Below are 230686 nucleotides of genomic sequence, written 5' to 3' on the forward strand. Positions count from 1 at the left end.
CCCCAGCCACAAATCCAGGCATACATCTTCCGCGAGCCACAATCTGTGACAGCCATCAACCAGTACCGGATATTCAGCTAACAAATGTTCGCTTAAAATGGTAAGCTCTGGCCATTGGCGCAGGGCTTGCTGCAGATCGTCACGGGAGAGGGGATATTTCTCCACGCTGATAAAGTGCAGCCGGCGTGTATTGCCCTGGGGGTGCTGGCGTTTATAGTCGGCAAAGGCTCGCCAGGTCGCCAAAAAATTCAGGCCGGTCCCGAAGCCGGTTTCGGCCACCACGAAGAGGTCGCGATCGTGCTCGGCAAACCGTTGTGGCAACCCGTTATGACCCAGAAACACGTAGCGGGTTTCGGCCAGACCGTTGTCATTGGAAAAATAGACATCGTCAAAGGCGGTGGCGACCGGGGTTCCCTGGTCATTCCAGTCGAGACGGGCTGTGGTAATAAAACGGTGAGACACTGAGCGCTCCGGGGCCGCAAAAAACGGTCATTTTATGTGAAAGCTGACCAGTTTGACCATGCTTTGTGGTTAGAATTGGCACCAAATCGAAACAGTAGGAACGATAGATGAGAAGAGCAGTCATTACCGGTATCGGTGTGGTCTCCAGCATTGGCAACAACAAGGAAGAAGTGCTTGAGTCCCTCAAGGCCGGCCGCTCCGGCATTTCCTTTTCCCAGCAGTTTGCCGATCATAAGCTGCGCAGCCAGGTATGGGGCGACATCAAGCTGAACCCGTCCGAACACATCGATCGTAAAGTGATGCGCTTTATGGGTGACGCGGCGGCGTTCGCCTATCTGTCCATGGAGCAGGCCATTGCCGACGCCGGTCTGGACGAATCCCAGGTGTCGAACGAACGCACCGGCCTGGTGACCGGCTCCGGCGGCGCCTCTTCCAAGAACCAGATTGAAGCCTGTGACATTCTGCGTGAAAAGGGTGTGCGTCGTGTGGGCCCCTACATGGTGCCGCGCACCATGTCGTCCACCACTTCCGCCTGTCTGGCCACGCCGTTCAAGATCAAGGGCATCAACTACACCATCAGCTCCGCCTGTGCCACTTCCGCGCACTGCATTGGCCATGCCCTGGAGCAGATCCAGCTGGGCAAGCAGGACATCGTGTTCGCCGGTGGCGGAGAAGAAGTGGACTGGACCCTGGCGCTGCAGTTTGACGCCATGGGCGCCTTGTCCAGCAAGTACAACGACACCCCCGAGCAGGCATCCCGTACCTATGACGCCGGCCGTGACGGCTTCGTTATCTCCGGTGGCGGCGGTATCGTCGTGGTGGAAGAGCTGGAGCACGCCCTGGCCCGCGGCGCCAAAATCTATGCCGAAATCACCGGCTATGGCGCCACTTCCGACGGCTACGACATGGTGGCTCCGTCCGGCGAAGGCGCGGTGCGCTGCATGCAGCAGGCCATGGCCACCGCTCCGGCACCGGTGCAGTATGTTAACACTCATGGCACCTCCACCCCGGTGGGTGATGTCAAGGAGCTGGAAGCCATTCACACCCTGTTTGGCGATAAGGCCCCCTATATCTCCGCCACCAAGGCCATGACCGGTCACGCCCTGGGCGCCGCCGGTGTGCACGAGGCGGTGTACTCCCTGCTGATGCTGGAGCACGGTTTTATTGCCCCGAGCATCAACATCACCGAGCTGGACGAAAAAGCCAAGGGTCTGCCCATCGTCACCGAGTGTCAGGACGCCGAGCTGGACACCGTGATGTCCAACAGCTTTGGCTTTGGCGGCACCAACGCCAGCCTGGTGTTCAGCAAGTACAAGGGCTGATACTCCAACGGTATTAAAAAAAGCGCCTCAGGGCGCTTTTTTTATAGGCGGTGCGGTTGCTATTTTCTTACGTCTCACCCAGCCGCTGATCCAGTCGGGAAAAGGCCCAGGCGCCGGCGCCGCCGAACAACACCCCCAGCACACTGCTGGCCAGAATGTCTGCCGGCCAGTGCAGGCCCAGCAACAAGCGTGAATAGCATACCGCCACCGCCCAGCCGGCCAGGGCCACCAGGTGCCAGGCCGGCTGCCGGCGATAGCCCAGCACCAGGCAGAAAAAGCCGGCGATGGTCATGGCCGCAATGGAGTGGCCGGAAGGAAAGGAATAGTTCACCTCTTCCTGCCAGTGGTGCTTGAGCCAGCCGGGGATCTGGGTGTCACTTACGCCCAGCAGGCTTTGTTGCAGTTGCTGTTCCCGCGCCGCCTCGGGAATGGCATAAAAGCTGGCACTGTCGGCCAGCCTGCCTTGCTGCACCAGCCAGAGCACATAGGGCCTGGGCTCCTTGAAATAAAGCTTGGCCACCGTCTTGGTGACAAAGGCGCCGCCCAGGGCCGCAAACAGGCAGAAAAAGAACGCCAGCAGCAGGGCCGGACGACGGCGGCCGCGGTGCAGGGCAAGCATGCTCAGGGCCAGCAGGGTAATGCCAATGCCGAGCTTGCCCACGGTCAGGGTCAGGCCATAGGCCAGCAGCGCCGGCGGCTCGTCCAGATCCAGCAGCGGAAACCAGTGCCATTGCCACTGCCAGGCGAGGCTCGCCAGGGCCACGGGCAGGATGAGCAGAGAACATACCAATAACAACAGGCGCAGGGTCATGATGGATCTCGAGCGGGAAAGGGCCGGCAGTCTAGCAGAAAGCCGGTAACGGTGGCAGTGAAGCCGGATTCAAGTCGGAGTACAATAGCGGCCGTTATAACAAGGAGATAGCGATGAAAGTGCTGGCCGATGAAAACATGCCCTTTGTGCACGAGCTGTTTGGCGACTGGGCCGAGGTGGTGACCGCGCCCGGGCGCACGCTGCGTCCGGAGCAACTGCGAGGGGTGGATGCGCTGCTGGTGCGTTCCATCACTCAAGTAAACGAGGCATTGCTGAGTGAGGCAGACCGGCTTGGTTTTGTGGGCACCGCCACCATCGGTTGCGATCATGTCGACACCGGCCTGCTGGCCCGGCGCGGTATCGCCTTTGCCAGCGCCCCGGGCTGCAACAAGGTCGCCGTGGGCGACTACGTGCTGGCGGCCCTGCTGCGGGTGGCGGCCCACAAGCAGTGGCAGTTGGCCGGTAAAACCCTGGCGGTGATCGGTGCCGGCAACACCGGCAGCGAAGTGGCCCGGCGGGCCGAAGGCCTGGGCATGCGCGTGCTGCGCTGCGACCCGCCATTGGCCGAGGCCGGTGCGTCGGGCCTGGTCGACATTGACCAGGCACTGACCGCCGATGTCATCAGTTTTCATGTGCCCATTACCCATGAAGGCCCTTATGCCACCCACCACCTGCTCAACCGTCCGCGCATCGAGCGCCTGCATGCGCAGCAGGTGCTGATCAACGCCTGTCGGGGCGATGTCTGGGACAATCACGCCCTGCTCGCCCGCCAGCAGGGTGGGTCGCCGCTGACCCTGGTGATGGACGTCTGGGAGCACGAGCCATTGCTGCTGGCCGAGCTGGTACCTCATGTGCTGATCGCCACCGCGCACATCGCCGGCTACAGCCTGGAAGGCAAGGCCCGGGGCACCTTTGCCCTCTACCGGGCCCTGTGCGACCATGGCGAGCGACCCGTTGCCCGTCATCTGGACGAGCTGCTGCCGGCTCCCGAAGTGAGCGCGGTCAGCCTGAATGACCGACCCGATCAGGCCATGGTGGCACGGCTGGTACGGCTGGTGTACGACATCGAACAGGATGATGCGAACTTTCGCCGTGGGCTGGCGTCGGGCGAGGCAAGCTTTTTTGACCGGCTGCGCAAGGACTATGCCGATCGCCGGGAGCTGGGGTCGCTGCAGTGGTGCGGCGTGACCGAGGGGGCCGAGGTCCTGGGGTTTAAAGCCTGAGCGTCTTCGGCCGATAACCATTGGCCCGCTACGAGTACAGATAAGTTCCTATTGGGACTGTTTTTTTCTACACTTGTGCCATGGTCAGCCGGGCGGCCGGTGAGCCGGCCCCGCGTTCGAAACAAGGGATACCAACGACATAATGAGAAAACGCCGACCACCGCTTTACTCCGTGCTGGCCCTGTGGCTGTCTGTTACCCTGCCGGCCGCGGCACAGGAGTTCTACATCGAGCTGAGAGGGCCGGAAACGCCGGCGGCCGCGCCGACCCCCGCACCCGAGGTGGTGCCGGCCGCCAGCCAGCCTTCCCTGCAACGGCCGGGACGCTATGGCCCCATCACCAGCACCGACACCCTCTGGTCCATCGCCGCCCGTAATACCTCTGCGCCGGCCACGGTACAACAGACCATGGTGGCGCTCTATTATCTCAATCCTGGCGCCTTTGTGCGGGGCAATATCAATTATCTGCAGCGAGGCGCCAGCCTGCGCCTGCCCACCCTGACCCAGGCGCAACAGCGCACCCCCGCCGAGGCCGAGGCCGAGTTTCGCCGGCTGAGTCAGCAGGGCAGCCGGCGCGAGGCCCGGCCCCAGGTCGCGGCTACCCCGGCACCGGCCCGGCCGGCGACGCAGGCCGCCCCCGTGGTGGCCACACCGCCGGCCACGGCCAAACCCGCCGCGGCCCCTGCGCCCAAGGCGGCCGAGCCGGCGCCGAGTCATGGTCTGAGCGAGCCCAGGGCGGCGCAGCCACCGGCCGCCGTTGCCGAGCTGGCCAAACCGGAGCCCGCTGCCAAACCCGAGCCGGTCGCGCCCGCGGCGGCCGAAGGCAGCCTTGTCGCCGCTCCGGATCAGGCCGAGCAGGTGGCCCTGGAGCGGTTGCAGGCCCGGTTGCTGGATGAGTTGCGCGAGCAGATGGCCATGTCCAATGAGCAACTGGCCGCGCTTGCCGACAACAACCAGGCCTTGCGCAATCGCCTGAGTCAGCTCACCGCCGAGGTGAACGAGCTGAAAATGGTGCGTCTGGCCCCTGAACAGCCGGAGCCGGAAACCAAGGACGGCTGGCTGGCCGAGTTGCTGGGTCAACCCCTCAACCTGGCGCTGTTGCTGCTGTTGCCGGCATTGCTGCTGATGGCGCTGTTCACCCTGTGGTGGCGCAGCCGGCTCAAGCGGGAACTGGCCGAGCAGGAAGCGGCGTCGTCGGAGCTGATGATGGACGATGACGATAACGACTTTGGTGATCTGTTTGCCACCGAGCCGGCACGCAAGGAAGGGCAGCAGGACAATACCGAAGCCGCTTCCCCTGCCGATGCTGCCACCGACGGCCCCAACGCCCGCGAGGAGGACGAGTCCGGCATCGACGAGGACGCCTTTGCCCGTTTTCTTGAAGAGCAGGAACGGCTGGAGGAAGAAGAGCAGCAACCCCGAGCCGAGGATGACGAGGTGCTGTTTGACGACGCTGGTGGTGAAGTGCTGTTTGATGACGCCGGTGAGCGCGCCGAGGCAGAGGTTGCCCTGGACGACGATGATGGTGAACGCCCAACGGCGCCAAAGGCGGAGCAGAGCGACGGCGGAAAGCCCCGTTTGGACAACGCCGCCGATGACGATGAAGTTCTGAACGACGGCCTGATTGACCAGGCGCCCGCCCGTGACGACGAATCCGAGCTGGCCCTGGACGACGGCCTGTTTGACCAGGCGAGCGCCCGTGACGACGAATCCGAGCTGGCCCTGGACGACGGCCTGTTTGACCAGGCGAGTGCCCGCGACGACGAGTCCGAGCTGGCCCTGGATGACGGCCTGTTTGACAACGATGAAGCCACCACCGCCACCGAGGCGAAACGGGATTATGCCCGCTTTGCCCTTGATGCCGAGGAGGAGCCGGTGACCGACAAGGCCGAGACGGTGGCCGCCGAACCGGTTAAGGCCAGCGCCGACCAAGCGCCCCGAAGCCGGCCGGCGAGCACCGTTCGTCCCGAGCTTGACGACTATGCCGGGCTGCTGAGCGACGAGCAGGACACCGACATCGATCTGGATGAAGGCGGCATGGGCGCCAAGCTGGACCTGGCCCGGGCCTATATCGAAATCGAGGATGCCGACAGCGCCCGGGAACTGCTCAACGAGGCGCTGGAAAAAGGCAATGCCGAGCAACAGGCCGACGCCCGCAAACTGCTACAGCGCCTCGGCAAGCGCTGACCCCAAGTGAACGGTGACAGCGGGAGCCGGCCGTAAGGCCGGTTCTTCATTTTGCCGTGGCAACGAGTATAATTGCCCTCCTTTTTTATCTTGGAACTGAATATGCGCATTGCCCTTGGCATAGAGTATGACGGCAGCCGCTATTACGGCTGGCAACGGCAGCGGGAAGTCCCCAGTGTCCAGGAAGAGGTGGAAAAAGCCCTTTCAAAAATCGCCGATCATCCGGTGGAGGTGCAGTGTGCCGGTCGTACCGATGCCGGCGTGCACGGCACCGGCCAGGTGGTGCATTTCGATACCCAGGCAACCCGGCCCGATGGCGCCTGGACCTTAGGCATGAACGCCAACCTGCCGCCGGACATCGCGGTGCGCTGGGTCAGGGCGGTGCCCGATGAGTTTCACGCCCGCTTCAGCGCCAGCGCCCGTCGCTATCGCTACATTATTTTCAATCACAATATGCGGCCCGCCATTCACGGCGCCGGGGTCAGCCATTACGCCGGCCATATCGATGCCGACAGAATGCACGCGGCCGGTCAGTGCCTGCTGGGTGAGCGGGACTTCAGTGCCTTTCGCGCGGTGCAGTGCCAGTCCAAAAGCCCCTATCGCAACATCATGCACCTTAACGTGCAGCGTTTTGGCCACTATATTGTGCTCGATATCAAGGCCAATGCCTTTCTGCACCACATGGTGCGCAACATCACCGGCACCCTGCTCAAGGTGGGCATGGGGGAGGCCGACGGCGCCTGGGTAAAGGAGGTGCTGGAAGGCCGGGATCGCAACCTGGCCGGGGTTACCGCCAAGGCCGGGGGCCTCTACCTGGTGGGGGTCGATTACCCCGAGGAGTTTGCATTGCCCGCGACCATTCCCGGCCCGTTGTGGCTGCCGGACCAACTTTAATTTTTATCAACCCGCGGCCGAATATATGATTTAATGGCCGCTGCGTGACAACCACGAAAAAAATGATTAAGGATTTCCATGAGCTGGCTTGAGAAAATTCTCCCCAAGAACAAGAACATCGGCGTTCGCCGTCACAATATTCCGGAAGGAGTCTGGACCAAGTGCACCAACTGCGAACAGGTGCTGTATCGTGCCGAGCTTGAGCGCAATCTGGAAGTCTGCCCCAAGTGCGATCATCACATGCGCATCAGCGCCCGCAGCCGCCTCGACAAGTTCCTGGATCAGGACGGTCGCGAGGAGCTGGGCGGCGAGCTGGAGCCTCAGGACATTCTCAAGTTCAAGGATTCCAAGCGCTACAAGGATCGCATCAGTGCGGCCCAGAAAAGCAGCAACGAAAAAGACGCCATGGTGGTCATGAAGGGCACCCTGCGCGGCCTGCCGGTGGTGGCTTGTTCCTTTGAATTCTCCTTTATGGGCGGCTCCATGGCTTCCGTGGTGGGTGCCCGTTTCGTCAAGGCGGTGGAAGCCTGCCTGGTGGAAAACCGCGCCCTGGTGTGTTTTTCCGCCTCCGGCGGTGCCCGCATGCAGGAAGCCCTGTTCTCCCTGATGCAGATGGCCAAGACCAGTGCCGCCCTGAATCGCCTGTCTGAGGCCGGCCTGCCCTACATTTCCGTGCTCACCGATCCCACCATGGGTGGTGTGTCTGCCAGCCTCGCCATGCTGGGCGATGTTAACGTGGGCGAGCCCAAGGCACTGATCGGTTTTGCTGGCCCCCGAGTGATTGAGCAGACCGTGCGCGAAAAACTGCCGGAAGGCTTTCAGCGCAGCGAGTTCCTGCTGGAGCACGGCGCCATCGACATGATCATCGATCGTCGCGAAATGCGCGATCGCCTGGCCGGCCTGATTGGCAAGCTGATGAACCAGGAGCCGCTGGAAGTCTGATGCACCAACCCGCAGCCCACGCACCCAGGCGGTCGCTGGCCGACTGGCTGGCGGTGCTCGAAGGCCTGAACATTGCCCATATCGAGCTGGGCCTTGAGCGCATGCAGCGAGTGGCCGGCACGCTCGGCCTGCTCAGCCTGCCGTCCCATGTCATTACCGTGGGCGGCACCAACGGCAAGGGCACCACCTGTGCCCTGCTTGAGAGCATGCTGCGCGCCGGCGGTCACAGTGTGGGGGTGTATTCCTCGCCCCACCTGCTCGACTACCGGGAGCGGGTACGCATCAACGGTGACTTTCCCGCCGAACAGGCGTTCTGCGATGCCTTTGCGGCGGTGGAAGCGGCCCGGGGCGACACGGCGCTCACCTATTTCGAGTTTGGTACCCTGGCGGCACTCTGGCTGTTTCGGGATGCACACCCGGATGTGGTGCTGCTGGAAGTGGGCCTGGGCGGCCGGCTCGACGCCACCAATGTGGTGGACTCGGATCAGGCGGTGATTACCACCATCGCCCTGGATCACACCGACTGGCTGGGCTCCGACCGTGAAGTGATCGGCTTTGAAAAGGCGGGCATACTGCGCCCCGGCAAACCGGCGGTGTGCGGCGATCTCGATCCGCCCGCCAGCATTGCCGCCCAGGCCGACAAGCTGGGTACCCGGCTTGCCTTCAGCGGCAAGGACTTTCACTGGCAGCAGCAGGGTGACAGCTGGTGTTTTGAAGGCCAGGGGCTGGCGCTTTCCGGACTGCCGGTGCCAGGCCTGCCGCTGATGAATGCGGCCACGGCCCTGGCCACCCTGGCGGCCTCGCCCTTTAGGCTCTCTGTCGATGCCATCGTCACCGGCCTGCGTGAAGCCCGGCTGGCCGGCCGGCTGCAGCAGTTGGCGCCGAACCTGTGGGTGGATGTGGCCCACAACCCCGAGTCGGCGGCTTATCTGGCGTCCCGGCTGCAGGGCGGCGAGGGGGCCATTCACGCCGTGGTGGGCATGCTCAAGGATAAGGACATTGCCGCCACTTTGGCTCCCTTGCTGCCGTTGGTGCAACACTGGTACCCGGTCAGCCTGGGCGGCCCCAGAGGGGCCGACGGCAGTGTGCTGGCCGGCCTGCTGGGCGTTGACCGAGCTTATGCCTCGGTGAGCGAGGCCCTGCCGGTGGCGCGGAAGGCCTGTGCCGAGCATGAGCGGGTGATTGTGTTTGGCTCCTTTTTCACCGTGGCCGAGGCCCTGGCCTGGCACGCCGAACAACAAGGAAAGGACTGAAAATGGCAACCCAGTTTCAGCATCGCCTGGTGGGCACCGTGATCCTGGTGGCGCTGGGCGTCATTTTTCTGCCCGATTTGCTGGACGGCAAGCAGCCGCCCATGCCGGAGCAGGCGGTGAGCATTCCCCTGCGGCCGGAGCTGGAACCTCCCCAGGAGGCCCCGGCGTCCGGGCCCGAGGCGGCGTCCGCCGAGCCGGCCGCCACGGCATCGGCGGAAAGCTGGACCCTGGAAGAGGTAAGGGAAGCGCCGCCAGCGCCACCCAAACCCGAGCCGCAGGTGGTCAGCGCGCCCAAGCCCCAGCCGGTCGCCGAGGTGAAGCCGTCAGCGCCCAAGCCGGCCCCGGTGATCAAGCCGGTCGAGCCCAAGCCGCAACCGGCCCCGGTGATCAAGCCGGTTGCGCCGACGCCGCAGCCCGCACCCCAGATCAAGCCAGTGGCGCCCGCCGCCGGGGCTGATCATGTTGTGCAGCTGGGTGCCTTTCGCAGTGCCGACAACGTCAATGCTCTGGTGAGAAAACTGCAGGCGGCGGGCTATCGGGTGCAAACCTCACCTTCGGTGCCGCGTCAGGGTGAGCTGAATCGGGTTTGGGTGGGACCGGATGCCAAGGCACGGCTGCAACAGCAGCTGCCGGCCCTGGAACGGCTCACCGGCCTCAAGGGCCGCGTGATGGCTCAATAAAAAATTCCGGCCTCGCGCCGGAATTTTTTTAAATACACTTCACCGGTTTGGGCAGGCCCGCCAGTTTGGTGGCCTGCTTGGCCGGTCCCTTGGGAAACAGCCGGTACAGGTAACGGCTGTTGCCCTTGTCTTCACCCAGCTCCTTGGCCATGGCCTTCACCAGCGCGCGTATCGCCGGCGAGGTGTTGTATTTCAGGTAAAAGTTGCGCACAAACTGAATCACCTCCCAGTGTTCCGGGGTCAGGGTAATGCCTTCCTGCTCGGCCAGGACTTCCGCCATGGCCGGCTGCCAGTCCTGATGGTGTTTCAAGTAGCCCTGGGCGTCGGTATCGACCGGGCGGCCTTCAAATTCAAGCATGCTCTCTCCTCATTTTGCCGCCCATTTTACTCAAGGGCCGTGTCTTGTGCATCTTCACGTACGCCGCCCGCCAGCTGATAGAGATCGTTGACCAGCAGCGCCATGTTGTTGTGCAGCTGACGGGTGAGGATTTGCCATTCGTCTTCGCTGCTATTCACCATGGCCGGCAGCGGTGGCTGCGCCGGCAGAGGCACGCCGCGGCGCAGGGCGTCGGCGGCGGTACAGAGGCGCTGGTTCAGCCCGTTGACAAAGGCATCGGGCAACCCCTGTCGGTGGGCGCCGAGGGCCGAGAGGTAAGACAGCAGGGTGTGATTGCGATAGGCGATTTCAAAACACAGGTTGAGCCAGTGTTTCGACACCGGCTCCACCCGAATATTTTGCCAGGCCTGGGCCAGCTGGTTGTCGGCCAGATGGGCCTGCTTGCGGGCAATGCGGTAGGCCAGGTTTTCCGGCGGCATGTCGTCGCCCTGGTGGCTGATGGCACAGAGATAACCGGCGTTGGCCTCCATGGCGTCCGCCAGTAGCCGGGGCAGGTGGCGACGTTGCCAGTCGGGCCAGATAAACCACACCGCCACAAAGGCCAGGGCACAGCCGGCCAGGGTGTCGAGCAGGCGCGGCAGCAGCACCGGATCCCGTGCGATCCCCTGCAGGTTAAAGGCCAGCAGCACAAACAGGGTGATAAAGCACACCGCCCAGCTGTAATGCACCCTTACCTGGGTAAAGAACACAAAGGCGCACACCAGCAGGATCACCAGCTGGCTTTCCACCGACGGAAACAGCCACAGCAGCGGTGCTCCGGCGGCAATGCCGGCCAGGGTCCCAAGAGTACGTTCGGTCAGGCGTTGGCGGGTAGCGCTGAAGCTGGGCTGACACACAAACAGAATGGTCAGCAATATCCAGTAGCCCCGTTCCAGCTCCAGCGCGGTGACCAGGCCGTAGCCCAGGGCAAAGCAGGCGCTCAGGCGCACGCCGTGACGAAACAAAATGGCATTGGGGTTGAGCAGGGCGCGCAGCCGCTCACCAAAGGACTGGGGCGCCGGCCGGGCGAGCTCGGCCCGGGCGGTCGGGGCCTCGCGGCCGTCTCGGGCGGTCAGGGCCTCGGCCCGAAGCAGGGCCTGGTGCACGTGCTCCATGTTGCGGGTCAGAAACCGAAGCGGGCTCATCAGCTCGGGGGAATAGTGGCGGCGCAGATGGCTGTAGTCGAGCTGATCCTTGAGTGCCGACAGCTCCCAGGCGATGCGCCGGCCGGACTGGTAGGGGCGGTGGGTGAGAATGGCCAGCCCCAGGCGGTAACAGGCTTCTCCCAGCTCCGCCAGCAGGATCTGATAGCCGGCCAGCACCTCGGCCCGCTCCAGCGCCTGATTAAGCTGCTGATAGGAATAATGGCTGGACGCGGCCCGCTCATGCATGCCCTGCACCAGCAGGTGCAGTTCCAGCAGCCGGGCCAGTTCGGCATCCCGCTCGCCGCCATGCAGGCGCCGGTTAAGGATTTGCTTGCTCAGCTCCAGGTTGTTGACCAGTTGAATATTGAGCTGGGCCAGCTGATGGCGCAGCCCCTGGTGCAGCTCGTCGGGGCTGTCGAAAAAGCGTGACTTGGCCAGCAGGTAGCGGGACAGGGCAAAATAACACTGGGCCAGCTGTTCGTGCACCGGCTTGTAGGGCCAGGCCAGCAGCACCAGCCATGAACACAGCCCGTACCAGGCGGCGCCGGCGGTCAGCAGTATCGGCTGATACCAGAAGCCGGGACTGTCCACATGGCCCTGCATGGCGTAGATGGACACCAGCAGGATGCCAAAGCCGAGCTTGCCGGCGGCCTGGCCCCAGGCGCCGGCCAGGATCAGGCCAAAGGTGACCAGCACCAGCACGGGACCAAACAGCCAGGGGATGTCAATCAGGGCGGTGACCCCGGTAATCGCCACAAAAAAGCACAACAGGCCCAGCAGCAGCAGCCCCAGGCGCCGGCCGGGACGTTGATCGGTTTCGCTCAGTGCCCCGGCCATGGCCCCCAGGCTAAGGGTCACCGCCGCCGGCACCTGCTCCAGCCACCAGCCCGCCAGCAGCAGGCTGGCCATCGCCAGCAACACCTTGAGGGCGAAGAAAAAATGACCATCGGTAAAGAGGCGTCGCAGCCACTGGCTGGCAGGGGACATGGCGTGTCTCGGTAATAAAGGGGGCTCTGCCGATAATACTCGACCGTGGGCCGGGGCGCATGCACTGCGGCACTTGGTGGGCGTTTTTTGCCTGATTCAGCGGGCCGAACTAGTCATGGTCACCGATGGGCACCTCGGTGGTGTATTTCATGTTATCGAGCAGCAGGTAGCTTTCCGCCGAGGCGACGTTATCCATGCTGAGTATTTTCTCGCTGAGAAAGTCGGAATAGCTCTCCAGGCTGGGGGCCACGATTTTCAGGATCACGTCCTTGTCGCCGGCGATGGCCCAGCATTCGGTCATCAGGCGGTAGTGCCGAATCTGTTCCCTGAACGCTGCTTTCGATTCCTGGCTGACATCCCGCACCTTGATGATCACCACGGCGTGCACGGTCAGCCCGAGCTTGCGGTGATCCAGCAGGGCGACGTAATGATGAATATAGCCCTCCTGCTCCAGCCGCTTTACCCGGCGGTGGCATTGGGAAGGAGACAGGTTGACCAGCTCCGAGAGCTGGGCGTTGGAGAAGGTGGCGTCCTGTTGCAGCAGTCGCAGAATTGTCAGATCAAATTTGTCGAGAGCATTCATCGGGCCCATATCCTTAACAGTATGCCGCGCCCCGAACGGCGCTGCCCGCGCAGTGTATCTCACGGGTACCGGCCCGTCAGCGCCGGCACCTTGAAAATGCGAGCTCAGAAGGTGCGAGACCAGGTCAGGTACAACCGATTCACGTCCTTGCGTTCCAGCATGGCCGATCCTACCGGGTTGGCCGTGCGGTTAATGTTATCCAGTTCGCCCCGGGAGCGGTGAATGCTGTTGAGCCAGCTCAGGCTCAGCCCCTGCAGCGGGCCGGAAAAACGATAGCTGAGCATATTGGTCAGCTCAACGCGTCGAAAACCGGTGTAGCCACGGGCATGGTCGGAGTACCAGACACCGCCATTCCAGCTCAGCCCAGGCAGGCCCAGGTTGCCAAAGTCGGCGTTGCCGAGCAGGCTGACCGCGTCTTCGTCCTCCAGGCCGTACCAGATCCAGGCGTACTGGAGATCCAGGCGTACTGGCTGCTGGTATCCCACAGCCGAAACTCGTTGGCCACCAGGTTATGGTTCCAGTCGTCACCCCTAACGCTGGAATAGTTCAGGGTCAGGCTGTAATCGGCCCAGCGGTAGCCGGCGCTGAGCTCGTAGTAGCGGGCATCCAGCGGGCCGGCTTCCGCCAGGGCGTAGTCGTGACCGCCGATATTGCCAAGGGGCACGCCGTCGTCTTCATAGAGGCTGCCGCTGTCTTTCATGGTGCCGTAGGTGGCCCTGAGCTGCACGGCCTGGTGACCTTGCAACGAATGCCGGTAGCCGATCCTGGCCTTGTGCTCGCGAATGTAGTCTTCGGCTTCGGCCTCGGCCAGCTCCAGCTTGAGGCCATTGTCTACCTCATAGCTGCCGCCGTAGTAGCGCAGTGCATCTACCTTGTCGCCACTGTAGGTGCGCAGGTCGTCGCCCCAGTTGTCGGCATCGCGCTGGCTCATCTTGTACAGTTCGGTGTAATACAGCCGGAGTGCGCCGATGTCGGCGTTCAGATCAAAACCAACCGAGGTGGCAGGCTGAATACGGCTCAGGCTGTCCTGATAGATGGCGGACTGGCGCGCCTTTTTGCCGCCGCCGGCGTGCAGGCGAAAGCCGTCGCCTTGGTAGCGAGTACCGATATAGGCGGTCTGGGTACCGAACAGGGTATCGGGCTTGAAGCCGTTGGCGGCGGTGGCGCCCGGCAGGTTGGTGACATTGTCGGCCCGGGAGCCGATATGAATGTCTTCTACCCCGGCCAGGCCATATTCGAACTGAATCCAGTCACCGAGGTAACCGCTTTTGTAGTCCGCGAACAGGCCATGTACCCACTCATCGCGCTCAGCCCCCCAGATGCGCGTATCGATGGCATCGGCAGACTCGTTGAAATAGACGTTCTTGTAGGTCAGGGTCAGCTCATCGCCTTCGGTGAAAAGGGTGGCCCGGGACTGACCGGATATCAGCAGGGCGAGCAGGGAGGCGGACAGGGCCGTGCGTTGTGCGGCTTGCGATTTGAGTGTGACGATCATGGTAAATTCCTTTGTTACCAGAAGGTGTTTTCGTGGTGAAAGGACGAGCAAGCCCTCGCCAGCCTGGGGAGACTGGGCGGCGTTGCCTTCATCCTTGAAGTGACGCTTTTTAAAGGTTCGAGTCGTTCGGGCCCGGTGGCTCCGCTGATTGAGAAGGCGAAGCCATGAACCCCATGGCTTCGCTGGTGGTTACCGGTGCTGGCTGGTGTAATCCAGTACCAGGGCGGTCATGGCGCTGACGCCGATGGGCAATACCCCTTCATCCGGATTGAATTTCGGTGAATGGTTGGGGTAGGCCAGGGGTTGCCCCTCGGGGCGGGTGCCCAGGAAGATATACATGCTGGGGACTTCGCCGGCGAAAAAGGCAAAGTCCTCCGACGCCATGCTGCGTCTGGCTTCGCGAAAGTTGTCGCCGGCCAGCCGCCGCAGCGTGGGCGTCATGGCTCTGGTCAGCTCGGTGTCGTTGATGGTGGCCGGGTAGCCTTCGGTGATGGTCACCTCGGCGGTGGCCCCCGCGCTTTCGGCAATGTTCACCGCGGTGCGTTCCATGCGTTCATGGATCTCCTGGCGGGTGGCATTGTCAAAGGTGCGAATGGTGCCTTCCATGACGACCTGATCGGGCACGATGTTACCGCGCACGCCCCCCTTGATGACGCCCACGGAGATCACCGAGGGCGTCTGGGTGGCGTCCAGCTGCCGGGCCGGTATGGCCTGCAGTCCCATCACCACCTGACTCGCGGTCACGATGGGATCGATGCCGTTCCAGGGCATGCCCCCATGGGTCTGCTTGCCCTTGATGGTGATGTTGAACTGATCGGAAGACGCCAGCTGTCCCTGGGTACGTACCGAGATCTCGCCCAGGGGCGAGGTCATGACGTGCAGACCAAACATGGCGTCCGGCTTGATATCGGCGAAGAGCCCTTCCTTCAGCATCAGTGCGGCGCCACCTTCCTCGCCGGCGGGCGCGCCTTCCTCGGCGGGCTGGAACACGAAGATCACGGTGCCGGCCAGCTCCTTCTGCATTTCCGCCAGCACCTGGGCGGCGCCCATCAGTATGGCCACGTGCATGTCATGGCCACAGGCATGGGCCACCCCCACCTCTTCACCGTTGAACTGGGCGCGCACCGTGGAGGCATAGGACAGCCCGGTGTCTTCGGTCACCGGCAGGGCATCCATGTCGGCGCGCAGCGCCACCACGGGGCCCGGTTTGGCTCCTTTGAGCACGCCCACCACACCGGTATGGGCGATGTCGGTGCGCACCTCCATGCCGAGGGCCTTGAGGTGGTCCGCCACCAGGCCGGCGGTGCGGAACTCCCGATTGCCGAGCTCAGGATGCTGGTGAATATCCCGCCGCCAGGACACCACCTGAGGCGTGAGCTGCTCTATGCGTTGCTGAACGCCCTCGGGCAGGGCATGGTGGTCGTTTGCCATGCCCGGCAGGGGCAGGGCGAGCACACCGCTCAGGACCAGGGCCAGGGTGGCGCGTTTGAAGGACGGGATTACTTTCATCATGAACTCCTTGAATGACGGTCGGGATCAGGCCGCCTTGCGCAGACGGGCGCGTTGCTTGCCGCCCCGGGTCAGGGTGAACAGGTCACGCGGGTCGTCCAGATTCGGCACCAGCTCAATGAAACTGCCGATGCCGTCCGCTTCTGCCAGATCGAACAGCAGGCGCAGGGCGGAATAATCTTCCAGGGCGAAGCCGACCGAGTCAAAAATTGTGATCTCTTCTGCACTGGTGCGCCCGGAACGGTTGTCGGCGATCAGCCGCCACATTTCGGTTACCGGGTGATCCGCGGCCAGCTGCTGAATGTCGCCTTCTATACGGGTTTGCGGCTCGAATTCCACAAAGATGCTGCCCTGGCGCAGAATGTCGGCGTGGATTTCGGTTTTGCCGGGGCAGTCGCCGCCCACCGCGTTGATGTGCATGCCCGGGCTCACCATGTTCGGGGTAAGGATGGTGGCCAGTCGCTTGTCGGCGGTGACGGTGGTGACGGTATCGGCGCCATCGCAGGCCTCCTTGGCGGAGCGGCAGTGCACCAGGCGCAGGCCTTCAACCCCGGACAGGTTCTCGATGAACTTGGCGGTGGCGGTGGGCTCCACGTCATAGCAGCGGACTTCCTCGATGCCCAGCACCTTGTGGAAGGCCAGGGCCTGGAATTCGCTCTGGGAGCCGTTGCCGATCAGCGCCATCACCCTGGCGTCGGGGCGGGCCATGTACCTGGCGGCCATGACCGAGGTGGCGGCGGTGCGAATGGCGGTGGTCAGGGTCAGCTCGGAGAGCAGCACCGGGTAGCCGGTGGCCACGTCGGCCAGCACACCAAAGGCCATCACGGTGGGCAGGTTGTGGTCGAGGTTGTCCGGGTGGCCGTTGACGTATTTGAAGGCGTACTGGTGCTGGTCGGACACCGGCATCAGTTCGATCACACCGATGTCGCTGTGGCTGGCCAGGCGGGCGGATTTTTCAAAGTCGTTCCAGCGGCGGTAGTCCTGCTCCAGGTAGGCCACCATTTTTTCTATCAGGGTTTCCACCCCGGTCTGGCTGATATAGTCACTCAGGCTGCCAACATCGATAAAGCGGGTCATGATTTTTCCTATCTATAAACAAGTGTAACAAGGACATGTGTGTTTAATGGGCAATAACGCCCTGTTGCCAGAGTGCCTGGCTCAGGGTGCCGCAGTGGTCTTCAATGGCCTGCGCTCCCTGCAGGCAAAGCGCGTCATCCAGGGGCGCACCCACCAGCTGAACGCCCATCGGCACTCCCTGGTGTAAACCGGTAGGCACGGCGGCGGCAGGCAGCCCCAGGGCGTTGATCATCAGCAAAAAGCGCTGGGCGCGTAGCATGCGGGGGATCTGATTCGGCTCGCGCATATCCAGATCATTGGCAAAAGCGGGCTCGGCCGAGACCGGCATCAGTATCAGATCGTACTGCTCCAGCAGCTGGCTCCAGGCCCGGCGAATGCGGTTACGCTCCATCAGGGCCTGCATGGTGCCGGTCAGTGTCGGCGTGCCGAAAAATGCCCGGTAGGCATCGACCACCTGCACCACCTCGGCGGAGCCATGGCGTTCCAGCTCGTCACGCTGCAGGGCATCCACCTCCGCCAGGGTGATGCAGCCCCAGATATTTGACGCTTGCCGGGCATCGGGCAGGGTGACGGCTTCGACCCGGTGACCGGCGGACTGCAGCGCCGCTTTGGCCTGCTCCATGGCGGCGAGCACGGGGGCGGACACCCCTTCGCCGAAAGGATCGGCCTGGTAGGCGATACGCAGCACGCCACCCTTGCCTCGGCCGCTGTCCCGGGCAGGAGACCAGTCGCCGTCAAAGGCGCTGTAGCGCGCCATGGAGGCCAGCCCCAGGCGCACGTCTGCCACCGAACGGGCGATAGGGCCCTGCACCGACAACAGCTGGGACATGGGCGGCCGGCCCCCGGTGGCGCTGGGATTGCCGTTGGCAATGCGGCCAAATGAAGGACGGATGGTGCTGACGCCACAGCAGTAGGCCGGATGACGCAGGGAGCCGCCCATGTCGTTGCCGTGGGCGATGCAGCCGATGCCCGCCGCCACCGCCGCGGCCGCCGCGCCGGAAGATCCTCCCGGGGTGACGTCCGGATTCCAGGGATTGAGCGACACGCCGTGCAGCGGGTTGGAGGTAAACCAGCGAATGCTGAACTCCGGAGTGTTGGTCAGGCCAATCACGATGGCGCCGTCCTGGCGAAGGTTGGCAATGACGGGGGCATCGTCGGTGGCCATGTTGTTCCGGTAGGCCGGCACGCCGTCGGAGTTGGCCTGGCCCGCCAGATCCATGTTGATCTTGGTGGTCACCGGTACCCCGAACAGCGGCGGCAGTGCATCCCCGGGCCGGCGTTGACGATCCAGCCGGCGGGCCTCGGCCAGGCTTTGTTCGTGCAGGGGCACCACCACGGCATTGATCCGCGGGTTGACCTCGTCCAGTCGTGTCAGGTGGCTCTGCACCACCTGTTCGCAGCTGACGTCGCCGTCCTTGATCCGCCGGGCGGTTTCGACGGCACTCCATTTCCAGATAGTCATAGTCGGGTTCCTTTCTTCAAGATGGCGAATGAGGGGGAAATGCCTCTGAGCGGGTTATTTCCGAAGGGGGCTGAGCCTGGAGGCCGTGTGCCCGGACCCGGGTTCGTGGTTCCTGCTGGCCACATGCTCCAGAAAGCGGCGGCGTTCGTCGCGGATCACGGACGACAGCATGATCAGGCCGATGATGTTGGGAATGCAGATCAGCACCACCAGGGTGTCCATCAGGTTGACGATAAGATCCAGCTTGAGCAGGGCGCCGGCCACGGTCAGGGTCAGGAAGATAGCCAGATACAGGCCGCGCACCAGGCGGTGGTTGCCGAACAGCATGCTGCTGGCCTTGAGGCCGTAATAGCAGGCCACCAGTATGGTGGAAAAGCCGAACAGCAGCAGGCACACCGCCAGCACCACCGGGAACCAGGGCAGCACGGTCTCATAGGCCGCCGAGGTCAGCGCCACACCGCTGAGCCCTTCCTGGGTGTAGGTGCCGGTGACAATAATGACCAGGGCGGTCATGGTGCAGATGATCACGGTGTCGATAAAGGGCTCCAGCAGCGCCACATAACCTTCCGCCGCCGGGTAACGGGTCTTGGCGGTGGCGTGGGCGATGGCGGCGGTGCCCATGCCGGCTTCGCTGGAGGTCATGGCGCGAATAAAGCCCTGGGTCATGGCCCCCCAGATGCCGCCGGAAACGCTGTCGAGGCTGAAGGCAGAGTCGACGATGATGCCAAAGGCGGCGGGAATGCGGTCGTAGTTGACGAACAGCACCATCAATGAGGCCGAGACATAGATAATGCCCATCAGCGGCACCAGCTTTTCGGTGGTACGGCCAATACTTTGCATGCCCCCGGAGACGATAATGCCCACCATGAGTGCAATCAGGCCGCCGAACAACCAGCCGTTGCGGCCGAGAAAGGCCTGTTCACCCCCGGTCACGCTGACTACCTGAGCATAAATCTGGTTGACCTGGTACATGTTGGTGGAGACGAAGGTGGCGAGCGTGATCGCCAGGGCGATAAAGCCGGCCAGAAACAGGCCCAACCTGGGCAGCCCCTTGTCGGCAAAACCACGGCGAATGTAATGCATGGGGCCACCGGAGACGGTGCCATCGTCATGGACGGTGCGGTATTTCACTCCCAGGGTGCATTCGGCAAACTTGGTGGCCATGCCGAGGCAGCCGGCCACTATCATCCAGAACACGGCACCGGGGCCGCCAATGGCGATGGCGATGGCCACGCCGGAGATATTGCCCAGCCCCACGGTGACCGACAGCGCCGAGGTCAGCGCCTGAAAATGGGTGACTTCTCCGGGGGCCCGGGGATCGTTGAAATCCCCGCGCACCAGGCGCCAGGCCAGCCCAGGGAGCCGAACTGCAAAAAACCGAAACGAATGGTACAGAACAGGGCCCCGCCGATCAGCCACAGTACGATAACGGGAATGGATGAGGCGCCGAGGGGAATGCTGTAAAACACCACGCTCATCAACTGGTCAATGAGGCCGCTCAGACTGACGCCCGGCTCGTCGGTGGCGGCTTGTGCCAGGGTTGGCAGCAGCAAGGCGGCCCAGATGACAGTTTTCATCGTTCTCTCCCTATTATTCCTTTCGATGCCGTTCCCTCCTGCAAGGGACGGGGTCCATGGTCGCATCAGCACAATGTGACGCTTCGATGAAAAAATAATAACAAAGCCGTCATGTCGAAATTTCGCGTAAAGAGGACTCAGGCGGGCTGATTTTGACAAACCGTTTCATTCTTGGCGGTGAAGGTAAAATATTTGTGCATGAAAGGCGGGGCCGGTAACAAAGTGGCCCTTGTACAAGCCCGGGGCAGGCCATGAAAAAAGGGACGAACCGTGAGGGGGCAGAAACGACGAAGGCGCCGTGAGGCGCCTTCGAAGGGGGTTGCGGTGAGCCCGAAGCGATCAGTCGCGGCTCATGCCCAGCAGTTGCAGCAGGCTCAGGAAGATGTTGAAGATGGACACATACAGGGTCACGGTGGCGGAGATGTAGTTCTGCTCGCCGCCGTGAATGATGGCGCTGGTCTGCATCAGAATGGCGCCGGAAGAAAACAGAATAAACAGGGCGCTCAGGGCCAGGCTTAGGGCCGGCAGGGCCAGGAAGATATTGGCCACAAAGCCCACCAGGATCACCACAAAGCCGGCCATCATCATGCCGCCGAGAAAGGACATGTCCTTCTTGGTGGTCAGCACATAGGCGGACAGCGCCAGGAAGGTGAGGGCGGTACCGCCCAGGGCCAGCATCACGGTTTCGGTGCCGGAGCTGGTGTTCAGGTAGTAGTTGAGAATGGGGCCAATGGTGTAGCCGGTAAAGGCGGTAAAGGCAAAGATAAACAGCAGGCCCAGGCCGCTGTTGCGGTTGCGCTCGGTGAGGAACATCAGGCCGTAAAAGCCCACCAGGGTAATAATCAGGCCCGGATGGGGCAGGTTCATCATGGCGCTGACGCCGGCGGACAGGGCGGCGACCACCAGGGTCATGCCCAGCAGCATATAGGTATTGCGCAGTACCTTGTTGGTTTCCAGCGCACCACCATGGGTACGTGAAAGGGTGTTGTTATAACGCATGATCCAGACTCCTTGGCTATCTGACTCAAAATGACGTGAATGAAGTTGTATCTATTCTGGACATGATATGACCCGGTTGTCGAGTCTTCCGTTTCGCCCCTGTGAAGCCCATTGGCGGATTCTTGCCCATTTGAGCCGCAAATGGCATTTATCGGTTTACAAGGTGCGGCGGCCTCAGTAGTATTGGCGCCCGTCAGGAGGGGTGGCAGAGTGGTTGAATGCACCGGTCTTGAAAACCGGCGTGGGTTTATAGCCCACCGTGGGTTCAAATCCCACCTCCTCCGCCAGACACCGAAAAGCCCGCTGCATTAGCAGCGGGCTTTTTGCATTCTATTCATTGCACTAGGCCGCCGGAGTTTGCCATGGAGATATTGCTCGACCATGCCGAGTTTTGCGTGATCAACAAGCCCGCCGGCATCGGCATGCACCAGGAAGGCGATGAGCCCGGCCTGGTGCGCCTGCTCGGTGAACAACTGCAGCAATCGTTTTATCCGGTGCACCGGCTCGACAAGATGACCACGGGCGCGCTGCTGCTGGCGCGCACCGCCGAGGCCAACCGTGTGCTCAGCGCCCAATTTGCCGCACGCACCACCACCAAGCGCTATCTGGCGTTGTCCGATCGCAAACCCGTCAAAAAGCAGGGCTGGGTGAAAGGGGGCATGGAGAAGACCCGCAATGGCAGCTGGAAACTGACCCGGGGCGAGACCAACCCGGCGGTTACCCACTTCTACAGCACCTCGCTGGCGCCGGGGCTGAGGGGCTTTATGCTGCAGCCCCACACCGGTCGTACTCATCAGTTGCGGGTGGCGCTGAAAAGCCTGGGCTGTCCCATACTGGGGGACGATCGCTACGGTGGTAGCCCCGCCGACCGGGGCTATCTGCACGCCTGGCGGCTGGCCTTTGACTGGCAGGGCGAGCGCATTGAGGTCACGGCCCCCGCCACCGAGGGGGAGTTGTTTGCGCACTGGTACACGGCTCTTGCCCAGTGGGCAGACAAGCTTTAAGCCTGTCTCTTGGGCAAAAATCGCTGAGAACCAATCGCCATGCGAAGCAGCAGTGCGGTTGCGCTCCGCCGACACGCTTCAAGCACCTCCCCGTGTCGCTCGGCACATGCCATCCATTGCATGTGACGGTCGGCTTCGGCAATCCCCACCGCTGCTTCGGGCAACTTCGGCGCTGCCTGGAAGCGGTCAGTCAGCACCGAGTGCGCCAGGGATGGCGCAGGGGAGCCTACAGGGAAGTATTCACGGCGTGCCGGAGAAGCAGTGCGCTTTGTTCGACGAAAACGCACGGTACCGCAAGCGACGAAAACTTGTGACCAAGAGACAGGCGATTAGCCATCAGCTGCTCGATATGGTTTGCAGGCACGACACCGTATCAGCACTTCACGTTTCCCGCTTTCCGCTGTTCTTCCTGCAACCAAAGCATCCTTGATGCGGTCTCAATGGCGACTGCCATCAACAGGAGAGTCGTTATGCGCTACTGGATCATGGGGGGCGGCGGCATTGGCCGGGCGCTGGCGGCGGCCTGCCTTGAGCGGGGCGACGAGGTCATGCTGTTCAGCCGTACCAACCCGGGCATTGACGGGGTTGGATGGCATGCCCTCGACAACACCGATGAAGACGCCATGGGAGCACTGTGCGCCGGGCTGACCTTGCCGAACAGGGTGATCAACACCGTGGGCATGTTGCACAGCGATTGCTGGCAGCCGGAAAAGCGCATCGAGCAACTGACCGAACATGCCCTGCTGGATCACCTGCGGGTCAATACCTGGCCCACCCTGGCGCTGGCGCGATTGCTGTCGGCACGCATGGAACGGCGACAGCCCCTGCTGCTGGCGGCCCTGTCGGCCAGGGTGGGCAGCACCAGCGACAACCGCGGCGGCGGCTGGTACAGCTACCGTATCAGCAAGGCGGCGCTCAACATGGCCATCAAAAACCTTGGGGTGGAGTGGGCCAGGCGTTTTCCCCTGGCCTGCGTGGTGGGGCTGCACCCGGGCACGGTGGCCACCAACCTCTCCGCGCCCTTTCGCGCCGGCCTGCCCGAGGGGCAGTTGCAGACCCCGGCGCAGGCGGCCGAGCACCTGCTGGCGGTGCTCGACGGCATCACGCCAGCGCAGTCGGGCCGGTTGTTCGCCTGGGACGGCCGGGAAATTCAACCCTGAGGCGTCAGCGCGGCCGGTAACGCTGGCGCAGCAGGCGCGGCACCGCGTAATGCCCGCTGCGATAATGACCGCGCACCGCGTCCAGGGTCAGGGACATTACCTTTTCCGCCACCAGGTGGTGATCCTGGGCCATGGTATTCACCGGCGTGGCAAGAAAGTCCAGCAGCCGGTGATCACCAAAGGTGGCCAGCCGCAGCGACGCAGGCAGGGCACCCAGATGCTGGTGAAGGAAGTCCATCACCCCTTCCAGCAGTACAAAGGCGGTGGTGACGATGGCCAGGGGCGACTGCCAGTCGGTGTCGACCTGTTGCTCCAACAGGGCGCGGGCGCAGTGGCGGTCAAACTGTTCGACATGACTAATCTCAAATGACGCCCCCAGCTCGGTGGCGGCATCGCGAAAGCCGCGCTCCCGTTCCTGGCTGATGCTGAGCCCGGGGGCGGCACCGATCAGCCAGGCCCGCTCCGGCGAAGGGCCCACCAGGGTGCGGGTCAGGCGGGCGCAGGCTTCGGCGTTTTCACTGCTGACCGAGGCCAGGCTGTGAGGCAGGGGCCGATCCAGGCCCACCACCGGCAACTCCCGGTTCAGCCGGCAATAGAAGTCATCGCTCACCGTCAGGCAGCTCGCCACCATGAGCGCATCCACCCGCCTGGCCTTCAACATCAGGGCCAGCTCCCGTTCGGTCTGGGGATCATCATCGGAGCAGGTGATCAGCAGCTGAAAGCCATGGTGCCGGGCCTGGCGCTCCAGCAACCGGGCCAGGGTGGCGTAACTGGGGTTGGCCAGATCCGGCACCACCAGCCCCAGGGTACGGGACAGGCCGCCGCGCAGGGCCGCGGCCTGACGATCGGGCTCGAAATTGTGGGCCCGTACCACCGCCATCACCTTGTCCTGGGTGCGCTGGCTGATGCGATACTGCTCGGCCTTGCCGTTGATCACGCAGCTGGCGGTGGTGCGGGACACCCCGGCCAGGCGCGCAATTTCGTCCAGTTTCATTTCTCGCCTCATCACTGAAAGTGTGCACCGGATCATATCATTGCACAGTGCCGGTGCAGGAAGCTTGCTCGACATGCTAAAACGATTCAGCATTATTTTAACAGTTTCGGCTCGTGGTTTTAACCAACGTAATCTAGGGTGTTTGTATCCCGAATTATCAGCAGGTGATGTCATGCTCTCTCTGACCACACAGGACGTAAAAATGGGCCAGACCCTGGCCGACAAGCAGGCAGTCATTTCGGCACTGGCCGAGTGGCTGGAGCAGGATGGCAACGTGGCCGCCGGTTATGCCGATGGCATGCTGGCGCGGGAAGCCCAGACCGCCACCTACCTGGGACAGGGCATTGCCATTCCCCACGGCACCCAGGAGTGCCGGCACCTGGTAAAGCAAACCGGTATCAAGGCGTTGCACCTGCCCGACGGGGTGGACTGGGGCGACGGTGAAAAGGCCTATCTGGTGCTGGGCATCGCCGCCGGATCCGACGAACATCTGGAGCTGCTGCGCCGCCTTGCCCGTGCCCTGTCCCGGGATGATTTGGCTGAGCAGGTACGCCGGGCCGAAAGCCGTCAGGACATACTGCGGCTGCTGCAGGGCGAGGAAGAATCCTCGCAGGCGCCGGTGCTGGGCTGGCGTCGGGAGTGGATGCGCACCGGCGTCGAGGCCACCTCTCTTGCTGCGCTGCAACGGGCGGCCTGCGAGCTGCTGAATGCCGACGACACAGAACGTCAGGCATTGCAGGCCAGCAGCCTGCACCTGGGTCAGGGCTGGTGGCTGAGCCAGGCCCCGGCCAGCGGCGAGCCCAGGGCCGCGCTGGTGACCACCACCGGTTTTGAGCATTCGGGCCAGCCGGTGCGGGCGCTGCTGGCACTGGCGGTCAACGGCAACGGTCACCGGCCCTTGCTGGCCCAGCTGGCCGACTGGCTGCTGGCCGACAAGGGACAAGCGCTGGCGGCCATGGCCGATAGCACCGCCCTGCACACCGCCCTGGCCCGGGGTCCTCATGCCCCCGGCGAAGATGGCCTGGCCGACAATCAGCGCCTGGTGGTGGTACGCAATCATCAGGGACTACATGCCCGCCCGGGTGCCATGATGGTGCAGATTGCCAAGCAGTTCGAGGCCGACATTCGAGTGCGCAACCTGGATGGTGACGGCCATGACGTCAACGGTAAAAGCCTGATGAAGCTCATCGGCCTGGGCGTGCGCCCCGGCCATCAGCTGTTGCTTACTGCAGAAGGGCCCGACGCCGCCGCGGCGCTGGAGCAACTGGTGACCGCCATTAATGAAGGACTGGGTGAAGACGTGATGCCGGTTGCCGCCGGCCCGACCCTGGTGCATCAGGTACAGGACATAGCCCCCGATACCGAAATGCGTGGCGTGGGGGCCTCGCCGGGCACCGCCATCGGCCCGCTGTTTGTCGAGGTGCCGGTGCACTTTGACTACCCCGATACCGCCTGCGATGCCGGTGCCGAGCAACGGCGGCTGAAGGCCGCCCTGGCACAGGCCGATACAGATCTGGCGGCCGCCGCCGAGGCCACTCACGAGCCCCAGGCGCGGGATATTCTCTCCATGCACCGGGAATTGCTGGGCGATCCGGCGCTGGCCGAAGGCGCCCAGGCCCGGCTGCAGCGAGGCGCCTCGGCCCCCGCCGCCTGGTGGTCGGAAATCGACTCCGCCGCCACGCGGCAGGCGGCCAGCCCCAACGCCATGCTGGCGGAGCGGGCCGCCGACATTCGCGATATCGGCCGCCGGGTCATGGCCATTCTGTGCGACACACCGCTGCCGCAAACCCCGAACGCCCCCTATATCTGGGTAGCGGAAGACATAGGCCCGTCGGATGTGGTGAACATGAACGCCGAGTTGGTACTGGGGCTGGTGACCGCCGGAGGGGGGCCTTCTTCTCACAGCGCCATACTGGCCCGATCACTGGGCATTCCCGCGTTGGTGGCCATGGGCGGCGCCGTCATGGGCCTGAAATCCGGTACGCAAGCCATTCTTAACGGCGACGCCGGCACCCTGCATGTGGCCCCGACCAACCGAGTGCTGGAGCAGGCCAAAGCCCGCCAGGCGCAGGAGCGGCAACTGGCCGAGCAGGCCTGGGAACATCGTAACCAGGCCGCCGTTACCACCGACGGCCATCGCCTGGAGGTAGGCGCCAACCTGGGTGACACCGCCAAAACCGCCGCCGCCGTAGAAAGCGGGGCGGAAGGCGTGGGCCTGCTGCGCACCGAGTTTGTGTTTATGGGCCGAAGCCAGGCGCCGGATCTGGCGCAGCAGCAGGCCGAGTACGACAAGGCATTTACCGTCCTTAATGGCCGGCCGCTGGTGGCCCGTACCCTGGACGTGGGCGGCGACAAGCCGTTGCCCTACTGGCCGGTGCCCAAAGAGGACAATCCCTTTCTCGGCGTGCGCGGCATTCGCCTGTGCATGCAGCAGCCCGAGCTGCTGGAAACCCAGCTGCGCGCCCTGCTGACCGCCGCCGGCGATCGGCCGCTACGCATCATGTTTCCCATGGTGGCCGACTGGTCCGAGTGGCGCTTTGCCAAAGAGATGTTTGAGCGGGTGCAGGCCGAGGTACAGGCCGCCGACGTGCAGCTGGGTATCATGGTGGAAGTACCGTCCGCCGCCCTCAATGCCCAATTGTTTGCGCAAGACGCCGACTTTTTCAGCATTGGCACCAATGATCTGACCCAATACACCCTGGCCGCGGATCGGGGTAACGGCGAGCTGGCGGCGTTGTCCGACGGCCTGCATCCGGCGGTGCTGCGGCTGATCGCCATGACGGTAGAAGCCGCCCATGCCCAGGGCAAATGGGTGGGCGTATGCGGCGAGTTGGGGGCGGATCCCCAGGCGCTGCCGCTGCTGCTGGGGCTGGGAGTGGATGAGGTCTCGGTCAGCCCGGGCCGGGTACCCCTGGTCAAGGCCCGGGTGCGCGAGTGCAGCCTGGCCCGTTGCAAGGATTTGGCCGCGAAGGCCCTTCGTGCCCGGGACGCCCAGACCGTCCGGGCCCTGACAGGAGAAATTCAATGAGCATGCTAACCCTGACCCTGAACCCGGCGCTGGATCTCACCGTGTCGCTGGAGCAACTCAAGGCCGGCCACGTCAACATCGCCAAATCTGGGCATCTGGGGGCGGCGGGCAAGGGCATCAATGTGGCCCGGGCGCTGGCGGATCTGGGGCACAAGCCCCGGGCCAGCGGCTTTCTCGGGCTGAATAACGATGCTTCCTTTCGTGCCCTGTTTGGCCGGCACGGCATTGGCGACGATTTCGTCCGCCTGCCCGGTGATACTCGGGTCAATGTGAAAATCAGCGAGGCGGAAGGCCGGGTAACCGACATCAACCTGCCCGGACTCAGGGTAGGGGAGGGCGACTGGACCCGGCTGCTGGCCCGACTCGAGTCGCTGGCAGACGATTTTGAGTACCTGGTGGTGGCGGGCAGCCTGCCTCCCGGGGTCAGCCCGGCGCAGTTGGAAGGCATGATTGAAATGTGGCGCGAGCGGGGCAAAACGGTCTGGCTGGACGCCAGCGGCGAGGCACTGCGGGCCGGCATTCGCGGCCGGCCCGCCCTGATCAAGCCCAATCTGGAAGAGCTGGAAGGCCTGGTGGGCCAGCCGGTCGACAGCGATGAGGCCCTGATCGGCTGTGCGCTTACCCTGCGGCAGCGGGGCATCGAACAGGTGGTGGTGTCGGCTGGTGCCGACGGCGTCTGCTGGTTTGGCCCCAATGGCGCCTGGCGCGCACGGGTGCCCAGGGTCAAGGTGGTGAGCACGGTGGGCGCCGGCGACTCCCTGGTGGCGGGACTTTGTGCCGGCATGGTGGAAGGCCTGAACGAACCCGACAACCTGCGCCGCGCCGTGGCCCTGTCATTGATGGCGGTCACCCAGATAGGCGTGGGTATCTACGATCAGAAGGCCTTTGCCGCCTTTCAGCGGAACATTGAGATTGAACCCATTGCTCGTCAGGGAGCGGACACATGAAAGCGCTGATCCTTACCGCCTGTCCCAGCGGCATGGCAAGCAGTTACATGGCGGCCCGCGTGCTGGCGCACGCCGCCGAGCAGCAAGGCTGGCAGGTGGCCGTGGAATGCCACAGTCAGCTTGAGCCGGTAACGCCCTTTACCCCGGCACAGATCGCCGAGGCCGAGCTGGTGCTGGTGGCCGCCGCCGGGCCGGCCTCGAACCTGTCCCGCTTTGCCGGCAAGCCCGGCTTTGTGGGGGAGATTCAGCCGGCGCTGAACGATCCCAAGGCCTGGTTGCAACGGGCGGCGCAGCAGGCGGCGCCGCTGCCTGTAGACGGGCCCTTCGAGGCGCACAGCGAAAACCGGGTCCGGCTGGTGGCGATCACCGCCTGTCCCACTGGGGTGGCGCACACCTTCATGTCGGCCGAGGCGCTGACCGAAACCGCCCAGGGACTGGGTCATCATATCAAGGTGGAAACGCAAGGCTCGGTGGGGGCCCAGAATGCCCTGACCGCCGACGACATTGCCGCCGCCGACTGCGTGATTGTGGCCGCCGATATCGAGGTCAACCTGGCCCGTTTCAACGGCAAGCGGCTGTATCGTACCAGTACCGGGCAGGCGTTAAAAAAGCCACAGCACACCATTGAAACCGCCCTGCGCGAGGCAAAGACCTGGCAGCAGCAAAGCGGCGGTGTGGCTTTGAGCGCCGAGGCTGACAAAAAGGAGCCGGGTCCTTACCAGCACCTGCTCACCGGGGTGTCCTTTATGCTGCCCATGGTGGTGGCCGGGGGCCTTATCATTGCACTGTCGTTTATTTTCGGCATCGAGGCGTTCAAGGAAGAGGGCACGCTGGCGGCGGCGCTGATGCAGATAGGTGGCGGCTCGGCCTTTGCCCTGATGATTCCGGTGCTGTCGGGCTACATTGCCTATTCCATTGCCGACCGGCCGGGCATTGCCCCGGGCATGATCGGTGGCATGCTGGCCAGCAGCCTGGGGGCCGGTTTTATCGGCGGCATCATCTCCGGCTTTCTCGCCGGTTACAGCGCCCGCCTGCTGGCCCGGCGAGTTCCCATGCCCAAAAGCCTGGAGTCGCTCAAGCCGATATTGATTATTCCGCTGTTCGCCAGCCTGTTTACCGGCCTGGTGATGATCTATGTGGTGGGCGGTCCGGTGGCCACCATCATGGCGGTGATGACCGACTTTCTCAATAACATGGGCTCGGCCAACGCCGTGCTGTTGGGCATCATTATTGGTGCCATGATGTGCTTTGACATGGGCGGCCCGGTCAACAAGGCGGCCTATGCCTTTTCCGTGGGGCTGCTGGCTTCGCAAACCTATGGCCCCATGGCGGCGGCCATGGCGGCGGGCATGGTGCCGGCCATTGGCATGGGCATTGCCACCTTTCTGGCCCGGCGCAAGTTCAACCCCAATGAGCAGGAGGCGGGCAAGGCATCCTTTGTGCTGGGATTGTGTTTTATTTCCGAAGGAGCCATTCCCTTTGCGGCGCGGGATCCGCTTCGCGTGATCCCCAGCTGCATGGCCGGCGGCGCCCTGACCGGTGCCCTGTCGATGCTGTTCGGGGCCAAACTGCTGGCACCCCATGGCGGCGTGTTCGTGTTGTTTATTCCCAACGCCATTGAGCAACTGGGCTGGTATGTGCTGGCCATTGCCGCGGGCTCGGTGCTGACCGGCGTGGTGTATTCGGTGCTCAAGCGCAGTGATGCCCAGATGCTGACGGCCGGCGGTCAGGCGGGGCCGGCAGCCGTAGGTACCGGTCGCTGACCTTTCCAGAACAGATCGTGTTAAATGCAGGATTAAACCCACTTTTGTGGGTTTAATTTTTGCTTTTTTTGTTTTTTCTGGTTTTTTATTCCGCTATTTGTGAATTTTTGAAGATTCTCACGTTATTAGCTGCTACCCTTGCGCACCTCGATTGCGACCCCGTTTGGGACTTTGAATAAGGAGTATTCATTCATGAATGCGAGTGAAAAAAAGCTGTCGCTCACCACCCGAGTGCTGGTGGGCATGGCCCTGGGGGTGCTGGCCGGCTTTGTTATCCGCACCCTGTTTGCCGACGCCGCCCTGGTTCAGGAATATCTGGTCAACGGCCTGTTCATGGTCGGCGGCAAAATTTTTATCGCCAGCCTCAACATGCTGGTAGTACCGCTGATCTTTGTCTCCTTGGTATGCGGCACCAGCTCCCTGAAAGACATCTCCACCCTGGGACGGCTGGGGGGCAAGACCCTGGCGTTCTACCTGTTCACCACCGCCGTGGCCATTTCCCTGGCTCTGCTGATGGGGGAGCTGTTCAAGCCCGGTGAAGGGGCGGATCTGGCGACCTCCAGCACCTTTGCCGCCCGCGAGGCGCCGTCGTTGGCCGAGGTGATCATTAATATGTTCCCCACCAACCCCATCAACGCCATGGCCCAGGGCAATACCCTGCAGATCATCGTGTTTGCCGTGCTGTTTGGCATTGCCATCAGCCTGGCGGGCAAGTCCGGGGAACGGGTAGCGGCACTGTTTGTGGATCTGAACGAAGTGATCATGAAGCTGGTGGCGCTGCTGATGAACCTGGCCCCCTACGGCGTGTTCTGCCTGATGGCCCAGCTGTTCACCAGCCTGGGGCTGGATGCCATTCTTAATCTGATTGAGTATTTCCTGGTGCTGGCGGGCACCCTGCTGCTGCATGCCCTGGTGACCTACTCCACCCTGTTCCGGGTGTTCACCGGCCTGAGCCCGATCACCTTTCTCAAAAAGATGGAAGACGCAGTCATGTTTGCCTTTTCCACCGCGTCATCCAACGCCACCATACCGGTGACCCTGGAAACCACCACTCGGCGCATGGGTGTGGAAAACCGGGTAGCCTCCTTTACCGTGCCCCTGGGTGCCACCATCAACATGGACGGCACTGCCATCATGCAGGGGGTGGCCACCGCCTTTATCGCCCAGGCGTTCAACATTGATCTGACCTTTGGCGATTACCTGATGGTGATCATGACCGCTACACTGGCCTCCATTGGTACCGCTGGTGTACCCGGGGTGGGCATGGTGATGCTGGCCATGGTGCTGAACCAGGTGGGGCTGCCGGTGGAAGGCATTGCACTGATCATCGGTGTGGATCGTCTGCTCGACATGATACGTACCGCCGTCAACATTACCGGCGACGCCGTGGTCACCTGCATTGTGGGCAAGAGCGAAGGCGCCATGAACGTGAGCCGCTTTCACGATCCCCATGCCGGTGAAAAGGAAGAAGACGTCCATTTCACCAAGGAATAAGGCTCGAACACGGATAAAAAAATACCGGCCAAGGGCCGGTATTTTTTATTGGGGCGGGCGGTCAGTCCTTGTCTTTCAGCATATGACCCAACTTGCCGGCCTTGGTATTGAGGTAATGCTCGTTGAACGGGTTGCGGCCTTCCTGCAGCGGCAGGCGCTCGGCTACCTTGATGCCGAAGTTTTCCATCGCCTTGACCTTGCGCGGGTTGTTGGTCATCAGGTGAAGCTCGCCCACGCCCAGGCTGTGCAGCATGTCGGCACAGATGGTGTAGTCGCGCATGTCGGCGGCAAAGCCCAGCTCGACATTCGCTTCCACCGTATCCTTGCCCTGATCCTGCAGGTGATAGGCGTGAATTTTGTTCAGCAGGCCAATCCCCCGGCCTTCCTGGCGCACATACAACAGTACGCCGCGACCTTCCTTGGCAATGCGCTCCAGCGCCGCCTGCAGTTGAAAGCCGCAGTCACAGCGCAGACTGAACAGGGCATCGCCGGTCAGGCATTCGGAATGAATGCGGGCCAGCACAGGTTCGCCGTTGTCGACATCCCCCATTACCAGGGCGGCATGATCCTTGCCTGTTCCCTTTTCTTCAAAACCGACCAGGGTAAAGGTGCCCCAGGGAGTGGGCAACTTGGAGTTTGCCATTCGGGTAACACTGCTCATGGCCTTCCTCTTGAAACAGCACATCAATAAAAAATGCCGGCTATTGTAAAGCGGATGGAGCGACAGGTATAGGTTCAATCGTATTGGCGGCTTTGTTAATTGTTTGTAATGCCTGTCTTTGTGGTGTGAGTCGGTTATAATGCCGCCCGCGCGATGCCTGCCTCAAAGGCAGTGTATCCGAACTCATGTTTCACTGGAGGATGTATGTCTGAACAAGCTCCCGTCATCACCGTGGATGGCCCGGGCGGTGCCGGCAAGGGAACCCTTTGCCAGCTGCTGGCGGAACAACTGGAATGGCACCTGCTCGACTCCGGTGCCATTTACCGGGTGTTGGCACTGGCAGCCCTGCACCACAACGTGGCCCTGGATGACGAAGCGGGGCTGATGCCCCTGGCAGCGCACCTGGACGTGCAGTTTCCGACAACGGGCGGCGACATTCGTGTGATCCTGGAAGGGGAAGATGTGTCCCGCGATATTCGTACTCAGCAAGTGGCCGACGCGGCCAGCAAGGTCGCGGCGTTTCCCCGTGTGCGCGAGGCGCTGCTGCGCCGTCAGCGCGCCTTTCGCGCCAGGCCCGGGCTGATTGCCGACGGTCGTGACATGGGCACCGTGGTGTTTCCGGATGCCGAGGTCAAGATTTTCCTCGACGCCAGTGCCGAAGAGCGTGCCAGTCGACGCCTCAAGCAGTTGCAAGAAAAGGGGTTTGATGTTAGTTTTGACCGCCTTTTAAGCGAAATTCGAGAGCGCGACGACCGGGATCGTAACCGGGCCGTGGCGCCGCTCAAGGCGGCCGATGACGCCCTGGTGATTGACTCCACCGAACTGACCATCACCCAGGTGCTGGACAGGGTACTGAGTCATACTAAGGTTAAACTTGGTCGTTAAGCCATTTGGCAATGCCGCCCTCAGGGAAGCCGGGCGGAATGTGTTAGTCACCCCACGAGCGCCGGATTGCCCCGTGGATGTTCAACTTAACAGTGTATTCATTAAACATGACTGAATCTTTTGCTCAACTCTTTGAAGAGTCTCTGAAAGAACTCGAAACCCGTCCGGGCTCCATCGTCAAGGGCACCGTTGTTGCCATTGAAAACGGCATCGTGCTGGTTGACGCCGGTCTGAAGTCCGAGTCTGCCATTCCCGCCGAGCAGTTCAAGAACGCCCAGGGCGAGCTGGAAATCAGCGTTGGCGACGAAGTAGACGTAGCGCTGGACGCCGTGGAAGACGGCTTCGGCGAGACTCAGCTGTCCCGTGAAAAAGCCAAGCGCCACGAAGCCTGGCTGCAGCTGGAAAAGGCCTACGAAGACGAAGAAACCGTGACCGGCGTGATCAACGGCAAGGTCAAGGGTGGTTTCACCGTAGAAGTGAACAGCATCCGCGCCTTCCTGCCCGGTTCCCTGGTAGACGTGCGTCCGGTTCGCGACACCACTCACCTGGAAGGCAAAGAGCTTGAGTTCAAGGTCATCAAGCTGGACCAGAAGCGCAACAACGTTGTGGTTTCCCGTCGTGCCGTGATCGAAACCGAAAACAGCGCCGAGCGCGAGCAGCTGCTGGAAAACCTGCAGGAAGGCCAGGAAGTCAAGGGTATCGTCAAGAACCTGACCGACTACGGTGCCTTCGTAGATCTGGGTGGCGTAGACGGCCTGCTGCACATCACCGACATGGCCTGGAAGCGCGTTAAGCATCCTTCCGAGATCGTGAACGTGGGCGACGAGATCAACGTTAAAGTCCTGAAGTTCGACCGCGAGCGCACCCGTGTGTCTCTGGGCCTGAAGCAGCTGGGCGAAGATCCGTGGGTAGATATTGCCAACCGTTACCCGGAAGGCACCCGTCTGGCCGGCCGCGTAACCAACCTGACCGACTACGGCTGCTTCGTTGAAATCGAAGAAGGCGTTGAAGGCCTGGTGCACGTGTCCGAAATGGACTGGACCAACAAGAACATTCACCCGTCCAAGGTTGTTTCCGTTGGTGACAACGTGGAAGTGATGGTTCTGGATATCGACGAAGAGCGTCGTCGTATCTCCCTGGGTCTGAAGCAGTGCAAATCCAACCCTTGGCAGCAGTTCGCCGAAACCCACAACAAGGGTGACCGCGTATCTGGCAAGATCAAGTCCATCACCGACTTCGGTATCTTCATTGGTCTGGAAGGCGGCATCGACGGTCTGGTTCACCTCTCCGACATCTCCTGGAACGCCAACGGTGACGAAGCCGTTCGTGAATTCAAGAAGGGCGACGAGATCGAAGCCGTTGTTCTGCAGGTCGATCCGGAGCGTGAGCGCATCAGCCTGGGCGTGAAGCAAATCGACGAAGATCCCTTCAATAAGTACCTGTCTGACAACAAGAAAGGTGCTATCGTTAAGGGTACCATCACCGCCGTTGACGCCAAGGGTGCCGTGGTTGAGCTGGAAGAAGGCGTGGAAGGTTACATCCGCGTTGCCGACATCTCCCGCGACCGCATCGAAGACGCCTCCACCGTGCTGAACGCCGGTGAAGAAATTGAAGCTCGCTTCATGGGCATCGATCGCAAGAACCGCACCGTCAGCCTGTCCATCCGCGCGAAGGACGAAGCTGAAGAGAAGGCTGCCATCGACACCCTGAACCAGCAGCAAGAAGAAGTTGGTCTGAGTGCCATGGCCGAAGCATTCAAGGCGGCGAAAGGCGAATAAGCCTGTCCGAATTGAAACAAGGGGGCCTTCGCGGCCCCTTTTTATTTGGTGTTCCGGAGACAGTAGCATGACAAAATCCGACCTGATTGAACGTATGGCGGAACAATACGCGCACCTTTCCGCCAAGGAAGTGGAAAACGCCATCAAGGAAATTCTGGAGCAAATGGCGTCGACCCTGCAATCGGGTGATCGCATTGAAATTCGCGGTTTCGGCAGTTTTTCCCTGCATTACCGTGCCCCCCGCCTGGGACGGAATCCCAAGACCGGAGAAAAGGTGGAGCTTAACGGTAAATACGTGCCCCATTTCAAGCCAGGCAAGGAGCTGCGGGAACGGGTAAACCCGGCGTAGCTTCACTTTTCCGCCGGCCGCGGTGGCGTCCCCCCGGCTTTTTCGGGATAATGCCGTTTACTCAAAATCAGGATGTTGAGAGGGTAAGGTGAAAATAATTTTTGGCCTGATAATTCTGGCTGTCCTTTTTGCGGTAGGGCTGACTTTGGGCTCCCAGAATGACCAGCTGGTGCATGTCAATTATTTGCTGGCCCAGGGAGACTACCGACTGTCTTCTTTGCTGGCGATTATTTTTGTAGCCGGATTTGCCTTGGGTTGGCTTGTTTTTGGCCTGGTTATGCTGCGTCTTAAAATGACCAACAAGGGACTGCACAAAAAGGTTGAGCGTCAGCAACGGGAACTGGAAGAGCTCAGGGCGCTGCCGGTTAAGGACTGACGAACTTCATGCTGGAATTGCTGTTTCTGCTGCTTCCGGTGGCAGCAGCCTATGGCTGGTATATGGGACGCCGAGGCGTTCGCCAGGATGCACAGAAACAATCCAGCCAATTCTCCCGGCACTATGTTGCCGGGTTGAATTTTCTGCTTTCCGACGAGCCCGACAAGGCCGTCGATCTCTTTATTCAGTTGCTGCAGGTTGACAGCGAAACCATTGAAACCCACCTGGCGCTGGGAAACCTGTTCCGTACCCGTGGCGAAGTAGACCGAGCCATTCGTATTCATCAAAATTTGATCGCCCGTACCAACCTGTCTCTCGAGCAACGCCATTTAGCCATGCTGGAGCTGGCCCGAGATTTCTTTGCCGCCGGTCTGCTGGATCGCGCCGAGCAAATCCTGACTGAACTCAAAGACGACCCCGATTACGAGCAGGAAGCCCTTGAGCTGCTGATGACCCTCTATCAGCAGCTGCGTGACTGGGAACAGGCCATTGCCGTGGCTGCCCGTCTGAAAAAGCGCCAGGGCAGCAAGGTGTTGGTGCCCATGGGGCATTTTTATTGCGAACTGGCGGAGCAGAAGTGGCGCCGGCAGGATGAAAAGGGCGCGGCGACCGATTTCAGAAAGGCGCTGAAGGCCGATGCCGGCTGTGTGCGTGCCAATATCAGGCTGGCGGCGCTGCTGATGGGGCAGGCCCAGTGGGCCCAGGCCGCCGCCTGCCTGGAGCAGGTGGTGGCGCAGGATGCGGACTTTATCAGTGAGGTGCTGCCCGATTTGCAGCGTTGTCATCGGCAGCTGGATCAGGATGACGCCTTTACCGCCCTGCTGGAGCAATGGGTTGCGTCCGGCACTGGGGCCAGCGCCGTGCTGATGCTGGCAGACCGCGTGGCCGAGCGGGAAAGTCAGGTCAATGCCGAACAGCTGGTGTTGTCTCACCTGCAGCGTCACCCCACCATGAAAGGGTTCTACCGGCTGATGTCCTACCATGCCGCCAATGCCGAACAGGGCAGGGCGCGGGCCAGCCTGGAAATGCTCAGGGCACTGGTGGCCGAGCAGATCAAGGCCAAGCCCAGCCACCGTTGCGGCCAGTGTGGTTTTTCGGCTCACAGCCTGTTTTGGCAATGTCCGTCCTGCCGGCAGTGGGGCACCATCAAGCCGGTGCGCGGCCTCGACGGCGAGTAAATTACGACAGGGGTTATGACTCCTCACCCCTCACAAAAAAGAAAAGGTATTTCATGCAAACAACACGCAATGGCGATCCCAAGGTATTGATAGCACTCGACTTTGCCGACGAGCAACAGGCGCTGGCGTTGGTGGCGCAGCTGGATCCGGCGCAGTGCCGACTCAAGGTAGGCAAGGAGATGTTTACCCTGTTCGGCCCTGAATTTGTGCGCACCCTGGTGGCGAAAGGGTTTGATGTGTTTCTGGATCTCAAGTTTCACGATATTCCCAACACCGTCGCCAAGGCGGTGGCCGCCGCCGCGGAGCTGGGCGTGTGGATGGTGAATGTGCACGCCAGTGGTGGCAGCCGTATGATGGAAGCGGCAAAGGCGGCCCTGGCACCCTACGGTGACAGGGCGCCGCTGCTGATTGCAGTAACCGTGCTGACCAGCATGACCGCCGAAGAGTTGAATCAGACCGGTGTGCTGCGTTCTCCCGCCGAGCAGGTGCTGGCGCTGGCGCGGTTGACCCAACAGGCCGGCCTGGACGGTGTGGTGTGCTCCGCCCAAGAAGCCAGCCTGCTGAAGAGCGAGCTGGGCCCGGACTTTAAACTGGTCACCCCGGGCATTCGGCCTGCGGGCAGTGATGCCGGCGATCAACGCCGTATCATGACTCCGGAGCTGGCGTTAAAGGCGGGCAGTGACTATCTGGTGATTGGCCGCCCCATTACTCAGGCCGAGGATCCCGCGGCGGCCCTGAGTGCTATTAACGCCAGCCTGCATGGCTGAGCCGCTATCACCCGGCCTGGATCAGGCCGGGTTGCTGCGTATTATTCGCAAACCCATGCCCTATGGTAAGTACCGTGGTCAGCCGTTGTTACGGCTCCCTCTGGCTTACTTGTGTTGGATGGAGCGCAAGGGCTGGCCGGCAGGCGGCCTGGGCGCCGAATTGGCGCTGGTGTATGAGCTCAAGCACAATGGCCTGGATCAATCGCTTTATGCTCTGCTTTAGGCGGGGTCACATTTATTTGTGATTGGCAGCGGTTACGTCAGATATTGGCTCAATATGAGTCTTGTGCATTAAAACCAATTTCTTTATACGATTTAAATAAATAAAAAAACGGGGCCTGAGGCCCCGTTTTCACACCAATCTGTGAATCACTGATTGATCAGGAACTGCTCCAGAGAGCCGCCATTTTCAATGGCTTTCTTGATCACGGCGGGCTGGCGACCCTGGCCGGTCCAGGTTTTATATTCGCCATTTTCATCGGTGTAGGCATATTTGGCCGGGCGCTTGCTGCGCGGTGCGCTGGCTTTCTTGGCCGGCTCGGCGACTTCCATCAGATCGCTGATATCAATGCCATCGGCAGCCAGCATGTCGACGTATTCCTTGAGCTTGCGCTCTTTCTGTTCGGCCTTGGCTTTCTCTTCGGCTTCGGCTTCGCGGCGCTCTTCCACCACCATGGTCAATTTGCTCAGAGCTTCTTCCAGTTGCTCCATGGTCATCTCACGGCCGGCGGCACGCAGGCTGCGAATATTCAGTAGAGTTTTCAGGAAATCGGTCATCTGTTACACCTGTTGTTTAAGTATATTTGTTTTTAATAATTTAAATTTACAGGCTGATTGCCGGTGTTGCAAGTAAATTGATTTATGTCCTGTTTTTAATGATGTCATTCGAGAAAAAATAAGAGGAAGCTGTTATTAATATGCTCGCATAATGCAACTATATTTGCGTGATGATTTTCATATTATGCAAGTGCTTTCTCACTTTTAAACTAACCCTCTCAGCGGCCGGAACCTGAGGACAGGGTATGATGACCGGCAGCCGCTTTTTCAAGCGGATTAATGCACATGATATAGACAAATGTATTGATTTTTTGTTTTTCGGCAGTAAAATCCGCCAACTTACCTGCGTAGAGGCGCAGCGCTTATCAGTACATCGGGGCAGGGTGATGCCGTTTATCCCGATGGAAAGGAAGCGTTGCCGAAGTGTTCGGCTCTATCAAGAGCCAGGCGCTGGGATCAGTACCGAAAGGGCTGATACTGTCACGACTCCCGAGTCGTGATGCGCTACTGCTGGGAAAGAAAGGACGTGACAGTGTCGGTTTCCTGCTCCTGGTGGTTTTTTGTAACTCAAGATTCAGGTGCTGCTGTGGACACTCATCCTTTTATTCAAAGTATTTGGTCGCTATTCCCTCCCGTGCTTGCCATAGTGCTGGCCATCGTTACTCGTCGCGTTTTGCTTTCCCTCGGCCTGGGCATTGTTCTGGCAGCGTTGTTGTTGCTGCAATTCCAGCCGGTCGCCGCCTTTACTCATCTCGCCGGCAAGGTATTTAACCTGTTCTGGGACGAGGGTGCCGTTAATGAATGGAATGTCAATATTCTGTTATTTTTGTTATTGCTAGGCTGTATTATCAGCATGCTCAGCCGAGCCGGCGCCACCCATGCCTTTGCCGAATGGGCGCAGGCGCGCATTAAAAGCCGGCGACAGGCCAAGGTCATGACCGGCCTGCTGGTGTTTGTCTTCTTTATCGATGATTACTTTCACAGCCTGTCGGTGGGCACCATTTGCCGGCCGGTAACCGATCGTTTCGGTATTTCCCGGGCCAAGCTGGCGTATTTGCTGGATTCTACCGCGGCCCCCATTTGCGTGCTGATGCCGATATCGTCCTGGGGCGCCTATATTATCGCCCTGATCGGCGGCATTTTGGCGAGCTACGGCCTGACTGGTCAAAGCCCCCTGGCGGCTTTTTTGACCATGGGAGCCATGAATTTCTACGCCATCTTTACCCTGCTGATGGTGATTCTGGTGATCAAGGGGGGGTGGGATCTGGGGCCGATGCGTCGCCACGAGCGCCGAGCGCTGGACGGCGAGCTTTATGATGCCGACAAGGGCACCCCCCCCGGTGTGCACGATCACGAGAGAAGCGGTGGCCGAGTGTCAGACCTGTTGTTTGCCATTGGTGGCCTGACGCTGGTCACCCTGGCCGGCTTGATATGGACCGGAGCCCAGGCCCTGAGCGAGGCGGGGCAGGCGTTCAGCCTGCTGGGCGCGCTGGAAAACACCAACGTGGGTCGTTCTCTGGTGAGCGGCGGCATTGCCGGCGTGTTGATCTGCGCCCTGGCGCTGGTGCGTGAGCGCACTTCGGCACGGGACTGGCTGCACACCCTGGCGGTGGGCATCAAGGGTATGCTGCCAGCCATTTACATTCTGTTGTTCGCCTGGACCATTGCCGGCCTTATCAGCGAGCTGGAAACCGGCAAATACCTGGCGTCACTGGTGCAGCAAAACCTGCCCTTGTATCTGCTGCCGGCCATTCTCTTTGTGCTGGCCGGCATCATGGCATTCGCCACCGGTACCAGCTGGGGCACCTTTGGCGTAATGCTGCCCATCGCCGCCGACATGACCATGGCCATTGATGCCCAGATGTTGCTGCCCGGCATGGCGGCGGTGATGGCCGGTGCCGTCTTTGGCGACCACTGCTCGCCCATTTCCGACACCACCATACTGTCTTCCACCGGTGCCTCCTGCCATCACATCGATCATGTGGTGACCCAGCTGCCCTATGCCCTTTCCATGGCCGTGGTCAGCATAACCGGCTTTCTGGCACTGGGGGTGACCGGCAGCCTGCTGGCGGGATTTGCGGCGGCGGCAATGGGCTTTGTGCTGGTACTGGGAGTCTGGGCGGCGGTTCGGCGCGGCTGACCGCCGTAAAGGCGCAGAGGAAAGAGGAAAGGGCGATGTTCAGTCGCCCTCGGCATCCAGGGCCAGGCTCCAGTGCACGGCCTCTTCATAGCACCGGGCACTGGTGTGCTGATCCATGTCGATAAAGTTCAGCCGCTTCTGCAGCAGGGACCAGTTGGCCCGCTCATGATCGTGCACTACCCCCAGCAGAAACCCCAGGGTTCCCTTGCGCTCCAGCAAGGCCTGTTGCACCTGCTCGCTTACCGTCAGGTTGGGCAGCACCTCTTCCATGGTCTGATCCAGCAGCACATCCAGCAGGGAAAACAGGCCGCATAAAAATGCGTCTTCGGCCAGCTCCGGCTTTATGTTGGTGGCCATCAGCTCGCACCACCTGGCCCGAATCATGGCATGACGATACAGCTCCTGGCTTTTGCCCTTACTGATGTAGGCGGTCATCACCATGGCGGTGAATTGTTTCAGTTGCTTTTGCCCGAGGTAGACCAGGGCACTGCGCAGCTTGTCGATGCCGGAGGCCTTGTATCCCAGGTGCTGGTTATTGATGTAACGCAGCAGGTTGTAGGTGAGAGGCAAGTCCCGCATAAACAGCTCGGTCACCCTGTCGTAGTCAACGGTAGACTCCGTTACGGCGGCCATCAGATCAAAGGCGGTTCTTTCATCCGTGGTCAGCAGGCGGCGCTGAACCACCTGGGGCTGCTGAAAGTAATAGCCCTGAAAATACTGAAAGCCGAGCTTGCGTGCGGCCTCAAATTCTTCCCGGGTTTCCACTTTTTCGGCAATAAACTGCAGTGACGTATGGGGCCGGCAGGTATTAATAAGGCGCTTGCATTCCTCCAGCGGCAGTTCGCGCAAGTCCAGCTTGATAAAGTCCAGATAGGGAAAAAAGTCATGCCAGGCTTCATGTGGAATATGATCGTCCAGGGCGACTTTCATGCCCATGGCCTTGAGATCCTGCACGCATGCCAGCAACTGAGGCGTGGGGGTCGCGTCTTCAAGGATCTCAATTACGATATTGTAATGCCGAAAACTCTCGGCCAGCCCTTCGTGCAGCAGGGTATCGGGAAAGTTTACAAAACACATGGCCGGGCCCACCAGATCTTCAATCTTCTGGCTGAGGAATTGTTCGGCCATTAGCCGGCGGGTGGCCTGTTCGGCTCCGATGTTGGGAAAACGATTGTCAAGCCCCTGGCGAAACAGCAGCTCATAGCCGAGGGGTTTGCCATGAACGTCGAGAATGGCCTGTTTGGCGACAAAACTGTAATTTTCCATGTAGACACCGCGTAAGAACCTGATTTATTAATATACAGGAAGCATATGAAACTCACCAAGCCTTGTCAGGTTCGAAACCTGTCAGGGCGCCGTGATGCTTGCTGTCCTTTTTAAAAGCGGTAATTCATTTGCAGCCCCAGCAGCCAGGCATCGCCACCCGAGCTGAATTGATAGGGGCTTTCATTGACTTCCACCTTGCCGCCATTGAGAAAGGCCAGGGCACCGTCCAGGCTCAGCGCGTCATTCACCCTATAGGTGGCGCCCAGGGTATACCAGGTGCGATCCACGTCCGGAATGGAAATGCTACGGGTGGCCGCCGGTACCGGTGACTGATCGTAGGCCAGGCCGCCGCGCAGCGTCCAGTCGGGGGAGAGCTCATGGGTGACCCCGGCGCTGATGCGCCAGCTGTTTTTGAATTTCTCATCCTTCTGGAACAGGGTGTCGCCATCCTGGCCCAGGGCGCGTAGTTCCTTAAAGCTGCTCCATTCGGTCCACATCAGACCATAGTGCAGGGCCCACTCGGGATGAACCCGGTGAAAGCCGGAAAGCTCGGCAATGGCCGGCAGGGTTAAATCGAGTTTGCCGGGAATGGTCTGGCTGCTGGTGCCAACAGGCAGGCCGGGGACGACGGCGGGTTTGGCACTGGAATAATCCCCTTCCAGGGTTAGCTCAATTTCCGATCGGTAAGTTAGCGCCCAGCGGTTATGTTCGTTCGCTTCCAGCAGCAGGCCGATATTCCAGCCATAGCCCCAGTCATCACCGGACAGTCGCACAAACTCGGACTTGGGCTCCAAGCCCAACCCGGGATTGCTCACGGCCACCAGACCGGTATGACGAATCAACTCGGCATCCGCGTAGACCGCATTAAAGCCGGCACCGAGTGATAGATGCTTGTTCATTCGGTAGGCGAGGCTGGGGTTGAAGTTTATGGTGGTCAGCGAGGTTTTGCCCGCCACCGGCCCGGCATAGTGGTTGTCCTGAAAGGTGGTGGACAGGCCGTAATTGGTAAAGGCGCCAACGCCCGCCGCCCACCGTGCGTTAATGGGCTGCACATAATAGAAAAAAGGCACCACGGCATCATCGGCGATATCGTCAGACTGAGTTGGCAGATCGGCGCTGGCGGCGCCGGCGGCCTGTGGCGGCGTTGGTTTGCCTTCCACATCCACTTCCGGGTTGACGTAGACCGCCCCGGCCGACAGTGCCGGGCGCTCAAACAGGGTCATGGCCGCCGGGTTGCGGCCGAGCACGGCGGCGTTGTCGGCGGCGGCCCCTTCACCGGCGTAGGCCCGGCCCAGGCCACTGGTGCTTTGCTCCGCCAGCTGAAAGGCGGCGGCCTGGGCCTGGCCGGTCATGCTCGCCAGTCCGCCGGCGAGTAAGGTCAGTGTCAGCGTTTTCTGGTTCATCATCACCCTCTTTGCTGGTGGAAACACAATGGCGCGACAACCCAACGCGACCGGCCTGAAAAAGCAGCGCTGCTGCTTGGCAGATTAGGTAAGCGCGGGGTAAATGTAAAACGGCTGTTTACAAAAAAAGGGGCCATACGGCCCCTTTTGTGAGGGTCATCAAGGCTTACAGCTCGGACTCCATACGGCGAAAGGCCAGGGTAACCGATTTGGACGGCTCCTTGTCCTTGCGGCTGACCAGGATACAGGCCAGGGCACAGATGATAAATCCGGGCACGATTTCGTAGAGATCGAACAGGCCGCCTTCCAGCTGCTTCCAGCCGATCACGGTGAGTGCCCCCAGCACAATGCCGGCCAGGGCGCCGTTACGGGTCAGGCGCGGCCAGAATACCGACAGAATGATCACCGGCCCAAAGGCGGCGCCAAAGCCGGCCCAGGCGTAGCTCACCAGGCCCAGCACCGTGGTTTGCGGATCCAGGGCGATCAACATGGCGGCCACCGCCACGGCCAGCACCGCGAAGCGGCCCACCCACACCAGTTCATTGTCGCTGGCATGAGGGCGAAGCCAGCGCTTGTAGAAGTCTTCGGTCAGGGCGGACGAGCACACCAGCAACTGGGAGTCGATGGTACTCATGATGGCCGACATGATGGCGGCGATCAGCAGGCCGGCCACCCAGGGGTTGAACACGGCGTTGGACAACGCCAGGAACACGGTCTCCGGGTTAGCCAGCGGCGCATCGGCAAAATACACCGCACCCGCCAGGCCCACGCCCAGGGCACCGATCAGCGACAGCACCATCCAGCTCATGGCAATGCGCCGTGACAGCGGCACCGAGCGGGGAGAGTCAATGGCCATAAAGCGCGCCAGAATGTGCGGCTGGCCAAAATAGCCCAGGCCCCAGGCCATCAGGCTGAGCCCGCCAAACAGCGAGAAGTCGTGGAACAGTTCCAGCTTGTGGGCATCCATGGCGGTCAGGGTGGTCATGGTCTGCTCCATGCCACCCAGCTCGTTCATCACTGCCCAGGGCATGGCGATCAGGGCGATCAGCATCAAAATGCCCTGAAAAAAGTCGGTCCAGGACACCGCCAGAAACCCACCCATAAAGGTGTAGGCGACGATCACACTGCCACCCACCAGCAGGGCGGTGAGGTAGGGCAGGCCAAAGACCTGTTCAAACAGAATGGCGCCGCCCACCAGGCCGGAAGAGGTGTAGAACACAAAAAACACCAGTATGGTCAGCGCCGAGATCACGCGAATAAGGCCGCTGCGGTCGTCCAGCCTGTTCTCCAGAAAGTCGGGCAGGGTGAGGGAGTCGTTGGCCTGCTCGGTATAGACCCGCAGCCGCTTGGCCACAAACAGCCAGTTGAGCCAGGCGCCGACCACCAGGCCAATGCCTATCCAGGCCTGGTTCAGGCCGTGCAGGTAAACGGCACCGGGCAGGCCCAGCAGTAGCCAGCCGCTCATGTCCGAGGCGCCCACGCTGAGTGCCGCCACGCTCGGTCCCAGGCGGCGGCCACCGAGAATATAGTCACTGAGTGAACTGGTGGCCTTGTAGGCCACCACACCGATCAACATGGTCAGCACCAGGTAGCCGACAAAGGTGATAAGAATGGGGAGTTCAATGGTCATAGCACATTCCTGTTGTTGCAAACAGCATTGGAGGCTTCCGTTCGAGAAGGGGTCAGAATGTTACACCAAAAGCGGCACAACTCTTATAGTAGTCTGGCCTCGAACGGCACGAGCATTGAAAAATGTGAGTGTGGTGTGGGGTTTGCGCGAAGCAAGATGAAGCGCCAGCGGCTGGCCGGCGCTTCGCCTGTATTCAGATGGCCTTTTCCAGTGATGCCTTGACCTTTTGCGCCATGCGGTGCACGTCTTCGCCGCGGTCGCTGACCACCACCAGACGGTTGTAACTCATGGGCATGACTTCGCCGTGCAGGTTGTCTTCGGTAAAGCGACTTTGTATTTGCAATGGTCGCTCCATGGGCACCAGAAAAACATGCACCCGTTCATGCTCGCCCTGAATCACCAGGTGGGCGGCCGGACCGCCGGCAAACATGCAGTGGTTGGCGTAATAGACCTTACCGACCTCCGCCATATCGTGCAGCTGTGTACCATAAGGACGCAGCTTGGCATTGACCGTGGTGAGGGTCACTTCCTCGTCAATATAGTGAGTAAAGGGCATTTCCCGCATAACATGATGCAGGGCCACCTGGGACACCGAGGGGGGGCCGGCCGCAGCCTGGGGCGAAAAGGTCACAAAGCGGGTGGCAAACCCCAGGGCAAAGGCCACCGAAGCGGCCATGGCCAAATGTCGCCAGCCCGGCAGCGGGCGGCTTTCCGGCTGGCGTAGCAGGTGCGATAGCATCAGTTTGTCGGGCAGGCTTGGCGGCACAGGCTCGTCCAGGGCGCGGGCAAGCTTGTGGTTAAAGCCTTTCATGTCTTCCAGAAACTGGCGGTTGCCGGCATGGGCGGAAGACGCACGTAAAAACTCCGGGCTTTTGTCATCGGGATCCGCGTAGGCCCGGCGGCGGAACTCCAGATCATCCATTGCATCGACCTCTTGCTGTCTTGTCTTGCTCAATGGCCTCTCGCAGCTGATTTCGGGCGCGAAAGAGGCGGGTCATTACGGTGTTTTTATTCAAATCCAGTATTCCGGCAATTTCTTCTCCACTAAAGCCGCCAATTACCTGCAGCAACAGCGGCTCGCGATATTCGGGGGCCAGCTCGGCAATGTGCCGGCGCAGCCATTCGTTTTCCATGTTTTGTTCCAGGCCCGGTGCCTTGCGATCGGGCACCGCCGTGGTTTCAATGTCTACCAAATCGAACTGCTTGCGTTCGAACCGACGGGCATTTTCCCGACGCAATATGGTGATCAGCCAGGCCTTGGCGGCTTTTTCTTCCTTCAAGCTGTCGAGGGCCTTCCAGGCGCGCAGAAAGGTTTCCTGTACCAGATCTTCCGCCACCTGACGGTCATGGCACAGCCAAAAGGCATAGCGAAACAGATCGCCATGCAGGGCATACACCAAGGCCTCATAGCGCTTTTGTTTTATCATCATGCTTTTTGAGACCGTTTGCTGCCCCTGTTGCTTTCGCTTAAATACGGAAATCATCACTCAACCCGTGTAGGAGCCTGTTTTCAGTCTAACCAGTGTTGCTGCCCGTGGCGACCACCTTGTCACCCCGGCCTTGCCAGGTAAAAACGAACGAACCTGTTTGAAACCGGTTTTGCCGTTGCTACTATGTTTGAGGTCAGACCTCTTGTTGCCACAGGAAAAGGAGCAAGCATGCCGTCGACATTTCCCCTTACCACCCGGCAGGGCGATCGCGTCGCCTTCGTGACCGGCCTGCGAACCCCCTTTGCCCGCCAGGCCACCGCCCTGAACGGCATTCCGGCGCTGGATCTGGGGTGTATGGTGGTGGCCGAGCTGCTGGCCCGCACGTCGGTGGCGGCCGGTGACATTGAACAGCTGGTGTTCGGCCAGGTGATCCAGATGCCCAGTGCCCCCAATATTGCCCGGGAGATCGTGCTGGCCACCGAATTGCCGGTGAGCACCGATGCCTACAGCGTGACCCGGGCCTGCGCCACCAGTTTTCAGGCGGTGTCGAGCCTGGCCGAGTCGATGCTGGCGGGTCGGGTGCAAGTGGGCATTGCCGGCGGCGCCGATTCCGCCTCGGTGTTGCCCATCGGTGTGTCCCGCGCCTTTGCCGACGCCCTGCTGGCGCTCAGCAAGGCCAGAAGCCTGACACAAAAGCTGGCCATATTGCGCCGGTTGAAAGTCAGGGATCTGGCGCCGGTGCCGCCGGCCATTGCGGAATATTCTACCGGCCTGACCATGGGCCAGACCGCCGAACAAATGGCCAAGAGCCACGGCATTTCCCGCCGGGAGCAGGATGAATTTGCCCTGCGCTCCCACCGGTTGGCCGCCGGCGCCTGGGAGCAGGGCTGGCTCAACAATGAAGTGATGACCGCCTTTGTGCCGCCGTTTGAGGCTCCCCTGAAGCAGGACAATACCCTGCGGCCCGACTCCACCCTGGACGACTACGCCCGGCTCAGGCCCGCCTTTGACAAGCGCCATGGCACCGTAACCGCCGGCAACAGCACGGCACTGACCGATGGCGCCGCCGCCGTGCTGATGATGACCGAAAGCCGCGCCCGGGCCCTGGGGCTGAAACCCCTGGGCTATTTGCGCAGCCATGCCTATGCCGCCCTTGGCGTGAAGCGCGACATGCTGTTGGGGCCGAGCTACGCCATTCCCAAGGCCCTGGCACAGGCCGGCTGCACGCTTGCCGATATGGATCTGGTTGATATGCACGAAGCCTTTGCGGCCCAGGCCCTGGCCAACCTGCAGTGCCTGGAAAGCCCTACCTTTGCCGAAAACGAGCTGGGGCTGGCGGCGCCGGTGGGCACCGTGGACATGAGTAAATTCAACGTGCTTGGCGGCTCCCTGGCCTACGGCCATCCCTTTGCCGCCACCGGCGCGCGCATCATCACCCAAACCCTGAATGAGCTGCACCGCCGGGGCGGCGGTCTGGCACTCACCACCGCCTGCGCCGCCGGCGGCCTGGGCGTGGCCATGGTACTGGAGGCGGCCCAATGAGCGAATCAACCACCTTTACCCTGCACACCGACGACCACATCGGCATTATTACCATGGACGTGCCCGGCGAGCGCATGAACACCCTGCGCGCGAGCTTTGCCGACGAATTGCGCACCCTGCTGGCCGACATTCGCGCTCAAGATGATATCAAGGGCCTGGTGTTTTGCTCCGGCAAGCCCGACGCCTTTATTGCCGGCGCCGACGTGCATATGCTGGATGACTGCGCGAGTGCCGAAGCAGCCGAGGCCCTGTCCCGGGCCGGGCAGGCGCTGTTCAATGAACTGGAAGCACTGGATCTGCCGCTGATCGCGGCCATTCACGGCCCCTGCTTGGGGGGAGGGCTGGAGCTGGCGCTGGCCTGCCACGGCCGAGTGTGTAGCGACGACGACCTCACTCGACTGGGGTTGCCTGAGGTGCAGCTGGGGCTGATTCCCGGTTCCGGTGGCACCCAGCGCCTGCCCCGGCGGGTGGGACTGGTGAAGGCCCTCGACATGATGCTCACCGGTAAACAGCTCAGACCAAAGCAGGCACTCAAGGCGGGGCTGGTTGACGATATGGTGCCCCGGAGCATATTGCTGGAGACCGCCATCGCCCTGGCAAAACGGGGCAAGCCTGCCCGGCCCGGCACCAGGGATTTAAAATCCCTCATGCTGGAAGGCAACCCCCTGGGCCGTAAGGTGGTGTTCGACAAGGCCCTAAGCACCCTCAGGCGCAAAGCCCGGGGCAATTATCCGGCGCCGGAGCGACTGCTGGAAGTGGTGCGCACCGGTTATGAGCGGGGCATGGCCGAGGGGTTGAAAGCCGAAGCCGAAGCCTTTGGCTTTCTGGTGATGACGCCCGAGTCGGCCTCGCTGCGCCGACTGTTTTTTGCCACCACCGATATGAAAAAGGAGACCAGCTATCAGGGCGCCGAGCCTGGTCCGGTGGCGCGGGTGGGGGTGTTGGGCGGTGGCCTGATGGGCGGCGGCATCGCCTATGTGACCGCCACCCGGGCCGGCCTGCCGGTGCGCATCAAAGACATTGATGACAGAGGGATTAATCAGGCCATGGCCATGGCCCATCGCCTGCTCAATGACAAGGTAAAGAAAAAGCACCTGCGCCGTCCCGAGATGAACCGGCAGTTGGCTCGGCTGACCGGCACCCTGGACTACAGCGGCTTTAACCGGGCCGATGTGGTGGTGGAGGCGGTGTTTGAAGATTTAAAGATCAAACGTCGTATGGTGCGGGAAGTGCAAAAACACGGTCCCGCCCACGGGGTGTTTGCCAGCAATACCTCGTCATTGCCCATTCACCGCATTGCCGAAGGGGCTGAGCGGCCCGAACGGGTGGTGGGGCTGCATTATTTCAGCCCGGTAGACAAAATGCCCCTGGCCGAGATCATTCCCCATGCCGGCACCAGCGCAGGCACGGTGGCCACGGCGCTGAAGCTGGCCCGGGCTCAGGGCAAAACCCCCATAGTGGTAAAAGACAGCGCCGGTTTTTACGTGAATCGCATTCTGGCTCCCTATATCAACGAGGCGATTCGGCTGCTGCTGGAAGGCGAGCCCGTCGAGGCCATTGACCGGGCGCTGGTGGACTACGGCTTTCCGGTAGGGCCCCTGACCCTGCTTGATGAAGTGGGCATCGACGTGGCCGCCAACATTGCCCCCGTGCTGGAAGAGGAGCTGGGCAGCCGTTTCAGGGCGCCGGCCGCCTTTGGCAAACTGCTGGAAGACAAGCGTCTCGGCAAGAAAAACGGCCGGGGTTTCTACGCCTTTGACAAAAAAGGCAAACCGGCGGATCCCGGGCTCTATCACCTGCTGGAGCTGACGCCCCAGGCTCGGCTGCCGGCCCGGGACATGGCCGAACGCTGCGTATTGTTGATGCTGAATGAGGCGGCACTGGCCCTGAGCGAGGGCGTGGTGGCCTCGCCCCGGGATGGCGACATTGGCGCCGTGTTTGGCATTGGTTTTCCGCCCTTTACCGGTGGTCCCTTTCATTACCTGCACCAGCAGGGCATCGACACCATGGTCGCCAGAATGGAGGAATATGTGCGCAAATACGGCGAACGCTTTACCCCCTGCGCGCCGCTCAGGCAAATGGCCGAGCAAGGGGAGAGTTATTACTGAGCAGGGGCGGCGTGATTCCTGAAATGACGCCGAACCCTTGTATTGTTTTTGTCTTTCCCCCTTGAAAACGGCCCGGTCATCCCCATCTTTCTCGCTGTAGGTTAAACCAAGCAAGGAACATGATGATGACCGAAGCCGTGCATACCGAAACCCATGGTTTTCAAACCGAAGTCAAGCAGCTGCTGAGCCTGATGGCCCACAGCCTGTACTCCAACAAAGAAGTGTTTTTGCGTGAGCTGGTGTCCAACGCCGCCGATGCTGCCGACAAACTGCGCTTCAAGGCGCTGTCTGACAGCGACCTGTTCGAGAGCGACGGCAACCTGCGGGTGCGCCTGGTCATCGACAAGGACAACAAAACCCTGACCATTTCCGACAACGGCATTGGCATGACCCGCGACGAGGTGATCGAGCACCTGGGTACCATTGCCAAGTCGGGTACCAAGGCCTTCTTCAGCCAGCTGTCTGGCGATCAGGCCAAGGACTCTCAGCTGATCGGTCAGTTTGGTGTGGGCTTCTACTCCGCCTTTATCGTGGCCGACAAGGTCACCGTGCTGACCCGGGCCGCCGGCGAAGCCACTGATCGCGGCGTGCGCTGGGAATCCGACGGTGACGGCAGCTTCACCGTGGCCGACATCGAGAAAACCGGCCGCGGCACCGACGTTATTCTGCACCTGCGCGAAGAAGAGCTTGAGTTCCTCGACGACTGGCGCCTGCGCAGCATTGTGGGCAAGTATTCCGATCACATCAGCATTGCCGTGGAAATGTGGAAAGACGGCGATCCCGAGCAGACCGATGAAGACGGCAAGGTCACCGCGCCGGCCACCGAAGGTCAGTGGGAGCAGGTGAACAAGGCTACCGCCCTGTGGACCCGCGCCAAGGGTGAGGTGAGCGATGAGGAATACCAGGAGTTCTACAAGCACATCTCCCACGACTGGCAGGACGCCCTGGCCTGGAGCCACAACAAGGTGGAAGGCAACCAGGAGTACACCAGCCTGCTCTATGTGCCCGCCAAGGCGCCCTTTGATCTGTACAACCGCGATCAGAGCCACGGCCTCAAGCTGTATGTGCAGCGGGTGTTCATCATGGACGACGCCGAGCAGTTCATGCCCACCTACCTGCGCTTTGTGAAGGGCGTGCTCGACTCCAACGATCTGCCGCTGAACGTGTCTCGCGAAATTCTGCAGGACAACAAGGTAACCGCCCAGCTGCGCAAGGCCTGCACCAAGCGGGTGCTGTCCATGCTGGAGCAGATGGCCAAGAACGACGCCGAAAAATACCAGGGCTTCTGGAAAGAGTTCGGCAACGTGCTGAAAGAAGGCCCGGCGGAAGACTTCGCCAACCGTGAGCAGATTGCCGGCCTGTTGCGCTTTGCCAGCACCCATAACGACGCCGATGCCCAGACCGTGTCGCTGGAGGACTACCTCGAGCGCATGAAGGAAGGCCAGGACAAGATCTACTACATCACCGCCGACAGCTACGCCGCCGCCAGCCACAGCCCGCACCTGGAAATTTTCCGCAAGAAGGGCATTGAAGTGCTGCTGATGTGGGAGCGGGTGGACGAGTGGCTGATGAACCACCTGAGCGAGTTCAAGGACAAGCAGTTTGTGTCCGTGACCAAGGGTGAGCTGGATCTGGGTGAGCTGGACGACGAAGAAACCAAGAAGGCCCAGGAAGAAGCGAAGGAAGCCCTCAAGCCGCTGCTGGAGCGGGTGAAAACCGCCCTGGGTGACGAGGTGAAGGAAGTGCGCCTGACCCACCGCCTGACCAGCACCCCGTCTTGCGTGGTGGCCGGCGAGCACGACATGAGCACCCAGATGATCAAGCTGATGCGCGCCGCCGGCCAGCCGGTGCCCGAGCAGAAATACATTCTGGAGCTGAACCCCGAGCACAGCCTGGTGAAAAAACTGGAAAGCCTGGGCGAGGGTGAGCAGTTCAACGAATGGTCCCAGCTGCTGCTGGAGCAGGCCCAGCTTGCCGAGCAGGGCGGACTGAAAGACCCCGCCGCCTTTGTGGCCCGGGTAAACCGCCTGCTGCTCGACTGATCAGCATAATGCCATAAACGCAAAACCCGGCCTGGTGCCGGGTTTTTTCGTTATGCCTTGTGACGTCCACGCAGGCGGGGGAAAGGAGACGGGCTCAGCCTGTTAACGCTTCCCATAAAAAACGTGCCTTGCGCAAGCGGCGGTGTAGCAGTCGCAGCAGGGCGCTTTTTGGCTCGCGTTGGCTTTCACGTTCCCTGGCCAGCTGGCGCGCCATGCGCAACGGCGTGCTGTAAAGCCCGGTTTTGTAATCCACATAGGTGGGATACCAGGCGTAGGTGGCATATATCAGGGCAGGCAAAGACAGGGCACGCCCCCGGCGGGAAACCGGATATATATCCGTGGTCAGCCCCCAGCCGGCATAAAACGGCTGGCCCCAGACCGTGACCGGCTTGCCACGAACAAGCGCCTCCAGCCCGGTTAAAGACGTGAGCACATGCACGTTATCGCAGGCATTCAGGCAGTCGACAATACCGGCCTCGGTTTCCACCCGATCTACACACGCTGCCAGCACGCTCTCCGGCACCTGGCCCTTGCGGCTGCCGCTCACCACATCCGGGTGCGGCTTGAACACGATAAAGGAATCGGGATGAGCAGCCCGCACCGCTTTCAGCAAGGCGGCGTTACCGGCCACGAACGGGCTGCCCAGTTGCACCGAGGCATCGTCATCCACCTGACCGGGCACCAGGATGACCGGGTGACCGCCGGCCTGCGCCCGCCAGTCAAGCTGGCGGCGCGTACCTACGTTGTATTTGGTCAGCGACTGCTCACGAAAATACGTTAACAGCCGCTTGCCCAGCTCAATCTCCAGGGCAGAAAAGTCATGATGCTTTAAATAATGTTCAATGGCACTCGGCGTGCGCGGATCGTAATACATGCCCACAGGATCAATGACCAGGGATCCCGGCCGGCGAAGATCCGAGCCCAGCCCCACCGAGCGTAAAAAGCCGTCTTCCATGCGCCACACCGGCAATGAGCAGGCGGCTGCCTGTTGCTCGAATTTGCGACCCCATACCAGCACGGCATTATTGTCATTCCCGCTCCCCATTTTGTCATTCCGCGAAGGAACGTCATCCTCGCGCAGGCGGGGACGGGAATCCATGGCCTTTTCAGCCCCCACCGAACTGTCAGGCACAACGCCGTTGTCCGGAATACGATCAACCAAGGTTACTTTGTTTGCATACCGCCGTAGAAAACGCGGGGAAAAACGTCGCCGCCATAGCGAAAACCCTACCGCATACAGCTCATTCACCGGCGGCACCGGTGCGCGTTGTGCCAGGATCAAATCCAGCAGTTCTTCAAGCTCGCAACGCTCGCCGGTTACCGGATCCAGGTAGCGGCAATAACGCAAATACGCTGCTGCCAGTAGCTGCGGTACCGTGCGCGGTTCACCCCGGCGCGGTACGGTAATGCGATCGTCGGTTACCCCCCAGCCCGCATAAAAAGGCGCGCCAAAGCACACCACCGGCTTGCCGGCCAGCAGCGCCTCAAAGCCCAGCTGAGAGGTCACGGTATACACCCTGTCCACTTTCGCCATCAGCGCAAAGGGATTCACACTGTCGGCCAACAGCAACACATCGGGTTCGGCAGCATGGGTTAAGTAGCCCTGTTTTTTCCCAAGCAGCACATCCGGGTGGGTGCGCACAATAATCTGGGCGCTAGGGTTCTCGGCCCTGGCGGCAGCCAGCATATTGGTAAATGACGCTTCACTGGCCAACCCCAGCCGTACCGACTGATCGCCTTTGGTCTGATCAATCACCAGCACCCTGGGGCGGGCGCTGTTCAGCCTGTCTGCCACGGCCGTTGGCAGGGTATTACCGGCATAACAGTTGTATTTGGTAATGCCATGCTCAACCAGATCATGGCGCAGCGTCTCGGCACGTTGCTGCCAGCCATTATTCCACCAGTCCAGGTTTTGCAGCATGTGCTCAAGGGCATTTGGGCAAGTGGCATCGTAATACACGCCCACCTCATCCACGATCAGAGACAATCGGTGGCCGCCATTGGCCGGATGGCCGATATAGCCCACAAAACCATCTTCCAGCTGCCAGAAGGGCAGGGCACGCCACTCAGCCAGGTTGCGCGCCCGCCCGGTGTTGGGTTTCATACCCCAGCCCACCACCGCCGCTGGGCTGTTGCCGGGCATCAGCCCAAGCGAGTGAGGCGCCAGCAAAGCATTAAGCACCCGGCGCTGGCGCCAGATGCCGTAAGAGGTGGTTAACAGCATAAAGTGCTTAAGCTCATGAGTAGGCCCCTTTTTACTTCCGCCACTCAAAAATCTGCTGAACCAGCTGTTGTGTCGCCGGATCATGCGCAGCGGCGTCGGTTTTACCCATAAGCGTATCCACCAGCCCGCTGGCGAGTTTTTTGCCTAGCTCCACGCCCCATTGATCGAAGCTGTTCACGCCCCACAGTACACCCTGCACAAAGGTTTTGTGCTCATACATGGCGATCAGGCTGCCCAGGGTATGGGGTGTGAGTTCCTTGCACAAAATCACGGTGCTGGGGCGGTTGCCCGGCATGACCTTGCTAGGCAGCAGCTCGGCAATGCTCTGCTCGCTTAAGCCCTCTGCTCTCAGCTCGGCTTCAACATCAGCCGCTGACTTGCCAAATGCTAGCGCCTCGGCCTGGGCCAGCATATTGGCCAGCAGCTTGTGGCGGTGAGCGGGAAAGTCGTAAGGCGAATTCACAAAGCCGATAAACTCGGCCGGCACCACTGCGGTGCCCTGGTGCAGCAACTGAAAAAATGCATGCTGGCTGTTGGAGCCCACATCGCCCCACACAATGGGGCCGGTAGCTGAACTTACTTGCTCACCGCTCAGGGTGACCGACTTGCCGTTCGACTCCATGTTCAGCTGCTGCAAAAAGGCTGGAAAACGGTGCATCAGCTGGCTGTAGGGGAACACGCCTTCGCTGGCGTGGCCAAGCACGTTGTGGTTCCACACCGTAAGCAGCGCCAGCAATACCGGAATGTTTTGCTCAAAGGGCATGGTGCGCAGGTGCTCATCCATGGCGTGGGCGCCGGCCAGCAGTTCCTCAAAGCGCTCAAAGCCTATGGCCAGTGCAATGGGCAGGCCAATGGCCGACCACAGTGAAAAACGCCCGCCCACCCAGCTCCAGAACTCGAACATATTTTCGGCAGCAATACCAAACTCCACCACCTTGCGCTGGTTGGTGGATACCGCCACAAAATGCTGCTGCACCAGGCCAGGGTTGCCACAGGCATTCAGCAGCCACTGGCGGGCCGCCATGGCGTTGGACATGGTTTCATCGGTGCCAAAGCTTTTGGATGACGCCACAAACAGGGTAGTGGCCGGATTAAGCCTGGCCAGGGTGGTGGCCAGGTGTGCGGGGTCAATATTCGACACAAAATGGGCGCGAATACCGGTGGTGCAATAGGGCGCCAATGCCTCGCACACCATCGCCGGCCCTAGATCGGAGCCGCCAATGCCTATATTCACCACATCTTTAATCGGCTGACCGGTGTAACCCCGCCAGTCGCCGTTATGCACCCGCTGGCAAAAGCGGCGCATTTTGGCAAGCTCGGCATGTACGGCGGGAATAATGTTAACGCCATTATGTTCAAGCACGGCACCGGCTGGCATGCGCAATGCGGTGTGTAGCACCGCACGCTGCTCGCTGGGGTTAAAACAGTTATCGGCAAACAGGCCGGCAATGGCTTTAGGCAGGTTCAGTTGCCGGGCCAGCTCGCATAGCTGAGCCAGGGTTGTGGTGCACACCTGCTGGCGGGAAATATCCACCAGCAGGCTCTGCCCAAAATGAAAGGTCAGCTGTTGTGCCCGCTGGCTGTTTTGCTGAAAACGTTTGGCCAGGGGGGGGAGGTGCTGGGCGCTGTGCTGCAGCGCCGCAAACAGAGGGAGTGTAGATAACGGCACAGTTGCTCCGTGATTATTCGCCAGCGGCAAAGGGCAACACCTTGGCGCCGGTGTAACCGGCCAGCAGCCTGGCGAAGTCTTCACCCAGCCCGGGGTGGCGCAGGGCATATTCCACATTGGCCTTCATATAGCCCAGCTTGCTGCCGCAGTCGTGGCTTTTTCCCACCATGCGATAGGCGTCTACCCGCTCTTGTTGCATCAGCTCGGCAATGGCATCGGTAAGCTGAATTTCATCCCCGGCGCCGGGAGGCGTTTTTTCAAGCAGCGGCCAGATGGCCTGGCTCAGCACATAGCGGCCTACTACGGCCAGATTGGACGGAGCCTCTTCCGGAGCCGGCTTTTCCACAATGCCGGTCATGGGCTTGCTTTGATCCACGGCCACCTCATGGCCCATGCAATCCACTACGCCATACTGGCTGACCAGCTGCTCCGGCACCGGCTCCACCATAATCTGGCTGTTGCCTGCTGCTTCAAAGCGCTCACGCATACGGGCCAGGTTGTCTTGCGCCAGATTGCAGGCGGCATCGTCTATCAGTACATCGGGCAATATCACAGCGAAAGGTTCGTCACCCACCATGGGGCGGGCGCACAACACGGCGTGGCCCAGGCCTTTGGCGGCGCCCTGGCGCACATGCATAATGGTGACGTCGGCGGGGCAAATGCTGCGCACTTCTTCCAGCAGCTGGCGCTTTACCCGTTTTTCCAGCGTGGCCTCCAGCTCAAAGCTGGTGTCAAAGTGGTTTTCAATGGAGTTTTTACTGGAGTGGGTAACCAGCACAATTTCCTTGAAGCCGGCGGCCACCACCTCACTCACCACATACTGAATAAGCGGCTTGTCTACGATGGGCAGCATTTCCTTGGGAATGGCCTTGGTGGCGGGCAGCATGCGGGTGCCGAGGCCGGCAACTGGAATGATGGCTTTCATGTTTTGTTTTTATCCCTTTGTATTGTTATAGCTTGGTTACGAATAAGGGCGTTGTAATAAGCGCGCGGCATTGTTACACATTTTTTTTCGCTCTTCTTTATTTTCACTTAACCGCAAAATGGCATTCACCCAGGCTTGCTGATCCATGGGCAGTAATAGTCCATTGTATGGGTGCCGGATGACAGAACGATAAATCGGATGATCCGCATAAATACCCACGGCGCCAGCCTGAGTAATATCAAAAAACTTGGTGGGCGCCCGGGCGGCGTTAAAACGGTTATTCAGCAGTGGCACCAGACCAATGGTGCGGCCCGGGCGAGCCAGCAAGGCCTGGTAGGCTGGCCAGCTCATGGGGTGCAGCACATGTACCCGGGGCAGGGCGGCATACTGCCTGCGCACTCTATGGTTTCCGATTAGCTCCACGCTCAGGTTGGCATCCTGTGCCAGCACCTGTTCAAACACCGGATACAACCACGCAAACTCCGCCCCGTGAGACGCCGAGCCATGATAAAACAGCGTTTTTTGTGGCGTTGAGTGCGCATAGGGTGACTGTGGCTGCAGCACCAGTGGCGACCACTCGGCATACTTCTTCGCCAGAAATGGTGTGGAGACCCACAGCTCGGCCCCCATGCGCTGCAGCCAGCGTTTATGCCGCCGGGCCAGCAGCCAGAGCTTGTAACGATAGCGCAGCGGCAAACCGGCATGGGCACGCGGATCGAACAGATCGTCGTCCATAAAAAACGCCAGCTGGCCCAGCTGTGCGCGGTTGTTCTCCACCCATTGTCGCCAGGCTGGGGTGAGGTAACGCACAAATACCAGTCCTGCCAGTGGCGTAGTCAGTGGTGGGCATGGTGCGCTTAAATCGACCTCTGTTATGGATGAGCTCGTAGCCGCCAACCAAGGGCGGACAAAAAAATCGGTGGACGGGTTGGCGCCCTGCTGCACCACCAGGGTAGTGGCCGGCGTTACCACGGCCACTCCACCCGGGGGATTTTACCCAGCCGGAAGTCGGGCTGGGAATAGTTGAGGTTGGGGTTATAAAACGGATCCCGCTCAATAATGTGGCCCCAGCGGCTGCGCATATATTGTGTTTCACCTTTTGCCCGGGCCTGTTTTTCCGCCGAGTCATCTTTGCCGCGAGATATCGACTCGTGGTGGTAAAGCTCGGCATAAGGCGTGTAAATCACGCGAAGCCCGGCTTCTCTGACTCGCAGACAATAATCTACATCGTTAAAGGCTACAGGCAGGTGGGTTTCGTTAAGTCCTTTCAGCTGCTGATACAGCGCTTTGTGAGTCACCAGGCAGGCAGCGGTAACCGCCGACAAGTCCTGAGCCAGCACAGCCCGGTGCATATAACCGGGATCGTTTTCTTCCAGTATGCCGTGCAAATGGGTGGCGCAACCGCCGGGGCCCAACACGTCGCCGGCGTGCTGAATTCTGCCATCACTGAAGTACAGGCGGGCGCCTACTACTCCCACGCCTGGTTGCAGCAGGCGCGATACCATTTCTTCCAGCCAGTCGGGGCTTATCACTTCGGTATCGTTGTTCAGCAAACAAATCACATCGCCACTGGCGTGCGCCACCGCGAAATTGTTAATGGCTGAAAAGTTAAACGGCTTGTCATAGCGCAGCACTTTTACATTGTGGTGGCGGGATATCTGCTCAAAATACGCCAGGGTTGCAGGCGCACTGCTTTGGTTGTCTACCACCAGCAGCTCGTAGTTGGGCCAGGTGGTTTTTTGCAGCAGGCTGTCTACACAGGTTTGCAGATAGTGCAGCGCATCGCGGGTGGGCACCACAATGGAGACTTTGGGCAAGGCCTGCGGCAACGCATAACGCACTCTTAAATAATTCCCCTGCTCACACACGGTGGCGGCTACCTGATGGCGCTGAAAATACTGTTCCAGGGCAGAACGCTCCGTCGTTGAGCTCTCGGCCGCACCATAGTGAAACAGTACGGCAGGAATATGACAGACCGCGCTGTCCTTCAGGTGTACAGTCGATTCCAGCATCAGCTCATAGGGCGAGTTAAAGCCACAGGTGGCCAGGGCCCGGGTCAGCACATGGCCGCGCAGGGCAAAGGCCGATCCCACAAAGCCGGCGCTGCGGGCCAGTTCTGGCGACCAGTCGGGTTTGAACTGCGGGTTTTCCCGTGCGTTATGCAGCCAGTAGTCGTGATCCGAATAGATAAAGGCAATATTCGGCTTGCGTGCCTCTGCGGCCAGCCAGGCCAGCGCCCAGGGTGCCATGCGGGTGCCAGCCTGCAGCAGCAACACCCAGTGGTTATCGGGCCAGTGTGTTTCCGCCAGTGCCTCAACCGCGATGGGTTCGGCATGTTTGAACAGCGATACCCAGTCATGCTTTTGCTGCGCAGTCAGCAACACCTTGCACGCTGCCGGTGCGATTTCCAGTTGCTGCTGCAGCGAATTCAGGGTTTGTTGCACGATGGCAGGCGAGGCGGCCTGGCGAGCGTCTATGACTACCTCAAACATGACACCGGTAAACGCCTGTTTTTTTACCGCGCGTTTCAGGCGTCGGGCAACGGCCGGAGTAAAATGCTCGCTCTGTTCAATCCACCGAGCGTAGGAAGGTGAGGCTGTGTAATAACGGCTCTTGCCAATCAGTGCATACGCCGAATAAGGAGCGCGCAGCATGGCGAGCGGATGCAAACCCAGTACACGCCGTTGTGCCGGGGTGGCGGTGGTATAGGTGTTATACAGCCGGCGCCACATCAAATAACGAGCGGTGGCCAAGTTTGTACGAGTTACGGTGACGGTATCAAGCCCGCCGGCAGGCCCCATGCTTTTTACTTCCAGCCACATCTGTTTTGCAGCAGTCAGCCTAATCAGTTCATACAACTTGCCCTTGAGGGTTATGGGCATATCAAGAACAAGAAGCTTGCCATGCACCGGCTCTATAACGAGCCTGGCTTCCAGTTCGGGGCCATCATACTGCAACTGACCACTAACCAGTATCCAGCCCGAGCCGTCGAGATTGCTTGTGTTCAGCTCAATGCGCTGCATTGAGCTGGTTATTGCTTGTTGAGCTACCGGCATCATGTCAGCTTCGTAACCGCTTTAAACCCTGAACAAGTTGAGAGCTCAGACCAGCAGCCTTGGGGCGTGAGGTGGAGAGATGCGCTAGTGGAATGCGGGCATCATTGATAACCAGGCCGAACTCAATGCCGTGCTCCAGCCAGTTTGCAGGCAGTTCAAAGCTAAAACCACAGGGATGTTCCTGCCAAAACATAGGGGCGGCTTCGGTGTTGCCGAACACGGCGTTCAGTACGTCTTTTCTGGCTCTATCCGGAGTAAATAAGCGAGCTGCCTCTTCCGGCCCGGTGACATAAAGAAGGTAGCTGGCTTGCAGATATTCTTTGGTTATTGCCCAGCCGGCAACACGAATGGTGCCTGCACTGGTATGTAAAGCACCATTGCCAGGGGAGTCCAGATGCCATTGGATCAATGGTTTGAGTTCTTTTTTAAGTTGTTTGGCAACCTGAACATACTCGCCGGTAAAAGCCGTTTGCTCCTTTTTTAGATGTTTTTCATACTGCCTGGCTTTGCTGGTGGCTGTTTGTGCTTTGGTAAGCGGTGTGCTGGCATTCCACGACACTTCAACCGGAAAGTAGCCCAGTGCTTGCAGTGCATCCTTTATTTGCTGGTGAAACTCGGCAGGTACGTAAGAGTCAAGTGCAAAGTCACGGAACCCGGCCTGGTTGCTCCACAGTTGTACCAGCTCGATTGCCATACCCTGCTCCAATACCTTCCGGGTTGTTTTGTCTATGGTAGCGGTAGTAAAGCCCTCGCTGACCAAAGCACGCAGCTCATCGGATACATTGAGCTTGCCCTGGCTGATCTGCAGGTAGGTGCGATCGCCAGAAATAACCGGAATACCGGGTTTTCCGCCGAACATGCGCCGGCAAATAGTGGACTTGCCTGATCCTGGTTCCTGGATGAGTAGCCATGCATAGGGCTTGAGCTTGCGCACATGCACCACATAACGTTGCAGCGGATCACCGGCTTGCATTACGCTGTGGCCAATTACCTTCCAGGCATAGTCTTTGAGAATGTGGCCCAGCTTGATACGGGTAGGAAAAAAACGCTCGTCAATGGCGCGCTGTACTTTAACCCATTCATTCTGCGTTCCCGGTGCCATGCTGATCTCCAGTACCAGCAGGCCATCATCGGTCAGCAGGCTCATCAGCCGGTGGATGAGCGCTTCCTGATCTTCGGCATAATGCAGGGCAGAAAGCAGGGTGATAACATCAAAACGGCCATCAGGCAGTGTATCCCAGGACTGGTTAACAAACTCCGCATCAGGAAAACGCACTCTGGCCTTGCCAATGGCATCTGCCGATTTATCCATGCCCACTACCTGACTGGCACCTTCAAACAGGGCATAGCCACAGAAAAAACCTTCGTTACAGCCTACATCCAGAAAACGCTTGCCAGACAGAGGGGGCAGGCGTAACGCGGCCAGTTTTTGTGATGAGGCCGAACCGCCCTTAACGCCGGGAAATGATTGATACTGCATTAGCTCTTCTCATATTAAAATTATTGTTACGCTACTCAATCATAATCAGCTGGTGCGTCTGTTTTCGGCTTGACCAAACCGGAGATAATGTAACAGAGGATTAAATCCTTCCGCTTTTACATCAGGGTTTAGCAATAAGTAGGTGGCGCTATCAAAGTTGGGGCCGGGGTTGCGGCCTTCAAAGCCACCAAACCTGAGATAGTGGAGAGCTGGGTTCTTGCGAAATTTCTTGTCATTTGCTACATCCGGGTACTGCGCAAGATACCACTTTGCATCGAAAAGTGATGAGTTATACAAGTCGGCAAGTTTTCTTTTGAGTGCTTTTTGTTCTGCTCGTTTTTGAAATTGTTGTTTCAGCACAGAAACTTTCTCATTGCTGGCACTTTGAGAAACAGCAGGTGTATCTGAGACTGCCGGCTGATGATCTTTCTGTGCAGATGAAATAAAGTAATTTTCAAACTCTTCCTGAACAGAAAACAACTGCTCCAGCAACAGCTGGTTTTCTTGCTGTAGCTCATTCTGTTCGTTTTTGGCCTGGTTAAGTACTTGCTGCTGGCTATTCAGTTGCTCCTGCTGTTGGGTGATTTTACTGTAAAGCTCCTGTTGTTCTTTATTGTAAGCCTGCTGCTGTTGTTGATGCTGAGCACGCTGCTTTTCATACTCCAGTGTGCGTGACTCCAGCGCTTCTTGCACGGTAAACAACTGCTCCAGTAGCTGCTGATTTTCCTGCTGCAGTTCATCCTGTTTTTGCCTGGTCTGATTATGTACTTGTTGCAGGCCGTTCAGTTGCTCCTGTTGCTGTTGATGCTGAGCACGCTGCTTTTCATGCTCCAGTGTGCGTGACTCCAGTGCTTCCTGCACGGCAAATAACTGCTCCAGCAACAGCTGATTTTCCTGCTGCAGCTCATCCTGTTTTTGCCTGGTCTGGTTATGTGCTTGTTGCAGGCTGTTCAGTTGCTCCTGCAACCGGGTGTTTTGGCTTTGCCACTCTTGTTTTTCCTGGCTATAAGCCTGCCTTTCCTGTTCAGCAAGTTGCTGCTGATGATGAGCTTTCTCTTTAAGTTCATTCAAAAGCACCTGATTTATGGCTTGTTTTTCCAGTAATCCGGGCAGTTGCTGTTGCACAGAAATGGCATTTTGATAATGAGTGACCAGTTGATTTATATCCACCGGCAGCAAGGAGTGCTCGGGGGAGTGTTCTGCCAGCGGCTGAGACAGGGCTGCCAGCTGCTGGCCCAGGGTTTGCAGTGCTGGTGCCTGGCTTTGAATTGCATAAGCCAGCAGCTGGTAGAAAGGATCCGGCTTTGCTTCAGCACGGAGTGACTCGTTACAGTTAACCGTCAATTCCGGCCAGCGGTTGGCACACGCATCTGCAAATGCTCGAGGGGATGAAAAAACCTCGACAAAATTAGCCAGCAAAACCCGGGTTCGGTGTTGTTTGTAAAAGCGAATTAACTGGCTGGCGTTTTGTTGCCAGGTGACCAGTGCCTGCTCAATGACAAAGCCCTGTTCAGTGGCTTGCTGCAGGACCCATTCCAGGGGGGCGTAAAGTACAATGGCGTTAGCTGCATTATTTTCAAGCAGCTCGCCTGCATGGTTTAGTGCCTGTTCGTTTTCAAGAGCCAGTATTTCAGTTGGGGAAATGTTTGCCTGCAGTAACAGGGTTGTAGCCTCATCCCTGTCACAAAAAGCCGAAGTGCCTAACAATATATTCATGTGTACTCCTGAGAATTCTTAATTCTGGCAAACTTTATTTTTATTAAATACATGATGCGTGGTGGCTGTTTCTGATGAGCTGACCTGCTGATACACATCCAGGTACTGCTCTGCCATTTGGCGTGTGTTTGAGAGCCTGCCATCGTATTGCTGCCAGCAGCGTACGGCGTCTGCTTTTTGCTGCCATTCGCCGGGTTGGCTTGCCAGCGTCAGCAGGTGGCTTAGTTCGGCAACATTGGCATGACGCAATAGCCAGCCTGCGCCGCTGCTGGTAATGCGCTCACCCACGGCGCCGGTATTCATACCCACAACGGGGATGCCGCACGCCCAGAGTTCGGTAAGCGTATGGCACCAGGTTTCGGGCCAAATGGAGAGCACAGCCCCCAGATGAGGCCTGATTTCGGCTATTTTCCGCGAAAATTCCTCTCGCCGGTATTTGCCGTGACAAATAACATGAGCCGGCATCCGCAAGCCAGGGGCCAGATCTCCCAAAAGATGTATTTGCAATGATTCCGGAGGCATTTTTTCTGCCAGAGCCTGTATTAACCTTCCGCCTTTTGCTTTCGACAGGCTGCCTGGCACCACCAGCCGCAGCGGCTCATCGTCACCGGTGCAAACGGCCAGTTGCTGCAGGGCCGCAAAGTCACGACCATGGGGTATGACCCTGAACAGCTTGTTTGCCAGGGCAGGGTAACGCTGCACCAGCAGGTTACGGGCAAACCCGGTGGTGGTAATAAAGGCATTGCATAATGAGAGCGCCAGTTCAAACGCCGATTGCCAGGCATGGATCTGGCCGTGTTTGAGATGGTTAAAGCTGTTCTCTGGCCACAGCTCGTGTTGACAATGGCCTTGCCCGGCCGTGCAGCGTGCGGCACAGAACTGCTGCCTGTCATCCAGTAACTTGACGGTTGGGCACAGAGTATAGAAGTCGTGAAAAGAGAAGATACTGGGTATGCCCAGGTGAGCAGTCACCTCGAGTAACCCCAGGCTGTGCCAGGCGATATGGCGTATATGCACAAGCTCTATCGACCATTGCATCAGCCAGTTTGCGACTACTGCATCATATTCTTCGCTTTTGTGCGGTAACGCCCTGACTGGCTCGGCCAGTATATGGTTGTTGATTTCGGTATAAACACCATCGGCAAAATGTTCCAGCGTAATACGCTGTCCATTGCAGTGCAGCACCAGCGCTTCCACCTCGGGTGCCAGCGCCTGCATCAGATCCTGATTGGTCTGGGGGGTGCCACCGGTGCGTGTTGAAATAACATAAAGCACCCGTGGCCGGATTTGGGCATGAGAGCCGGCAAACTGCCTTAGTACGGTTCCCACCCGGCTGCGTGCTTGTTGCAGTGCGGGGGCGGCAAACGCCTGACGTACCTGCTCGGTGTAGTGTGGGTAACGGGCATCCACAACGGCACGGCCTGCCTGCAGCAGGGCCTCTTTTGCGGTACCAAAGCTGGCCGAGCGTTGATGAGCAATATAGGTACTGTCATCAATCAGATGCAGCCAGGCCTGAGCACCGGCACGCATGCAAAAGTCGTTTTCTTCTCCATAACCCCGCGGAAAGGCCTGTTCATCAAAGCAGCCAATATCATCAAGGCAGCTGCGGCGAATATACATGCAAAAGCCGTTGCCGGTAGGCACTGCTGGCAAGTAATGACCGGATGCCTGTGCAATGGCACGGGCACACTCGGCAAGGCTGGTGCCCTGTGGCAGTGGATTAACGCCGGGGGCAGGGACTGAAAATGCCCCCGCGTTATTGGAAAAAGGGGTGACAGTTGCCACTCTGGGATGGGAGCAGGCGGCCCAGCGCAGCCGTTGCACCCAGCCGGCAGAAACGCAGGTGTCGGAATTTAACAGAATGACATCGGCTTGCCCGGCCAGTGCGATACCTTCGTTCACCGTATGGGTATAGCCCTTGTTATGAGCGTGAGTGAACACCTCAAAACCCGGCACGGTTTTATATTTCTTGAGCAATGGAACAATGGCCGCTTCTGTGCTGGCATCGTTAATCACCAACACCCGGCAGCCGGAAGGGGTATAAGCCCGCACCGACTCCAGGCACGCTTCAACCGCTGTGGCGGCATTGAATACCGGAATAATAATCACTGGCCAGCCGGCTGTGGAAAGGCGTGCCAGCCTGGCATGGTCTGCCTCGCTGTGGGTTGAGGAAGACGCCAGGCTCCACCACCATGGAGCGCTGCCCCACTGCAGTTTGGGGGTGGCCCCCTGTGCCTTGCCAACCTGCAGATAGTGCAACAGTGGCGCCATGTTGGCCGATGCTGCACCGGGTTGCTGCTCCAGGTAGTAGCCGGTATCAAACGCCGGCCCCGGCTCCCGGCCTTCTCGCCAGCCGTGCAGCAGGTAGTGGCGCACGGGGCTCATGCCTGCCGCTGCAACATCGGGATTTTGCAGCAAATACCATTCGGCGTTGAACAGGCCACTGTGGCAAAGCAGCCGTTCTTCTGCACCCTGTTTGGCGTTGGCTGCCCTGGCCTTGCCCGGCAGCAAGCGGGCTGCCTGCTGAGCGAGGTATTTAATCACTGCCAAACAGATCCCGGGTATATACCTTGCTGGCCACATCCTGCAACTGCTCGGTCATGCGGTTGGCCAGGATCACATCCGCCGTTTGCTTGAACTCGTCAAGATGGGTGATCACACGAGAGTGGAAAAACTCGGGCTGGTGCAGCTCGGGCTCATATACCACCACCTCAATGCCTTTGCCTTTAAGGCGCTTCATAATGCCCTGAATGGCAGAGGCGCGAAAGTTGTCTGACCCGGATTTCATCACCAGGCGGTAGACACCCACAACCCGAGGGTTACGCTTGATAACCGATTCGGCAATAAAATCCTTGCGGGTGCGGTTGGCATCCACAATGGCCTGGATCATGTTGTTGGGCACATCCTGATAATTGGCCAGCAACTGCTTGGTGTCTTTGGGAAGGCAATAACCACCGTAGCCAAAACTGGGGTTGTTGTAGTGGCTGCCAATGCGAGGATCCAGCCCGACCCCTTCAATAATCTGGCGGCTGTTAAGGCCGTGGCTTTCGGCATAGCTGTCTAGCTCGTTGAAGTAGGCCACCCGCATGGCCAGGTAGGTATTGGAAAACAGCTTGATGGCTTCGGCCTCGGTGCTGTCGGTAAACAGCACCGGCACATTCTGCCTGATGGCGCCCTGCTGCAGCAGGGTGGCAAACTGCTCGGCGCGTTCACTGCGTTCACCCACAATAATGCGGCTGGGGTAGAGGTTATCGTAAAGGGCCTTGCCTTCACGCAAAAACTCGGGGGAAAAGATAATATTATCCGTGCCAAATTTTTCTTTCACCGACACGGTGTAACCCACAGGCACCGTGGATTTGATAACCATCACGGCGTTGGGGTTTACCGACATAACCTGATCGATCACCGATTCCACACTTTTAGTGTTGAAGTAATTGGTTTCGGGATCATAGTCGGTAGGGGTGGCAATAATTACGAAATCTGCCTCACGATAAGCCTGCTCTGCATCCAGGGTTGCCGTGAAGTCCAGTGCTTTGTTGGCAAGGAAGTCACTGATTTCCTTGTCTTCTATCGGTGAGATTTTGTCGTTCAGTAATTGTACCTTCTCCGGTACTATATCGGCGGCAATAACTTTATTATGTTGTGCCAGCAGCATGGCGTTGGATAAGCCAACATAGCCGGTGCCGGCAATGGTTATGTTTAAGTGAGACACTAATAACCCCGAAATTTAATGCTGTTTATTCAAAGAAGGTTGTGACCGCGTTGCTGACTTTAATTACTTCATCATGGGTCATGTTGAAGTAAAGTGGTAAGCGAATAAGCCTTTCACTTTCACTCGTGGTGTTTTCATCTTTCCCTATGAATTTGCTATATTTTTTGCCGGCTTCGGCATTGTGTAGAGGTATGTAATGAAATACTGCCATTACACCTTGGGACTTTAAGAAGTTAAGTAACATTGTTCTTTGTTTTAAACGTTTTACTTTAATATAAAACATGTGTGCATTGTGCTTGCAGTTCATTGGTATGCTAGGGGCTTCAATGCAGCCTTTTTTGACTAGAGGCTCTAATTGGTCTTTGTAATGACTCCAAAGAGAAAGGCGTTTTTCATTTATTTTTTCTGCATGTTCTAGTTGTGCCCATAAATATGCTGACTGTAACTCAGAAGGTAAGAAGCTGCTGCCAATATCAACCCAGCTGTACTTGTCTACCATTCCACGAAAGAACAGGCTTCTGTTGGTTCCTTTCTCTCTTATTATTTCAGCTCGTTGTGCTAATTTTTCATCGTTGATAATCAGCAAACCACCTTCACCACCGCTAGTATAATTTTTTGTCTCATGAAAGCTAAAGGCTCCCAAGTGACCAAAAGTGCCTAGTGGCCTATTCTTGTAAGTGGACATCATTCCTTGAGCCGCATCTTCTACTACAAATAAGCCATATTTATTTGCCAGATCCATGATTTTTTCCATTTCGCACCCGACTCCAGCATAATGAACGGGTACTAACACCTTAGTTCTATCAGTTATTGCAGCTTCAATCTTTGTTTCGTCAATGTTCATTGTATCTTTGCGGATATCTACAAAAATAATTTTTGCGCCACGTAATACAAAAGCATTAGCCGTACTTACAAAGGTGTAGCTGGGCATGATTACTTCATCCCCAGGTTGAATGTCGAATAATATGGCTGCCATCTCAAGCGCAGCTGTGCAAGATGGTGTTAGTAATGCTTTTTTACATCCAAGTTTTTCTTCAAACCAACTCTGGCACCTTTTACCAAAGTGGCCATCACCAGAAAGTTTGGGGCTATTGATTGCTTCAATTATATAACCCTGCTCAGCTCCAGTGACTGGAGGCTTGTTAAAGTTTATCATTTTATTTAAACCGGCTCCTGAAATTTACTTTTGATAGGTTTGATTCTGAAAAGTCAATGGATGTTAACTCCAGCAAGCCCTCACCGCAGATGACAATAGGATTTCTATTTTTCATGAAGATTACTTTACCTATATGACGTTCTCTATCTTCCACTTGAACATCTTCAGTGACTTCTACATCATCGATCATCAAAACTTGTGTATTTAGCTTTGTTCTTGCTCGCCCATATGGATAACCCACGGCATCTACAAATCTTTTAATTTTTTCTGCTTTCCACTTCCAGTTTATGAAGTAGTCTTCTTCATCAAGCCATATGCTGTAAGTAGAATCTGATTCCTGCTGTTGTTTAGGTTTTAATTTCCCAGTCAGTAAACTCGTGAAGACGAAGATAACTAACTCTGAATATATATATGATATTTTATTTATTGCATCACTTATTTTTATAGGGTAGGTTATTTTAATCGATTTTTGACCAATTATATCCCCTCTATCATAATCCTCATTAGCAAGTAATGCGGTTACTCCGATCTCTTTTTCTCCATTTACAAGCATATTAACCAAAGGTGCAAAGCCTCGATATCTTGGTAGTAGCGAATCGTGAAGTACAATAAGGTTATCAGACTCGTTGATTAACCAGCGCCAGCCTATTGCAAATTTGTAGGAAACATCAGGAAGGGATGAGGTGTTTTTCCTTTTTGATACTTGAATGTTGGATGATGAGCATAAAGATAAAATTTCATTATAATGATCATTTGTAACTGAAGTATCTTCGTCAGTTACGACATATGCAATATGTTTGCAGCCAAAATGATTAATAAATGAGTTCAAGACACTTAGGCCTTTAAAACCCATGATGTAAAAACCTATTTTCATCATTTAATCCAAGCTTTATATGATAAAGAGTTGAGCTAACTTTACTAAATAGAACTAGTTTTAAAGCGTAGTTTGTGCCTAAGCATAATTTGAGGGGCGCGGTATCATCATTACGATGAGATTAAGTAACCGATAGTATCTTGGTTGATTATAGAATGTTGTGTAGTTTTTGTTGGTTATTTTATTCTGTTAGTGCCAAACGCTATTACTTTTTTGAGGTAGTGCCCCCATTCGCCTGCGACATTCGCTGGTGAAAACTTAGATATTGACGAAAGTGCTTGATATTTTGATTGAGAAAGAAAGTCTCTGCTAGAGCATAACTTTCTTACAATGTTAGTCATTTCGTCATTGGATGAGTACGTCGTATCAACTGGTGCAATTCCAGCAGAATCTGCATAGTCTGAAGAAAGCACAGCTAAGCCGTCAGCCATGGCTGTACTAACACCTTGATTCCCACCAGTCATTCCAGGTATTACAAATACGCAGTCGCAGGCTTTAAAAACCGATCTAAGGTTGTTGACAAAATTAAGGTTTATTATTCTTCGTTGTTCAACGTATTTGATAAGGTGAGGGACCTTGTTTGTAATTGGCTCTAGTGAGCTTTGTCCAACCAAAACCCAGATTAAATTTGAATTATCCTCAAATAGTTTGCAAAACGCTTCTATATCTTCACTTCCTAATGATTTTTCAAATATTTTAGATATTCTGTCACCATGCAATGGAGTGACAAATACCACATCATTAATGTTTTGAGTAAAGAAATAGTCGCCTTTAGCTCCGTCTGGTAAATATATGTCAAATATTGGGGTGATTGGTTCAATCAAACAGTTGTATTTTTTCTTTACCATTCTTTCGTAAAAAACATCTTGTTTGCATAATATGCCATCGATGTTTCCTTTTGGATCATTGCCTACTGCCATCGGGAAAAAAGCGATAGGGTAATGTTTGTATAAAACTTGTCGGTAAAATTTACTTTCAAAAGCATCGCCTATGAATAATATGATACTAGGAGAGAAGTTATTAACCCAAGATATAAACTCTTTTGTGATTGTTCCGTCTTCTACCCCTGTCGCACACCCACAATAAAAGTTATCAATGTTATTGCTAGTTTTGAGCCAGTTTTGTTGATGCATTTCAACGCGACGTTTATCTAGTGTTCTAACATCATAACCAAAAATATTAAAAGTGCTCTCGCCTGAAAGTGCGAATCCCACGTCAAATTTTTCATCGTTAGAGTTATAGTTGAATAGGGTTTTTATAATTGAAAAAGTTAAGTTATAGTGAGCCCCAAGAGGATTGGGTGAGAATATTGATCCTACAACTAAAATTCTCTTTTTATGACTTTCTCTATTTTTCTCTCTATACGTAAAAAAAGCTTCATTGTGTGTAATTTCCTCAATTCTTTGGAGGGTGTAGGCCTCTAGAGGTATATTGTTGATGTTATCTATTGGCTCTATGTTTGATATTTTTCTGTTGGCTAAGAATAAGAAGTAGTATATTTTTCTTAGGGTTTCGAAATCTTTTTCTAAGAAAGTTTTGTTTATTATTTCTTTAGCTTTCAACTCGCATTTTTCAGTGTTTAAAAAGGTTGATATTACTAATTTTTCGAATGAGGTTAATATATTTGAATGTAATATCAGGTCAAAGTTTTTAGTGAAAAAATCTTTGTGCTCAGTTATGAGATTGAATGCGTCAACTTTTGTTGTCTTACTGGACTTAATTAAAGAGATTATTGCAATGATGTAATGATTGATTTCAGCTGTCTGGTTTTTTGCTATAAAAATCAAATCATTGATTATTTTATGAATGTTTGGCTCTTGCGGTTTCATTTTGAAATTTACAACCTGTCTTTATTATATTCGCTAGGCATTCTTCTATCCCAGTTGACTCCGCGTTTAATAACTGATGCAGGGAAACCTGCAATGGCGATGTTTTGTTCTAAAAATGCTTTTGTTACAACAGCGTAGCTACCCACAATGCAATTATCTGGAATCGATGAGCCTTTGAGGAACTTTACATCCTCACCGACCCATACATGATTCCCGATTAATATATCTCTAGGTATATTTATTGCTTTGTCTGTAGCAATGTCTATAACGGAATGACCATCTGAAGTCCGCATTTTTATTCCCCATGAAAACAGACAGTCATCACCAATTGTGCACTTTTCATCTCCGTCATTCATTTGTATTTCCATGCCGCCACAACTAAAGCTGTTTCCGATGACGAAACTTTGATTATTTCCTCGGATGGAAGTGAATTTTAAGTTGTTAATATTTTTCTGTGTCTCACCAATGTAAAAGGTTTTGTTGTTACCCTTTAAATTTAAGAATAAGTTACTGATCGATTTTGCTTTAGAGATTCTTATTTTATTATTGTTGCCATATATATGGATCCTTGATAAAGAAAAAGGGGTTCCTTCTTCAATATGGATAAGGTTATTCTCGCCTTCATTAATTATCTGTATGCCTTTGTACTCCATTTATATATCCTTAACTTAGCGAAAACAACTCTGATAGTGCTGCTTTGTGAATAGAGTAGTTTGATGCTGTAATTAACGAGTTTCGTTTTAGGTGTTTTATGTTTTCAGCGGAAAGTAATGAATCAAAGTGAGCGGCTTCGATGTTGCCAAATGGATTAACGAGAAATCCATTTTTATTATTGAACATGTATTCAAGTATGCCGCCGTATTTTGTGCTAATAGTGAAAGTACCGCAGGCCATCGCTTCCAGACCAGTCCTTCCAAATGCTTGGTAGTCAGACAAATCGATAAAGCAATCTGATTTCTGTAATACTGAAGCAACACCAGGCCTAGTTAGCTCACCATTGTTTTTATATTTAAACTGACGCTCCAGTTTCTGAAATAGCGGATCTTCCTCGGCACACCCAAATATTTCAATATGCACTTTTTCACCAAAGCGATCATGCAAATTTTTCAGTAATCGCATGGTACGCTCAGCCCCTCTGCGTGGTGTTTTAGGTCTAATCATTGCTGAGATGACTATTTTATCTTCAAGACCTGCACGTTTCTTTGCCAGTGGATCAGGTTTATATACATCATGGTCAATACTCGGCGATACCTTGCGGACATGTACACCATGTTCTTCATACACTTTCTGGCAGATCCAGTCTGTTTTGGCGAACAGTATCGCATTTGGTACTAAGGTATAAGAGTCCCGAGCCTCTTGCCACTCAGGAGTGCCGGGCTCAGAAAATAACGGTTCATAATCCTGCACATAGTAAGCAGGCTGAATGCCTGGGTTGGCACTTACCACTTCTTTAACCAGCTTCATCGAGGTGTAAATAGTACCTACGATTACGTCAAATTTTTTTGAGAGTTCACCCAGTTCATGGTGCTCAAAGCCAAGGAACAAGTCTTCTACAACATCAATATCTTCATATTTTTTAATAAACTTGGGTCGGTGTTTTTTAGGTACTGCAATTTTAGCCCGTACGCCAATGCGTCTCATACCCATGGTTTCCTGTACAATAGAGTGCACGCCACCACCACCGCCAGATACCGGTAACAAAAATAAAATTCTGTTTAGTAAAGGATCCTTAACAGACTTACTAAATGACTTTGTTAAAGACTGTTGAACCTGCCCGCGTATGTCATTGAATATGTCCATATCACGAATTTTGCCAGCCAGTTTATTTACTTTTTCTTTTCCATGTTTTGCTTTAAGCGCATCCGAACCTATTTTTGATAGTTTTTTTCTTTTTTCATGACCAAAACTTTTGGACTTGGCATGAAATACATAAGTGTCATCACAAATGGCTAGTTTGAACCCTGCTTCCGCAACCCTTATACAATAATCATTTTCTTCGCCATAACCAGTGGGGAAGGTATCTTCATCCAGCAAGCCAACCTTTTCAAAAGCGGCTTTGCTAATCATAAAACAAAAGCCGTTTACAAAAGGAACTTGAGGGTAGTGATGATTGCTGGCATTGCGAACCAGTAAAGCCATATCATCCGCGGTCCAGCCATTAGGTAATTCATTCACTGCAAACTGATTATTCTCATCCAGCAGGTTGGGCACATTCTGCCAACTGGCTGCATTGGATAAAGGACCAACTACACCTAGCTCTGTACTGGATTTAAAACAGCGTACCAGGCCACTAAGCCAGCCTTTAGTTACGATAGTGTCGCTGTTCAGGGTAACGATATAGTCACCCTTGCACTGCCGCAGGCCCACATTCACCGTAGGGGTATAACCTCTATTATGCTCATTTTCAGTTAGAACAAACATGGGCTTGTTTTTGCAATATGCCCTCAGCCACTCCGTTGTGGGTGTTTCAGAGCCATCATTAACAATATATACGTTAACGTTAAACCCGTCGGTGTTGCGTTCTATTGCTTCCAAACATCGCTGTACATCATCCAGCGCATTATAAACGGGGATAACTATATCAATAGTGTATTTTTCACTATTAATCCCATACAGATTGGCTGGTGAATTGGATGCGGGTAGTACTAATTTAGGCTGGTTTGTACTATTATTTTTTTGGGGTGGCAGGAGTTTTGATTGTGCCAGCTTTACATTGAAGTTAATAATTTTATGCAGCTCTGGTGACTGTTTTAGGACTTTCTGAAATAGATTGATGGCCTGCTGGTAATCGCCGGACTTTAATGCGGAGTTACCTTGTGCGAGATATGTTTTATCTTCGGTATTTGAAGCTGGTTGTGTTCTTGTATTATCTTTCATTTTTTATCCAACGGTTTTATTATTTAAGTTGCTTGAGTGGAGAGCTCAAAATCTATCAGGTAGACTGGCTTTGCTATGTCTGCATGCCCTATATCATGGTCTGGCTGTTCGTTGCTTTGAATAAACAAGCTTAATGTTTCTTCCTGCTGCCAACGTGGTTTGTCTATTACCGGCTCCGCCAAGCCTAGTGGTTCATTGTGAATAATTTGCTGGTTTTTCGGGCTGTAATCGTATTCTGGTGCCTTCAGATACAGCGTTGTCATTCGGTCTGCAGTCAAATCTCCCCGGTAGATAACGAATACATTATCATTGCTGTCGATAACAATGTCTGGGCGGGATATCGGAATGCGCAGCGTGCCGCCGCCACATAGATTAAATGGCATGGTACGATTGGAAATAATTTGATGTTTCCATTTTTTACCGTTGAACCACAGATGCTGATATTGCACTATACCTTCGGCATCGTTGGCATAAAACACAATATGTGGCCGGTTATGGCTGTCTACCGCCATGCTGCACTGGTTAATCAGGTTGCTGGCCGGAGATACAGGCCATATTACCTCGGCATTCACCTGAGTCATGGGTAGCTGAAAGGGCTTCAGGTTGGATGAATGCCAGCTGTTGCCGTTATCAAAAGACTGGGCGTAGCAAATGTTCAGGTTGTTTATCTGCTGCTCTTCACCAATGGCATGAGTGCGCCAGACAAAGCTTAAATGTAAGTTGCCATTATGGTCTCGTACCGGATGGTTCCAGTAAGCATTGCTGGTCCAGGGATGGTTGGCTGCACCGGATAAAATGGCTGTGTCCGAGTCTTTCCAGCATTGCTCTGCTTCATGGTATTGCTTGATAAAGGCTGAGCCTTTTTGGTGATTACCATCACGATATAACAACTGCAACGGCGCTTTTTCGGATGGCATTAAAAAGGCCGGGTAGGTGACTTTGCTTTCCCGCTCGCCGGTCATGGCCACTTCATCACTCCAGTTTGCTATGCACTCCGGTGCCAGGCTGCGGCGATACTTCAACTGGCTGCCATGGTGGTCATAGCTGATATGGATGTAGCCGTCTCTGTCCATGCCCAGGCTGATGCTGTTATGGGCATCCTTAATGTTGTAATCCCCCTTTATGTCGCTCTGCAGCAGCTCGTTGTTGTTCAGATTCCGCTGTATTACTCGCAGGGTATGCTGGTCTACATAAAAGGCGGTGTACTGCCAGCCATTGTGGCTGAAAATGCCATGATGGCGAAATATTACCGTGTTCACGGTGTTACCGGCCCAGGCATCACCCAGCGCCACCTGGCCGATGGTTTTTACAGTAAAACCTGGCTTGTCAATGGTGTTACATTGGCTCCAGGCACTATTTATACCCAGTTGAGCCAGTTGCTGGTACCAACGTGCCTGGCCGAGCACCTGATTCTCCACAATCGAGCCAGCCGAGGCCGCCTTGTCGAAGTGCTGCCTGGCTTTCTGCATATGGCTCAGAGCGGCTCTGGCTCTGGCCAGGCTGTTGAAAGCCCCGGATATCAGAATGCGTACCGTATTTCTGTTTTTCCGGGGCAGCTCACTTAGCAACGCCCTTGCCGTATCGAGCTCACCCAGCTGAAAATGGGCAACAGCCTTAAAGCTTGTTAACTCAATATGTTGAGGGTGGTGTTTAAGCAGTGCTGCATCCAGTTTTGCCAGTGCCTGCCAGTCGCCGGCATGCCAGAGCAAGATGGCTTGCAGGTAAAGCTGTGGTTCATTGGGAAGCAGGTTTCCTTCCGTGGTGGTTGCCAGGGCTGTGGAGTTATACCGCCGCAGAGCCACCTGGTGTGGTTTTTTTTGCCTGCGTTTTTTTTTGTTCTTTCCTGGCTTTTGGCTTTTGCTCACTTCAGACATGCTGTGCTCCGGCCATTTAAAAGGTAGGACACTGGCCCAGAGTCAGGGCGTCGGCATCCTTGGCGGACAATTGCGGAGCCGTTCCGGCTATCAGTGGCCAGTTAATGGCCAGTGAATCATCGTTCCAGGCCAGGGAATATTCATCACCGGGTTTATAGTAATCGGTACACTTGTACTGAAACTCGGCTTCTTCACTGGTTACATAAAAGCCATGGGCAAAACCCGGTGGCACCCACAGCATCTGCTTGTTGTGCTCACTTAGTAATACGCCAACCCAATGGCCAAAGGTGGGTGAGTGTTTACGCATGTCTACTGCCACATCAAACACTTCACCTCGGGTTACCCGCACCAGCTTGCCCTGAGGTTTCTCCAGCTGGTAGTGCAGGCCGCGCAGAATGCCCTGTTTGGATTTGCTGTGGTTGTCTTGCACAAACTGTACCTTGCCACAGTGTTGTTCAAACTCGCTCTGCCGAAAGGTCTCCATAAAAAAGCCGCGTTCGTCACCAAAGACTTTTGGCGTCAGCAGAACCACATCGGGAATGGCAAGGGGTTGATATTCCATTTCACTCTCCTTCAGCGTCGAGCAGGTGCAGCAAATACTGGCCATAGTGGGTTTTGTAGAGAGATTCGCCACGGTGATGCAGTTCCTGATCGCTGATCCAGCCATTGCGCCAGCCAATTTCTTCCAGACAGGCAATTTTCAGGCCCTGGCGGTGCTCTATGGTTTTCACATAGCTGCTGGCTTCCAGCAGGGAGTCGTGGGTGCCGGTATCCAGCCACGAAAAGCCTCGGCCCAGCCGCTCTACCCTGAGGTCGCCCCGTTGCAGATAGGCGTTGTTTATGCTGGTAATTTCCAGCTCGCCCCGGGCAGAAGGCTTAACGGTCTTGGCAATGTTGACCACGTCGTTATCGTAAAAATACAGGCCGGTTACCGCATAACTGCTTTTGGGCTTTGCCGGTTTTTCTTCAATGCTGATGGCTTTGCCTTCGGCATCAAATTCCACCACGCCAAAGCGCTCTGGGTCATGTACCAGGTAGCCAAATACGGTGGCGCCACCTGGCTGGGCGGCTGCTTTTTTCAGCTGCTCTGAAAAGTGCTGACCATGGAAAATGTTGTCACCCAGCACCAGGCATACCGGGCTGGTGCCAATAAACTCTTCACCAATAATAAAGGCCTGGGCCAGCCCGTCCGGGCTGGGCTGTACCGCATAGCTGAAGCTCACGCCAAACTGTTCACCAGTGCCCAGCAGCTTTTGGTACTGGGGCAGATCATCGGGGGTGGAGATGATCAGAATGTCACGAATGCCAGCCAGCATCAGCACCGAGATGGGGTAGTAGATCATCGGTTTGTCGTAAATAGGCAGCAGTTGCTTGGAAATGCCCAGCGTAATGGGGTGCAGCCGGGTGCCGGAGCCGCCGGCCAGAATAATGCCTTTGGTGTTGCTGGTGTTGGTTGTCATGCAAAAAACTCTTCGAGGGTTAACTGTAATTGTTGTTGCCAGTGGGGCAGCTCTGCGCCCAACGCCTGCTCTAGCTTGCTCAGGCTCATGCGCGAGTTCAGTGGCCGGGCTGCGGGAGTGGGGTACTCACAACTGGGAATGCCCTTTACCTGTTGCACTGCCAGCTCCTGTCCCAGCGCGCGGGCCTGGTCAAAAATGGCTTGGGCAAATTGCTGCCAGCTGGTGGTGCCGCGGGGTGCGAGGTGATACACACCGTTGGCCAGTTGCCGCTCCAGTGCCAGACTGGTTACCTGGGCAATAAGCCGGGCCGGGGTAGGGGCGCCAATCTGGTCGTTTACCACGCTCAGCTCGGTTCTGTCTTTGCCCAGGTGCAGCATGGTTTTCATAAAGTTGTTGCCACGGGCGGCATACACCCAGCTGGTGCGAAAAACAAGATGGCTGCATCCGCTGCTCTGCACGGCCAAATCGCCCTGCAGTTTGCTGTGGCCATAAATGTTTTGTGGGCCGGTGGTGTCGTCTTCACGCCAGGGACTGGTGCCGGTGCCCGGATAAACATAATCGGATGAATAATGTACCAGGCGTTTGTCGTATGGTTGGCAGTAGTCTGCCAGCTGGGCGGGCAGCTCGGCATTCAGGCGCGTGGCCTGCGCTTGATCGGTCTCTGCCTTGTCTACAGCCGTGTAGGCCGCAGCGTTAATAATCAGATCCGGTTGCTCGGCTTCCAGATAAGCAGCCACGGCATCGGCATTGGCCAGATCCAGCTGCTGGCGGCAGGGGGCCAGCAGTTGCCCGTGCAGCACCAGCTGGCGGCGCAGTTCAAACCCTACCTGGCCGTTGCCGCCAGTGATGAGAATTTTGGGTTGTGGCATTACACGCTGGCTCCCAGTCGCTCGCCCTGATAGCTGCCATTCTGCACGCGCTGCCACCAGCCCTGGTTGTTCAGGTACCACTCCACGGTTTTGCGCAGGCCGGTTTCAAAGGTTTCAACCGGCTTCCAGCCCAGCTCGCGCTCTATTTTTGAGGCGTCTATGGCATAGCGCACATCGTGACCCGGGCGATCTTTTACATAGGTGATCAGCTCATGGTAGCTGTGCTCTTGCGGTACCAGCTGTTGCAGAATGTCGCAGAGGGTACGTACCACTTCTATGTTTTGTTTTTCGTTATGGCCGCCAATGTTGTAGGTGTCGCCAATGGCACCCTGCTGGGCCACCAGGATCAGGGCACGGGCATGGTCTTCCACAAACAGCCAGTCACGAATTTGCTTGCCGTCGCCATACACCGGCAGCGGCTTGCCGGCCAGGGCATTCAGGATCATCAGCGGGATCAGCTTTTCCGGAAAATGGTAAGGCCCGTAGTTGTTGGAGCAGTTGGTTACCAGGGTGGGCAAACTATAGGTACGCTGCCAGGCCCGCACCAGATGATCGGAGCTCGCCTTGCTGGCGGAATAAGGTGAGCTGGGTGCGTAAGGAGTGGTTTCGGTAAACAGGTCATCGGTGCCGTGCAGGTCGCCGTAGACCTCATCGGTGGATATATGATGAAAACGAAAACCTTTTGCTTTCTCACTGTTGCCTGCTTTCAGCGTATTCCAGTAGTGACGGGCGGTTTCCAGCAAGGTATAGGCGCCCACTATATTGGTTTGAATAAATTCGGCGGGGCCGTCTATGGAACGGTCTACGTGGCTCTCGGCCGCCAGGTGCATGACTATGTCGGGCTGGTGTTGTTCAAACACCGCTTGCATGGCGGCTGCGTCACAAATATCCGCCTGAACAAAGGTGTAGCGTGGGTTATCTTGCACGCTGGCCAGCGACTCCAGGTTACCGGCATAGGTGAGTTTGTCCAGGTTTACTACTTTGTGCTGAGAGTTGTTAATCAGCTCGCGCACTACTGCCGAGCCGATAAATCCGGCGCCGCCGGTGATTAGAAAAGTTTTAGTCATTCTGTTCCCGTTAAATGGCACTGCCATTGAGCATAAGTTCTTTAATTAATTCGATTTGGGCTTCTGCCTTGAGAAGCTCGCTTTCAAGTAACTGCTGGCGAGACTGAGTGGTTTGATGCTCACTCAGCAGCTTCTGGTGTTTTTGTTGCAGCTCGGCATGTTTTTTGCGCAGGTCAAGCAAGAGGTTTTCTTTTACTTTGAGTGTGTTGTTGTCTTTGGTTAGTTGATCACATGTTTGCTTTAACTGATCAACTTTGGCATTGGACTGGTTAAGCTGTTGTTGTGTTTGCTCTTTATCTTGCTTTTCTGCCTGAAGCTGCTGATTTAGCGTGGTGAGTGTTTTTTGAAGTTCAGTCTGACTTTGTGTCAGTTGCTGATGCTGTTGTTTGATATCATCTAACTTCTGGTATGTGACCTCGAGCTGATTTTCAGCTTTTTCTCCGCCTTGACGTTGGCTTTTTAGTTGCAGCTGAAGTTCGCTGGTTTGCTTTTCCAGTTCTTGTGCGTGATCTTTGTACTCTGTTAGAACACCATTTGCTTTGGCAAGCCGGTTTTTTTCTTGCTGGAGTTGATGGAGGCTGTCTTTTAGCTCTTGCCTTATCTTTTCTTTTTCTTTTGTTTCTGCTTTTAGTTGATGTAGAAGTTCTTTTTGCTGCTGACTGAGCTGATTATATTGCACTTTTTGGCTGTCATTTTCTTGAGTAGACGAATTTGCCTGTAGCTGTGCTTGTTCTCTTTTTTCAGCTTCCGTCTTTAGTGCTTGTTGCAATGCTTCCAACTTCTGTTGAAGTGATTCATTCAACTCATTGGCGTGTTGTAATGCCGATTGTGTGACTTTGAGATCCTGTTTTACGGGGTTGAGGTCCAGTTGCCAGAGGGGAATGTCCGGGTCACTGTTGTCTGTGCCACGCAGTTCAAAACAGTGATTCTCCAGCTTTGATAGCAGCTCATCGGGATTATACCAGCTTTGGTAAAGTGGTACGTCAGGCATGCTTATCTGTATGTACCGAAACAAAGTCAGATAATTGTGCTCAAGCAGGCTGCCTAAAATTTCCTGCTCTTCACCGTTGGCTTCTATCAGCAGCTGGTTATGTTGCTTCGGGTCAAGTTGCAAACGTTCTATCAATGTTTGCGGGCTGATGGTGGTCACGCTATGTTGTTGCACCACTTTTATACCGGGGAACAGACCATTCAACCCGGTGGCCGGATGCAGGCTGCTTGCCGAAGCCAGGTTGTATTCGGTTAGCTTTGCCTCGGATGAGGGGATGCAGCTTACTGCCAGCTCCCACACTTCGGTATTGGCCAGGTTGGCAGTGGCCTGCCGCAGGGCTTTGGCATGTGAAGGCAAGGGTTCTATCAGCACCAGCCGGACAGGGGCCATGGCTTCGTATTGAGGCAACTGGCTGCCATTGCCGGCACCAATATGCACCAGGGTGTGAATAGGGGTTAAGGTCATGGTGGTTAATCCCGGTGGTCGCGAATGATCAGCATCATCATGTTGGCAATAAAGGCCAGGAATAGGGTGATAATGGCAAACATGCTGGCGTTATAGAGCCGCTTGGGCTGGGTGGCGTACTCCGGCTGCAGTGGGCTTTGCAGCACGCTTACCTGCTTGAGTTTGCGGGCGGCTTCTATACGGGTGTTTTCCAGTGCCGCCAGGGCGCTGGAATAGGTTTGCTGGGCAAACTGGGCTTTCAGCTCCAAAGCTTGATAGCCGGCGGAAATCTGGTTAAGGGCGCTGCCGGTTTCTTTGGCCAGGCGATTTTGCTCTTTGCCAATTTGTTGCTGCAGGGCGTTTATTTCTGCTCTTATTTGCACTAGTTCGGCAGAGCGGGTGCTCTGGTAGCTTTGGGCGGCGGTATAACGTGCCTGCAATCGGGCCAGCTCACCTTCCAGCGTGCCCACCACCTGATTAAGACTTTCTACCGTGTGGATGGGGGAGATTAGCCCATGCTCATTTTGAAATGCCAGCAGGTTGGCGCGAGCCTCGTCCAGTCTTTCCCCTAACCGATCTGTTTGTTGCTCAAGAAATTTTACCTGCTCTTCTGCCAGGCGCTGGCCCATATCATTCATGTGAGCCTCACCGGCGCTTAGCAGCAGTTGGGCCAGCTCGTGTGCAAATTCCGGGGTAAAGGCCTGCACTTCTATGTTCAGCACTCCGGCATATTCGTCCAGCTCTACGCTGACGCGCTTTTTATAGTATTTGTGCAACTCTTCAATGGGAACATTTGCATTCCTCAGGCTGGCGAACAGATCGCCGTTCTGGCTGTAGTGCTCACGAAAGGGCAGTTCGGCTTCTACCTTTTTGAGCATGTCGGTAGAGAGCAAATGCTCGCGCAGCAGCAGCAGATCGCTGTGGCCGCCGGCCCCCTTGATAAGGCTGGAAAAGCTGAATTCAGGCGCGGCAATTTGCGGGCTTTCCAGCACCACGGTGGCGCGGGATACATATCTGTCTGCCGCCCAGGCGAACCAGTAAAAGGCAACGGCCAAAATCGCCACCAGGGCGGCGGCCCAATGGGGTTGTTTTTTGATAAAGTAATGCATGTGAACTCTGTATTGGATTCGAATTTTGTGAAGGTTGTTGGCCGTAGCGTTAAGCTCAAAAAACAGATAGCCCCTTAGGGATTGCTTTCTTTGTGGTAGGCCGCGATGGCGTTGTTGATGTCGTCATACCATTGGGCCTGGCCGTTTTTAAGGTAAATGCCAGCCTGGCACAGATCTTTGAGTATGCCCTCGGAGTGCGACACCATAATCAGGCTGGACTGACCCACCTTGTCTTTAAAGGCTTTGGCGGCTTTGTCTTTAAAGGCTCGATCGCCCACGGCGGTGGCTTCATCCGAGAGGTAAACGTCGAAGTCGAAGGCGAGCGACAGGCCAAAGTTAAGCCGGGAGCGCATGCCGGAAGAGTAGGTTTTAATGGGACGGTCAAAGGCGCTGCCGAGTTCGGCGAACTCTTCCACATAGTCGATAATGCGTTGCACATTAAGACCGGCGCCATGCACCCTGGCCACAAATTTTACGTTTTGTCGTCCGGTCATGGAGCTTTGAAATCCCCCGGAAAGGCCAATAGGCCAGGATACCCGACAATGGCGTTCTACTTTGCCCCGCTCAGGATTGTCCATACCGGCAATCAGTCGCAACAGGGTGCTTTTGCCGGCGCCGTTGCGGCCCAGCAATCCCACACTTACGTTTTGAGGAATGGTGAGGTTAATATCTTTTAACACCCAGGGGGCTTCTCGACCATCGCGGTTGTTGTAGCGTTTGTAAAGACTGCTGAGTTTAATCATTTTGCTTTCAGCCTCTCTTTATAGCGCAGGTGCATCAGCAGCCCCAGGGCATTGAGCCCCAGAATCCACAGCCACAAATACAGCACACTGGTGCCATGAACCGTATGGTAATGCTCAAAAAAACCCGCGCGCAGCAATTCCAGCCCGTGCGCTATGGGGTTGAGCATTAAATATTCCAGAATACGGTGGGGCAGGTTGTTCAGCGGCAGAATAACGCCGCTGATGATCATCAGCGGCAGGCTGAGCATGTTGATGATTTTTCCGGTTTCCGGCACTAGTTTGGCGGCTACCGATACCACCAGTGCAAAGCCCAGTGCCAGTGCCCACAGCGAGGTCCAGCCCAGCAAAACACGAATGGTGTTGTCGGGGAATATATCCAGCCCCAGTAACAAGCCCCCGGCCACAAAGACCACAAACACTACAGTGCGTAGCATGCCATCAACCCAAGTGCGAACCAGCACGGTGTCTACCGGTTGCACCTGGCGATAGGCAAACAGCGCCTGGGCGGAGTTAATGGCGCCCTGGCTGCGGCTCAGTCCTTCGCGCACCAGAAAAAAACCCATCATGCCGGTGATCATCCAGGGAATGAAATCGGCATTCACGATGAGCCTGCTGGCTCCTCTTAACTGGGTTCGAATCAGCACCATAATGGTGATCATTGCCACCGGCTCAAAAAGCATCCAAAACCAGCCCATGCGGTCGGCCATAGTGCGCGAAACGGCTTCGCGCATAAACATGGCAAACCATACGCTGCGGGTCACCTGCCAGGGTGTGCGGCCTTGCAGGGTGCTCATTAAATGTCCACCGCCACTTTGGCGGCAATGGCAATCTGGTAAAGGATCTGGGTGATGGTGCCGGCCAATTGCAGGTTTTTGGTGGGGGCCTTGGGCAACACCAAAATCTCATCACCCGGGCGCAAGGTCACATCTGCCGCCTCACGCACTTCACCATTCTGGCGCACCACCAGAATGCGGCTCTCATCTGCATGCTCGGTAAAGCCGCCCGCGCCTTCTATATAATCCTTGGCACTGCGCTCGGTGTTAAATACTACTGACTGGGGCACCAGTACTTCACCGCTTATCAGCACGGAATCGGAAATTTCGGGAATGGTGATAACGTCACCGTCCTGCAGGCGAATGTCGCTGATCTGGCCGTTGTTGGCCAGCACCAGGCGGCCATTGGGCTCCACCTGGCGGGCCCGTTCAATAAACTGGCTGATCAGCTCGGCTTCGCGCACGCGAATTTCTGCTTCATCGGCGGTGGAGGAGGAGGCACCCAGGTAGGTGGTTTCCAGCCGGGCCAGGCTTTCATCCAGGGCCTGTTTCTGGCGTTCGGCCACGCTGACCCGCTTGATGGAGATACTGCTGGTGTCGGTCATGGTTTGCGGCACGGCAATGGCGTTCAGCAGCTCATGCAGGCGCGCATCCCGAGGCAGGGCAAAGTGTGAGGGGCCGTAGTAGCTGCCCTCAAGCTGCACCACTATGGTGTTGTCGCGCATATCGCGGCTGAACACCAGCTGATCGCCGCTGTTCAGTTGCTGCCGGTCGAATTCGTTCAGCTTCACATAGCTGGAAACCGGCCCCTGAGTGCGGGCACCGCGCAGCAGCACATGGGTCACGTTCGACTTGAGCCGGGCCAGTTTAAGCAGCTCCTGGCCGGTCATGCCGGTGCGCAGCAGCTCGTAGCGATAGGGGCGGGCCACGTCGCCTTCCACCGTCACGGTGGGGCCGCGCTCGTCCACTACTATGGTGTCGCCGTCTTTAAACTGCACGCGGGGCAGGGTGCCGTTCAGCAAAAAGGCGTAGAGGTCGGCGGTGGCAATGGTTTTGCCGTGGCGCTTTACTCGCACCTTGCGGTAGCTGCCGGTGGCATCGTCTATGCCGCCAGCCTGGTCTATGAAATACAGCAGCGAGTCGCTGGGGGTGCCGGCAAAGCGACCGGGGTTTTGCACATAGCCGGTAACAAACACAGACACCGGCTGCACACCCTGCAGGTTGGTGTATACCTGCACGTTGTTGGAATAGATGGAGTTAACGGCGCTGCGCACCTTGGCATCCAGCTGGCCGTGCCTTATGCCCTGAACCTTGATGGGGCCCACGCCGGGAATAAAAATGTTGCCTTGAGCATCCACCGGCAGCACCCGGTCTATTTCAACCGCACCCCACACCCGCAGGGTAACCTGATCACCTGGGGTGATCACATAATCGGCGTTAAGGCCGTCGGCACGCACGCCGCTGAAGCCGCCGTTGAACAAATGGCTGCCAAAGCTTGGGTAGTCTTGCTGTGCCATGGTCGTGCCGGGCACACCATAGCGGTTGTTTTGCCACTGGGTATTGCTGTTTTGCGCGGCCTGGTCAGATTCGGACGGCGCGGCAAAGCGACTGTTTTGCTCGGCGGGCAGTTCGCCGGCATCGGCGCCAATCAGCTGGGCATGGGACTGGCTCGCTAATACGAGTAGCCCAAAGGGAATGATGAATTTTTTTAAAGGCATGTGGAGTTCTCGGAATTTTGTAGGCCCGAATTGCTTCGGGCAATTTTTAGCGCATGTGGTGATGTTGCCCCAATAAATTGGGGCCTACACAGCTTTAAATGAATGGCGTTGGTGCGAATAGGGCTTACGGCTGTTGTGTTATGGCTCGCGAAAGCTGCCACTGGCCGTTTTGGCCTTTGCAGGCAATGTGTTCTTCCTGGCTGCCGATGGCTTGGGTTACCTGCAGCGAGCGGCAGGTTTTTCCGCTGGCGGCGAAGTAGGCGGCGCCGGCGGTAACCTGGACGTTGGCACCCCAGGGGCTGGCGGGGAGGGAGGCGGTGGCATGGGGGGCGGTCGACTCAAGAAATTGGTGGAGTGAGTCGTTGTTAATGCTGGCCTGGTTATCTTGTGGTTGCTGGGTAGCGCACCCGGCGAGGGTGAGCAGGCATAAAACGGCAATCGGGCCTGCAAGGGCTTTGCTGACAAAAGACATTTGGTTAACTCTTGTAACTAACGTAATAAAAAGAAGAAATGCGTGTAGGTATGCCCGGCCGGCTCAAAGAGATGCCAGCCGACCGGCGAAAGAAAACCTGACGAGAGAGGCAATGTTTTGAGTGTTAAAAAAGGACGCTACCGCCCGTGGGTTACAGCTCCCAATTCGCTGATATCACTCTCTCCTTGTGCGCACTGGTTGCAAAATGCAACTCAGTGTTTTAATCCGGGATGATACTACCACCCGGCCATTACAATTTCGACGGCCCCACCGTTCAAGTGGATGGTTATTGGACAAGGGCCGTAATGGCAAGATCAGGCAACCCTTCGCTTGCCTCTGTTGGCCTTTTCGGACTGTCGATAAGCCACCTGTGGTGAAACCTTGATCGGGGGCTGGGCCTGTTGTTGCAGGCGCTGCCAAATTTGCCGGCAGGTGTTGTCTGCCTCAGCATAGAAGCTGCCGTTCAGCTGGGTGCGCTCCAGCAAAAAGGCCCGCAGCCGTTTAAACAGGCCCACGTTCACCGGCTGCGGCGTGCGCCAGAAGGTGGCCAGTGGCCCCTGGCTGGTGAGTCCCGGAATGTCATACAACGCCTTGCCCAGGGTAATGGTGGGCACATGGTGAAACAGGGCCGACATGCCCACCGTGCTGTTTACCGTTACCACGCCCTTGCAGTGCTGGTAGAGATCCGGCAGGTGCAGCTCAAAGCCGTAAAATACCCTGCCTTCAATGCCCTGCTCGGCGGCCAGGGTGTTAATCAGTTGGGTGTAGTTGGTGTAGCCACGGTCCATGGGGTGGTGTTTGAACAGCAGCACGTCTTGCCGGGAAGCGCAGGCGGCAAAGGAACGCATAATGTGCCGAATGGACTCGGCCACGTCCTCAAAGGGCGAGTGGGCCCGGATCTGAAAATCGTCGGCCACCTGCAATGGCACCAGAAAAATGTGTTTGGAGTGCTGGTCAATCAGGCGCTGCTGCAGGCCTCGGTCATGGGCGGTGTGGGTATATTTGGTATACCAGCCCTTGAGCCAGGCAATGCCTTCTGTCCAGCATGAACGATGACGATGGTGCACATAGTGCCGAAAGCGCCAGCGGCAGCAATGCATGCTGAAGTAATAACGCATGGCGTAATAAATGCGGCGTTTAAAGCTGGCGCGAATGTCGAACTGGTGCTTTACGTGCTCGGGGTTTTGTGTAATCAGTTCGTCTGCCAGTTTGCCAAACCAGGGGCTGTGGGCGTTAACGCCGTTTTGCTCCAGGGTAATGTAGTGCGGACGCAGGTAGCCTTCTTCAAACACAAAAAAACGAATGTTATGGCTCAGGCAATAGTGGCGGGCCACGGCGTGATATTCGCGACAGTCGCTGTAACAGAACACGGTGTCAATGCCGTGCTCGCTAATGTAGTTGTGCAGAAAGTGGCGCCATTCCGGCAGGGAGCCGGTGTAGTGCACATTGGTGCCCCGGCAGGGCCAGCAGCCATCGCCGCCGTTGAAGTGAATTTTGTGTACAAAAATGCCCTGCTCGCTTAAAAAGCGGGAAAAGTGCTGAAAAAAAGGCCCAAGCGGCCCTTGAAGTAGCAAGGCTGATTTCATCAAGAGTCCCGTATGAATTTGTTTTAGTTATGTCTGCGTTTTCCGTGCGGGGCGCATTCTAACACAGGGTATGAACGGGAGTAATATCAAATGTTTATGTCAAAAGCATAAATGGAATTAGGTGCTGTTTGTTACCCCGGCAAGTGGTTCCGATGGGGTTTGGAGCGCAGTGAATTCCCACGGTTACTTAATGGTTTGCCGGTGTAGTCCTTTCTGCAGCATCAGATCCACCAGGGGTTGTTCGCGCTTGTTGGCGCGTTTGCAGTGATCCTGCTGGAATTTATTGGTAAGCCATATCACAAAGCGGGCCCAGCGTTTGTTGTCGCGTTCGCGCCAGGCGTGGGAAGACACCGACTCCCAGGCGTAGCCATTAAATACCGAGGCGTTTACAAAGTGATCGAGGGCACGCACACCGGCGCGGCCACGCTCCACCCGGCCCATAAACCCCACATAACAGATAATCAGGTAGCCCACTATGGCCAGGGGCACCACGGCGCACATAAGAATAAAGCCGGCAATTCGTTCTTTCATTGTGGTTGTTTGTTCCTTGGCGTCAGAATAAGCCGCAGCCCGTTGTCGGAGCGAATGGTCAGCCGGCCCACGGGCCGGGGCTTAAAGCCATCGGGCAGGCTAAGGTGGTAGTGCTGCAGAATGCTCGCCAGTATCAGGCTGGACTCCTGCTGGGCAAAGGCGGCACCAATGCACACCCGCGGGCCGGCGCCAAAGGGCAGGTAGGCTTTGCTGAGCGGGGTTTTCAGTTGCTTGCTGGTAAAACGATAGGGGTCGAACCGGTGCGGCTCGTGCCAGTAGTCTGTGTGGCGGTGAATGAGCCAGGGTGAGACCATCACCGAGCTGCCCGCCTTCATTTTTTTGTCTCTCATTTCACTGGCGTGGGCACACTCGCGGGCAAAAAAGCCCACCGGCGGGTAAAGCCGCAGGGCTTCACGGAACACATCGCGCACCAGCACCATTTTGCGCAGGGCTTCCACCCCCATGGGCTGCGCGGCCAGCACGCGAGTGACTTCTTCATAAGCGTCTTGCTGTATGTGCGGGTGGGTGGCCAGCAAATACAGCGACCAGGTCAGCGAGCTTGCGGTGGTTTCGTGGCCGGCCAGAAACAGCATGGAGATCTGATCCACGATTTCATCAAAGCCGAACGGCTGACCGGTGCTGGCGTCTTTGGCCAGCAGCAGGGAAGACAAAATATCCTGCTGGTTCTCCAGCTCGGTTTGTGACTGCGGGCAGCCGGCGCGAGCGGCTTCGGCCTGCCGGTAGCGGGGGCGAATAATGTCTTCTATGGTGGTGCGAATTTCTTTTGCCGCGGCCAGGCGTTTGCGCTCGCTGGCGCCCCGCTGCAAAAAACCGGGCAGTTTGAACATTTTTCTCAGTGCCAGCCTGGGGGATTCGGCCTGAAAGCGCACAAAGGCATCGAGAATGCGGTTGGCCTGCTCGGCATCGAGGCTGGCCGACATTATGGTGCGAAAGATGATGTCGGCGGTCACAAAGGTCATTTCCGGGTCTATGTCCTGCCCCGGCTGATGGGCCTCAAGCCGCGCGAGCATGTCGGCCACGGCGTGCTGCATCAGTCCGAACACCTGCTGCACTCGAGCATGCTTGAAGGCGGGGTCGAGCATGTCGCGCTGCTTTTGCCACTGCTCACCGTTGGTGGTGAAAATGCTTTCGCCCAGCAGCGGCTCGAGAATGTCCCCCAGCATGGCGTGCTTGGGAAAGTCGGCCATGTTCTGCACCATGACTTTTCGCACCAGCTCGGGCTGGTTCACCATATACAGGGTGAGCCCCGGCAGTTTGTATTCCCCCATCTTCATGCCATAGCTGCGTTCATACAGGGCGTCCAGCCAGGAGTGACGCTTGGTGAAAAATACTTTCCACAGCGAGGCCTTGCTTTTGGCGGGTTTGGGAAACACCGGGCAGCTCATGTTCGTTCCTTCAGTTGGCTGGCAATGGTCTCGGGCCCGGCGGTAAAGGCGAAAAAGTCGTAAGGGCCGGGCTTGTCGGTGGCCATCAGATAAAGAAAGTGCATGGTATACCAGGCCCGGCGCAGCTTTTTATAGCGAGCCGGGTGGTAAAGGGTAAAAAAACGGGGCGAGAGCAGGCGTGGCCCGGCGTGGGGGGCACAGCTCTGGCCGCAGGAGGTTACCGGGTTCAACAGCGGAAAACAGGCGCCGTCGGTGGGGGCGGTGTAGTCCAGCCACAGCAGCCGCTTGTTGTGTCCCAGCTGCTGCAGGGCGGTGCGAAAGTCGGCGGCGGCGGCGTGAAAGCTCACCAGCGGAATGCAGTGCCCCAGGGTGATCAACACCACCCGTTGGTGGGCCAGACGATTCGGATTGTGAATTTGCTGCAGGGCCTGGGCCAGGGCCGGGACCACCATCATGGTGCCCACGCTGTGGGCAACGATCACCACCTCGTCGTTGGTGTCGTCGTTAATGGCCTCGGCCATATGGCTGGCAAAGGAGTGAATGCGCGGCGCAAGCTCAGGAATTTGCCCCCTGGCCCAGCGGGCTGAAAAGGCGTAGATGCGCAATAACCAGAATACCGCCAGCTTGTTGCCCAGGTGTTTGCTGGTGTGCATCAGCGCGGCTACCAGCACCAGCCCGGCAGGCAGCTGGGCCATTTGCCAGGGCAGTTGCCCGGCCAGGCTGGTTGCCAGCCAGACCGAGAGCAACAGGCTAAGCAGCAGGTAAAAGGCGGGGTAAAGCCCGGCCATCAGCTGTTTGGGCGAAGCCTTGGCGTAGGAGAGTATGTGGCCGGGTAAAATATATACCCATAGAAAAAGGCTTAAATCACCGATGATCTGAAGCCATCCTCTGGCCCAATGGGCGCGCACAATATCATCCCAGCCCAGGTAGCTATACCGGGTCTGGCAGTGTTCGGTATCAAGTTGCCAGCAATGGCTGTGATTTTCGCCGCGCTTACGGGCAGAAACATCAATATGCAGGCCGTTTACTTTTGCCTGTAATGCCGACTGACTGCGATAAAGGCGGTGATAGTGACCCGCGCCACGCGGATCAAAGCCGTGAATATAAAACACCTGCCGTTGTTTAATGCGGGCCAATCCCTTGTTCCTGAGTCGGGTTAGAACGGCGAACAGAGTACCTTAATTTGGGATAAGGGGGAATGTGTGGCGCTAACGGTGTAGTTAGCGGGCCCGGAGTTATGTGGATTCCTGCCTGCGCAGGAATGACGGGAGAGGGCAGGAATGACGGAGGGCACCCCTGCGCCTTTTGTCGCCCCTACGCTTTTTTTGTCGCCCCTGCGCAGGCAGGGGCCCATGTGTGGGGCGGCACTGTGCTGCCTATGGGCCCGGAGTATATGGATTCCTGCTTTAATCTGAACAAACTCCAAGCGGATAAGGCTCACTTATGTTCAAGGCTCCTGCTGTTTATATCGTAACCAATAAGCGTAATGGGACCCTGTATATTGGGGTGACCAGCAATCTGGTACAGCGTATCTGGCAGCACAGACAGCATGAAGCTGATGGTTTCACAGCGAAATATGATCTTCACCGGCTGATTTATTTTGAGTCACACAGCAGCATGTATGATGCGATAACCAGAGAAAAGCAACTTAAAAGATGGAAACGCGACTGGAAGATACGGCTTATTGAGGAGTTCAATCCTCACTGGCAGGATTTGTGGAATGATATTATTTGAATGCCCCGAGTTTGGGTGAGGGCAGTTCTGCCAGCGGGCCCGGAGTATGTGGATTCCTGCCTGCGCAGGAATGACGGGAGAGGGCAGGAATGACGAAGGGCGCCCCTGCGCCTTTGTCGCCCCTGCGCAGGCAGGGGCCCATGTGTGGGGCGGCACTGTGCTGCCAGCGGGCCCGGAGTATGCAGATTCCTGCCTTCGCAGGAATGACGGGAGAGGGCAGGAATGGCGGGAGGGGTGTCACCCCTGCGAAGGCAGGGGTCCATATTGTGAAGGGTGCATCCGCTGCTTATATCATCAATAGGTCTAACAGGCCGGGCTGTTACTTGTTCCCGTGACGGTGTCATGACACAATCAGCCACCAATTGCGAATGATTAATCAAATAAGAGGACGCTGTTATGCGCATCGTTTTGCTGGGTGCACCGGGCGCGGGTAAGGGAACGCAAGCTCAGTTCATCATGGAGAAGTTCGGTATTCCGCAAATTTCGACTGGCGACATGCTGCGTGCCGCTATCAAGGCCGGTACCCCGCTGGGCCTGAAGGCCAAAGAAGTGATGGACAAGGGCCAGCTGGTGTCTGACGACATCATCATCGGCCTGGTCAAGGAGCGCATCAGCCAGGACGATTGCGCCAAGGGCTTTTTGCTCGACGGTTTCCCCCGCACCATTCCCCAGGCCGACGCCATGAAGGAAGCCGGTGTTGCCGTGGATCATGTGCTGGAATTCGCCGTGCCCGACGAAGAGATCGTCAAGCGCATGAGCGGCCGCCGCGTGCACCCGGGCTCCGGTCGGGTTTATCACCTGGTATACAACCCGCCCAAAGTGGAAGGTAAAGACGACGTGACCGGTGAAGAGCTGGTGATCCGCGCCGACGACGAAGAAAGCACCGTGCGCAAGCGTCTGGCCGTGTATCACGAGCAAACCGCTCCGCTGATCGATTACTACAAGCAGGAAGCCGAAGCCGGCCACACCCAGCACCACAAGGTGGATGGCACCCAGTCGGTGGAAGCGGTCAGCCGGGAGCTGACCAGCATTCTGGCTTAAGCCGGTATGGTTCAAGCCGGGCCTGTGAAGGTCCGGCTTTTTGTTGTTGGTAAAAGGCAGGTAACAAGGTGAAAACAGGCGTTTTACTGGTCAACCTGGGTACGCCTTCCGCCCCCACCTCGGCGGCGGTAAAGGCCTTTCTCAGTCAGTTTCTGCACGACTACCGGGTGGTGGACTTGCCCCGCTCGCTGTGGTGTCCGTTGCTTCATGGCATTATTCTGCCGTTTCGTTCGCCCAAGGTGGCCAAACTCTATCAATCCATCTGGTGGCCGGAAGGCTCGCCGCTGATGGTGGTCAGTCGTCGTCAGCAGGCGGCATTGCAAAAGGCGCTGCAGGATGAAGGCATAGACGTGCCGGTGGCGCTGGGCATGAGCTATGGCGAGCCGTCCATTGCCTCGGCCTGGCAGCAGCTCAAGGAGCAGGGCGTAGACCGGGTCATTGTGCTGCCGCTGTATCCGCAGTACTCCGTCAGCACCACCGCCTCGGTGTTTGACAGCTGGGCCAGATTAATGAAGAAGGAGCGGCTGGTGCCGGCCTTGCGGTTTGTGCATAACTATCACGACTTCAGTGGCTACATCGGCGCCCTGGCCGACTCGGTGCGGGCCCACTGGCAGGAGCACGGCCGGGGCGACCTGTTGCTGCTCTCTTACCACGGCATTCCCAAGCGCTTTGAAAACCAGGGCGACCCTTACGGTCAGCAGTGCCATCGCACTTCCGAACTGCTGGCGGAAGAGTTGGGGCTGGAGCCGCATCAGTGGCGCACCACCTTTCAGTCGCGTTTTGGCCGGGAAGAGTGGCTCAAGCCCTATACCGACGAAACCATGAAGGCGCTGCCAAAGGAAGGGGTGAAAAAGCTGGACGTGATCTGCCCGGCCTTTTCTGCCGACTGCCTGGAAACCCTGGAAGAGATCGCCGAGCAAAACCAGGAGCTGTTCATCAAGGCCGGGGGCGAGCAGTATCGCTATATTCCCGCCCTGAACGACAACCCCGCCCATATTCGCATGCTGGTGGATCTGGTCTGCCGCGAGCTGGTGTGATCTCACTCCATATCGGTCGCTTGATTGGCTGGTAGGTTGGAATTCGCTTCGCTCATTTCAACCTACGGCCCTTGAAAGGCGTCAATCCCATAAATAAAAAACCGGCGCTGCCCTCGGCAGCGCCGGTTTTTTATTGTTCGTTACAGGGTGAATGGCGCTCAGTGCAGCGGGTTGCCCGGCACTGCCGGTCCGATCACAAAAAGGCGCGCATCGGCTTGCCGCTGGTGCAAAAAGGTTTCATCTTGCTGTTGCCAGCACACCACGGCGGCAATGGTCGGGCTGGCCAGCGCTCGCTGCAGTTGCTGTGGGGTAAGCCGCTGGGCGTCCAGCACGCGGGCCGGGTTGATGCCGGCGGCGGCAAGGCGTTGACGGCACAAGCGGGTGGGGGCATTGGCCACCAGGATCCAGCCGCCGTTGCCGTGGCTCAGGGCCGCCAGCCGAGTGAGCACCTCGGGTTGCGGTGCCGTGTTGAGCGCGGCGGAATGACAGTGGGGCAGCGCCTGCTGCGATGGGATCAATGCCTGCTTGCGGATTAACGAAAGGTTCATCATGGATCGGCCCTGCCTGTTGTTTTACTGTTTATACATACAGTATTCACTCGGGGCGGTTTGGTCAATATTTAACTGGTTAAATTTACAGTATTTCGATCATGCCGGCTGCCAAGCCGGTCGGTTACCGACAGGAGGGCGAAATGGACAGAACGCAACTGGAACGAATGGACATTCACATGGTGCTGAGCATTCTCAATGAAAAACTGCGCATCGAGTGCGACAGCCTGGAGGCGCTGCTGGCCCGTTACGAACTGGACGGCGGCTGGCTGAGTGCGCGCATGGCGCAAATTGGTTACCGCTACGACAGCCACAGCAACCAGTTCAGGGCCGCCTCGACGCGCTGATTACACCGACATTTCACAAGGGAGCCAGACTGCAGGGTCTGTTGTCGCCGTTACTGCCGTTGGGCAGGGAGTGCACAGCAGACCGTTAACTTGTTTGATAACGCGCCGACCGAAGCGGCGCCTGTCGTTCTTCTCGGCGGCCGGCACGCAAAAAAGCCCGGGCCGGACTGTCGGCTCGGGCAAAATGGTTGGACCTGTAAGCCCCCCCTACAACCTCTCAGTAGTACTCAGTATTCCACTTCCACGTTGCCGCTGGGCACGCTGCAGCAACTCAGCACGTAACCCTCGTCGATGTCTTCATCGGTAATGCCGCCGTTGTGCTCCATGGCCACTTCTCCCTTGAGCACCTTGACCTTGCAGGTGCCGCAAATGCCCATGCCGCAGGCCTTGGGAATGTGCAGGCCGGCCTGGGCGGCGGCGCTGTGCAGGGTTTCGCCGGGCAGAATGTCCACCTGCAGGTCGCTGTCGAGGAAGGAAATGGTCAAACGCTCTTCGGTGCGCTCCATCTCTTCGGCCAGATCCGAGGCCTCCTGGGCCAGCAGCTCCACGTCTTCAATCACTTCCACCGGCGTGGCGCCAAAGCTTTCCTCGTGGTAACGATCCATGTCGAAACCGGCCTGCTGCAGCAGGTTGCGCACCGCCTTCATGTAGGGGGTGGGGCCGCAGCAGAACACTTCCCGCTCCATAAAGTCGGGGGAGATCTGGCTGAGCATGGCGCTGTTCAGAAAGCCGCGATAGCCACTCCAGGTCTCACCAATGTCGGTGCGTTCGCAGATCAGGCTCAGCTGAATATTATTCAGCCGCGAGTCCATGTGCTGCAGCTCTCGGTAGAACACCAGATCCTTGGGTGTGCGGGCGCTGTGCACAAATTGAATATCGACATCGGCGTTGGTGTCGAACCACCAGCGCATCATCGACATCACCGGGGTGATGCCCACGCCGCCGGAAAGCAGCAGTACCTTGTCGTTGGGAAAGTCGATGCAGTTGAAATTGCCCACCGGGCCGTGCACCGCCAGGGCGTCGCCTTCCTTGAGGTTGTCGTGCAGCCAGTTGGACACCACGCCGCCGGGCACTCGTTTGACGGTAATGGAAAAACTGTAGGGCACCGAGGGCGAAGAAGCGATGGTGTAGCTGCGCATCACCGTCTGCTCGTCAATTTCCAGCTCCAGGGTAACAAACTGGCCGGGTTTGAAGAAAAACAGCAGCGGGCTTTCGGCGGTGAAGCAGAAGGTACGCACGTCCCAGGTTTCCTGAATCACGCGCACACAGCGCACCGGGTGGCGACCGTTGCTCCAGGTCTGGGTATTGATGGGTGAAATAAAGTCCTGATTCATCGCTGTCCTCCGCTGGGGCGGCGAGGGGCCCCGTTGTGTCCTTGTTGCCGGCATTCTTGATGAGATTTAGCCGGCGCGGTTGCCTGAAAACGACATGGAAATATCCGTCAGCCCCGTTTTGCCGTTAATGAGCGTGAAGCCGGGGCCAGACGCCGGCTTGCGGGTCGTAAAAGCAGACGGGGCGAGTCGTTTTCAGACAACCGACACCGCCCGGGCAGGATAACAATACGCCCATCGGCGGTATGGTTTTCCGCCCTTTCAACTCAGCAAAGGAAGCAATGCAGATGGAGCAGAGCAACACCACCGTTATCGGCACCGCCCCCGGATTGGCGGATACCGTTCAGCTGCTGCAGCAGCGTCGTCCCGGCTACTCCCTTCCCCAGGCCTGCTATAACAGCCAGTCGGTGTTTGAAGCCGACATGGAGCAGATCTTTTGCAAGGAATGGCTGTATGTGGGGCTGACCTGTGAAATTCCCAAAACCGGCAACTACATCACGGTGGAGGTGGGCAACAACCCCATTACCGTGGTGCGCAACAAGGAAGGCGTACAGGCCTTTCACAACGTGTGCCGGCACCGGGGCTCACGGTTGTGTACCGAGAAAAAGGGCAAGGTGGCCAAGCTGGTTTGCCCTTACCACCAGTGGACCTATGAGCTGGACGGACAGCTGATCTATGCCGGCAACGACATGGGTGAGCAGTTCAACAAAGGCGACTTTCCGCTGAAAAAGGTACACACCAAGACCGCCGGTGGTTACATCTTTATCTGTCTGGCCGACAACCCGCCCGACATCGACGAGTTTCTGGCATCGCTGGAGCTCTATCTGGAGCCTTACGATCTGGAAAACGCCAAGGTGGCGGTGCAGTCCGAAATCGTTGAAGACGCCAACTGGAAGCTGGTGATCGAGAACAACCGGGAGTGTTACCACTGCAATGGTTCTCACCCCGAGCTGCTTAATACCCTGCTGGAGTTCGACGACACCACCGATCCCCGCGCGACCGACGCCTTCAAGGCCCATGTGGCGCGCATGGCCGAGCAATGGGACGCGGAAAACATTCCCCATGAGCATGTGTCGTTCGGATTGCGCAACCGCATGGTGCGCATGCCCCTGGCTGAAGGCAAGGTGGCCATGACCATCGATGGCTCCAATGCCTGTGAGAAGACCCTGGGCCGGGTCAAGAACCGGGAGCTGGGTTCACTGCGCATTCTGCACCTGCCCAACTCCTGGAACCACGGCCAGAGCGATCACCTGATCACCTTCCAGGTGGTGCCGCTGGGGCCGCAGAAGACCAAGGTGATCACCAAGTGGGTGGTGCACAAGGACGCGGTGGAAGGCGTGGATTATGACGTGGAAAAACTGCGCCTGGTGTGGGATGCCACCAACGCCCAGGACCGCGCCCTGGCCGAGGAAAACCAGCGTGGCATCAACTCCATCGCCTATGAGCCGGGCCCTTATTCACCCACCTACGAGTTCGGTGTGGTGAACTTTGTCGACTGGTACGCCGATACCTTCGTCGCCAACGCCGGCGGCCAGACCCTGTCCGTCAAACTGCCGGAGTAAGCCGAAAGCCCGGAATGGTAATGTGAATCCCGGGGTTCGACGGTCATCCCTGTGTTTTACCTTGTGGCCCTCGCGAAAGCGGGGGCCATTCATTTCTTCCCCGCCGCATTGCGTCTGCAGAAATGTGACCCTTGTGGCCTATGTGCCCAGAGTCACTCGACGTTCCTTTTTCCTGTCGTATTCGCGCCGTTATTGGCTTACGAACGGTCGCATTTGAGACAGTGATATATGCAGGTACCCGTAGTATCCATATGTGTTTGAACCCGCCCTGCAAAGGGCTCACGAATACCATCAACACGGCACATATCGGAAAGGACACCGCATGAAAACCATCGGCTTCAACTTCAAGACCCTGCTTGCCTCCGCCATTACCGCTGCCTGCCTGGCCAGCACCAGTGCCCAGGCGTTAACCCTCAAGCTGGCTACCGACTCCGGCACGCAGGGATCGCCAGCCGGTGAAGCCCTGAAAAAATGGGGCGAGCTGATTGAGCAAAAATCTGGCGGCGATATCGAAACCAAGGTGTTCTACCAGAACGAACTGGGCGGTCAGCAGGAAGTGTTTGACCTGCATGTCGCCGGCGATGTGGACGTGATGCTGAACTGGCCCATGACGTCCTACGACAAGCGCATTGGTGTCATCTACACCCCCTACATGACCCTGTCCTGGAAGGAAGCGCTGGAAGCCTACAGTCCGGGCGGCTGGGTCAACAACCTGCTCGGCGGTGTATATCAGGACATTGGCCTGAAGTTCTTTGGCCCCTGGCCGGAAGGCTTTAACGGCGTCGGTTCCCGGGACAAATATGCCCTCACCATCAAGGATGCGGACGGCCTCAAGGTGCGCACCATGACCGTTTTCCCTGCGCCCCAGACCATGCAGGCCCTGGGTTACCAGACTGCCGCCATTGATTGGGGCGAGGTCTACACCGCGCTGCAGACCGGTGTGGTGGATGGCGAGGCCGGCAACGTCATTTACTGGGATTACGAGTATTTTAGAGACACGATTGACCACTATGTACAGACCAAACACTTCTTTATGACCGGCGTGCTCTCCATGAACCTGGATGTGTGGGAAGGCATGACCGAAGCGCAGCAGCAAGTCGTGCAGGAAGCCGCAGTGGAAATCATGAACGAGCAGTTCAAGGCCGCGAAGGAGCAGGACGAGTACTACATCCAAAAGGCGCAGGAAGCCGGCATGAAGTATTTCGAGCCCAGTGACGAGCAGTTGCGTGAGTTTGCCAAGGCCGCCCGTGAACAGGTCTGGCCGTTGATGGACAAGGAAATCGGTACCGAGATTATGGATACCATTCGTGCCAACGCGACCGGCCTTTAATCGGCCAGTCATTTCACTCGGGGCCGGCAGTCTTCGGGCCGGCCCGTTTCCAGGGGGCTATTAATGAACGGCAGATTTTTTTCCGGGCTGGACCGGCGGGTGGGCTGGTTACTGGAAGCGGCAGCCTTCACAGCCAGTTTGCTGGTGGTTGGGCTGATGCTGTTTCTGGTGCTGGCGCGATATGTGTTTGGCTGGTCGGTGGTGGGCCTGCTGGAGCTGATTATGCTGTTCGGCATGTGGCTCTATATGCTGGGGGCGTTGATCGCCAGCCGGCGCAATGAGCACCTGGTGGTGGATTTCGTTGAGTTGCAGATCACCGATTATCGCCTCAAATTGCTGCACAAAGCGCTGATATCGCTGATCACCTTTGCTATCTGCCTGTTCTTTGTGCTGCTGGCCTACCGCATGCTGGCCTGGGGCCTGCGCCGGCCCCAGTCGACCCCGGGCATGGGCATTCCGCTGTGGCTGCCCCAGGCGTCGATCATGCTGGCGGCCGTGGGTTGCAGTTGTTATTCGCTGCGAGACTTGCTGGGGGCCGTTGCCGGCCTGTGCGGAGCGAACAGCGGCTCTCGCCAGCTGAAAGAGGAGCACTGACATGGAAGGTTTTTTTGCCATCGGGCTGTTAATGCTGCTGATGGTGATCGGGGTGCCGGTAGCCTGGTCCTTTGCCGGGGTGCTGGCGTACATGGTGTATGTGTATGACGCCAATCTGAATACCCTGATGCTGCAGGGCTATCGCTCGGTAGATTCGGTGATCCTGATTGCACTGCCGTTGTTTGTACTCACCGGTTATCTGATGCAAAGCGGCGGCATTGCCAAACGGCTGGTGGACTTTATTGAGGTGATGATCGGCAAGCGCAAAGGCGGCATGGGGGCATCCATGGTCATGGCGTCGGGTATTTTCGGCGCCATTGCCGGCACCGCCACGGCGGCGGTGGCATCCATCGGCACCATCATGATCGGCCCGCTGGAGCAGCGCGGCTATCCACGCAGTTACTCTTCGGCGTTGCTGGGCATATCGTCGCTGTTGGGCATTCTTATTCCGCCCTCGATCACTATGATACTGTTTGCGGTTGTTACTCGGCAGTCGGTGGCGGCCTGCTTTGCGGCGTCGGTGGGGCCGGCCATTTTGCTGATGCTGGGGCTTATCCTCGCCAACCGTTTTGGTGTGGGGCGGTTTTTTGAGGAAGTGAGCAGTGCCGCAGGCAAGGGGCTGGACACATCGCCGGGCAAGGGCAGGGCAACGCTCAAGGCCTTTCCTGCGCTGTCGTTGCCGGTGATCATTCTCGGGGGGATTTATGGTGGTGTGTTTACCCCCACCGAGGCGGCGGCGGTCGCGGCTTTTTCGGCCATGATGATCGGGTTTTTTATCTACCGCGACATGAACCTGAAAAGCTTTGCCCGAAGCGTGGTGGCGGCGGCAGAAACCACCGGCACGGTGATCCTCATTCTGCTGTTCAGCTTTATGATCGGGCGCATTCTGGCGTCGGAACGGATTCCTCAGGATTTGACCGAAATGGTCAGCACGCTCATCCAGAACCCGCTGCTGATTCTGATTGCGGTAAACCTGTTCCTGATTATTGCCGGCATGATCATGGATGACGTATCGGTGACCGTGGTCGTGGCGCCGTTGTTTCTGCCCCTGATGGTAGATACCGGTATTCACCCGGTGCATTTTGCCTCCATTGTCGCCTGCTCGGTGGTGATTGGTGCCAACAGCCCGCCGGTGGCGCCCATTCTCTATATGGCGTGCCGCATAGGTAAGGTGTCGATTCACAAAACGGTGAAACCTGCCCTGGCGCTGATGGCCTTTGTGGGTCTGCCGGTGATGATGGTGACCACCTTCGTGCCCGAGCTGTCGCTGTTTCTGCCGCGCTGGCTGGGGTTCTTGTAATAGCGTGAACGCAGAAATAAAAAGGGGAGCCGCCGGCTCCCCTTTTTATTTTGTCGCTATTTCACTGCAGGCTCTTTTCCACCAGGGCCAGCACCTCGGGGTGCATCAGCGCCCGCTGGGCCAGCAGCGCATTCAGGCGTTCCCGCCACCGCTCTCCCTCGGGGCCGGCCAGCAGCTCGGCCAGCAGGGGCTCGCAATCGGCCAGCCGCGCCGGGGCAGACACATTCCATGCCCGCAACCGGGCCAGAAAATCCTGCTGATCGATAAGGTCGCTGATCATCATGGGTGGGCTCTCCTGTTCCTAAAAGCGCAGGCTAATTCCCGGCGCGACCGCTGACAAGGCCATTTGCGACATGCTGTCGCAATGGAAACAGAATATGACGTTCGCGACGGAACTGGTTAACAGGGTGTCGCATTGGAGAAGTTTCAACCAGCCGTTAGCTGTTGAGATAGCGGACGGTACTGCACCGATGGGCGCCTGCAGCGCCCGGTCATCAACCGCAGTCGCGACCGGAGCCGTGTTTGAACCTGAGCATGGCCCCGGTCGCGACTGACACAATCTATCCGACGGAGATCTCTTGCTATGGTTGGCAAAGATGGAATTTTGAAAGGAATGAGTCCGGCGGCAACGATCAGCTCCATGGTGATCGTTACCTTGTTTGTGCTGGGCGGCGCCCTTTATCCGGACGCCGCCGCCGGCCTGTTCAGCGCCGTGTCCAGCGGCATTCTTACCCACTTCAAATGGTATTACATCGCCATCGTCGCGCTGATGCTGGTGTTTTGCGTGGTGCTGGCGTTCAGCCGCTTTGGCCAGCTTCGCCTGGGCAGTGACGACGCCCGGCCGGAATACGGCCTGTTTTCCTGGTTCGCCATGCTGTTCAGTGCCGGTATGGGCATTGGTCTGGTGTTCTGGTCCATTGCCGAGCCCATCTACCACTTTCAGGCCAACCCCTTTATTGCCGAGGGGCTGACACCGGAAGCGGCGGAAGTGGCCATGCGCATTACCTTCTTTCACTGGGGGCTGCACCCCTGGGCCATTTATGTGGTAGTTGGGCTGGCGCTGGCTTATTTCTCCTACCGGCGGGGCCTGCCGTTGACCATTCGCTCGGCGCTCTATCCGCTCATCGGCAAGCGCATCTATGGCTGGATGGGCCATACCGTCGATGTGCTGGCGGTGTTTGGCACCGTGTTCGGGGTGGCCACTTCCCTTGGCCTGGGCGTGGCCCAGATCAACACCGGCCTCAATCACCTGTTTGGCGTTGAGGTGAGCACCGGCAATCAGCTGCTGCTGATCCTGGTGATTTCACTGGTGGCAACCGCCTCGGTGTTATCGGGCATTGGCCGGGGCGTGAAATGGCTGTCGGAGATCAACATCTGGCTGACCGTGGCCATACTGGTATTTTTGCTGGCCTATGGCCCCACCAGTTACCTGCTGCAGAGTTATGTGCAGGGTATTGGCGACTATCTGGCCCATGTGGTGCCGCTCAGCACCTGGACCGACGCCAGCAAAAACAGTGGCTGGCAGTCGGGCTGGACCGTGTTCTACTGGGGCTGGTGGATGTCGTGGTCGCCCTTTGTGGGCATGTTTATCGCTCGCATCTCCCGCGGCCGCACCATTCGCGAATTTATCTGCGGTGTGCTGCTGGTACCCACCCTGCTGGGCATGTTGTGGCTCACCCTGTTCGGCGGCACCGCCCTGTTCCTGGAGTTGACCCACACCGTGACCAACGCCGCCGGTGAAGCGGTCAGCGCCATTGGCCAGGCCGGCATTGTGACCGCTGTGGGCGAGAGCGTGACCTCGGCGCTGTATGTCACCCTGAGCCAGCTCGACGGCGGCACCATGGGCTATCTGGCCTCGTTGCTGGCCACCGTGCTGGTTGCGCTTTACTTCATTACCTCTGCCGACTCCGGCACCCTGGTAGTGACCACCATACTGTCGCTGGGTGAAGAGCATCCGCCTCGCAGCCAGCGGGTAATATGGGGACTGTCGGTTGCCGCGGTGGCGGCCATTCTGATGCTCGCGGGCGGCCTGTCGGCCCTGCAAACCGCGGCCATTATTGCCGCCTTCCCATTCTCGATGGTGATCATGGTGATGATGTGGGGCCTGTTTAAGGGCCTGCACGAGGAACTGCCGGCGCCCTTGCCGGTGGCCACCCGAGTACCGCCGGCGCCCTGAGCCGCCAGGAAAGCGGGTTTTTAATCTAAAAAAGCATAACGAAACCGCCTTTTTATGGCGGTTTTCTCATATTTATGGCTTGCGGGCGTCAGACGCTTCAACCGGCACTCATCAGGCGTAACCATATGTAAAGCCATATCATTTCAGACTTTCCATGAGCATTTCATATATGAGTAAAAGGTTAATTATGACGCCTGATATTCAAACTGTGACTGAGCGCCTAAAAATGAACGGTATTCGTCTGGCGAAAAGTAAAACTAATGTTATATGTTTTGCTTATGGGTGGATTTGCTACGCAAATGCCACTCCATGAAATGTCGCAATCACGATAAAAAGGATCCCGAATGCGACCGCACAGGGACCAGGAGCAAGAGCAATGAACGAACCACAGCGTGTCGGCTTCCTGTTAGTAGACAACTTCACCATGATTTCCCTGGCTTCGGCCATCGAGCCCCTGCGCATGGCCAACCAGCTGTCGGGCAGGGCACTTTATGAGTGGGTCATGCTGAGCGAAAGCGGCCAGCCGGTACGGGCCAGTGACGGCATGACCGTCACCCCTGATCACGGCATTCACGACGCCGGTCACCTCGACATGATGTTGCTGTGTGGCGGCGTGGGTGTGGCCAACGCCCGCAGCCGCAGCCTGCGGGCCTGGCTGCAACAGCTGGCGCACCGCAAGGTGAAGCTGGGCGCCCTGTGTACCGGCAGCTATCTGCTGGCCGACGCCGGGGTGCTCGACGGTTATCGCTGCACCCTGCATTGGGAATACATGGCCGCCTTCAAGGAGGCGTTTCCCCGGCTCGAAACCAGCAATGCGCTGTATTGCATCGACCGGGACCGGCTCACCAGCAGCGGCGGCACCGTGCCCATGGACATGATGTTGCACCTGATTGAAAAGGAACATTCCAGCGCCCTCAGCACCGCCATTTGCGACATGTTCCTGTGTGAGCGCATTCGCGATGGCCAGGAAGAGCAAAAGGTGCTGCTGCGCCACCTGGTGGGCCCGGCCCAGCCCAAGTTGGCGGAAGTGGTGGCACTGATGGAAGCCAACCTGGAAGAGCCCATTACCCTGGATGAGCTGGCCCACTATGTGGGGCTGTCCCGCCGTCAGGTAGAGCGGCTGTTTCAGCGCCACGTCAAGTGTTCGCCGTCGCGCTATTACCTCAACCTGCGCCTGAAACGGGCTCGGCAGTTGCTGCGCCAGACCTCACTGTCGATTATCGACATCGCCACCGCCTGTGGCTTTGTCTCTACCCCCCATTTCAGCAAGTGCTATCGCGAGTGCTTTGGCGTGCCACCCCGCGACGACCGCCTGAGAAACGGCACCACCGCCAGCCACGGCATGGCCCCGCCGGCGAGTGAACTGAGCCTGAACCTCAGCAGCGCCCGCAACGAGCCCACCTTTGCCTCGGTCACGCTCTGATATTCAGTTCCCCTTTGTCATGCCCGCGAAGGCGGGCATCCAGGGCATGGCGCACGGCTTCGACTATAGTGCGCGGCTGCAGAAATGCTTGGGCTCCCGACTTCGCGGGAGCGACAAGGAAAAGCTCAGCAGTGGCGACTCAAATAATCTCCTCCCACAGATCCCGCCAGCCGGGATTCTGCGTTTCAATCAGCCGTAGTTTCCAGGCCCGGTTCCATTTTTTAAGCTGCTTTTCGCGGGTGATGGCGGCGTACATGTCGTCGTGAAGCTCGAAGTACACCAGCCAGTGCAGTCCGTAACGGGCTGAAAATCCTTCCACGGCTTCCTGCTTGTGCTGCCAGACGCGCCGCACCAGGTTGCTGGTGACGCCGATATAAAGCGTGCCGTTGCGCTTGTTGGTCAGCATATATACAGCAGGCTGTTTGGGCATGGTGAAGAACCTATCGGGGAGGGTGGTTTTCAGTTTACGACAACAAATGGATTCTGATGCCCTGACCTGAACCCCCTGTGTTGTCTGCTGACCCGCACTGGACCCCCGCCTTCGCGGGGGTGACGAAAAAACGTGGGGGTGACGAAAAAACGCGGGGTGAGGACCGTGTTCGTCATGCCCGTGAAGACGGGCATCCAGAACATGGTGCACTGGCCTGAACTCTCCGGGTTGTCTGCTGAGCCGCACTGGACCCCCGCCTTCGCGGGGGCGACGAGAGAAAGCGCGGGGATGACGTTCCTGCGCAGGGGTGACGTTTTTAACTATGCCCCGGTCGCTTTCAGCCACAGCGCCCCCATTGGCGCGGGATAGACTGCCCCTGAATCCGGTGAATACCGTGTCACCGTCAACCGAATGCGAGGAAGGGCAGGCTATGGAAAATGCAGCAGAGGTACACCGTCAGTCGATCGTGATCGACGGCCTCATTATCGCCAACTGGGGGCGCGAACTGTTTGAAGACATGCGCCGGGGCGGACTGACCGCGGCCAACTGCACCGTGTCGGTGTGGGAAGGGTTTCAGGCCACGGTCAACAACATTGCCGAGTTTAACCGTCACTTTCAGGAGCACGGCGATCTGATTCGGCCGGTGCGCACCACCGCCGACATTCTGGCCGCCAAGGAAGAAGGCCGCACCGGCATCATTCTCGGTTTTCAGAACGCCCACGCCTTTGAAGATCAGCTCGGCTATGTCGAAATCTTCAAGCAGCTGGGCGTGGGCATCGTGCAGATGGCCTACAACACCCAGAACCTGGTGGGCACCGGCTGTTATGAGCGGGACGGCGGTTTGTCCGGCTTTGGCCGCGAGGTGGTGGCCGAGATGAACCGGGTGGGCATTATGTGCGATCTGTCCCACGTGGGTGCCAAAACCTCGGAAGAGGTGATCCTCGAGTCCAAGAAGCCGGTGTGCTATTCCCACTGCCTGCCCGCCGGGCTCAAGGACCACCCGCGCAACAAGTCGGACGCCGAACTGCGTTTCATCGCCGAGCACGGCGGCTTTGTGGGCGTGACCATGTTTGCGCCCTTCCTGAAGAAAGGCATTGAGTCCACCGTTGACGATTACGTCGAGGCCATTGGTTATGTGCTGGACATCGTGGGTGAAGACGCCATCGGCATCGGCACCGACTTTACCCAGGGGCACGATCAGAACTTCTTCGAGTGGCTCACTCACGACAAGGGCTATGCCCGCCGCCTGACCCGTTTTGGCGAAATCATCAACCCCGAAGGCATTCGCACCATAGGTGAATTCCCCAATCTCACCGAGGCCCTGCTGCGCAATGGTTATTCTCCGCGACTGGTGGAGAAGATCATGGGCGGCAACTGGGTTCGTGTGCTCAAGGACGTTTGGGGCGAATAAGCAGAATCAAGGAAGCAAGGGAGAAACAACAATGTCAGTACATGCACCCGAAATGCCGATTGAAGTAGACGCCGACACCGGCGTGTGGACCACAGACGCCCTGCCCATGCTCTATGTGCCGCGTCACTTCTTCGTGAACAACCACATGGCCATCGAGGAAGAGCTGGGCCCGGAGCGCTATGCCGAAATCCTCTACAAGGCCGGTTACAAGTCGGCCTGGCACTGGTGTGAAAAAGAAGCCGAGTGCCATGGCATCAGCGGCGACGCCGTGTTTGAGCACTACATGAAGCGCCTGTCTCAGCGTGGCTGGGGCCTGTTCACCATTGAGCAGCTGGATATTGCCGCCGGCACCGCCCGGGTTCGCCTGGATCACTCCGCCTTCGTCTATCAGTACGGCAAGGTAGAGCGCATGGTGGATTACATGTTCACCGGCTGGTTCGCCGGCGCCATGGATCAGATTGCCCAAAGCCTGGGCTATTCGGTGCGTACTCAGGCTCGCCAGACCCAGAGCGGTGCCCAGAGCGGCTGCGATTACGGCCTGTTTGAAGTGAGCCCGCTGTAAGGCCTCCCAACACGTCATGCCCGCGAAGGCGGGCATCCAGAACATGGAGTACAGGTTCGGCAACAACGCCGGTTTGCAGAAATGCATGGACTCCCGCCTACGCGGGAGTGACGACAAAAGGGCGCGGGAGTGACGGAAAGGCAGGCGCTCACACGAGCAGGTTTTAATTTTCGGCGGGCCGGGAATACGGCCCGCAGCATGTACAAGAGGATTCCAGGATGGGACAGTTCGACGCCTTGTTTCAACCCATGAACATCAACAAGCTCACCATTCGCAACCGGGTGGTAAGCACGGCCCATGCCGAGGTGTATGCCACCGACGGCGGCATGACCACGGATCGCTACGTTAAGTATTACGAAGAAAAGGCCAAAGGCGGCCTGGGCCTGGCCATTTGCGGCGGCTCCAGCGTGGTGTCCATCGACAGTCCCCAGGCCTGGTGGAGCTCGGTTAACCTGAGCACCGACCGTATTATTCCTCACTTTCAGAATCTGGCCGACGCCATGCACAAGCACGGCGCCAAGATCATGATTCAGATCACCCACATGGGCCGGCGCTCCCGCTGGGACGGTTACAACTGGAGCACCCTGGTATCGCCGTCCGGCATTCGCGAGCCGGTGCACCGCGCCACCTGTAAAACCATAGAGCCGGAAGAAATTCAGCGCATCATCGGCGACTACGCCCAGGCCGCCCGCCGTGCCAAGGAAGGGGGGCTGGACGGGGTGGAAGTGTCCGCCGTGCACCAGCACCTGATCGATCAGTTCTGGAGCCCGCGGGTCAACAAGCGCACCGACGAATGGGGCGGCAACTTTGAAAACCGCATGCGTTTCGGCCTGGAAGTGCTCAAGGCCATTCGCGCCGAGGTGGGCCCCGACTTCGCCGTGGGCATGCGCATCTGTGGTGACGAGTTCCACCCCGACGGCCTCAGCCACGACGACATGAAGCAGATCGCCAAATACTATGACGACACCGGCATGGTGGACTTCTTTGGCGTGATCGGCTCCGGTTGCGACACTCACAATACCCTGGCCAACGTGATTCCCAACATGAGTTACCCGCCCGAGCCCTTCCTGCATCTGGCGGCGGGCATCAAGGAAGTGGTGACCGTGCCGGTGATCCACGCCCAGAACATCAAGGATCCGAACCAGGCCCAGCGTATTCTGGAAGGCGGCTACGTCGACTTCGTGGGCATGACCCGGGCGCACATGGCCGACCCGCACCTGATCACCAAGATCAAGCTGGGTCAGGTCGACCAAATCAAGCAGTGTGTGGGCGCCAACTACTGTATCGACCGTCAGTACCAGGGCCTGGACGTGCTCTGTATTCAGAACGCGGCCACTTCGCGCGAGCACCTGGGCATGCCCCATATTATCGAGAAAACCGACGGTCCCATTCGCAAGGTGGTGGTGGTGGGCGGCGGCCCCGGTGGCATGGAGGCGGCCCGGGTGGCGGCCGAGCGCGGCCATAACGTGGTGCTGTTTGAAAAGGCGCCCGAGCTGGGCGGTCAGATCACCCTGGCGGGCAAGGCGCCCCAGCGTGACCAGATTGCCGGTATTACCCGCTGGTACGCCCTGGAGCTGGCCCGCCTCAAGGTGGATGTGCGTCTGGACACCGCCGCCGATCTGCCCGCCATCATGGGCGAGCAGCCCGACGTGGTGATCCTGGCGGTGGGCGGTACTCCCTTCCTGGAGCAGAACCCCGAGTGGGGCGCGGAAGAAGGCCTGGTGGTGAGCACCTGGGACATTCTCTCCGGCAAGGTAGAGCCGGCCAAGAACGTGCTGGTATACGACACCATTTGCGAGTTTTCCGGCATGTCAGCGGCGGATTACCTGGCGTCCAAGGGCAGCCTGGTGGAGATAGTGACCGACGACATCAAGCCCGGCGCGGCCATTGGCGGCACGACCTTCCCCACCTATTACCGCTCGCTCTATGAGCGCGAGGTGATCATGACTTCCGATCTGGCCCTGCACAAGGTCTACAAGGAGGGCGACAAGCTGGTGGCGGTGCTGGAAAACGAATACACCGGCCAGCAGGAAGAGCGGGTGGTGGATCAGATTGTGGTGGAGAACGGCCTGCGTCCGGACGAGCGGCTGTATTACGAGCTGAAGGACGATGCGGTCAACAAGGGCCAGATCGATCTTGAGGCCCTGTATGACGCCAAACCCCAGCCGGCCCTGGCCGAGCACGGCAAGGGCTATCTGCTCTACCGTCTGGGCGATTGCGTGTCCCAGCGCAACACCCATGCCGCCATCTACGACGCCCTGCGTCTGTGTAAAGACTTCTGAGTCTGGGGCCGGGGGCAACCCCGGCCCTGCGAGGAGCCCGCTATGTTCGAGCCTGTGATCCCTTATTTGTTAACGCTGGCCTTTGCCCTGGCCGCCATCGGCGCCATGCGCCGGGTGCGGCTGTGGCGCCGGGGCCAGGTCAGCCCCGTGGCCTTCTGGCAGGGACTGGCCGCCATGCCGCGCCGCTATCTGGTGGATCTGCACCATGTGGTGGCGCGGGACAAGTACATGTCCAATACCCACGTGGCCACCGGCGGCGGTTTTGTGCTGGCGCTGGTGCTGGTGGTGCTGGTGCACGGCCTGGGCCTGCACAGCGCCTGGCTGGTATGGCCGTTGCTGGGTGCCAGCCTGCTGATGACGGTGGGCGCGCTGTTTGTATGGAAGCGCCGGCAAAAGCCCGCCAGCGAACTGCCCAACTCGCGGCTGTCCCGTGGCCCCTGGCAACGACTGCCGAAAAGCCTGCTGGCGTTTTCGCTGGGCTTTTTTATCGCCACCCTGCCGGCCGCCGGCATTCTGCCCGAGGGCACCGGCAGTGGCCTGCTGGCGCTGGTACTGCTGGCGGTGTGCGCCTGGGGCCTGGGCGAGCTGGTGTTTGGCATGGCCTGGGGCGGCCCCATGAAGCACGCCTTTGCCGGTGCCCTGCACCTGGCCTTTCACCGCCGTCCGGCCCGCTTTGGCGGCGGCCGTGACACCGGCCTGAAGGCGCTCGATCTGAACGCCGACAAGCTGGGGGTGGAAAAGGTCACCGATTTTAAATGGAACCAACTGCTGGGCTTTGACGCCTGCGTGCAGTGCGGCCGCTGTGAAAGCAAGTGCCCGGCCTTTGCCGCCGGCCAGCCGCTTAACCCCAAAAAGCTCATTCAGGACATGGTGACCAGCCTGGCCGCCCAGGAAGAGGTGGCCTACCGCGGCAGCCCGCATCCGGGCCAGGAAGGCGCCGCCCGCACCGGCTGCCCCGACAAGCCGCTGGTGGAGAGCATGCTCGACAGCCAGACCCTGTGGTCGTGCACCACCTGCCGCGCCTGCGTGGAAGAGTGCCCCATGATGATTGAGCACGTGGATGCCGTGGTCGACATGCGCCGCTTTCTGACCCTGGAGCGGGGCCAGACCCCGGGCAAGGGCCAGGAAGTGCTGGAAAACCTGATTGCCACCGACAATCCGGGTGGCCTGGCCCCGGCCAGCCGCAGTCATTGGGCCGCCGATCTCAATATGCCGCTGATGAAGGACATCGGTGAGGTCGACGTGCTGCTGTGGGTAGGTGACGGCGCCTTTGACATGCGCAACCAGCGCACCCTGCGTGCCCTGGTGCAGCTGATGCGCGCCGCCGGAGTGGACTTTGCCTTTCTCGGTAACGAAGAGCTGGACTCGGGGGATCTGGCCCGCCGGCTGGGCGACGAAGCCACCTTCCAGCGCCTGGCCAAGGCCAATATTCGTACCCTGGGCAAGTACCGCTTTAACCGCATTGTCACCGCCGATCCGCACTCGCTGCAAAGCCTGGGCACCGAATATGCCGAGCTGGGCGGTGAGCTGAACGTGGTGCATCACAGCGAGCTGCTGGCCGAGCTGCATCAGCAGGGCAAACTGGCGTTCAGCAATGGCCAGAGCGGCAAGCTGACCTACCACGATCCCTGCTACCTGGGTCGGTATAACGGCGTCTATGACGCGCCCCGTTACCTGCTCGACCAGCTCGGCTTTGAGCGCACCGAGATGGAGCGCAGCGGTTTCCGCTCCCGTTGCTGTGGCGGCGGTGGTGGTGCCCCGGTCACCGACATTCCCGGCGAGCGTCGCATTGCCGACATGCGCATGGACGACGCCCGGTCGGTGGATGCCGAGCTGATGGCGGTGGCCTGCCCCCAGTGCACCCTGATGATGGAAGGGGTGGTGGAGCCCCGGCCCGAGGTGAAGGACATTGCCGAGCTGCTGCTTGACGCGCTGGTGCAGCCTGCCGAGCAGCCGAACAAGGAGGAAGCCCATGTCTGACGTCATTCGCAAGGATCCGCGGCTGGCCTGGATTGCCCGCAACCGGCTGCATCCGCGTCACGGCGAGCTGAGCGGCCAGCCGTTGCGCGGCCCCACCGGGCTGCTGCGCAAGAACCCGCGGCCCCAGTGGCAATACGGCCCCAGCGGCCTGCGCCGGCTCGATCGGCTCAACATGCACGGCAACGCCGGGGTGACCACCCTGGTGCGCAAGGCCAGCGAGCAGCCGCAGCTGCCGCTGCATGTGGTGGAAAGTCCGCAGCACTACATTGCCGTCTGGCTGCCGCTGTCCGGCGGCCGCCTGACCGGGCACGGCAAGGACGTGCTCGGCCTGGCCCAGCAACTGGCGGCGGCCCAGGCCCAGAGCACGGCGGTGCTGGGCCTGGTGTGCGGTGAGCTGAAAGAGGGCATTGACGAGGCCGGGGTGGATCGGCTGCTACAACTGGAAGGGGTGGAGGGCTACCAGCCCGAAGCCTGGACCGAGCTGTGCCTGCAGGCAGACAGCGAATACCAGCCGCTGCACTGGCTGTTTCCCGATGCCGGCGAGTCGGCCGAGCTGGGCCGCCGGTTGTCGGTGGCCCTGGGCGAGCGGCCCGCCACCGGGGTGTGGAAGTGGGAAGGGGAACAACTCATTGCCCGCAGCGGTGCCGGCCACCAGGACATTACTCGGCCGCTGTGCCGGCTGCTGTTGCTGTTGGAAGAATGTGCCATGCCCTGCACCGAATACCGCTATCAGACCCTGCCGGTGGAATTTGAGGCCGATGCCTTGCCCACCGCCCGGGTACAGGATAAGGGCCGGGTGGCGGTGGATCCGTCCGACATTCCCCTGGCCGAGGCGGAGTTTATTCTCTCCGCCGGTAACGGGGTACACGACTGGGAGCAGTTCCACCAGGCCGCGACCTTGTTGGGGGCCGCCGAAGGGGCCAGCCGGGTGGCGGTGGACGACGGCTTTATGCCGCGCAACCGCCAGGTGGGGGCCACCGGTACCTGGGTGAGTGCCCGGGTCTACATTGCCGTGGGCATTTCCGGCGCCGTGCAGCACCTGCAGGGCCTGGGCAAGGTGGAAAAGGTGGTGGCCATCAACCAGGACAGCGACTGTGACATGGTCAAGCGGGCCGGCCTGAGTGCCATTGGCGACAGCCGCGAAATTCTGGCGGCGCTGATGGAACTGGCGTCTGCCAAATCGGAGCAGGAGATAAGCGATGCAGCCTGAACATCTGAACATTGCGGTGCTGGTGAGTGAAGGCCGTCACCCGGTATCGGGCCGCGCCCGCCGTGCTCTGCAGGATGCCTGCGCCCTGGAAGTGGCCTTTGCCCTGGGGGGCGAGCTTGAGGTGATCCATGCCGGTGATCCGGAGCGCCCGGCGCTGCAGGATTACCTGGGCATGGGCCTGCCGCGCATGACGGTGCTGCGCCAGGGGCAGGACGACGACGCGCTGTCGGTGCTGGCGCCCTACCTGGACGAACGCCAGCCCGATCTGCTGCTCACCGGCATTCATGCCGAGCAGGGCGAGGGCTCGGGCATGCTGCCCTACCTGCTGGCCGAGCACCTGGGCTGGCCGCTGGTGACCGGCATTGCCGCCGTCGAGTCCATCGAGGGGGACGAGGTTACCCTGTTGCAGGCCCTGCCACGGGGCCAGCGCCGGCGCATTACTGCTCGGCTGCCGCTGGTGGCCAGTGTGGATGAAGCCGCCGCCAGCCCCCGTCAGCTCGCCTTTGCCCGGGCCCGGCGTGGAGCCATCACCGAGCAGCTGCCGGTGGCCCCGCGTCGCGACGCCGAAAGCCATGGCTGGCAGTGGCAGGACGCCAGGCCCAGGCCCAAGCGGCTGAAAGTGGCTCGTGCCAAGACCGCCGCCGACCGCTTCAAGCAGGCCACCGCCAAGGCCCAGGGCGGCAAGGGGCAAATCATTCGCGATGACCCTCAGGCCGCCGCCCAGGCCATCTATGATCTTTTGGTGGAGGAAGGAGTTCTGCGCAAATAAGCACTGTCTTGGGGAAGACAACGCAAAACGCCGGCAAATGCCGGCGTTTTTTATGGGAGATTCAGGACAGAATGGCCCGAGTGGCGTGGCGAAAGTGGCTCACAAAGGTCAGCACCCGTTTGGGCAGGCTGCCCCAGGAATAAAGCAGGTAAATGGGCAGGGGAGGCAACTGCCACTGGGGCAGCACACGGATCAGTCGCCCGGGTGATGTTGCTCCCGCATGCGCACCATGTAGTCGGGCAGCACGCCCATGCCGTTTGAGCGCACGATGCTTTCCAGCTGCATGGCAATCTGATCCGTCCACACGCGGGACTTGGGAATCTGAATGGTTCTGGTGCCGTCTTCCCCATGGTGCAGCTCAAGATCGCCGGCGGGCTGATAGAAGTGATGCATGTTCACCCAGTCCACCCGCGCGAGATCATCCACCGAGTTCAGCGAGGCCTGCCTGGCCAGATAGCTGCGGGAGGCATACAGGCTGCAGGTGAGGTTGCCAATCAGCTCTTCCTTCAACCGGCTCAGCTCCGGCGTGCCAAGCCAGACGGTGACATCAAACTGATCGGCCTCGGCACACTGGGTGACCGCCTTCAGGCTGAGCCGCACCTCGGGGTACTGCTCGGAAAAATTGATGATTTCCTTGGGAAACCAGGAGCGGATCAGTCCGGAAAAAACGCCTACGTTCAAATCGCCGGTCACCGAGGCCTTGAGTGAGTCAACCTGCTCCTGGGCGGTGCGGGCCGCTTCCAGAATTTGTCGGGCAAAAGGATAGAAGGCCTGGCCCGCCTCGTTTAAATGCAGCTTGTTTGACTGGCGCAGCAACAGGGGCTGGCCCACGTCGTTTTCCAGATGGGTGATGCGCCGGCTCAGGGTGGATTTGGACACGCCGAGTGATCGGGCCGTTTCCGTAAGACTGCCACTTTCGACCAGTTTCACGAAGCTGACCAGATCATTCATGTCGTACATAGCACTATTTCCACGGCTCGAATTGAAGGGAAGGGAACGTATCGTTCCCTCCATCGCAATGCAGGTTATGTGAGAATTTAAATGATAACCACTCTTTGTAAATGATATGGAGCCGCGATGCAGCCTTTTACCTTCAGGGCCTTACCTACCACAGGCAGGGCTGGACCGCGAGCATGACCCTGTTCGACAACCGCTTTGATGACAAGATAGTCACCACCGATTGCCCCGCGGGCGTCTGCTTCGATCCCGACGCGCGCCACTACACCAACGTAGACAAGGCCAGGACCCAGGGAGTGGAGCTGAGCACCACGGCTCAGTTGACGGCAACGGTGAAGGCCAGTGCCAATTACACCTATACCCGTTCCGAGCAGCTTTCCGGCGAGCACCGGGGTCAGCCACTCACTCAGATGCCACTGCACCTGTTTGCGTCTTCGGTGGACTGGCAGATGGCGCCACGGCTGGGCGGCTGGCTGAAATACGAGTATCGAGGCACGGAATCTCAGGAAACCGGTTTGTCATCCAACACCGCCACGCGAGCGCCGGCCTACTCTTTGTTTCACCTGGGGCTGCAATATGAGGCAAGTCGGCACATTGTGCTGCAGGCCGGCATAGACAACCTGCTGGACGAGCCCTTTGAATTTGCGGAATACGGCTTTGTAGACAGCGGCAGGGCCTATTGGGCCTCTGCCGAATACCGCTTCTGAACACAACGCCGGCACCTGCCGGCCCTTCACTCAGAACAGCCAGGTGTAAAGAACGCCGGCACTGACCGCCATGGCAATGATCACGGCCAGAAAGGCAACGATCATGGTGTTTTTGAAAATGGACTTCAGCAAAATCACCTCGGTAAGGCTGGCGCCGGCGCTGCCGATGATCAGGGCCATCACCGCGCCCAGCCCCATGCCCTTGGCAGCCAGGGCGGCACTGAGCGGGATCACCGCTTCGGCCCGAATATACAGGGGAATGCCGATAACCGCCGCCACCGGAATGGCAAAGGGGTTGCTGTCATTGGCCAGCCGGGCCACCAGCTCGGTGGGCATAAAGCCGTAGATCATGGAGCCCAGGGCAATGCCGCCAATCAGGTAGGGCAGCACCTTTTTAAAGTCTTTCCAGGTGGCCTGCCAGATTCGGCGCCACTTGCTGATTGGCGCCGCAGCCTGGCCTGCGCATACCGCACCACAGCCCTTTGACAGGGGCTCAATATAGGCCTCCGGCTTGACGAACTGCTCAAAGCCCAGCTTTTCCAGCAGATAGCCGGCCACCACCGACACCCCCATGGCCATCACGAAATAGAACAGGGTGACCTGCAGGCCAAAGGTGACCGCAAACAGGCCGATGATCACCGGGTTTAACAGCGGGCTGGCGAACAGGAACACCATCATGGTGCCAAAGCCCGCCCTGGCCCTTAACAGCCCCTTCAGAAAGGGAATGGTCGAGCACGAGCAAAATGGGGTAATTGCCCCCAGAAAGCCGGCTACCAGGTAACCCCTGCCGTTTCGGCCACTGAGAATGCGCTGAATTTTCCGGGGCGGAATGTACTCCTGCAGCACACCCACCAGGTAGCTTATCAACAGAAACAGCACCGTCAGCTCGGCGGCCAGAAAGGCAAACATGTTCAGGGTGTCTTGCATCATTTTCATGGTGATATCGGGCATAACCTAACCCCTATATTTCTAGAATGTTCGAAATATAAAGGGGAGCATTGGACGGATCAAGACATTTCCATTAATATCGAAATATATTTTTAAAGAGGGTACGCGTGTGGAGCTGGAAACGGTTGCCAAGGCATTGAAAGAACTGGGCCATCCTACCCGGCTGGCGATCTACAGAAAGGTGGTCAGGGCGGGCTATCAGGGCATTGCGGTGGGAGGCCTGCAAGAGCAGCTGGCCGTGCCGGGCTCAACCCTGTCTCATCATATTGCCAGCCTGGCCTCGGCCGGCCTTATCTCTCAGCGGCGGGAAGGGCGTACGCTTTATTGCGTGGCCGAGTTTGAACGCTTGCAGTCGGTGATTGGCTTCCTGCAGGATGAATGCTGTATGGACGAACGCTAAACACAGTCAAAGGAGAACACCGACATGACCACTGCCACTCTGGGCATTCTGGGCGTTGGCCACCTGGCCACCTATACGGTAACCGGCCTGCGCAACGGCGGTGACCAAAGGCGCATTATTCTAAGCCCGCGTAACGCCGCAGCGGCCAGCCGGCTGGCCGAGCAGTGCCGGTGCGAGGTGGCCGGCAGCAATCAGGAGGTGGTGGAGGGCAGCGACATCATTTTGCTGGCGGTGCGGCCGAAGAGCCTGAGCGAGCTGGTGCAAGGGCTGACCTTCAAGCCCGGCCAGCTGGTGATGTCGGCCATGGCGGGAGTGTCGTTGCAGCAGTTGCGGCAACACGCGGCGCTGCAGGGCGCCACCCTGGTGCGCGTGCTGCCGCCGGCCAGTGTGGAGGTGGGCGCCGGGCCGGTGCCGCAGTTTCCGGCCAACGCCACCGCCGAGGCCTTGTTCGGTGCCATGGGCAAGGTGATTGTGCTGGAGTCGGAAGCCCTGTTTGACGTGGCCCTGGCCCACGGCTGCCTGCATGGCTGGAGCTATTTTCTGGTGCAGCAGCTCATTGACTGGAGCGTGGCGCAGGGCATGAGCCAGCACGCCGCCCGGCAAATGGTGGTGCACTCCATCACCAGTGCCATGGCCCTGGCCGAATCCCGCCCCGAGCTTGACTACGGCGACATTGGCAACGGCATTGCCACCCCCGGCACCTTTACCCTGAAAGGCCTGGAGCACATCAACGCGAACAACGGCCTGCAGGCCTGGTCCGACGCCATGGATGCGGTAAGCAAGGCAGAGTAAGCGAAGCCCTCGAAGATCATGCCTTCGAGGGCTTCGAAACAACGCATGGCCTGTAATCCTTAGCCGGTCAGCAACCGGGGCAACCACAGCGCAAGGCCGGGGTAAAAACTAATTAAGGCGGCGGCCAGGCACATGAGCATGAAAAAGGGCAGGGCGGAGTAGGCTACCCTGCCAATGTGTTCACCGGTCAGCCCCTGCAACACGAAGAGATTAAAGCCCACGGGCGGCGTGATCTGCCCAAGTTCTACCATGATCACCAGAAAAACCCCGAACCAGATGGGATCAAAGCCCGCCAGTTGCACAATGGGCAGGGTTATCGGCAGGCTCATTACCGTAATGGAGATGCCGTCCAGAAACAGTCCCAGCACAATGTAAAACAGGGCCAGCGCAACCAGTAACCAGGCGGGAGAAAGGGCTTGCTCGGCAATAAAGCTCGCCAGCTCCCGGGGCAGGTGCAAAAATCCCATGGCGGTGGAGAGCAGGGCGGCGGTGACCAGAATGCTGCATACCATGGTGGCGTTCAGCAGGGTGGCCGCCAGCGCCTCCTTGAACATGGCGAGGTTTAACTGGCGCTCTGCGGCCAGCAGCCCCAGGGTGGCGGCCACACCGACAGCGGCGGCTTCCGACGGGGTTGCAATGCCTGAATAAATGGCGCCCATCACCAGCACAATCAGCAGGAACACGGGGGCCAGACAGGCGAGGCTGTTCAGCAGTGACAGCCCGCCCGCGTTTGCGCGCGGAGCCTTGTCCGGTCGATACAGCGCCAGTGCCATGATATAGCCGGAATAAAGCAGGGCGATCAGCAGGCCGGGGATCACACCGGCCATAAACAGCTGGCTGATGGACACCTCGGCCTGCACACCGTAAACAATCATGACAATGGACGGCGGGATCAACAGACCCAGGCTGCCGGCGCCGGCCAGTGAGCCAATGGACAGATGCCGGTCATAACCCCGACGAGACAGTTCATTGGTGGTGATCTTGCCAATGGTGGCGGTGGTGGCGGCACTGGAGCCGCTGACGGCGGCAAAAATGGCACAGCCAAACACATTGGTGTGTAAAATGCCGCCCGGCACCTTCTGCGCCCAGGGCTCCAGGCCTCGAAACAGCCGGTCCGAGATATTGGAGCGAAAAATCAGCTCTCCCATCAGAATAAACAACGGTATGGCCGACAGCTCCCAGGCGTTGCCCGCGCGATAAAGAATGCGACTCAATATGGCTCCGGCGCGTTCCAGGTCAAATCCGCCCAGCCACACCAGCGAGCCGAGCGCCACCGCCGCCAGCCCGGCAAAAATCCAGGTGCCCAGCCCCAGAAACAGAAAAATAAGGCCGAGCACGCCGGCCGCCAGCATGATGGTTTCCATCAGTGTGCTCCCTGCGGGTTGTTATTTGGCGCAAGCAGGGCCAGGGCCTTGCCAAGCAGGGTAAGGCACAGCAACACCATACCCAGCAACACCATGCCTTCGGGTATCCAGATAGGGGTTTCCGCCAGGGTGTCACTCAGGGTGCCACGCTGATAGCTGCGCCAGACGTTCTTGCCCCATGCCAGGGCCAGAATGGTGAAGGTGACCAGTGCCACCAGGGTGGCAAACAGCTCGGGCACCCAGTGCCAGCGGGTGGGCAGCTTTTCCACCAGTAGCTTCACCTGAATAAGCGAGCCTCGTTCAAGGGCATATCCAAGGCCAAGAAAGGTCATGGTGGCAACGCCGTAGCCCACAAACTCATCCAGCACAAAGGTTGAGTGACCAAACAGCCGCAATCCTATCTCTAGCAATATGTGCGCAGTGATATAGAGAATAAGCCCCATGGCAAGCCAGCCCGCCAGCTGGTTAAGCCGGCGGCTGAATCCAATGATGAGCGCTGCCATGACTCAGCTTCCCTGCCGGAATTGCTCAAGGATCTGCCGGCCTCGCTCACCGGTTTCTTCCAGCCAGTGCTCCGTGGTGGTGTGGGCCGCCGCCTGCAATTCCTGCATGAACTCGGTAGGCAGTTGTTCCTTGATGGCCACCCCGTGTTGCTGCAGCGTGCGATAGTTTTCGGCTACGCGGGCGCGCACCTGCTGCCAGTTCCGTTCGTCGGTCTGACGGGCGGCTTCCAGCACGGCGGTTTGTTGCTCAGGCGACAGACGCTCAAACTCACTGCGGTTCATGTGCACCATATTCAGCGGAATGGCATATTGAATGGCGCTGTAGTGCTCCAGGTGCTCCCAGAAACTGGCGTTGGCACCGGCTTCGGCGGAGGTCAGCACCGCACTGATGCCCCCGGTGGAAAGTTGCGGCACCACATCGGCCCAGGACAGGTTGACCGGAGAGGCGCCGGCATTTTTCAGGGTAAGGGTGCCGTTCTTGTCGTAGGTGCGGATCTTCAGGTTATTCAGGCCGGCGGTAGAGGCCACTTCCTGTTTTGCCCAGATACCGCTGGCCGGCCAGGGGGAGGCATACAGCAGGATCTGATCGTTATCGGCAAATACCTTGTCATAGTGGGGGCGTGCCAGCCGGTACAAGCGCTCTGCGTCATCTTCGTTGCGCACCAGAAAGGGCAGGGAAGAGAGCGCAAAAATGGGGTCTACTCCCGCCAGGGTGCCGGCCAAGGTATCTGCCAGCTGAATGGCATTGTCTGCCACGGCATAGAAATGATCTGCCGACTTGTAGCCGAGCGCCCCACCGGTATGCAGGGCGATGGTGACCTCGTTGCTGGTCAGCTCCTTGACCTTGTCGATAAAGTAGCCGTCTCCTTCGGCATGAATGGAGCTGTGATTATATTCATTGGAGAAGTCCATTCTGGTGGCGGCGGTGGTGTGTTGCGGCAACAGCAAGGCCAGTGACAAGGCGAGTGCGGAGAGGGTTTTTTGCATGATATGGTCATCCCTGACGGTAAGTTTCACCTGAGTATGTGAACTCGTGCTGAGAGACGACGCAGTAAAAGCGACTCAAACATATCCGCCCACGACGTGGCGTATACTCCCGCAATGGCCCCACGAGTGTCGCCAGGCCTTCAATGTAACCACAAGGACAACCATGCCCAGCCGCAATTCAAACCACACTCAGGAAACCCGTGCCAGGCTGGATCGTCTGGCCTGGCTGCTGGACAGCGCCGTTCGGCTGCCCGGCGGTTTTCGCATTGGCCTGGACGGCATCATGGGGCTGGTGCCCGGGGTGGGGGATCTGGCCGGTGCCGCGTTGTCGGGCTACATAGTGCTGCAGGCCGCGCGCATGAAACTGCCGGTTACCCTGCTGGCGCGCATGGGCCTGAACGTGCTGCTGGAAGTGCTGATTGGCAGCATTCCCATTCTTGGGGATCTGTTCGACTTTGCCTTCAAGGCCAACCGCCGCAATGTGCGGTTGATGGAGGACTATTTTGAGCGAACGGGGCGCGAAGGCTGAATTGGCGCCCGCCCGGTCACTGCCAGGCGCCAATTGAGAGGCGAGCTACAGCGCCCACTCCACCGCCTTGGCGGCATGAATAACCGTGGTGTCGTAAAGGGGCACCTCGGTGTGCTCCTGACCGATGAGCAGGCCAATTTCGGTGCACCCCAAAATAACCGCCTCGGCCCCGGCCTGCCGCAGCTCGTTAACGATGCGCAAATAAGCCTGGCGAGACTCGTCTTTGATCTCACCCAGGCAGAGCTCGCCGTAGATGATATCGTGAACAATTTTGCGGTCGGCCTCGTTGGGCACAACCACATCAAGGCCGTATTGTTCGGTCAGCCTTCCCTTGTAGAAGTCCTGCTCCATGGTAAAGGCGGTGCCCAGCAGGCCCACTTTCCTTACGCCGTCCTGAGTCAGTGCTTCGGCGGTGGCATCCGCAATATGCAGCAGGGGAATATGGATGTTTCGCTCGATGTCTGCGGCCACCTTGTGCATGGTGTTGGTGCAGATCAATACAAAATCGGCCCCGCCCGCTTCCACGCTTTTGGCCGCATCAATCAGGATGTCGGCGGTGCCGGCCCAGTCGCCGCGGTGCTGGAGTTGCTCTATCGGCTGAAAATCCACGCTGTGCAGCACGATGTTGGCGGAGTGCAGGCCGCCAAGGCGCTGCTTGACCCCTTCGTTGATCTCTTTGTAATAGCCAAGGGTGCTCTCCCAGCTCATGCCGCCAATCAGGCCTATCGTTTTCATGTTGTTACTCTTGTTGGTTAGCCGCGCAAGCCAAAAAGTATTCAGGCAGGGTTTTGCCCGGTCAAGGCTTAACAACCAAGGGCCGGTCAGTTATGCCATGGGCCCCAGTGGTTGCGTTTGTTGCAGGGCACTGGCATAGACGCCGGCAAAGTGGCTTTTCAGCCAGTCCATCAACCCGCGCACGCGTTGCAGCTGAAAGCGGTGGGGCGGGCACACCAGCGAGAGCTGAGTGGTCTGGGACCATTCCGGCAGCACCTCTACCAGCGCGCCCCGGTCAATGTCGGCCTGCACATAGGCGTCGGTCAGCCGGGTAACCCCAAGGCCAGACAGCGCGGCCTGGCGCATGGCCCGGCCGCTGGTGATCCTGAAGCCGTTTTTTGCCTGAATAAGCTGCTGCTCGGTGCCGCGCTCCAGCAGCCAGTGCTCAACGCTGCCGTAGATAAGGGGCAGCCCTCGCAGATCGGCGGGCTCGCGCACCGGGCCGTGTTGTGCCAAAAACGCCGGGCTGGCCACATAGCGGGTGGTGACCCGGTGCAGGCTGCGGGCCACCAGGGAGGAGTCTTCCAGCACGCCCATGCGCACCACCAGATCATAATGGCTGCTCAGCAGATCCACCCGCGGGCTGGAGAAGTCCAGCTCCACTTCCACACCCGGGTGCGCCTGCTGAAAACGAAACACCAGCGGGGCTATCAGCTCTTCACCAATAATGCCGCCCACCGAGTTCATGCGAATGACCCCTTTCAGCTCTTTGGTTGACTGCATGGCCCATTCGGCGGCGGACTCCAGCTGCCGAAAGGCCAGCTGGCTGCGCTCGAAATAACCCTCTCCAATTTGGGTCAGGCGCAGGCTGCGGGTGGTGCGGTGCAGCAGCTGCACTTGCAGCGCTTGCTCCAGCTCGGTCACCTGCTGGCTGAGGTTGGCCTTGGACTGGCCGGAGGCATCGGCGGCCGCGGTAAAACTGCCGTGCTCGGCCACCAGCAGAAAGGCGCGCACCCAGCGCCAGGAGATATTGTTCATAAAAAGCGAACAGCCTTTTTGAAATGGGCCCATTTTTCATAATACCGGCCTTGGCCACAATACGCCCGTGTTTCACAGCCGGCCCGCCATGTTGGCGGCCCGGGGCTTAGGAGAAAGATGATGGCAAAACCACTGGTAGTGATTACGGGCGCATCCTCCGGCATTGGCGCGGCCATTGCCCGGCAGTTTTCAAATGAAGGGCATCCGCTGCTGTTGCTGGCGCGCCGGGTTGAGCAACTTGAAGCCCTGGATCTGCCCAACGCCCTGTGTCGCCGGGTGGATGTGACCGACGCCGAGGCGTTTCGCGGCGCCATTCAAGAGGCCGAAGCCGTCTATGGCCCGGCAGATCTGCTGGTAAACAATGCGGGCGTGATGCTGCTGGGGCAGTTGAATACTCAAGACGCCGCCGAGTGGAAGCGCATGTTTGACGTAAACGTGCTGGGCCTGCTGAACGGCATTCAGGCGGTGCTGGGCGACATGACCGCCCGAGGCCGGGGCACCATTTTGAATGTGAGCTCCATTGCCGGCAAAAAGAGCTTTCCCAACCACGCCGCCTATGTGGGCAGCAAGTTCGCGGTTAGCTCCATTACCGAAAACCTGCGCGAAGAAGTGGCCGACAGCAGCGTGCGCGTCATGGCCATTCACCCGGGCGCGGTAGACACCGAACTGCTGGGCCACACCACCAACCCGGACATTATTGCCGGTTATGAAGAGTGGAAAACCGCCATGGGCGGCGTGCTGGTGGCGGACGATATCGCTCGTGCCGCGCTCTTTATGTATCAGCAGCCGCAGAACGTCAACATTCGCGACATTACCATTGCCGCCACGCGGCAGCCGGCCTGATCACCGCGCTCGGTCTTGCTGGTAAGCCAAAGGCATAAAAAACGGCCAGGGTGACAGCACCCTGGCCGTTAGTTTAAAAGCGGCCGTTGCCTAGTAAGTGATTTCGATGCCCTGTCTGGCGACAAAAACGCCGGCATACAGGCTGCCCGCCAGCGTGCCGGCCGAGGTGGCAAAGGCCAGCATAAAGCTGAGGGCCGGCCCGTGAGAGAGCAGGGCCGAGTCCCACTCGAAATAGCGAACGGCGGCGGCCAGCGCAAACACCAGCATGGCACGCCGGTTCAGCAGCAAAAACAGCGGTATCTCAAACGCACCCACCTTGTTCCTGTCCTTGAAGCGAGACAACCCACGCCAGGCATAGGCCAGCGCCCCGGCGCAGGCCAGCATCAGCACCGCAAGGGAGTAAGGCAGCGGCGTGTGACCGCTGAAGATGGAATACCATATGCTCACGGCATAAACCGCGCCCGCCATCCAGGCCACCACTAACGGCAGCAGCACCAGCCCCATGTTCGCTCCTTGTGTTTTACGTTCACGAAATTACTTGAACATCTGCACATTCAGCGCTACCGCCTCACCCAGCCAGTAGGCATGGGTGGTGTGATCCGCCAGATCGTCGCCGGTGTCGGCATGCACCAGCACGCTCAGCGTGCCGCGATGCCGCTCCAGCCAGGGAATAAAGCGGTCAAAGTCGGCATGAGTAAACTTCACCTGGCAGCTCCACCGGGTATGCGGCCCCACCGGCTTTTGATGAATGCGGCCCACCTCAAGGGAAAACTCATTGGCAATGCGCTGGCACAATTCAGTGGCAAAGGCCAGCGTGTGCGCATCAAAATAAACGTGGGCGTGGTAGGCATCGTATTGATTAACCGGTGCTCTCGACATTGTTAAATACCTTGGCTGAGTGAAGAACGCAGGCAAGCATTAAAAAACCGCCTGGCTGGGAACAGAGTGATCACCGTTAAAACGAGGTAAAGTCCGGCATAACGGGAGAGTCATCAAGCAAAAAGTCTCGAATAGTTGGCCCGATTCTGGATGAGTGCAGCGGAAACTCGCCGCATTTGTCCGGGGTAATATTTGGCAGGGTGGCGGTATCCAGCCGCTCCCAGACCGTGCGCGAAGAATAAGGCATGCGATGAGGCGACGACGCAAGAAAAGAAACCATGCCGAACAGGTATTTTCTGCGGTAACGATGAGGGGGGAACAGGGTGGTCATCATAAAAGAGCCGCTGTTTTGGGACTCAAACTCCATCACAAACAAGCGCTCACCGTGATAGGCCGCCTTGCCCTCATAAACCGTGCTTTGCCGCGCATCTTCCGAGCGCATCAGCATGGAGTCTACGGTTTTGCTGTAAACCTGCCCCTCATGCTCCTCCAGCATGGTTAGCGCCACCACCACGCCATCCGGGGCGGCCGGAGATAAATTAAATGTTTGATAAACCCCCAAAAAGCGACGGAGGTCGCGCAGGCTGCCGGGAAAGGCATCATAAAAGGGGTCGGTCCGGCTGCCGGTTTTGGCCGAATTTTTCTGGTAGGCATGAATGAGCTGTTCGGGGGCTTCAAACATGTCTTCATCTCGCACACCAAAGTAGCGGGAAATGCGCCGCAAGTTGTGGCTGGAAGGTTTGGCCCGCCCGGTAAGGTATTTGCTGAACTGCTGCTGATTAATGCCGATATCGCGGCACACCTGTGCCGCTGAACCCCGCTCGGCGCACAGATATCGCAGGTTCTGGGAGAAGTGTGTACTCATGAATCGGCGTCCGTATCAACTCAATGTGAGCGCATAATAAAACCTAAACTAGCATAAGCTCGCTTAGTTGCAAGCCGTTTGGGCTTCCTGATAATGGTGAAAGATGAAGCAATGATGAAACGGGGTGAGAAAGCAGGTTATTTTTTAATGTTGTTAAGGGACTAACGGTTTAACTCAGGGTTAACGCATTAATTTTCAAGAAAATAGCGGAGTCGACATGCATCTATTTATTGCTACTCTCAGCACGGAAACCAACACATTCTCACCCTTGCCCACGTCATTGCAGAATTACGAAGATTATTTTCTCAGGCACGGCACTGCCACCCAGGAGCCCCCCAATTTAATGACCGAAGCCCTTCATGTTTGGCGGGAGCGGGCAGAGGCGTTGGGCTGGCAAGTAACGGAAAGTCTGGCCGCCATTGCCGAGCCCGCCGGGCGAACCACCAAAAGCGCTTATGCCGCGCTGAAGGGCGAAATTATTGATGATCTCAACAAGGCGGGTCAGCTGGACGTGGTGTTGCTGCAACTGCACGGCGCCATGGTGGCCGAGGGCGTGGATGACTGTGAAGGAGATATCACCCAGGCCGTGCGCGCGCTGTGCCCCAATGCGGTGATTGGCATTGGGCTGGACTTGCATTGCCACCTGACTCCGGCCATGGAGGATGCCTGTGATCTGATCATCATGTTCAAGGAATACCCTCATGATGATGCCTCTGATCGCGCCCATGAAATCTTTGAGCTGGCGCAGCGCACGGCGACGGGTGAAATCAAACCGGTCATGGCCAGTTATGACTGCCGCATGATCTCCCTGTATCTCACCAAAGAAGGCGCCATGCGTGACTTTGTGCAGCACATGCAGGCGCTGGAGCAAGAGCACAATATTTTGTCGGTGTCGTTGGCCCATGGCTTTCCCTGGGCCGATCTGGAAGAGGTTGGCACCCGCGTATTGGTGATCACCGATGCCGACCACGAGCTGGCGGCAAACAAGGCACAAGAACTTGGCAGGCGGCTGTTTGCCGAGCGCCACGCGGTGACCCGGCAATATCCGGACCTGGATGAGGCGCTGGCGCTAGCCGCCACCGTGACTGACGGACCCGTGGTGCTGGCGGATATGTCGGACAACTCGGGGGCGGGTGCACCCGGTGATGCAACCTATGTGCTGCAGGAAGTGCTGAAACGCGGGCTGACCAATGTGGCCTCCGGGCTTTACTGGGACCCAATGGCCGTGCGCTTTTGCCTTGATGCCGGCGAAGGGGCAGAGATCACCCTGCGCCTGGGCGGCAAGGTGGAGTCGGCCTCGGGCAGTCCGGTGGATATTCGAGGGCGCATTATGCGCATTGCCGATAATGTTGGGCAGCACCTCGGCGCCGGTCTGGAGCCGTTAGGAACCGTGGTGTGGTTTCAGGCGGAAAACGGGGTGGATCTGATCATCAACAACCTGAGAATTCAGGTGTATCACCCCGAGGCGTTTGAGCAAATGGGCATAGACCTGTCACAAAAATCGCTGATTGTGGTGAAGTCGCTGTTTCATTTCTACACGCCGTTTGCGGCCATCTCGTCAAAGGTAATTTTCTGTGCCACGCCGGGCCGGGTGAATCCAAATATTAATGAAATTGTATATCAGGACCGCGCCCTGGACTTTTGGCCCGCGGTAGAAAACCCATTTGAGAACGAAGCGGTGGCGTATTAAGTCGGAGTTCAATAAGGCTGCTTAAAAGAAAAAGATAGAACGCAGGACTCTTTGGTACGGTGCTTATGCGGGCGTTATTTGCAGTCGCCACATGAGCCTTACATGGAAGCAAGAGAGGTAGTAAAAGTGAAAGATCTATTTGATGGAATAAAGATAAAGGTCAACACTAACGGCTTTTACCAGGGCTACAGCATGCCGGTGTCTGTGATCAGCAAGTTTGTTATGTCTTCCTTGCTGATCTGGGCACTGATATGGCCGCAAAGCGCAAATGAAAGCCTTGGCATTACCAACACCCTGTTATTAGGCTGGTTTAACGAGTTTTATATTTTAACGGTTGGCGGCTTTGCCTTTTTTCTGTTGTTGATTGCGTTTATTCCGGCAACGGGTAAACGGATTTTGGGCAAGCAGAGTGAAAAGCCCGAGTTCTCTACCATTTCTTGGTTTTCCATGATGTTTGGCGCCGGGCTGGGCGTGGGCTTGATGGTGTATTCCACCGCCGAGCCGGTTGGGCTCTGGGGCAGCAACCCGGCCATTGTGGCCGGCGAAGTGGAGCCCTACAGCGCCGATGCCTTAACCTCCAGCTTTCGATACGCCTTTACCCATTTTGGCTTTCATATGTGGGCCATTTACGTGGTGGTGGGCCTGACCCTTGCCTATTTGTCTTATTCCCGCGGGCTGCCGCTGACCATTAGAACGGCGCTCACCCCGTTGTTTGGCCGGCGCATGAACGGCATGCTGGGCCATGTGTTCGACATTATGGGCATGGTGGCCACCATTTTGGGCATTTCCGTGACCATTGGCTTTGGGGTGAGCCAGTTTGTGGATGGCATGTATGCGATCACCGACATGGCATGGCTGGTGAAGGTAACCGACGGCCAGGCACCGCAGCCAAGCATTGTGGGGCTGCTGACGGCGTTGTTCCTGATTATGTCGCTGTCTATTATTTCCGCCGTGTCGGGGGTGGGGAAGGGGATAAAGTATTTATCAAACCTGAACCTGGTGTTATCAATGGGGTTGCTGCTCACCTTTGTGGTGTTTGGCTCCTTTCTGTTTGCCACCACCACCTATGCCACCGCACTGGGTGACTATCTTCTTCACCTGGTTGAGGTGTCATTCTCCGCATACCCGACCGACACGCCCCTGGGTGACTGGCAGAAGGGTTGGACGACCTTTTACTGGGCCTGGCAAATTGCCTTTGCCCCCTTTGTTGGGCTCTTTCTTGCCCGCATCTCACGGGGCCGCTCATTGCGTGAGTTTGTGCTTGGCGCCATGATTGCTCCCGCCCTGTTCTGCTTTGTGTGGCTGGTGGTGGTGGGCGGCACCGCCATCGACGCCGAGCTCAGCGGCCTGGCCAACGGCGCCATTATTAATGCCAGTGTTACCAATATGCTGTTTGAAAACCTGAGAGTGCTGCTGGGCAACGGCCTGTTCCTGAACCTGATGACCATGATGTGTTTGGTGCTGATTGTGACCTTTCTGGTGACCTCATCCGACTCGGGCATTTTGGTATTGAACACCATCGCCTCGGGCGGCAATGTGCATGCCAGCGTGCGCCACCGGGTGCTGTGGGGCGTGCTGTTAACCCTGCTGATTGCCTCTTTGCTGATTGCGGGCAGTGAGTCGGGCACCGACCCACGCAAGGCTATTCAAAATGCCATGGTAATCGGCGCGCTGCCCTTTAATGTGGTCATGGTGATGATGTGCCTTTCATTGGGCAAGGTGCTGTTTATCGACTGCAAAAGCAGTAAGAAAGCCTTAAAGCACTGCACCGAGTAACGGCACCCTGTAAAGGAAAGAAACTCAGCCCGGTTTATGCGAGCCCACAGCTCGATAGATAAAGGGCTGAGTTTTTCTTTTTGCTATCTCTGATCGTTAAAACCTGTGGAACCTGCTTAGCAACGCGCTGACAAAGGCATCCCTTTGTTCAGTAATAAGCTAGATGCCATTCATGTCACCAAACCGGCGGCGTTCGTATCGGCCCCTTGATCGCTGATTGGCCGCTTTGTCTTGCTGGCGGGTGATGGCGGCAGTTAGCAAGGCAGCAGGCCCTGTGCCTCGGCCTGGGTTGGCACGCATTCGCGCAGGTTGTGCCGTAGCCAATGAATAAAGGCGTGTTCCGGCTCATCGGGTGCTTCGTTCTGGCTCAGCAAAATGTAGCTGTGGCCGGACAACCTAAACCCGAAGGGGGCGATCAGGTTGCCGCGTTTCAGCTCATCCACCACCAGCGGATACGAGCCAATGGCCGCGCCCAGCCCGTCCACGGCCGCCTGAATGCAGAAATAAAAATGCGCAAAGGTTTGCTGCACATTGTCTGTAAGAAACGAATCACCATAACCGGCGGACCAGCTTGCCCAGGCTTTCGGCCGCGTCTGGCTATGGAGCAGCTTGATGTTGCCGAGGTCGGCTTTGACCAGCTCCCAATATTCCGGTGAGCAGACGGGCCCGACCCATTCCTCCACCAGGGGCGTTTTTTGATAGTCGTGCAGAGACACAAAATCATCCCGGCGAATGGCCATGGCCAACCCGGTCGACCCCAGCGTGACGGGCCCGCCCGCGGTCGACAATCTGACATCCACACCCGATTGCTGGTGAAAGTCCGACAAACGCGGCATCAGCCAGCGCATGGTCAAGGTGGGCTCACAAGACACCTCCAGGCACGGGTTCTGTAGCCGGGAGAGCAAGCTCACGCCCGCATCCAGGGCATTGAACGCCTGCTCGGTATAGCTTTTCAGCAATTCACCTTCCCGAGTCAGGTGTACGTTTCGCCCCTGCTTGTAAAACAAGGGCTGAGAAAGATACTGCTCCAGCACCTTGATCTGCTTGCTCACGGCGCCGTGGGTAATGTTCAGCTTGTGCGCCGCTTCACTGTAGCTGGCTGACGATGCCGCCACATGGAAGATGTGGAACGCCTTCAAGTGCCTCATGTGTGACATTTACTCACATAATGACCGAGATTTTTTCGATTATAGCCACTCCAAAAAGTCCCTACAATGAACGCTATTAGTCCGTCATAAGCCAAGTGGGGAGTGGGTATGGAGTGGGTATGGAGTGGCTGAGTCTCGCTGTGCTGGGGTTGCTTATCGTCATCAGCCCGGGGGCCGATTTCATTCTGGTGCTGAAAAACAGCGTCAACCGGGGAAGAAAGGCAGGGGTCTGGACGGCGCTCGGCGTCAGCCTGGCCATTTGTGTGCATATCGCCTATTCGATGCTGGGGATCAGTTACCTGATTTCACAGAATGAGGTGCTGTTCAATGCGGTGCGCTATGCAGGCTGTGGCTATTTGTTTTACCTGGGGGTGAAGGGAATAGTAACGGCCGGCGCCAACCCGGAGGTGGAGGTGATGTCGGACAGTCCAAAAGAAGTCGCCGTGTTGCAATGCCTGGCGCAGGGCTTTTTATGTAACCTGCTAAACCCCAAAACCATGCTGTTTTTCCTGAGCATATTCAGTCAGGTGATCACACCGGACGCCAGTGGCAACGGATCAGCGCTACTGTACGGGCTTTACATGATGGCGCTGCACGGGCTCTGGTTCTGCATGTTGGCCATGCTGTTTACCTCCAGCGCATTGCAACAACACCTGCTGAGCATGAAAAAGCGATTAAACCAGGCCTGCGGGGCGGGGCTGCTGACCTTTAGTGCCTTGCTTGCGATTAAGACGTGAGGGGAGGGACACAACAGCCTCGTAAAAGTGGCTGTTGTGTAGGGGGAACCGACTGGTACAATGTAAAGTTGATGGCAAAAGACATCTCGAGCGGGGTAGGTGAATAATGCCGAATCCATGAGGTCTGTATGCTGAGATTCCTTGTTATGTACAGTCATATAAGCTCTATTTTTCTAGCATTAAAGTACCCAAGTATAAAGTGTACGACGAGAGTAGCTCCTGTGTTTAATCGGTTTTAATTATAAAATATAGAAATGTTTTTATGTTTAATTTAAGTTTCTAGTCCCGATGACGCTTTTGTCAAATTCACCGATATCTTCAATTTTTTCCACAAGTAAGATTATATAATATTCAAGCTTGTCAACAAGGGATTGAAAAATACAGTCTAGGTTGTATTTGTGGTAACTATGAACCAGCGCATTGCGTATATCATATATCATGTCTGCACTTTCTAGATTGCTATAGTATGAGTTGTCCCTGTGCTCCCCAAACATTCTCTTGATTAGATCTAATTCATCTGCTGAGAGTTTTGAGTTTAAACCAGCGCGAGTTAGTAGATTATTGATAAGCAATCTTTCATTGGATTTTTTTGATATCTTTTCCCTTATTGAGCCTAGTGAATTCTTGTTTCTAATCATTTTGTTTACTGATTCGACAAACTCCGATTCTATAAGAAGTTCTATGCACTGATAAAGGAGTAAGAATCGTGCATATAAATCTTCTTGTTTTGGCATATATTCATAGAAAAGCTTGAATAGATATTTATCATCCATTGATTCTATATGGACGGATTTAAAAACTATAAGTTTGTCTGGTTCTGTTTCATTGCTTCTTGGTGAAGTCAAAAGAGAATTGGTGTAGATGTTGTTATTATCATGGGACCATTGGTAACCATATTTTCTAAATGAAGCAACAAGTTGCTCCACTGAGGAAATGTTGAGGTTTTTCAACCTTTCCTTTTTAATTACTAAGCAGTGAACGTTGTCTTCAATAGTGTCAGTGTTGGCACTCTGTAATAGAGCAGCTGTTATTTTAGCATAAAACTCAAAGTGAAGGTTGTTGTTGCATTTGTGTTCTTTTGATATCAATGCGTTGGATGGGATAAGCCAGCCAAGACGATTCTCATTTCCTGAGTTTTTTAAATGAATCGTATATATGTCGTTTTCTATGTAGTTGGATTTATACAAAAATCTTAATTCATAGTCATTTGTATCTTCTTCTTGATTTCGACCATATTTATTTTCTATCTGTTCAATGAAGTCCAATAATTTCATAGTTAAATGTTGGCCAAGGTTCTTCTAGAGGCTCTCTCAATGGATTTTTTGAAGTTTAGATATTCCTCAGATTCGGGATCAAACAGAGATCTAAACAGAAATTTAAAAAATAGACGTTGTGAGTCACCTATTTTTTTAGCTTCCTTCTTAATGTCGTCAATCACTTTGTTTAAGAGTAACAGGTCAGAGTTATCTATTGTCAACTCATCATACAGCTCGACTATATCTTCAATTTTTTTAATTGATTTATTGGTGATTAATTGAGATATTGCTGCACCAAAACCTGTCAAGGACTGACTTCTATTGAATACTCTATAAATATTTTTACCAAATGGCGTCCCTTCTATTGTTAGATGATCTGGGATTTCTGTTTTGTCTGGCCATACCCAAAAGTTTGATTTTTTATTTATTGTATTTACAAAGCTGTAATATATTTTTACAAAATGTGGAAAGTCAGCTTTTGTAACCTCAGCATTAGCTATACTTTCAATTACTTTTATCATTTCAAGAAGGCTATATCTGTCAAGAGGGGTTTCATTGCTTTCCAGATACGAGTTGTAGCCATCGACTAAGTCCGAATATTTAAAGTCATTGATGGACTTCACAGATTCATCATCAACCTGTCTGATTATATTTATATCTCCGAAGTTTGAGTCGGCATAGTTTGAATAGAGCATCTCAACTTGTTGCCTTAATGACATAGGAGTTTGGCCAGTGTTCAAAGTCAACATGCGATACATTATTCCAATGTCATTTATGTTGACATACAAATCAACCCGCAATGTGTAGTCTTCTAGTTTTGGATCATCTTTGATATCCAAAAGAGTGTAGGTTCGTTGTAAGCCATCTAGAATTTTGAGTTTTTCTAGATCAGTGTTAATTAGCTCTACAATATCTTCGTTATTGGTATGAACATCATCTTTTTTAAGCATGTTAGATGTTGCAAGGACAATAGGGGGGAAAATGCAACCGTCTAGAATATCTTGCTTTAGCAATGAATAAACACTACCGTTACTACTGACCCTTCGTCTTTGTAGTTTGTTGTTGTCAATTACTTTCTCAGCAATTTTTGCGTAATCAACTATTGACATTTCCAACTGAAAACAAGTTGCATTGATTTTTTTATCTCTGATTCTTGATGTTATTTTCATTTTAGTTTGCTCAAGTGTGTTTGATATTTAAAGTTGTCACGTATGACTCTACTGAATTAATTTATTTGGGGGTTAAACGCCCGTTGATTTTTTGAGATAACTTTAGTACGAGGTTACTGGGTAAACCTTGTGCTTTAAGGTTTTTGCCATGGCACCTTTTTTAATTTTTTTAATTTTAAGTGGGGCCTAGCTGTGAGTTACATTTTTCAGAGCATTACAGAATCACGATGTACATAATGTTTTAATAACTATTATTCGCATTGTTTTTGTGTCTATTACGTAGTTATTAGAGCTAGTATGCTAACTTTAATTTATTTTAAGGTTTTTTCTTGAGGTTACTGTGAAGGGGTATGCTCGCTTTCGAAAAGTTTTACCTATCTCTTTATTTAAATAACTACTCAAATAGTTTATTTATTCGTTACTTCAAGTGTTTCGATAATGCTTGTGTAGTAATACTAGAAAATGCGCCTGATGCGAAAAAATTCACTCAGCGAAGTATAGTCATCGTTGTTACATAATAACGACGCTACCGCCCGTCGCTGTACTGAGGCGTAAGCGCATGCCTGAAAAACTTGTTTGAGTCCATTTTTGTCGCGTGAGGCTCAAAAGGCAACGAAAAAGACTCGATTGGCTAGATTTTTGTGGGGTTTTGGTTGAGATGTGACCGGTTTGAGTGTGGTTTCAGCGATGTGCGGGAGAGGGGGGGTTGGCTTTGGTTGCGGCGGGGTTTGAATGTCTGCCTGGATTCCCGCCTTCGCGGGAATGACGGTGAGAGGGAGCGACGGAGGAGGTGGGGGCAGAGCCAGGCGTCGTCTGTACTGGATTCCCACCTTCGTGGGAATGACACCTAAAAAAGCCGGCCAAATTGGCCGGCTTTTGCATCTAATTACCGAGAATACCGCTCGGCGCGCTTGCCGCGCAGTTTCTTTTTCTTGGGGCCGGCTTTTTCGGTGCCGGTCTTTTTCAGTCGTACCGGGCTGGGGCTGCGTTTTTTGTCGTTGCCAATGCGGTTGGCTTTGGCCTTGCCCTGGCCTTCGGTGCCTTCCAGCTCAATGGTGGTGGCGGTGGCCTTGTTGGAGCGACCGGAGAGCACCTTGCGGGAGATCTTTTTCAGCAGCGGATTTCGGTCTGAGACCTCATAGCCCGGCTTGTTAATACGCTTGATGGGGGCACCAATCAGCTTTTCTATGCGCGCCAGGGTCTGCTCTTCTTCCCGGCTCACAAAGGAGATGGCGTTGCCGGCGGCGCCGGCGCGGCCGGTGCGGCCGATGCGGTGCACATAGTCTTCCGGCAGGTAGGGCAGGTTGAAGTTCACCACATGGTCCAGGCCCTGAATGTCCAGGCCGCGGGCGGCCACTTCGGTGGCGATCAGCACCTGCAGCTTGCCGGACTTGAAGTCGGCAATGGCGCGGCGGCGGTTGCCCTGGCTCTTGTCGCCGTGGCACACGGCCGCCTCAATCTTGTTCTTTTTCAGCCCGGCCTGCAGGCGGTCGGCCTGCTCCTTGGTGCTGGTGAACACCAGCACCTGAAACCAGTTGTTCTCGGCCAGCAGTTGCTCAAACAGCTCGATCTTGCGGCCTTCTTCCACCGGATACACCACGTGCTGCACGGTGTCGGCGGTGCTGTTCACGCGGGTCACGCGGATCTGCTGGTGGTTGTGCAGCACCTTGTGGGCCAGCTCGTTCACCGCCGGCGAGGTGGTGGCGGAAAACAGCAAAGTCTGGCGCTTGGCCGCGGTGAGCTGCATCAGCTTGATCACGTCGTTGATAAAGCCCATGTCGAGCATGCGGTCGGCTTCGTCCAGCACCACAAATTCCACGTCGGTCAGGGCCACGTTGCCGAGGGTGATGTGCTCCATCAGGCGGCCGGGGGTGGCGATCACCAGGTCGGTGCCTGCGTTCAGCTTGTTGGCCTGGCCACCCATTTTCACGCCGCCATAGAGGGCGGTCACGCTGATGGACAGGTACTTGGCATAGGCGGTAATGTTGTCGGCCAGCTGCTCGGCCAGCTCCCGGGTCGGGGTCAGGATCAGGGCGCGGGGGCGACGCTCGACGGTGGCCTTGGGCTTGTCGACCATGCGCTGCAGCACGGGCAGGGCAAAGGCGGCAGTTTTGCCGGTGCCGGTCTGGGCGGTTACCTGCAGATCCTTGCCACGGCGGGCGGGCACAATGGCCTGGGTTTGTACCGGGGTCATTTCACTGTAGCCACAGTCTACCAGCGCACGGTGCAGCTCGGGGGCCAGATCCAGAGATGAGAATTGCATAAGAGTTCCTCTGTAGTGTCGCTACAGTCAAAAAAATGAGGGTGGAATATACAGCATTTTACGCGCTTGGGGTAATCAGGCTGGTGCGCGCGGTGTTGGCGGCAAAATAAATGAGGGGTTAACCAATGTGGCCGGCGGCAAGGGTGCCGCCGGCCACAGGGGGAGCGAGGGTCTGCACGCCGGGCGGGTTATGCCCGGCTTGCAGTTACCGAAGGTTTATATGTTCGGCTTAGCGCAGGCTCACGTATTGGCTCTTCATGTAAGACTCCAGGGCTTCAATGCCGCCCTCAACGCCATAGCCACTGTCGCCCCAGCCGCCCAGCGGCACTTCGGCAATGTGGGCCGGCACGTCGTTCACGCCAATGGTGCCGGCAAACAGCTGTTCACTCACGCGGCGGCGGCGGGCCACGTTGTTGGTAAAGAAGTAGGCGGCCAGGCCGTAGTCCACGCTGTTGGCGATTGCTATTACTTCTTCTTCGCTGGAGAAGGGCAGAATGGGCACGACGGGGCCAAAGATTTCGGTGCTCATCAAATCGGCGTTGTGGCTCACGTTGGTCAGCACGGTCGGGGCAAAGAAAAAGCCCTTGTCACCCAGGCGCTCGCCGCCCACTTCAACCTTGGCACCCTTGGCCACGGCGTCTTCCACCAGATGCTGCATGGCCTGCAGCCGGCGCTCGTTGGCCAGCGGGCCCATCTGGGTATTGCTGTCGGCGCCATTGCCCACGGTCAGTGCCCGGGCGTGCTCGGTAAAGCTGGCCACAAACTGGTCATACAGCGACTCATGCACAAAGAAGCGGGTAGGAGACACGCACACCTGACCGGCGTTGAAGAACTTTTTGGCCACCAGCATTTTGGCCAGGGGATCTACGTCCATATCATCAAAGATGATCACCGGGGAGTGACCGCCCAGCTCCATGGTGACCGGTTTCATCATTTCGCCGGCCTTGGCGGCCAGCAGCTTGCCCACCGGTGAGGAGCCGGTAAAGGTAATTTTGCGAATGGCCGGGTGGGCAATCAGTGCGCTGGAAATCTCGGCCGGCTTGCCCAGCACCATGTTCAGGGTGTTGCCGGGCACGCCGGCATCCAGCAGGGCTTTAATCAGCTCTACCGCCGATCCCGGGGTTTCTTCCGCCGGCTTCACCACGCAAGAGCACCCTGCGCCTAACAGGCCGGCCAGTTTCTTGGCGGTGAGCACCACCGGAAAGTTCCAGGGGGCAAAGGCGGCCACCACGCCCACGGGCACCTTGCGAATTTCAATGGTGTTGCCCTGGTCACGACCATTGATCAGGCGGCCGGCCACGCGGCGGGCCTCTTCACCACCCCATTCAATAAAGTCGGCGGCGCGTTCCACTTCGCCCAGGGCTTCCGCCAGCGGCTTGCCCTGCTCTTCGGTAAGAATGCCGGCAATGTGCTGTTTGCGCTCGCGCAGCAGGCCGGCGGCGCGCACCAGAATGGCGCCTTTTTCCCACTGGGGCACGGCCTTCCACTCGGCCAGGCCCTGGGTGGCAGAGGCAATGGCCCGGTCAATGTCGGCAGCGGTAGCGTGACAAAATTGGGCTACGGTTTCTTCGGTGGCCGGGTTGATCACGGCTTCGGTTACGCCGTCGGCACCGTTGGTCCAGCGGCCTTCAATATGGAGTTGGTAGGTTTTCATAGGTCGTCCTGATGTCGCTTGCGGTTGCATTCAATATTCGTGAAAAGGGCAGGCCTGTGACCGTGCCCTGGTCATTTACTGCTCCATCACAATGGAGGCCCGGGTCACTTTGCGGTCCATTGAGTCACACAATGCCTGCTCTATGCACTCGAGGGAATACTCGGCGTCCATCATTTTGTGAAAGGGCAGCTTGTCGATGTTGTCGCTCAAAAACTGCAGCGACTTGTTCAGGTAGCGGGGCTGGTAACGCATGATCGGCATAATGGAAATCTGGTTTCGGGTCAGGTAGCCGGGGTCAATGGCCACGGTTTTGCCCGGGGTAACGTTACCCATGGTGATCAGCGTGCCGCCGCTGCAGACCAGCTCAATGCCTTCCGCAAAGGCGTCGGTCACGCCGGCTACTTCCAGGCACAGGTCGGCGCCCCGCCCCCTGGTCAGGGCTTTTACCGCCTGAATGCGTTCTTCCTTGGTGGGCAGCTCTTTTATGTTCAGCACATGGTCGGCACCAAATTCTTTAGCCAGGGCCAGGCGAGCGGCGTCGGCGTCAATCACAATCACGGTGGCGCCCTTGCTCTTGGCGATGGCGGTGGCATAAATGCCGAGGCCGCCGGCCCCCTGAATAACCAGGGTGTCCTGAATGGTCACGCCCGCCTGCTCAATGCCGTAATACACCTGAGACAGGGCGCAGTTGGCGCCGGCGGCCAGTTTGTCGGGCACATTGTCGGGCACCTTGTAAAAGAACTGGCCCGGGTGAATGTAATAGTGGGTAGAGAAGGTGGTGTGAAAGTGCGGCGCTTCTTCCGGCTGCTTGGCCCAAAAGCTGAACACGTTCTCACACAGGTTCAGCTTGCCCGACTGGCAGGAAGGGCAACGCTGACAAGAGATGAAATAGGTGGCGGCAATGCGGTCCCCCACCTTTACCGGCTGGCCGGCGTTGTCGGTGGTCACGCCTTCACCCAGCTGGTGTATCAGGCCCACGGTTTCGTGGCCCAGGCCGCCGTTCTTCTTGGGGTGATGGCCGGCCCAGATGTGCAGTTCGGAGCCGCACACGTTGCTGCACAGCACCTTTACCACCACGGCGCCCGGGGCGGGAGCAGGAACCTCATATTCCTGATATTCCAGACTGCCGGGCTGGTTCATCACTGCAATTTTACCTTTCATACCATTAACTCCATTAATCGGTTCACATTAGGTTCTGAAAGCTGACGGCCCTACGCAAGCTATCAGCATGCGGGGTTGTGGTTAGCTGGCCAACACCTTGTCAACAATATGCTGAGACAAACCGAGGTAGGACGAGGGTGACAACACCTGCTTGAGGGTGACCTGGTCCATATGCCGGGTAACGTCTTCCCGCTGCGACAGAGCGTCAAACAGCGATACGTCGTTGGCCTGAGCCTCGCGGCAGGCTTCATAAACAATATCATGGGCGGCCTGCCTGCCCACGTGCGGGGCCAGCGCCATCATGGCCGACTCGGCAACAATCAGCCCCTTGCTGATGTTGAGGTTGCGGGCCATTTTGTCGGGGAACACTTCCAGCCCTTCCAGCAGGAACACGGCTTGAGACAGTGCGCAGTGTGCCAGCACAAACACTTGGGGCAGCGCGATCCACTCCGCATGCCAGGGGCCGGTGGCCCGTTCAAAGTCGGCTTCCTGGGCGTCCATCAACAGGCTGGCGGCCTTGGCCACCCCCAGGTTGCAGCCGCGAATCACCTCGCAGGAAATGGGGTTGCGCTTTTGCGGCATGGTCGACGAGGCACCGCGATCCTTGACGAAGGGCTCGGCGGTTTCGGAGATCTCGTCCATGCACATGATCATCACGTCAAAGGCAATCTTGCTGAGCGAGCCGGTCATCAGCGCCAGGTTGCAGCCCACTTCGGCAAAGCCGTCGCGGGCGGCGTGCCAGGGCGCAATGGGTGTGAACAAGTCCAGTTCGTTGGCCACGGCCTCGGTTAAATGCTCGGCCTTGTCGCCAATGGAGGCCAGGGTGCCGGCGGCGCCCCACAGCTGGGCGTTGAGCACTCGGGGGCGCATGTCTTCCAGCCGGGCCCGGGCACGGCGCATGCTGTCCAGCCAGATGGCGGCCTTGTAGCCAAAGGTAACCGGCAGGGCATGCTGCAGATGGGTGCGGCCGGCCATCACGGTGTTGCGGTGTTCGCTGGCCAGCACCGCCAGGGCGTTTTCCACCCGCTTGAGATCCTGGTCGATCAGCGCCAGGCCATCGCGAATTTGCAGCACCGAGGCGGTGTCCATAATGTCCTGGGTGGTGGCGCCCCAGTGCACATAGCCACCGGCTTCTTTGCCCGCTGCCGCGGCCAGCTGGCGCACCAGCCCGAGAATGGGGTAACCCACGGTGCCGGTGTCGTGGGCCAGGCGGTCCATATCAATCTCAACGGTGCCGGCCGCGTCGTCTATTTGGCGGGCGGCATCGGCCGGAATCATGCCAAGCTTTGCCTGCGCCCGGGCCAGGGCGGCTTCGGTGTCCAGAAACGCCTTTACGCGCGCCTCGTCGTTAAAGACCGACTGCATGGCCTGTGAGTGAAACAGGGGGGCAAATATTTTTGAGTCAAGAATGGAGGAGGTCATTCTGCATATCCTCGCTGTGGGATAGAGGTGATTGAAATAAAATTGTCCGTACAAATTATACATTCACACTAGCACCGGTGAAAATATTTGTCCATACATATTTTGTTGGAAGCCAGGGCGATGGAGCACGGCTGAACAAGCCGGTGTTTAAACACCGGAAAGGGGCTCACTGCGCCATTAAATGTTATTTAATATCAGTTGGTTATGGTTTTTTGAGGGCGTGAGTATGCAGCCGGCGACGCCACCGGCTGCGGTAGTAGGGTTTTCAGGGGCGGCCACGGGGTTTTGTGTCGGCCTTATTTGGGCTTAATAGGCCCCCACCAGTTTGGGAACGTAAAGCACCAGCTCCGGAAACATCATAACCACGGTCACCACGCCAAGCAGCAACAGTAGCCAGGGCAGAATAAGCGAAGCAAAGGCCGGCACAGACACGCGGGTGACTCGGCACAGGGTGAACATCACAATGCCCAGGGGCGGCGTAATGGTACCCACCGACATAATCAGTGCCAGGATCACGCCAAAGTGAACCGGGTCTATGCCAAACGACACCAGAATGGGCATGACTACCGGAATGGTCATGGTCACAATGGCAATGGCTTCAATAAAACAGCCCAGCACCATATACAGCAACCCCAGCAGCAACAGCAGCACCATGGGGCTTGAGGTCAGCTCGGTCAGCAAACCGGCGGCCGCCTGCGGCGCCTGCTGATAGGCAAGCGACCAGGAAAAGACCGCGGCCATGGCCATGATCAACAAAATGCCGGCCGACTCGACCACGGTTTCCACCACCAGCTGCCAGGCATGGCGCATGCGCAGGCCCTGTTTGGCAGCCAGGGCAACCACAAGGGCATAAAAGGCCGCGACCGCGCCCGACTCCGTGGCGGTAAACACGCCGGTCAATATGCCGATGACAATAATAAAGGGAGTGATCAGGGCGGGAATGGCCTGCCATGCCGCTACCCTGACGTTGGCGATGTTAAAGGGAATGCGCTCAACGGCTTTTTCCCGCCGGGCCAGCACAGACACCATCACCATCATGGCAATGGCCATGATAATGCCGGGCACAACGCCACCCAGAAACAACGCCCCAATGGAGGTGCCCGAGGCAATGCCATACACGATCATGATGATACTGGGAGGAATAATGGGTCCGACGGTGGCCGAGGCGGCGGTAACGCCAACGGCAAAGCGCCGGCTGTAGCCCGCCTTCTCCATGGCTCTGACCTCAACGGCCCCCAGGCCACCGGCATCGGCCACGGCCGAGCCGGACACACCGGCAAACAGGAAAGACGCCATCACATTGGCATGGCCCAGGCCTCCATACATCCAGCCAACCAGGGCCTTGCCCAGATCCATAATGCGATCCGTGGCGCCGCTGGCATTCATCAGCTTGCCGGTGAGAATAAAAAAGGGCAGGGCCAGCAGGGTGTAGGAGTCAACCCCCTTGGCGGCCATTTGCACAAAGCTGGCCAGGGGCACCTCTTCCACAACAAAAAACACCACCGACACCACGGCCAGTGCGAATGCCACGGGAACATCCATCAGCATCAGGGCAATGACGCCGACAATCATAAAGAAAAGCATGAAGATCTCCTCAGGCCGTTGGGCAATTCATGCCGTCTGCGGGTTTCAGCTTGCCCGGCCGGCGGTCATCGCCGAGATGGCGCAATGCATTGGCCACGGCATAAAAAATAATGAGTCCGCCACCCACCACGGCGGGCAGAAAGAACAGGCTTCTGGAAAAGCCCAGGCTGGTGGAGTGATCCGGTAACGCCAGCTCCACGATAGTGATGCCCTGCCAGCACAGCACCACGCCCACCGCGGCAACCAGCACATTAATAACAACGCGAAAGGCGCGCTGCAGGGCGTTTGGCAGCCGGTTTACCAGCAGATCCACGGCAAGGTGGTTTTCGTCTCGAGTGGCGGCGGCGGCGGCGAGAAAAGTCATCCAGATAAGCAGCAGGCGGGCCACTTCTTCGGTCCAGCTGGCCGGGTTATCCAGGGCATAGCGCCTGAATACCTGCAACCAGGACAGCCAGAGAATGATGATAAACATGGCGCTGGCCAGGGCCTCAACGCCATGGTGGTAGACAAGTCTGAAAAGTTGGGTGGCTGAATTACGCATTACGGAGCGCTCCCTGGCGGTGGTTCAACAAAGCGGGCGGCACCGCCGCCCTTGGTACCGAAACAACAATTACCGAGCGGCCTGGATCTGGTCGAACAGCTCCTGGCCCCATACGTTCATCTTGGCGTCATAGATGGGTTGCACCGACTGCTGAAAGGCGCTGTAGTCGGTATCTACAAAGGCCACCCCTTTGCCCATGATTTCTTCACGCAGGGCGCTTTCTCCTTCCAGCACCAGCCGGGTGTTGAGTTCGCCGGCATTTCGGGCGGCCAGGGTCACCATGGCGGCCAGATCATCGGGCAGCTTGTTCAACCATCGGTTGTTCACGATCACCACGTTGGAGTAGAGATAGTGCTCGGTAAGGGCCACATGGCTGCCAAGCTCGACAAAACCGCCCTTTATCATCCAGTCAAAGGGCAGTTCAATGGCGTCTACCACTCCCGTTTTCATGGCGGCATTGGCTTCAGGAAACGCCAGTGGCACCGGGTTGGCTCCCATGCCTTTCCAGAGATCGTTATAAAGGGGCACGCCGGCAGGCACGCGGATTTTGATGCCGCCGAGATCTTTCGGGGTAGTGGCCGCCTGTTTCATCAGGGTGTGGCGAGTGCCCTGTTGCCAGTTGGCGGCAAGTACACTGATGCCGGTGCGGCCCTGATATTCATTCCACAGCGACTGACCAATGGGGCCGTTCAGCACCTTGCTCATGTGATCCCGGTCATTCCACAGGTAATACATGTTAAGAATGTCCAGTTTCTTGAGCTTGCCACTCATCACCGGCGTACCAATGCTGGCGGCCTGAATGGTGCCCAGCGCCACCTGATCCTGCAGCTCAATTTCACCGCCCAGCTGGCCCCCTGGGAACAGCCTGACCTTGATTTGCCCATTCGAGTTTTGCTCCACTTCCCTGGCGAAGTGTTGGGCGGCCACTTCCACCGGGTGGCCGGTGGGGGCAATCAGGCCCAGCTTCATGGAATAGTCGGCGGCAAAGGCCAGGGGCGTTAGCGCCAAGGAGGCCAGCGCGGAGACAAGTTTTCCTGTTACACGGGGTTTTTTGCTGCTGTTCATTGTCCACTCCCAATCAGTCAATGTTGATGTCGATCCTTCGTTCTCCCGTTGGCACCACGGCCGTGCTGCGGGCGTGAGGTGCCGGGCTTCAAACACGAATGTGCAGACCAAAGCTTGATGCCGGTCACGGCAATCGCCACCCTGAATGTTATATTTGTCCGTACAAATGAGGTGATTTTAACGCTAACATTGAGCAAACAATTTGTCCATACATGTTTAACGATTCCGTTGCGCGAGCAGGTCCGCCTGAACGGCGGTAAAGATCATGATGAACAGGGCTGAGAGTGTGTTTCTGCTGAGTCTGATGACACGCCAACGGGCAAGGCCGGGCGATTCGGTGCATGTGTTTATGCCTGCAGAATTAAGGTAATATCATGATTAAACTGATTTTATTTAATGAGAACCAAACCAATGGGAAAGGCAGCTCCTCGCTATATAGAAATCGCGGAGAAACTGGAAAGCGATATTCAAAAAGGCCTGTACGCTGTTGGTGATCTGCTGCCAACCGAGGCCCATTTGTGCAAAACCTATGAAATCAGCAGGTTCACGGCGCGCAATGCGCTGGCCATTCTTGAAGACAAGGGGCTTATTCAGCGCACCCAGGGCCGGGGGAGCGTGGTGGTGTCGTTGCAAACCTCCATGTTCAAGGACACCTGGTCTTCCATTGATGAATTGCTGGCCCATGCGGGCACGGTTCATACGGTATTTGAGTCGGTCAAGGAAATTACCGCCGACGAAGGGCTGGCCGCAAAACTGGGGTTTGCTGCCGGTGAGCCGCTGATCCAGATAGACGGCCTGCGTTACCAGAAGGAAGGGGCCGAGCAGTACCCTATTTGTACGCTTAAGATCTGGATTCCTGCCCAGTTCAAGTCCGTGGTTGAAGAGCTTTCCCAGCTGAAAGGTTCGGTGGCCTACCTGCTGGAGAAACAGTTCGGCAAGCAGTCAACCCAGGTTGATCAGGCCATCTCTGCCTGCATTATTCACCGTGATGTGGCAGACCAGCTGGAGGCGCAGGAAGGCGAGGCCGCGTTGCACCTGGTGCGAAAGTTTATCGACGATAAAAACGAAATTTTTGAAGTCAGTGAGTCCGTGTTGCCGGCAAGCCGCTTTACCTACAATATGAGGCTAAGACGCAGCTGAATGCAGGCCTTGCGCGTCGGTTATCCCTGATCACAGGGATAACCTTAATACTTACTTATTGTTGAGGGTAAGTGGACTTGATCCAGTCAATAAACACCTTTTCTTTCTCCGACATAAACTGTTCGGCCGGCTCCAACAAAAAAAAGTCTTCCGTTGTTTTCAATTCGCGATCATCCAGCCTGACCAGGCTGCCATCCTGCAAGAAGTGGTCAACCAGCGAGTTGATGCCCAGTGATATGTAATCTCCCGAAATCGATGCCTTGTAGGCGAGCAGGTTGCTTTCAACGTAAAGGCTGGCCGACTTGCCGCCTGCATGAACACCCATTTCCTGAAGCCACTCCGTCCAGCCGGTTTTGTTTCCCATGACCGATACCAAAGGGTAGTCAAGAATGTGCTCCGGTTTGGTGATGTTGCGTTTGGTCTTTGGGGAGCAGACCGGAAAGATGCTATCGTTGGTTAACCGGTGAACCTTGGCATCACTCCAGGTGCCATCACCATACCTGATTTCTATTTCATTGCCGATATTGCGAAAGTCAGACAGCCAAAGCATGGTGTATATTTCAATGCTGGTGTTGGGGTGTGCATGGTAAAAATTATAAATATGCCTCGACAGCCATACATCCACGAAGGAGTAATTTGACTTGATGGTGATGGTGTCTTTTTGCTCGAAACCAAACAGTTTTTCGGTGGCAACGGAAATGTTGTCTAACGACACTCTTATTACGTTGTAGTAGTGCTTGCCTACGTCTGTAAGCACAATGCCTTTTTTGCCTCTTATAATAAGGCGTTTGCCAAGGTAGTCTTCCAAAGATTTAATTTGCTGGCTAACGGCGGATTGAGAAACATTGAGCTTTTCAGAGGCCTCAGTGATCGAGCCGGATTCGACGATAACCTTGAAAACAAACAGCCAGTTATGTGGTGGAGGCCTTCTCATATTATTTTCCAGTTTAAGCTGATTGAAATGAACCGGTTGTTCAATTTTTCATGATGAAAAGTATAGTCGGTTTTATAACATATTGAACCAGGTAGCAAAAGCACTCACGGTCAGTTGGCTTGCGTTCTGAACGCTGGTGCTATAAACACAACAATCCCCACCAGGGTGAGGATTGTTGTGTTTATGCATTGCGGCACGAAGTGGCTATTTAACCCACCGTGTTCTCATCTTTTACCAAGGTGGCGTTATCTACTTTTTTCTGGTTGGTGGCGGGCTCACCCTGAAGTTTATACATGGTCTGAATCTCTGCCGACGTAAGGTGTGCATACTCTTCACGCATATAAACGATAGTTTTGTAGAGCATGAATGATGTCAGGACCATGATGGGCAGGGCAAACACCAGGATCGCCGATTGCATCGACTGTACGGGAGCATCCACAATAATAAAAATGGTTGGCAGGGCAACAATGACCAGGCACCAGAACATTTTCAGCAGGGTAGACGGATTGTTGTTTTCGTCCAGTTTGTTCTGTGTATTACAGGCTACGGTAAATACAGAGCCGTCCAGTGTGGTTACCAGCAGCAAAAAAGTGGAGGTAATAAATACAACCAGCATGATGGAGGGTAGCGGCAGTGTGTTGAGCGCCTGCACAATGGCTTCACTGGCCTGGCCGTCTGCCACCATTTTGCTGATGTTGACCTTTTCGTCGAGCTCGGTCTTCATCATGAAAGAACCAACAATCGAGAACAGCGAAGTTACGCCTACAGTACCGCCCCCAATCATGCAGGCTACCACTTCACGAATGGTGCGTCCCTTTGACACCTTGGTTACGAATACACACATCAGCGGAATAAAGATCATCCAGTATGCCCAGAAGTAGGCAGTCCAGGATTGCGGGAATTTGGCCTGACTGATGGCATCGGTATACAAGCTCATCATCACGAAATTCTGGGCCCAAATTGCAATGGAGGAGCTGGTGTTTTCGATAATAAACTGGGTTGGGCCAAACAGCAGTATGTATACAATCAGCGCGATAACAAAGTAGGTGCCATAGTTGCTGATCCTCTGCATGCCTTTTTCAATGCCGAAGAAGGAGCTGGTGATCAAAATGGCTGCCACCACACCCAGCATCAGCACTTTCATGAACAAGGAGTTCTCAATACCCAAAAGCAATGAGACGGCGGCTGAAACAATGGGCACCCCCAGAGACAGCACAATGATCAGGCCAAAGGTCAGGGTGATCGGATATGCGATATCAATCACGCGACCAACAACCCTGGCGGTGGTTTTGTTTGTGATCATGGAAATGACCACATCGCTGATCTTCAGTGAACGGTTTTTCCGAATGTAAAAGGAGTACATTACGGGTATGGCGGTAACGCAATAGATGGTCCAGCCAATGACTCCCCAGTGATGCAGGCTGTAAGTTACCGCCCATTCAGCCGCGGTGACCGAGCCTGATTCAATGGCAAATGGCGGTGTTTTAATATAGTAGGACCATTCCAGAAAAGCCCAATAAATGGTGCCGGAACCAAAGCCCGCCATGGCCATCATGGCGATGTAGGAGAATGTGGAGAATTCCGGTTTCTCGTTTCCCATGCGAATATTGCCATATTTACTGAAGGTAAAAAAAACGGCAAGAATAAGGAGCCCAAAGGCAAACCAAAGAATGGGGGTGCCGAAGTTATAGGCGATGAGGGTGAATATGTCACCTGCAAACGTGATCGCTTTGTCGGGTTCTATCAAAAAGAACAATGATATTGCCGAGACAATAATCAGTGAGGTTGCGATTGTGAACCTGTCAAAATTGCTTTTTCCCTGCGTACTTATCATCATGTTTTTCCTGTTGATCAGTAAGTAACATCCACATTGTTGCGGGTCAGATCCTGTTGCCAATTAATGATAGTGTGATGTCTGGTCAGGCAAAGTGGTGAGCCCAACTCATTGTTGAGTTGGGCAATGTTTTATATAACGCCGTTCTTTCTGGTTTCTGTTGATTCAAAAATCGAGATGACGGGCTCATCCCAGGGGTGTGTTTCAAAAATCATTTCAACAACCTGGGACAGCAGTTGCTTGTCCCTGGGAATTGAAAATTCCACCTGCGTAGAGGCGATGGAAAAAGGTGCGTCGATTGAACCACCCCATGTGTCCGAGCCTGCACGAGGGGTGCACCTTTCTATACCAGGGTGGGAGCACCATGAAACGCCGTCATAGTTACCATACTTCAGGTTGGTCACACGCTGAACCGCACTCAGAACCTTTTCCACATATTCTTCAATAACATAAACCTTTATGCGAAAGGTCTCTACAAACATAATCTGGCTCATTTTTCCTTGTCCTTACTCGTAATAACCATCGGTTGATTTGATAAGCGTGCTGAACTGCTCGGCATCATGGCCAAACCAGACTTTTGAATCGGTCTGATGAGAGAGTTTCTTGATCCTCTCGATGGTTTTCATATATCCAATCGAGTCATAAATGGTGGCGGGAAGACGAGCCGGCGGACCATAGTTCTCGGCAGAATAAACGGCATCGGATGCCAGGATTAAGCCGCCGTGATCAGGCAGGTCAATATGTAGCCCCAGCATGCCAAAGGAATGTCCACTGCCCAGGTTCAATATCTTTATGCCATCGAGCAGTTCCAGGTCATCTTCGTCTCCCTGTACTACACGCCAGGTAAGATCATTTTTGATCCATGCATCAATGTCATCCCAAATAAAACCATCGGCACTGCGGTTCTGGGCATAATTGGACAGGGCGGCGTTGAACTCATTCTGGTGCACAATGATTTTTGCGTTGGTGAAAAGCTCCAGGCAACCAGAGTGGTCCAGGTGCAGATGGGACACCACCACATAGTCAATATCACGGGGATCAAAGCCAATTTCTTCCAGGCGGCTGTGCAGGTGGCAATCCTGTCCGTTTACTTCCGCCGTAAAGTGCAGCAGCTTTTGAATTTCTTCGGGCCAGCGGCCGCCTTCCCCCATACCGTTGGGATTGCAGGCGGTGTCAAACAAGACCTTGCCATCGGGATGATCGATTAATACCGTGTAAATGGGAAACTCAATCATCTGAGCCGGCTTATTGGGCTCGTCAATGGTGGCGGGGTTGTGCATGCTGACCATAAAGTTTTTGTCCATGGTCATGCGTCCATTATCCATCACATAGACCTTGGGCGTCTTTTTAATAATGTTTGACATAATCAATCCCTTTGCGTGGAGTTTGTTAAGTAATTGCATCTGCTACGGTGCTGATGGTGACAAATTCGTAACAAAAACAAAATTCGTATTCTTAATGTCAAACAGTAGATGTGCTTATGTGACGAGTGGGGGGAGCGCATGAGCCACATCCTCCATGCCGGGCGGCACCTCACCAATTATTCGATTTTTCAATGAGTGGCATTTCAATATTTAATTTTCAAATGGTTGGTGTGGCTTCTACCATGCAAAGGGTGAGTTTTGCTCAAAACGGGTTTCAGAAGGAGCTGCTTGTGATGCTTTCACGTTTATCCATTCACCTTGTCTGGTTGGGAGCCTTGCTAATGTCTGTGGCAACGATGGCCAGCGAGCCGGAGCAACAATTGTGGGCGGCAGCCATGAAGGGCGATGCCCCGCGCATTACCACGCTGCTGAACGCCGGCGCTAAACTGGAAAGCCGGGATGACCACGGTCGTACCGCACTGATGCTGGCCACCCGCCATAACCGGATTGGAGCGGCTCAAGTGCTGATCGCCGCCGGCGCCGATGTGAATGCCAAAGATCATATTCACGACAGCCCCTACCTGTATGCCGGCGCCAGGGGGCATAACGAGATCCTTGAACTGACCCTGGCCCACGGCGCCGATCTGGCCAGCACTAACCGCTACGGCGGCACCGCGCTTATTCCCGCCGCCGAGCGTGGCCATGTCGACACGGTATCCATGCTGATCGCCGCCGGGGTAAATGTGGATCACATCAACCGGCTGCACTGGACCGCCCTGATGGAGGCCATTGTGCTGGGGCAGGGCGGGCCGGCCCATACCCGCATTGTGGCGCTGCTGCTCGACGCCGGCGCTGACCCCAACATTGCCGATGCCGACGGCATCACTCCGCTGCAGCATGCTCGAAAGCGCGGCTACACCGACATGGTGAAGCTGTTGGAGCAGGCCGGCGGCCGCTGATTTTTTTGTTTAACCGGAACCCATTGATGACCATTCAATCCCGCTCTGTTGCCTACGGGCAGGGCGCCATGCTGTTGCTGGTGGTGCTTGTTGGCCTGAACCTGCGCCCCTTTATTACCGGCCCGGGCCCGGTAATGGAGATGATTCGCACCGGCACCGGCCTCAGCTATGTGGGCATGTCGCTGATCACTCTGCTGCCGTTTTTGCTGATGGGCGTGGGGGCCTTTGTTTCACCCCATTTGCAGGCCCGCTGGGGCACCCGCCGGGGGCTGCTCACTGCCCTGGCGCTGCTGATGCTGGGCTCGGGCCTGCGACTGGTGGTGCCGAACGGTACCGCGCTGCTGTTTACCGCGCTGCTTTGCGGCATGGGTGTGGCCTTTGTGCAGTCGGTGTTTCCCGGCATCATCAAGCAGCAGTTTGCGGGGCGCATGGCCATGGTTACCGGGCTGTATTCCGCCATGATCATGGGGGGCGGAGCCTTTGGCGCCCAGCTTACCCCCTGGCTGGCGGGCAGCGAGCATCACTGGCAACAGGCGCTGGCCTGGCTGGCGCTGCCGGTGGCGCTGGCCTGGCTGTGTGCCCACCGCGTGTTGACGGAGCAGGGTGGCAAGCGCCCCGAGCCTGGGTTGGCGAAGCGCCTGCTGGCCCGGCCCCGCACCTGGCAGCTAATGCTGTGTTTTGGCCTGGTAAACGCCGGTTACTCCACCATGGTGACCTGGCTGGCACCTTATTATCAGCAACTGGGCTGGAGTGCGGCGAGCAGCGCCGGCCTGGTGTCGGCCATGGCGGTGGCCCAGGCTATTGCGGCGGTCGGCATTACCCTGCTGGCCCGGGGTCAGGACCGGCGCCCCTGGCTGTGGCTCACCCTGTTGTTGCAGCTCACCGGCTTTGCCGGCCTGTTGCTGCAGCCCGAGCTGGCGCCCTGGCTGTGGGTGGCGGTGTGCGGCATGGGCCTGGGCGGCAATTTCTCCATGTCGCTGGTCACGGCGCTGGATCACCTGCCGCAGCCCCAGCAGGCCGGCGTATTGACCGCCTTGATGCAGGGGGGCGGCTTTTTGCTGGCGGCCCTGGGGCCGCTGGTGGTGTCGTTGCTGCTGGAGCGCACCGGCACTTTTGCCGCCGGCTGGACCCTGCATCTCGGCCTGGTGAGCCTGGTGCTGCTCACCACCCTGCGCTTTAATCCGCGCCACTACGGCCAGGCCATGGCCGGCTCCTGAGGCCCTTCAGGCTCACATGTTCTTCGCTCATGCGAGCCTGAGTTTTTCTCGCTTTTCCGTCCTTGTTGGCTGTGACACTTTATTAACATTTCTGCACACGCAGAAACTGGAAGCAGCGGTCCGGTGCCAGTGTTGATAGTGAACATGACAACAAGGATAAATAATGGAAAGTGCAGGCGTTTTCTCGACGGTGGGCTCTAACAGAAAGATTGATCCTTCCCGTCGCCGGGGGCAGTTCAAGCCCGATGGCTCCCTCAATGATAACGACAGGGTCGAAATCGGCCCCACCGAACTGGCCTTTGCCGAATGGCAGGCGCGGGGGCTCACGCCACCTACCTTAAGCCGCATGCGGGAATACCGGCTGCAGCGCATTGTCGGTGAGCTGCAAAAGCGGGATCTGGCCGGCGTGCTGCTGTTCGACCCGCTTAATATTCGCTATGCCACCGACACCACCAACATGCAGCTGTGGATCACCCACAACCATGCCCGGGCCTGTTTTGTGTCGGCGGCGGGCCATGTGATCCTGTGGGACTTTCATAATTGCGAGCACCTGTCGGCCCACTTGCCGCTGGTAAAAGAGGTGCGCGGCGGCGCCGCCTTTTTCTATTTCGAAACCGGCAACCGCACCGAGGAGCACGCCGCCAAATTCGCCGCCGAGGTGCAGTCGGTGCTGCGAGAGCACGGTGGCAACAACCGGCGGCTGGCGATAGACAAAATCGAAATGGCCGGTTTTACCCAGCTGCAGCGCCTTGGCATTGAAATGAGTGACGGCCAGGAGGTAATGGAGCTGGCCCGGGCCATCAAGAACGAAGACGAAGTCAACGCCATGCGCTGCGCCATTGCCTCTACCGAAATCGCCATGGCACAAATGCAACAGGCCTCGGTGCCGGGTGTCACCGAAAACGACATCTGGTCCATTCTGCATGCGGAAAACATTCGCCGGGGCGGCGAGTGGATCGAATGCCGCATTCTGTCTTCCGGCCCGCGCACCAACCCCTGGTTTCAGGAATGTGGCCCCCGGGTGGTGCAGGCGGGTGAGCTGCTGGCCTTTGACAGTGATCTTATCGGCCCTTACGGCATCTGCGCCGACATTTCCCGCACCTGGCTGATTGGCGACCACGCGCCCACGGCGGAGCAGAAACACCTGTATCGCGTGGCCCATGAACATATTCAGCACAACATGAGCATCCTCAAGCCGGGCATGAGCTTTCGGGAAGTGACCGAGGCCGGCCTGTTGCTGCCCGAGCCTTACCGGGCCCAGCGCTACGGCGTAATGATGCACGGTGTGGGGCTTTGTGACGAATATCCCTGCATTCGCTACCCTGAAGATCTGGAAGGCCACGGCTACGATGGCGTGCTGGAGCCGGGCATGACCCTGTGCGTGGAGGCCTATGTGGGCGCCGTGGGCGGCAGGGAAGGGGTCAAGCTGGAAGATCAGGTGCTGATCACCGACACCGGTGTGGAAAACCTGACTTCCTACCCCTTTGAAGCAGCCCTGCTGGCCGATTAGGCCTGTTTTGGCTCCCGTGAAGGCGGGAGCCCGCAAGCATTATTTTCGGCGGGATCACACCGGTGTCCTTTTGGGCCTTGTTATCGCTGGCCACCGCTGAAAATAATGCTAGAGTGCGCGCCGAAACGGACCGGAGCAGTTCGTCCACCTACGTCAGGAGCGACCATGAAAATCAAGCCACTGCCGCCCATGAACAGCCTTATTGTGTTCGAGGCGGCGGCCCGCCACCTCAGCTTTACCCTAGCCGCCAATGAACTGAGCGTGACCCAGGGCGCCATCAGCCGGCAAATTCGTCAGCTGGAGGAATACCTGGGCAAGGACCTGTTCGTGCGGGCCAACCGCAATATCTCCCTTACCCCCACCGGCATGCAGTATTACCAGACCATTTACCGTGCCCTGCTGGATGTGGCCCAGGCCACCGGCGAAATTAAAAAGTGGCAGGGCGAGCAGCAAATTACCGTGGCCACCACCAATGCCATGGCGGCGCTGTGGCTGCTGCCCAAGGTGGCGGCGTTTCAGCGCGAGCATGGCGAGGTGGATCTGCGCATTCTCGCCTCGGATCAGGTCACCGATTTCCGGCGGCTCGACTGCGACATTGCGCTGTTTTATTGCCGGCTGCCACCGGCGGAAATGAAGGTGACCACCCTGTTTCCCGAAGAGGTGTTTCCGGTGTGCAGCCCGGATTATCTGGAGCGCTGCTCGGGGTGGGATACGCCGGAGCAGGTGCTGGGCAAAACCCTGCTTTATCTGGACGAGTCTCAGCGGGACTGGCTTACCTGGCAGGAATGGTTTGAGCAGGTGGGCTGGCCCACTATCACGCCCCGCAACCGCATTAACATCAACAACTACCCCATGCTGATCCAGGCCGCCGTAAACGGCCAGGGCATTGCCCTGGCCTGGGGCTCGCTGGTGGATGAATACCTGGAAAGCGGCGCCCTGGTGCGCCCGGTAGACACCGTGCTGCGCACCCCCGCCAGCTTCTGCATGCTGGAGCCCCTGAACCGGGGCGTGGTGCCCAACAGCGTGAAAATGTTCCGCAGCTGGCTGCTGGAGCAGTTGCCGGGGCAGGTGGGCGAAAAGGGCCTGCAGGACGGCAGTTGAGCGGGGACCCATTTATCACTTTTGTCATTCCCGCGAAGGCGGGAATCCATTTCTCAGACGGTGTCTTGCTTTAATACCGTGCTCGTCTGCCCTGGACTTCCGCCTTCGCGGGAGCGACGGGGTGGGGTTATTCCACGTTATTACTTGTCATTCCCGTGCAGGCGGGAATCCATTTCTCAGACGGTGTCTTGCTTTAATACCGTGCACTTCTGCCCTGGGCTCCCGCCTTCGCGGGAGCGACGGGGTGGGTTATTCCACGTTATTACTTATCATTCCCGCGAAGGCGGGAATCCATTTCTCAGACGGTGTCTTACTTTAATACCGTGTACTTCTGCCCTGGGCTCCCGCCTTCGCGGGAGCGACGGGGTGGGTTATTCCACGTTATTACTTGTCATTCCCGCGAAGGCGGGAATCCATTTCTCAGGCGGTGTCTTGCTCTAATACCGTGCACTTCTGCCCTGGGCTCCCGCTTTCGCGGGAGCGACGGGGTGGGTTATTCCACGTTATTACTTGTCATTCCCGCGAAGGCGGGAATCCATTTCTCAGACGGTGTCTTGCTTTAATACCGTGCACTTCTGCTCTGGGCTCCCGCCTTCGCGGGAGCGACGGGGTGGGTTATTCCACGTTATTACTTGTCATTCCCGTGAAGGCGGGAATCCATGTCTCAGGCGGTGTCTTGCTCTAATACCGTGCACTTCTGCCCTGGGCTCCCACCTGCGCGGGAGCGACGGTGCTCAACAAAAAACCGGCATGTCACCGTGCCGGTTTTTGTTTCACCAGCGCTGTTAGCCAGCGGCGGAGATGGGCGTGACGCTCGGTTTGGGCAAAGCCGGGTGTGCACACCAGCCAGTAACTGGACTTGAGTGCTAGCGCAGGACCAACTTTGCGCAAAAAGCCGCTGTCGAGATCCTGTTCAATCAGCAGGGTTCGCCCCAGACCAATCCCCATGCCATTAATGGCCGCCTGCAGCATCAGATCGGCACGGTCAAACCGGTGTTGTTCCGATGTTTCGGGCGCCGTCATGCCTTGCTGGGCAAAGTAATGCTGCCAGCTAAAGTCGGTGCCATCCCGCTCGCCACGCCGGTCCGAGAGTAACGGCAGCTCCCCACTGGCCAGCCAGGCCAATGATCCATGGTGTTTGGTCAGGTGCGGGCTTACCACCGGCTGCAGCTGCGCATGACATAAATGCACGGCATGCAACCCCGGGTAGGGCCCGGTGCCAAAACGGATCGCCGCATCAATGGCGTCATGGTCAAAACGGCTGAGTTCATCCTGCACATTAATCGCCACCTCAACACCGTATTCGGCGCTTCGGTTGAGCAGGGGGATCAGCCATTTCATGGCCAAAGACGACGCGACACTCAGCTGAACATGGGAACCCGTATGTAGCCGGCTCAGCCGCTCAAGGGCCTGAGGCCAGATTGCAGCGGCCTGCGCGGCCGCCTCGCACACAATTCGGCCGGCGGGGGTGGGGCTGAGCCGGCGGGTCGTTCTGTCAAACAAACGTAACCCCAACGCCTCCTCCAGAGAGCGTACCCGGTGGCTGACCGCCGACTGCTGAATTCCCAGGATCTCTGCCGCCTTGGTAAAACTCAGCTCCTTGCCGATCACCGCCAGCAGGGGGGCGGCCTGGGTGAGGCGGTTAAGGAGGGGATTGTCCGTATTATTCATGAATCAGCCTCATGTCTATATGAGTGTTAATGCTAGCCACCAAGCCCTATTTTAAGGGTATGGATAGTCAAAGCAGGAAGTAAAGCTCATGAATGCCAATCATCAAAAGGTCGATGTGAAAGTCGTGAATGGCTTTGTTGCCGAGGGTCACGGGGGCAACCCGGCCGGCGTGGTACTGAATGCCGACCGATATTCAGCACAGCAGATGCAGGCGATCGCCAAGGGGGTTGGTCTGTCGGAAACCGCCTTTGTCTCCACGTCTCAAACGGAAGGGTTCAAGCTCGACTTTTTCACGCCCAATCGCCGTATTGCCCACTGCGGGCACGCGACCATTGCCGCCTTTTCGTATCTGGCCGCGCAAGGGGTGCTGGGCGAGGGGGAAACCAGCAAGGAGACCGTAGACGGGCCGCGTAAGGTGGTCATCAAGGAGGGCGCGGCCTACATGGAGCAACTGGCTCCTCGCTATGCATTTTCCTCAGACTGGAGCGAGCAGGGCGTGGCGCAGAAGGATGTGCTGGAAGCCCTGAACCTGTCCGCAGACAAGCTGGCTCAGGGCCTGCCCATTGCCGTGGTCAATACCGGAAACCGCTTTGTGATTGTGGCGGTGAATGGCGCGCAGACGCTGGCACACCTGGCTCCGGATTTTGCGAAAATCACGGCGATCAGCGATAAGCTGGACGTCATTGGTTTTTATGTGTTTACCACAGAAACCCGGCAGCACACGGCCGACGCCACTACGCGCATGTTTGCGCCCCGGTTTGCCATTGAGGAAGAGTCGGCAACCGGCATGGCGGCGGGGCCGTTGGCGTGTTACCTCCATGATGTCGTTAACATGAACAAACAGGTGTTTGAGATTCGTCAGGGCGAGTACATGCTGCCAGCATCACCCAGTGTCATTCATGTTGAGCTCAGCCTGAACGCGGGCAAAATCACGAGCCTGATGGCCGGAGGACATGGCAAGCTGATGGAGGAACGCACCGTCAGCCTGGTGCGGGATTGAACGGCAACATGGCGGCAAATGCGCCTTGTTTGGGCTGAACAACGAACAAAAGAACCGGCATGTCGCCATGCCGGTTTTTGTTGTTAACGTCTGTGGTCAGGCTGCTTACTTGCCCACTATGGGGTTGTTCCAGTTCACCGCCGGGGAGGCGTTGGTGCCTTGCTCCTCCAGGGGTTGCACCGAGCCGTCCAGCTTGGCCGGGGCCGGGCGCACGTTGTCCGGCACCATGGCCCAGGGCTTGGGCTCGCGGCGAATGCTGTGCAGCAGGGTCAGGCTCATCACCGCAATAAAGATGGAAATGGGGAAGCCGGCAATAATGGAGGCGGTTTGCATTGCCTTCAGGCCGCCGGCGTAAAGCAGCACCCCGGCAATGGCCGCGATCATGATGCCCCACAAAATCCGTATTGGCGTTGGCGGCTCCGGGTTACCCAGTGAGTCCAGGGTACAGAGGATCAGGGTGCCGGAGTCGGCCGAGGTAATGAAATAGGTGCCCAGCAGCAAACAGGCCAGCACGCTCAGCAGGCTGCCCATGGCCCCTGCGTCCAGCTCGTCAAACAGGGTGAACAGCGCCAGGGTGGTGTCCTTCTTGGTGGCTTCCAGAATGGGGCCGCCGGCAAAGGGTTCCTGGGCCGGCTCACCGGCTTCGGCCAGGGCTACCGCCTGTTGCTCATAGGCCACCCGGGCTTCCTGCTCAATCTTGAGCGCCGAGCCACCAAAGGCGGCCATCCACAGAAAGGTCATCAGGGTGGGCACGATCAGGGCGCCGCCAATCAGCTCGCGAATGGTGCGGCCCTTGGAAATGCGTGCCACAAACATGCCTACAAAGGGGGCCCAGGTCATCCACCAGGGCCAGTAGTAGGCGGTCCACCAGTTCTGCCAGCCGGAGTCATTCTGGGCGTCGCTCCAGAAGCTCATGCCCACCACCTGGCTGCTGTAGTCGCCCACGCCTTCCAGGAAGGAGTGCAGAATATAGCGGGTAGGGCCGATGTAGAGCACCACCAGCACCATGAGCACCGACAGCACCATGTTCCACTCCGACAGCCGGCGAATGCCCCGGCCCACCCCCGACAGCACCGAGGCCACGGCACAGGTGCACAGCACCACGATGATCAGCAGCTGCACGCCAAAGCCGATGCTGGTGCCAAACACCTGATTCAGGCCGGAGTTAATCTGAATAACCCCCATGCCTAAGGTTTGGGAAATGCCAAAGGCGGTGATGGCCACGGTAAGAATGTCGACCGCGTGGCCGATGGGGCCATAAATGCGATCCCCGATCAGCGGGTAAAGAATGGAGCGCAGGGTCAGCGGCAGGCCCTTGCGGTAAGAGAAATAGGTCAGCGCCAGGGCCACGATCAGAAAGATCGACCAAGGGTGCAGGCCCCAGTGAAAGAAGGTGAGCCACATCGACACGCGGGCCGACTCGTTGGTGAGCCCTTCCGAAAAGGGGTTGCTGGCATAGTGCCACATGGGCTCGGCCACCGACCAGAACACCAGGCCAATGCCCATGCTGCCCGAGAACAGCATGGCAATCCACGACAGGTAGCTGAACTCGGGCTTTTCATCGTCCTTGCCCAGGCGAATGTGGCCGAAGCGGCTGATCATCAGATACAGCAACAGGCCGGTGACCAGGCTGACCACCAGCAGGTAAAACCATTTCATGTTTTGTAACAGGGCGCCCGACACGGTTTCAAAATACTGACCGGCCTGGTTGGCCATGATGGCACAAAACAGTACAAAGCCGATAACCAGCACCTTGGAGGCGATGGTCACCGTTGGATTGAGTCCCTTCAGGATCCCGGATGTAGCACGCATAACTCCTCCCTCTGCGTAATACGCTTATTGGTTAATCAGTTGTTAACGGCGTGAGGTTAGGGATAGCGCAACGCGCACTCAAGTTATTTTTTCTCATCCACGAGTGATAACAGCTCATGCGGCAGCCATGACGGGGCTGCCACAAAATCAATGGTTACATTTGAATCACATTTTTTATGGATGACAAAAGCTCATCCACACCCGGCTAAAAAGTCGTTTGTTTGTTGCCACCTTGTTAACCAAAATCCACCCCATCGGCACTCACTGAGGGCCAACAACAAGGAACCACGCAGAACACTGCGTTACTGTGGAGAAAGCAACATGAGCAACGTCAGCCAGAACATTATTCCTGTGCAGCAGGTAGACAGCGTACTGAACCCGATTGTGGAAGCCAGTGGCATGCCCAACACCGCCTATATCAGCCAGGAATATTTCGCCTTTGAGCGTGACAAGGTCATTGGCAAAACCTGGGCCTGCATCGGCTTTGCGTCCGACCTTATCAAGAACGGCTACGTCATGCCGGTCAGCTTTATGAACCTGCCGCTGCTGATGATGCGTAACAAAGACGGCGAAGTGCAGGTATTCCACAACGTTTGCAGCCACCGCGGCATGCAGCTGGTGCAGGAAGCCGGCGAAGTGCAGGGCATGATCCGCTGCCCCTACCACTCCTGGACCTATGATCTGAACGGCAACCTCAAGGGCACCCCGCACATTGGCGGCATTGCCAAGCACAAGGACGACCGTTTCAAGTGCGAAAAGCACGGCCTCAAGCCGCTGCGCTCCGCCATCTGGATGGACATGGTATTTGTTAACCTGTCCGGCGACGCCCCTTCCTTTGAAGAGCATATCGCCCCGCTGGAAGCCCGCTGGAGCGAGTTCCTGGGCAACGACGGCCTCGGCCTGCTGCGCCGGGCCAACATGGGCGGCCACCTGGAAATTGAAGTGGCGAGCAACTGGAAGCTGACCGTGGAAAACTACTGCGAAGCCTACCATCTGCCCTGGGTGCACCCGGCCCTGAACACCTATTCCAAGCTGGAAGATCACTACAACATCATGTTTGAAGAGCGCTTTGCGGGCCAGGGCAGCTACAAGTATGACCTGTCCGGCACCGCCGGCACTCACCTGCCCATGTTCCCGAGCTGGCCCCAGGACAAGCAGCGCCATGCCGAATATATTGCGCTGTTCCCCAACGTGCTGCTGGGCATTCAGGCGGACCATGCCTTTGCCATGATGATCGACCCCATTCACGCGGAAAAAACCATCGAGCGGCTGCGCCTCTACTACGTGGGCGACGAAGCCACCCGTGACGAATACGCCGCCTGCCGCACCGCCACCCTGGAATCCTGGCGCGTGGTGTTTGGCGAAGACATCGGCGCCGTGGAAGGCATGCAAAAAGGCCGTCACTCCCCCGGTTTTGGCGGTGGTGTGTTCTCGCCCGAGATGGATCTGCCCACCCATTTCTTCCAGAAATGGCTCGCCACCCAGACCAAAGCCGCCCTGGAGGACTGAACAATGCAACATTACCTGAACTACATCGACGGCCAGTGGCTGAACGCCGACCGCCAGATCACCGTGATGAACCCGGGCACCGGCGAGCCCTATGCCACCATCGCCCAGGCCGGCATTGAAGACGCCGACCAGGCCATGGCCGCCGCCCGCCGCTGCGTGAACAGCGGCGCCCTGAGCGACGTGCGTCCGGCCCAGCGCACCACCTGGATGCTGAAGGCCGCCGAGGCCATTCGCGCCATCGCCGACGAAGGCGCCCTGGTGGCCTGCCGGGAAAACGGCAAGAGCCTGAACGACGCCCGCGACGAATTCATCGAGGCAGCCCGTTACTTTGAATATTACGCCGGCATGGCCGACAAGATTGAGGGCATCTCGGTGCCCTTGGGCAAGGACTATGTGGACTTCACCCAGTACGTGCCCTTTGGCGTGTCGGTGCAGATTGTGCCCTGGAACTTTCCGGTGTCCATCTGCGCCCGTTCCCTGGCGCCAGCACTGGCCGCCGGCAACGCCGTGGTGATCAAGTCACCGGAAATCTCGCCCCTGGCCATGACCCTGCTGGTCAAGGCGGTGGAACAGGCCGGTTTCCCCCAAGGTGCGGTCAACCTGCTGTGCGGCAAGGGCTCCGAGGTGGGCAGCCACCTGGTGCAGCACGCCGACACCAACCAGATCGTGTTCACCGGCTCGGTGCCCACCGGCCAGCGCATTCTGCGGGATGCGGCCGAGCGCGCCACCCCCTCGGTGATGGAGCTGGGCGGCAAGTCCGCCGCCATTGCCCTGGCGGACGTGGATCTCGACACCCTGCTGGCCAGCGTCAAGGTCGGCATTTTCTTCAACGCCGGCCAGGTATGCTCGGCCATGTCTCGCCTGCTGGTGCACCGCAGCCGTTACGACGAGGTCAAGGCCGCCGTGGTGGCCCTGGCCGAGGGCCTGAGCATCGGTCAGGGCGAAGGCAACCCGGATCTGACCCCCGTGGTGTCCGAAGGGCAGCAAAAGCAGGTGCTGGCGATGATAGAGCAGGCCCGCAACGAGGGGGCCACCGTGCTCACCGGCGGCAAGGCGCCGGACCTGTCCGGCTACTTTGTGGCGCCCACCGTGATCGAGGCCACCGCCGACATGAGCATTGCCCGGGAAGAAGTGTTTGGCCCCGTGCTGGTGCTGATGCCCTTCGATGACGAAGACGAGGCCGTGGCTCTGGCCAACGGCACCGACTTCGGCCTGGTGGCCGGCGTGTTCGGCGAAGGCCTGAGCCAGACCCTGCGGGTGGCCAACCGGCTGCGCGGCGGCCAGGTGTTTATCAACGAATGGTTTGCCGGCGGCATTGAAACCCCCTTTGGTGGGGTAGGGCTGTCGGGCTTTGGTCGCGAGAAGGGCCAGGAAGCCATCTACAGCTATGTGCAGACCCGTAACATCGGCATTCGCCTGCGCCGGGGCTGACACAACCAGAAAAAGGGCCGGTGATGTACACCGGCCTGAAGCAAGGCAGTAACAGGGTAGTGGGGGAGAGAACAATGAAAAAGTGGTTATGCATCATCTGCGGACTGATTTATGACGAAGCCAAGGGCTGGCCGTCGGACGGCATTGCCCCGGGCACCCGTTGGGAAGATGTGCCGGACGACTGGCTGTGCCCCGATTGCCTGGTGGGCAAGGCGGATTTCGAAATGATCGAAATCACCGACGACGCGCCCGCCCCGGTGGCGGCGGTGGCCGAAGCTGAAACGCCGGCGGCCGCACCCGTGCTGGAGCCGGTGGTGATCATCGGCACCGGCCATGGCGGCTATCAGCTGGCGGCGGCGCTGCGCGCCCGCTCTCCCGAACTGCCCATTACCCTGTTCACCGCCGACGACGGCGCCCTTTACAGCAAGCCGGCGCTGTCCAATGCCCTGGCACTGGGCAAGGACGGCGACGGCCTGGTCAGTGAAACCGCTCTGGCCTGGGAGCAACGCCTGGGCGTGCGGGTTTACCCTCATACTCGAGTCGAAAAAATCGACCGGGAAAACAAACGGCTGCACACCAGCATTGGCGAATACCCCTATGGTCGCCTGGTGCTGGCCACCGGTGCTTCGCCCATCGAGATCCCCGTGGCCGGCGAGCAAAGCGCCATGGTAAGCGTGAACGATCTGCTGGACTACCGCCGTTTTCGCGAGCGGCTGGCCGGCAAGCGGCACGTCACCATTCTCGGTGATGGCCTGATCGGCTGTGAGTTCGCCAACGATCTGGCGGCCCAGGGCATGGGCGTAACCGTGGTGGGCCTGGGTCAGTGGCCGATGGAGCGATTGATCCCGCAGCCCCTGGGCGAGGCGCTGCAGCGGGCCCTGAGCGGCCTGGGCGTGGAATGGGCGCTGCAGAACAGCATTGCCCGCATCGACGCCGAGGGCGAGGGTTATCGCCTGCAGCTGCAGAGCGGCGACGAGCTGACCACGGATCTGGTGCTGAGCGCCGTGGGCCTGCGCCCCAACACCGGCCTGGCCCAGGCCGCGGGGCTGGCCACCGGCCGGGGCATCAGCGTCGACCTGGCCCATGCCACCAGCGACCCCGCCATCTTCGCCCTGGGCGATTGTGCCGAGGTGGCCGGGCAGTGGGCGCCCTATATTGCCCCCATTAACCAGGCCATTCCCGCCCTGGTGGACACCCTGCTGGGCCGGCCCACCCAGGCCAGCCTCAAGGATTCGCCGGTGCTGGTGAAAACCCCGGTGCTGCCGCTGTCGGTACAGCCGGCGGTAGGCCCCGGCGAATGGCGGGTAGAAGCCCACGGCGAGGAGCTGGCCGCCGGTTTTTACGGATCCGACGGCAGCCTGAACGGCTTTGCGCTGCTGGGCCGCGAGCTGCAAAGTCAGCGCAGCCAGTGGCTGGAACAACTTAATCCGGCACGAAACGTGGCCTGAGGAACAGATCATGATTGCCTTACCAAACGACGACAACAGCTGCGGCTGGTATCAGGCGCTGCCCCCGGCGGCGCCCGCCACCCGGCTCAAGGGCAGCCAGAAAGCCGATTATGCGGTGCTGGGGGCGGGCTTTGCCGGCCTGGCCGCGGCCCGCCGGCTGGCCGAGCTCAAGCCCGACGCCCGCATTGTGCTGGTGGATGCCCAGCGGGTGGCGGAAGGCGCTTCCGGGCGCAACTCCGGCTTTGTGATTGACCTGCCTCACAAGTTCGCCCTGGAGCACCCGGATCCGGTGCACAAGCAGAAATTGCTGGGCCTGAACCGGGCCGCCATTGCCCAGCTGCAGGGGCTGGTGGAGCGCCACGGCATTGACTGCCAGTGGTCCGCCGTAGGCAAGTATCAGGGCGCGGTGGGCGAGCGCGGCATTGCCTTTCTCGAGCATTTCGAGCACCTGATGAAGGATCTGGGCGAGCCCTACCACTGGGTGGACAAGGCCGAGCTGGGCCGAGTGCTGGGCACCGGCTTCTATCGCCAGGCCATTTTCACTCCCGGTTGCTACCTGATGCAGCCGGCAGCCCTGGTGCGCGGCATGGCCGAGCACCTGCCCGAGAACGTGGAGCTGCTGGAGCAGTCGCCCATTCGCTCGCTGCGCCGTGAAGGTGGCCTGTGGCGGCTGCAGGGCGACGAGGGCGAGATTCAGGCGCCGACCCTGCTGCTGGGTGCCAGCATCTTTACTCGGGAGTTCGGTTACCTGAAAAACCGGCTGTTGCCGGTGATGACCTTTGCCAGCTGGACCCGGCCGCTGACCGACGACGAGCTGACCCGTTACGGCGGTGAGCTGAACTGGGGCCTGACCCCGGCGGATCATGCCGGCACCACCCTGCGCATGACCGCCGACCGGCGCATTCTCATTCGCAACAGCTACAAGCACGTGCCCAAATATGGCGCCAGTGTGAGTGAGGGTATGCGCAGTAAAATTCGCGCCGATCACCGCAAGGCGTTTCTGGACCGTTACCCTGAGCTTGCCGAGGTGCCCTTTACCCATACCTGGGGTGGCGTGTATGCCATTTCCCGCAACTTCACCAATTTCTTTGGTGAGCTTGAAGACGGTGTGTATGCCAGTGCCTGCGACAATGGCGTGGGCGCGGCCTGGGGCACCATTTCCGGCACCCTGCTGGCCGAGATGGCGGTGGGCGCGGACACCCAGGCGCTGCGCGACATTCGCCAGGTAACCGGCATGCCCAGCCTGAACCCGCCCGAGCCTTTCCTGGGGCTGGGTGTGAAAAGCCGTATTCGCCTCGCCAAATGGCAGAGCAGGAGTGAACTGTGACCAAAGAAGTAAAACTGATTGACAGCAAGGAGCTGGACTTTACCGTGCGGGGCGACTCGCCGGGCATGGCGTACGTGGCCCGGGCCCTGAGCCCGGAAGTGTCGCCGAACATCGGCGTGGGCTTTGCCCGCTGGGAAGGGGCCGAAGTGGCCTGGACCGTACTGTACGATGAGGTGGTGTTTGTGATCGAAGGCTGCTTTGAGCTCACAGCCAACGGCAAAAAGCACGAGGTGCGCCCCGGCCAGATGCTGTGGATTCCGGAAGGCACCGAATTGATATATGGCGGGCATGCCCTGTTTGGTTATGTGGTGCACCCGGGTAACTGGAAAGAGCTGCACGGCCTGGCCTGATATTTGATACGTCTCCAAGCACTACCTTTGCCGGCCTCGGGGCCGGCTTTTTTGTGTCTGGTACTCCTGGTTTCACCGCAAATGTGCACTCGATCAAACAACGCACAAATGCATTTTTTTGCCATTGCACCGGACCCATGATCGCCATAATGTAGGTATAACGTTCACTATACCCTTGTGGCGTTATCGACAGCAGCAAGGACGAGCAACCGGCAGCCCGCCCGTTGCATTCAGGCACACCGTTCAAGTACCCGATCAGGAGAAACTGATAATGACCCTTTCCATTCCGCACACCATGCATGCCGTTCTGCTCAAGGGCCATGGTGGCCTCGACCAGCTGGAATACCGCACCGATGTGGCCGTGCCTCAGCCCGGCCCCAATGAGGTGCTGATCCAGGTTGCGGCCGCCGGCATTAACAACACCGACATCAATACCCGGCTGGGCTGGTATTCAAAATCGGTTGATCAGGCCACCAATGTGGGGGGCGCCACCGGATTTGACGACGTGAACGATGACGATGCGTCCTGGTCCGGCAGGGCCCTGACCTTTCCGCTGATTCAGGGGGCGGACTGCTGTGGCCATATTGTGGCCGTGGGCAGCGACGTTGACCCTGCCCGCATTGGTGAGCGGGTGCTGGTGCGCAACATGCTGCGCAGCTATGTGGATTACCGCCCTTATGAGTGCTGGACCTTGGGCAGCGAGTGCAACGGCAGTTTTGCCCAGTTTGCCGTGGCGCCGGCCCGCGAGACCCATCGCGTGGCCTGTGACTGGTCGGACGAAGAGCTGGCGTCCATTCCCTGTGCCTATTCCACCGCCGAAAACATGCTGCACCGCATTGGCCTAGGTGCCGAGACGGTGCTGATAACCGGCGCCTCGGGCGGGGTGGGCTCGGCGGCGGTGCAACTGGCCAAGCGCCGGGGCGCCACCGTGATCGCCCTGTGCTCTGCCGCCAAGGCGGATGAGGTGCTGGCCTGTGGCGCCGATCGGGTGATTGATCGCAATGCCGACCTTATTGCCGAGCTTGGCAAGGGCGCGCTGGATGCCGTGGTGGATCTGGTGGGCGGCGAGCAATGGCCGGTGTTCCTGGAATTGTTGCGCCGGGGTGGGCGTTACGCCATTGCCGGTGCCATTGCCGGCCCCATTGCCGAAATAGACCTGCGCACCCTCTACCTGAAGGATCTGACCCTAGCGGGCTGCACCTTTCAGAAAGACGAGGTGTTCGCCAACCTGATTGCCTATATCGAAGCCGGTGAGATTCGCCCCCAGGTGGCCAAAACCTTCCCGTTACACGAGATAGCCCAGGCTCAGGAAGCCTTCATCAGCAAGCAGCACATGGGCAAACTGGTGCTCACCATTCCGCAGGTGGAACAATGAAAATAACGCGCATTGAGCTGTATCAGGTGGATCTGCCCTACGCCGGTGGCGTGTATCACCTGTCGGGCGGACGGGAATACCGCAGTTTTGACGCCACCATGGTGCGCATCCTCACCGATACCGGGCTGGAGGGATGGGGGGAGAGCACGCCGTTCGGCTCGACCTATATTGCGTCTCATGCCCTTGGCGCTCGGGCCGGCATTGCCGAGATAGCCCCGCACCTGCTGGGCAGGGATCCTCGCCAGGTGGATCGCATTTATGACGCCATGGACCATGCCCTGGTGGGGCATAACCATGCCAAGTCCGCGATTGATCTGGCCTGCTGGGATCTTTTTGGCAAGTCGGTGGGGCTACCGGTATGCGAGCTGCTGGGCGGCTCAACCGGTAAACGGCTGCCGGTGATCTCCTCCATTCATGCCGAAGCGCCGGAGGCGATGCGGGCCAATGTGGCGCGCCATCGTGAGCTGGGTTATCTGGGGCACTCCATCAAGATTGGCGCCCTCGACAGCGAAGGCGGCCCGGTGCTGGATGCGGAACGCATCAAGGCCAGCCTGGCGGATCAGAAACCGGGCGAGTTCTTTATTGTGGATGCCAATGGCGGCCTGACTCCGGAGCTGGCCCTGCGGGTGTTGCGGCTGTTGCCCGAGGGCCTCGACTTTGTGCTGGAGGCGCCCTGCAAAACCTGGCGCGAGACCAAGTCTCTGCGCCGGCGTTGTGAAGTACCCATATTCCTCGATGAGATGGTTCAGCAGGACGAAGATCTGGTGCTGGCGGTGAGCGAGGATCTGGCCGACGGCTTTGGCCTGAAAATCTCCAAGGCCGGCGGCCTGACCCGGGGCCGCCGCCACCGGGACATTGGCGTGGCGGCCGGGCTGACCATGAGCGTGCAGGAAACCGTGGGCTCCACCATTGCCTTTGCGGCCATTGCTCACCTGGGGGCGACGGTGCCGGAGCGCCACCTGCGCTGCATTCTGGACACCAGAGACATGGTCGCTATCACCACGGCGGACTTCGATGCCCCCATCATCGATGGCGGCGTGCTGGTGCCAAACAGCCCCGGTCTTGGCATTCGCGTGTATCAAAACGTGCTGGGACAGCCCCTGCAGGTGTGGGGAGACTGAGCAAGGCAGCGTGTTGATAAAGGAATGATTCGGGCGAGGAAACATGACGGCATAAACCCGCCCGTTCCCATGATGACGGAGAAGATCCCATGAAAATTACCGAAATCCACATTTACCGGCACGAATTACCGGTGATGAATGGCCCCTACAAGCTGGCGCTGGCCGATGTCTGGTCCCTGTCCACCACCCTGGTCAAGCTGGTGGCCGATAACGGCCTGATTGGCTGGGGCGAGACCTGCCCGGTCGGCCCCACCTACGCGGAATCTCATGCCGACGGCGCCGTGGCGGCACTCAGCGTCATGGCGACAGGTCTTCTTGGCACCGAGGTGTTGCCGGTACCGCTGCACCGGCGCATGGATGCGTTGCTCACGGGCCACAACTATGCCAAGGCCGCCATCGACATTGCCGCCCATGACCTTCTGGGCAAGCACCTCGGCGTCAGTGTGTCCGACCTGCTGGGGGGCGCGGTCACGGACAGCGTGCCTTCCTACTACTCCACCGTTATTGGGACACCGGACGAAACCGCCCGGATCGCGGCGGAAAAACGGGCTGAAGGGTATCCACGCCTGCAGGTCAAGGTAGGCGGCAGGGCGGTCGAGGAAGACATCGAAATCCTGCACAAGGTGTGGGAAGTGATCCGCGGCTCGGGCATGCGGCTGGCGGCGGATGGCAATCGCAGCCTGACCACCCGTGATGCGCTGCGGCTCAGCCGGGAATGTCTGCATATTCCCTTTATCATGGAGCAGCCCTGCAACACCATTGAGGATTTGCAAAAGATCCGGCCGCAGGTGAGTCATGGTATCTACATGGATGAAAATGGCGTCAACCTGAATACGGCGATCACCGCCGCCGGCACCGGGCTGGTTGACGGCTTCGGCATGAAGGTCACCCGGATTGGCGGGCTGCACCCCATGCGGGCGTTCCGCGATATCTGCGCCGCACGCAACCTGCCGCACACCTGCGACGATTCCTGGGGGGGAGACATCATCGCCGCCGCCTGTACCCATATAGGTGCTACGGTTGCCCCGGAATTGCTTGAAGGAGTCTGGCTGGCCGAGCCCTATAACGCCGGCCACTACGATCCGGAAAACGGAATCCGTATTGAAGGTGGTTACATCAAGCGGCCCCAGGGGCCGGGTTTGGGCGTCCTGCCCGACGAAGCCCTCTTTGGTGCGCCGGTAGCGTCGTACTGAACATGAACCAGGCCCTGCACAACGATGATAATCCAGGGGTGTGCAGGGTTTGTTTGATCAGCCCGGCGGCCACTTCTCCCTCATTTATGGCTGCCTTTCCATGCCCTCGAAAAGGGGGAGAGCTCCTTTACCCGCCGTGCCCGGCCAGCAACCGGGCGGCGAGCTGCCGGGCCTGCTGCGCGGCGGCGGCCCCGCCGATAACGGGCGCACGGGAGACCGCACCTTCCAGGAGCAGCATCAGGCTTTCCGCCCGGTCTCGCAGCCGCTCCGGCGTGTCGTCATCGAGTTGCCGGCAAAGGCATTCCAGCTCCCGCCGTTTGTGGGTCAGCGCCAGCTCGGTAATGGTGGCGTCCTTGTGGCTGTATTCGCCCAGCGCGCGCAGAAACAGGCAGCCTTTTTCTCCTTCCTGCGCAAACCACTGCTCCAGTTCATCAAAGATGGCCAGGCAATCGTCCCTGGCGTCATCGGCGGAGCGGGTGAGCCGGGAGAGAAAGCGGGTTTCACGCTGTTGCAGCACGGCGATAACCAGCTGCTCCTTGGAGGGAAAGTGGCGATACAGGGTACGCGGCGTGACCCCGGCTTCCCGGACGATTTGATCGATGCCGGTACCGTGAAAGCCTTGCCGGTAAAACAGCCGCTCGGCCGTATTCAGAATATCGTCCCGCTTGCTCATAGGTATCTCTGTATAGCAGTCGTTATACCTATCTTATGTTTGGTTTTGCCGGTTTGCAATGGGGGGGGATGTAAGGGGGGCTTATGCCCCCCGGGGCAGGCATCGGCTCGCCCGCTGTGATTCAGGCTCTGGCCAGGTAGTCGTCGGTTGAGATCACGCTGGCATAGCCAAACTCAAACGCAGCCATCATGGCGGCGTGCACCTGGGCGGCCGGTGCGGTCACGCCGCCATAGGTGAGATCCAGGGTGGCACAGGCGTCGTGCAATACCGTGACCGGGTAGCCCATGTCGGCCGCCGCGCGTACTCCCGCATCCACACACATATGGCTCATGGCACCGATAATGACGACCTCTTCCACACCCTGTGCATCCAGCCGCTGCTTGAGATCCGTCTCGCGGAACGAGTTGACATGGTTCTTGACGATAACCGGCTCGTTCTCGGCCGGCGCCACGGCGGGCATGATGTTGACGCCGTCGGTGCCCGGCACGAAAAACGGAGCCTCGCTGCCGGAGAACTCGTGCCGAATATGAAACACCGGTATGCCCTGCTCGCGGGCATCGGCAAGGATCCTGACGGCATTGGCTACCGCCGCCTCAATGCCGCTCAGGGGCAGCTTGCCGGTGGGCAGATATTCGTTTTGAAGGTCGATCACGATCAGTCCGCGTTGTTTCATGGTGCTGTCTCCTCATTGGTTGGAGGTGTCATTGTGCTCGCCAGGTAACAAGGCGAACAGTGTCGCTGACGACAATCTTGGGGGTGATAGCGACAAAGTGCCGGCCGCAAGCCAGCACATGCCCGAATGGGCGCCGTGCAGGGTGTTTTTCTTGATCATGGTCGCCGTGCTGCATTCAAAGGTGCGGTCAGCCGAATTCACGATCTGCCAGGAAGGCGCCCTGCGCATGTTTAAGCTATGAGGCGCCTGAAATGCGAAGGGTTTTAACCAGTACTTCATAGAGCCTGTCTACCGCTTCCGCACCTTTGGAAGCCTGGCTTCTGATCACGGTCACTTCCATGGGGGCCAGGGGGCCCAGACCGTGATCACTGCCCAGAATTTCAAGGTGGGCGGGCACACTGCACTGGGTCAGCACGGCAATGGCCAGCCCGCTTTCAACGGCGGCAATTTGCCCGGCCAGGCTGGAGCTGTTGTACACCACCCGGTATCGGCGCCCCTGCAACGCCAGGGTGTTAATGGCATTGTGCTTGGCGAGACTGGTGCTTTCATACACGGCAATGGGCAAGGGATCCCGTCGCCAGACTTCAAATTGCGGGGAGCCAACCCATACCATGGGCTCGTAAAACAGAAAGGCGCCCTTTCTGGAGTCCCGGGAAACCAGTGCCAGATCCAGATCTCCACGCTCAATACGAGGAATAAGGGAGGTCGATTGCTCGCAGTTCAGCTCGATTTCCACCTTGCCGTGATAGGGCGCGAACCGTTTGAGCGCCGGAGTCAGATAGGTGGCGGCATAGTCATCCGGTACCCCGAGGCGAATGCGACCAGTGAGCTCCTTGCCATGAAATGCCGCCTGGGTCTCGGCATGTAAATCGAGCATGCGGCGGGCATACCCCAGTAGCGTTTGGCCTTCCGGCGTCAGTTGATGCTGGCGTGGCCCCCGCAACAGCAGCTGGCATTCCAGCGCGGCCTCCAGCTTTTTAAGCTGCATGCTGACCGCAGACTGGGAGCGGTGTACTTGTGGCGCCGCGGCGGAGAGCGAGCCGGCATCCACCACGGCAACAAAGCATTTGAGCCAGTCCATCTGCAGGTCTTGATAGGTCATGTTGTCGAGGCTCTTTATTAGGTTATCGAATGGTTTGTTTTTGAATTATTCGCTTTTATAAAGATTATGCCAACTGCACAGTAGCGGAGTAAGAAACAGCACTGTGAGGTTCAGCAAATGACAACCGCCAATACCGGGTTATATCAACTCGACGGCTCACTGATCTGGTCCGGTTTTCGGCAACTGGCGCCCATTTCCGTGTTTGTTACCGTCTTTGGTGCGGCCTTTGGACTGGCCGCAAAGCAAAAAGGCCTGAGTGACACATCGATCATTGCCATGAGTGCCCTGGCCTTCTCTGGTTATGCCCAGTTCGCACTGTTGGAGCAGTGGGGGGCACAGATCCCGCTCTTTGCCATGCTGATGACGGCCCTGGCCATCAATGCCCGGCACCTGCTGATGGGGGCCACGCTTTATCCCTGGCTATGCCGGCTGACCCCGGCAAAACGCTATGGCGTGATGCTGCTTGCCTCCGACGCCAACTGGGCCATGTCCATGCGGGCATTCAGTGGCGGCAGGCCGGGGTTTGGCCTGTTACTGGGCGGTGGCCTGGCCCTGTGGTTCTTCTGGGTGTCCGGCACCTGGCTTGGCGTCTATTTTGGCAATGCCATCAGTCACCCCGAAAGGCTGGGGCTGGACATGGTGATGGGATGCTTCCTGCTGGCCATGGCCGTTGGTGGAGAAAAAAGCCCGCGCATGCTGATCATCTGGTTGGTGGCGGCCCTGTCATCCTTGCTGGCCTATTGGTACTTGCCGGACAACAGCCATGTGCTTGTGGGCGCCCTGGCCGGGGGAGTGGTTGGCACCGTATGGGGAACGCACGACCATGAACATTGAAACTACCGGAACAGGGACCCTGGCTATTGTACTGATCATGGCATTGGTGGCCTTGGCAACCCGCTGGGGCGGTGTTTACCTGATGTCGTTCGTGCCCATCAATTATCGAGTGAAGCGGTTTATTCAGGCCATGTCGGGCTCTGTGCTGGTGGCGCTGCTGGCGCCCATGGCGGTAACGGGGGATAACGCCGCCCGAGTGGCCTTGCTGACCACGGCGGTGACCATGCTGCTGTTGAAAAAGCCCTTGCCGGCCATAGCCGGCGGCATGGTAGCCGCCGCCGTGATGCGGTATTTTTAGTTCGCTTGATACTGATGGCTCGTTGAATGGAAGGGGGTGGGAATGTCGTCATGCGCCGTTGCGCTGATTCCGGGGTTTATGCTGGATGAAACCCTGTGGAATGAATTTCAAGGCCATCTTCCCGAAACATGGTCGGTGCATACGCCATCTCTAAATGGCGGGCGGACCATTCGTGAAATAGCAGGGCGAATGGTGGCATCACTGCCTTCCCGTGTGGTGCTGGTGGGCTTTTCATTGGGCGGCTACATCGCCCGGCAACTGGCGGCAGATTATCCCGAACGGGTAGAAGCGCTCATTCTCATCGCCAGCTCGCTGCGCGAGGATACGATGCAGCAAATGCAGTCAAAACAGCGTGCCATAGAGGCCTTGTCTGCGCACACCTTCACCGGACTGAGCGCGGGAACCATTGCCAGGTCGCTGCATCCAGATCGCGCTTCCGATACAGACCTGGTTTCCCGCATCAGAAAAATGGGAAGCCGGCTGGGCTATGAGGCCCTGGTGACGCAATCGGCACTACGCAGGGCGGATGTTCCTGCGGCAAGCCTGCGCTGCCCAACCCTGGTCATTGCCAGCGCAAACGATTCCCTGCGCTCCCTTGAAGAGGCCGATGAGCTGGTTGATGCCATTCCCGATGCGTCCCTTCAGGTGTGTTATGACAGTGGTCATATGATACCCCTGGAACAGCCTGATGAGCTGGCTGCCACGGTGCTTCGCTGGCTGAATTCGCGGCGCTAAGGGCCACTATAGCTCTCGGCCATTGCCCCTCAAAACCTGATATTGGCTGCCAGGGCGTTTGATGGGCAGCCCGGGTTTCGTACAAGGCATTGAATTACCTGGTGTGATGCTCCGCACTGACATGAGAGCCAAAACGGCGGCGATATTCGCCCGGTGACAGGCCCACCAAGCGAGTAAATACCTTGCGAAAGGCACCGGTATCACCATAGCCCACTTCCCAGGCCACCCGCTCTATGGTGGCGCCGCCAAATTGCAGCAGCTCCCGTGCCCGGCCCACCCGCAACCGCTGACAATACTCCGTGGTGGTCATGCCGGTGGCCTTTTGAAAGCGGCGCAACAGGTGCGTTGTTCCAGTCCGGCCTGCTCGGCCAGGCGTGCCAGTGCCATGTCTCTGGCGCCGGTGGCCTGCAGCCAGTGTTGCAGCTTGAGTACGGCGGCATCGCCATGGGTGAGGCGGGGGGAAAACACGCTGTAGTAACGCTGTTCACGACCGGGCGGGTCAACCAGCAGCATGCGGGCCGTTTCCAGCATCACGGAGGGCCCGAGCAGGCGATCCACCAGGCGCAGGCCCAGATCGGTCCAGGACATCAGGCCGCCGGCGGTAATGATGTCGCCGTCATCGATGATCAGTTTATCGGCGTCGACCCGCACCGAGGGAAAACGCTGCTGCAGGGTCTCGGCGTGGGTCCAGTGGGTGGTCATGCGGCGATGTGCCATCAGGCCGGTGGCCGCCAGCACAAAGGCGCCGGCGCATACCGAGCCGAGGATCACGCCTTCGCCATGGCGCTCCCGCAGCCAGCGCGCCAGGGGCGCCGCGGCCTGTTCACTCATGGGAGCACTCAGGCTGGGGGGCAGGATCAAGGCCGCCAGGGTGCCAGGGGAGGCGTGAGGGCAACTGTCAAAGGTGCGTTCGGGCGCGGTGGTTTCGGTATTTGCCAGCCAGTGACTGATGCGCAACACCGGTGTGTCGCCTTGCCCGTGGCCGACGGCGATGCGATTGGCCACGTCAAACAAATCGGTCAGCCCCAGCACCGCAGACTGCTGAGACCCCAAATAGCGGATGATGCCGATTTCGATCAGTCTTCTTTCACTCATGCGTTGCCTTGTCCTTGATTGCCGGCCTGTCGGCGCTGACAAAAACTGCGCCGGTAATCCGATGGCGAGGTGCCCAGCTGGGCGCTGAACTGCTGGCGCAGTGACAGAGGGGTGCTAAAGCCTGCCTCCGAGGCAATGCATTCTATGGGCATCTCGGTGGTTTCCAGCAGCAGTTGTGCCCGGGCTACCCGTTCGGCATTGAGCCACTTGAGCACTGTGGTACCGGTGGCTTCCCGAAAACGCCGGGTAAAGGTGCGCCGACTCATCATCGCCACGTCGGCCAATTGATCGACCGTGAGCGGCTCGGACACATGCGCCCGGGCCCATTCCAGTACGCCGGGCAGGCGGTTCTCACTGTGGCGCTGTGGTACCGGCCGCTCTATGTACTGAGCCTGGCCGCCCTGACGGTGGGGTGGAGTGACCAGCAGCCGTGCCATGCGGTTGGCCGCGTCCGAGCCATGGCGTTCACGCACCAGCTGCAGGCAACAGTCGATGGCAGCCACCGTACCCGCCGAGGTGATCACGCTGCCGTCTGCAACATAGAGCACATCCGGCCGGAACCGGGTGCGGGGAAAGCGCCGGGCAAACAGCTCTTTCGCCACCCAGTGGGTGGTGGCTTCACGGTCGTCGAGCAGGCCCGCGTCGCCCAGCACGAAGGCGCCCAGGCACAAGCCCACGATTAATGCGCCCCGCGCATGGGCCCGGCGCAGGGCCCTGGTCAGCTTGGCCGGGGCCGGGGTCTCGGGATCACACCAGGCCGGCACTATGATGATGTCGGCCTCGTCCATGGCGTCCAGCCCGTCCGGTACCTGGATCTCCAGCCCCTGATCGCTACGCACGGCCCCGGGCAGCAGTGCGCAGTGACGCACCTCATACGCAGGAAAACCCGGGGGCGCGCCCATCACGCCAAAGGCCATGGCGGGGATGGAAAGCTGGAACAGGCTGACGCCTTCAAAGGCGAGCACGGCGATACGGGTGGGAGACATGGAGCACCTCGTCTAACAAGAATGGCCCAAAACTATCCAATATTGTCATTCGGGTCAATGGCGGCTCACTGTCGTTCCCGGCAAACTGATCTGGCTTAAACGGCCCGAGGCGTAGCCCGGGCCGACTCAGTTGCCACCGAAGCAGGACCGGACGACGCGCCTCTCAGGCGGGGACCGGAAATGCTTCATTCAGACAGGAATTAATTTATGAACATCAAGCGCGCTACCGCTTCCGTTGCACTGGCTTTGGGACTGCTGACCAATCACGGAGCCTGGGCCGCAGAGCCGGCAGCCACTCAGGATGGTGAGGTTCAGTTGCAGCTTATTCGCAACGCCACGGTCAAGATCAGCTACGCCGACACCACGTTTTTGATTGACCCCATGCTCGCCAAAAAAGGGGCATATCCGGGGTTTGAAGACACTTACCGCAGCCACCTGCGTAACCCCCTGGTTGAGCTGCCGATGCCGGCGGAAGCAGTCTTTGACGATGTGGACGCCATCATTGTTACCCATACCCACCTTGATCACTGGGATGACGCGGCACAGGCGCTGCTGCCCAAGGACATTCCGCTGTTCGCGCAGCATGAAGCCGATGCCAAACTGATCCGCTCTCAAGGGTTTAAGGATGTGCGCGTGCTTGGCGATACTGCGGAATTTGGCGGCGTTACCCTCAGCCGGACGGGGGGCCAGCACGGCACCGACGAGATGTTTGCGAACTCAATGCTGGCGGGTTTCCTGGGAGAGGCCATGGGGGTGGTGTTTGAGGCGCCGGAGCACGAAACCCTGTACCTGGTGGGCGATACCATCTGGCGTAATGACGTGGGCCAGGCGCTGGCCGAGTATCACCCTGAGGTGGTGGTGGCAAACGCCGGCTATGCGCGCCTGAATGACTATGACGGTGCTATTATCATGGGCAAGGAAGATGTGGTGCGCTTGGCAGAACAAGCGCCAGGGGCAACCGTGGTGGCGGTGCATATGGATGCCATCAACCATATGGGTCAGACCCGGGATGAACTCCGTAGTTATGTTAAGGATAAGGGGCTGGATAAGCGTGTTGAGACCCCTGAAGATGGGGACACACTGAGCTTCTGAGTCGAAACAAGCCGCCCGAGGGGCGGCTTGTTTGCGGGTGGTATACATACGGATCTGAGCCTGTGCCAAAATCGATCGATAACCTGAAGTTATTAATTCTGGGCAAAGTATGTTGGTTGAGGTTACAAGAATTAAACAATAATGTAACTAATAGGTTTTGAGTGTTCAGACTTAGTTGGGAGAAAGCAAGATGGAATTTTCTTTAAGCAATGCGTTTAACCTCGCACGAACCGTTGCCATCTCGACCACCATTATTGTTGCCAGTGCCAATGCGGTTGCCAGCGATCAGAAATATAACTTCAAACTGGCACTGGAGTCCGGTGACCGTGATTCAGCCCAGGGAAAATCAATGCAAATGTGGGCTGATCTGATCAAGGAGAAATCCGATGGTCGAATGAAGGTGGGTATTTTTTATCAGGGCGAACTGGGCGGCCAGCAGGAGCTCTTTGACCAGCTGGTAAAGGGAAATATCGACATGATGGTGACCTGGCCGCAAACGTCATATGATGAGCGACTGGCGGTTAATTATATTCCTTACCTCACACTGGGTTGGGAAGATGCGCTCAAGGCTTATGGTGAAAACGGCTGGCTAAAAGACATACTGGGTGGTGTTTATAAAGATATCGGACTAAAGTATTTTGGTCCTTATCCCGAAGGTTTTGGTGGTGTAGCCACCAAGGGCCGATATGCTACCAATTTTGAAGATGCCCAGGGCATCAAGGTGCGTTCAACGCCGGTGTTCCCTCTTCCCCAAACCGTCAAAGCCCTGGGTTTCCAAGCTGTCCCCATTGATTGGGCCGAAGTCTATACTTCCATTCAAACTGGCGTGGTAGATGGTGATTCAGGTAATGTCATTTACTGGGACTATGAATACTTCCGCGATCAGCTCGATTATTTCGTTCACACCAAGCACAACTTTTCCTCCTACGCGATATTGATGAACGACGAAACCTGGCAAGAGCTGGATGAGGAAGATCAGACAATTATTTCCGATGCGGCTCAGGCTGTTATCAAAAAGCAGTTCAAGGATGCCAAGGCGGAAGATGAAAAGTGGATTCAAGCCGCCCAGGATGCCGGCATGGAATATATCGTGCCGAGCACGGAAGAAATGCAGGCCTGGGTTGAGCGTGTTCGAGCCGAGGTGTGGCCTCAGATCGAACCGGCAGTGGGCAAGGAGTTGATGGATAAGCTTCAGGAGAATGCTTCCGATCCGAATGCCGTAACTCAGTAAGTCAAGTTGACGGGGTATCCGGATGGATGCCCCTTTATTTAGATGGAGTTTGTGATGAACAAGTTACTTGGAATCATGGCAGCCATAGACAGGGGGCTGGCCTTTATTATCAAGCCTGTGGTTGTGTTCATCAGCCTTGCCGTTGCCATTATGCTGGCATATGGCATATTCACCCGAGCTGTGCTGAATGCACCGGTATTTGGTTTGGAGGAACTGGTGCTTCTGGGGGCCATGTGGCTGTATATGTTGGGGGCTGTATTGGCTTCCCGCGAGCGTTCCCATCTCAGTGCCGATTTCATTCAGGTGATCTGCAAGAATAAAACGGTGATCCGCGTGATGCATATGATAGCAACGCTGATATCGCTGTTTATGGCATTCATGTTTGCGACCTGGAGTTTTGACCTGCTGGCATGGGGGGTTAGCAAAGGGCAAACCAGCACAGTGCTTAAACTGCCCTGGTATTTTTCCCAAGGTAGCCTGTTTTTTGCCAGTGTACTTTTTATTTTTTATTTGTTCCGGGATTTAATCAGCGATTTTCGAGACGTTTGTTCGGCTAACCAGGCCGTGGCTGAGGCAGAAAAGCAGTATTGATATTTAACAGGATTGTATTATGGGCGCTTTACTTGCAATAGTGGCAGTTGTCGTGCTGATGATGATCGGTGTGCCGGTTGTTTTCTCCTTCGCTGCCATGACCTTTATTCTTTCGATCATCTACGATGTGGATATTTCATCCCTGATGACCACGGGTTTCTGGTCGGTTAATTCCATCATTCTGCTGGCGCTGCCTTTGTTCGTTATGACCGGCTACCTGATGCAGGCCGGTGGTATGGCGGCACGGCTGGTGAGTTTTGTCGAGACCGTGGTGGGCAAGTCACGCAGTGGGATGGGCTCTTCCATGGTGGTGGCCTGTGGCGTATTCGGCGCTATTTCCGGCACCGCGTCAGCTGCTGTGGCATCGATTGGAACCATTATGATCGATCCCATGGAAAAACATGGTTACAAGCGGGAATACACCAGTGCACTGCTGGGTATCTCTTCCCTGCTGGGTCTGCTGATTCCCCCGAGTATTACCATGATCCTCTATGCAGTGGTCACGCGGCAGTCGGTTGCCGCCTGTTTTCTGGCCACCATTGGCCCGGGTATACTGTTGATCATGATGCTTTGTGTGTTGAACTGGCTCAAGATGCGTCGTCATCCCGATGGGGCCGCCGAGGTGCTCAATTTTCGCCAGCGGGTTGAAGCAGTAGGCAGCAACATGTGGAAGGCGCTGCCGGCCCTGATGTTGCCGGTGATCATTCTTGGCGGTATTTACGGGGGCGTGTTCACCCCCACTGAAGCCGCCGCCATCGCCGTGGTATATTCCATTCCGGTTGGTCTTTTTGTCTATCGAGAGCTGGATCTTAAAAAGATGGCGCAGTGCTTGCTAGCCGCCGCTACCACCACAGGCGTTATCATGGTGATCCTGGTGTTTTCCTTTGTCGCCAGCCGTATCTTTACCTATGAACGGGTGCCCCAGCAACTGACGGAGTTGCTGATGGATTTGTTCCAGAACAAGTTGCTTATCCTGCTGGTGGTGAATATCTTTCTGATCTTGCTTGGCATGATCATGGACGATGTCAGCGTGGTCGCGATTGTCAGCCCGTTACTGTTGCCGGTGATGGTGGATATTGGCGTGGATCCCGTGCACTTTGCCGCCATTGTGGGTACCAGTGTGGTTATTGGCTGCAACAGTCCACCCATGGCACCTATTCTGTTCATGACCTGTCGTATCGGCAGGGTAGGCATGTCGCAGGTCATGCGTCCTGCCTTGGGCTTTATGGCGTTTGCCGCATTGCCGGTGATGCTGGTAACTACTTACTGGCCGCCGCTGGCACTCTATCTGCCCAGGTTGTTTGGATACATCAATTAATGCTGACTCACAGACAAGTGGCAGGCCTCAGAGCCTGCTCCTCGTCTGTTTTGCTGATAACGGAGCCTGCTTGAAATGCAAGGTGAAGACATGACTCAAGCAACCAGACATCGTTTTTTCATCGAGGGAGCCAGGGATCTGCTGCCCATGATACCTGGGGTGTTGCCCTTTGGCCTGGTGACCGGTGCAAGTAGTGCTAGCCTTGGATTCAGCCCCGAAATGACGTTGGGCGCTACTTTGTTGTTTTTTGCTGGTTCGGCACAGCTGGCAGCTTATCAACTGATACAGGATAATACGGTGCCGGTGGTGATCCTGTTTACCACCTTGATGATAAACATCCGTTTTTTGATTTACAGTGCCGCCTTTGCCCCGTTGTTCCATTCCATAAAAAAACGTCATAAATGGCCCTTGGCTTACTTGCTGAGTGATCAGGCCTATGGCTTGTGTGTTGCTCGGTTTGCGGCCAATGACCAAAGCCGAAAAAAGCTGTTTTACTACAGTGGTGCGGCATTGATGATGTGGGTGAGCTGGGTCTGCTTTGTGATGGTGGGCATGCTGGTGGGTGAAAAAATACCTTCGACATGGTCGCTTGAGTTTGCCATTCCATTATCTTTTCTTGCCATGCTGGTTTCCGTGGTGCGTGATCAGGCCACATTAGCTGCGGCACTGTGTTCAGGCGGAGTAGCAACGGTATTTTCCTACCTTCCCTATAACATGGGTTTTATGGCAGCCATTGTCGGGGGAGTGGCCATGGGATACGTGTTCAGTGGTCGTTTTATCAGAAAGAAGACTGGCGTAGAGGGAGAGCGTAATGAGTAATGTCGAACTCTGGTTGCTTTTTATAGGTGTAGGAATAGGTACCTTTGCCATTCGGCTTTCATTTATTCAGCTTCACGGTAGCACGTCTTTTAATATGGCAAAGTGTCAAAAGGTATTTAGCCTGCTGGCCCCTGCCGTCTTGGCAGCACTTTCGGTCCCGGCCATTATTTTCCAGCAGGATAACACCATGGGTATGCAGAGTGTTGTCCAGCTTGTTGCCGCGACGGTGACGGCCCTGTGGGCCTGGTATTCAAAAGGAGTATTCTGGCCCCTGATGGCAGGTATGGGAATATTCTGGCTGATGAAGTTTTATTATTTGTAAGCGCTCTTGGAGGTATTGGTCGGTTGAAATAAGGATTGCCGGCTCGTTTTCGTGAAAGGGTGTCCGGGCCGCGATAGCCGCTGAATGTTGGCCGGATTACTGCGCCGGCATGACAAGTGGGATACAATAAAGGAATGTTGATTGCGGTGATGGAACTAGACAAAAAGACTATGGTAAAGCCTTTGGAGCCAGACAAAATTCTGGTCAAAATGCCTTCGTTAAGAGCCGTCAGATCCTTTGTGGCTGCGGCCAAGTATCTGAGCTTTACTCGGGCGGCGGAAGCGCTTTGTGTTACTCAGGCGGCGATCAGCCGGCAGATACGCGAACTTGAAGCACAACTGGGTGTTGAGCTGTTCAAGCGCACCGGGCGGGCGGTTGAACTGACCGAGGCCGGTAATATTTTTTATGATGCGGCCTATCTGTCGTTTGTGAACATCGCCCAGGCCGCCGAGCGTATTCAGCGCACAAGCAGTGTGAAGCCGGCCCTGACCATCTGTTGCTCTACGGCTTTCTCCGCACTCTGGTTGTCGCGGCGCTTGCCTGACTTCTTCGCCGGTAATCCGGATATCGATATCAATGTGGTGACCACCGGCCATTTCCTGCAAATGGAGCCTGGCGTGCACCCAGACCTCTTCATCAACAAGATTTCGGATCCCCGAGAAGGCTACCATTCCATTCCGTTGTTTCATGACCTGATCTACCCGGTCTGTACCCCGGCTTTTTTGCGCGATAACCCGGCCATTTCCAGTCTGGAAGGGCTGAGTGATGCTGTCTTGCTCAATCTGAGCCCTTACGGCCGGGCTCAGGTGGCGGAGCACGTAGACTGGAATGTCTGGTTTTCCTTTTTCAACATCAACTTGGAAAAGCGCACCGCCGCCGACAAGCACCTGTTTAATGCCAATGATTACAATATGCTGATCCAGATGGTGTTGAATCATCAGGGCGTGTCCCTAGGCTGGCATCACCTGGTGGCTCCCCTGGTGGAAGAGGGGGTACTGGTGCGGCCGGTGAGGCAGGAAGTGGTTTTCAGGGAAAAACGTCATTTTCTCACTTACCTGGAAAGCAAGGCCGATAACGAGATACTGTGTCGTTTTCGTGACTGGTTTCTTGGGTATATGAATGATGACAGTATCTCGATTTCACCGAATGAGGACTGAAGGGCATTCGACGGAGTGATTTAATAGCTATGAGCTCGGCAACATTGCCTGAGCTTTCGATAACCTGCGATTATTGTTTCTTATAAGTAAACATGACTCGCCATTTTTTATTTGAATTTACCATTGTGATGTAGGTTGTTGTGTTAGCCCATTTGCTTCTCTCTGTTTGTTGGGGAGAAGCTTTTTTATTTACGCCTGCTATGAGCAGGTTTTTTATTTACGTTGCATGGATAACATCAGGTTATGTTTAACCGTTAATAAAAGTAAGTTGTGAGTGGCGTGAGCTGGTGGTTAATATTTTGTTATCAAAAGCCGGCTTCGTCTGAATGTTTACAACATTATTTGGGCGGAGTCTTCAAACGAAAACACATAAGGATATAGGTGAAGCCCATGCGATTCGAAGGAATTTACACTCCCGTTATTACCCCCTTTGCCGAAGATAACAGCATTGATTATGCGGCCTTTGGGACTCTGGTTGATTCACTGGTAGAAGCCGGTGTCCACGGCATTATCGTCGGCGGCACCACGGGTGAATATTACGTGGAAACTCAGGCCGAGCGGGTCAAGCTGCTGCAGGTAGCCGTGGAGCGCAGTGCCGGCCGCGTACCGGTGATCTTTGGTACCGGCTCCATCAACCCCGAGGAGTCCATCAGCCTGGCCAAAGCGGCGGTGCTGCAGGGGGCCGATGCCATTCTGGTGGCCACTCCACCCTATTCCCTGCCCACCGAACAGGAGTTGGCCGAGCATGTACTGGCCGTAGACAAGGCCGCCGGCCTGCCAATTATGCTGTACAACTACCCGGCGCGCATGGGTGTGACCATGGGCGAGGAGTTTTTCGAGCGGGTGAGCGGCTCGGCCAACATCTGCGCCATCAAGGAAAGCTCTGGTGACATTAACCGCCTGCATTTGCTGGTAGGGAAATATCCCGAACTGCAGACTTCCTGCGGCATGGATGATCAGGCCCTGGAATTCTTTGCCTGGGGCGCGAAAAGCTGGGTATGTGCCGGCTCCAACTTCCTGCCCGAGGAGCACGTGGCCCTCTACAACGCCTGTGTGGTGGAAGGGGACTTCGTCAAGGGCCGCCGCATCATGGCCGCCATGATGCCGCTGATGAGCGTACTGGAGCAGGGCGGCAAGTTCATTCAGTGTGTCAAACACGGTGTGGCCCTGTCTGGTCAGTTTGCCGGCATTACCCGCAAGCCTCTGCTGGGCCTGGAAGAGAGCGAAAAACAGCAGCTGCAACAGGTTATCGGCACCCTGAAGGCGACCATCGCCGGCATCGAAAAGGGAGAATAAGTCATGAGCGAACTGCTGACCCGGGAGCAGTACCACGCCCTTGCGGCCGAGCTGCAATTCCCCACCGAGAGTTTTATCGACGGCCGTTTTTGTCCGGCCCTGTCCGGTGAGACCCTGCCGACCATCAATCCGGCCACCGGCGAAGTCCTGGCCGAGATCGCCGCCTGCGGCACCGAAGACGTGGATCTGGCGGTGCGGGCCGCCCGTGACGCCTTTGACGATGGCCGCTGGAGCGAGCTGCACCCCAACGAACGCAAGGCGGTATTGCTGAAGCTGGCCGATCTGATGGAGCAGCACAGCCTTGAACTGGCGGTGCTGGAAAGCCTGGACTCCGGCAAGCCGATCGCCGAGTGCGAGACGGTCGACGTGCCCGAAACCATTCATTTTATTCGCTGGCACGCCGAGTCGGTCGACAAGATTTACGATCAGACCGCGCCCGTCGGGTCGGATGCCGTGGCCATGGTGGTGCGCGAGCCCATCGGTGTGGTGGGCGCGGTGCTGCCCTGGAACTTTCCGCTGCTGATGCTGGGCTGGAAACTGGGCCCGGCGCTGGCGGCCGGCTGCACCGTGGTGCTCAAGCCCGCCATGCAGACCACGCTGACCACGCTGCGGGTAGCCGAGCTGGCGCACGAAGCCGGCCTGCCTGCCGGTGTGCTTAACGTGGTCACCGGCCGCGGCTCCGTGGTTGGGGCCGCCATTGGCCGCCATGCCGATGTGGACATGGTGACCTTTACCGGCTCCACCGAGACCGGCCGTCTGTTCCTGAACTATGCCGCCGAGTCCAACCTCAAGGAAGTGGTGCTGGAATGCGGCGGCAAGAACCCCTGCATCGTGCTGGACGACGCCGAAAACCTGGACAGCGTGGCCGACCATGTGGTGGCCGCCGCCTTCTGGAATATGGGTGAAAACTGCTCCGCCGGTTCACGGCTTATCGTTCACGAAAACATCAAGGATGCCCTGCTCGAGCGCGTCTGCGCCAAGACCCGCGAGTGGCGCACCGGCGACCCGCTGGATCCGGCCAACAAGCTGGGTGCCCTGGTCGACAAGGGTCACTTCGATAAGGTGGTGAGCTATCTGCGTAGGGGCAAGGAAGACGGTCACACCGTGTTGTTGGGCGGTGAGCCGATGGAAGGCAACTGCGTGCCCCCCACCATTTTCGACGGCGTGAAGAACGGCGACGTGCTGGCACGGGAAGAAATCTTCGGCCCGATACTGGTGGTGATCACCGTGTCCAGCGTCGAGGAGGCCATCGCGGTTGCCAATGATACCGACTACGGCCTGGCGGCCTCGGTATTCACCGGCAATGCCAAAAAGGCGCTGCGGGCGGCCCGGGCGGTACGCGCCGGTACCGTCACTGTGAACTGCTTTGGTGAGGGAGATGCCACCACGCCCTTTGGCGGCTACAAGCAATCCGGCTTTGGCGGCCGTGACAACTCCGTTCATGCCCACGATCAGTACACCCAGCTGAAAACCATCTGGCTTGATCTGAACGACTGAGCCGATAACGCCCGGTGCACGGCACCGGGCTTGTCCTGACGTATTTTTCTTCGAGAGGAATCGGAGAATGACCAAAACCATCAATGTCCGCCGCCTGCCCAAGGATACCGGGCCGGCCGGCTGGAACAGTATTCTTCCGCCCGCGCGCACCCATCCCGAGCTGACCGAGGATATTCGGGCCGACTGGGTGGTGGTGGGGGGCGGTTTTGCGGGCATGGCCGCGGCCCGGCGCCTGAGCCAGCTGGTTGGCAACGAGCACGTGGTGTTGCTGGAGGCGGGCAGGCTGGCCCAGGGGCCGGCGGGGCGCAACAGCGGCTTTATGATAGATCTGCCTCATGAGCTGAATTCGGAAACCTACGCCGGGGCGGCCGATGCCGATGTGCGCCAGATCCGAATGAACCGGGCGGCCATCGACTTTGCCCGTAATATGGCGCAGGAATTTGACATGCCACGGCTGGTATTTGACCCTTGCGGTAAAATCACCGGGGCAGCCTCGGCCAAAGGGGAGCACCATATAGAAAGCTATGCTCGTCATCTGGAGAGCCTGGGCGAGCGGTACCGGCTGTTAACGGCAGCCGAGATGAAAGCAACGACGGGCACTGAGTTTTACCGTAAGGGGCTGTTCACACCGGGGGCGGTGATGATTCAGCCGGCCGCCTTTATTCGCATGGTGGCCGAGGGGCTGGCCGAGCGGGTGGCCATTTATGAGCAGAGCCCGGTGGTAAAAATGGATCTGGGCGACGAGCATGTGCTGCACACGCCCCAGGGTCGGGTTCGCGCCCGGCATGTGATCCTGGCGGTGAACGGTCATATTCAGTCGTTCGGTTTTTATCCGCGTCAGCTGCTGCACGTGTTTACCTATGCCTCCATGACGCGGGCATTGTCTGCCGATGAAGTCACCCGGCTGGGCGGTACACCGGACTGGGGCTTGTTGCCGGCGGATCCCATGGGCACTACGGTACGTCGAGTATCAAGCCTGATGGGCAGCGGCGATCGGGTAACTGTGCGCAACCGCTTTACCCTGAACCAGTCGATGGAGATTTCCGAGCGTCAGCTCAGGAATGTGGTTCGGGCTCATGATCGATCCTTTGCCGCCCGTTTTCCCATGCTGGAAGGGGTGCCTATGGAGCACCGCTGGGGTGGCCGGCTATGCTTGTCTTGGAACTCGGTGCCGGCCTTTGGCGAGCAGGAAGATCGGGTGTATTCTGCCGCCTGCCAGAACGGCCTGGGTACAGTTAAGGGCACTCTGTCTGGGATGATGGCGGCAGAGCTGGCAGTCGGGCAGCGTTCTGATTTGCTGAACGAATTCATTAACTGCGATGAGCCCCGGCGGTTGCCGCCTGAGCCTTTCTTGTCGGTGGGCGCCAACCTGACCATGCGTTGGAAGGAATGGCTGGCGGGTATTGAGTTGTAAGTCTTGAAAAGTGCCAAGGATTGGATCCCGGCAGCACGCCGGGGCCTTTTTGTTATTTGGCGAACAGCGGGCTCGATTGCCGGCGCCGCGGCGCCGGCAGGCGTTGCAGCAGCAGCGCCATCACCACCACCAGGCCGCCCATCCAGGCCTGCTCGCCGGGCGCTTCCGCCAGTACCAGCCAGACCCACAGCGGTCCGAGAATCATTTCCAGCAGCATCAGCAGGCTCACCTCCGCCGCCGGCAGGTAGCGCGGCCCTTGGGTGATCAGGGCATAGGCCAAGGGCACCACGCCCAGGCCGAGCAGGGCCATCCACAGCATGTCCTGGGCCGGCATCACCAGCGTCGGGGTCTGGAACAGGGTAAACAGGCTTACCAACAGGCCGGCGGGCACCAGCGCCGGGGTCATGTCGGCGGGGCTGGCGGCCCGCTCCACCACGAACTTGGCGGCCATGCTGGCGGCGCACAGCAGGGCGGTGAGATCACCGAGCAGGTGGCCCTGATCCCGGCTGCCGGAAAACACCAGCGCCAGCCCGCCGATGCACAACCCGATGGCCAGCCAGGTACGCCCGGACACGCTTTCCTGCAGCACAAAGCGGCTGAGCAGGGCGCCAATCAACGGCGCGGCGCTCAGAATGATCAGGGTGTTGGCCACGCTGGTGAGCCGAATCGAGATCACAAAGGTGATGGTGCAAATGGCATAAAACAGGGCCGAGCCCAGGCCCAGGCCGAACAGCCGGCGGCTGGGACGGTAACGATGCCGCCGACACAAGCAGGCGGTGCCGATGCACAGGCTGAGCAGCAGCCCGCGCCAGAACAGCAAGGTCCAGTGATCGGCGCTGATCAGGCGAATCAGCAGGGCATCCAGGCTGAGCACGGCCACCCCGGCCAGGGTCAACAGCACACCTTTGTGGTAAGGACTCATAACGGTATCCAGGCGAATGAATAATGGCCAGCATGGCCACTTTTTCGCTGCCGGACTGTGCTGAAAGCGGCCGAAAAGGCGACGGAAACGACCCGAAAAGGGCGGGCACAAAAAACGGGCCTGACGGCCCGTTTGTATTCAAATCAGCAGTGGACTTATTTCACCGCGACCGGCTCGGGGGCAAGCCCGGCCTCTTCCCGCTGCCATTGCTCCTGTTCCGCAGCCGTGGCCCTGGGCGAGAACCAGCCCAGGTAACCATAGGCCATGCCGATCAGCGGCGACAGCCAGCAGGCAAAGGCCAGGGGAATGTACAGCAGGTTCTCGGTGTGGCCTTCGGCAATGCCCAGCCCCAGTGCGGTGATCACCACGGCGCCGCCGGCGTTCCAGGGAATGAGCGGCGAGATCAGGGTGCCGCCTTCTTCACAGGCGCGGGACAGGTTGAGCGGCGAGTAGCCCTTGGCCTTGTAGGCGGGGGCATACATGCGTCCGGGCAGGGCGATGGACAGGTAAGGGTCGCCGCCCACCACATTGGTCATGGCCGAGGTGGCGATGGCGGAGCCCTGCATGGCGCCAAAGCTTTTGGCCCGGCCGAGAATCTTCTCCACGATCACCGTCAGGCAGCCGGTGCGCTCCAGCACGCCGCCAAAGGCCAGCGCCACCAGCATCAGGGTGATCACCCAGGTCATGCTCTGAATGCCGCCGCGGTTGAGCAGGGCGTCAATTTCACGTACGCCGGTGTCTATCTGATAGCCGCTGAACATGAATTCAAAGGCCTGTTGCAGTCCCACTCCCTGGGTCAGCATGGCGGTGGCCAGGCCCAGCAGGGCACCGGCAAACAGGGTGGGCAGGGCTGGCATCTTTTTCAGTGCCAGGCCAATGGTAACCACCAGCGGCAGCAGCAGGGTCCAGGACAGCTCAAAGTGCCGATCCAGGCCGGCGATAATGCCGTCGATACGGGCGAAGTCCACCGCCTGATCGCCGATAAAGGAAAAGCCTGCCACCAGGTAAATGCCCAGGGCAATCAGCATGGCGGGCACCGTGGTGGGCAGCATGTTGCGAATATGGTCGAACAAGTCCACACCGGTCACCGCCGGGGCCAGGTTGGTGGTGTCCGACAGCGGTGACATCTTGTCGCCGAAGAAGGCGCCCGACACCACGGCACCGGCGGTCCAGTACATGGGAATGTCAAAGCCGTTGCCGATGCCCATCAGCGCCAGGCCCACGGTGCCCGTGGTGCCCCAGGAGGTACCGAGCGACACCGATACCACGGCGCAGATCAGCACGCAGGCGGCCAGGAACAGTTCCGGGGAGATCAGGCTGAGGCCCAGCTTGATGAGGTAGGGTACGGTGCCGCTGGCGATCCAGATACCGACGATCATGCCCACGATGATCAGTATGCCGACCGACTGCAGGCCGAGACGCACCACGTGCATGATGCCGTCTTCCATGTCGTGCCAGCGATAGCCGCGCAGCCAGCCGATCAGCGCGGTAATGGCCACGCCCATGGCCAGGGGCACGTGGGGGGTGAAATTGCCGAAATAAAACAGCTGCACACCCAGCACCACAAAGGTAAGGGCGATGGGCAGGCAGGCCAGCCAGAAGCCGGGCTTTTGGGGGGCTTGTGTTGTCATGGTTCTCTCCTTGAGCCAAAAGCCACCCGGCCAACGCCGGGGGCGTGAAAAATGACTCATTCAGGCTAAGGAGAGTTTGTAACGGGCCATTGCGTTAATTGTAAAAAATTGTAACGGCTTGTATCAGTGTTGCGATTCCAGCTGCCGGCACAGTGTCGCCAGCTGCTCGCCGGCCTGCTCGGCGGCGTGTTTCAGGGCGTCGGGCAGGGCCGCTGACAGCCCCTGCTGGCGCTCGGCGGCGCGCTCCAGCTCGCCCAGTGCCTCGGCCAGGGGCCGCTGATCCAGCATGGCGGCGGTGCCGCCCAGGCGATGGGCCAGCCTGGCCAGCTCGGCATGATCTTCGTCCGTCAGGGCCCGGTGCAGTTCGGTCATTTTGCCGGGCAACTCCTCGGCAAAGCGGGCGGCCATGGCGCGCAGGCGGGACCGGCCCAACACCCGCAGGTGCTCCTGCAGCAGCGGCTGATCCAGGCTGATGTCGGAGCGCAGGCGAACGCCCAGGGCCTGAGCCAGGGCCTGAATGAGCCGGGGCCACTGTACCGGTTTGGCCACCACGGCCTTCAGGCCGGCATCCAGGTAGCGACGAATGTCTTCCGGGGTCACGCTGGCGGTCAGCGCGATAATGGGGGTGTCCTGGTTCAGGCCGGTGAGCTGCTCGCGGAGCAGGCGGCTGGTTTCCAGGCCGTCCATGCCCGGCAGGTGCATGTCCATCAGAATAATGTCAAAGGCCTGCTGGCGGGATACCTCCAGCGCCTGTTCGCCGCTTTCGGCCTGGCTTACCACATGGTTGTGCTGCTCCAGCAGGGCGGTGAGAATGCCCCGGTTAATGGCGACGTCTTCCACCAGCAGCAGGCTGAGGCTGGGCAGGGCGGTGAGTTCGGTTTGTGGGGTTTTGGCCGGAGCCTGTACCGAGGGCAACGGCAGGCTGAAGGCAAAACGGCTGCCCTGGCCGGGGCTGCTTTCCAGGGTCAGGGTGCCGCCCATGGCCTCGATCAGCCGGCGGGAAATGGCCAGCCCGAGGCCGGTGCCGCCAAAGCGCCGACTGATGCTCTCGTCGGCCTGGGTAAAGCGGTCGAAAATACGGTCCTGCTGTTCGGCGGCAATGCCGATGCCGTTGTCTTCCACCACAAACTGCCAGCCGCCGCCAACCGGGCGCACCGCCAGTCGTACCTGGCCGCCCTCGTGGGTGAACTTGATGGCGTTGGACAGCAGGTTGATCAGCACCTGACGCACTCGGCTGGCGTGACCCGACAGCCAGGGCAGGGTGTCGGGAGTATTGAGCCGCAGCCGTATCTGCTTGGCGCCGGCATAGCCCTGCATCATGGCCAGGGTGCTTTCCAGCAGTTCACTCAGGGCAAAGGGCGCCGGCTCTTCCGGCAGCGGCCCCTGCTCCAGGGCGGCGTAATCGAGCACGTCGTTGAGCAGCATCAGCAGGTGATCGGCGGAGTGTTGCAGGGTGTCGAGCAGCCCCTTTTCCTGGCGGTTTTCCAGCGACGGCCGCAGCAGGGTCAGGGTGCCCAGAATGCCGTTCATGGGGGTGCGCAGCTCGTGGGTCATGTTGGCGATAAAGCGTGCCTTGGCGCTGTCGGCGGCTTCCGCCTCTTCCTTGGCCTGGCGCAGGTGCTGGGTGCGCCGGTCGACCAGGGCCTCGAGCTTGGCCTTGTCGTGCTGCAATTCGCTCTGGCGGCGTTCCACCGCCCGGCGCATGGTGTTGATGGCGCCCACCAGGGTGTCGAGTTCGTCGGGCATGGTATTGGGGGGGCGGGCCAGGTTGAGCGGGGCGGTGTCGGGATGGCCTTCCCCAATCTGCGCCACATTGCGGGCCATGCGTTCAAGGTGGCGGGTGACCCGGCGTTGAAACACCAGCATCAGGCTGAGTGCAATCAGCAGCACCGTCAGCGACTGGCCCAGCAGAATGCTGCGGGCACGGCTCATCAGCTGATGGCGAATGCTTTGCCGGCTGAAGGCCACTTCCAGCCGGCCTACCTGTTGTGGCCCCAGGGCGGGGCTGGGATAGACGAGATCAAAGCCGTGCCGGTTGACCCCGTCCCGTTCCGGCCCCTTGCTCAGGGTCAGCGGCGCCGCCAGGCCATCACCGGTGACGGTAAGGCTGGCCATGTGGGGCATGTCGAGCATGCTTTCCAGCTGCAATCTGGCCTGGGGCAGGTTCAGATCCCACAGGCTGCGCGACAGGCTGTCGAGGTAGCTGTGTTCGATCAGCAGCAGGCGCTCATCCATTTCCCGGTTGATTTTGCGGTGATCCAGCCACAGCTGCACGGCGGTGGACGCCAGGGTAAAACCCAGGCTGACCACGATGACCAGCAGAAACAGGCGAAAACTCAAGGGGTGCTGCCGGCGGTAACGGGGCAGCAGGCTCAACAGGGCATTCATCTCAGGGGGAATCCAGATACAGGCGTTCAAAAAAGGGCGTAATGCGCTGAATGTAGCGATCGCTGGCCAGCGCACCCAGCCGGTCCGACAGTGCCGGCAACAGGGGTTCGAGCACCGAGCCCCGAGGCAGGGCCAGGTGGTAGTGTTCCAGGGTCAGCAGCTCGGGCAGGGGTTGCACCTTGTCGGTCAGGCCGAGCTTGCGTGCCTGCAGCCGGCCGGTGGCCAGGCCGATGGGCATGTAGTCGATGCGCCCGAGCGACAGCTTGCGAAAATTCTGTTCGCCGCTGGAGACTCGTTCCACGTGGGGATAGGCGGCGGCCAGATGATCGAATTCGTCGCCGAAACTGTCGCCAAACAGCAGCCCCAGGGTTTTGTCGGACAGGTTCCAGGGGCTGCGGCTGCCATTACCGAAGTGGGTGAACAGCACTACGGGATCGGCCACCACCGGCTGGGCGCTGAACACGAAGTCCCGGTCTCGTCCTTGCGTCTTGTAGGCGGACACAATCAAATCCACCTTGCCCTGGCGGGCCGCCAGCTGGCAGCGCTCCCAGTTGCCGAATACCCGCATGTCGACCCGATAGCCGTGCTCGCCCAGCAGCTTGCGCGCCAGGTAGGGGGCGATGCCGGTCAGCTCGCCGTTCTGCTCCCAGGACAGGGGTGGGTAGACCGGGTGGCCACAGGCGGTCACCACGCGGGGCTCGGCCAGGCCGGCGGGTGCCCACAACAGCAGCAGCAGGCCAATCAGCAACATGGCACCGGCCTTGGGGTAAACACATAACCGGCGCCGTGCACGGTCAGGATCAGCCGGGGGTTGGCCGGATCGTCCCCCAGCTTGCGCCGCAGCCGGCCCACCAGTACGTCCACGGTGCGGTCGTTGGGGGCCCATTCCCGGTTCTTGATGCGATCCAGCAGCTGATCCCGGGACAGGGTCTGGCCGGCGTGGTTGAGAAAGGCACACAACAGCTGGTATTCGCCATGGGTGAGGGGCGTGCCGGCGTCCTGGTCGTCGAGCAGCAGGCGGCGGTCGAGGTCGACCCGCCACTGATCAAAGCGGCGCAGGTTGGCGGTGGTGGCTTGCGGCCGGGGCGCGGCGGCGCGCACCCGGCGCGCCAGGTTCTTGGTCCGGGCCAGCAGTTCGCGGGGGTTAAAGGGCTTGGACACATACTCGTCGGCACCGCATTCCAGGCCGATGATGCGTTCTATCTCGTCCTGGCGGCTGGTGACCAGAATAATGCCGGTGTCGCCGTGGGTGCGAATTTCCCGGGTCAGGGTGAGGCCGTCCTTGCCCGGCAGGCGAATGTCGAGCAGCACCAGATCGATGGCTTCATCGCGCAGCAGTCGCTCGGCGTCTTCGGCACTGGCGGCGCAGTGTACCCGGTATTGTTCCGCGCGAAAGTAATCTGCCAGGCAATCTCTGGTGATGTCGTCGTCTTCCACTATCAGAATGCTGATATCCATATCACGCCTTTCCTGTGTACTGAGAGCCGGCACTTCTATCACCGCCGTCGCGGACTGTCAACGCGCTCAGGCGCTGCGCCGCAACTGCCGGGCCTGGCTGGGGGAGACCCCGAAGAAGTCCTTGAAGCAGTGGCTGAAGTGGGTGGAGCTGGCAAAACCACAGGCCACGGCGATGTTGGCGATGCTGTCGTCGCTTTGCAGCAGCAGCCGGCGCGCCTGGGTAATGCGCAACTCCAGGTAATAGCGCGAGGGCGTGGTTTGCAGGTGGGTCTGAAACAGCCGCTCCACTCGACGCCGCGACAGATTCACATAACCGGCCAGCTCCTCGATGCCCAGCGGCTCCTCGATATTGCTGTTCATCAGTCGCAGCAGATCCCTGAGCGCCCCGGGCAGGGTGGGATCGTTTTCCGCCAGGGTGAGCCGGGTTTCGCTGTCGTCGGCGAGGCGGTCGCTGCTCAGAATTTCGCGAATGGCGCGCACGGTATCGGGGCCGTGCAGCCGTTCAATCATCATCAGCATCATTTCCAGGGCGCTGCTGGGGCCGGCGCAGGTCAGGGTGCGGGCGTCCACCACCATGGCCTGATTAGAGACCTCCACCTGGGAAAAGCGCTCCCGGGCAAAGCTGTGGTTGTCGGGATGAATGGCGCAGCACAGTCCGTCCAGGGTGCCGGCATACGCCAGGGCCACGGCGCCGTTCCACAACCCCGCCAGCACCTTTTCCTTGCGGTGGGCCAGCCTCAGCTTGCGAGACAGCGCCGCATGCTCGGACAGTTCGCAGCGAAAGCCGCCGCACACCACCACCACATCGAGGGCGTCGTCCCCTTCCAGGGGCAGGGCTTCCAGGGTGTGATTGGCGGAAATGTCGATGGCCAGATCACTGCGCACCGTGGTGCTGTGCAGGCCATAGCTGGTAATGGTGAACAGGGGGGTGGACTGCACCAGGTTGGCGGTCACCAGGGCGTCGACGGCGGCGGTAAAGGCCATCATGGAAAAATGGGGCAGCAATACAAAACCGACCCGTACCGGCGCATTGCCGGCGGCGCGGGCGGGCAGAAAGGCACTGTTGGTATCGCGCAGCCGATGGCTGAAATGACGTTTTTCGCTGACTTGAGACATGGTTTTGCGTGAATCGGGGCAGGGTGACAAATGGCGTCACCGGTGCGTAACGGCGTGTTAACCGCAGTTTACCGTGCCGGGGCGGGCTTTGCACCCTTTGCTCCTCAAGACGGCCATGGTAGCGACGACGGACCCCGATCACGAATGTTGCTCAAATGTGAGGTGTTGTCGCAAATACGCAGTATTGAGCCGCTACCAATCATCTTTCCCGTCAGGGGCGGCAGTAGTATGCGCTAAAAGCACTTTCGGCAGGCCCGAAACGGGTGCCGAATGGATGAACAAGGACCGGGCGGAGCCCGGCGCGAGCAAGGAGGTCAAGACATGTTCAACAGACAAGTCCGCATTCAGGATATCGATCCGGCCCTGTGGTCGGCCATGGAAGAAGAGGCCACGCGCCAGGAGCAGCACATTGAGCTGATTGCTTCGGAAAACTACACCAGCCCGGCGGTGATGGAAGCGCAAGGCTCGGTGCTCACCAACAAATATGCGGAAGGCTACCCGGGCAAGCGCTATTACGGCGGTTGCGAGGCGGTAGACAAGGTTGAACAGCTGGCCATCGATCGCGCCAAGGAACTGTTCGGCGCCGACTACGCCAACGTTCAGCCCCACTCCGGCTCCCAGGCCAATGCCGCCGTTTACATGGCCCTGTGTGCCCCCGGCGACACCGTGCTGGGCATGAGCCTGGCCCACGGTGGTCACCTGACCCACGGGGCCAAGGTGAGCTTCTCCGGCAAGATCTATAACGCCGTGCAGTATGGCCTGAACGATACCACCGGCGAGGTGGACTACGACCAGGTCGAGCGGCTGGCCCTGGAGCACAAGCCGACCATGATCGTGGCCGGTTTTTCCGCCTACTCCCAGATCATGGACTGGTCCCGTTTTCGCGCCATCGCCGACAAGGTCGGGGCCTATTTGTTCGTGGACATGGCCCACGTGGCCGGCCTGGTGGCCGCCGGTGTCTATCCCAACCCGGTGCCTTTTGCCGACGTGGTGACCACCACCACCCACAAGACCCTGCGCGGCCCCCGTGGCGGCCTGATCCTGGCCAAAGCCAACCCCGAGCTGGAAAAGAAGCTCAACGGCGCCGTGTTCCCCGGTGGCCAGGGTGGCCCGCTGATGCACGCGATCGCCGCCAAGGCGGTGGCCTTTGCCGAGGCGCTCAAGCCGGAATTTGGCGACTACCAGCGCGCTGTGGTGGAAAACGCCCAGGCCATGGTGGAAGTATTTCAGAAGCGCGGTTTTGACGTGGTGTCGAACGGTACCGAAAACCACCTGTTCCTGCTTGATTTGTCCGCCCGGGGCATTACCGGCAAGGACGCGGATCGGGTGCTGGGCGAGGCCAACATTACCGTCAACAAGAATGCCGTGCCCAATGACCCGCAGCCGCCCTTCGTGACCTCGGGCCTGCGCATCGGCACCCCGGCGGTAACCAGCCGCGGTTTCAAGGCCGAGCACTGCCGCCAGCTGGCGGGTTGGATCTGCGACATTCTCGAACACATGGACGACCCGGACGTGATCATCTCGGTCAAGGACCAGGTAGCCAGCCTTTGCAGCTACTTCCCGGTGTATCGCTAAGCGGTTCAACCCCATCAGGACACGGACTTCAATCAACAGGTGACCACAATGCAGAAATATTCAGGATTCGGGCTGCTCAAGCACGCCCTGACCCACCACGAGAACTGGCAGAAAGTGTGGCGCAACCCCACGCCCAAGCACGAAGGCTACGACGTTATTATCGTGGGTGGCGGCGGCCACGGCCTGGCCACGGCCTACTACCTGGCCAAGGAGCACGGCATCACCAATGTGGCGGTGATTGAAAAGGGTTACCTGGGCGGCGGCAACACCGCTCGTAACACCACTATCGTGCGTTCCAACTACCTGTGGGACGAGGCGGCCTGGCTCTACGAGCACTCCATGAAACTGTGGGAAGGCCTGGCCCAGGATCTGAACTACAACCTGATGTTCAGCCAGCGCGGTGTGCTCAACCTGGGGCATACCCTGCAGGACATGCGCGACATCGAGCGCCGGGTCAACGCCAACCGCCTGAACGGCATCGACAGTGAAGTACTCAACACCCAGCAGGTGCAGGATCTGGTGCCCATTCTGGATTGCTCCAAGAACGCCCGTTATCCGGTGCTGGGCGCCTCATGGCAGGCCCGGGGCGGCACCGCCCGTCACGACGCCGTGGCCTGGGGCTTTGCCCGCGCCGCCGACGCCATGGGCGTGCACCTGATTCAGCAGACCGAAGTCACCGGCATTCGCCGTGAAAACGGCGCCGTCACCGGCGTGGACACCACCCGCGGCTTTATCAAGGCGCCCAAGGTGGCCTGCGTGACCGCCGGCAACTCCGGCGTCATGGCCAACATGGTGGGCATGAAGCTGCCGCTGGAATCCCACCCGCTGCAGGCCATGGTATCCGAGCCGGTCAAGCCCATTCTCGACACCGTGGTGATGTCCAACCACGTGCACGGCTATGTGTCCCAGTCCGACAAGGGCGATCTGGTGATCGGCGCCGGCATCGACAGCTATCTGGGTTACGGCCAGCGCGGCTCCTTCCCGGTGGTGGAGCACACCATGGCGGCCATTGTGGAAATGTTCCCGATCTTCAGCCGGGTTCGCCTGAACCGGACCTGGGGCGGCATTGTGGACACCTGTCCGGATGCCTGTCCGATTATTTCCAAGACCCACATCAAGGGCCTGTATTTCAACTGCGGTTGGGGCACCGGCGGCTTCAAGGCCACCCCGGGCTCGGGCAACGTGTTCGCCCACACCATTGCCAAGGACGACCCGCACCCACTGGCGAAACCGTTCAATGTTGACCGTTTTGTCAGCGGCCACCTGATCGACGAGCACGGCGCAGCCGGCGTAGCCCACTAAAGGAGAGAGACAATGTTGCACATTTATTGTCCGCACTGCGGCGAGTACCGGGAAGAAGAAGAGTTTCACTACGCTGGCGAGGCGCACATTGCCCGCCCGGCCGATCCCAATGCGCTGAGTGATGCCGAATGGGCCGAGTATCTGTTCATGCGCAAGAACGTGCGTGGCCTGCATCACGAGATGTGGTATCACGCCGCCGGTTGCCGCAAGTTCTTTAACGCCACCCGGCACACCGTGACCTATGAAATCAAGGAAACCTACAAGGTGGACGAACAGCCGCAGCAAGGAGGCCAGTCATGAGCCAGCAGAACCGCATTCAGGGCAAGGGCCGGGTAGACGCCGGCAAGCCGCTCAACTTTATTTTCAACGGCAAGCGCTATCAGGGCCTGGCCGGTGACACCATCGCCTCGGCCCTGCTGGCCAACGGTGTGGACGTGGTCGGTCGTTCGTTCAAGTATTCCCGTCCGCGCGGCATCATGGCCGCCGGCGCCGACGAGCCGAACTGCATTCTGCAGGTGGGCAGTTCCGAAGCCACCATGATTCCCAACATTCGCGGCACCCAGGCCGAGCTCTATGACGGCCTGACCGCCGCCAGCACCAACGGCTGGCCGAACGTCGACAAGGACATCATGGGGGTGATGGGCAAGCTCGGTGGCAGCATGATGCCCCCCGGCTTCTACTACAAAACCTTTATGTACCCCCAGTCCATGTGGCCCAAGTATGAGCACCTGATCCGCAAGGCCGCCGGCCTGGGTCGCGTGCCCAACGAGCGGGACCCGGATACCTATGACAAGCTCAACCATCACTGTGACGTGCTGGTGGTAGGGGGCGGTGCCGCCGGCCTGACCGCGGCCCTGGCCGCCGGTCGCCGTGGCGCCCGCGTGATCCTGGTGGACGAGCAGAACGAGTTTGGCGGTCACCTGCTGCACGGCACTCAGAAAATCAACGGCCAGGCCCCGGCCGCCTGGGTTGAAGCGGCCGTGAAAGAGCTGGAAAACCTGCCCGACGTCACCCTGCTGCCCCGCAGCATCGCCTCCGGCTATTACGATCAGAACTTCGTCTCCGTGCTGGAGCGTCGTACCGATCACCTGGGTGAGCGTGTGTCCGGCAAGACCCGCCAGCGCCTGCACCGCATTCGCGCCGGCCGCGTGGTGCTGGCCACCGGTGCCCAGGAGCGTCCGCTGGTATTTGCCAACAACGATCTGCCCGGCTGCTTCGTGGCCAGCGCCTTGTCCACCTACGTCAATCGCTACGGCGTGGCCCCGGGTGAGCGCCTGGTGCTGATGACCTGCAACGATTACGGCTATCAGGCCGCCATCGACTGGCTGGACGCCGGCCGTGAAGTGGTGGCGGTGGTGGACAGCCGCGCCAACCCCAGCGGCGATCGCTACCAGCAGCTGAAGTCCCGTGGCGTCAAGATTTACACCGGCCACGGCCTGATTGAAGCCACCGGCAAGAAGCGGGTGAACGGCGCCAAAGTGGCCCCCATCACCAGCGACGGCAGCCGGGTGACCGGCGACGCCGTGTCCCTGAGCTGTGACACCATCGCCACCTCCGGTGGCTGGAGTCCGGTGGTGCACCTGACCGCCCACACCGGCTCTCGCCCGGTATGGAACGCCGACGTCATCGGCTTTGTGCCCGGTGAAACCGTGCAGAAGCAGTTGCTGGCCGGCGGCGTGCAGGGCACCTATGGCCTGTCTGCCGTACTCAACGAAGGCCTCAAGGCCGGCCGTGAAGCCGCCGAGGCCACCGGCTATGGCGAACTGGCCGCCCAGGTGGTGGATGCCGACGTCAACACCACGGATCCCCGCGAAGATCAGGCCCAGCCCCTGTTCCTGGTGCCTCACAGCCGTGCCGTGAGCCGGGCGCCCAAGCAGTTCGTCGACTACCAGAACGACGTGACCGCCGCCGGTATCGAGCTGGCCGTGCGCGAAGGCTTTGAGTCCATCGAGCACATCAAGCGTTACACCGCCATGGGTTTTGGTACCGATCAGGGCAAGCTCGGCAATATCAACGGCATGGCCATTGCCGCCAATGCCATGGGCAAGAGCATTCCGGAAACCGGTACCACCATATTCCGCCCGAACTACACCCCGATCACCATGGGCGCCTTTGCCGGCCGTGACGCGGGCCACCTGTTCGATCCGGCTCGGTTTAGCGCCATGCACGCCTGGCACGTGAAAAACGGCGCCGAGTTCGAGGACGTGGGCCAGTGGAAGCGTCCCTGGTACTTCCCCAAGGCGGGCGAAGACATGCACCAGGCGGTTAACCGCGAGTGTGTGGCCACCCGCACCAGCGTGGGCATTCTCGATGCCTCCACCCTGGGCAAGATCGACATTCAGGGCCCTGACGCCCGGGAATTCCTGCAGCGCATCTACACCAACGCCTGGGCCAAGCTCAATCCCGGTTTCTGCCGCTACGGCCTGATGTGTAAGGAAGACGGCATGGTGTTCGACGATGGGGTGACCTCCTGCATCACCGACGAACACTTCATCATGACCACCACCACCGGCGGCGCCGCGGGCGTGCTGCAGTGGCTGGAGCTGTGGCACCAGACCGAGTGGCCGGAGCTGGAGGTGTATTTCACTTCCGTGACCGACCACTGGGCCACCATGACGGTATCCGGCCCCAACAGCCGTAAGGTGTTGGAAAAGGTCTGTGCAGACGTGGATCTGAGCGGCGACGCCTTTCCCTTTATGACCTGGAAGGACGCCACCATCGCCGGCGTGAAGGGGCGCATCTTCCGCATCTCCTTTACCGGTGAGCTGAGCTTTGAGATCAACGTGCAGGCCAACTACGGCATGCACGTGTGGGAAGCAGTGATGGAAGCGGGTGCCGAGTTCAACATCACCCCCTACGGCACCGAAACCATGCACGTGTTGCGGGCCGAGAAGGGCTTCATCATCGTGGGTCAGGACACCGACGGTTCGGTGACGCCGCAGGATCTGAACATGAACTGGTGTGTGGGCAAGAACAAGCCGTTCCCCTTCATCGGCCAGCGTTCCTGGAGCCGGGAAGACACCGCCCGCACCGATCGCAAACAGATGGTGGGGCTTAAGTGCAAGGAAGCCAAAACCGTGATTCCGGAAGGTGCCCAGATCGTGCTGGACCCCAACCATCCGCTGCCGATGCCCATGGTAGGTCATGTGTCGTCCAGCTACTACAGCGCCAACCTGGGCCACAACATCGCCATGGGTCTGGTCAAGGACGGCCTGAACCGAATGGGCCAAACCGTGTACTGCCCGCTGGCCGACGGCCGGGTGCTGGAAGCCGAAATCACCAGCCCGATTTTCTATGATCCCAAAGGAGAGCGTCAGCATGTCTAACAACACCGCCAAACTGAAAGAGGTAGAACGCCAGGTGCGGGTGGAATCCCCGCTGTATCACGCCAACCTGGAAGCGCTGGCCAAGCAGGATCAGCAGGGTGAGGTGGTGCTGCGCGAGAAGCCGTTCCTGGGCCACCTGGTGCTGCGCGGCAACGCCGGCAACGAGCTGTTCGCCAAAACCGTGGAAAAGGTGCTGGGCGTGGCGCTGCCCACCCAGGCCTGCAGCTCCGTCGAGAACGACAAGGTGCTGGTGCAGTGGCTGGCGCCCGATGAGTGGCTGATCATTACCGAGGGCGGTCAGGAAGGCCGCCTGCAGCAGAGCCTGCGCGAGCAGCTGTCCGGTCACTATGCCATTACCGACGTGAGCGGCGGCCAGACCGTGCTGGAGCTGTCCGGTCCCAAGGCGGAGATGGTGATCCGCAAGTCATGTCCCTATGACGTGCACCCGTCCAGCCTGCCCACCGGCAAGTGTGTGGGCACCGTGTTCGCCAAGGCCGGCGTACTGCTGCGCCGCACCGGCGCCGACAGTTTCGAGCTGGTGATTCGCCGCAGTTTCTCCGACTATCTGTGGATGTGGCTGCAGGACGCCAGCCGGGAATACGGCCTGGTGATCGGCAAGTAAGGGCGAAGCGCCCGGGTTCCCGCGGTGCGGGAATGACAACGGCGGCACTACCCTTGCTCGCCGTCAGTCCCCCCGCCGAGGCGGGGGCCATCTCAGGGCCGCGGATGGGTTGAGTCCGCGGTCACCAAATACACACCGCCATGGGAGGCACGGCATGAATCAGCAAGACAGCTATATCCTCACCGCCAGCTGCGAGAGCCGGCTGGGCACCGTGGATGCGGTCACCGGCTACCTGTATCAGCAGCAGTGCTATGTGGCGGACATGCAGACCTTTGACGACGCCCGCGCCGGCCGTTTCTTTATTCGCGTGGAGTTTCGCCGGCCCGAGCAGGGCGAGTTTGATGAAGCGGCGTTTCGCGACGGCTTTGCGTCCCGGGCCGACAAATACGGCATGGACTGGGAACTGACCGAGCGCAGCCGCCGGCCCAATGTGGTGATCCTGGTCTCCAAGTTTGATCACTGCCTCAACGATCTGCTGTATCGCTACCGCACCGGCCAGCTGGCCATCGAGATTCCGGCCATTATCTCCAATCACCCGGATCTGCAACGGCTGGCCGACTGGCATCATATTCCCTACTACCACCTGCCGATCACGGCCGATACCAAGGCGCAGCAGGAAGCCCAGTTGTGGAAGATTGTGCAGGAGTCCAACGCGGATCTGGTGGTGCTGGCGCGCTACATGCAGGTGCTGAGCCCGGATCTGTGCGACAAGCTGTCCGGCCGCGCCATCAACATTCATCACTCCCTGCTGCCCGGGTTCAAGGGCGCCCAGCCCTACCACCAGGCCTACGCCAAGGGGGTGAAACTGGTAGGGGCCACGGCCCACTACATCAACAACGAGCTGGACGAGGGCCCCATCATTACTCAGGGGGTGCAGGCGGTGGATCACAGCCATTACCCCGAAGAGCTGGTGGCCAAGGGCCGCGACATTGAATGCGTGACCCTGGCCCGAGCGGTTCAGTATCACATTGAAAAGCGAGTGTTCATGTACCAGGGCAAGACGGTGGTACTGGGCAGCTGACACTCATTGACCCCTCGAATGCTCAGCATTCGGCATGTAAAAGGAGCCATCATGTCTCAGAAAATCACGGTACTGCGCGATACCCAGCCTCAGGTGCTGCTGGATGCCACTAAGTGGGAAAAACTGTCCGGTGACCCGCATACCGTTAACCTCAACGCCTACACCTCGGAAGACGGCAGCAAGATCATGGGTACCTGGATCTGCACCCCGGGCAAGTGGGCGGTGAACTACACCAAGTGGGAATACTGTGACTTCCGCGAAGGCTACTGCATTCTCACCCCCGAAGGTGGCGAGCCCATTCACCTCAAGGCCGGCGACATCTTCGTGGTGGAGCCGGGCTTTCAGGGCACCTGGGAAGTGGTGGAAACCGTACGTAAATATTTCGTGTTTGCCTGATCGGGCAACATTCCAGTCCTGTTTTCGGCCTGCCTTGCGCAGGCCTTTTTTGTTGGTTTAGTTTACCGGCTTGCAGCGCATTTCCGAGGCGTCATATCCCCACTGGATCATGGTTTCCCCCCGGTGCTCCCAGAAGCTTTCGTTACGGCCCTGGTAGCGGCTGCCGCTGGCGGCCGGCTGAGCATACATCAGTGACACGCTGTCGCCGTATTCGGCGATCAAGGTTGCAGGCTCGGTCTCGTAGAAAGTAACGACCACCTCGTTGGCGGGGGTTCCGTCACAGGCGAAACGGAACGGGCCGCGCTCGGGCACCAGTCGGTAGCGGGCCTGCAGTTCGGTGGTTCGCAGTCGGTACTGCTGCTGCACGCAAGCCTGCTTGTCTTCGTTTTTCCAGCATTCATTGCGGCCTTTGATCCAGCCCCGTTGCTCGGCCTTGAGCGTGGAGGGCTGTTCGTTGGCAGCCTTGGCCAGCGCCTGCTGGTAGATCCCGGCCAGTTTTCGGTCCTGGGCCGCCAGGCCGGCATCGGTGCAGATCATCGCTTCGATACTGTCGGGATGAATATCGTCACAGTTATACGACGGGCCCTGCTTGAGCAGGGTATCGATATACGCACACCAGGCTTGGCCGTTGCGCTCGGGAACATTGCTTTGACCCCGGATTCCTAAGTGAAATTCCACCACCGATTTCCATTCCTCGGAGCCGGTGTCGGGGCCGTGACCCTGGCCGTCACCGGTATGGACCTTTTTCTCGACCCATTGCGCCCACTCGGGGGAACACAGTGGGGCGCCTTGGGCCCAGACAGGCAAGGCGGCAAATATCAGCAGTAATAACCCGTGTTTCATGACGAGAACCTCTCATTGGAGCGCAGGCTGCGAGCCTGCAAATTGGCGCGTGGACATTGAGCACCATGAGGGAGCTAATGCGGGCGAGTTGTCCGCGCTCCAACACCTTATTTTTTGTGTTTGCCGATGCCGTGATCCCTGAGCTTGTTGGCCACGGCGGTGTGAGAGATGCCCAGGCGTTTGGCCAACAACCGGCTGGACGGGTATTCCGGATACAGCCGGGCCAGCAGCAGGCGCTCAAAGCCCTTGACCGCCTCTTCCAGCGAGCCTTCGCACAGGGCATCCAGCCCCGGCAGGCCGCTTTGCTCCGGCAGCGCCAAATCATTGATATCCAGTTCGTCTCCTTCCAGCAGGCTGATCGCCCGGTACAGGCAGTTGCCGAGCTGGCGCACGTTGCCGGGCCAGGGGTAATGCTGCAGGTAGTCCGCCAGCCTGGTCGACAGCCGGGGCTGGGGCCGCTCCAGCTCGGCGGCGTAGCGGGTGCACAGGTGCCGGGCCAGGGGCAGAATGTCCTTTTGCCGCTCCCGCAGCGAGGGCACCCGCAGGTTGAGCACGTTGAGCCGATAGAACAGATCCTGGCGAAACAGGCCCTGTTGCACCAGGGTGGCAAGATCCTGCTGGCTGGTGCAGATCACCCGAATGTCCACCTTGACCTCCTGCTCGTCCCCCAGCCTGCGAAACACGCCATCCTGCAGCACCCTGAGCAGTTTGCGCTGCAGCAGCGGCGACATCTCGCCGATTTCGTCCAGCAGCAGGGTGCCGCCGTTGGCCTGCTCCAGCACGCCGCGCTTGCCCTTTTCATTGTTGCCAAAGGCCCCGGGGGCATAGCCGAACAGTTCGTTCTCGGCGGCGTCGTCGGGAATGGCGGCACAGTTGAGCAGCATAAAGGGGCCTTCACCGCGCAGGCTGGCCCGGTGACAGGCGCGGGCCAGCTGTTCCTTGCCGGTGCCGGTTTCCCCCTGGATCAGCAGGGGCGCATCCAACACCGCCAGCCGGCGGGCTTCCCGCAGCAGCTCGATCATGGCCGGGCTGTGGGCGATAAAGTCGTCGAAATGCGTGGACTCCCGATGGCGCATGGCCTTGAAGTGCTGGCCGATGCGCCAGGCCGACTTGAACACCACCACGGCGCCGGCCAGGCTCTGCTCGCCCGACTCTTCGGTCACCCAGATGGGCAGAAAGTCCGCCAGCCAGGGTTGGCCTTCAATGGTAACCTTTTCACTGAGCGGTCGAGGCTGGTCCTGCTCCAGCCAGCGGCTGACAAAGACGCCTTTCAGCCGAGGGCCCAGGGGCTGCTGCAGCAACTGGGCCTGGGGCTGGTCGAGCAGGGCGCAGGCGGCGTCGTTGGCCAAGGTGATGCGGCCTTTTACATCCACCGCCACCACGGCGTCGGGCAGCACCTTGAGCAGGGCGGCAATGGCGTTGTGCTCCTGCTCCGAGGGCATGCAGGCGATGGTCTGCACGTCGTGCACCCCCGGCAGGCGACGAATGGCCGGCATCAGGTGCTGCAGCTCGGCAAAGGCGAGGGCGGGAAAGTTGAGATAGATAATGCCGCTGGTGTCGATCTCGATGCCGCGCAGGTCGATGCGGTGCTCCACCAGAATGTTGAGCAGCTCCCGGGTCAGGCCCAGGCGGTCTTCACAATTTACTTTCAGGCGCATGGAAAGGAATGACAGGGTGAACAGGCTGTAAATAATACCTTACACTAAGACCGGCAGGCGAATGAAGTCGGCATAAAACGTGACAAAGCCGCTTTTTGCCGCCGTTGAAGGTTTACCTCGGGGCCCGGTTCGTCCATGCTTGCCGGTCCGTGCGGTGGTCGTGGCACCTGCACGCTATTCAATATCAAAAACAGCAAGTATTTTTCAGGTGAAGTAATGAGCGAAGCGGTTTTCAGTACGGTCAAGTCGTCCCAGGTGATCCTCAAGGAACTGATGGTGCCTTCCTATGCCAATTTCGGCGGCAAGGTGCACGGTGGCATTATTTTGTCGCTGATGGACAAGATTGCCTACACTTGCGCCGCCAGCCATGCCAAGGGCTATTGTGTGACCGCCTCGGTCGATTCGGTGGACTTTCTCAACCCGGTGGAAGTGGGTGAGCTGCTGACCCTGTACGCGTCGGTCAACTACGTCGGCAAGAGCTCGATGGAGGTGGGTATCAAGGTGGTGTCGGAAGACTTTAAAAAGGGCATCGTCAAGCACACCAACACCTCCTATTTCACCATGGTGGCGCTGGATGAGCAGACCCGCAAGCCCACCTCGGTGCCCGGCCTGGTGCTGGAAGACGAGCAGGAAATTCGTCGCTTCGTCATGGGCAAGCTGCGCAAGAAGCTGCGCCGGGCCCACCAGCAGGAGATTGCCGATCTGCGCCAGGCCCTGAGCCTGGATCAGGAAAGGGCCGAGCTGGAAGGAGAAAACTGCCAGCTGGCGCTGTGAGGTGAGCAGCAAGTACCGCCGGTTGGCGCGCCAGATACAGGAACAAATTGAGTCTGGTATCTGGCAGCCCGGCGATCGGCTGCCCTCCTTGCGGGAAACCGCCGGCCGTTCCGGCTTCAGCCTGATGACGGTGCACAGCGCTTATCAGTTGCTGGAAAGCGAGGGCTGGATACTGGCACAGCCCCAGTCCGGCTACCGGGTGGCGCCGCGCCAGCACAGTCCGGCCCACGCCGCCCGGCCGGCCCTGCATGCCGCCGAGTCGGTGGACATCAACGCCTTTATCTTCAATGTATTGCAGGCGGGCCAGCGGCCCGACTGCGTCGCCTTTGGCTCGGCCTTTCCCCATTCCTCGCTGTTTCCGCGGGAACAGCTGGCGCGCTCCCTGAGCCGGGTGGCCCGGCGGCTGGATCCGGCCCAGCAACTGGTGTTGCCGCCGGGCTGTGCCGAGCTGCGCCGGGCCCTGGCCCGGCGCTATGCGGCCCGGGGCATGGCGGTGTCGCCGGACGACATCGTGATCACCTCGGGGGCACTGGAGGCCCTCAACCTGAGTCTGCAGGCGCTGACCCGGCCCGGAGACTGGGTGGTGGTGGAGGCGCCGGCGTTTTATGGTGCCCTGCAGGCGATTGAACGCCTGCAGCTGAAGGCGCTGGCGGTGCCGGTGGACTCGGAGCGGGGGCTGGATCTGGACGCCCTGGCCGATGCCCTGGGGCGTTACCCGGTCAGGGCCTGCTGGCTGATGAGTCATTGTCAGAACCCGCTGGGAGCCAGTCTGGACGGGGAGGCGCGCACCCGGTTGCTGGCGCTGCTTAACCGCCACGGCGTGCCCCTGGTCGAGGATGATGTCTATGCCGAGCTCTATCACGGCGAGCAGGCGCCGTTGCCGCTGCGGGCCCAGGATGAGGGTGTGCTGCACTGTTCTTCCTTTTCCAAGACCCTGGCTTCGGGCCTGCGCATCGGCTGGGTGGCGGCGGGGGCCCGAGCCCCGGCGATTCAGCGGCTGCAGCTGATGAGCACCCTGACGACCAGTGCACCCATGCAGCTGGCACTGGCCGACTACCTGGGATCCCACCATTACGACCGCCACCTGCATACCCTCAGGCGTGAACTGGCCCGGCGCAAGCAGCGGTTTTACCAGGCCCTGTGCCGGCACCTTCCGGCCGAAGTGCGAGTGCATGCCAGCCGGGGTGGTTACTTTCTGTGGCTGAGCCTGCCGCCGGGACTGGACGCCACCGAACTTTACCGGCGCGCCCTGGCCGAGGACATCACCATAGCCCCGGGGCGCATGTTCGCCGCCGGAGAGCAGTTTCGGCACTGCTTTCGGCTCAATGTGTCACTGCCCTGGAACTCCCGCAGCGAAGCGGCGGTGGAGCGCCTTGCGGTCCTGATACAGGGACTGCTTTCCCCGGTCTGAACGGCCACTGTTATGGTTTTCTGAGCATGGCCGGCACAACTGTTATGGTTTTTTGGCCTCGACTGTTTATGTAGCCAGGGGCTACCCCGTGCTCTACTGCGTACCCTGCCGGCCTGTTGCCGGAGAGTGAACCACAACGCAAGTGAGCCTTATGAACGACACTTCCTCCCGAATCGACGTCAAGGTGTGTACCGACGTGTCCCGGCCCCGTGATCAGGGGCATATCTATGTACGGGCCCAGCAGGGCCGCTGGCAACGGTTGCGCCGCCAGCTGGGCTGGGGGCTGATGCTGCTGTTCCTGGCCGGGCCCTGGCTGCGCTGGAACGGTGCCCAGGCAATATTGCTCGACTGGGAAGCCCAGCGGTTTCACCTGTTCGGCATGACCATCTGGCCTCAGGATCTGACCTTGCTGGCCCTGTTGCTGATGGTGGCGGCCTTTGCCCTGTTTTTTATCACCGCCTGGCTGGGACGGGTCTGGTGCGGCTACCTGTGTCCGCAAACGGTATGGACCTTCTGGTTTATCTGGGTGGAAGAAAAGCTGGAAGGTAGTGCCAACCGGCGGCGGCGGCGGGATCAGGAAGCCTGGAGTGTCGACACGTTGTTGCGCAAGGGCGGCAAGCACCTGATCTGGTGGCTGATAGCGCTGCTGAGTGGTTTCTCCTTTATTGCCTATTTCACCCCCGCCACCGAGTTGGCCACCGGCCTGCTGACGGGGTCGGCGGGAGCCTGGCCCACTTTCTGGGTGTTGTTGTTCGCCCTTTGTACCTACCTCAACGCGGGCTGGATGCGTACCCTGATGTGCACGCACATGTGTCCTTATTCCCGCTTTCAGTCGGCCATGTTTGACGCCGATACCCTGAGCGCCGCCTACGATGCCGGCCGTGGCGAGGCCCGGGGACCGCGGGCACGCAAGGCCGATCACCGTGCCCAGGGGCTGGGGGACTGCATCGACTGCAACCTCTGCGTGCAGGTGTGTCCGGCGGGCATCGACATTCGCGACGGCCTGCAGTACGAGTGCATCAACTGCGGCGCCTGCATTGATGCCTGCGATCAGACCATGAACCGCATGGGCTACCCCCTGGGACTTATTCGGTACGCCAGCGAAAATGAGCTGGCCGGCCAGGGCGTGACCCGCCGGCGACTGCGCATGTGGGCCTACGCCGCCGTCATGGTTGCCATGCTGGGGCTGATGTTGGCGGCGGCGCTGCTGCGTGAGCCGCTTGCTTTGGAAGTGTTGCGGGATCGCAATGAGCTGTATAGGGAGACCCTTTCGGGCCGAATTGAAAACACCTATACCCTGAAGGTGGCGAACAAGACCCAGCAGCCGCAAACCATACTGCTGGAGGTGGAAGGGCTGGTGCAGCCGGACTGGCGCGGTCAGCGGCAATGGCAGCTGGCACCGGGGGAGATGCGGCTGGTGCCGGTCAGCCTGTCGGTGGCCGACGGCAGCCTGATTCGCCCGGTGCAGGCCATTGAGTTCGTGGTGCGCCACCGGGGTGATGAAGTCCGTACCGACAGCCGCTTTTTCGGACCTCGGCCCTGAGCCCGGCCGGCGTTGCCGGCCGCATCAGACGCTTTTCAGGGGGCGGCGAAGGGGCGTGATGTTGTCGCCGGCGCGAGTCTGCAGCTGATGTTCAAGCTCTGCCACCCACTGCCGGTGCAACTCATGGAGTTCGTTGAAGCGGAGCCGCGCCTGTTGCGGTTTGCCGCCGGCATGGAGCTGACGCAACTCGGTGGCCAGGCCGTGTAGCTGGCGGTGCAGTTTGGCTAGGGAAGTCAGCCGCTCCTGCTCTTTTGTGCCGCAGTCGTGGTACCAGAGTCCGAACCGGCATTGCTGGGCATTCAACTCGGGCCAGCCCCGGCCCGGGTGGTGCAGGGCGGTGCGAACGGACTCAAGCCAGGCGGTATGCTCAATACCCGCATACAGCAAGGGCAGGCGGGCCCGCTCCACCTTTGGCAGGGTGGCCCAGTGGGGCTCCGGCTGCCATTGTTGCACCCAGCCGGCGAGGTCGGCGGCGGGCATGGGCCGAGCGATGCCATAGCCCTGGGCCAGCTCGCAGCCAATGCGCAGCAGCATGTCGCCGTGGGTTTTGGTTTCCACCCCTTCCGCCAACACCTGCAAATCAAAGGCATCGGCCAGGCTGAGCACACCGTCGAGTATGGTCAGATCCTCCGGGTCTTCTAGAATGTCGCGCACGAAGCTCTGATCCACCTTGACCGTGGAGGCGGGTAGTCGTTTCAGGTAGGTCAGGGACGAGTAACCGGTTCCAAAGTCATCCAGCGACAGGCCCACGCCCAGGGCCCGACAATCGCTCAGCCGTTCGGCGATCTGTGCCAGATCGCCAAGGGCACTGGTTTCCAGTACCTCCAATTCCAGCATGGCCGGGTCGATGTCCGGGTAGTGGCCGAGCAGCCGGCGTAGCTGATCGGCAAAGTCCGGCTGCCTGAGCTGGCGGGCGCCGACGTTGACGCTGACGGGAAAGTCCAGCCCGGTGCCGCGCCATTCGCGCAGCTGTTGCAGGGCCGAGTCGATGACCCAGTTGCCCAGGTCGACGCTAAGGGCGTGATCCTCGATGGCCGGTAGGAAATGGGAAGGCGGCAGCAGTCCCTTGTCGGGATGCTGCCAGCGGATCAGGGCCTCGGTGCCGAGCACTTCGCCGGTGCGCAGGTTGACCTTGGGCTGGTAATGAAGCACGAATTCTCCCCGCTGCAGGGCGGTGCGAATGCGCTCCAGGCTTTCATGATGGCTGCGCATGTCCCTGTCCTGCTCGGTGTCGAACAGGTGGTAGCGGTTTTTTCCCGCCAGCTTGGCCTGATACATGGCCTGATCGGCTTGGCGTAGTAGCTGATCCGGCGCCAGATCTTCGGCCTGGGGGTAAAAAGTGACCCCCAGGCTGGCGGTCACCCTGAGTCTAAGATGGCCGACCGTCACCGGCCGGGCGGTGGCCTCCAGCAGGCGTTCCAGCAGTGGGGCGCACTCCTCACCGGGCAAATCCAGCAGTATGGCCACAAATTCGTCGCCGCCCACCCGGGCCAGAGTATCACCTTCGCGTACCGCGTCCTTCATGCGCCGGGCCGTGGTGGCCAGCACCTTGTCGCCGGTGGCGTGGCCGTGGCTGTCGTTGATGTGTTTGAAACCGTCCAGATCCAGGTAGACCACCGCCAGCGACTGGCCGTGGCGTCGGGCCTGGGACATGGCCTGATACAGTCTGTCCGAGAGCATCAGCCGGTTGTGCAGCTTGGTAAGCGGGTCAAACTGCGCCAGCTGGCGCAGCTGTTGCTCGCTGTTTTTCAGCGGTGTGATGTCGGTGCGAATGCCGAGCAGGCCGACCACGCCTTGCTGTTCGGGATCGTCAAAGATGGGCGCCTTGATGTCGAGGAATACGGTGCTGTGGCCATCCTTGCCGACGATCTCCACCTCTTCGGTGCTGAGCTCGCCGCCCAGTACCCGCCTGTCGGACTCGCGCACGCGCAGGGCGGCGTCCTCGGGAAAAAACTGTTCGTCAAGGCTGCCCTGCAGGGTGCTGGCATTGCAGCCGAACAGTTCCAGGGCGGCACGGTTGGCGTAGGTATAGCGGAAGCGGGTGTCCTTCATGTAAATGAAGGAGGGCACGTGATCCAATGCTTCGCGAAAATGGCGGGCCTGATTGCTGGCCGCCTGCAGCGCCAGCTCGGTCTGTTTGTTGACCGTAATATCGGTGAGCACGCCGCACCAGCTGGTGGCACCGTCGGTTTCCCGCCGGGGCAGGGCGTCGCCCAGCAACCAGCGGGGTTGTTCGTTCGGGCCGCGCACTCGAAACTCATGTCGCCAGGGGGTGAGCTCGCGGGACGACAGCCGCATGCTGTCGGTGACCGCCTCCATGTCGTCGGGGTGAATGGCATCAAAAAAGGCGTTGGCGCTTTCCGCGGCCTGCTGCGGGCTGATGCCGTAGATCTGGCGAATACCTTCACTGGCATAGGGAAAGGAACTGCGGCCATCGGTGCCGAAGCGATATTCAAATACCACGCCGGGGACCCGGGCGGCGATGTTTTGCAGCCGGTTCAGCAGCTTTTCCACCTGACGTTCACGCTGGCGGATTTCGTCGGTCAGTTGTTCGGCCAGTGCCAGGGCCCGAGTGCGGGTGGTCATGGTCGAGCGCAGCAGTAACAGCAACAGCAGGGTCAGAGTAAGGCCGGCGGCCAGGGTCAGCAGGCTGCGGGTATAGCCCACGGCAAGGGCGGGGGCGAGGTGTTCAAACACCAGCAGCCACTGGTGGCCATTGAAATTGACAAAGCGCCGCTCCACAAAGGGCCCGGCGGCGCGGCCGGGGCTGCCTTGCTGAAACAGCAGGCGGGACGGGGTCATGGTGTTGCCACTGTAGACCCGCAGGCCCAGCCACTGGGCGTTATCAAGCTGATGGTTCTCGAGCAGGCCGCCAATCAACTCCGACATGCTGAAACCGGTGAATACCCAGCCCTGAAACCGGGTGGCGCGAGGGCTGGTGGCATGGCCCGGAGCATAGACCGGTTGCAGCATCATGTAGCCCGAGCCTTCGGCGTGTTGATGACCGAGCAGTACCGGGCGGCCGTTGTCTCTGGCCTGGAACATGGCCCGCCGGTGCTCGGGGTCGCTCAGTAGATCAAAGCCCGGCTGGTGGTAAGTGTGTTGAGCAAAGGTCTCGAGGTGCAGCACATAACCGTAGGCGTCCCGCTTGCCGGGGGGATGAATACGGTGCTCGGGCAGTCGGTTACGGCGCAGTTCAGCGAGGTGGGCTCGGCGTTCGGACTCGCGTACAAAGCGGGCAAAACCCAGCTCCTCCATGCCCTTGAGCGCGGTGTTGTCGTGCATGCTTTCGGTAAACCGGCGCCACTCGTCCGCGGTAATGGCTTCCGATGCCCCGTGCAGGGCGACCCCGCCACGGCCGACGAGGGCGTAGGCAAACAGGCGTTCCTCCACCTTGAGGCTGAGCTGATCGGCCACCGCGGCAAAGCGGTTGGCGGCCTGGGTCTCGCTGGCTTGTTGCAGCTGCCATGCCGCCAGCCCGGTAAACAGCAGGCCGCCGGCCAGCAACAGCCGGCTCAGCAGAGAAAGGCGGGTAGGGGGGGAGAGAAACATCACCGCTGCTCGTTATTGTTTGATTTGTAGACCGTAATGGTAGCAAGGGCCGGAGTCGAACTACCATGTCGGGGGCACATTAATCGTAAAAAGCGGCCCGTTATCACAACGGGCCGGGCAGTTCAGGGTGCCGGGTTGGGATATTGCTGATGAATGTCGGCAATGCCTTGTTGCAGCTCCTCGGTCAGCACCACATGGACACTGTCGAGGTTTTCCTTCAACTGGGTCAGGCTGGTGGCGCCAATCAGGTTGCTGGTGACAAAAGGCCGGGTGTTGACGAAGGCCTGGGCCAGCTGGGTGGGGGTAAGGCCATGCTGTCGGGCCAGGGCTACATAGGCGCTGGTGGCGGCCCGTGAGGCGGCACCGTTGTAACGCTGAAAACGATTATACAGGGTGAGTCGGGCCCCTTCGGGCTGCGCGCCGTTTTCGTATTTGCCGGTGAGCATGCCAAAGGCCAGGGGTGAGTAGGCCAGTAGCCCCACTTGCTCGCGCAGGGAGAATTCGGACAGGCCGATTTCATAGGTGCGGTTGAGCAGGTTGTAGGGGTTCTGAATGCCCTGAATGCGCGGATAGTTGTGGCGCTCGGCTTCCCGCAGAAACTGGTGTACACCCCAGGGGGTTTCATTGGACAGGCCAATGTGGCGGATTTTGCCGGCCTTGACCAGCTCGTCGAGCACCGCCAGGGTTTCGGCAATGGGCACGGTATCGGCATCGTCGAGCTGCTCAAAGCCGAGCTGGCCGAACATGTTGGTGCGGCGATCGGGCCAATGCAGCTGATAAAAGTCGACATAGTCGGTCTGCAGCCGGCGCAGGCTGTCATCCAGGGCCTTAACGATATTGGCCCGGTCCAGCATGGGCTTGCCGTCGCGAAAGTAGGACGGACGCTTGGGGTCGTGGGCCCGGCCCACCACCTTGGTGGCCAGTACCACTCGGTCACGGCAGCCCCTGGCCGCCAGCCAGTGGCCAATCATGGTTTCGGTGGCGCCTTGAGTGTGCTCCCGCGGGGGGATGGGATAGAGCTCGGCGGTGTCGATGAGGTTGACGCCATGGTCCATGGCCATGTCGAGCTGGGCGTGGGCCTCGGCCTCACTGTTTTGCTCGCCCCAGGTCATGGTGCCGAGGCCGATGAGGCTGACGTCGATATCGGTATTGCCCAGTTTTCGGTATTGCATAGCGCTCCCCGTGGGTTGGTTGCGTGTTTTTTGCAAAACAGCATACCAGTAAAGCAGGGGCGATATCACGGTTAGGCTGTTGGGAGTGGAGGCGTGAGGCTGGTGCGAGGAGTGAGACGCAAGCGTAAGGGTTAGGAACCAGGCAGATTTTTCCGGTTCCTAACCCTTGGTCATTCAGTGGATCAGGCGCCGATAATGCCGCCGTCTTCCCGAGTGATCATCATGACGCTGGAGCGGGGTTTGCTGTTGCCACCCAGGGGGAAGTGAGAGCCGGCCAGATCTTCGCCCGGGTGTTGAATGCCCACAAACAGGGTTTTGTAATCCGGGGTAAAGGCCAGTCCGGTCACCTCACAGGCCACGGGGCCGGTGAGGAAACGTCGAATTTCGCCACTGTTGGGATCGGCACAGAGCATCTGATTGTTGCCCTGGCCGGCGAAGTCGCCCTGATTGGAGTAGTTGCCATCGGTCTGAATCCACAGCCTGCCGCCCTGATCAAAGCCGATGCCATCGGGGCTGTTGAACATGTTGTCGGCGTTGATATTGGCGGAGCCGGCGTACAGGCCTTCACCGTGCACGGTCGGGTTGCCTGCCAGCACGAACAGATCCCAGTCAAACTCACTGGCGGTGTGGTTGCCACCGGCCGGGCGCCAGCGCAGGATCTGGCCGTAATGGTTTTCGGCGCGGGGGTTGGGGCCGCCCACCGGCTGGTTGTCATGCACGCCACGGTTCTTGTTGTTGGTCAGGGTGCAAAACACCACGGGCTCATGGGGGTGAGCCGCTACCCATTCGGGCCTGTCCATGGTGGTGGCGCCCACCTGGGTGGCGGCCAGGCGAGCATGGATCAGCACGTCGGCCTGGCTGGCAAAGCCGTTTTCCGCGGTCAGGCCGTTCTTGCCATGGGTCAGCTCGAGCCACTCGCCCTTGCCCCTGAGCTCGCCGTCCTGGCCTTCGTGGAATTTGGCTACGTAGAGGGTGCCTTCATCCAGCAGGTTGCGGTTGGCAGCCTGGTCATCGGGGTTGTATTTGTGCTTGCTCACGAAGCGATACAGGTGCTCGCCGCGCTCATCGTCGCCCAGATACACCACGGCATGGCCGCTTTGGTCGATGACCAGCTCGGCATTCTCGTGCTTGAAACGGCCCAGCGCCGTGCGCTTGACCGGCATGGAATCCGGATCCTTGGGGTCGATCTCCACCACCCAGCCGAAGCGGTTGGCCTCGTTGGGGTGCTCGGCCAGATCAAAGCGCGAGTCATGGGTATGCCACTGCCAGCCGGCGTCTTCCCGGCCAATGCCATAGCGGGCCTGGGCGGGAGTAATGTCGGCGTCATGCTGGCTGCCGAAGTAACCGTTGAAGTTTTCCTCACAGGTGAGGTAGGTGCCCCAGGGCGTCATGCCGTTGGCGCAGTTGTTAAAGGTGCCCAGCGCCCACTCGCCCTTGGGGTCTGCGGCGGTTTGCAGCAGAGGGTGGCCTTTGGCCGGGCCGCCGATGGCCATGGGAGTATTGGCGTGAATGCGGCGGTTGTATTTGCCGTCTTTGGTCAGGCGCCAGCGCCCATCCTGCTTTTGCAGGGTCATAATGGACACGCCGTGGGCGGCCTGGGCGCATTTGACGTCGTCCGCGCTCATGTTCTTGCCCTGGTGGGGGAACATGATTTCGTAATTACAATATTCGTTGTTGACCGCCAGAATGGCGGTGTTGTCGTCGAGGGCAAAGAAGCTCATGCCGTCGTTGTTGTCACCGAACTGGCCGGCCTGGGCATCGGCGCTGTTGCCGGTTTCACTGAACTCGGGCACGGTGCCAAACAGGGGATCGCCCCAGGATACCAGACGCTCCACCTGGTAGCCTGCCGGTACGGTAATGGTGTCTTTGGTGCTGGCCGGAACGGGGGCAAAGCCCATCAGCGGGCTTGCCTTGGTGGCGGCGGCCACGGCCCGGGACAGGGGCGAGACGGTAAAGAAGGCGGCGGCGCCCAGGGCGGCGGCACCACCGAGGAAGCGGCGGCGGCTCAGGCCTTTTTCTACCAGCTGGGTAAATTCGGGAACCTCGTTCCGGGGATGGTTCAGCTCGTCCTGACGTTCAAAGCGACTCATGTTGTAATTATCCTTTGCTCACGGCGGGTTAGGAATTTTGCACCCCGAATACTGCTGCGTCATCATGGCAGTTTGATAACAACCACATGACAGGAAAAAGACATGAAAACCCATAGCGCCGATACCCTGGCGAAAATCATTATTAGCATACAGGCGATATTGATCCCGGTGTTGCTGCTGGCGGGCGCCTGGCTGACTTTGCAGAATAGCGCTCAGGCAGGAAGTCAGGCCGGCCCCTGGCTGTGGCCGTTTCTGCTGCTGATTTGCGCCGCCTGGCTGTGGTTGTGTCGCCGGGCCTGGCTGGGCTATCTGTCAGTGGAGGGCATGCGCCGGCAGTGGCCGTTCTGGGTGCTGGTGGCGGTGCAACTGCCGTCCTTTCCCCTGGGTACCTTGATGGGCGCCGGGCTTATTTACCTGAAACTGCGTCATCATCCACGCCACTGATACAAAAAAGGCAGCCATCGGCTGCCTTTTTCATTGCGCTGGAACTCAATCGTCGTCGTCATCGTCCCAGTCGCGGCGGTGCTTGCGCTTGTAATATTTTTTCTTGCCGTGGTAGTGGTGGTGATGCACTTCTTTTTTGTGCCCATCTCCGGTTTTGGCGCCGATGGCGGAGCCGGCGGCACCACCCACACCGGCGCCGATCAGCTGGCCGCCGTCGCCGGCCAGGTTCTTGCCAAGGGCGGCACCACCCAGGGCACCCACGGCACCACCAATGGCGGCCTCGTTCTTGTTGCCACGGTTGGCGGTGGCCGCACCACCGGCGGCACCACCCAGGGCCGCACCCACCAGGGCGCCGGTGTCGCCGCCCATCTGTTTGCCGAGCAGGGCACCGGCGGCACCGCCGGCGCCGCCGCCGAGAATGGTGTTGAGGGTTTCACCGGCCATGGCCGACTGAATGCCGAACAGCATCGGCAGCATCAGAATTGCAAGGGTCTTTTTAAACATGGCTGTCTCACTCAGCGGTTTGTCATTGCCGGGAAATATACTGCCTTTTTTGGCTTTGGGAAGAGGGACTCAGCGGGCACAGTACGGTATCATTTGAATTTAATTTTACATTAACATGCTGTTTTATATGGGTTATTTCGTTTTTTTTCTGAAAGTGGGGCGACCAAAGCTGACCGACAACTCCTGACCCATGCTCAGGGTTTGGCCACCCATACCAGGGTGCGCAGGCCATGCTGGCCGTAACGGGCCAGGCGATCGAAGCGGGAGCGGGCAATGGGCAGGTACTGTTTGTCCACCGGGCTCTCCCCCGTCGCCTCGTCGATGTCGGGGTCGTGAATATAGACAAACTCCCGGTCCATGGCGCACACCAGTACCCAGTGCGGCGCCTTGCGTCCGTCCAGGTGATAGGTGCTGATCAGCACCAGCGGCAACCGGCCCTGACTCAGCCCCTGTTCCAGCTGCTCCAGGGTGAAGTGCTCATGACGGGGCACAATGCCGGCCTGGGCAAGGTTGGCGAGAAACTGCCGATGTACCCGCTCCAGCACCACTTTCTTGTCAGGGCTGCGCACACTGTTGATAAACAGCGGGCCGTCCTGATTGAGCACCAGCTCCACCGCAAAGCCGCGCCGGTGGGCCGCCAGCGCCAGGCCGTGGGGACCGCAGCCCCCATGCCCCTGGGTCATGAAAATGGTGGTGGCCTCGCGCCACAACTGCAGCTCTTCGTCGGGCTGGGTATGGTGCGTGGCATCCAGGGCGGAAAGCGCCATCATCAGCGAGGCGGGGCCGCAGGTAAACTCCGTGGTCTGGCGGTAGTAGGGCACGGTTCGGCTGCCGGCCAGGGGGTGGTAGTGATGAATGCGCTTCTGATAGCGCAGGGCGCTCTCATGGTCTTCGTAGTAATCGTGATAAATGCCGAACTGGCGATAGCCCAGTTGCTGGTACAGGTTCTGGGCGGCGATGTTGTCGGTGCGCACTTCCAGGCGCATGAACACCGCCCCCTGCTGCCGGGCACTGGCCTCGGCCTGTTCGAGCAGGGTCCGGCCCAGCCCCAGGCCGCGGGCATCGGGGGAGACCGCGATGGAATAGATGCGCGCCAGCTGGGTATTGCGGCGAAACAGCACCAGCACATAGCCCAGCAGGGCATCATTCTGTTCGGCCACCAGCAGCACATCCTGAGGGTGCTCGGTAAAGCGCAGAAAACTGCGCCGGCTGATCCTGTCCTGATCAAAGCAACGGTGTTCCAGGGCCAGCAGGACATCGAGATCGGAACGCAGGGCGGGGCGAACAACAGGCGCGGACATCAAGGCACCCGAAAGCAAGGTGAGGGTGGTTCAACATACGATAAATTTGATCGGTCGGCGAGAAAATTTCAGTGTATCCGGCGGGCTTTATACATAGAGTGATGCACAAGGCTCGCTTTTTATTAAACGGATTTCTACATGACCCAACTTGTTCTGGTAGTGGATGAACTCAGCGCCTGGGCGCCCTATTTTCCCAGTGAAAACCTGGTGGACTTCGAGACCTACCTCAAGCAGCCGCCGGTCAAGAACGCGCCCCGCACTCGAGTGATCAACCTGTGCCGCACCGGCAAGTACCTGTCCAACGGCTATTATTGCTCGCTGCTGGCGGAAGCCCGGGGCCAGCATGTGATCCCGTCGGTGTCCACCCTGAATAATCTGCGCAACAAGGGGCTGTTTGCCTTTGGCTTTGACGGCGTGTCCGAGGCGCTGGATGCGCATGTTGGTGATCTTGAGGCGGGCGCGAAGGTGAAAGTCAAAAGCTGCTTTGGCCAGTGTGCAGTGCCCGGGCTTGAAAGCCTGTGCCGGGAGCTGTTCGAACGCCTGCCCTGTCCGGTGCTGGAGCTGACCTTCAGGCGCCGCAGTCGCTGGGAGTTGACCGGCCTGGCGCCGTTGTCGCCCCGGGAGCTGGCGGAGCAGGAAGAAGACCTGTTTGCCAATGCCCTGGATCGCTATTCCCGCATCATCTGGCGGCAGCCCAAATCCGCCAAACGCTACCGTTACGATCTGGCCATGCTGGTCAACCCGAATGAGGCGCTGCCGCCGTCGGATGCGGGGGCGCTGAAACGCTTTGTACGCGCCGGCGAGCGGGCCGGGGTAAACGTGGAAACCATTACCCGCAAGGACTACCAGCGGCTGGCCGAGTACGACGGCCTGTTTATTCGCGAAACCACCGCCATTGACCACCATACCTTTCGCTTCGCCCAGAAGGCCGAGCACGAGGGCCTGGTGGTGATCGACTCGCCCACCGCCATTCTGCGTTGTGCCAACAAGATTTTTCTGGCGGAAAGCTTTGCCAAAAACGGCGTGCCGACCCCAAAAACCTTAATGGTGAATCCCAAACAGAAAGACGCCGCCGACTGGCTGGAAACCGAACTGGGCTATCCGCTGGTGCTGAAAATACCCGATGGCGCGTTTTCCCGGGGCGTGTACAAGGTGGCCGACAAGGCGCAGCTGGTCGAGACCCTGAGCAAGCTGCGCAATGCCTCGGCCCTGGTACTGGCCCAGGAGTATTTTTTCACCGAGTTCGACTGGCGCATCGGTGTGCTCAATCATCAGCCCATCTTTGCCTGTAAATATTTCATGGTGAAGGGGCACTGGCAGATTTACCGCCACAACGACGGCAAGGAGGCGGACTCCGGCGGCTTTGTCACCCTGCCAACCCATGAGGCGCCCTCGGCGGTGATTAACGCCGCGCTCAAGGCGGTCAAACCCATCGGCGATGGTCTGTACGGGGTGGATATCAAGGAAGGCAAGGGCCGGGTTGCGGTCATTGAGGTGAACGACAACCCCAATATCGATCACGGGGTGGAAGACGTGTTTCTGAAAGATCGGCTCTACGACATGGTCATAGAAGATTTCGTGCGGCGGTTTGAAAAGGGCAGGGAGGCCGTCGCCGCCAAAAAGGGACGACGCGACGGCCGTTAATGCTTACAGAAAGCCGGTTTCGCCCCGTTTGAGCGGATCCGGCTTGGGCTCGTCATCGTGGCAAAACTGCATGGAAGCGGAGTTCAGGCAATAGCGCAGCCCGGTGGGCGGCGGGCCATCGGGAAATACATGGCCCAGGTGGCCGTCGCAGCGGGCACAGCGGATCTCCACCCGGCGCATGCCATGGCTCATGTCTGCCAGCTCGCGAATGTGGTCCGGGTGATAGGGGGCATAAAAGCTCGGCCAGCCGGAGCCAGACTCGAACTTGCAGGCAGAAGAAAACAGCGGCAGGGCACACAGCCGGCATACATAACAGCCGTCTTCGTGGTTATCGAGCAGGCCGCCGCAAAAGGGCGGCTCTGTGCCCTGGTTGAGCAGAATGCGGCGCTCGTCCGGGCTCAGCGCGTCGGCCAGGGTCTGCAGCCTGGCCTCGTCGGGCGGGGAGAGATCATAGGGGCTGGGAGTCTGGGCCATGTCAGATATCCTTTTTCAGCTGATGCTTGTAGTAGTGCTGCACCTTGGCCACCTTGGGCCGGGCCACGGCGGCAATATAGGGCTGATCCGGGTGTTTGGCGGCGTAGTCCTGATGATGGGTTTCGGCCGGATAGAAAACGTCCAGCGGCTCCAGGGTGGTGACGATGGGCTGTTTAAAGGCGCCAGCCTGCTCCAGCAGGTCAATGTAGCGCTCCACCAGGGTGCGTTCCTGCTCGTTTTGCCAGAACACCGCCGAGCGGTACTGGGTGCCGGTGTCGTGACCCTGGCGATTGAGCTGGGTGGGATCGTGGGCAATGCCGAAAAACACCTTCAGCAGGGTGGCCGGGCCGATACGGTCGCTGTCATAGGTGATTTGAATGGCTTCGGCATGGCGGGTGGTGCCGGTGCACACCGCCTGGTAATTGGCGGTGTCGGCGTCGCCGCCGGCGTAGCCCGAGGTCACTGCGATTACGCCCTCAAGCTGGCGATACACCGCCTCGGTGCACCAGAAGCAGCCTCCGGCCAGCACCAGGGTGCGTTCGCCGGTCTGGCGAAAGGCGCCGTCGTCGATATCGGGAAAGTCGTTGGGCAACAGCCCCAGTACCTCATCGCTCATGCGGTGTTCCTCCTTAAAAAGTCCGGCCTACGTTACCATAGACGAAGGTCGGAGCAAGGCTTGCTGTTGCCTTGCGGCGCATCCTGTTAATCTTGGCACCTTTCTTGTTTTGAACCCCGGAAAATTATGGAACTGGATCTGCTGACCCTGGGACTGCTGGCGCTGGCGGCCCTGCTGGCCGGCTTTATCGACGCCATTGCCGGCGGTGGCGGCCTCATTACGGTGCCGGCCCTGCTGGCCACCGGCATGCCGCCCACCATGGCGCTCGCCACCAATAAACTGCAAAGCTGCTTCGGCTCCTTTTCGGCATCCCTTTATTACCTGCGCCGGGGGCTGATTGACTGGCGCAACATGAGGTGGGCGGTGGCCTGTACCTTTGTCGGCAGCATGCTGGGCACCCTGCTGGTACAGCAGATTGACGCTTCCGTGCTGGAAAAGGTACTGCCGTTTTTGCTGGCGGCCTTTGCCCTGTATTTTCTGTTTTCCCCGCGGGTGGGGGATGAAGATCGTCAACGTCGGCTGGGGATCATTCCCTTTGCCCTGTTGGTGGGTACCGGCGTCGGCTTTTACGACGGTTTTTTTGGCCCCGGCACCGGTTCCTTTTTTGCCCTGGGCTTTATTGCCCTGGCCGGCTACAGCATGGGCAAGGCCACGGCCCATACCAAGCTGCTGAACTTCACTTCCAATATTGCCTCTCTGCTGTTTTTCATGCTGGGCGGCCAGGTGGTCTGGATTGCCGGCCTGGCCATGGCCGCGGGGCAGTTTATGGGGGCCAGGCTGGGCTCCAAAATGGTGGTTACCCGGGGTACCCGCATTATTCGCCCCATGCTGGTGACGGTGTCGCTGGTCATGTCGGCGCGACTGCTGTGGCAGCAATATCCCCAGTGGTTTGGCTGGGTGGGCTGAGGTGAGCGATAAGGCGGCGGCACTCAGCGGCCTGCTGGCCGACCAGCGCCAACGTTACCGGCGCTGGTTGCTGGCACTGAGCCTGGTGTTGGCGGCGGCGGTGCTGCTCAGCCTGCAGTCCGGGGCCGTGGGCGTGGGGCTGGAGGTGCTGTGGCGGCCGGTGTCCAGCCTGGAGCAGCAGGTGTTCTGGCAATTGCGGCTGCCACGCACCCTGCTGGCTGTGCTGGTGGGAGCCAGCCTGGCGCTGTGCGGTGCCGTGCTGCAGGTGCTGCTGCACAACCCGTTGGCGGAGCCCGGGCTGATTGGCATTTCCAGCGGCGCCAGCCTGGCGGCGGTACTGACCCTGTCTCTGGCGGGCTGGCTGGGCTGGAACCTGCCTCACTGGGGCGTGTCGCTGGCGGCCTTTGCCGGTGCCCTGGTGATTACTGTGCTGCTGATGCTGCTGGCCCGGCGCCGGCTGGGGCAGGGGGCCCTGCTGTTGTTTGGCGTGGCGGTGGGTATTTTTGCTAACGCCATACTGACCTGGCTGCTGTATCTGGCCGACGACGCTTCGCTGCGTACCTTTCTGTTCTGGATGATGGGCAGCCTGGGCTATGGCCAGCGCCTGTCCTGGGGCTGGTGGCTGCCGGCGGTGCTGGCGTTGCTGTGGCTGGTACGCCAGGGCCGCCGGCTGGATCTGCTGGCCCTGGGCGAACAACAGGCCCGCTTGCTGGGCCTGGATGCCCAGCGCCTGCGACCCCGGCTGGTGCTGGCGGTGTGCCTGCTGACCGCCTTCAGCGTGGCCATGGCCGGGGTGATTGGCTTTATGGGCCTGGTGGTGCCCCACCTGCTGCGGTTGCTGGTGGGCGGTCGTCAGTATTTCCTGCTGCCGGCCTCGGCCCTGGCCGGCGCCGCCCTGCTGGTGCTGGCGGATTTGCTGGCGCGGCAAACCCTGATAACCGGGGAGCTGCCCATCGGCGCCGTGACCGCCACCCTGGGGGCGCCGGTGTTCGTGTGGTTACTGGTGAAACGCCATGCTGACGCTTGATGCCCTCGGTGTGAATGAGCGGGTGGGGCCGGTCAGCGGTACCCTTGAGGCCGGCCGGCTGACCCTGCTGGTGGGCCCCAACGGCAGCGGCAAGTCGAGCCTGTTGCTGGCGGCGGCCGGGCTGCTCGAGGCTGAAGGCCAGGTTGAGCTGGACGGTGCCCTGCTGGATCATCTGGAGCTGGCAGAGCTGGCCCATCTGCGGGCCATGCTGGTGCAGCATTCGGTGCTGCCCGCCGGACTCAAGGGCTATGAATTGCTGGCCCTGGGCGTGCCCGGCGGAGAGGTGACCGAGGCCGCCTGTGAGCAGATGGCGGTGTTAAGTGGCTTTCTGAAGCTGGACCGCCTCTATGCCCGGCCATTGTCGGCGCTGTCCGGCGGCGAGCAGCAGCGCTTGCTGATTGCCAAAACCCTGCTGCAGGTGTCACCTGCGCTTAATCCCGATGCACGTCTGCTGCTGCTGGACGAGCCCCTGGCGGGGCTGGACTGGCAGCATCAGCTCGCTACCCTGCGGCTGTTGCGTCACTATGCCGGGCTCGGCCTGACGGTGGTGGCCTCCATTCACGACATCAACCTGGCGGCCCAGTTCGGCGATGATATCTGGTGTTTGCATCGTGGCCGGCTGGCGGCCCGGGGCGGCCCTGAGGTGCTGACCCCCGAGCTGGTGGCCGAGGTGTTTGAGGTGAGGGTCACGCTGCTGGAGCAGGACGGTCGGCGACTGTTGTTGCCAGACAGTGGTGAAACCGAAAATCGGCAATAGGGGCGGATTAAGTCCCGCCCCGTCAAATCGGCTCAGCCTTGCAGACCGGCCAGCAGCGACAGGCTGTGGTGGCGGGCCTGCTGATCGAAGATATCCGTGACCGCCATCACTTCTTGAGCACCGGTACGCGCCAGCAGACTTTCAAGCCGGGCCGCCACGCGTGTCGGGCCGCCGATGGCGGCGGCGCCAAGAAAGTCTTCCACGCCCCGGCGTTCGTGGGGCAACCAGTGCTGGTCCATGTTCTCTACCGGCGGGCTCAGCAGGCGCGCCTGGTTGCGCAGCAGCGACAGTACCTTTTGCTGGGCGGTGGTAGCGAGAAACTCGGCCTCGCGGTCGCTATCGGCCATGATCACCGGCAGTCCCAGCATCAGGTAGGGGGCGTCGAGCACCGCCGAAGGCTGAAACTGCTCCTGATAAAGTCGACTCGCCTCAAACAGCATGCGCGGTGCGAAGTGAGAAGCAAAGGCAAAGGGCAGGCCCAGCCGGGCGGCGAGCTGCGCACTGAACAGGCTGGAGCCCAGCAGCCAGATGGGCACCTCGGTGCCCGCGCCGGGAATGGCCATCAGTTTCTGGCCATGGCGTGCCGGGGCCAGTAACTGCTGCAGCTGTTGCACCTGCTCGGGAAAGTCTTCACCGTCTTCCGGCCGTCGGCGCAGGGCGCGCATGGTCTCGGGATCCGTGCCCGGAGCCCGGCCCAGACCCAAGTCGATGCGATTCGGATACAGGGTGGCCAGGGTGCCAAACTGCTCGGCCACCACCAGGGGCGGGTGGTTGGGCAGCATAATGCCGCCGGAGCCCACGCGAATGCGCTGGGTCTGGCCGGCAATGTGACCCACCAGTACGGCGGTGGCCGAGCTGGCGATGCCATCCAGGTTGTGGTGCTCGGCCAGCCAGAATCGCTCAAAGCCAAGGGCTTCTACATGGCGGGCGAGGGCAACGGAATTGCTGAGGGCATCGGCCGCATCGTGACCGGCGCGAATGTGCACCAGATCGAGCAGGGACAGTTTGACTTGAGATAACAGGCTCATGGCACCGCTCTATACAGTCGTTCAAGCACTTGCTCGCTGTCCTGCCAGCCCAGGCAGGCGTCGGTAATGCTTTGACCAAACACCGGCACCTTGCCACCTTCCACATCCTGACGGCCGGGCTCAATAAAGCTCTCGATCATGACCCCGGCAATAAAGCGGCTGCCACCCTCGAGCTGGCGGGCGATGTCGTCGGCCACCGCCAGCTGGCGCTGGTGCTGTTTCTGGCTGTTGCCATGGCTCAGATCCACCACCAGCCGAGTCGACAGGCCCACGGCATGCAAGCCGGCGGCGGCCTGCTCAATGCTTTGAGCGTCGTAGTTGGGGGTCTTGCCGCCGCGTAAAATCACATGGCCATAGGGGTTGCCGTCGGTCTGGTAGATGGTCATCTGTCCGTCCTTGTCGGGGGAGCAGAAAATATGGCCATGGGCGGCGGCGCGCACCGCGTCCAGGGCAATCTGAATATTGCCGTCGGTACCGTTCTTGAAGCCCACCGGGCAGGACAGCGCCGAGGCCATTTCCCGATGGATCTGGCTTTCGGTGGTGCGTGCGCCAATGGCGCCCCAGCTGATCATATCGGCAATATACTGGCCGGTCACCATATCCAGAAACTCGGTGGCGGTAGGCAGCCCCAGGGCATTGATGTCGCCCAGCAACTTGCGCGCCAGGGCCAGGCCGGTGTTGATGTCAAAGCTGCCGTCCAGGTGCGGGTCGTTGATCAGGCCTTTCCAGCCCACTATGGTGCGCGGCTTTTCAAAATAGGTGCGCATCACAATGCACAGCTTGTCGGCGTAGCGGGCCTTCAACGGCGCCAGCCGTTCGGCATAGGCCAGGGCGGCTTGCGGGTCGTGAATGGAGCAGGGCCCGATGATCACCAGCAGCCGATGACTGTCACCGGAGAGAATGGCTTCAATTTCGCTACGGGCGGTCAGCACCGTTTCGGCCATGGTGTCGGTGAGCGGATAACGCTCGGCAAGTTGATGAGGAGTGGTCAGTGACGCCAGCCGGCGACTTCTCAGTTCGTCTGTAGAGTGGGACATGAACAGCCTGCTTGAAAGAATGAGGTGCAGCAGCACAATGTCCCTAACATAACCAAAAGCCGTGGCAGGGAAAACCACGGCCTTCAAGTTTTCTGGGATTAACTGAAACGCTGTCCGGAGATGGCCGGATGGTAGATGGGCTGAATGACGTTGCCGGCGGGATCGGTGATGTGAAAGCTGCGGGCGCCGTCACGGTGATCATGGGGCTGATCCAGCAGGGTCACGCCCTTGGCCTTGAAGTACTGAAACCATTGATCCAGCTCTTCCTTGCTGTCGACGATAAAACCGAAGTGATCCATGCCCTGCACCCCGCTGGCGGGCAAATCGGCGCGGCCCAGCGACAGGTTGTCATTGCCGCAGGTCAAATACACCAGATTGTCGCTGGCGCGGTTGAGGATCTCCATGCCCATGATCTCGGTGTAGAACTGGACGCATTCCTCCAGATTGGGCATGGTAAAGGCGATATGGCGCATGCCGTTAAAACGACCGGGTCTTTCCATTGCTGGGCTCCTTGGCACTCATTCTGATATTTGTGTACTATTTGTTGAAATTACATAAACAATTGGAGTTTACAATGTATTCAATTATTGTCAAAACCAAGCTCAAGCCCGGCACCACCCAGGCTTTTCTCGACGCCATGCTGCCCAATGCCGCCGCCTCCGTGCGCGACGAGCCCGGTTGCCACACCTTTGACGTGCTGCAGGACAGAGCCGATCCCGAGCTGTTCTGGCTCTATGAAATCTACCAGGACGAAGCCGCCCTGGCCGCCCACAAGGAAACGCCCCACTACCAGGCCAGCCGTGCCGTGGTCAACGAGCTGATCGCCGAGCAGTCGGTGATCCGCGCCGACGTGCTGGCGGTGAACCCGGCGCGTTAATTCCTTATGGACATCATGGCCCGGCTGGCGGACTGGCACATCACGCCGCCGCTGATTGAGCACCCGCCGCTGCACACCTGTGATGATGCCGACCGCCTGCTGGTGGACCGGCCCGGTACCCGGCTGAAAAACCTGTTTCTGCGGGACAACTACGGCAAGCGTCATGCCCTGCTGCTGACACGGCACGACAAGCAGGTAGATCTCAAGGCGCTGTCGCGCCAGCTGGGCTGGTCGCGGCTGGGCTTTGCCTCGGCCGAACGCCTGGAGCGCTACCTGGGGGTGGCGCCGGGCCATGTGTCGGTGCTGGCGCTGGTCAACGATTCGCAGCAACAGGTAGAGTTGTGGCTGGATGAAACGTTGCGGGACGGCGACGACTTTCACTGCCATCCGCTGCGCAATACCGCCACCGTGCTGCTGAGCCGGACCGATTTGCTGCGCTTTACCGAAAAAACTGGCCATGCTCCCCGCTGGCTGGCGGTGCCTTCCCTGGGCTGATCCCGGCGGGGCGGCCATGCCCCGCCTGCTTTCCCCTCGCTTTATCCTGCCGGTGCTCGGCGCCCCGCGTCGCTTGGGTGTACACTGGCCGTTTTGGCGCCCGGTGCTCATGCTCGTTCATACTGGTGTTGCGCGCACAATGGCATAAAAAGGAGTGAGCCCATGTTATGGCCTTTGCGGTGGCTGCCCTGGTGGCTGCTGACGGTGCTGCCGGCCATGGCCGGCGACTACCAAATCGGGTTTCTTGCCTACCGGGGCGAGGCCCAGGCCAGGGGGGAGTGGCACGGAGTGCTCGACGATCTCAACCGGGCGTTGCCGGCCCATCATTTCGACGGTGCCTACCTGACCCAGCAGCAGCTGGATGCGGCCCTGGCCGAGGGGCGGCTCGACTTTGTGGTCACCAATCCGGCCCATTATGTGCTCAACCGCAACCAGGGGCTGAACTGGCTGGCGTCGTACCGGGATCCCCGTTTTGGCTCGGCTCGGGAAAGCGTGGCGGCCACCCTGCTGGTGCGCGCCGACGGCGACATTACCGCGGCCCATCAGCTGGCGGGCCGGCGTGTGGGGGCGGTGCATGAACAGGCCTTTGGCGGCTACCTGTTGGTGGCGGAGCAGCTGCGCCGCCAGGGCGTGACCCCGGCCAGCCTGGACCTGCAGTTTCGCGGCTACCCGGTGGATGCCCTGATCTACCTGCTGCGTGACGGGGCCCTGGACGCCGTCATGGTACCCGCTTGTACCCTGGAGCAAATGATGGAGGAAGGCCTGGTGGCCCGACAGGACTTTCGTGTGCTCATGCTGCAGGCCGACACCCCCTGCGCCCGCTCCACGCCGCTCTATCCGGGCTGGAGTTTTGCCGCCGCCGGCATCAATGACGAGACCCTGCTACGGAACATTACCCAGGTCCTGCTGGCCATGAAACAGGACGGGCGCGCCTTGTGGGGGGCGCCCATTCGCCTGGATGAAGTGGAGCGACTGCTGCAAGACTGGCGTCTGGGACCGGAAGAGTCCCCGCCGCTACGACAGTTGCGCACCGTGCTGCTGGACTATTGGCAATGGCTGGCAGGGTTGATGCTGGTGCTGCTCACCATTGCCCTGCACCATGTTCGTGTTACTCGACTGCTGCTCAAGCGCACCGACGAGCGCGATCGGCTGCATGGCCTTATTCAGAGCCGGGAGCTGGAACTGGTGCGGGCGCGTCAGGCCACCCTGCTGGGTGAAATGGCCACCGGCCTGGCCCATGAGCTGAACCAGCCGCTGTCGGCCATTCAGGCCTACGCCCAGGCCGGCGAGCTGATGACCACAGAGGAAAACAGCCGTGAGGTGTTCAATCATATCGTTAGTGAAACCGAGCGAGGGGCCGATATTATTCGCCGTTTTCGCCAGTGGGCCAGCCAGCCGCTGCCGGGGCCACTGGCCTTTGCCCCCGATATGCTGTGCAGGGAGCTGGCCGACAGAATCACTCCCCGGGCCCAGGCCGCCGGGGTGCGCCTGAGCCTGAATGCCGGCGCCGGCGAGTTGCTCAGTGTGCGCCCGGCGGTGGAGCAGATCCTGGCCAACCTGCTGGGCAACAGCCTGGATGCTTTTGAGCGCCGGGGTCGGGGTGGGCGGCTGGTGCTCACCGCCGTGTCCGGTGACGACGGCTGGACGCTGACGGTGGCAGACGATGCCGGCGGTGTGTCGCCGGCGGTGATCGAGGCACTGGGTCATACCCTGCCCGCCAGCCGGGTGCACGGCATGGGCATTGGCCTGATGGTAAGCTACCGGCTGGCGCGCCGGCTGGGAGGCAGGTTGACCCTGGCCAATGTAAAAGACGGCACACGTGCCACACTGTTTTTGCCCGAGGATGACTGATGCACATTTACCTGCTTGACGATGATCCCAAGGTGTTGGCTGCCAATGCCTTTCTGCTCAAGGCCATGGGTCATGACAGTCGAGGCTGGTCCGAGCCGGCCCGGTTTCTGCAAGAGTTCGATGGTGATGCCGAGGCGGTGCTGTTGCTGGATCTGGCCATGCCGGAGCTGGACGGGCTGGAGGTGCTGGCGGAGCTGGACCGCCGGCAATGCCCGGTGGCGGTGATCCTGCTTACCGGCCACGGTGACGTGCCCCAGGCGGTGGAAGCCATGAAGCTGGGCGCCGTGGATTTTCTGGAAAAGCCGGTGGATGCCCGCCGGCTGGCAGAGGTGCTGACGCGGGCCTGGCAACAGGCCCAGGCGTTGGGACAGCAGGCCGACGCCCGACGACGGGTGGCCAGGCTGTCGGCCCGGGAACACGAGGTGGTGACCCTGGTCGCTCAGGGGCTGACCAACAAGGCCATTGCGGAACAGTTGTGCGTGGCGGTGCGCACCGTGGAGGTGCACAGGGCCTCGGCCATGACCAAGCTGGAAGCGGCCAATATGGCCGAGCTGCTGCACTGCTGGCAGCTGTATCAGGGGTAAGGACGTCAGAAGTGAAAAGTAAGACGTAGGGCCGTAGGTTGTGATGAGCGCAGCGAATCCCAACACTCAGGCGGCTGCGGAAATGTTGGAATTCGCGCTGCTCATTCCAACCTACTTGTCACCCTTCACGGGTGGGCTTCCATCCAGGATTCGAGGATCAGCTGGGCCGAGACCGCGTCTACCGCATCCTTGCCCAGGGCCTTGTAGCCGCCGGCTTCAAACAGCCGGGCGCGGGCATCCGTGGTGGTCAGGCGCTCGTCCTGCAATTCCACAGGCAGGCCAAAGCGGCCATGAAGCCGGTTGGCGAACTTGCGGGCGCGGCGGCTGATGTCCTGCTCGGTGCCGTCCATATTGAGCGGCAGCCCCACCACCAGCAGGCTTGGCTGCCACTCCTTGAGCAGCTGCTCAATCTGATCCCAGTTTGGGACGCCATCGTTGGCCTTGAGGGCGCGCAAAGGACGGGCGCTGGCGGTCAGCTCCTGGCCGACCGCCACGCCAATGCTTTTCAGGCCATAGTCAAAGCCCAGCAGGGTACGGCTCATGCGTGACCCACCTGGGATGACAGCTGTCGGGAGTCGATGCCGAGCCGACCAATGGCCTGATGCCAGCGCTGACCCAGGGGAGTATCGAAGATCAGGCTGTTGTCGGCGGGTACCGTCAGCCAGCTGTTTTCCACCAGCTCCTGCTCCAGCTGGCCCGGGGTCCAGCCGGCGTAGCCCAGGGCTACCAGATACTGCTCAGGCGCCGCATCGGTGCCCAGGGTTTCAAGCACATCGCGGGAGGTGGTGATCATCAGGCTGTCGGAAAGCCGCCGGCTGGAGCCAAAGCCTTCCATCGGGGTGTGCAGTACAAACCCCCGGTCGGCGGATACCGGGCCGCCCTGCAGCACCGGCTGATCCATTCCGGGCACATCGTCGGGCTCCAGCTCCAACTGATGCAGCAGCTCGTGCAGGGGCATGTCGACCGGAATGTTGATCACCAGCCCCATGGCACCTTCCTCGTTATGCTCACAGATATAGGTCACGGAGCCGGCAAAGAAGGGATCCTTGAGGCTGGGCATGGCGATCAGAAAATGATGTTCCAGTGATTCCATGTTGTCTCGATATGAGTAGCGGGCCGCCGCCGGCAGCGACGGTGGCGCCGTGAGTGTTACTGTCAGGATAGCCGCTTTTCAATGGCGTCCATCAGCATGCCGGTGATGTTGACGTCAAAGGCCGCCTCGATCTCGCGCACGCAGGTCGGGCTGGTGACGTTTACCTCGGTGAGGCGGTCGCCGATGATGTCGAGGCCGACAAAAATCAGTCCCTTGGCCTTGAGCACCGGGCCCAGGGCCTCGGCAATGCGGCGGTCGCTGTCGCTTAAGGGGCGGGCTTCGCCTCGGCCGCCGGCGGCCAGGTTGCCCCGGGTTTCTCCGCCCTGCGGAATGCGTGCCAGGCAGTAGGGTACCGGCTCGCCGTCCACCACCAGCACGCGCTTGTCACCGTCCTTGATGGCGGGCAGATAGGTCTGCACCATGCAGTAGCGGCTGCCGTGCTCGGTAAGGGTCTCGATGATAACGCCCAGGTTGGGATCGTCTTCCTTTACTCGAAAAATGGAGGCGCCGCCCATGCCGTCCAGGGGCTTGAGAATGATGTCCTTGTGCTCGGCGTGAAAGGCGCGAATATCGGCGGCACGGCGGGTCACCAGGGTGCTTGGCGTGTGCTCGGCAAACCAGGCGGTGTAGAGCTTTTCGTTGGCGTCGCGCAGGCTCTGGGGCTTGTTGACGATCAGTGTCCCTTTGTCTTCGGCCCGCTCCAGCAGGTAGGTGGCGTAGACGAACTCGGTGTCAAAGGGCGGGTCCTTGCGCATCAGGATCACGTCCAGGGTGTGCAGGGGAGTCAGTTCGGGCTCGGCCAGGGTAAACCACTGGCCGGCATCTTCCTTCACGGTCAGCCGGGCCATGCGGCCAAAGGCTTCACCGTCGCGCAGGCTGAGATCGCCCATTTCCATATACCACAGCTCATAGCCCCGGCGCTGGGCTTCGAGCAGCATGGCGAAGCTGGTGTCTTTTTTGATATTGATGGACTGAATGGGGTCCATCACGATTCCCAGTTTAATGGTCATGCAAGATCTCCAAATCGGCATTGCAGGGCGGTAATGGCGGTCAGCGCCGCGGTTTCGGTGCGCAGTACGCGCGGTCCGAGCAGTATATCAAGAAAGCCACGGGCCTGAGCGGTGGCAATTTCCTCGTCCGACAGTCCACCTTCGGGGCCGATCAGCAGGCGTACGCCGGCATCGGGGGGGGGCAGGGTGTTGACGCTGTAATCGGCACGGGGATGCAGGTTGAGCTTGAGCTCATTGGTGTCTTCCGCCAGCCACTGCTCCAGGGCCATGGCCGGGCGTATCTCGGGAACGCGGTTGCGACCGCACTGCTCGCAGGCGGCGATGGCGATTTTCTGCCACTGCTGCAGCTTCTTCTCCAGGCGTTCGCCGGTGAGTTTGACACCACAACGGCTGGAAAACAGCGGGGTGATGACGTTGACCCCGAGCTCCACCGACTTCTGAATGGTGAACTCCATTTTTTCACCCCGGCTCATCACCTGTCCCAGGTGAAAGTGCAGGGGAGACTCCACCTCATCGGCACTGAATTCGCCCACTCGCACCCGTACGTTTTTCTTGCCGGCTTCAATAATCTCGGCCTGGTACCGGCCGCCGTTGCCGTTGAACAGCACCAGAGCCTGGCCGGCCTGCATGCGCAGCACCCGGCCCACGTGGTTGGCGCCGTCTTCGGACAGGGTCAGCTCCTGGCCGGTGGCAAGTGGACTCGGCTCATGGATTCGGGGTATACGCATAGTTTTTGCACTGCTCCTGAACAAAGGGATTGTGGTTGCCCTGAATGCGGCCGATGCGTTTGTCCCGCTCGCACTCCCAGGGGCTGACCGGGTATTGCCGGTTCCAGGCCTCAAACAGTTTCTGCTGCTGGCGGGCAATTTTCAGGTTGTATTGTTGCTGCATATACAGATAGGTGCGGGCAATGGCGCCCCGACTGTCGGCAGGGGGCTGCACCTTGCGGCCCTTGAAGTCCACCAGCATCTGGCAGCGGCCATATTGTACCGGTTTACCGTTCCACTCGGAAAAGCGGTAATTGGAGCGATCGCCGTTGACCTCACCCACCGCCGGCACCAGGTTGTGCAGGTCCCCTTCCATTTGCCGGAATCCCTGGTCCTTGCGAGTACAGTTCTTGCGCCCGCCCTGCTGCCAGCACTGGCGCTGGTGGCCGAATTCCCAGGCGGGCACCACATGTTCCCATTCAATGCGGCTGGCGCGGGTTTCCTGCTTGCGCACCCGGTAACCACAGCCGGCCAGGTCCGGCACCAGTTTTTTGCCCTGCTTTTGTATGTTGCAGCCACAGTAAAAGCTCACCGGATGATCGGTGTAAATGCCCGGAGCCACCTTTTTGGCCTGACGAAACGACAAGGCTTCGCCATAAGCCAGCGAGGAGCACAGGCTCAGGATCAGAAGAAAATAGCGCACGACTCATTGTTATGTTGGTATTTGTGCGCGCAAGCTTACCACCGGCGGCGGGGCGGGGAAAAGGGCAAGGATGGGAGCGCGAAGCAGGCTTCGCGCTCATTGTATATCACACCAGCTGCAGCATGGCCTCGGCAGAAGAGACTTCAAACTGGCCGGGGGCTTCCACGCACACTTGAGTGACCACGCCATCGTCCACCACCAGGGCAAAACGCTGGGCGCGCAGGCCGCCAAAGGCACCGGTGTCCTTGGCCAGCCCCAGTGCGCGAGTAAAGGCGCCGTCGCCGTCGGCGAGCATGGTAATGGCGCCGGCGTTCTGGCTTTGCTGCCAGGCGTGCATCACGAAGGCATCATTTACCGACAGGCAAAACAGCTCCACGCCCTTGGTCTGGAATTCGTCTTCCAGTGCGACAAAGCCCGGCAGATGGGCCTGGGAGCAGGTCGGAGTAAAGGCGCCGGGCACGGCGAAGATCACCGCCTTTTTGTTGCCGAACAGGTTGTGAGTGTCGGCGTTGGCCTTGCCGCTTTCGGTGATAAAGGTGAAGTCGTGCTGGGGCAGGGTGTCACCGGGTTTGATCATGGGGTTGTCCTTTTTCCTGACGGTTTGATGGGCATCAGTGGCTGGCCGCAGTGCAGACACTGGTATCGTTTCTGACCGCGCCGCACGCTGTTGTGCCGGCGCAGGCTCAGTTTATGGATTCGGCAACCGCAATCATAGCGAAAAACCGGGGCGACCTTCTCGGTATTGAGCCGGTGCCGGGTGCGGGGCTCAAGGCCGAACACCTCGCTCATGATGGTTTGCCACTCCCGCCCGTGCGGGCGCACTTGGCCATGCAGGGCAAAGGCTACCAGGTGGGCCACCTCGTGGGGCACGATTTCGGTCAGAAAATCCTGCGCATTGTCGGCCAGCAGCACCGGGTTAAAGCGCAGCTCCCAGCGTTCGGTCCAGGCGGAGCCGGCAATGCGGCCGCGCTGGTTAAAGCGCACCAGCGGCGGGTCAAACGGCCGGCCTGTGTGGCGTTCGGCCAGGGCCAAGCATTCGCTGACCCGGTTCTGTACTTGCTGAAAAAGGGAATCGTCGAGTTTCATGCAAACGTCGTTGTAAGTACCGTATTCTCGGGCAAAGGAACCGCTCCCCCGACACGCTGTAAATACATTCATGTGACGGTCAGCGGAACGGCATCCTTTGCCCTCGTTCTTGACATCAACGGCGTCTGTGTGGGGAAGCCCGCCGTAGGTTGTAATGAGCGAAGCGAATTACAACATGTGCGCCGGCAGTAAGGTATGCTCGATCAAAAAGGGGAAGCGAATGCTTCCCCTTGATGCTTACTTCAGGCCGGCGGCGTCGCGCAGCAGGGCGGCCTTGTCGGTGGCCTCCCAGGGGAACTCGTCCCGGCCGAAGTGGCCGTAGGCGGCGGTGGCCTGGTAGATGGGACGGTTCAGGTCCAGCATCTGGATCAGGCCGTAGGGGCGCAGGTCGAAGTGTTCGCGCACCAGGGCGTCGATCAGTTCCTCGGCGACCTTGCCGGTGCCGAAGGTTTCCACGCTGATGGAGGTGGGCTCGGCCACGCCGATGGCGTAGGACACCTGAATTTCACAGCGATCCGCCAGGCCGGCGGCCACGATGTTCTTGGCCACGTAACGGGCGGCGTAGGCGGCGGAGCGGTCCACCTTGGACGGATCCTTGCCGGAGAAGGCACCGCCACCGTGGCGGGCCATGCCACCGTAGGTGTCCACGATGATTTTGCGACCGGTCAGGCCACAGTCACCCATGGGGCCGCCAATAATGAACTGACCGGTGGGGTTGATATGGAACTTGGTGTTCTTGCTCAGCCACTCGGCGGGCAGCACCGGCTTGATAATAAGCTCCATCACGGCTTCACGCAGGGTGGCCTGATCGATGTCGGGGCTGTGCTGGGTAGACAGCACCACGGTGTCGATGCCCACGGGCTTGCCGTCGTCATAGACAAAGGTCACCTGGGACTTGGCGTCCGGACGCAGCCAGGGCAGCTCCTTGGCCTTGCGCACATGGGCCTGGCGCTTGACCAGGCGGTGGGAGTAGGTGACCGGCGCGGGCATCAGCACGTCGGTTTCGTTGGAGGCGTAGCCAAACATCAGACCCTGATCGCCGGCACCTTGCGCGTAGGGATCTTCGTCTTCCCGGTCCACGCCCATGGCGATGTCGGGAGACTGCTTGCCGATGGCGTTGAGCACGGCACAGCTGTCGCCGTCAAAGCCCATGTCGGAGCTGGTGTAGCCGATGTCGCGCACGGTGCGGCGGGCCAGCTCTTCGATGTCGACCCAGGCGCTGGTGGAGATTTCACCGCCCACGATGACCATGCCGGTCTTGACGTAGGTTTCGCAGGCCACGCGGGCCTTGGGGTCTTGCTTGATGATGGCGTCGAGTACGGCATCGGAGATCTGGTCGGCAATCTTGTCGGGATGACCTTCGGACACGGACTCGGAGGTAAACAGTCTGGCCATTTTGCTTCACTTCCTAAAACTTTTAATGAATTCGGTGTTGTCAGGGACCGCACAAAATGGCGGTATTAACATCTGGACGGCTATTTTAGAGAGGCGAGGGCGGGAATGCCAGAAAAATGTGTGACCGGCACGGCGGGCGTAGGTCACGCCGGGGGAGAATAATTTGCGCCTCCCGGCCGTCTTTGGGACAATAACCGCCGATTTGTTCACCCTTCTTTATAAGAATTTCTCAGGAGATGTCGATGCCTTCTCGTCAAGTGCTGGCTAATGCCGTGCGCGCGCTCAGTATGGATGCGGTACAGAAAGCCAATTCCGGTCACCCCGGAGCCCCCATGGGCATGGCGGATATCGCCGAGGTGTTGTGGCGTGATTACTTGAAGCACAACCCCGCCAACCCGGAATGGGCCGACCGTGACCGCTTTATTCTGTCCAACGGCCATGGCTCCATGCTGCTGTACTCCCTGCTGCACCTGACCGGTTACGAGCTGTCCATCGACGATCTCAAGCAGTTCCGTCAGCTGCACTCCAAGACCCCCGGCCACCCGGAATACGGTTACGCCCCGGGCGTGGAAACCACTACCGGCCCGCTGGGCC

General features: G+C 58.8%; 207 protein-coding genes, 1 tRNA gene and 1 riboswitch (2 of these 209 only partly in view). Of the genes, 96 read left to right on the forward strand and 112 right to left on the reverse strand.

The genetic code is table 11. The features are described 5' to 3' along the window. On the reverse strand, positions 1-462 hold the 5' end (the start) of the coding sequence (gene mnmC, locus B6S08_RS00535) for a bifunctional tRNA (5-methylaminomethyl-2-thiouridine)(34)-methyltransferase MnmC2/FAD-dependent 5-carboxymethylaminomethyl-2-thiouridine(34) oxidoreductase MnmC1 (RefSeq protein ID WP_094198836.1). It extends 1524 nt beyond the left edge of the window; 462 of the gene's 1986 nt are visible here — the first part of the coding sequence; the start codon lies at positions 460-462; its stop codon lies beyond the left edge, outside the window. Positions 463-569: 107 nt separating this feature from the next. On the opposite strand from mnmC, the gene fabB reads away from it, so the two are divergent. Further along, complete coding sequence (fabB, locus tag B6S08_RS00540; RefSeq protein ID WP_094198837.1) at positions 570-1784, forward strand: beta-ketoacyl-ACP synthase I; 1215 nt, start codon at positions 570-572, stop codon at positions 1782-1784. 67 nt (positions 1785-1851) lie between these two features. Here the strand turns inward: fabB and B6S08_RS00545 are convergent, their stop codons facing one another. Further along, positions 1852-2595 (reverse strand): phosphatase PAP2 family protein, encoded by a 744-nt coding sequence (locus B6S08_RS00545; protein WP_094198838.1) that lies wholly within the window; start codon positions 2593-2595, stop codon positions 1852-1854. A 113-nt stretch (positions 2596-2708) separates the two neighbouring features. On the opposite strand from B6S08_RS00545, the gene B6S08_RS00550 reads away from it, so the two are divergent. The 6 genes from B6S08_RS00550 to dedD all read left to right on the forward strand — a co-directional run bounded on the left by B6S08_RS00550 (position 2709) and on the right by dedD (position 9772). Continuing rightward, a complete protein-coding gene (locus tag B6S08_RS00550; RefSeq protein ID WP_094198839.1) occupies positions 2709-3818 on the forward strand; it encodes a 4-phosphoerythronate dehydrogenase in 1110 nt (369 codons plus the stop codon). 142 nt (positions 3819-3960) lie between these two features. Then, positions 3961-6003 (forward strand): FimV/HubP family polar landmark protein, encoded by a 2043-nt coding sequence (locus tag B6S08_RS00555; protein ID WP_245849780.1) that lies wholly within the window; start codon positions 3961-3963, stop codon positions 6001-6003. 102 nt (positions 6004-6105) lie between these two features. Then, entirely contained in the window at positions 6106-6897 is a 792-nt protein-coding gene (gene truA, locus B6S08_RS00560) for a tRNA pseudouridine(38-40) synthase TruA (RefSeq protein WP_094200497.1), read from the forward strand. Positions 6898-6975: 78 nt separating this feature from the next. Further along, positions 6976-7839, forward strand: a complete 864-nt coding sequence (gene accD / locus B6S08_RS00565; RefSeq protein WP_094198841.1) for an acetyl-CoA carboxylase, carboxyltransferase subunit beta — start codon at positions 6976-6978, stop codon at positions 7837-7839. Beyond that, entirely contained in the window at positions 7839-9092 is a 1254-nt protein-coding gene (gene folC / locus B6S08_RS00570) for a bifunctional tetrahydrofolate synthase/dihydrofolate synthase (RefSeq protein ID WP_094198842.1), read from the forward strand. The genes accD and folC overlap by 1 nt, the downstream gene beginning before the upstream one ends. Before the next feature lie 2 nt (positions 9093-9094). Continuing rightward, a complete protein-coding gene (gene dedD / locus B6S08_RS00575) occupies positions 9095-9772 on the forward strand; it encodes a cell division protein DedD (RefSeq protein ID WP_094198843.1) in 678 nt (225 codons plus the stop codon). 28 nt (positions 9773-9800) lie between these two features. Here the strand turns inward: dedD and tusE are convergent, their stop codons facing one another. The 10 genes from tusE to B6S08_RS00625 all read right to left on the reverse strand — a co-directional run bounded on the left by tusE (position 9801) and on the right by B6S08_RS00625 (position 20982). After that, the gene (tusE, locus tag B6S08_RS00580) at positions 9801-10130 is read right to left on the reverse strand and encodes a sulfurtransferase TusE (RefSeq protein ID WP_094198844.1); all 330 of its coding nucleotides are present in this window, start codon (positions 10128-10130) and stop codon (positions 9801-9803) included. Between the two features lie 26 nt (positions 10131-10156). Then, on the reverse strand, positions 10157-12280 hold the full coding sequence (gene yccS / locus B6S08_RS00585) for a YccS family putative transporter (RefSeq protein ID WP_094198845.1): 2124 nt from the start codon (positions 12278-12280) through the stop codon (positions 10157-10159). 109 nt (positions 12281-12389) lie between these two features. Then, complete coding sequence (locus B6S08_RS00590; protein ID WP_169716345.1) at positions 12390-12863, reverse strand: Lrp/AsnC family transcriptional regulator; 474 nt, start codon at positions 12861-12863, stop codon at positions 12390-12392. Between the two features lie 358 nt (positions 12864-13221). Next, positions 13222-14358 (reverse strand): OprD family outer membrane porin, encoded by a 1137-nt coding sequence (locus B6S08_RS00600; RefSeq protein WP_094198848.1) that lies wholly within the window; start codon positions 14356-14358, stop codon positions 13222-13224. Positions 14359-14547: 189 nt separating this feature from the next. After that, positions 14548-15870 (reverse strand): amidohydrolase, encoded by a 1323-nt coding sequence (locus tag B6S08_RS00605; RefSeq protein ID WP_211284132.1) that lies wholly within the window; start codon positions 15868-15870, stop codon positions 14548-14550. 24 nt (positions 15871-15894) lie between these two features. Continuing rightward, positions 15895-16944, reverse strand: a complete 1050-nt coding sequence (locus B6S08_RS00610) for an ornithine cyclodeaminase (RefSeq protein ID WP_094198850.1) — start codon at positions 16942-16944, stop codon at positions 15895-15897. A gap of 43 nt (positions 16945-16987) precedes the next feature. Continuing rightward, entirely contained in the window at positions 16988-18406 is a 1419-nt protein-coding gene (locus tag B6S08_RS00615; protein ID WP_094198851.1) for an amidase, read from the reverse strand. 54 nt (positions 18407-18460) lie between these two features. Then, positions 18461-19744 carry an alanine/glycine:cation symporter family protein gene (locus tag B6S08_RS00620; protein WP_245849781.1) on the reverse strand — a complete coding sequence of 428 codons (1284 nt, stop codon included), beginning with the start codon at positions 19742-19744 and terminating at the stop codon, positions 18461-18463. Further along, positions 19684-19983 carry a hypothetical protein gene (locus B6S08_RS18540; protein ID WP_245849782.1) on the reverse strand — a complete coding sequence of 100 codons (300 nt, stop codon included), beginning with the start codon at positions 19981-19983 and terminating at the stop codon, positions 19684-19686. Before B6S08_RS18540 ends, B6S08_RS00620 begins: the two co-directional genes overlap by 61 nt. A gap of 339 nt (positions 19984-20322) precedes the next feature. Beyond that, positions 20323-20982 carry a Bax inhibitor-1/YccA family protein gene (locus B6S08_RS00625; RefSeq protein WP_094198853.1) on the reverse strand — a complete coding sequence of 220 codons (660 nt, stop codon included), beginning with the start codon at positions 20980-20982 and terminating at the stop codon, positions 20323-20325. 196 nt (positions 20983-21178) lie between these two features. Here B6S08_RS00625 and B6S08_RS00630 point away from each other — a divergent pair. From B6S08_RS00630 to B6S08_RS00645, 3 genes are all read left to right on the forward strand, one after another. Further along, positions 21179-21269, forward strand: a tRNA-Ser gene (locus B6S08_RS00630). A gap of 75 nt (positions 21270-21344) precedes the next feature. After that, entirely contained in the window at positions 21345-21986 is a 642-nt protein-coding gene (locus tag B6S08_RS00635; RefSeq protein WP_094198854.1) for a TIGR01621 family pseudouridine synthase, read from the forward strand. A gap of 470 nt (positions 21987-22456) precedes the next feature. Continuing rightward, entirely contained in the window at positions 22457-23146 is a 690-nt protein-coding gene (locus B6S08_RS00645; protein WP_094198856.1) for an SDR family NAD(P)-dependent oxidoreductase, read from the forward strand. Positions 23147-23150: 4 nt separating this feature from the next. Here the strand turns inward: B6S08_RS00645 and cra are convergent, their stop codons facing one another. Further along, positions 23151-24140, reverse strand: coding sequence for a catabolite repressor/activator (cra, locus tag B6S08_RS00650; RefSeq protein ID WP_094198857.1), 990 nt, complete (start codon positions 24138-24140; stop codon positions 23151-23153). A gap of 172 nt (positions 24141-24312) precedes the next feature. Here cra and ptsP point away from each other — a divergent pair, with 172 nt between their 5' ends. The 4 genes from ptsP (at position 24313) to B6S08_RS00670 (ending at position 31372) form a co-directional block, all read left to right on the forward strand. Beyond that, positions 24313-27168 (forward strand): phosphoenolpyruvate--protein phosphotransferase, encoded by a 2856-nt coding sequence (gene ptsP, locus B6S08_RS00655; RefSeq protein WP_094198858.1) that lies wholly within the window; start codon positions 24313-24315, stop codon positions 27166-27168. Beyond that, entirely contained in the window at positions 27165-28115 is a 951-nt protein-coding gene (gene pfkB, locus B6S08_RS00660; RefSeq protein WP_094198859.1) for a 1-phosphofructokinase, read from the forward strand. Before ptsP ends, pfkB begins: the two co-directional genes overlap by 4 nt. Further along, entirely contained in the window at positions 28112-29878 is a 1767-nt protein-coding gene (locus B6S08_RS00665) for a PTS fructose-like transporter subunit IIB (RefSeq protein WP_094198860.1), read from the forward strand. Before pfkB ends, B6S08_RS00665 begins: the two co-directional genes overlap by 4 nt. Positions 29879-30070: 192 nt before the next feature. Further along, on the forward strand, positions 30071-31372 hold the full coding sequence (locus tag B6S08_RS00670; RefSeq protein WP_094198861.1) for a dicarboxylate/amino acid:cation symporter: 1302 nt from the start codon (positions 30071-30073) through the stop codon (positions 31370-31372). 61 nt (positions 31373-31433) lie between these two features. Here B6S08_RS00670 and ribA read toward each other — a convergent pair whose 3' ends face one another. Continuing rightward, on the reverse strand, positions 31434-32033 hold the full coding sequence (gene ribA, locus B6S08_RS00675; protein ID WP_094198862.1) for a GTP cyclohydrolase II: 600 nt from the start codon (positions 32031-32033) through the stop codon (positions 31434-31436). Positions 32034-32237: 204 nt separating this feature from the next. Between ribA and cmk the strand changes: the two genes are divergently transcribed. The 7 genes from cmk (at position 32238) to B6S08_RS00710 (ending at position 37589) form a co-directional block, all read left to right on the forward strand. Further along, on the forward strand, positions 32238-32918 hold the full coding sequence (cmk, locus tag B6S08_RS00680; protein ID WP_094198863.1) for a (d)CMP kinase: 681 nt from the start codon (positions 32238-32240) through the stop codon (positions 32916-32918). A 107-nt stretch (positions 32919-33025) separates the two neighbouring features. Beyond that, positions 33026-34696: a 30S ribosomal protein S1 gene (gene rpsA, locus B6S08_RS00685; protein WP_094198864.1), complete on the forward strand. Its 1671-nt coding sequence runs from the start codon at positions 33026-33028 to the stop codon at positions 34694-34696. A gap of 67 nt (positions 34697-34763) precedes the next feature. Then, a complete protein-coding gene (ihfB, locus tag B6S08_RS00690; protein WP_094198865.1) occupies positions 34764-35045 on the forward strand; it encodes an integration host factor subunit beta in 282 nt (93 codons plus the stop codon). 88 nt (positions 35046-35133) lie between these two features. Next, positions 35134-35421, forward strand: coding sequence for a LapA family protein (locus B6S08_RS00695; protein ID WP_094198866.1), 288 nt, complete (start codon positions 35134-35136; stop codon positions 35419-35421). A gap of 8 nt (positions 35422-35429) precedes the next feature. Then, positions 35430-36599: a lipopolysaccharide assembly protein LapB gene (gene lapB, locus B6S08_RS00700; protein WP_094198867.1), complete on the forward strand. Its 1170-nt coding sequence runs from the start codon at positions 35430-35432 to the stop codon at positions 36597-36599. 53 nt (positions 36600-36652) lie between these two features. Beyond that, positions 36653-37366 carry an orotidine-5'-phosphate decarboxylase gene (gene pyrF / locus B6S08_RS00705; RefSeq protein WP_094198868.1) on the forward strand — a complete coding sequence of 238 codons (714 nt, stop codon included), beginning with the start codon at positions 36653-36655 and terminating at the stop codon, positions 37364-37366. Continuing rightward, a complete protein-coding gene (locus B6S08_RS00710) occupies positions 37359-37589 on the forward strand; it encodes a DUF3820 family protein (protein WP_094198869.1) in 231 nt (76 codons plus the stop codon). Before pyrF ends, B6S08_RS00710 begins: the two co-directional genes overlap by 8 nt. Before the next feature lie 146 nt (positions 37590-37735). Here B6S08_RS00710 and B6S08_RS00715 read toward each other — a convergent pair whose 3' ends face one another. Then, on the reverse strand, positions 37736-38143 hold the full coding sequence (locus B6S08_RS00715) for an H-NS family histone-like protein (protein WP_094198870.1): 408 nt from the start codon (positions 38141-38143) through the stop codon (positions 37736-37738). 340 nt (positions 38144-38483) lie between these two features. Beyond that, positions 38484-38658: riboswitch (Lysine riboswitch) on the forward strand. Between the two features lie 71 nt (positions 38659-38729). Between B6S08_RS00715 and B6S08_RS00725 the strand changes: the two genes are divergently transcribed. Beyond that, the gene (locus B6S08_RS00725; protein ID WP_141202165.1) at positions 38730-40283 is read left to right on the forward strand and encodes a Na+/H+ antiporter NhaC family protein; all 1554 of its coding nucleotides are present in this window, start codon (positions 38730-38732) and stop codon (positions 40281-40283) included. A gap of 39 nt (positions 40284-40322) precedes the next feature. Here B6S08_RS00725 and B6S08_RS00730 read toward each other — a convergent pair whose 3' ends face one another. The 5 genes from B6S08_RS00730 to B6S08_RS00750 all read right to left on the reverse strand — a co-directional run bounded on the left by B6S08_RS00730 (position 40323) and on the right by B6S08_RS00750 (position 46012). Then, positions 40323-41549, reverse strand: coding sequence for an EAL and HDOD domain-containing protein (locus B6S08_RS00730; RefSeq protein WP_094198873.1), 1227 nt, complete (start codon positions 41547-41549; stop codon positions 40323-40325). Positions 41550-41659: 110 nt separating this feature from the next. Continuing rightward, positions 41660-42952 carry an outer membrane protein transport protein gene (locus B6S08_RS00735; RefSeq protein ID WP_094198874.1) on the reverse strand — a complete coding sequence of 431 codons (1293 nt, stop codon included), beginning with the start codon at positions 42950-42952 and terminating at the stop codon, positions 41660-41662. Positions 42953-43118: 166 nt separating this feature from the next. Then, complete coding sequence (gene putP / locus B6S08_RS00740; RefSeq protein ID WP_094198875.1) at positions 43119-44582, reverse strand: sodium/proline symporter PutP; 1464 nt, start codon at positions 44580-44582, stop codon at positions 43119-43121. Positions 44583-44775: 193 nt separating this feature from the next. After that, complete coding sequence (locus tag B6S08_RS00745) at positions 44776-45504, reverse strand: DUF3379 domain-containing protein (RefSeq protein ID WP_094198876.1); 729 nt, start codon at positions 45502-45504, stop codon at positions 44776-44778. Then, positions 45497-46012: a sigma-70 family RNA polymerase sigma factor gene (locus tag B6S08_RS00750; RefSeq protein ID WP_240919731.1), complete on the reverse strand. Its 516-nt coding sequence runs from the start codon at positions 46010-46012 to the stop codon at positions 45497-45499. The genes B6S08_RS00745 and B6S08_RS00750 overlap by 8 nt, the downstream gene beginning before the upstream one ends. A 228-nt stretch (positions 46013-46240) precedes the next feature. On the opposite strand from B6S08_RS00750, the gene fadI reads away from it, so the two are divergent. The 3 genes from fadI to htpG all read left to right on the forward strand — a co-directional run bounded on the left by fadI (position 46241) and on the right by htpG (position 51704). Next, entirely contained in the window at positions 46241-47554 is a 1314-nt protein-coding gene (fadI, locus tag B6S08_RS00755) for an acetyl-CoA C-acyltransferase FadI (protein WP_094198878.1), read from the forward strand. Then, positions 47551-49662, forward strand: a complete 2112-nt coding sequence (gene fadJ / locus B6S08_RS00760) for a fatty acid oxidation complex subunit alpha FadJ (RefSeq protein ID WP_094198879.1) — start codon at positions 47551-47553, stop codon at positions 49660-49662. The genes fadI and fadJ overlap by 4 nt, the downstream gene beginning before the upstream one ends. A 125-nt stretch (positions 49663-49787) precedes the next feature. Then, entirely contained in the window at positions 49788-51704 is a 1917-nt protein-coding gene (gene htpG / locus B6S08_RS00765) for a molecular chaperone HtpG (RefSeq protein WP_094198880.1), read from the forward strand. A 94-nt stretch (positions 51705-51798) separates the two neighbouring features. Here htpG and B6S08_RS00770 read toward each other — a convergent pair whose 3' ends face one another. The 29 genes from B6S08_RS00770 to B6S08_RS00905 form a co-directional block, all read right to left on the reverse strand. Next, positions 51799-53928, reverse strand: coding sequence for a capsular polysaccharide biosynthesis protein (locus B6S08_RS00770; protein WP_094198881.1), 2130 nt, complete (start codon positions 53926-53928; stop codon positions 51799-51801). A 31-nt stretch (positions 53929-53959) separates the two neighbouring features. Continuing rightward, on the reverse strand, positions 53960-55597 hold the full coding sequence (gene pgi, locus B6S08_RS00775; protein ID WP_245849783.1) for a glucose-6-phosphate isomerase: 1638 nt from the start codon (positions 55595-55597) through the stop codon (positions 53960-53962). 13 nt (positions 55598-55610) lie between these two features. Continuing rightward, positions 55611-56522: a UTP--glucose-1-phosphate uridylyltransferase GalU gene (galU, locus tag B6S08_RS00780; protein ID WP_094198883.1), complete on the reverse strand. Its 912-nt coding sequence runs from the start codon at positions 56520-56522 to the stop codon at positions 55611-55613. A 36-nt stretch (positions 56523-56558) separates the two neighbouring features. Continuing rightward, entirely contained in the window at positions 56559-57332 is a 774-nt protein-coding gene (locus B6S08_RS00785) for a glycosyltransferase family protein (RefSeq protein ID WP_245849784.1), read from the reverse strand. A gap of 155 nt (positions 57333-57487) precedes the next feature. Then, on the reverse strand, positions 57488-59581 hold the full coding sequence (locus tag B6S08_RS00790) for a glycosyltransferase family 2 protein (RefSeq protein ID WP_094198884.1): 2094 nt from the start codon (positions 59579-59581) through the stop codon (positions 57488-57490). Between the two features lies 1 nt (position 59582). Next, entirely contained in the window at positions 59583-61058 is a 1476-nt protein-coding gene (locus tag B6S08_RS00795; RefSeq protein WP_094198885.1) for a class I SAM-dependent methyltransferase, read from the reverse strand. Positions 61059-61103: 45 nt separating this feature from the next. Next, positions 61104-62774 carry a coiled-coil domain-containing protein gene (locus tag B6S08_RS00800; RefSeq protein ID WP_094198886.1) on the reverse strand — a complete coding sequence of 557 codons (1671 nt, stop codon included), beginning with the start codon at positions 62772-62774 and terminating at the stop codon, positions 61104-61106. Positions 62775-62792: 18 nt separating this feature from the next. Then, positions 62793-65192: a glycosyltransferase gene (locus tag B6S08_RS00805; RefSeq protein WP_169716347.1), complete on the reverse strand. Its 2400-nt coding sequence runs from the start codon at positions 65190-65192 to the stop codon at positions 62793-62795. Between the two features lie 118 nt (positions 65193-65310). Beyond that, on the reverse strand, positions 65311-66486 hold the full coding sequence (locus tag B6S08_RS00810) for a nucleotide sugar dehydrogenase (RefSeq protein WP_094198888.1): 1176 nt from the start codon (positions 66484-66486) through the stop codon (positions 65311-65313). Between the two features lie 25 nt (positions 66487-66511). Then, on the reverse strand, positions 66512-67642 hold the full coding sequence (rffA, locus tag B6S08_RS00815) for a dTDP-4-amino-4,6-dideoxygalactose transaminase (protein ID WP_094198889.1): 1131 nt from the start codon (positions 67640-67642) through the stop codon (positions 66512-66514). 1 nt (position 67643) lies between these two features. After that, positions 67644-68519, reverse strand: coding sequence for a formyltransferase family protein (locus B6S08_RS00820; RefSeq protein ID WP_094198890.1), 876 nt, complete (start codon positions 68517-68519; stop codon positions 67644-67646). A gap of 173 nt (positions 68520-68692) precedes the next feature. Continuing rightward, on the reverse strand, positions 68693-70345 hold the full coding sequence (locus tag B6S08_RS18150; protein WP_141202166.1) for a glycosyltransferase family 4 protein: 1653 nt from the start codon (positions 70343-70345) through the stop codon (positions 68693-68695). Positions 70346-70353: 8 nt separating this feature from the next. Next, entirely contained in the window at positions 70354-70998 is a 645-nt protein-coding gene (locus B6S08_RS00825; protein ID WP_094198891.1) for an acyltransferase, read from the reverse strand. Between the two features lie 10 nt (positions 70999-71008). Continuing rightward, positions 71009-73222: a glycosyltransferase gene (locus tag B6S08_RS00830; RefSeq protein ID WP_094198892.1), complete on the reverse strand. Its 2214-nt coding sequence runs from the start codon at positions 73220-73222 to the stop codon at positions 71009-71011. Between the two features lie 23 nt (positions 73223-73245). Then, a complete protein-coding gene (locus B6S08_RS00835; protein ID WP_094198893.1) occupies positions 73246-75096 on the reverse strand; it encodes a BNR-4 repeat-containing protein in 1851 nt (616 codons plus the stop codon). 16 nt (positions 75097-75112) lie between these two features. After that, entirely contained in the window at positions 75113-75658 is a 546-nt protein-coding gene (gene rfbC, locus B6S08_RS00840) for a dTDP-4-dehydrorhamnose 3,5-epimerase (RefSeq protein ID WP_094198894.1), read from the reverse strand. Between the two features lies 1 nt (position 75659). Further along, positions 75660-76556 carry a glucose-1-phosphate thymidylyltransferase RfbA gene (gene rfbA / locus B6S08_RS00845; protein ID WP_094198895.1) on the reverse strand — a complete coding sequence of 299 codons (897 nt, stop codon included), beginning with the start codon at positions 76554-76556 and terminating at the stop codon, positions 75660-75662. Further along, complete coding sequence (gene rfbD, locus B6S08_RS00850; protein WP_094198896.1) at positions 76553-77425, reverse strand: dTDP-4-dehydrorhamnose reductase; 873 nt, start codon at positions 77423-77425, stop codon at positions 76553-76555. Before rfbD ends, rfbA begins: the two co-directional genes overlap by 4 nt. Beyond that, a complete protein-coding gene (gene rfbB / locus B6S08_RS00855; protein ID WP_094198897.1) occupies positions 77425-78492 on the reverse strand; it encodes a dTDP-glucose 4,6-dehydratase in 1068 nt (355 codons plus the stop codon). Before rfbB ends, rfbD begins: the two co-directional genes overlap by 1 nt. 10 nt (positions 78493-78502) lie before the next feature. Then, positions 78503-79948: a coiled-coil domain-containing protein gene (locus B6S08_RS00860; protein ID WP_094198898.1), complete on the reverse strand. Its 1446-nt coding sequence runs from the start codon at positions 79946-79948 to the stop codon at positions 78503-78505. 5 nt (positions 79949-79953) lie between these two features. Further along, a complete protein-coding gene (locus tag B6S08_RS00865) occupies positions 79954-81036 on the reverse strand; it encodes a KpsE/RkpR family capsule polysaccharide export protein (RefSeq protein WP_094198899.1) in 1083 nt (360 codons plus the stop codon). Positions 81037-81110: 74 nt separating this feature from the next. Beyond that, positions 81111-81779, reverse strand: coding sequence for an ABC transporter ATP-binding protein (locus tag B6S08_RS00870; protein WP_094198900.1), 669 nt, complete (start codon positions 81777-81779; stop codon positions 81111-81113). Next, positions 81776-82573: an ABC transporter permease gene (locus B6S08_RS00875; protein WP_094198901.1), complete on the reverse strand. Its 798-nt coding sequence runs from the start codon at positions 82571-82573 to the stop codon at positions 81776-81778. The genes B6S08_RS00870 and B6S08_RS00875 overlap by 4 nt, the downstream gene beginning before the upstream one ends. Next, complete coding sequence (locus B6S08_RS00880) at positions 82573-84270, reverse strand: polysaccharide biosynthesis/export family protein (protein WP_094198902.1); 1698 nt, start codon at positions 84268-84270, stop codon at positions 82573-82575. Before B6S08_RS00880 ends, B6S08_RS00875 begins: the two co-directional genes overlap by 1 nt. A 124-nt stretch (positions 84271-84394) precedes the next feature. Continuing rightward, a complete protein-coding gene (locus tag B6S08_RS00885; protein ID WP_094198903.1) occupies positions 84395-84742 on the reverse strand; it encodes a DVU3141 family protein in 348 nt (115 codons plus the stop codon). A 314-nt stretch (positions 84743-85056) separates the two neighbouring features. Then, positions 85057-86328, reverse strand: a complete 1272-nt coding sequence (locus B6S08_RS00890; protein WP_094198904.1) for a capsule biosynthesis protein — start codon at positions 86326-86328, stop codon at positions 85057-85059. Positions 86329-86511: 183 nt separating this feature from the next. After that, complete coding sequence (locus B6S08_RS00895; protein WP_094198905.1) at positions 86512-86859, reverse strand: hypothetical protein; 348 nt, start codon at positions 86857-86859, stop codon at positions 86512-86514. After that, positions 86856-88265: a cytochrome P450 gene (locus tag B6S08_RS00900; protein WP_094198906.1), complete on the reverse strand. Its 1410-nt coding sequence runs from the start codon at positions 88263-88265 to the stop codon at positions 86856-86858. The genes B6S08_RS00895 and B6S08_RS00900 overlap by 4 nt, the downstream gene beginning before the upstream one ends. After that, entirely contained in the window at positions 88262-89401 is a 1140-nt protein-coding gene (locus tag B6S08_RS00905) for a hypothetical protein (protein ID WP_094198907.1), read from the reverse strand. Before B6S08_RS00905 ends, B6S08_RS00900 begins: the two co-directional genes overlap by 4 nt. 307 nt (positions 89402-89708) lie before the next feature. Here B6S08_RS00905 and B6S08_RS00910 point away from each other — a divergent pair, with 307 nt between their 5' ends. The 3 genes from B6S08_RS00910 (at position 89709) to hemH (ending at position 92077) form a co-directional block, all read left to right on the forward strand. After that, positions 89709-89999, forward strand: a complete 291-nt coding sequence (locus B6S08_RS00910) for a GIY-YIG nuclease family protein (RefSeq protein WP_094198908.1) — start codon at positions 89709-89711, stop codon at positions 89997-89999. A 396-nt stretch (positions 90000-90395) separates the two neighbouring features. After that, entirely contained in the window at positions 90396-91040 is a 645-nt protein-coding gene (adk, locus tag B6S08_RS00915) for an adenylate kinase (protein ID WP_094198909.1), read from the forward strand. 68 nt (positions 91041-91108) lie between these two features. Next, on the forward strand, positions 91109-92077 hold the full coding sequence (gene hemH / locus B6S08_RS00920; RefSeq protein WP_094198910.1) for a ferrochelatase: 969 nt from the start codon (positions 91109-91111) through the stop codon (positions 92075-92077). 158 nt (positions 92078-92235) lie between these two features. On the opposite strand, the gene B6S08_RS00925 is transcribed toward hemH, so the two are convergent. Beyond that, positions 92236-92628 carry a cell division inhibitor gene (locus tag B6S08_RS00925; protein ID WP_094198911.1) on the reverse strand — a complete coding sequence of 131 codons (393 nt, stop codon included), beginning with the start codon at positions 92626-92628 and terminating at the stop codon, positions 92236-92238. 140 nt (positions 92629-92768) lie between these two features. Here B6S08_RS00925 and B6S08_RS00930 point away from each other — a divergent pair, with 140 nt between their 5' ends. Next, a complete protein-coding gene (locus B6S08_RS00930; RefSeq protein WP_094198912.1) occupies positions 92769-92972 on the forward strand; it encodes a DUF4250 domain-containing protein in 204 nt (67 codons plus the stop codon). A gap of 227 nt (positions 92973-93199) precedes the next feature. Here B6S08_RS00930 and B6S08_RS00935 read toward each other — a convergent pair whose 3' ends face one another. Next, positions 93200-94306, reverse strand: coding sequence for an FAD-binding oxidoreductase (locus tag B6S08_RS00935; protein WP_094198913.1), 1107 nt, complete (start codon positions 94304-94306; stop codon positions 93200-93202). A 284-nt stretch (positions 94307-94590) separates the two neighbouring features. On the opposite strand from B6S08_RS00935, the gene B6S08_RS00940 reads away from it, so the two are divergent. The 4 genes from B6S08_RS00940 to B6S08_RS00955 all read left to right on the forward strand — a co-directional run bounded on the left by B6S08_RS00940 (position 94591) and on the right by B6S08_RS00955 (position 99089). Beyond that, positions 94591-95865 carry an aromatic ring-hydroxylating oxygenase subunit alpha gene (locus tag B6S08_RS00940; RefSeq protein WP_094198914.1) on the forward strand — a complete coding sequence of 425 codons (1275 nt, stop codon included), beginning with the start codon at positions 94591-94593 and terminating at the stop codon, positions 95863-95865. 322 nt (positions 95866-96187) lie between these two features. Further along, positions 96188-97195, forward strand: coding sequence for a TRAP transporter substrate-binding protein DctP (dctP, locus tag B6S08_RS00945; protein ID WP_094198915.1), 1008 nt, complete (start codon positions 96188-96190; stop codon positions 97193-97195). Positions 97196-97258: 63 nt separating this feature from the next. Further along, positions 97259-97789: a TRAP transporter small permease gene (locus tag B6S08_RS00950; RefSeq protein ID WP_094198916.1), complete on the forward strand. Its 531-nt coding sequence runs from the start codon at positions 97259-97261 to the stop codon at positions 97787-97789. A 1-nt stretch (position 97790) separates the two neighbouring features. Beyond that, the gene (locus B6S08_RS00955) at positions 97791-99089 is read left to right on the forward strand and encodes a TRAP transporter large permease (protein WP_094198917.1); all 1299 of its coding nucleotides are present in this window, start codon (positions 97791-97793) and stop codon (positions 99087-99089) included. Between the two features lie 61 nt (positions 99090-99150). On the opposite strand, the gene B6S08_RS00960 is transcribed toward B6S08_RS00955, so the two are convergent. Continuing rightward, positions 99151-99372: a hypothetical protein gene (locus B6S08_RS00960; protein ID WP_094198918.1), complete on the reverse strand. Its 222-nt coding sequence runs from the start codon at positions 99370-99372 to the stop codon at positions 99151-99153. A gap of 300 nt (positions 99373-99672) precedes the next feature. Between B6S08_RS00960 and B6S08_RS00965 the strand changes: the two genes are divergently transcribed. Both B6S08_RS00965 and gbdR read left to right on the forward strand, forming a co-directional pair. Continuing rightward, a complete protein-coding gene (locus tag B6S08_RS00965) occupies positions 99673-101265 on the forward strand; it encodes a BCCT family transporter (RefSeq protein ID WP_169716348.1) in 1593 nt (530 codons plus the stop codon). A gap of 376 nt (positions 101266-101641) precedes the next feature. Further along, positions 101642-102688, forward strand: coding sequence for a choline metabolism transcriptional regulator GbdR (gbdR, locus tag B6S08_RS00970; RefSeq protein WP_094198920.1), 1047 nt, complete (start codon positions 101642-101644; stop codon positions 102686-102688). Positions 102689-102827: 139 nt separating this feature from the next. On the opposite strand, the gene B6S08_RS00975 is transcribed toward gbdR, so the two are convergent. After that, positions 102828-103118, reverse strand: coding sequence for a GIY-YIG nuclease family protein (locus tag B6S08_RS00975; RefSeq protein ID WP_094198921.1), 291 nt, complete (start codon positions 103116-103118; stop codon positions 102828-102830). 430 nt (positions 103119-103548) lie between these two features. On the opposite strand from B6S08_RS00975, the gene B6S08_RS00985 reads away from it, so the two are divergent. The 6 genes from B6S08_RS00985 to etfB all read left to right on the forward strand — a co-directional run bounded on the left by B6S08_RS00985 (position 103549) and on the right by etfB (position 111332). After that, positions 103549-104529 (forward strand): dipeptidase, encoded by a 981-nt coding sequence (locus B6S08_RS00985; protein WP_094198923.1) that lies wholly within the window; start codon positions 103549-103551, stop codon positions 104527-104529. A gap of 31 nt (positions 104530-104560) precedes the next feature. Further along, the gene (locus B6S08_RS00990; RefSeq protein ID WP_094198924.1) at positions 104561-105091 is read left to right on the forward strand and encodes a 4-vinyl reductase; all 531 of its coding nucleotides are present in this window, start codon (positions 104561-104563) and stop codon (positions 105089-105091) included. A 218-nt stretch (positions 105092-105309) separates the two neighbouring features. Then, positions 105310-107373 (forward strand): dimethylglycine demethylation protein DgcA, encoded by a 2064-nt coding sequence (dgcA, locus tag B6S08_RS00995; protein WP_094198925.1) that lies wholly within the window; start codon positions 105310-105312, stop codon positions 107371-107373. A gap of 42 nt (positions 107374-107415) precedes the next feature. Then, on the forward strand, positions 107416-109353 hold the full coding sequence (locus B6S08_RS01000; RefSeq protein WP_094198926.1) for a (Fe-S)-binding protein: 1938 nt from the start codon (positions 107416-107418) through the stop codon (positions 109351-109353). Continuing rightward, complete coding sequence (etfA, locus tag B6S08_RS01005; RefSeq protein ID WP_094198927.1) at positions 109346-110563, forward strand: electron transfer flavoprotein subunit alpha; 1218 nt, start codon at positions 109346-109348, stop codon at positions 110561-110563. The genes B6S08_RS01000 and etfA overlap by 8 nt, the downstream gene beginning before the upstream one ends. Further along, the gene (gene etfB / locus B6S08_RS01010) at positions 110553-111332 is read left to right on the forward strand and encodes an electron transfer flavoprotein subunit beta (RefSeq protein WP_094198928.1); all 780 of its coding nucleotides are present in this window, start codon (positions 110553-110555) and stop codon (positions 111330-111332) included. Before etfA ends, etfB begins: the two co-directional genes overlap by 11 nt. A gap of 61 nt (positions 111333-111393) precedes the next feature. Here the strand turns inward: etfB and B6S08_RS18605 are convergent, their stop codons facing one another. Beyond that, a complete protein-coding gene (locus B6S08_RS18605) occupies positions 111394-111519 on the reverse strand; it encodes a hypothetical protein (protein ID WP_281254903.1) in 126 nt (41 codons plus the stop codon). A 5-nt stretch (positions 111520-111524) separates the two neighbouring features. Beyond that, on the reverse strand, positions 111525-112292 hold the full coding sequence (locus tag B6S08_RS01015) for a LysR family transcriptional regulator (protein ID WP_169716349.1): 768 nt from the start codon (positions 112290-112292) through the stop codon (positions 111525-111527). A 101-nt stretch (positions 112293-112393) separates the two neighbouring features. On the opposite strand from B6S08_RS01015, the gene B6S08_RS01020 reads away from it, so the two are divergent. Beyond that, on the forward strand, positions 112394-112996 hold the full coding sequence (locus tag B6S08_RS01020; protein ID WP_094198930.1) for a TonB-dependent receptor domain-containing protein: 603 nt from the start codon (positions 112394-112396) through the stop codon (positions 112994-112996). A 30-nt stretch (positions 112997-113026) separates the two neighbouring features. Here B6S08_RS01020 and B6S08_RS01025 read toward each other — a convergent pair whose 3' ends face one another. Then, entirely contained in the window at positions 113027-113932 is a 906-nt protein-coding gene (locus B6S08_RS01025) for a permease (RefSeq protein WP_245849786.1), read from the reverse strand. 121 nt (positions 113933-114053) lie between these two features. Here B6S08_RS01025 and B6S08_RS01030 point away from each other — a divergent pair, with 121 nt between their 5' ends. Both B6S08_RS01030 and B6S08_RS01035 read left to right on the forward strand, forming a co-directional pair. Beyond that, entirely contained in the window at positions 114054-114344 is a 291-nt protein-coding gene (locus B6S08_RS01030; RefSeq protein WP_094198932.1) for an ArsR/SmtB family transcription factor, read from the forward strand. Positions 114345-114368: 24 nt separating this feature from the next. Beyond that, positions 114369-115136 carry an NAD(P)-binding domain-containing protein gene (locus B6S08_RS01035; RefSeq protein WP_094198933.1) on the forward strand — a complete coding sequence of 256 codons (768 nt, stop codon included), beginning with the start codon at positions 114369-114371 and terminating at the stop codon, positions 115134-115136. Between the two features lie 59 nt (positions 115137-115195). Here B6S08_RS01035 and B6S08_RS01040 read toward each other — a convergent pair whose 3' ends face one another. From B6S08_RS01040 to B6S08_RS01050, 3 genes are read right to left on the reverse strand one after another with little or no spacing between them, the layout of a single operon-like run. After that, positions 115196-116500 (reverse strand): TRAP transporter large permease, encoded by a 1305-nt coding sequence (locus B6S08_RS01040; protein ID WP_094198934.1) that lies wholly within the window; start codon positions 116498-116500, stop codon positions 115196-115198. Beyond that, entirely contained in the window at positions 116500-117003 is a 504-nt protein-coding gene (locus B6S08_RS01045) for a TRAP transporter small permease subunit (RefSeq protein WP_094198935.1), read from the reverse strand. Before B6S08_RS01045 ends, B6S08_RS01040 begins: the two co-directional genes overlap by 1 nt. 3 nt (positions 117004-117006) lie before the next feature. Continuing rightward, the gene (locus B6S08_RS01050; protein WP_094198936.1) at positions 117007-117990 is read right to left on the reverse strand and encodes a TRAP transporter substrate-binding protein; all 984 of its coding nucleotides are present in this window, start codon (positions 117988-117990) and stop codon (positions 117007-117009) included. A gap of 163 nt (positions 117991-118153) precedes the next feature. On the opposite strand from B6S08_RS01050, the gene B6S08_RS01055 reads away from it, so the two are divergent. Beyond that, positions 118154-118519 (forward strand): DUF4112 domain-containing protein, encoded by a 366-nt coding sequence (locus B6S08_RS01055; protein ID WP_094198937.1) that lies wholly within the window; start codon positions 118154-118156, stop codon positions 118517-118519. Between the two features lie 45 nt (positions 118520-118564). Here B6S08_RS01055 and B6S08_RS01060 read toward each other — a convergent pair whose 3' ends face one another. Together B6S08_RS01060 and B6S08_RS01065 are read right to left on the reverse strand one after the other, a co-directional pair. Then, complete coding sequence (locus B6S08_RS01060; protein ID WP_094198938.1) at positions 118565-119254, reverse strand: aspartate/glutamate racemase family protein; 690 nt, start codon at positions 119252-119254, stop codon at positions 118565-118567. A gap of 90 nt (positions 119255-119344) precedes the next feature. Beyond that, a complete protein-coding gene (locus B6S08_RS01065) occupies positions 119345-120271 on the reverse strand; it encodes a LysR family transcriptional regulator (RefSeq protein WP_094198939.1) in 927 nt (308 codons plus the stop codon). A gap of 120 nt (positions 120272-120391) precedes the next feature. Between B6S08_RS01065 and B6S08_RS01070 the strand changes: the two genes are divergently transcribed. Then, positions 120392-121114: an SDR family oxidoreductase gene (locus tag B6S08_RS01070; RefSeq protein WP_094198940.1), complete on the forward strand. Its 723-nt coding sequence runs from the start codon at positions 120392-120394 to the stop codon at positions 121112-121114. 90 nt (positions 121115-121204) lie between these two features. On the opposite strand, the gene B6S08_RS01075 is transcribed toward B6S08_RS01070, so the two are convergent. The 3 genes from B6S08_RS01075 to B6S08_RS01085 form a co-directional block, all read right to left on the reverse strand. After that, positions 121205-121618 (reverse strand): hypothetical protein, encoded by a 414-nt coding sequence (locus B6S08_RS01075; RefSeq protein ID WP_094198941.1) that lies wholly within the window; start codon positions 121616-121618, stop codon positions 121205-121207. A 30-nt stretch (positions 121619-121648) separates the two neighbouring features. Next, the gene (locus B6S08_RS01080) at positions 121649-121993 is read right to left on the reverse strand and encodes a DOPA 4,5-dioxygenase family protein (protein ID WP_094198942.1); all 345 of its coding nucleotides are present in this window, start codon (positions 121991-121993) and stop codon (positions 121649-121651) included. 76 nt (positions 121994-122069) lie between these two features. Next, positions 122070-122858, reverse strand: a complete 789-nt coding sequence (locus B6S08_RS01085) for a helix-turn-helix transcriptional regulator (RefSeq protein WP_094198943.1) — start codon at positions 122856-122858, stop codon at positions 122070-122072. A gap of 217 nt (positions 122859-123075) precedes the next feature. Between B6S08_RS01085 and B6S08_RS01090 the strand changes: the two genes are divergently transcribed. Both B6S08_RS01090 and B6S08_RS01095 read left to right on the forward strand, forming a co-directional pair. Beyond that, positions 123076-124548 carry a M81 family metallopeptidase gene (locus B6S08_RS01090; protein WP_094198944.1) on the forward strand — a complete coding sequence of 491 codons (1473 nt, stop codon included), beginning with the start codon at positions 123076-123078 and terminating at the stop codon, positions 124546-124548. Between the two features lie 102 nt (positions 124549-124650). Beyond that, entirely contained in the window at positions 124651-126324 is a 1674-nt protein-coding gene (locus B6S08_RS01095; protein ID WP_094198945.1) for a BCCT family transporter, read from the forward strand. Positions 126325-126578: 254 nt separating this feature from the next. On the opposite strand, the gene B6S08_RS01100 is transcribed toward B6S08_RS01095, so the two are convergent. After that, a complete protein-coding gene (locus B6S08_RS01100; RefSeq protein ID WP_211284133.1) occupies positions 126579-127463 on the reverse strand; it encodes a LysR substrate-binding domain-containing protein in 885 nt (294 codons plus the stop codon). A gap of 128 nt (positions 127464-127591) precedes the next feature. Between B6S08_RS01100 and B6S08_RS01105 the strand changes: the two genes are divergently transcribed. Continuing rightward, positions 127592-128209 (forward strand): LysE family translocator, encoded by a 618-nt coding sequence (locus tag B6S08_RS01105; protein WP_094198947.1) that lies wholly within the window; start codon positions 127592-127594, stop codon positions 128207-128209. Positions 128210-128475: 266 nt separating this feature from the next. Here B6S08_RS01105 and B6S08_RS01110 read toward each other — a convergent pair whose 3' ends face one another. From B6S08_RS01110 to B6S08_RS01150, 9 genes are all read right to left on the reverse strand, one after another. Continuing rightward, entirely contained in the window at positions 128476-129483 is a 1008-nt protein-coding gene (locus B6S08_RS01110; RefSeq protein WP_094198948.1) for a hypothetical protein, read from the reverse strand. 2 nt (positions 129484-129485) lie between these two features. Continuing rightward, on the reverse strand, positions 129486-130634 hold the full coding sequence (locus tag B6S08_RS01115) for a hypothetical protein (protein WP_094198949.1): 1149 nt from the start codon (positions 130632-130634) through the stop codon (positions 129486-129488). A gap of 886 nt (positions 130635-131520) precedes the next feature. After that, complete coding sequence (locus tag B6S08_RS01120) at positions 131521-132897, reverse strand: DEAD/DEAH box helicase (protein WP_094198950.1); 1377 nt, start codon at positions 132895-132897, stop codon at positions 131521-131523. A 229-nt stretch (positions 132898-133126) separates the two neighbouring features. Continuing rightward, positions 133127-134551 carry an NAD-dependent succinate-semialdehyde dehydrogenase gene (locus B6S08_RS01125; protein WP_094198951.1) on the reverse strand — a complete coding sequence of 475 codons (1425 nt, stop codon included), beginning with the start codon at positions 134549-134551 and terminating at the stop codon, positions 133127-133129. Positions 134552-134626: 75 nt separating this feature from the next. After that, positions 134627-135712, reverse strand: a complete 1086-nt coding sequence (locus B6S08_RS01130; RefSeq protein ID WP_094198952.1) for a zinc-binding dehydrogenase — start codon at positions 135710-135712, stop codon at positions 134627-134629. An 81-nt stretch (positions 135713-135793) separates the two neighbouring features. After that, complete coding sequence (locus B6S08_RS01135; protein WP_094198953.1) at positions 135794-137134, reverse strand: class-II fumarase/aspartase family protein; 1341 nt, start codon at positions 137132-137134, stop codon at positions 135794-135796. A 306-nt stretch (positions 137135-137440) separates the two neighbouring features. Next, positions 137441-138718: a TRAP transporter large permease gene (locus tag B6S08_RS01140; RefSeq protein ID WP_094198954.1), complete on the reverse strand. Its 1278-nt coding sequence runs from the start codon at positions 138716-138718 to the stop codon at positions 137441-137443. 10 nt (positions 138719-138728) lie between these two features. Continuing rightward, entirely contained in the window at positions 138729-139259 is a 531-nt protein-coding gene (locus B6S08_RS01145) for a TRAP transporter small permease (protein WP_094198955.1), read from the reverse strand. Positions 139260-139328: 69 nt separating this feature from the next. Continuing rightward, on the reverse strand, positions 139329-140324 hold the full coding sequence (locus B6S08_RS01150; RefSeq protein ID WP_094198956.1) for a TRAP transporter substrate-binding protein: 996 nt from the start codon (positions 140322-140324) through the stop codon (positions 139329-139331). A 411-nt stretch (positions 140325-140735) separates the two neighbouring features. On the opposite strand from B6S08_RS01150, the gene B6S08_RS01155 reads away from it, so the two are divergent. After that, positions 140736-141464 (forward strand): GntR family transcriptional regulator, encoded by a 729-nt coding sequence (locus tag B6S08_RS01155; protein WP_169716351.1) that lies wholly within the window; start codon positions 140736-140738, stop codon positions 141462-141464. 55 nt (positions 141465-141519) lie between these two features. Here B6S08_RS01155 and B6S08_RS01160 read toward each other — a convergent pair whose 3' ends face one another. The 4 genes from B6S08_RS01160 to B6S08_RS01175 form a co-directional block, all read right to left on the reverse strand. Then, positions 141520-142398 (reverse strand): LysR family transcriptional regulator, encoded by an 879-nt coding sequence (locus B6S08_RS01160; RefSeq protein ID WP_094198958.1) that lies wholly within the window; start codon positions 142396-142398, stop codon positions 141520-141522. 208 nt (positions 142399-142606) lie between these two features. After that, positions 142607-144235: a BCCT family transporter gene (locus B6S08_RS01165; RefSeq protein ID WP_094198959.1), complete on the reverse strand. Its 1629-nt coding sequence runs from the start codon at positions 144233-144235 to the stop codon at positions 142607-142609. Positions 144236-144363: 128 nt separating this feature from the next. Beyond that, the gene (locus B6S08_RS01170) at positions 144364-144726 is read right to left on the reverse strand and encodes a YqfO family protein (protein ID WP_094198960.1); all 363 of its coding nucleotides are present in this window, start codon (positions 144724-144726) and stop codon (positions 144364-144366) included. Positions 144727-144738: 12 nt separating this feature from the next. Further along, positions 144739-145596, reverse strand: a complete 858-nt coding sequence (locus tag B6S08_RS01175; RefSeq protein ID WP_094198961.1) for an N-acyl homoserine lactonase family protein — start codon at positions 145594-145596, stop codon at positions 144739-144741. 341 nt (positions 145597-145937) lie between these two features. Between B6S08_RS01175 and B6S08_RS01180 the strand changes: the two genes are divergently transcribed. From B6S08_RS01180 to B6S08_RS01195, 4 genes are all read left to right on the forward strand, one after another. After that, entirely contained in the window at positions 145938-146555 is a 618-nt protein-coding gene (locus tag B6S08_RS01180) for an ankyrin repeat domain-containing protein (RefSeq protein WP_211284134.1), read from the forward strand. A 26-nt stretch (positions 146556-146581) separates the two neighbouring features. Next, on the forward strand, positions 146582-147772 hold the full coding sequence (locus B6S08_RS01185) for a cyanate transporter (protein ID WP_094198962.1): 1191 nt from the start codon (positions 146582-146584) through the stop codon (positions 147770-147772). 163 nt (positions 147773-147935) lie between these two features. Next, positions 147936-149282: a dimethylsulfonioproprionate lyase DddP gene (gene dddP / locus B6S08_RS01190; RefSeq protein ID WP_094198963.1), complete on the forward strand. Its 1347-nt coding sequence runs from the start codon at positions 147936-147938 to the stop codon at positions 149280-149282. Between the two features lie 165 nt (positions 149283-149447). Then, entirely contained in the window at positions 149448-150383 is a 936-nt protein-coding gene (locus B6S08_RS01195; protein ID WP_094198964.1) for a LysR substrate-binding domain-containing protein, read from the forward strand. A 753-nt stretch (positions 150384-151136) separates the two neighbouring features. On the opposite strand, the gene B6S08_RS01200 is transcribed toward B6S08_RS01195, so the two are convergent. Further along, on the reverse strand, positions 151137-152054 hold the full coding sequence (locus B6S08_RS01200) for a LysR substrate-binding domain-containing protein (protein WP_094198965.1): 918 nt from the start codon (positions 152052-152054) through the stop codon (positions 151137-151139). Positions 152055-152142: 88 nt separating this feature from the next. On the opposite strand from B6S08_RS01200, the gene B6S08_RS01205 reads away from it, so the two are divergent. Then, entirely contained in the window at positions 152143-153054 is a 912-nt protein-coding gene (locus B6S08_RS01205) for a PhzF family phenazine biosynthesis protein (protein ID WP_094198966.1), read from the forward strand. 105 nt (positions 153055-153159) lie between these two features. Here the strand turns inward: B6S08_RS01205 and B6S08_RS01210 are convergent, their stop codons facing one another. Continuing rightward, positions 153160-154866 (reverse strand): BCCT family transporter, encoded by a 1707-nt coding sequence (locus tag B6S08_RS01210; RefSeq protein WP_094198967.1) that lies wholly within the window; start codon positions 154864-154866, stop codon positions 153160-153162. Between the two features lie 321 nt (positions 154867-155187). Here B6S08_RS01210 and B6S08_RS01215 point away from each other — a divergent pair, with 321 nt between their 5' ends. From B6S08_RS01215 to B6S08_RS01250, 8 genes are all read left to right on the forward strand, one after another. After that, positions 155188-156375 (forward strand): aromatic ring-hydroxylating oxygenase subunit alpha, encoded by a 1188-nt coding sequence (locus B6S08_RS01215; RefSeq protein WP_094198968.1) that lies wholly within the window; start codon positions 155188-155190, stop codon positions 156373-156375. A 3-nt stretch (positions 156376-156378) separates the two neighbouring features. Then, the gene (locus B6S08_RS01220; protein ID WP_094198969.1) at positions 156379-157806 is read left to right on the forward strand and encodes an aldehyde dehydrogenase family protein; all 1428 of its coding nucleotides are present in this window, start codon (positions 156379-156381) and stop codon (positions 157804-157806) included. 74 nt (positions 157807-157880) lie between these two features. Then, positions 157881-159254: an FAD-dependent oxidoreductase gene (locus B6S08_RS01225; protein ID WP_094198970.1), complete on the forward strand. Its 1374-nt coding sequence runs from the start codon at positions 157881-157883 to the stop codon at positions 159252-159254. A 10-nt stretch (positions 159255-159264) separates the two neighbouring features. After that, complete coding sequence (locus B6S08_RS01230) at positions 159265-160581, forward strand: NAD(P)/FAD-dependent oxidoreductase (protein ID WP_094198971.1); 1317 nt, start codon at positions 159265-159267, stop codon at positions 160579-160581. Then, positions 160578-160931, forward strand: a complete 354-nt coding sequence (locus B6S08_RS01235; RefSeq protein WP_094198972.1) for a cupin domain-containing protein — start codon at positions 160578-160580, stop codon at positions 160929-160931. Before B6S08_RS01230 ends, B6S08_RS01235 begins: the two co-directional genes overlap by 4 nt. 271 nt (positions 160932-161202) lie before the next feature. Continuing rightward, positions 161203-162306 carry an alcohol dehydrogenase family protein gene (locus tag B6S08_RS01240; protein ID WP_206063713.1) on the forward strand — a complete coding sequence of 368 codons (1104 nt, stop codon included), beginning with the start codon at positions 161203-161205 and terminating at the stop codon, positions 162304-162306. Beyond that, positions 162303-163427 carry a mandelate racemase/muconate lactonizing enzyme family protein gene (locus B6S08_RS01245; protein WP_094198973.1) on the forward strand — a complete coding sequence of 375 codons (1125 nt, stop codon included), beginning with the start codon at positions 162303-162305 and terminating at the stop codon, positions 163425-163427. The genes B6S08_RS01240 and B6S08_RS01245 overlap by 4 nt, the downstream gene beginning before the upstream one ends. A gap of 89 nt (positions 163428-163516) precedes the next feature. After that, positions 163517-164620, forward strand: coding sequence for a mandelate racemase/muconate lactonizing enzyme family protein (locus B6S08_RS01250; RefSeq protein WP_094198974.1), 1104 nt, complete (start codon positions 163517-163519; stop codon positions 164618-164620). A 127-nt stretch (positions 164621-164747) separates the two neighbouring features. Here B6S08_RS01250 and B6S08_RS01255 read toward each other — a convergent pair whose 3' ends face one another. The 3 genes from B6S08_RS01255 to B6S08_RS01270 form a co-directional block, all read right to left on the reverse strand. After that, a complete protein-coding gene (locus B6S08_RS01255) occupies positions 164748-165293 on the reverse strand; it encodes a TetR/AcrR family transcriptional regulator (protein ID WP_094198975.1) in 546 nt (181 codons plus the stop codon). Between the two features lie 121 nt (positions 165294-165414). Next, complete coding sequence (locus B6S08_RS01260) at positions 165415-165966, reverse strand: cysteine hydrolase family protein (protein ID WP_094198976.1); 552 nt, start codon at positions 165964-165966, stop codon at positions 165415-165417. A gap of 235 nt (positions 165967-166201) precedes the next feature. Further along, positions 166202-167068, reverse strand: coding sequence for a LysR family transcriptional regulator (locus tag B6S08_RS01270; protein ID WP_094198978.1), 867 nt, complete (start codon positions 167066-167068; stop codon positions 166202-166204). Between the two features lie 117 nt (positions 167069-167185). Here B6S08_RS01270 and B6S08_RS01275 point away from each other — a divergent pair, with 117 nt between their 5' ends. Genes B6S08_RS01275 through B6S08_RS01285 form a run of 3 tightly spaced genes read left to right on the forward strand, consistent with a single transcriptional unit; the run spans position 167186 to position 168935 of the window. Further along, the gene (locus B6S08_RS01275; RefSeq protein ID WP_094198979.1) at positions 167186-167902 is read left to right on the forward strand and encodes an AzlC family ABC transporter permease; all 717 of its coding nucleotides are present in this window, start codon (positions 167186-167188) and stop codon (positions 167900-167902) included. Then, complete coding sequence (locus tag B6S08_RS01280) at positions 167892-168200, forward strand: AzlD family protein (RefSeq protein ID WP_094198980.1); 309 nt, start codon at positions 167892-167894, stop codon at positions 168198-168200. The genes B6S08_RS01275 and B6S08_RS01280 overlap by 11 nt, the downstream gene beginning before the upstream one ends. Positions 168201-168242: 42 nt before the next feature. Beyond that, entirely contained in the window at positions 168243-168935 is a 693-nt protein-coding gene (locus B6S08_RS01285) for an alpha/beta fold hydrolase (RefSeq protein WP_094198981.1), read from the forward strand. Between the two features lie 94 nt (positions 168936-169029). On the opposite strand, the gene B6S08_RS18450 is transcribed toward B6S08_RS01285, so the two are convergent. From B6S08_RS18450 to B6S08_RS01295, 3 genes are read right to left on the reverse strand one after another with little or no spacing between them, the layout of a single operon-like run. After that, positions 169030-169245, reverse strand: coding sequence for a helix-turn-helix domain-containing protein (locus tag B6S08_RS18450; RefSeq protein WP_245849788.1), 216 nt, complete (start codon positions 169243-169245; stop codon positions 169030-169032). Further along, on the reverse strand, positions 169242-170030 hold the full coding sequence (locus B6S08_RS01290; RefSeq protein WP_211284136.1) for a GlxA family transcriptional regulator: 789 nt from the start codon (positions 170028-170030) through the stop codon (positions 169242-169244). The genes B6S08_RS18450 and B6S08_RS01290 overlap by 4 nt, the downstream gene beginning before the upstream one ends. Further along, positions 170027-171016 carry a GlxA family transcriptional regulator gene (locus tag B6S08_RS01295; RefSeq protein ID WP_094198982.1) on the reverse strand — a complete coding sequence of 330 codons (990 nt, stop codon included), beginning with the start codon at positions 171014-171016 and terminating at the stop codon, positions 170027-170029. The genes B6S08_RS01290 and B6S08_RS01295 overlap by 4 nt, the downstream gene beginning before the upstream one ends. Positions 171017-171223: 207 nt before the next feature. Between B6S08_RS01295 and B6S08_RS01300 the strand changes: the two genes are divergently transcribed. The 10 genes from B6S08_RS01300 to B6S08_RS01345 all read left to right on the forward strand — a co-directional run bounded on the left by B6S08_RS01300 (position 171224) and on the right by B6S08_RS01345 (position 181753). Continuing rightward, positions 171224-172108: an MBL fold metallo-hydrolase gene (locus B6S08_RS01300; RefSeq protein ID WP_094198983.1), complete on the forward strand. Its 885-nt coding sequence runs from the start codon at positions 171224-171226 to the stop codon at positions 172106-172108. A gap of 190 nt (positions 172109-172298) precedes the next feature. After that, the gene (gene dctP, locus B6S08_RS01305; RefSeq protein ID WP_094198984.1) at positions 172299-173339 is read left to right on the forward strand and encodes a TRAP transporter substrate-binding protein DctP; all 1041 of its coding nucleotides are present in this window, start codon (positions 172299-172301) and stop codon (positions 173337-173339) included. A gap of 54 nt (positions 173340-173393) precedes the next feature. Beyond that, positions 173394-173930: a TRAP transporter small permease gene (locus B6S08_RS01310; protein WP_169716352.1), complete on the forward strand. Its 537-nt coding sequence runs from the start codon at positions 173394-173396 to the stop codon at positions 173928-173930. A gap of 19 nt (positions 173931-173949) precedes the next feature. Continuing rightward, positions 173950-175248, forward strand: a complete 1299-nt coding sequence (locus B6S08_RS01315) for a TRAP transporter large permease (protein ID WP_094198986.1) — start codon at positions 173950-173952, stop codon at positions 175246-175248. A 90-nt stretch (positions 175249-175338) separates the two neighbouring features. Further along, positions 175339-176067 (forward strand): AzlC family ABC transporter permease, encoded by a 729-nt coding sequence (locus tag B6S08_RS01320; RefSeq protein WP_169716353.1) that lies wholly within the window; start codon positions 175339-175341, stop codon positions 176065-176067. Beyond that, positions 176060-176389, forward strand: coding sequence for an AzlD domain-containing protein (locus tag B6S08_RS01325; RefSeq protein ID WP_094198988.1), 330 nt, complete (start codon positions 176060-176062; stop codon positions 176387-176389). Before B6S08_RS01320 ends, B6S08_RS01325 begins: the two co-directional genes overlap by 8 nt. Positions 176390-176523: 134 nt before the next feature. Then, positions 176524-177546, forward strand: a complete 1023-nt coding sequence (locus tag B6S08_RS01330) for a LysR family transcriptional regulator (protein WP_211284137.1) — start codon at positions 176524-176526, stop codon at positions 177544-177546. A gap of 390 nt (positions 177547-177936) precedes the next feature. After that, positions 177937-178842 carry a dihydrodipicolinate synthase family protein gene (locus tag B6S08_RS01335; protein WP_094198989.1) on the forward strand — a complete coding sequence of 302 codons (906 nt, stop codon included), beginning with the start codon at positions 177937-177939 and terminating at the stop codon, positions 178840-178842. Between the two features lie 3 nt (positions 178843-178845). Next, on the forward strand, positions 178846-180339 hold the full coding sequence (locus B6S08_RS01340) for an aldehyde dehydrogenase (protein ID WP_094198990.1): 1494 nt from the start codon (positions 178846-178848) through the stop codon (positions 180337-180339). 67 nt (positions 180340-180406) lie between these two features. Then, positions 180407-181753: an NAD(P)/FAD-dependent oxidoreductase gene (locus tag B6S08_RS01345; protein ID WP_094198991.1), complete on the forward strand. Its 1347-nt coding sequence runs from the start codon at positions 180407-180409 to the stop codon at positions 181751-181753. A gap of 52 nt (positions 181754-181805) precedes the next feature. On the opposite strand, the gene B6S08_RS01350 is transcribed toward B6S08_RS01345, so the two are convergent. From B6S08_RS01350 to B6S08_RS01375, 6 genes are all read right to left on the reverse strand, one after another. Beyond that, positions 181806-182675, reverse strand: a complete 870-nt coding sequence (locus tag B6S08_RS01350; protein ID WP_094198992.1) for a DMT family transporter — start codon at positions 182673-182675, stop codon at positions 181806-181808. Positions 182676-182830: 155 nt separating this feature from the next. Then, a complete protein-coding gene (gene nhaC / locus B6S08_RS01355; protein ID WP_094198993.1) occupies positions 182831-184306 on the reverse strand; it encodes a Na+/H+ antiporter NhaC in 1476 nt (491 codons plus the stop codon). 123 nt (positions 184307-184429) lie between these two features. Continuing rightward, positions 184430-186694 carry an ATP-binding protein gene (locus B6S08_RS01360; protein WP_094198994.1) on the reverse strand — a complete coding sequence of 755 codons (2265 nt, stop codon included), beginning with the start codon at positions 186692-186694 and terminating at the stop codon, positions 184430-184432. A 1-nt stretch (position 186695) separates the two neighbouring features. After that, entirely contained in the window at positions 186696-187445 is a 750-nt protein-coding gene (locus tag B6S08_RS01365) for a substrate-binding periplasmic protein (RefSeq protein ID WP_240919733.1), read from the reverse strand. After that, a complete protein-coding gene (locus B6S08_RS01370; protein ID WP_094198995.1) occupies positions 187436-188152 on the reverse strand; it encodes a response regulator in 717 nt (238 codons plus the stop codon). Before B6S08_RS01370 ends, B6S08_RS01365 begins: the two co-directional genes overlap by 10 nt. 66 nt (positions 188153-188218) lie before the next feature. Then, complete coding sequence (locus B6S08_RS01375; protein ID WP_094198996.1) at positions 188219-189268, reverse strand: GlxA family transcriptional regulator; 1050 nt, start codon at positions 189266-189268, stop codon at positions 188219-188221. Positions 189269-189589: 321 nt separating this feature from the next. Between B6S08_RS01375 and glyA the strand changes: the two genes are divergently transcribed. From glyA to B6S08_RS01410, 7 genes are all read left to right on the forward strand, one after another. Next, complete coding sequence (gene glyA, locus B6S08_RS01380; protein ID WP_094198997.1) at positions 189590-190843, forward strand: serine hydroxymethyltransferase; 1254 nt, start codon at positions 189590-189592, stop codon at positions 190841-190843. Between the two features lie 48 nt (positions 190844-190891). Then, positions 190892-192145 (forward strand): sarcosine oxidase subunit beta family protein, encoded by a 1254-nt coding sequence (locus B6S08_RS01385; protein WP_094198998.1) that lies wholly within the window; start codon positions 190892-190894, stop codon positions 192143-192145. Between the two features lie 12 nt (positions 192146-192157). Next, positions 192158-192445 carry a sarcosine oxidase subunit delta gene (locus B6S08_RS01390; protein WP_094198999.1) on the forward strand — a complete coding sequence of 96 codons (288 nt, stop codon included), beginning with the start codon at positions 192158-192160 and terminating at the stop codon, positions 192443-192445. After that, complete coding sequence (locus B6S08_RS01395; RefSeq protein WP_094199000.1) at positions 192442-195471, forward strand: sarcosine oxidase subunit alpha; 3030 nt, start codon at positions 192442-192444, stop codon at positions 195469-195471. Before B6S08_RS01390 ends, B6S08_RS01395 begins: the two co-directional genes overlap by 4 nt. Then, the gene (locus B6S08_RS01400; protein ID WP_094199001.1) at positions 195464-196093 is read left to right on the forward strand and encodes a sarcosine oxidase subunit gamma; all 630 of its coding nucleotides are present in this window, start codon (positions 195464-195466) and stop codon (positions 196091-196093) included. The genes B6S08_RS01395 and B6S08_RS01400 overlap by 8 nt, the downstream gene beginning before the upstream one ends. Before the next feature lie 154 nt (positions 196094-196247). Next, positions 196248-197114, forward strand: coding sequence for a formyltetrahydrofolate deformylase (gene purU, locus B6S08_RS01405; RefSeq protein WP_094199002.1), 867 nt, complete (start codon positions 196248-196250; stop codon positions 197112-197114). 51 nt (positions 197115-197165) lie between these two features. Next, positions 197166-197510, forward strand: a complete 345-nt coding sequence (locus B6S08_RS01410; protein ID WP_094199003.1) for a cupin domain-containing protein — start codon at positions 197166-197168, stop codon at positions 197508-197510. Between the two features lie 57 nt (positions 197511-197567). Here B6S08_RS01410 and B6S08_RS01415 read toward each other — a convergent pair whose 3' ends face one another. Then, positions 197568-198353: an MliC family protein gene (locus tag B6S08_RS01415; protein ID WP_094199004.1), complete on the reverse strand. Its 786-nt coding sequence runs from the start codon at positions 198351-198353 to the stop codon at positions 197568-197570. A 107-nt stretch (positions 198354-198460) separates the two neighbouring features. Then, positions 198461-200011 carry a transcriptional regulator TyrR gene (tyrR, locus tag B6S08_RS01420; RefSeq protein WP_094199005.1) on the reverse strand — a complete coding sequence of 517 codons (1551 nt, stop codon included), beginning with the start codon at positions 200009-200011 and terminating at the stop codon, positions 198461-198463. Between the two features lie 216 nt (positions 200012-200227). On the opposite strand from tyrR, the gene B6S08_RS01425 reads away from it, so the two are divergent. The 3 genes from B6S08_RS01425 (at position 200228) to ccoG (ending at position 203739) form a co-directional block, all read left to right on the forward strand. Continuing rightward, positions 200228-200785 (forward strand): acyl-CoA thioesterase, encoded by a 558-nt coding sequence (locus tag B6S08_RS01425; protein ID WP_094199006.1) that lies wholly within the window; start codon positions 200228-200230, stop codon positions 200783-200785. A gap of 1 nt (position 200786) precedes the next feature. Continuing rightward, a complete protein-coding gene (locus tag B6S08_RS01430) occupies positions 200787-202196 on the forward strand; it encodes an aminotransferase-like domain-containing protein (RefSeq protein ID WP_094199007.1) in 1410 nt (469 codons plus the stop codon). 151 nt (positions 202197-202347) lie between these two features. Continuing rightward, positions 202348-203739: a cytochrome c oxidase accessory protein CcoG gene (ccoG, locus tag B6S08_RS01435; RefSeq protein WP_094199008.1), complete on the forward strand. Its 1392-nt coding sequence runs from the start codon at positions 202348-202350 to the stop codon at positions 203737-203739. A 24-nt stretch (positions 203740-203763) separates the two neighbouring features. On the opposite strand, the gene B6S08_RS01440 is transcribed toward ccoG, so the two are convergent. From B6S08_RS01440 to B6S08_RS01450, 3 genes are all read right to left on the reverse strand, one after another. Next, positions 203764-207291, reverse strand: coding sequence for an EAL domain-containing protein (locus tag B6S08_RS01440; RefSeq protein ID WP_094199009.1), 3528 nt, complete (start codon positions 207289-207291; stop codon positions 203764-203766). A gap of 122 nt (positions 207292-207413) precedes the next feature. Next, positions 207414-208463 carry an NADP(H)-dependent aldo-keto reductase gene (locus B6S08_RS01445; protein WP_094199010.1) on the reverse strand — a complete coding sequence of 350 codons (1050 nt, stop codon included), beginning with the start codon at positions 208461-208463 and terminating at the stop codon, positions 207414-207416. 182 nt (positions 208464-208645) lie between these two features. Further along, complete coding sequence (locus B6S08_RS01450; protein ID WP_094199011.1) at positions 208646-210553, reverse strand: PhoX family protein; 1908 nt, start codon at positions 210551-210553, stop codon at positions 208646-208648. A gap of 102 nt (positions 210554-210655) precedes the next feature. On the opposite strand from B6S08_RS01450, the gene B6S08_RS01455 reads away from it, so the two are divergent. Further along, the gene (locus B6S08_RS01455; protein ID WP_094199012.1) at positions 210656-210997 is read left to right on the forward strand and encodes a hypothetical protein; all 342 of its coding nucleotides are present in this window, start codon (positions 210656-210658) and stop codon (positions 210995-210997) included. A gap of 45 nt (positions 210998-211042) precedes the next feature. On the opposite strand, the gene B6S08_RS01460 is transcribed toward B6S08_RS01455, so the two are convergent. After that, on the reverse strand, positions 211043-211501 hold the full coding sequence (locus tag B6S08_RS01460; protein WP_094199013.1) for a hypothetical protein: 459 nt from the start codon (positions 211499-211501) through the stop codon (positions 211043-211045). Positions 211502-211695: 194 nt separating this feature from the next. Next, on the reverse strand, positions 211696-212802 hold the full coding sequence (locus B6S08_RS01465; protein WP_094199014.1) for a GNAT family N-acetyltransferase/peptidase C39 family protein: 1107 nt from the start codon (positions 212800-212802) through the stop codon (positions 211696-211698). Positions 212803-212940: 138 nt separating this feature from the next. Between B6S08_RS01465 and B6S08_RS01470 the strand changes: the two genes are divergently transcribed. Next, positions 212941-214446 (forward strand): RimK family protein, encoded by a 1506-nt coding sequence (locus B6S08_RS01470; RefSeq protein WP_094199015.1) that lies wholly within the window; start codon positions 212941-212943, stop codon positions 214444-214446. A 3-nt stretch (positions 214447-214449) separates the two neighbouring features. On the opposite strand, the gene msrB is transcribed toward B6S08_RS01470, so the two are convergent. Beyond that, the gene (msrB, locus tag B6S08_RS01475) at positions 214450-214920 is read right to left on the reverse strand and encodes a peptide-methionine (R)-S-oxide reductase MsrB (RefSeq protein ID WP_094199016.1); all 471 of its coding nucleotides are present in this window, start codon (positions 214918-214920) and stop codon (positions 214450-214452) included. A gap of 1 nt (position 214921) precedes the next feature. Further along, on the reverse strand, positions 214922-215536 hold the full coding sequence (gene msrA / locus B6S08_RS01480) for a peptide-methionine (S)-S-oxide reductase MsrA (protein WP_094199017.1): 615 nt from the start codon (positions 215534-215536) through the stop codon (positions 214922-214924). Between the two features lie 126 nt (positions 215537-215662). On the opposite strand from msrA, the gene B6S08_RS01485 reads away from it, so the two are divergent. The 3 genes from B6S08_RS01485 to B6S08_RS01495 are packed head-to-tail and all read left to right on the forward strand — an operon-like array spanning position 215663 to position 218226. Beyond that, a complete protein-coding gene (locus tag B6S08_RS01485) occupies positions 215663-216442 on the forward strand; it encodes a TSUP family transporter (protein ID WP_094199018.1) in 780 nt (259 codons plus the stop codon). Between the two features lies 1 nt (position 216443). Then, entirely contained in the window at positions 216444-217469 is a 1026-nt protein-coding gene (gene btuC, locus B6S08_RS01490; protein WP_094199019.1) for a vitamin B12 ABC transporter permease BtuC, read from the forward strand. Beyond that, entirely contained in the window at positions 217456-218226 is a 771-nt protein-coding gene (locus tag B6S08_RS01495) for an ATP-binding cassette domain-containing protein (protein WP_094200503.1), read from the forward strand. Before btuC ends, B6S08_RS01495 begins: the two co-directional genes overlap by 14 nt. A 32-nt stretch (positions 218227-218258) precedes the next feature. On the opposite strand, the gene B6S08_RS01500 is transcribed toward B6S08_RS01495, so the two are convergent. From B6S08_RS01500 to B6S08_RS01510, 3 genes are all read right to left on the reverse strand, one after another. Continuing rightward, positions 218259-219254: an LLM class flavin-dependent oxidoreductase gene (locus tag B6S08_RS01500; RefSeq protein WP_094199020.1), complete on the reverse strand. Its 996-nt coding sequence runs from the start codon at positions 219252-219254 to the stop codon at positions 218259-218261. Beyond that, positions 219251-220291, reverse strand: a complete 1041-nt coding sequence (locus B6S08_RS01505; RefSeq protein WP_094199021.1) for a 3-deoxy-7-phosphoheptulonate synthase — start codon at positions 220289-220291, stop codon at positions 219251-219253. Before B6S08_RS01505 ends, B6S08_RS01500 begins: the two co-directional genes overlap by 4 nt. A 98-nt stretch (positions 220292-220389) precedes the next feature. After that, positions 220390-220791: a VOC family protein gene (locus B6S08_RS01510; RefSeq protein ID WP_094199022.1), complete on the reverse strand. Its 402-nt coding sequence runs from the start codon at positions 220789-220791 to the stop codon at positions 220390-220392. Between the two features lie 74 nt (positions 220792-220865). Between B6S08_RS01510 and B6S08_RS01515 the strand changes: the two genes are divergently transcribed. From B6S08_RS01515 to B6S08_RS01530, 4 genes are all read left to right on the forward strand, one after another. Continuing rightward, positions 220866-221168 (forward strand): putative quinol monooxygenase, encoded by a 303-nt coding sequence (locus B6S08_RS01515; protein ID WP_094199023.1) that lies wholly within the window; start codon positions 220866-220868, stop codon positions 221166-221168. A 6-nt stretch (positions 221169-221174) separates the two neighbouring features. Next, positions 221175-221663 (forward strand): prolyl-tRNA synthetase associated domain-containing protein, encoded by a 489-nt coding sequence (locus tag B6S08_RS01520; protein WP_094199024.1) that lies wholly within the window; start codon positions 221175-221177, stop codon positions 221661-221663. 162 nt (positions 221664-221825) lie between these two features. Then, positions 221826-223514: a PhnD/SsuA/transferrin family substrate-binding protein gene (locus B6S08_RS01525; protein WP_094199025.1), complete on the forward strand. Its 1689-nt coding sequence runs from the start codon at positions 221826-221828 to the stop codon at positions 223512-223514. Further along, entirely contained in the window at positions 223514-224098 is a 585-nt protein-coding gene (locus tag B6S08_RS01530; RefSeq protein ID WP_094199026.1) for a response regulator transcription factor, read from the forward strand. The genes B6S08_RS01525 and B6S08_RS01530 overlap by 1 nt, the downstream gene beginning before the upstream one ends. 125 nt (positions 224099-224223) lie before the next feature. On the opposite strand, the gene ruvX is transcribed toward B6S08_RS01530, so the two are convergent. From ruvX to metK, 8 genes are all read right to left on the reverse strand, one after another. Then, complete coding sequence (gene ruvX, locus B6S08_RS01535; protein WP_094199027.1) at positions 224224-224640, reverse strand: Holliday junction resolvase RuvX; 417 nt, start codon at positions 224638-224640, stop codon at positions 224224-224226. Next, complete coding sequence (locus B6S08_RS01540; protein ID WP_094199028.1) at positions 224637-225191, reverse strand: YqgE/AlgH family protein; 555 nt, start codon at positions 225189-225191, stop codon at positions 224637-224639. Before B6S08_RS01540 ends, ruvX begins: the two co-directional genes overlap by 4 nt. A 62-nt stretch (positions 225192-225253) precedes the next feature. Beyond that, on the reverse strand, positions 225254-226201 hold the full coding sequence (gene gshB / locus B6S08_RS01545; RefSeq protein ID WP_094199029.1) for a glutathione synthase: 948 nt from the start codon (positions 226199-226201) through the stop codon (positions 225254-225256). Beyond that, positions 226198-226929 carry a 16S rRNA (uracil(1498)-N(3))-methyltransferase gene (gene rsmE, locus B6S08_RS01550; protein ID WP_094199030.1) on the reverse strand — a complete coding sequence of 244 codons (732 nt, stop codon included), beginning with the start codon at positions 226927-226929 and terminating at the stop codon, positions 226198-226200. Before rsmE ends, gshB begins: the two co-directional genes overlap by 4 nt. Next, positions 226907-227611 carry an endonuclease gene (locus tag B6S08_RS01555; protein ID WP_094199031.1) on the reverse strand — a complete coding sequence of 235 codons (705 nt, stop codon included), beginning with the start codon at positions 227609-227611 and terminating at the stop codon, positions 226907-226909. Before B6S08_RS01555 ends, rsmE begins: the two co-directional genes overlap by 23 nt. Positions 227612-227717: 106 nt before the next feature. Further along, positions 227718-228188 (reverse strand): peroxiredoxin, encoded by a 471-nt coding sequence (locus tag B6S08_RS01560; protein ID WP_094199032.1) that lies wholly within the window; start codon positions 228186-228188, stop codon positions 227718-227720. Continuing rightward, complete coding sequence (locus B6S08_RS01565; RefSeq protein ID WP_094199033.1) at positions 228185-228697, reverse strand: SprT family zinc-dependent metalloprotease; 513 nt, start codon at positions 228695-228697, stop codon at positions 228185-228187. The genes B6S08_RS01560 and B6S08_RS01565 overlap by 4 nt, the downstream gene beginning before the upstream one ends. A 237-nt stretch (positions 228698-228934) precedes the next feature. After that, positions 228935-230092 carry a methionine adenosyltransferase gene (gene metK, locus B6S08_RS01570; RefSeq protein ID WP_094199034.1) on the reverse strand — a complete coding sequence of 386 codons (1158 nt, stop codon included), beginning with the start codon at positions 230090-230092 and terminating at the stop codon, positions 228935-228937. Between the two features lie 242 nt (positions 230093-230334). Here metK and tkt point away from each other — a divergent pair, with 242 nt between their 5' ends. Further along, a protein-coding gene (gene tkt / locus B6S08_RS01575; RefSeq protein ID WP_094199035.1) for a transketolase crosses the window boundary here: on the forward strand, positions 230335-230686 show its 5' end (the start). Its footprint extends 1646 nt past the window's final position; the window shows 352 of its 1998 coding nt (coding positions 1-352); the start codon lies at positions 230335-230337; its stop codon lies beyond the right edge, outside the window.

This window comes from Oceanimonas doudoroffii (assembly GCF_002242685.1).
Classification (GTDB): domain Bacteria; phylum Pseudomonadota; class Gammaproteobacteria; order Enterobacterales; family Aeromonadaceae; genus Oceanimonas; species Oceanimonas doudoroffii.

Coding starts and splice junctions, on each gene's coding strand:
- fabB (WP_094198837.1), top strand. CDS start 570: ATGAGAAGAGCAGTCATTACCGGTATCGGTGTGGTCTCCAGCATTGGC.
- B6S08_RS00545 (WP_094198838.1), bottom strand. CDS start 2,595: ATGACCCTGCGCCTGTTGTTATTGGTATGTTCTCTGCTCATCCTGCCC.
- B6S08_RS00550 (WP_094198839.1), top strand. CDS start 2,709: ATGAAAGTGCTGGCCGATGAAAACATGCCCTTTGTGCACGAGCTGTTT.
- B6S08_RS00555 (WP_245849780.1), top strand. CDS start 3,961: ATGAGAAAACGCCGACCACCGCTTTACTCCGTGCTGGCCCTGTGGCTG.
- truA (WP_094200497.1), top strand. CDS start 6,106: ATGCGCATTGCCCTTGGCATAGAGTATGACGGCAGCCGCTATTACGGC.
- accD (WP_094198841.1), top strand. CDS start 6,976: ATGAGCTGGCTTGAGAAAATTCTCCCCAAGAACAAGAACATCGGCGTT.
- folC (WP_094198842.1), top strand. CDS start 7,839: ATGCACCAACCCGCAGCCCACGCACCCAGGCGGTCGCTGGCCGACTGG.
- dedD (WP_094198843.1), top strand. CDS start 9,095: ATGGCAACCCAGTTTCAGCATCGCCTGGTGGGCACCGTGATCCTGGTG.
- tusE (WP_094198844.1), bottom strand. CDS start 10,130: ATGCTTGAATTTGAAGGCCGCCCGGTCGATACCGACGCCCAGGGCTAC.
- yccS (WP_094198845.1), bottom strand. CDS start 12,280: ATGTCCCCTGCCAGCCAGTGGCTGCGACGCCTCTTTACCGATGGTCAT.
- B6S08_RS00590 (WP_169716345.1), bottom strand. CDS start 12,863: ATGAATGCTCTCGACAAATTTGATCTGACAATTCTGCGACTGCTGCAA.
- B6S08_RS00600 (WP_094198848.1), bottom strand. CDS start 14,358: ATGATCGTCACACTCAAATCGCAAGCCGCACAACGCACGGCCCTGTCC.
- B6S08_RS00605 (WP_211284132.1), bottom strand. CDS start 15,870: ATGATGAAAGTAATCCCGTCCTTCAAACGCGCCACCCTGGCCCTGGTC.
- B6S08_RS00610 (WP_094198850.1), bottom strand. CDS start 16,944: ATGACCCGCTTTATCGATGTTGGCAGCCTGAGTGACTATATCAGCCAG.
- B6S08_RS00615 (WP_094198851.1), bottom strand. CDS start 18,406: ATGACTATCTGGAAATGGAGTGCCGTCGAAACCGCCCGGCGGATCAAG.
- B6S08_RS18540 (WP_245849782.1), bottom strand. CDS start 19,983: ATGAAAACTGTCATCTGGGCCGCCTTGCTGCTGCCAACCCTGGCACAA.
- B6S08_RS00625 (WP_094198853.1), bottom strand. CDS start 20,982: ATGCGTTATAACAACACCCTTTCACGTACCCATGGTGGTGCGCTGGAA.
- B6S08_RS00635 (WP_094198854.1), top strand. CDS start 21,345: ATGGAGATATTGCTCGACCATGCCGAGTTTTGCGTGATCAACAAGCCC.
- B6S08_RS00645 (WP_094198856.1), top strand. CDS start 22,457: ATGCGCTACTGGATCATGGGGGGCGGCGGCATTGGCCGGGCGCTGGCG.
- cra (WP_094198857.1), bottom strand. CDS start 24,140: ATGAAACTGGACGAAATTGCGCGCCTGGCCGGGGTGTCCCGCACCACC.
- ptsP (WP_094198858.1), top strand. CDS start 24,313: ATGCTCTCTCTGACCACACAGGACGTAAAAATGGGCCAGACCCTGGCC.
- pfkB (WP_094198859.1), top strand. CDS start 27,165: ATGAGCATGCTAACCCTGACCCTGAACCCGGCGCTGGATCTCACCGTG.
- B6S08_RS00665 (WP_094198860.1), top strand. CDS start 28,112: ATGAAAGCGCTGATCCTTACCGCCTGTCCCAGCGGCATGGCAAGCAGT.
- B6S08_RS00670 (WP_094198861.1), top strand. CDS start 30,071: ATGAATGCGAGTGAAAAAAAGCTGTCGCTCACCACCCGAGTGCTGGTG.
- ribA (WP_094198862.1), bottom strand. CDS start 32,033: ATGAGCAGTGTTACCCGAATGGCAAACTCCAAGTTGCCCACTCCCTGG.
- cmk (WP_094198863.1), top strand. CDS start 32,238: ATGTCTGAACAAGCTCCCGTCATCACCGTGGATGGCCCGGGCGGTGCC.
- rpsA (WP_094198864.1), top strand. CDS start 33,026: ATGACTGAATCTTTTGCTCAACTCTTTGAAGAGTCTCTGAAAGAACTC.
- ihfB (WP_094198865.1), top strand. CDS start 34,764: ATGACAAAATCCGACCTGATTGAACGTATGGCGGAACAATACGCGCAC.
- lapB (WP_094198867.1), top strand. CDS start 35,430: ATGCTGGAATTGCTGTTTCTGCTGCTTCCGGTGGCAGCAGCCTATGGC.
- pyrF (WP_094198868.1), top strand. CDS start 36,653: ATGCAAACAACACGCAATGGCGATCCCAAGGTATTGATAGCACTCGAC.
- B6S08_RS00710 (WP_094198869.1), top strand. CDS start 37,359: ATGGCTGAGCCGCTATCACCCGGCCTGGATCAGGCCGGGTTGCTGCGT.
- B6S08_RS00715 (WP_094198870.1), bottom strand. CDS start 38,143: ATGACCGATTTCCTGAAAACTCTACTGAATATTCGCAGCCTGCGTGCC.
- B6S08_RS00730 (WP_094198873.1), bottom strand. CDS start 41,549: ATGGAAAATTACAGTTTTGTCGCCAAACAGGCCATTCTCGACGTTCAT.
- B6S08_RS00735 (WP_094198874.1), bottom strand. CDS start 42,952: ATGAACCAGAAAACGCTGACACTGACCTTACTCGCCGGCGGACTGGCG.
- putP (WP_094198875.1), bottom strand. CDS start 44,582: ATGACCATTGAACTCCCCATTCTTATCACCTTTGTCGGCTACCTGGTG.
- B6S08_RS00745 (WP_094198876.1), bottom strand. CDS start 45,504: ATGGATGATCTGGAGTTCCGCCGCCGGGCCTACGCGGATCCCGATGAC.
- B6S08_RS00750 (WP_240919731.1), bottom strand. CDS start 46,012: ATGATGATAAAACAAAAGCGCTATGAGGCCTTGGTGTATGCCCTGCAT.
- fadI (WP_094198878.1), top strand. CDS start 46,241: ATGCCGTCGACATTTCCCCTTACCACCCGGCAGGGCGATCGCGTCGCC.
- fadJ (WP_094198879.1), top strand. CDS start 47,551: ATGAGCGAATCAACCACCTTTACCCTGCACACCGACGACCACATCGGC.
- htpG (WP_094198880.1), top strand. CDS start 49,788: ATGACCGAAGCCGTGCATACCGAAACCCATGGTTTTCAAACCGAAGTC.
- B6S08_RS00770 (WP_094198881.1), bottom strand. CDS start 53,928: ATGCTGTTAACCACCTCTTACGGCATCTGGCGCCAGCGCCGGGTGCTT.
- galU (WP_094198883.1), bottom strand. CDS start 56,522: ATGAAAGCCATCATTCCAGTTGCCGGCCTCGGCACCCGCATGCTGCCC.
- B6S08_RS00790 (WP_094198884.1), bottom strand. CDS start 59,581: ATGATGCCGGTAGCTCAACAAGCAATAACCAGCTCAATGCAGCGCATT.
- B6S08_RS00795 (WP_094198885.1), bottom strand. CDS start 61,058: ATGCAGTATCAATCATTTCCCGGCGTTAAGGGCGGTTCGGCCTCATCA.
- B6S08_RS00800 (WP_094198886.1), bottom strand. CDS start 62,774: ATGAATATATTGTTAGGCACTTCGGCTTTTTGTGACAGGGATGAGGCT.
- rffA (WP_094198889.1), bottom strand. CDS start 67,642: ATGATAAACTTTAACAAGCCTCCAGTCACTGGAGCTGAGCAGGGTTAT.
- B6S08_RS00820 (WP_094198890.1), bottom strand. CDS start 68,519: ATGATGAAAATAGGTTTTTACATCATGGGTTTTAAAGGCCTAAGTGTC.
- B6S08_RS18150 (WP_141202166.1), bottom strand. CDS start 70,345: ATGAAACCGCAAGAGCCAAACATTCATAAAATAATCAATGATTTGATT.
- B6S08_RS00825 (WP_094198891.1), bottom strand. CDS start 70,998: ATGGAGTACAAAGGCATACAGATAATTAATGAAGGCGAGAATAACCTT.
- B6S08_RS00830 (WP_094198892.1), bottom strand. CDS start 73,222: ATGAAAGATAATACAAGAACACAACCAGCTTCAAATACCGAAGATAAA.
- B6S08_RS00835 (WP_094198893.1), bottom strand. CDS start 75,096: ATGTCTGAAGTGAGCAAAAGCCAAAAGCCAGGAAAGAACAAAAAAAAA.
- rfbC (WP_094198894.1), bottom strand. CDS start 75,658: ATGGAATATCAACCCCTTGCCATTCCCGATGTGGTTCTGCTGACGCCA.
- rfbA (WP_094198895.1), bottom strand. CDS start 76,556: ATGACAACCAACACCAGCAACACCAAAGGCATTATTCTGGCCGGCGGC.
- rfbD (WP_094198896.1), bottom strand. CDS start 77,425: ATGCCACAACCCAAAATTCTCATCACTGGCGGCAACGGCCAGGTAGGG.
- rfbB (WP_094198897.1), bottom strand. CDS start 78,492: ATGACTAAAACTTTTCTAATCACCGGCGGCGCCGGATTTATCGGCTCG.
- B6S08_RS00860 (WP_094198898.1), bottom strand. CDS start 79,948: ATGACCTTAACCCCTATTCACACCCTGGTGCATATTGGTGCCGGCAAT.
- B6S08_RS00865 (WP_094198899.1), bottom strand. CDS start 81,036: ATGCATTACTTTATCAAAAAACAACCCCATTGGGCCGCCGCCCTGGTG.
- B6S08_RS00870 (WP_094198900.1), bottom strand. CDS start 81,779: ATGATTAAACTCAGCAGTCTTTACAAACGCTACAACAACCGCGATGGT.
- B6S08_RS00875 (WP_094198901.1), bottom strand. CDS start 82,573: ATGAGCACCCTGCAAGGCCGCACACCCTGGCAGGTGACCCGCAGCGTA.
- B6S08_RS00880 (WP_094198902.1), bottom strand. CDS start 84,270: ATGCCTTTAAAAAAATTCATCATTCCCTTTGGGCTACTCGTATTAGCG.
- B6S08_RS00885 (WP_094198903.1), bottom strand. CDS start 84,742: ATGTCTTTTGTCAGCAAAGCCCTTGCAGGCCCGATTGCCGTTTTATGC.
- B6S08_RS00890 (WP_094198904.1), bottom strand. CDS start 86,328: ATGAAATCAGCCTTGCTACTTCAAGGGCCGCTTGGGCCTTTTTTTCAG.
- B6S08_RS00895 (WP_094198905.1), bottom strand. CDS start 86,859: ATGAAAGAACGAATTGCCGGCTTTATTCTTATGTGCGCCGTGGTGCCC.
- B6S08_RS00900 (WP_094198906.1), bottom strand. CDS start 88,265: ATGAGCTGCCCGGTGTTTCCCAAACCCGCCAAAAGCAAGGCCTCGCTG.
- B6S08_RS00910 (WP_094198908.1), top strand. CDS start 89,709: ATGTTCAAGGCTCCTGCTGTTTATATCGTAACCAATAAGCGTAATGGG.
- adk (WP_094198909.1), top strand. CDS start 90,396: ATGCGCATCGTTTTGCTGGGTGCACCGGGCGCGGGTAAGGGAACGCAA.
- B6S08_RS00925 (WP_094198911.1), bottom strand. CDS start 92,628: ATGATGAACCTTTCGTTAATCCGCAAGCAGGCATTGATCCCATCGCAG.
- B6S08_RS00930 (WP_094198912.1), top strand. CDS start 92,769: ATGGACAGAACGCAACTGGAACGAATGGACATTCACATGGTGCTGAGC.
- B6S08_RS00935 (WP_094198913.1), bottom strand. CDS start 94,306: ATGAATCAGGACTTTATTTCACCCATCAATACCCAGACCTGGAGCAAC.
- B6S08_RS00940 (WP_094198914.1), top strand. CDS start 94,591: ATGGAGCAGAGCAACACCACCGTTATCGGCACCGCCCCCGGATTGGCG.
- dctP (WP_094198915.1), top strand. CDS start 96,188: ATGAAAACCATCGGCTTCAACTTCAAGACCCTGCTTGCCTCCGCCATT.
- B6S08_RS00950 (WP_094198916.1), top strand. CDS start 97,259: ATGAACGGCAGATTTTTTTCCGGGCTGGACCGGCGGGTGGGCTGGTTA.
- B6S08_RS00955 (WP_094198917.1), top strand. CDS start 97,791: ATGGAAGGTTTTTTTGCCATCGGGCTGTTAATGCTGCTGATGGTGATC.
- B6S08_RS00960 (WP_094198918.1), bottom strand. CDS start 99,372: ATGATGATCAGCGACCTTATCGATCAGCAGGATTTTCTGGCCCGGTTG.
- B6S08_RS00965 (WP_169716348.1), top strand. CDS start 99,673: ATGGTTGGCAAAGATGGAATTTTGAAAGGAATGAGTCCGGCGGCAACG.
- gbdR (WP_094198920.1), top strand. CDS start 101,642: ATGAACGAACCACAGCGTGTCGGCTTCCTGTTAGTAGACAACTTCACC.
- B6S08_RS00975 (WP_094198921.1), bottom strand. CDS start 103,118: ATGCCCAAACAGCCTGCTGTATATATGCTGACCAACAAGCGCAACGGC.
- B6S08_RS00985 (WP_094198923.1), top strand. CDS start 103,549: ATGGAAAATGCAGCAGAGGTACACCGTCAGTCGATCGTGATCGACGGC.
- B6S08_RS00990 (WP_094198924.1), top strand. CDS start 104,561: ATGTCAGTACATGCACCCGAAATGCCGATTGAAGTAGACGCCGACACC.
- dgcA (WP_094198925.1), top strand. CDS start 105,310: ATGGGACAGTTCGACGCCTTGTTTCAACCCATGAACATCAACAAGCTC.
- B6S08_RS01000 (WP_094198926.1), top strand. CDS start 107,416: ATGTTCGAGCCTGTGATCCCTTATTTGTTAACGCTGGCCTTTGCCCTG.
- etfA (WP_094198927.1), top strand. CDS start 109,346: ATGTCTGACGTCATTCGCAAGGATCCGCGGCTGGCCTGGATTGCCCGC.
- etfB (WP_094198928.1), top strand. CDS start 110,553: ATGCAGCCTGAACATCTGAACATTGCGGTGCTGGTGAGTGAAGGCCGT.
- B6S08_RS01015 (WP_169716349.1), bottom strand. CDS start 112,292: ATGTACGACATGAATGATCTGGTCAGCTTCGTGAAACTGGTCGAAAGT.
- B6S08_RS01020 (WP_094198930.1), top strand. CDS start 112,394: ATGATATGGAGCCGCGATGCAGCCTTTTACCTTCAGGGCCTTACCTAC.
- B6S08_RS01025 (WP_245849786.1), bottom strand. CDS start 113,932: ATGAAAATGATGCAAGACACCCTGAACATGTTTGCCTTTCTGGCCGCC.
- B6S08_RS01035 (WP_094198933.1), top strand. CDS start 114,369: ATGACCACTGCCACTCTGGGCATTCTGGGCGTTGGCCACCTGGCCACC.
- B6S08_RS01040 (WP_094198934.1), bottom strand. CDS start 116,500: ATGGAAACCATCATGCTGGCGGCCGGCGTGCTCGGCCTTATTTTTCTG.
- B6S08_RS01045 (WP_094198935.1), bottom strand. CDS start 117,003: ATGGCAGCGCTCATCATTGGATTCAGCCGCCGGCTTAACCAGCTGGCG.
- B6S08_RS01050 (WP_094198936.1), bottom strand. CDS start 117,990: ATGCAAAAAACCCTCTCCGCACTCGCCTTGTCACTGGCCTTGCTGTTG.
- B6S08_RS01055 (WP_094198937.1), top strand. CDS start 118,154: ATGCCCAGCCGCAATTCAAACCACACTCAGGAAACCCGTGCCAGGCTG.
- B6S08_RS01060 (WP_094198938.1), bottom strand. CDS start 119,254: ATGAAAACGATAGGCCTGATTGGCGGCATGAGCTGGGAGAGCACCCTT.
- B6S08_RS01065 (WP_094198939.1), bottom strand. CDS start 120,271: ATGAACAATATCTCCTGGCGCTGGGTGCGCGCCTTTCTGCTGGTGGCC.
- B6S08_RS01070 (WP_094198940.1), top strand. CDS start 120,392: ATGGCAAAACCACTGGTAGTGATTACGGGCGCATCCTCCGGCATTGGC.
- B6S08_RS01075 (WP_094198941.1), bottom strand. CDS start 121,618: ATGGGGCTGGTGCTGCTGCCGTTAGTGGTGGCCTGGATGGCGGGCGCG.
- B6S08_RS01080 (WP_094198942.1), bottom strand. CDS start 121,993: ATGTCGAGAGCACCGGTTAATCAATACGATGCCTACCACGCCCACGTT.
- B6S08_RS01085 (WP_094198943.1), bottom strand. CDS start 122,858: ATGAGTACACACTTCTCCCAGAACCTGCGATATCTGTGCGCCGAGCGG.
- B6S08_RS01090 (WP_094198944.1), top strand. CDS start 123,076: ATGCATCTATTTATTGCTACTCTCAGCACGGAAACCAACACATTCTCA.
- B6S08_RS01095 (WP_094198945.1), top strand. CDS start 124,651: ATGGAAGCAAGAGAGGTAGTAAAAGTGAAAGATCTATTTGATGGAATA.
- B6S08_RS01105 (WP_094198947.1), top strand. CDS start 127,592: ATGGAGTGGCTGAGTCTCGCTGTGCTGGGGTTGCTTATCGTCATCAGC.
- B6S08_RS01110 (WP_094198948.1), bottom strand. CDS start 129,483: ATGAAATTATTGGACTTCATTGAACAGATAGAAAATAAATATGGTCGA.
- B6S08_RS01115 (WP_094198949.1), bottom strand. CDS start 130,634: ATGAAAATAACATCAAGAATCAGAGATAAAAAAATCAATGCAACTTGT.
- B6S08_RS01120 (WP_094198950.1), bottom strand. CDS start 132,897: ATGCAATTCTCATCTCTGGATCTGGCCCCCGAGCTGCACCGTGCGCTG.
- B6S08_RS01125 (WP_094198951.1), bottom strand. CDS start 134,551: ATGAAAACCTACCAACTCCATATTGAAGGCCGCTGGACCAACGGTGCC.
- B6S08_RS01130 (WP_094198952.1), bottom strand. CDS start 135,712: ATGAAAGGTAAAATTGCAGTGATGAACCAGCCCGGCAGTCTGGAATAT.
- B6S08_RS01135 (WP_094198953.1), bottom strand. CDS start 137,134: ATGACCTCCTCCATTCTTGACTCAAAAATATTTGCCCCCCTGTTTCAC.
- B6S08_RS01140 (WP_094198954.1), bottom strand. CDS start 138,718: ATGCTTTTCTTTATGATTGTCGGCGTCATTGCCCTGATGCTGATGGAT.
- B6S08_RS01145 (WP_094198955.1), bottom strand. CDS start 139,259: ATGCGTAATTCAGCCACCCAACTTTTCAGACTTGTCTACCACCATGGC.
- B6S08_RS01150 (WP_094198956.1), bottom strand. CDS start 140,324: ATGAACAGCAGCAAAAAACCCCGTGTAACAGGAAAACTTGTCTCCGCG.
- B6S08_RS01155 (WP_169716351.1), top strand. CDS start 140,736: ATGGGAAAGGCAGCTCCTCGCTATATAGAAATCGCGGAGAAACTGGAA.
- B6S08_RS01160 (WP_094198958.1), bottom strand. CDS start 142,398: ATGAGAAGGCCTCCACCACATAACTGGCTGTTTGTTTTCAAGGTTATC.
- B6S08_RS01165 (WP_094198959.1), bottom strand. CDS start 144,235: ATGATGATAAGTACGCAGGGAAAAAGCAATTTTGACAGGTTCACAATC.
- B6S08_RS01170 (WP_094198960.1), bottom strand. CDS start 144,726: ATGAGCCAGATTATGTTTGTAGAGACCTTTCGCATAAAGGTTTATGTT.
- B6S08_RS01175 (WP_094198961.1), bottom strand. CDS start 145,596: ATGTCAAACATTATTAAAAAGACGCCCAAGGTCTATGTGATGGATAAT.
- B6S08_RS01180 (WP_211284134.1), top strand. CDS start 145,938: ATGTCTGTGGCAACGATGGCCAGCGAGCCGGAGCAACAATTGTGGGCG.
- B6S08_RS01185 (WP_094198962.1), top strand. CDS start 146,582: ATGACCATTCAATCCCGCTCTGTTGCCTACGGGCAGGGCGCCATGCTG.
- dddP (WP_094198963.1), top strand. CDS start 147,936: ATGGAAAGTGCAGGCGTTTTCTCGACGGTGGGCTCTAACAGAAAGATT.
- B6S08_RS01195 (WP_094198964.1), top strand. CDS start 149,448: ATGAAAATCAAGCCACTGCCGCCCATGAACAGCCTTATTGTGTTCGAG.
- B6S08_RS01200 (WP_094198965.1), bottom strand. CDS start 152,054: ATGAATAATACGGACAATCCCCTCCTTAACCGCCTCACCCAGGCCGCC.
- B6S08_RS01205 (WP_094198966.1), top strand. CDS start 152,143: ATGAATGCCAATCATCAAAAGGTCGATGTGAAAGTCGTGAATGGCTTT.
- B6S08_RS01210 (WP_094198967.1), bottom strand. CDS start 154,866: ATGCGTGCTACATCCGGGATCCTGAAGGGACTCAATCCAACGGTGACC.
- B6S08_RS01215 (WP_094198968.1), top strand. CDS start 155,188: ATGAGCAACGTCAGCCAGAACATTATTCCTGTGCAGCAGGTAGACAGC.
- B6S08_RS01220 (WP_094198969.1), top strand. CDS start 156,379: ATGCAACATTACCTGAACTACATCGACGGCCAGTGGCTGAACGCCGAC.
- B6S08_RS01225 (WP_094198970.1), top strand. CDS start 157,881: ATGAAAAAGTGGTTATGCATCATCTGCGGACTGATTTATGACGAAGCC.
- B6S08_RS01230 (WP_094198971.1), top strand. CDS start 159,265: ATGATTGCCTTACCAAACGACGACAACAGCTGCGGCTGGTATCAGGCG.
- B6S08_RS01240 (WP_206063713.1), top strand. CDS start 161,203: ATGACCCTTTCCATTCCGCACACCATGCATGCCGTTCTGCTCAAGGGC.
- B6S08_RS01245 (WP_094198973.1), top strand. CDS start 162,303: ATGAAAATAACGCGCATTGAGCTGTATCAGGTGGATCTGCCCTACGCC.
- B6S08_RS01250 (WP_094198974.1), top strand. CDS start 163,517: ATGAAAATTACCGAAATCCACATTTACCGGCACGAATTACCGGTGATG.
- B6S08_RS01255 (WP_094198975.1), bottom strand. CDS start 165,293: ATGAGCAAGCGGGACGATATTCTGAATACGGCCGAGCGGCTGTTTTAC.
- B6S08_RS01260 (WP_094198976.1), bottom strand. CDS start 165,966: ATGAAACAACGCGGACTGATCGTGATCGACCTTCAAAACGAATATCTG.
- B6S08_RS01270 (WP_094198978.1), bottom strand. CDS start 167,068: ATGACCTATCAAGACCTGCAGATGGACTGGCTCAAATGCTTTGTTGCC.
- B6S08_RS01275 (WP_094198979.1), top strand. CDS start 167,186: ATGACAACCGCCAATACCGGGTTATATCAACTCGACGGCTCACTGATC.
- B6S08_RS01280 (WP_094198980.1), top strand. CDS start 167,892: ATGAACATTGAAACTACCGGAACAGGGACCCTGGCTATTGTACTGATC.
- B6S08_RS01285 (WP_094198981.1), top strand. CDS start 168,243: ATGTCGTCATGCGCCGTTGCGCTGATTCCGGGGTTTATGCTGGATGAA.
- B6S08_RS18450 (WP_245849788.1), bottom strand. CDS start 169,245: ATGACCACCACGGAGTATTGTCAGCGGTTGCGGGTGGGCCGGGCACGG.
- B6S08_RS01290 (WP_211284136.1), bottom strand. CDS start 170,030: ATGAGTGAAAGAAGACTGATCGAAATCGGCATCATCCGCTATTTGGGG.
- B6S08_RS01295 (WP_094198982.1), bottom strand. CDS start 171,016: ATGTCTCCCACCCGTATCGCCGTGCTCGCCTTTGAAGGCGTCAGCCTG.
- B6S08_RS01300 (WP_094198983.1), top strand. CDS start 171,224: ATGAACATCAAGCGCGCTACCGCTTCCGTTGCACTGGCTTTGGGACTG.
- dctP (WP_094198984.1), top strand. CDS start 172,299: ATGGAATTTTCTTTAAGCAATGCGTTTAACCTCGCACGAACCGTTGCC.
- B6S08_RS01310 (WP_169716352.1), top strand. CDS start 173,394: ATGAACAAGTTACTTGGAATCATGGCAGCCATAGACAGGGGGCTGGCC.
- B6S08_RS01315 (WP_094198986.1), top strand. CDS start 173,950: ATGGGCGCTTTACTTGCAATAGTGGCAGTTGTCGTGCTGATGATGATC.
- B6S08_RS01320 (WP_169716353.1), top strand. CDS start 175,339: ATGACTCAAGCAACCAGACATCGTTTTTTCATCGAGGGAGCCAGGGAT.
- B6S08_RS01325 (WP_094198988.1), top strand. CDS start 176,060: ATGAGTAATGTCGAACTCTGGTTGCTTTTTATAGGTGTAGGAATAGGT.
- B6S08_RS01330 (WP_211284137.1), top strand. CDS start 176,524: ATGTTGATTGCGGTGATGGAACTAGACAAAAAGACTATGGTAAAGCCT.
- B6S08_RS01335 (WP_094198989.1), top strand. CDS start 177,937: ATGCGATTCGAAGGAATTTACACTCCCGTTATTACCCCCTTTGCCGAA.
- B6S08_RS01340 (WP_094198990.1), top strand. CDS start 178,846: ATGAGCGAACTGCTGACCCGGGAGCAGTACCACGCCCTTGCGGCCGAG.
- B6S08_RS01345 (WP_094198991.1), top strand. CDS start 180,407: ATGACCAAAACCATCAATGTCCGCCGCCTGCCCAAGGATACCGGGCCG.
- B6S08_RS01350 (WP_094198992.1), bottom strand. CDS start 182,675: ATGAGTCCTTACCACAAAGGTGTGCTGTTGACCCTGGCCGGGGTGGCC.
- nhaC (WP_094198993.1), bottom strand. CDS start 184,306: ATGACAACACAAGCCCCCCAAAAGCCCGGCTTCTGGCTGGCCTGCCTG.
- B6S08_RS01360 (WP_094198994.1), bottom strand. CDS start 186,694: ATGAATGCCCTGTTGAGCCTGCTGCCCCGTTACCGCCGGCAGCACCCC.
- B6S08_RS01365 (WP_240919733.1), bottom strand. CDS start 187,445: ATGTTGCTGATTGGCCTGCTGCTGCTGTTGTGGGCACCCGCCGGCCTG.
- B6S08_RS01370 (WP_094198995.1), bottom strand. CDS start 188,152: ATGGATATCAGCATTCTGATAGTGGAAGACGACGACATCACCAGAGAT.
- B6S08_RS01375 (WP_094198996.1), bottom strand. CDS start 189,268: ATGTCTCAAGTCAGCGAAAAACGTCATTTCAGCCATCGGCTGCGCGAT.
- glyA (WP_094198997.1), top strand. CDS start 189,590: ATGTTCAACAGACAAGTCCGCATTCAGGATATCGATCCGGCCCTGTGG.
- B6S08_RS01385 (WP_094198998.1), top strand. CDS start 190,892: ATGCAGAAATATTCAGGATTCGGGCTGCTCAAGCACGCCCTGACCCAC.
- B6S08_RS01390 (WP_094198999.1), top strand. CDS start 192,158: ATGTTGCACATTTATTGTCCGCACTGCGGCGAGTACCGGGAAGAAGAA.
- B6S08_RS01395 (WP_094199000.1), top strand. CDS start 192,442: ATGAGCCAGCAGAACCGCATTCAGGGCAAGGGCCGGGTAGACGCCGGC.
- B6S08_RS01400 (WP_094199001.1), top strand. CDS start 195,464: ATGTCTAACAACACCGCCAAACTGAAAGAGGTAGAACGCCAGGTGCGG.
- purU (WP_094199002.1), top strand. CDS start 196,248: ATGAATCAGCAAGACAGCTATATCCTCACCGCCAGCTGCGAGAGCCGG.
- B6S08_RS01410 (WP_094199003.1), top strand. CDS start 197,166: ATGTCTCAGAAAATCACGGTACTGCGCGATACCCAGCCTCAGGTGCTG.
- B6S08_RS01415 (WP_094199004.1), bottom strand. CDS start 198,353: ATGAAACACGGGTTATTACTGCTGATATTTGCCGCCTTGCCTGTCTGG.
- tyrR (WP_094199005.1), bottom strand. CDS start 200,011: ATGCGCCTGAAAGTAAATTGTGAAGACCGCCTGGGCCTGACCCGGGAG.
- B6S08_RS01425 (WP_094199006.1), top strand. CDS start 200,228: ATGAGCGAAGCGGTTTTCAGTACGGTCAAGTCGTCCCAGGTGATCCTC.
- ccoG (WP_094199008.1), top strand. CDS start 202,348: ATGAACGACACTTCCTCCCGAATCGACGTCAAGGTGTGTACCGACGTG.
- B6S08_RS01440 (WP_094199009.1), bottom strand. CDS start 207,291: ATGTTTCTCTCCCCCCCTACCCGCCTTTCTCTGCTGAGCCGGCTGTTG.
- B6S08_RS01445 (WP_094199010.1), bottom strand. CDS start 208,463: ATGCAATACCGAAAACTGGGCAATACCGATATCGACGTCAGCCTCATC.
- B6S08_RS01450 (WP_094199011.1), bottom strand. CDS start 210,553: ATGAGTCGCTTTGAACGTCAGGACGAGCTGAACCATCCCCGGAACGAG.
- B6S08_RS01455 (WP_094199012.1), top strand. CDS start 210,656: ATGAAAACCCATAGCGCCGATACCCTGGCGAAAATCATTATTAGCATA.
- B6S08_RS01460 (WP_094199013.1), bottom strand. CDS start 211,501: ATGTTTAAAAAGACCCTTGCAATTCTGATGCTGCCGATGCTGTTCGGC.
- B6S08_RS01465 (WP_094199014.1), bottom strand. CDS start 212,802: ATGTCCGCGCCTGTTGTTCGCCCCGCCCTGCGTTCCGATCTCGATGTC.
- B6S08_RS01470 (WP_094199015.1), top strand. CDS start 212,941: ATGACCCAACTTGTTCTGGTAGTGGATGAACTCAGCGCCTGGGCGCCC.
- msrB (WP_094199016.1), bottom strand. CDS start 214,920: ATGGCCCAGACTCCCAGCCCCTATGATCTCTCCCCGCCCGACGAGGCC.
- msrA (WP_094199017.1), bottom strand. CDS start 215,536: ATGAGCGATGAGGTACTGGGGCTGTTGCCCAACGACTTTCCCGATATC.
- B6S08_RS01485 (WP_094199018.1), top strand. CDS start 215,663: ATGGAACTGGATCTGCTGACCCTGGGACTGCTGGCGCTGGCGGCCCTG.
- B6S08_RS01495 (WP_094200503.1), top strand. CDS start 217,456: ATGCTGACGCTTGATGCCCTCGGTGTGAATGAGCGGGTGGGGCCGGTC.
- B6S08_RS01500 (WP_094199020.1), bottom strand. CDS start 219,254: ATGAGCCTGTTATCTCAAGTCAAACTGTCCCTGCTCGATCTGGTGCAC.
- B6S08_RS01505 (WP_094199021.1), bottom strand. CDS start 220,291: ATGTCCCACTCTACAGACGAACTGAGAAGTCGCCGGCTGGCGTCACTG.
- B6S08_RS01510 (WP_094199022.1), bottom strand. CDS start 220,791: ATGGAAAGACCCGGTCGTTTTAACGGCATGCGCCATATCGCCTTTACC.
- B6S08_RS01515 (WP_094199023.1), top strand. CDS start 220,866: ATGTATTCAATTATTGTCAAAACCAAGCTCAAGCCCGGCACCACCCAG.
- B6S08_RS01520 (WP_094199024.1), top strand. CDS start 221,175: ATGGACATCATGGCCCGGCTGGCGGACTGGCACATCACGCCGCCGCTG.
- B6S08_RS01525 (WP_094199025.1), top strand. CDS start 221,826: ATGTTATGGCCTTTGCGGTGGCTGCCCTGGTGGCTGCTGACGGTGCTG.
- B6S08_RS01530 (WP_094199026.1), top strand. CDS start 223,514: ATGCACATTTACCTGCTTGACGATGATCCCAAGGTGTTGGCTGCCAAT.
- ruvX (WP_094199027.1), bottom strand. CDS start 224,640: ATGAGCCGTACCCTGCTGGGCTTTGACTATGGCCTGAAAAGCATTGGC.
- B6S08_RS01540 (WP_094199028.1), bottom strand. CDS start 225,191: ATGGAATCACTGGAACATCATTTTCTGATCGCCATGCCCAGCCTCAAG.
- gshB (WP_094199029.1), bottom strand. CDS start 226,201: ATGACCATTAAACTGGGAATCGTGATGGACCCCATTCAGTCCATCAAT.
- rsmE (WP_094199030.1), bottom strand. CDS start 226,929: ATGCGTATACCCCGAATCCATGAGCCGAGTCCACTTGCCACCGGCCAG.
- B6S08_RS01560 (WP_094199032.1), bottom strand. CDS start 228,188: ATGATCAAACCCGGTGACACCCTGCCCCAGCACGACTTCACCTTTATC.
- B6S08_RS01565 (WP_094199033.1), bottom strand. CDS start 228,697: ATGAAACTCGACGATTCCCTTTTTCAGCAAGTACAGAACCGGGTCAGC.
- metK (WP_094199034.1), bottom strand. CDS start 230,092: ATGGCCAGACTGTTTACCTCCGAGTCCGTGTCCGAAGGTCATCCCGAC.